Annotated in this window: 154 protein-coding genes and 2 tRNA genes (1 of these 156 only partly in view); 80 read left to right on the forward strand and 76 right to left on the reverse strand. The window is 64.0% G+C overall.

Translation table 11 applies throughout. From position 1 onward, the window contains the following. On the reverse strand, positions 1-602 hold the 5' end (the start) of the coding sequence (locus MF134_RS09440) for a glutamate--cysteine ligase (RefSeq protein WP_255339191.1). It extends 772 nt beyond the left edge of the window; the window shows 602 of its 1,374 coding nt (coding positions 1-602); it begins with the start codon at positions 600-602; its stop codon lies beyond the left edge, outside the window. A 122-nt stretch (positions 603-724) separates the two neighbouring features. Beyond that, positions 725-1,477: a 16S rRNA (uracil(1498)-N(3))-methyltransferase gene (locus MF134_RS09445; protein WP_255339192.1), complete on the reverse strand. Its 753-nt coding sequence runs from the start codon at positions 1,475-1,477 to the stop codon at positions 725-727. Between the two features lie 101 nt (positions 1,478-1,578). Between MF134_RS09445 and MF134_RS09450 the strand changes: the two genes are divergently transcribed. Beyond that, positions 1,579-2,376, forward strand: coding sequence for an SDR family NAD(P)-dependent oxidoreductase (locus MF134_RS09450; protein ID WP_255339193.1), 798 nt, complete (start codon positions 1,579-1,581; stop codon positions 2,374-2,376). A 127-nt stretch (positions 2,377-2,503) separates the two neighbouring features. Next, on the forward strand, positions 2,504-2,962 hold the full coding sequence (locus tag MF134_RS09455) for a GNAT family N-acetyltransferase (protein WP_255339194.1): 459 nt from the start codon (positions 2,504-2,506) through the stop codon (positions 2,960-2,962). A gap of 30 nt (positions 2,963-2,992) precedes the next feature. On the opposite strand, the gene MF134_RS09460 is transcribed toward MF134_RS09455, so the two are convergent. Continuing rightward, positions 2,993-3,838 (reverse strand): helix-turn-helix domain-containing protein, encoded by an 846-nt coding sequence (locus MF134_RS09460; protein WP_255339195.1) that lies wholly within the window; start codon positions 3,836-3,838, stop codon positions 2,993-2,995. Between the two features lie 214 nt (positions 3,839-4,052). On the opposite strand from MF134_RS09460, the gene MF134_RS09465 reads away from it, so the two are divergent. The 3 genes from MF134_RS09465 to MF134_RS09475 all read left to right on the forward strand — a co-directional run bounded on the left by MF134_RS09465 (position 4,053) and on the right by MF134_RS09475 (position 6,570). Continuing rightward, on the forward strand, positions 4,053-4,304 hold the full coding sequence (locus tag MF134_RS09465; RefSeq protein WP_255339196.1) for a DUF2061 domain-containing protein: 252 nt from the start codon (positions 4,053-4,055) through the stop codon (positions 4,302-4,304). Between the two features lie 160 nt (positions 4,305-4,464). Then, positions 4,465-4,896, forward strand: coding sequence for a universal stress protein (locus MF134_RS09470; protein ID WP_255339197.1), 432 nt, complete (start codon positions 4,465-4,467; stop codon positions 4,894-4,896). 72 nt (positions 4,897-4,968) lie between these two features. After that, positions 4,969-6,570: an alanine/glycine:cation symporter family protein gene (locus MF134_RS09475; RefSeq protein WP_457589965.1), complete on the forward strand. Its 1,602-nt coding sequence runs from the start codon at positions 4,969-4,971 to the stop codon at positions 6,568-6,570. Between the two features lie 69 nt (positions 6,571-6,639). Here MF134_RS09475 and MF134_RS09480 read toward each other — a convergent pair whose 3' ends face one another. Then, entirely contained in the window at positions 6,640-7,209 is a 570-nt protein-coding gene (locus tag MF134_RS09480; protein ID WP_255339198.1) for a tyrosine-protein phosphatase, read from the reverse strand. Positions 7,210-7,413: 204 nt separating this feature from the next. On the opposite strand from MF134_RS09480, the gene MF134_RS09485 reads away from it, so the two are divergent. Beyond that, a complete protein-coding gene (locus MF134_RS09485; RefSeq protein ID WP_457589966.1) occupies positions 7,414-7,926 on the forward strand; it encodes a MaoC family dehydratase in 513 nt (170 codons plus the stop codon). Between the two features lie 17 nt (positions 7,927-7,943). Here MF134_RS09485 and MF134_RS09490 read toward each other — a convergent pair whose 3' ends face one another. Further along, entirely contained in the window at positions 7,944-8,195 is a 252-nt protein-coding gene (locus tag MF134_RS09490; RefSeq protein ID WP_255339199.1) for a hypothetical protein, read from the reverse strand. Positions 8,196-8,619: 424 nt separating this feature from the next. Between MF134_RS09490 and urtA the strand changes: the two genes are divergently transcribed. From urtA to urtE, 5 genes are all read left to right on the forward strand, one after another. Next, on the forward strand, positions 8,620-9,939 hold the full coding sequence (urtA, locus tag MF134_RS09495; RefSeq protein ID WP_255339200.1) for an urea ABC transporter substrate-binding protein: 1,320 nt from the start codon (positions 8,620-8,622) through the stop codon (positions 9,937-9,939). A gap of 165 nt (positions 9,940-10,104) precedes the next feature. Continuing rightward, positions 10,105-11,733, forward strand: coding sequence for an urea ABC transporter permease subunit UrtB (gene urtB / locus MF134_RS09500; RefSeq protein ID WP_255339201.1), 1,629 nt, complete (start codon positions 10,105-10,107; stop codon positions 11,731-11,733). Between the two features lie 65 nt (positions 11,734-11,798). After that, a complete protein-coding gene (gene urtC, locus MF134_RS09505) occupies positions 11,799-12,962 on the forward strand; it encodes an urea ABC transporter permease subunit UrtC (protein ID WP_255339202.1) in 1,164 nt (387 codons plus the stop codon). 233 nt (positions 12,963-13,195) lie between these two features. Beyond that, positions 13,196-13,978: an urea ABC transporter ATP-binding protein UrtD gene (gene urtD, locus MF134_RS09510; protein ID WP_255339342.1), complete on the forward strand. Its 783-nt coding sequence runs from the start codon at positions 13,196-13,198 to the stop codon at positions 13,976-13,978. 314 nt (positions 13,979-14,292) lie between these two features. Beyond that, positions 14,293-14,988, forward strand: coding sequence for an urea ABC transporter ATP-binding subunit UrtE (gene urtE, locus MF134_RS09515; RefSeq protein ID WP_255339203.1), 696 nt, complete (start codon positions 14,293-14,295; stop codon positions 14,986-14,988). 16 nt (positions 14,989-15,004) lie between these two features. Here urtE and MF134_RS09520 read toward each other — a convergent pair whose 3' ends face one another. The 11 genes from MF134_RS09520 to MF134_RS09570 all read right to left on the reverse strand — a co-directional run bounded on the left by MF134_RS09520 (position 15,005) and on the right by MF134_RS09570 (position 28,467). Continuing rightward, positions 15,005-16,279 carry an FGGY-family carbohydrate kinase gene (locus tag MF134_RS09520; RefSeq protein WP_255339204.1) on the reverse strand — a complete coding sequence of 425 codons (1,275 nt, stop codon included), beginning with the start codon at positions 16,277-16,279 and terminating at the stop codon, positions 15,005-15,007. Then, positions 16,276-17,364, reverse strand: coding sequence for a class II aldolase/adducin family protein (locus MF134_RS09525; RefSeq protein WP_255339205.1), 1,089 nt, complete (start codon positions 17,362-17,364; stop codon positions 16,276-16,278). The genes MF134_RS09520 and MF134_RS09525 overlap by 4 nt, the downstream gene beginning before the upstream one ends. A gap of 24 nt (positions 17,365-17,388) precedes the next feature. After that, entirely contained in the window at positions 17,389-18,903 is a 1,515-nt protein-coding gene (locus tag MF134_RS09530; protein WP_255339206.1) for a glycerol-3-phosphate dehydrogenase, read from the reverse strand. A 19-nt stretch (positions 18,904-18,922) separates the two neighbouring features. Beyond that, positions 18,923-19,960, reverse strand: coding sequence for a 2-hydroxyacid dehydrogenase (locus MF134_RS09535; RefSeq protein ID WP_255339207.1), 1,038 nt, complete (start codon positions 19,958-19,960; stop codon positions 18,923-18,925). Continuing rightward, complete coding sequence (locus MF134_RS09540) at positions 19,957-21,528, reverse strand: FGGY-family carbohydrate kinase (RefSeq protein WP_255339208.1); 1,572 nt, start codon at positions 21,526-21,528, stop codon at positions 19,957-19,959. Before MF134_RS09540 ends, MF134_RS09535 begins: the two co-directional genes overlap by 4 nt. Next, positions 21,528-22,676, reverse strand: coding sequence for an ABC transporter ATP-binding protein (locus MF134_RS09545; RefSeq protein WP_255339209.1), 1,149 nt, complete (start codon positions 22,674-22,676; stop codon positions 21,528-21,530). Before MF134_RS09545 ends, MF134_RS09540 begins: the two co-directional genes overlap by 1 nt. Positions 22,677-22,950: 274 nt before the next feature. Further along, positions 22,951-24,045 carry an ABC transporter ATP-binding protein gene (locus MF134_RS09550; RefSeq protein ID WP_255339210.1) on the reverse strand — a complete coding sequence of 365 codons (1,095 nt, stop codon included), beginning with the start codon at positions 24,043-24,045 and terminating at the stop codon, positions 22,951-22,953. 5 nt (positions 24,046-24,050) lie between these two features. Beyond that, positions 24,051-24,908 (reverse strand): carbohydrate ABC transporter permease, encoded by an 858-nt coding sequence (locus tag MF134_RS09555; RefSeq protein ID WP_255339211.1) that lies wholly within the window; start codon positions 24,906-24,908, stop codon positions 24,051-24,053. Between the two features lie 14 nt (positions 24,909-24,922). Continuing rightward, the gene (locus tag MF134_RS09560; protein ID WP_255339343.1) at positions 24,923-25,816 is read right to left on the reverse strand and encodes a carbohydrate ABC transporter permease; all 894 of its coding nucleotides are present in this window, start codon (positions 25,814-25,816) and stop codon (positions 24,923-24,925) included. 252 nt (positions 25,817-26,068) lie between these two features. Further along, positions 26,069-27,514, reverse strand: coding sequence for an ABC transporter substrate-binding protein (locus MF134_RS09565; RefSeq protein WP_255339212.1), 1,446 nt, complete (start codon positions 27,512-27,514; stop codon positions 26,069-26,071). 59 nt (positions 27,515-27,573) lie between these two features. Continuing rightward, entirely contained in the window at positions 27,574-28,467 is an 894-nt protein-coding gene (locus MF134_RS09570) for a sugar-binding transcriptional regulator (RefSeq protein ID WP_255339344.1), read from the reverse strand. A 445-nt stretch (positions 28,468-28,912) separates the two neighbouring features. Here MF134_RS09570 and MF134_RS09575 point away from each other — a divergent pair, with 445 nt between their 5' ends. From MF134_RS09575 to MF134_RS09620, 10 genes are all read left to right on the forward strand, one after another. Continuing rightward, a complete protein-coding gene (locus tag MF134_RS09575) occupies positions 28,913-30,178 on the forward strand; it encodes an ABC transporter substrate-binding protein (RefSeq protein WP_255339213.1) in 1,266 nt (421 codons plus the stop codon). Between the two features lie 359 nt (positions 30,179-30,537). Further along, entirely contained in the window at positions 30,538-31,491 is a 954-nt protein-coding gene (locus MF134_RS09580) for a carbohydrate ABC transporter permease (RefSeq protein WP_255339345.1), read from the forward strand. Positions 31,492-31,495: 4 nt separating this feature from the next. Continuing rightward, positions 31,496-32,323 carry a carbohydrate ABC transporter permease gene (locus MF134_RS09585; protein WP_255339214.1) on the forward strand — a complete coding sequence of 276 codons (828 nt, stop codon included), beginning with the start codon at positions 31,496-31,498 and terminating at the stop codon, positions 32,321-32,323. A 2-nt stretch (positions 32,324-32,325) separates the two neighbouring features. After that, positions 32,326-32,841 carry a GNAT family N-acetyltransferase gene (locus tag MF134_RS09590; protein ID WP_255339215.1) on the forward strand — a complete coding sequence of 172 codons (516 nt, stop codon included), beginning with the start codon at positions 32,326-32,328 and terminating at the stop codon, positions 32,839-32,841. 9 nt (positions 32,842-32,850) lie between these two features. Then, complete coding sequence (locus MF134_RS09595) at positions 32,851-34,518, forward strand: alpha-glucosidase family protein (protein WP_255339216.1); 1,668 nt, start codon at positions 32,851-32,853, stop codon at positions 34,516-34,518. A gap of 33 nt (positions 34,519-34,551) precedes the next feature. Then, positions 34,552-35,661 (forward strand): ABC transporter ATP-binding protein, encoded by a 1,110-nt coding sequence (locus tag MF134_RS09600; RefSeq protein WP_255339217.1) that lies wholly within the window; start codon positions 34,552-34,554, stop codon positions 35,659-35,661. 281 nt (positions 35,662-35,942) lie between these two features. Continuing rightward, positions 35,943-36,722: a TVP38/TMEM64 family protein gene (locus tag MF134_RS09605; RefSeq protein ID WP_255339218.1), complete on the forward strand. Its 780-nt coding sequence runs from the start codon at positions 35,943-35,945 to the stop codon at positions 36,720-36,722. Between the two features lie 15 nt (positions 36,723-36,737). Continuing rightward, positions 36,738-38,162 (forward strand): dihydrolipoyl dehydrogenase family protein, encoded by a 1,425-nt coding sequence (locus MF134_RS09610; protein WP_255339219.1) that lies wholly within the window; start codon positions 36,738-36,740, stop codon positions 38,160-38,162. A 195-nt stretch (positions 38,163-38,357) separates the two neighbouring features. Continuing rightward, positions 38,358-39,881 carry a sensor histidine kinase gene (locus MF134_RS09615; protein WP_255339220.1) on the forward strand — a complete coding sequence of 508 codons (1,524 nt, stop codon included), beginning with the start codon at positions 38,358-38,360 and terminating at the stop codon, positions 39,879-39,881. A 102-nt stretch (positions 39,882-39,983) separates the two neighbouring features. Then, positions 39,984-40,802 (forward strand): sulfite exporter TauE/SafE family protein, encoded by an 819-nt coding sequence (locus MF134_RS09620; RefSeq protein ID WP_255339346.1) that lies wholly within the window; start codon positions 39,984-39,986, stop codon positions 40,800-40,802. 13 nt (positions 40,803-40,815) lie between these two features. Here the strand turns inward: MF134_RS09620 and MF134_RS09625 are convergent, their stop codons facing one another. From MF134_RS09625 to MF134_RS09635, 3 genes are all read right to left on the reverse strand, one after another. Then, positions 40,816-41,526, reverse strand: coding sequence for a retropepsin-like aspartic protease family protein (locus tag MF134_RS09625; RefSeq protein ID WP_255339221.1), 711 nt, complete (start codon positions 41,524-41,526; stop codon positions 40,816-40,818). A gap of 2 nt (positions 41,527-41,528) precedes the next feature. Further along, positions 41,529-41,753: a DUF1289 domain-containing protein gene (locus MF134_RS09630; RefSeq protein ID WP_255339222.1), complete on the reverse strand. Its 225-nt coding sequence runs from the start codon at positions 41,751-41,753 to the stop codon at positions 41,529-41,531. A 94-nt stretch (positions 41,754-41,847) separates the two neighbouring features. Further along, positions 41,848-43,365 carry a sensor histidine kinase gene (locus MF134_RS09635; RefSeq protein ID WP_255339223.1) on the reverse strand — a complete coding sequence of 506 codons (1,518 nt, stop codon included), beginning with the start codon at positions 43,363-43,365 and terminating at the stop codon, positions 41,848-41,850. 191 nt (positions 43,366-43,556) lie between these two features. On the opposite strand from MF134_RS09635, the gene MF134_RS09640 reads away from it, so the two are divergent. The 5 genes from MF134_RS09640 (at position 43,557) to MF134_RS09660 (ending at position 47,580) form a co-directional block, all read left to right on the forward strand. Continuing rightward, positions 43,557-44,168 (forward strand): glutathione S-transferase, encoded by a 612-nt coding sequence (locus tag MF134_RS09640; protein ID WP_255339224.1) that lies wholly within the window; start codon positions 43,557-43,559, stop codon positions 44,166-44,168. A 17-nt stretch (positions 44,169-44,185) separates the two neighbouring features. Beyond that, positions 44,186-44,833 carry a uracil-DNA glycosylase family protein gene (locus tag MF134_RS09645; protein ID WP_255339225.1) on the forward strand — a complete coding sequence of 216 codons (648 nt, stop codon included), beginning with the start codon at positions 44,186-44,188 and terminating at the stop codon, positions 44,831-44,833. A gap of 90 nt (positions 44,834-44,923) precedes the next feature. Next, a complete protein-coding gene (locus tag MF134_RS09650) occupies positions 44,924-45,409 on the forward strand; it encodes an Lrp/AsnC family transcriptional regulator (RefSeq protein ID WP_255339226.1) in 486 nt (161 codons plus the stop codon). A gap of 55 nt (positions 45,410-45,464) precedes the next feature. After that, positions 45,465-46,214, forward strand: coding sequence for a DUF4336 domain-containing protein (locus MF134_RS09655; RefSeq protein ID WP_255339227.1), 750 nt, complete (start codon positions 45,465-45,467; stop codon positions 46,212-46,214). Positions 46,215-46,329: 115 nt separating this feature from the next. Further along, the gene (locus MF134_RS09660; RefSeq protein ID WP_255339228.1) at positions 46,330-47,580 is read left to right on the forward strand and encodes a hypothetical protein; all 1,251 of its coding nucleotides are present in this window, start codon (positions 46,330-46,332) and stop codon (positions 47,578-47,580) included. A 12-nt stretch (positions 47,581-47,592) separates the two neighbouring features. On the opposite strand, the gene MF134_RS09665 is transcribed toward MF134_RS09660, so the two are convergent. Beyond that, positions 47,593-48,462, reverse strand: a complete 870-nt coding sequence (locus MF134_RS09665; protein ID WP_255339229.1) for an NAD(P)-dependent oxidoreductase — start codon at positions 48,460-48,462, stop codon at positions 47,593-47,595. 265 nt (positions 48,463-48,727) lie between these two features. Between MF134_RS09665 and bchE the strand changes: the two genes are divergently transcribed. Both bchE and bchJ read left to right on the forward strand, forming a co-directional pair. Further along, positions 48,728-50,362, forward strand: a complete 1,635-nt coding sequence (gene bchE, locus MF134_RS09670; RefSeq protein WP_255339230.1) for a magnesium-protoporphyrin IX monomethyl ester anaerobic oxidative cyclase — start codon at positions 48,728-48,730, stop codon at positions 50,360-50,362. Beyond that, positions 50,359-50,991 carry a bacteriochlorophyll 4-vinyl reductase gene (bchJ, locus tag MF134_RS09675; protein WP_255339231.1) on the forward strand — a complete coding sequence of 211 codons (633 nt, stop codon included), beginning with the start codon at positions 50,359-50,361 and terminating at the stop codon, positions 50,989-50,991. The genes bchE and bchJ overlap by 4 nt, the downstream gene beginning before the upstream one ends. On the opposite strand, the gene MF134_RS09680 is transcribed toward bchJ, so the two are convergent. From MF134_RS09680 to MF134_RS09695, 4 genes are read right to left on the reverse strand one after another with little or no spacing between them, the layout of a single operon-like run. Further along, entirely contained in the window at positions 50,951-51,271 is a 321-nt protein-coding gene (locus MF134_RS09680; protein ID WP_255339232.1) for a helix-turn-helix domain-containing protein, read from the reverse strand. The two genes, bchJ and MF134_RS09680, sit on opposite strands and share 41 nt — an antisense overlap. After that, positions 51,268-51,564 (reverse strand): type II toxin-antitoxin system RelE/ParE family toxin, encoded by a 297-nt coding sequence (locus tag MF134_RS09685; protein WP_255339233.1) that lies wholly within the window; start codon positions 51,562-51,564, stop codon positions 51,268-51,270. Before MF134_RS09685 ends, MF134_RS09680 begins: the two co-directional genes overlap by 4 nt. 56 nt (positions 51,565-51,620) lie before the next feature. Next, positions 51,621-52,436 (reverse strand): ABC transporter permease, encoded by an 816-nt coding sequence (locus MF134_RS09690; protein WP_255339234.1) that lies wholly within the window; start codon positions 52,434-52,436, stop codon positions 51,621-51,623. Further along, positions 52,433-53,140, reverse strand: a complete 708-nt coding sequence (locus MF134_RS09695; RefSeq protein WP_255339235.1) for an ABC transporter permease — start codon at positions 53,138-53,140, stop codon at positions 52,433-52,435. Before MF134_RS09695 ends, MF134_RS09690 begins: the two co-directional genes overlap by 4 nt. Before the next feature lie 122 nt (positions 53,141-53,262). Here MF134_RS09695 and MF134_RS09700 point away from each other — a divergent pair, with 122 nt between their 5' ends. Continuing rightward, positions 53,263-54,225, forward strand: coding sequence for an MBL fold metallo-hydrolase (locus MF134_RS09700; RefSeq protein ID WP_255339236.1), 963 nt, complete (start codon positions 53,263-53,265; stop codon positions 54,223-54,225). Positions 54,226-54,500: 275 nt separating this feature from the next. Here the strand turns inward: MF134_RS09700 and MF134_RS09705 are convergent, their stop codons facing one another. The 3 genes from MF134_RS09705 to MF134_RS09715 form a co-directional block, all read right to left on the reverse strand. Next, complete coding sequence (locus MF134_RS09705; protein WP_255339237.1) at positions 54,501-55,298, reverse strand: lysine/arginine/ornithine ABC transporter substrate-binding protein; 798 nt, start codon at positions 55,296-55,298, stop codon at positions 54,501-54,503. 143 nt (positions 55,299-55,441) lie between these two features. Next, the gene (mobA, locus tag MF134_RS09710) at positions 55,442-56,074 is read right to left on the reverse strand and encodes a molybdenum cofactor guanylyltransferase (protein ID WP_255339238.1); all 633 of its coding nucleotides are present in this window, start codon (positions 56,072-56,074) and stop codon (positions 55,442-55,444) included. Further along, complete coding sequence (locus tag MF134_RS09715; RefSeq protein WP_255339239.1) at positions 56,071-57,288, reverse strand: multidrug effflux MFS transporter; 1,218 nt, start codon at positions 57,286-57,288, stop codon at positions 56,071-56,073. The genes mobA and MF134_RS09715 overlap by 4 nt, the downstream gene beginning before the upstream one ends. Positions 57,289-57,613: 325 nt before the next feature. Here MF134_RS09715 and MF134_RS09720 point away from each other — a divergent pair, with 325 nt between their 5' ends. Together MF134_RS09720 and MF134_RS09725 are read left to right on the forward strand one after the other, a co-directional pair. Further along, positions 57,614-58,102, forward strand: coding sequence for a hypothetical protein (locus MF134_RS09720; protein ID WP_255339240.1), 489 nt, complete (start codon positions 57,614-57,616; stop codon positions 58,100-58,102). Positions 58,103-58,310: 208 nt separating this feature from the next. Then, positions 58,311-59,024, forward strand: coding sequence for a hypothetical protein (locus MF134_RS09725; RefSeq protein WP_255339241.1), 714 nt, complete (start codon positions 58,311-58,313; stop codon positions 59,022-59,024). A gap of 189 nt (positions 59,025-59,213) precedes the next feature. Here MF134_RS09725 and MF134_RS09730 read toward each other — a convergent pair whose 3' ends face one another. After that, positions 59,214-59,696: a hypothetical protein gene (locus MF134_RS09730; protein WP_255339242.1), complete on the reverse strand. Its 483-nt coding sequence runs from the start codon at positions 59,694-59,696 to the stop codon at positions 59,214-59,216. Positions 59,697-59,698: 2 nt separating this feature from the next. Then, positions 59,699-60,748, reverse strand: a complete 1,050-nt coding sequence (gene moaA / locus MF134_RS09735; RefSeq protein WP_255339243.1) for a GTP 3',8-cyclase MoaA — start codon at positions 60,746-60,748, stop codon at positions 59,699-59,701. A gap of 134 nt (positions 60,749-60,882) precedes the next feature. Here moaA and MF134_RS09740 point away from each other — a divergent pair, with 134 nt between their 5' ends. Further along, positions 60,883-61,248 carry a gamma-butyrobetaine hydroxylase-like domain-containing protein gene (locus MF134_RS09740; RefSeq protein ID WP_255339244.1) on the forward strand — a complete coding sequence of 122 codons (366 nt, stop codon included), beginning with the start codon at positions 60,883-60,885 and terminating at the stop codon, positions 61,246-61,248. Positions 61,249-61,275: 27 nt separating this feature from the next. Here MF134_RS09740 and MF134_RS09745 read toward each other — a convergent pair whose 3' ends face one another. Both MF134_RS09745 and rplS read right to left on the reverse strand, forming a co-directional pair. Next, positions 61,276-61,890, reverse strand: a complete 615-nt coding sequence (locus MF134_RS09745; protein WP_255339245.1) for a glutathione S-transferase family protein — start codon at positions 61,888-61,890, stop codon at positions 61,276-61,278. A gap of 176 nt (positions 61,891-62,066) precedes the next feature. Further along, positions 62,067-62,525, reverse strand: coding sequence for a 50S ribosomal protein L19 (gene rplS / locus MF134_RS09750; RefSeq protein WP_255339246.1), 459 nt, complete (start codon positions 62,523-62,525; stop codon positions 62,067-62,069). A 326-nt stretch (positions 62,526-62,851) separates the two neighbouring features. On the opposite strand from rplS, the gene uraH reads away from it, so the two are divergent. From uraH to guaD, 12 genes are all read left to right on the forward strand, one after another. Next, positions 62,852-63,217 (forward strand): hydroxyisourate hydrolase, encoded by a 366-nt coding sequence (gene uraH, locus MF134_RS09755; protein WP_255339247.1) that lies wholly within the window; start codon positions 62,852-62,854, stop codon positions 63,215-63,217. Further along, positions 63,217-64,695 carry a xanthine dehydrogenase small subunit gene (xdhA, locus tag MF134_RS09760; RefSeq protein ID WP_255339248.1) on the forward strand — a complete coding sequence of 493 codons (1,479 nt, stop codon included), beginning with the start codon at positions 63,217-63,219 and terminating at the stop codon, positions 64,693-64,695. The genes uraH and xdhA overlap by 1 nt, the downstream gene beginning before the upstream one ends. Next, on the forward strand, positions 64,695-67,115 hold the full coding sequence (xdhB, locus tag MF134_RS09765; protein ID WP_255339347.1) for a xanthine dehydrogenase molybdopterin binding subunit: 2,421 nt from the start codon (positions 64,695-64,697) through the stop codon (positions 67,113-67,115). The genes xdhA and xdhB overlap by 1 nt, the downstream gene beginning before the upstream one ends. 89 nt (positions 67,116-67,204) lie before the next feature. Beyond that, a complete protein-coding gene (locus tag MF134_RS09770; RefSeq protein ID WP_255339249.1) occupies positions 67,205-67,462 on the forward strand; it encodes a type II toxin-antitoxin system HicA family toxin in 258 nt (85 codons plus the stop codon). Then, positions 67,429-67,797, forward strand: coding sequence for a type II toxin-antitoxin system HicB family antitoxin (locus tag MF134_RS09775; RefSeq protein WP_255339250.1), 369 nt, complete (start codon positions 67,429-67,431; stop codon positions 67,795-67,797). The genes MF134_RS09770 and MF134_RS09775 overlap by 34 nt, the downstream gene beginning before the upstream one ends. Before the next feature lie 2 nt (positions 67,798-67,799). Further along, a complete protein-coding gene (xdhC, locus tag MF134_RS09780; RefSeq protein WP_255339251.1) occupies positions 67,800-68,699 on the forward strand; it encodes a xanthine dehydrogenase accessory protein XdhC in 900 nt (299 codons plus the stop codon). Next, positions 68,699-70,264 carry an ABC transporter ATP-binding protein gene (locus MF134_RS09785; protein WP_255339252.1) on the forward strand — a complete coding sequence of 522 codons (1,566 nt, stop codon included), beginning with the start codon at positions 68,699-68,701 and terminating at the stop codon, positions 70,262-70,264. Before xdhC ends, MF134_RS09785 begins: the two co-directional genes overlap by 1 nt. A gap of 41 nt (positions 70,265-70,305) precedes the next feature. Then, positions 70,306-71,406: an ABC transporter permease gene (locus tag MF134_RS09790; RefSeq protein WP_255339348.1), complete on the forward strand. Its 1,101-nt coding sequence runs from the start codon at positions 70,306-70,308 to the stop codon at positions 71,404-71,406. Further along, a complete protein-coding gene (locus MF134_RS09795; protein WP_255339253.1) occupies positions 71,403-72,326 on the forward strand; it encodes an ABC transporter permease in 924 nt (307 codons plus the stop codon). The genes MF134_RS09790 and MF134_RS09795 overlap by 4 nt, the downstream gene beginning before the upstream one ends. Before the next feature lie 32 nt (positions 72,327-72,358). Next, a complete protein-coding gene (locus MF134_RS09800; RefSeq protein ID WP_255339254.1) occupies positions 72,359-73,450 on the forward strand; it encodes a BMP family ABC transporter substrate-binding protein in 1,092 nt (363 codons plus the stop codon). A gap of 374 nt (positions 73,451-73,824) precedes the next feature. Further along, positions 73,825-75,084, forward strand: a complete 1,260-nt coding sequence (locus tag MF134_RS09805; protein ID WP_255339255.1) for a urate hydroxylase PuuD — start codon at positions 73,825-73,827, stop codon at positions 75,082-75,084. Next, the gene (gene guaD / locus MF134_RS09810) at positions 75,084-76,475 is read left to right on the forward strand and encodes a guanine deaminase (protein ID WP_255339256.1); all 1,392 of its coding nucleotides are present in this window, start codon (positions 75,084-75,086) and stop codon (positions 76,473-76,475) included. Before MF134_RS09805 ends, guaD begins: the two co-directional genes overlap by 1 nt. A 32-nt stretch (positions 76,476-76,507) precedes the next feature. Here guaD and MF134_RS09815 read toward each other — a convergent pair whose 3' ends face one another. Continuing rightward, positions 76,508-77,878, reverse strand: coding sequence for a hypothetical protein (locus MF134_RS09815; protein WP_255339257.1), 1,371 nt, complete (start codon positions 77,876-77,878; stop codon positions 76,508-76,510). A gap of 186 nt (positions 77,879-78,064) precedes the next feature. Here MF134_RS09815 and trhO point away from each other — a divergent pair, with 186 nt between their 5' ends. After that, complete coding sequence (gene trhO / locus MF134_RS09820) at positions 78,065-78,946, forward strand: oxygen-dependent tRNA uridine(34) hydroxylase TrhO (RefSeq protein WP_255339258.1); 882 nt, start codon at positions 78,065-78,067, stop codon at positions 78,944-78,946. A 206-nt stretch (positions 78,947-79,152) separates the two neighbouring features. On the opposite strand, the gene ald is transcribed toward trhO, so the two are convergent. Beyond that, a complete protein-coding gene (ald, locus tag MF134_RS09825; protein WP_255339259.1) occupies positions 79,153-80,268 on the reverse strand; it encodes an alanine dehydrogenase in 1,116 nt (371 codons plus the stop codon). Between the two features lie 151 nt (positions 80,269-80,419). Here ald and MF134_RS09830 point away from each other — a divergent pair, with 151 nt between their 5' ends. Further along, a complete protein-coding gene (locus MF134_RS09830) occupies positions 80,420-80,890 on the forward strand; it encodes an Lrp/AsnC family transcriptional regulator (RefSeq protein WP_255339349.1) in 471 nt (156 codons plus the stop codon). A 44-nt stretch (positions 80,891-80,934) separates the two neighbouring features. Here MF134_RS09830 and cysG read toward each other — a convergent pair whose 3' ends face one another. Both cysG and MF134_RS09840 read right to left on the reverse strand, forming a co-directional pair. Continuing rightward, positions 80,935-82,440 carry a siroheme synthase CysG gene (cysG, locus tag MF134_RS09835; protein ID WP_255339260.1) on the reverse strand — a complete coding sequence of 502 codons (1,506 nt, stop codon included), beginning with the start codon at positions 82,438-82,440 and terminating at the stop codon, positions 80,935-80,937. A 221-nt stretch (positions 82,441-82,661) separates the two neighbouring features. Next, positions 82,662-83,198 carry an SH3 domain-containing protein gene (locus MF134_RS09840; RefSeq protein WP_255339350.1) on the reverse strand — a complete coding sequence of 179 codons (537 nt, stop codon included), beginning with the start codon at positions 83,196-83,198 and terminating at the stop codon, positions 82,662-82,664. 241 nt (positions 83,199-83,439) lie between these two features. On the opposite strand from MF134_RS09840, the gene MF134_RS09845 reads away from it, so the two are divergent. Further along, the gene (locus MF134_RS09845) at positions 83,440-84,441 is read left to right on the forward strand and encodes a 2-hydroxyacid dehydrogenase (RefSeq protein WP_255339261.1); all 1,002 of its coding nucleotides are present in this window, start codon (positions 83,440-83,442) and stop codon (positions 84,439-84,441) included. A gap of 177 nt (positions 84,442-84,618) precedes the next feature. On the opposite strand, the gene MF134_RS09850 is transcribed toward MF134_RS09845, so the two are convergent. Both MF134_RS09850 and cpdR read right to left on the reverse strand, forming a co-directional pair. Next, positions 84,619-84,693: transfer RNA gene (locus MF134_RS09850), tRNA-Val, on the reverse strand. 208 nt (positions 84,694-84,901) lie between these two features. Continuing rightward, the gene (cpdR, locus tag MF134_RS09855) at positions 84,902-85,267 is read right to left on the reverse strand and encodes a cell cycle two-component system response regulator CpdR (RefSeq protein WP_255339262.1); all 366 of its coding nucleotides are present in this window, start codon (positions 85,265-85,267) and stop codon (positions 84,902-84,904) included. Between the two features lie 154 nt (positions 85,268-85,421). Between cpdR and MF134_RS09860 the strand changes: the two genes are divergently transcribed. Together MF134_RS09860 and hisN are read left to right on the forward strand one after the other, a co-directional pair. After that, positions 85,422-86,321, forward strand: coding sequence for an N-formylglutamate amidohydrolase (locus MF134_RS09860; RefSeq protein ID WP_255339263.1), 900 nt, complete (start codon positions 85,422-85,424; stop codon positions 86,319-86,321). A 281-nt stretch (positions 86,322-86,602) separates the two neighbouring features. Then, complete coding sequence (hisN, locus tag MF134_RS09865; protein WP_255339351.1) at positions 86,603-87,355, forward strand: histidinol-phosphatase; 753 nt, start codon at positions 86,603-86,605, stop codon at positions 87,353-87,355. Positions 87,356-87,401: 46 nt separating this feature from the next. Here hisN and MF134_RS09870 read toward each other — a convergent pair whose 3' ends face one another. After that, positions 87,402-88,388 (reverse strand): alpha/beta fold hydrolase, encoded by a 987-nt coding sequence (locus MF134_RS09870; protein ID WP_255339264.1) that lies wholly within the window; start codon positions 88,386-88,388, stop codon positions 87,402-87,404. A 146-nt stretch (positions 88,389-88,534) separates the two neighbouring features. After that, positions 88,535-89,002: an SRPBCC family protein gene (locus MF134_RS09875; RefSeq protein ID WP_255339265.1), complete on the reverse strand. Its 468-nt coding sequence runs from the start codon at positions 89,000-89,002 to the stop codon at positions 88,535-88,537. Between the two features lie 144 nt (positions 89,003-89,146). Between MF134_RS09875 and MF134_RS09880 the strand changes: the two genes are divergently transcribed. From MF134_RS09880 to olsB, 5 genes are all read left to right on the forward strand, one after another. Then, positions 89,147-90,262 (forward strand): class I SAM-dependent methyltransferase, encoded by a 1,116-nt coding sequence (locus MF134_RS09880; protein ID WP_255339266.1) that lies wholly within the window; start codon positions 89,147-89,149, stop codon positions 90,260-90,262. Continuing rightward, on the forward strand, positions 90,255-91,124 hold the full coding sequence (locus tag MF134_RS09885; RefSeq protein WP_255339267.1) for a TrmH family RNA methyltransferase: 870 nt from the start codon (positions 90,255-90,257) through the stop codon (positions 91,122-91,124). Before MF134_RS09880 ends, MF134_RS09885 begins: the two co-directional genes overlap by 8 nt. Then, a complete protein-coding gene (gene lspA, locus MF134_RS09890; RefSeq protein WP_255339268.1) occupies positions 91,121-91,618 on the forward strand; it encodes a signal peptidase II in 498 nt (165 codons plus the stop codon). The genes MF134_RS09885 and lspA overlap by 4 nt, the downstream gene beginning before the upstream one ends. A gap of 58 nt (positions 91,619-91,676) precedes the next feature. Continuing rightward, positions 91,677-92,669 (forward strand): acrylyl-CoA reductase (NADPH), encoded by a 993-nt coding sequence (gene acuI / locus MF134_RS09895; RefSeq protein WP_255339269.1) that lies wholly within the window; start codon positions 91,677-91,679, stop codon positions 92,667-92,669. Between the two features lie 361 nt (positions 92,670-93,030). Further along, positions 93,031-93,870 carry a l-ornithine N(alpha)-acyltransferase gene (gene olsB, locus MF134_RS09900; protein WP_255339352.1) on the forward strand — a complete coding sequence of 280 codons (840 nt, stop codon included), beginning with the start codon at positions 93,031-93,033 and terminating at the stop codon, positions 93,868-93,870. Between the two features lie 97 nt (positions 93,871-93,967). On the opposite strand, the gene MF134_RS09905 is transcribed toward olsB, so the two are convergent. Together MF134_RS09905 and bmt are read right to left on the reverse strand one after the other, a co-directional pair. Then, entirely contained in the window at positions 93,968-97,147 is a 3,180-nt protein-coding gene (locus MF134_RS09905; RefSeq protein ID WP_255339270.1) for an EAL domain-containing protein, read from the reverse strand. A 322-nt stretch (positions 97,148-97,469) separates the two neighbouring features. Next, positions 97,470-98,381 (reverse strand): betaine--homocysteine S-methyltransferase, encoded by a 912-nt coding sequence (bmt, locus tag MF134_RS09910; protein WP_255339271.1) that lies wholly within the window; start codon positions 98,379-98,381, stop codon positions 97,470-97,472. A gap of 180 nt (positions 98,382-98,561) precedes the next feature. On the opposite strand from bmt, the gene MF134_RS09915 reads away from it, so the two are divergent. After that, a complete protein-coding gene (locus tag MF134_RS09915; protein ID WP_255339272.1) occupies positions 98,562-98,807 on the forward strand; it encodes a hypothetical protein in 246 nt (81 codons plus the stop codon). Positions 98,808-98,873: 66 nt separating this feature from the next. Here MF134_RS09915 and MF134_RS09920 read toward each other — a convergent pair whose 3' ends face one another. The 3 genes from MF134_RS09920 to MF134_RS09930 form a co-directional block, all read right to left on the reverse strand. Next, positions 98,874-99,965: a quaternary amine ABC transporter ATP-binding protein gene (locus tag MF134_RS09920; RefSeq protein WP_255339273.1), complete on the reverse strand. Its 1,092-nt coding sequence runs from the start codon at positions 99,963-99,965 to the stop codon at positions 98,874-98,876. Next, entirely contained in the window at positions 99,958-100,848 is an 891-nt protein-coding gene (locus MF134_RS09925) for an ABC transporter permease (protein ID WP_255339353.1), read from the reverse strand. The genes MF134_RS09920 and MF134_RS09925 overlap by 8 nt, the downstream gene beginning before the upstream one ends. A 291-nt stretch (positions 100,849-101,139) precedes the next feature. Next, entirely contained in the window at positions 101,140-102,138 is a 999-nt protein-coding gene (locus tag MF134_RS09930) for an ABC transporter substrate-binding protein (RefSeq protein WP_255339274.1), read from the reverse strand. Positions 102,139-102,497: 359 nt separating this feature from the next. Here MF134_RS09930 and MF134_RS09935 point away from each other — a divergent pair, with 359 nt between their 5' ends. Then, positions 102,498-103,232, forward strand: coding sequence for a DUF4396 domain-containing protein (locus MF134_RS09935; RefSeq protein WP_255339275.1), 735 nt, complete (start codon positions 102,498-102,500; stop codon positions 103,230-103,232). Between the two features lie 93 nt (positions 103,233-103,325). Continuing rightward, positions 103,326-103,664, forward strand: coding sequence for a DUF2147 domain-containing protein (locus tag MF134_RS09940; protein ID WP_255339276.1), 339 nt, complete (start codon positions 103,326-103,328; stop codon positions 103,662-103,664). A 163-nt stretch (positions 103,665-103,827) separates the two neighbouring features. On the opposite strand, the gene MF134_RS09945 is transcribed toward MF134_RS09940, so the two are convergent. The 4 genes from MF134_RS09945 to MF134_RS09960 form a co-directional block, all read right to left on the reverse strand. Beyond that, positions 103,828-105,690 carry a transglycosylase domain-containing protein gene (locus tag MF134_RS09945; RefSeq protein WP_255339277.1) on the reverse strand — a complete coding sequence of 621 codons (1,863 nt, stop codon included), beginning with the start codon at positions 105,688-105,690 and terminating at the stop codon, positions 103,828-103,830. Positions 105,691-105,886: 196 nt separating this feature from the next. After that, the gene (locus MF134_RS09950; protein ID WP_255339278.1) at positions 105,887-107,620 is read right to left on the reverse strand and encodes a SulP family inorganic anion transporter; all 1,734 of its coding nucleotides are present in this window, start codon (positions 107,618-107,620) and stop codon (positions 105,887-105,889) included. Between the two features lie 130 nt (positions 107,621-107,750). Further along, positions 107,751-108,002 carry a helix-turn-helix domain-containing protein gene (locus tag MF134_RS09955; RefSeq protein ID WP_255339279.1) on the reverse strand — a complete coding sequence of 84 codons (252 nt, stop codon included), beginning with the start codon at positions 108,000-108,002 and terminating at the stop codon, positions 107,751-107,753. Between the two features lie 123 nt (positions 108,003-108,125). Beyond that, positions 108,126-108,434, reverse strand: coding sequence for a BolA family protein (locus MF134_RS09960; protein ID WP_255339280.1), 309 nt, complete (start codon positions 108,432-108,434; stop codon positions 108,126-108,128). A gap of 163 nt (positions 108,435-108,597) precedes the next feature. Between MF134_RS09960 and MF134_RS09965 the strand changes: the two genes are divergently transcribed. The 5 genes from MF134_RS09965 to MF134_RS09985 all read left to right on the forward strand — a co-directional run bounded on the left by MF134_RS09965 (position 108,598) and on the right by MF134_RS09985 (position 114,310). Beyond that, entirely contained in the window at positions 108,598-109,206 is a 609-nt protein-coding gene (locus MF134_RS09965) for a J domain-containing protein (RefSeq protein WP_255339281.1), read from the forward strand. A 258-nt stretch (positions 109,207-109,464) separates the two neighbouring features. Beyond that, a complete protein-coding gene (cobS, locus tag MF134_RS09970) occupies positions 109,465-110,451 on the forward strand; it encodes a cobaltochelatase subunit CobS (RefSeq protein WP_255339282.1) in 987 nt (328 codons plus the stop codon). A 292-nt stretch (positions 110,452-110,743) separates the two neighbouring features. Next, positions 110,744-111,181, forward strand: coding sequence for a calcium-binding protein (locus MF134_RS09975; protein ID WP_255339283.1), 438 nt, complete (start codon positions 110,744-110,746; stop codon positions 111,179-111,181). A 97-nt stretch (positions 111,182-111,278) separates the two neighbouring features. After that, positions 111,279-113,219: a cobaltochelatase subunit CobT gene (cobT, locus tag MF134_RS09980; RefSeq protein WP_255339284.1), complete on the forward strand. Its 1,941-nt coding sequence runs from the start codon at positions 111,279-111,281 to the stop codon at positions 113,217-113,219. Positions 113,220-113,272: 53 nt separating this feature from the next. Then, positions 113,273-114,310, forward strand: a complete 1,038-nt coding sequence (locus tag MF134_RS09985) for an esterase-like activity of phytase family protein (RefSeq protein ID WP_255339285.1) — start codon at positions 113,273-113,275, stop codon at positions 114,308-114,310. 146 nt (positions 114,311-114,456) lie between these two features. Here MF134_RS09985 and MF134_RS09990 read toward each other — a convergent pair whose 3' ends face one another. Continuing rightward, complete coding sequence (locus MF134_RS09990) at positions 114,457-115,497, reverse strand: glutamine synthetase beta-grasp domain-containing protein (protein ID WP_255339286.1); 1,041 nt, start codon at positions 115,495-115,497, stop codon at positions 114,457-114,459. Between the two features lie 520 nt (positions 115,498-116,017). On the opposite strand from MF134_RS09990, the gene MF134_RS09995 reads away from it, so the two are divergent. The 10 genes from MF134_RS09995 (at position 116,018) to MF134_RS10040 (ending at position 126,617) form a co-directional block, all read left to right on the forward strand. Beyond that, positions 116,018-116,215, forward strand: a complete 198-nt coding sequence (locus tag MF134_RS09995) for a DUF2735 domain-containing protein (RefSeq protein ID WP_255339287.1) — start codon at positions 116,018-116,020, stop codon at positions 116,213-116,215. A gap of 104 nt (positions 116,216-116,319) precedes the next feature. Further along, a complete protein-coding gene (locus MF134_RS10000) occupies positions 116,320-117,081 on the forward strand; it encodes a TlyA family RNA methyltransferase (protein WP_255339288.1) in 762 nt (253 codons plus the stop codon). A gap of 44 nt (positions 117,082-117,125) precedes the next feature. Further along, complete coding sequence (locus MF134_RS10005) at positions 117,126-118,301, forward strand: class I SAM-dependent RNA methyltransferase (protein ID WP_255339354.1); 1,176 nt, start codon at positions 117,126-117,128, stop codon at positions 118,299-118,301. Positions 118,302-118,347: 46 nt separating this feature from the next. Next, entirely contained in the window at positions 118,348-119,034 is a 687-nt protein-coding gene (locus MF134_RS10010) for a DedA family protein (RefSeq protein WP_255339289.1), read from the forward strand. A 101-nt stretch (positions 119,035-119,135) separates the two neighbouring features. Continuing rightward, a complete protein-coding gene (locus MF134_RS10015; protein WP_255339290.1) occupies positions 119,136-119,744 on the forward strand; it encodes a phosphatase in 609 nt (202 codons plus the stop codon). A gap of 139 nt (positions 119,745-119,883) precedes the next feature. Next, the gene (locus tag MF134_RS10020) at positions 119,884-123,237 is read left to right on the forward strand and encodes a helicase-related protein (protein WP_255339291.1); all 3,354 of its coding nucleotides are present in this window, start codon (positions 119,884-119,886) and stop codon (positions 123,235-123,237) included. Beyond that, entirely contained in the window at positions 123,227-123,658 is a 432-nt protein-coding gene (locus tag MF134_RS10025) for an RNA-binding S4 domain-containing protein (RefSeq protein ID WP_255339292.1), read from the forward strand. Before MF134_RS10020 ends, MF134_RS10025 begins: the two co-directional genes overlap by 11 nt. Before the next feature lie 187 nt (positions 123,659-123,845). After that, positions 123,846-124,184: a ferredoxin FdxA gene (gene fdxA, locus MF134_RS10030; protein ID WP_255339293.1), complete on the forward strand. Its 339-nt coding sequence runs from the start codon at positions 123,846-123,848 to the stop codon at positions 124,182-124,184. A gap of 619 nt (positions 124,185-124,803) precedes the next feature. Further along, the gene (locus MF134_RS10035; RefSeq protein WP_255339294.1) at positions 124,804-125,412 is read left to right on the forward strand and encodes a CarD family transcriptional regulator; all 609 of its coding nucleotides are present in this window, start codon (positions 124,804-124,806) and stop codon (positions 125,410-125,412) included. Between the two features lie 338 nt (positions 125,413-125,750). Then, complete coding sequence (locus MF134_RS10040) at positions 125,751-126,617, forward strand: RNA polymerase factor sigma-32 (protein ID WP_255339295.1); 867 nt, start codon at positions 125,751-125,753, stop codon at positions 126,615-126,617. An 86-nt stretch (positions 126,618-126,703) separates the two neighbouring features. Here MF134_RS10040 and MF134_RS10045 read toward each other — a convergent pair whose 3' ends face one another. The 18 genes from MF134_RS10045 to MF134_RS10130 all read right to left on the reverse strand — a co-directional run bounded on the left by MF134_RS10045 (position 126,704) and on the right by MF134_RS10130 (position 145,336). Continuing rightward, positions 126,704-128,767: an O-linked N-acetylglucosamine transferase, SPINDLY family protein gene (locus tag MF134_RS10045; RefSeq protein WP_255339296.1), complete on the reverse strand. Its 2,064-nt coding sequence runs from the start codon at positions 128,765-128,767 to the stop codon at positions 126,704-126,706. A gap of 110 nt (positions 128,768-128,877) precedes the next feature. Then, entirely contained in the window at positions 128,878-129,630 is a 753-nt protein-coding gene (locus tag MF134_RS10050; protein ID WP_255339297.1) for a phytanoyl-CoA dioxygenase family protein, read from the reverse strand. Next, complete coding sequence (locus tag MF134_RS10055) at positions 129,617-130,594, reverse strand: hypothetical protein (RefSeq protein ID WP_255339298.1); 978 nt, start codon at positions 130,592-130,594, stop codon at positions 129,617-129,619. Before MF134_RS10055 ends, MF134_RS10050 begins: the two co-directional genes overlap by 14 nt. Further along, positions 130,591-131,565, reverse strand: coding sequence for a thiamine pyrophosphate-dependent enzyme (locus MF134_RS10060; RefSeq protein WP_255339299.1), 975 nt, complete (start codon positions 131,563-131,565; stop codon positions 130,591-130,593). Before MF134_RS10060 ends, MF134_RS10055 begins: the two co-directional genes overlap by 4 nt. Then, positions 131,552-132,145, reverse strand: coding sequence for a dTDP-4-dehydrorhamnose 3,5-epimerase family protein (locus tag MF134_RS10065; protein ID WP_255339300.1), 594 nt, complete (start codon positions 132,143-132,145; stop codon positions 131,552-131,554). Before MF134_RS10065 ends, MF134_RS10060 begins: the two co-directional genes overlap by 14 nt. Beyond that, entirely contained in the window at positions 132,142-132,954 is an 813-nt protein-coding gene (locus tag MF134_RS10070) for a class I SAM-dependent methyltransferase (protein WP_255339301.1), read from the reverse strand. The genes MF134_RS10065 and MF134_RS10070 overlap by 4 nt, the downstream gene beginning before the upstream one ends. A gap of 44 nt (positions 132,955-132,998) precedes the next feature. Then, the gene (locus tag MF134_RS10075) at positions 132,999-133,922 is read right to left on the reverse strand and encodes an NAD-dependent epimerase/dehydratase family protein (RefSeq protein WP_255339302.1); all 924 of its coding nucleotides are present in this window, start codon (positions 133,920-133,922) and stop codon (positions 132,999-133,001) included. Beyond that, on the reverse strand, positions 133,919-134,848 hold the full coding sequence (locus MF134_RS10080; protein ID WP_255339303.1) for an NAD-dependent epimerase/dehydratase family protein: 930 nt from the start codon (positions 134,846-134,848) through the stop codon (positions 133,919-133,921). Before MF134_RS10080 ends, MF134_RS10075 begins: the two co-directional genes overlap by 4 nt. Then, positions 134,845-135,690 carry a phytanoyl-CoA dioxygenase family protein gene (locus MF134_RS10085; protein WP_255339304.1) on the reverse strand — a complete coding sequence of 282 codons (846 nt, stop codon included), beginning with the start codon at positions 135,688-135,690 and terminating at the stop codon, positions 134,845-134,847. Before MF134_RS10085 ends, MF134_RS10080 begins: the two co-directional genes overlap by 4 nt. Before the next feature lie 36 nt (positions 135,691-135,726). After that, the gene (locus tag MF134_RS10090) at positions 135,727-137,628 is read right to left on the reverse strand and encodes a B12-binding domain-containing radical SAM protein (protein WP_255339305.1); all 1,902 of its coding nucleotides are present in this window, start codon (positions 137,626-137,628) and stop codon (positions 135,727-135,729) included. A 224-nt stretch (positions 137,629-137,852) separates the two neighbouring features. Continuing rightward, positions 137,853-138,605, reverse strand: a complete 753-nt coding sequence (locus tag MF134_RS10095; protein ID WP_255339306.1) for a cephalosporin hydroxylase family protein — start codon at positions 138,603-138,605, stop codon at positions 137,853-137,855. Further along, positions 138,602-139,840, reverse strand: coding sequence for a methyltransferase domain-containing protein (locus tag MF134_RS10100; protein WP_255339307.1), 1,239 nt, complete (start codon positions 139,838-139,840; stop codon positions 138,602-138,604). The genes MF134_RS10095 and MF134_RS10100 overlap by 4 nt, the downstream gene beginning before the upstream one ends. Positions 139,841-139,881: 41 nt before the next feature. Next, positions 139,882-140,895 carry a GHMP family kinase ATP-binding protein gene (locus MF134_RS10105; RefSeq protein ID WP_255339308.1) on the reverse strand — a complete coding sequence of 338 codons (1,014 nt, stop codon included), beginning with the start codon at positions 140,893-140,895 and terminating at the stop codon, positions 139,882-139,884. Further along, complete coding sequence (locus MF134_RS10110) at positions 140,888-141,364, reverse strand: dTDP-4-dehydrorhamnose 3,5-epimerase family protein (RefSeq protein WP_255339309.1); 477 nt, start codon at positions 141,362-141,364, stop codon at positions 140,888-140,890. The genes MF134_RS10105 and MF134_RS10110 overlap by 8 nt, the downstream gene beginning before the upstream one ends. A 31-nt stretch (positions 141,365-141,395) precedes the next feature. Further along, on the reverse strand, positions 141,396-142,388 hold the full coding sequence (locus MF134_RS10115) for a GDP-mannose 4,6-dehydratase (protein ID WP_255339310.1): 993 nt from the start codon (positions 142,386-142,388) through the stop codon (positions 141,396-141,398). A 19-nt stretch (positions 142,389-142,407) separates the two neighbouring features. Then, the gene (locus tag MF134_RS10120) at positions 142,408-143,649 is read right to left on the reverse strand and encodes an HAD-IIIA family hydrolase (protein ID WP_255339311.1); all 1,242 of its coding nucleotides are present in this window, start codon (positions 143,647-143,649) and stop codon (positions 142,408-142,410) included. Further along, positions 143,646-144,278, reverse strand: coding sequence for an SIS domain-containing protein (locus tag MF134_RS10125; protein WP_457589967.1), 633 nt, complete (start codon positions 144,276-144,278; stop codon positions 143,646-143,648). Before MF134_RS10125 ends, MF134_RS10120 begins: the two co-directional genes overlap by 4 nt. A 104-nt stretch (positions 144,279-144,382) precedes the next feature. Continuing rightward, positions 144,383-145,336 carry an NAD-dependent epimerase/dehydratase family protein gene (locus tag MF134_RS10130; protein WP_255339313.1) on the reverse strand — a complete coding sequence of 318 codons (954 nt, stop codon included), beginning with the start codon at positions 145,334-145,336 and terminating at the stop codon, positions 144,383-144,385. Between the two features lie 173 nt (positions 145,337-145,509). On the opposite strand from MF134_RS10130, the gene MF134_RS10135 reads away from it, so the two are divergent. Together MF134_RS10135 and MF134_RS10140 are read left to right on the forward strand one after the other, a co-directional pair. Next, positions 145,510-146,823, forward strand: a complete 1,314-nt coding sequence (locus tag MF134_RS10135) for a glycosyltransferase family 2 protein (protein ID WP_255339314.1) — start codon at positions 145,510-145,512, stop codon at positions 146,821-146,823. Between the two features lie 224 nt (positions 146,824-147,047). Then, positions 147,048-147,275, forward strand: coding sequence for a hypothetical protein (locus MF134_RS10140; RefSeq protein ID WP_255339315.1), 228 nt, complete (start codon positions 147,048-147,050; stop codon positions 147,273-147,275). Between the two features lie 198 nt (positions 147,276-147,473). On the opposite strand, the gene MF134_RS10145 is transcribed toward MF134_RS10140, so the two are convergent. The 3 genes from MF134_RS10145 to MF134_RS10155 all read right to left on the reverse strand — a co-directional run bounded on the left by MF134_RS10145 (position 147,474) and on the right by MF134_RS10155 (position 150,640). Continuing rightward, a complete protein-coding gene (locus MF134_RS10145) occupies positions 147,474-148,199 on the reverse strand; it encodes a TetR/AcrR family transcriptional regulator (RefSeq protein ID WP_255339316.1) in 726 nt (241 codons plus the stop codon). A 125-nt stretch (positions 148,200-148,324) separates the two neighbouring features. After that, the gene (locus tag MF134_RS10150) at positions 148,325-148,921 is read right to left on the reverse strand and encodes a DUF2585 domain-containing protein (RefSeq protein ID WP_457589969.1); all 597 of its coding nucleotides are present in this window, start codon (positions 148,919-148,921) and stop codon (positions 148,325-148,327) included. Between the two features lie 114 nt (positions 148,922-149,035). Then, on the reverse strand, positions 149,036-150,640 hold the full coding sequence (locus MF134_RS10155; protein WP_255339318.1) for a bifunctional metallophosphatase/5'-nucleotidase: 1,605 nt from the start codon (positions 150,638-150,640) through the stop codon (positions 149,036-149,038). A 219-nt stretch (positions 150,641-150,859) separates the two neighbouring features. Between MF134_RS10155 and MF134_RS10160 the strand changes: the two genes are divergently transcribed. Beyond that, positions 150,860-151,411: a dTDP-4-dehydrorhamnose 3,5-epimerase family protein gene (locus MF134_RS10160; RefSeq protein ID WP_255339319.1), complete on the forward strand. Its 552-nt coding sequence runs from the start codon at positions 150,860-150,862 to the stop codon at positions 151,409-151,411. Between the two features lie 18 nt (positions 151,412-151,429). Here MF134_RS10160 and MF134_RS10165 read toward each other — a convergent pair whose 3' ends face one another. Continuing rightward, entirely contained in the window at positions 151,430-152,602 is a 1,173-nt protein-coding gene (locus MF134_RS10165; protein ID WP_255339320.1) for a glycosyltransferase family 2 protein, read from the reverse strand. 191 nt (positions 152,603-152,793) lie between these two features. On the opposite strand from MF134_RS10165, the gene betI reads away from it, so the two are divergent. From betI to MF134_RS10185, 4 genes are all read left to right on the forward strand, one after another. Continuing rightward, the gene (gene betI / locus MF134_RS10170; RefSeq protein ID WP_255339321.1) at positions 152,794-153,414 is read left to right on the forward strand and encodes a choline-binding transcriptional repressor BetI; all 621 of its coding nucleotides are present in this window, start codon (positions 152,794-152,796) and stop codon (positions 153,412-153,414) included. Next, a complete protein-coding gene (gene betA, locus MF134_RS10175; RefSeq protein ID WP_255339322.1) occupies positions 153,411-155,093 on the forward strand; it encodes a choline dehydrogenase in 1,683 nt (560 codons plus the stop codon). The genes betI and betA overlap by 4 nt, the downstream gene beginning before the upstream one ends. Beyond that, positions 155,090-155,767, forward strand: a complete 678-nt coding sequence (locus MF134_RS10180) for an endonuclease III domain-containing protein (RefSeq protein ID WP_255339323.1) — start codon at positions 155,090-155,092, stop codon at positions 155,765-155,767. The genes betA and MF134_RS10180 overlap by 4 nt, the downstream gene beginning before the upstream one ends. Before the next feature lie 178 nt (positions 155,768-155,945). Next, the gene (locus MF134_RS10185; RefSeq protein ID WP_255339324.1) at positions 155,946-156,932 is read left to right on the forward strand and encodes a YihY/virulence factor BrkB family protein; all 987 of its coding nucleotides are present in this window, start codon (positions 155,946-155,948) and stop codon (positions 156,930-156,932) included. Between the two features lie 56 nt (positions 156,933-156,988). Here the strand turns inward: MF134_RS10185 and MF134_RS10190 are convergent, their stop codons facing one another. The 5 genes from MF134_RS10190 to petA form a co-directional block, all read right to left on the reverse strand. Continuing rightward, a complete protein-coding gene (locus MF134_RS10190; protein WP_255339325.1) occupies positions 156,989-157,537 on the reverse strand; it encodes a formaldehyde-activating enzyme in 549 nt (182 codons plus the stop codon). A gap of 204 nt (positions 157,538-157,741) precedes the next feature. Then, positions 157,742-158,443: a DUF1013 domain-containing protein gene (locus tag MF134_RS10195; protein WP_255339326.1), complete on the reverse strand. Its 702-nt coding sequence runs from the start codon at positions 158,441-158,443 to the stop codon at positions 157,742-157,744. 303 nt (positions 158,444-158,746) lie between these two features. After that, the gene (locus MF134_RS10200; RefSeq protein WP_255339327.1) at positions 158,747-159,637 is read right to left on the reverse strand and encodes a cytochrome c1; all 891 of its coding nucleotides are present in this window, start codon (positions 159,635-159,637) and stop codon (positions 158,747-158,749) included. Positions 159,638-159,664: 27 nt separating this feature from the next. Further along, positions 159,665-160,960: a cytochrome b gene (locus tag MF134_RS10205; protein ID WP_255339328.1), complete on the reverse strand. Its 1,296-nt coding sequence runs from the start codon at positions 160,958-160,960 to the stop codon at positions 159,665-159,667. A gap of 19 nt (positions 160,961-160,979) precedes the next feature. After that, the gene (gene petA / locus MF134_RS10210) at positions 160,980-161,576 is read right to left on the reverse strand and encodes a ubiquinol-cytochrome c reductase iron-sulfur subunit (RefSeq protein WP_255339329.1); all 597 of its coding nucleotides are present in this window, start codon (positions 161,574-161,576) and stop codon (positions 160,980-160,982) included. 700 nt (positions 161,577-162,276) lie between these two features. Between petA and MF134_RS10215 the strand changes: the two genes are divergently transcribed. Next, positions 162,277-162,366 (forward strand) — tRNA-Ser (locus MF134_RS10215). Positions 162,367-162,434 lie beyond the last annotated feature (68 nt).

Below are 162,434 nucleotides of genomic sequence, written 5' to 3' on the forward strand. Positions count from 1 at the left end.
ATGCCGACCCGCATCTTGCGGCGCATGTCGTCTTCGGTGGCGAAGTCGAGATTGACCTGGATGGTCGCGGTACGGAACATCATGTCGAGGCCGCGCGTGCCGACCTTCGGCATGTAGCGGCGCATGATGTCGTAGCGCGACTTCGGCATGATCGGGGTCTCGGCGAGCGTCCAGGTCGGCGAGGAGCCGATGCCGAGAAAGCCGATGCCGAGTTCCTTGGCCACCGACCGGACCTGCGCGAGATGCGCGTTCGACTCGCGGCAGGTCTCGTGGATCGTTTCCAGCGGCGCGCCGGAGAGCTCGAACTGGCCGCCCGGCTCCAGCGAGATTGCGCCCTGGCCGTCGGCGCCATAAAGGCCGATGATGCGACCGTCGTCGACGATCGCCTCCCAACCCGACAGCGCCTTCATCCCTTCCAGAATCGTCCGGATTCCGCGTTCGCCCTCATAAGGAACGGGCGAGAGGTCCTCGACGTAATAGCCGAATTTTTCGTGCTCGGTGCCGATGCGGAAGCGCTCGGGCGGCTTCTCGCCGCCTTTCAGATGATCGACCAGATCGTCCATCGAGGCGATCGGCGTCAGATCGGTCGTGTCGCGCGCCATGCGTATCGTTCCATCTTGCCTGTGCGGGCCTTTTTTCGTCTACCGGGGACGAAGCTGTCGGGCGTCGTGCCCCGATTTGATGGCAAGTGCAAGCATCATTGCGGTGGACGGTGCGGCCACGGTTACGCGCTCTCGGGCCGCCAGTCGCCGTTCGCCGCCTGGAGAACGGCGAGCGCCGCGACCGCCGCGGTGTCGGCTCTGAGGATGCGCGGGCCGAGCGAGATCGCGGTGACGAAGGCTTCGCTGCGAAGTCGCTCGCGTTCCTCGGCCGAAAATCCCCCTTCGGGGCCGATCAGCAAGGCCATGGGCGAGGCGGGTAGGGCTCTCAACGTGTCGATCGGGCTCTGGGAATCCTCTCTTTCGTCGCAAAAGATCACTTGCCGGTCGCCGCGATAGGTTTCCAGCATGGTGTCGAACTTCATCGGCTCGCGGCATTCGGGGATTGTGAGGATGCCGCATTGCTCGGCCGCCTCGATGGCGTTCGAGCGCATGCGTTCCAGATTGAGCCGGCTTGCCTGGACGTGCTGGGTCATCACCGGCTGCAACACGCCGGCGCCCATCTCGACGGCCTTCTGCACCATGTAGTCGAGCCGTGCGTGCTTCAGCGGCGCGAAGAGATAGTGAAGCTGCGGCGCCGCCGTTTGCGGCCGGACCTGCGTTTGCGGCGTCAGTGCCCCCTTCTTCTTGGCCGGACGTTCGAGCCTTGTCTGCCATTCCCCGTCGCGGCCGTTGAAGGCGAGGACGCGCGCGCCCTCTGAAAGCCGCATGACGTTGAACAGATAGTTCGTCTGGGGCGGGGCAAGGGGAATCTGGCTGCCCGGCCGAAGGTCCTCGGGAACGAACAGGCGCGGGCTCGAAAAGTCGTAGTCGGGCATCGGGGCAGTGTCTTCTTGTCGCGATCGTCGAGGGGCAACCTATGCCGAGCGCCGCCGTTGTCAGCGCAGAATCGACAATCCGTTTCAGAAGGGACCAATCCATGGATTTGAAGATCAAGGATCGCGTGGCGCTGATTACCGGCGCCACCGACGGGATCGGGTTTGCCACGGCGAAGATCCTGGCAGAGGAGGGCTGCAAGCTGGTTCTCAGCGACCTTCGCATCGACGAACTCAAGGAGCAGGTGAAGGAGCTGCCCGCCGAGGTGATCTGCGTCGAGGCCGACGTCACCAAGCAGGCGGCGGTCGATGCGATGGCCAAGGCCGGACGCGACAAGTTCGGCTCGATCGACATTGTCATCCACACCGCGGGTGTCACCGGTGCCAAGGGCGATCCGCTCGAGGTCAGCGACGAGGATTACGTCGAAGCCTGGGAAATCGACTTCATGTCCGCCGTGCGCCTCGCCCGGGCGACATTCCCCGGCATGCGCGAGAAGGGCTGGGGCCGCTTCGTCTGCATCACGTCGGAGAACACCGTCCAGCCCTACTGGGAGGAGGCGACCTACAACACCGCCAAGGCGGCGCTGTCTGCCTTCGTCAAGAACCTCTCCTACAAGGAGGCCGAGTACGGCATTCTCTGCAACACCGTCGCGCCGGCATTTATCGAGACCGACATGACCGACGGCATGATGAGGCAGCGGGCCGAGAAGTTGGGCGTGTCCTTCGAAGAGGCGGTGAAGAGCTTCCTCGAGGAGGAGCGTCCCGGCATCGTGCAGAAGCGCCGCGGTCAGCCCGACGAGGTCGCGGCGGCGATCGCGCTGATCGTGTCGGAGCGAGGCTCCTTCATCAACGGCTCGAACATGCGGGTCGATGGAGGGTCGGTCCAGGCCGTGCAGAACTGATCACTGTCCGGCCGGGCATCCGCGCCCGGTCGGCTGGCCGCCGGTAGCATCAGCGTGCTTGTCTTGCGGGGCAGAGCGGGCTACCGGTCGGCGACCTTTCGATCTGCATCTGCCCGCCCACACCGCCATGCCCATTCTCGATATCCGTTCGGCCACCTGGGCCGACCTGTCGGCCATCGTCGCGATGCTGGCTGACGACATGCGCGGTCAGGCGCGTGAGGATGCGAGCCTGCCTCTCGATCTCGCCTACGAAAAGGCATTCGAGGTCGTCTCTGCCGATCCGAACCAGCTTCTGGTGGTGGCCCTGATCAAGAGCGAGATTGTCGGCACGTTGCAGATCACCTTCATTCCCGGCCTCAGCTACAAGGGCGCCTGGATCGGCCAGATCGAGGCGGTCCGCATTGCGTCGAAGCTGCGCGGCCTCGGCCATGGCAGCGAATTGATCCGCTGGGCCGTTGACGCTTGCCGGGATCGGGGTTGCCATCTCGTGCAGCTCTCGTCGAACGCGGAGCGGGTCGACAGCCACCGCTTTTATTCGAAGCTGGGCTTTGCCCAATCGCATCTCGGCTTCAAACTGGCGCTTTGAGTTTAGGTCGTCTGCAATCCGCCGATAGCGTCAGTCTCCGATCAATCCCTCGATGAAGCGCGGCGTGTGCTTGGCTTCGAAATCGGCCTCGCGCACCAGCCCGTCGAAATGCCGGGTGAGTTCGAGGACCTGCCGGCGCTCGCGGAAGATCATGTAGAAGCGCCCCACATAGACCGTCGCCTGCAAGGGGCCGAACACGGTGAGCGGCGCCGAGAACACCTTCTTGCGGTCGAAGAGATAGAGCCGGAGCGAAGGGTAGAGTTCCTCGGTGAGCCGGGCGAGGCGCTCCAGCTGTGCGCGCCGCTCGCTCGCGGGAAGACCGCGCCAGTATCCTTCGCCGGCTGCAAAGGCTTCCAGCGTGTCGAGCGGTACGGCAATCTCGTAATCGGTGTCGGGCGCGCGCAGATAAGCGAGGCGGTCGCGCATGTCGGCGATCGCCTGATCGGTGGTGCGGCCGACGAAGTCGCCATATTCGAACCGCAGCACCGATTCCAGTTTCAGCATGTCGGGCAGGGTCGCCGGGACGTGGCGGATCTTGTAGCCGCGCGCTTCCTCGTGCCAGCGGAAGATCGAGGCGTCCGAAGGCGCGCGGGCGGCCTCCTGCAGTCGGATCGCCGCCTCCAGCATGTCGGCGCTGCGCTCGTGCCGGTCGGTCAGGCCGAGGAGCCAGTCGCAGGAGACGCCGAGGGCGGCCGCGCATTCGGCCGCGAACTGGGCGTTGGGCAGCCGCCCATCATCTGTCGAAAACACCAGCGAGACCGTGGAACGATCGACCCCCGCCGCGCGGGCGAGAGCGCTTTTCGACATGTCGGCGGCCTGCATCGCCCGGGCAAGACGGTCGCGAAACAGGCGGGATCGATCGCGCTTATCCATCATATCGTGATAAAAATCATCATCTGATTTGAATGTCTGCATTTTCGGATTTTTTCAAGAGAATTTTGGGAATCGCCGCGGGTCGCTCTTCGGCGTAGAGCGGTCCTGCGATCGCCTGGCACCCGCCGGCAGCCCATCGCATTCCTTCTTTCTACGAGAGATCGGGCCGCGCCTCTTCTCGGCGCGAGCCCGGCGGCACATTCGGAGTCTCTTCCCCATGGAATCGCGCGTCAGAAGTCTGGCCAAAGCTCTGTCCTGGCAGTCGCTCGGCCTCGTCAGCACCTCGCTTCTGGGCTACGCCTTCACCGGCTCTTTCCTCTCAGGCGGCGGATTGGCCCTGGCGTCCTGTGGCCTCGGATTTCTCACCTACATGCTGCACGAGCGCATCTGGGCGGGCATTCGATGGGGCATCGATAGCCTGAGCGGCGAGCGGCTTGAGACCGGAAACGCGACACAGGCGTCCAACTGAAACTCCCCATCGGCTACGCCGAGCCTGAAGGCGGCTGCGAGCGTGCCAGCGCACCCGGTGCATATTTTGGTTGCCATCTACGAAACTGATGATAGCGTAAGCAATATTGATGGGTCGGCTAACCTTCTCGGCGTCGACCGGCGCGATCGACGGGTGAGCCATGGCAAACGAGCTTTTCATCGTCGCTTACGATGGCGTGGATCGGGACGTCGTCGATTATGCGGCCGTTCGCGCCAAGGCCAGCGGTGCCAGCCTCCACATTGTCCACGTCCTTCACTGGTCTCCCTACAGCTTTCTGACGCCGCAGGAACTGGAAGAACGCAAGATGCGGCGCCGTGAAGAGCTTGAACGTGCCAGAAGCACATTGCTCGATCCGCTGGTCGCGGAGCTGAAGGGCGGCGGTCTTTCGGTGGATTGCGAGATCCGTTTCGGTTCGCCGACGGAACTGATCCTGGAGGTCGCGAAGACCCGCCAGGCCTCGCTGATCTTCGTCGGCAGATCGGGCAAGTCCAGCATCGAGAACAAGATCTTCGGCAGCGTCACGCTGGGCCTTGCCCAGGCAGCGCCCGTTCCGACCGTGATCGTGCCCTGAGCGGGGACCGCCACCCGGAATCTGAATTTTCCGATCCTGTTTTATCAGAGTTTTCGTCCAGGGGACCCGTCCATGCGATTTAGAGCAGCCTTCCTCCTCCCGGCCCTGATGACGACAGCCCACGCCCTGCCGGCCTGGGCACAGGAGGCGGAGGAAGGCGGCGGAGCCTCGATCGATCAGTGGATCGATTCCATCGTCGCGCCGGTGACGAGCCCCTTCGTCAACTTCATCTTCGCCTCGCTGCCGGGGACGAACCTGCCATGGATCGTGCTCTGGCTGATCACCGCGGCGGTGATCTTCACCTTCTATTTCGGCTTCGTTCAGTTCCGCATGGTGCCGCACGCGATCCAGCTCGTGCGCGGCCACTACACCTCGCCTGATGCGGCGGGGGAGGTCACGCATTTTCAGGCCCTGGCGACGGCGGTTTCCGGCACGGTGGGGCTCGGAAACATTGCCGGCGTCGGCGTGGCGATCGCCGTGGGCGGACCGGGCGCGACCTTCTGGATGATCCTGTCCGGCCTCTTCGGCATGGCCTCCAAATTCACCGAATGTACGCTTGGCGTGAAATATCGCGAGGAACACCCTGACGGGCGGGTCTCCGGCGGACCGATGCATTACCTTAAAAAAGGCATGGCCGAGATCGGCAAGCCGGGCCTCGGCAAGGGGCTGGCGATCGGCTTTGCGATCTGCTGCGTCCTCGCCTCCTGGGGCGGCGGCAACATGTTCCAGGCGAACCAGGCCCACGCCCAGCTCGTCGTCATCACCGGCGGCGAGGAGAGCTTTCTCAACGGCCGCGGCTGGATCACCGGCGTGATCATGGCAGCGATCGTGTTTCTCGTCATCATCGGCGGCATCAAGTCGATCGCTCGGGTGACGGAAAAGCTCGTGCCCTTCATGGGCATCCTCTATCTTCTCGCGGCGCTGATCGTCATCATCGCCAATATCGACCATGTCGGGGCAGCCTTCGCTGAGATCTTCGAAGGCGCCTTCACCGGCCTCGGCGTCGCCGGCGGCTTGATCGGCGCACTGATCCAGGGGTTGAGACGCGCGACCTTCTCCAACGAAGCCGGCATCGGCTCGGCCGCGATCGCGCACTCCGCCGTGCAGACCAAGCACCCCGTCACGGAAGGTTTCGTCTCCATGTTGGAGCCTTTCATCGACACGGTGGTCATCTGTACGGCGACGGCGCTCGTCATCACCATCTCCGGCGTCCTGCAGCAGGATCCGACGACCGGTCTCTATGTCTGGGACGAGGCGGCCGGACGCATTGCAACGGAAGGCGGTCTGACCGGCGTCGAACTGACCTCGGCAGCCTTCGGGTCGCGGATCAGCTGGTTTCCTTATGTCCTGGCGGTCGCCGTCGTCCTCTTCGCCTTCTCGACCATGATCTCCTGGTCCTATTACGGGCTGAAGGCGTGGCTTTTCCTCTTCGGCGACAACCCGTCGTCCGAACTCTTCTTCAAGCTTCTGTTCTGCTTCTTCGTGATCGTCGGTGCTGCGATCAGCCTGGGTTCGGTGCTCGACTTCTCCGACGCCTCGCTCTTTGCCATGGCGATCTTCAACATCATCGGCTGCTATTTCCTGATGCCGATCGTGAAGCGGGAGATGACGAGCTACGTGTCGAAGCTCAGAAGCGGCGCGATCCCGAAATATGTCGGCGAACAGCCGGCGTGACCGGGTGATGTCTCGAGACGTGCGTCTGTCCAGACCCGGTGAGAGCATCGGCGTTGTGAGATGCGCGGCTCAGGAGTCGTGATAGCCGAGCGACGGTTCCAGGCGCTCGAAGGTCGCGTCCATCGGGGCGGCGGGAAAGAAGGGCAGGCCGAAATGGCCGTAGACGATCGAGAGCTGTCCTTCCGCCGTCTCTTCATCCGCGTGGTGCCGATGGGCGAGATAGAGGGCGGCCGCGAGGCCTGATCGATCCGACCCGGACATGCAATGGATCAGGATCGGTGTCCTGGCTTCGTCCAGGGTTTCGAAATAGGAGGCGATCTCTTCGTCATCGAGTTCCTTGCTCGCCGACCACGAGAAATTGACGAGTTCGATGCCGTTCGCCTCGGCAATAGCGCTTTCCGCCCGCCACCAATCACGGTCCGGATGCTCACCGCGCAGATTGATGATCGTCTTTATGCCCTCGCTCTTCACGAGGGTTTCCAGCGATCCTGCGCTCAGGGTGCCCGATCGGTAGAGTTCCCCGGCCACCACCTGGTGGATGTTTCCTGTGAGGTGTTCCACCCCCAGATAGGCACCTCCGCAAACAACCAGCGCCGTTGCAGATAGCGCGATGTTCCGCAAGCCTCGCTTGAGCGTCATCCGCGTCTCCCTTTGGCCAGGCAGAAGCGGCGGACGCGCCAATCTGTCAAGTGATGCTTTCGTCATGTATTGCGCCGGTGGTGACGCCTTTCTGCTTTCTTGGCGAGGCCCTGGAGCCTATATGGTCGGCCGTAATGCGCGATGTTGCCGCGACACGGGCGCGATCGCGATCGAAAACATGCGAAAGAGTCTTCAGGAGGCAGGATGGCCCTCACATCGGTGGCCGAAACGGAAGCGCTGCTGCGCGAGCGAATGGTGCCGCTCGCCGATTATCGGGCGCATCTGGAGGGCGAACCCTTTCTTTCGCCCTGGCTCACCGTCGATCAGACCATGATCGATCGTTTCGCGGTTGCGACACACGACCATCAATTCATCCATGTCGAGCCGGATCGCGCCAGGGCGGAAACGCCCTATGGCGGCACGATCGCTCACGGCTTCCTGACGCTCTCGCTTCTCTCAACCCTCGCCTATGAAGCGATTCCAGGTGTCGAAGGAACCCGGATGGGCATGAATTACGGGTTCGACAAGGTCCGGTTCCTCAACCCGGTGAAGGCGGGCACGAGAGTACGCGGACGGTTCACGATGGTCGGGCTGACCGAGCGTGCCGTCAGCCTGCAGACCGCCTGGGACGTCGCAGTGGAAATCGAGCGCGCCGTCAAGCCCGCCCTCACGGCCCATTGGATCACGCTGACGGTGATGACGCCGCCAGACGTTTGATCGCGCGGAGGCCTCCGTCAGTCTTCCGGATCCACCGTGCCGGCGGGATCGTCTGTGGTCTCCGAGGCGGAGTCTCCGGCATCGAACGGTGACTGGGCGGAATTTTCGGGCAGATCGTCCTGACCGGCCGTGGATGAGCCGGTGCCACCGGTCGGCCCGTCGCCGCTCCCGACCTCGTCACGCTCCACCTCGCCGTCGCAGGCCGCAAGGCCGACCGGAGCGGTAAGGAGAAGGGTGGCAAACAGAGCGGCTGTCGTTTTGCTGGGCATTTCATTTTCCTCTGATGATCGTGTCCTCTCGGGGCACATGGTCTGGAGGAATCCGCTCACGCACTCGGAGTTGCTCGCAAACTTCTCAGCCGCCTCGGCAAAATTGCCGCAGGCAAGGGGCGACCAGGTCGGGGACCATGACGGTGACGTGGCGCGATCAGTGCGGTTGAGGTCAATCGTTCGGCAAATGGCGATTTTTTAGTCGAGTGATCAAAAAACAGTCATTTCGGACGCTTTTCTCGCAGTGACTGGCTTGCAGATTTCATCCCGCTAGCATGCCGCTGCGTCGGGTTTTCGCCTTTCCCTGCCGCATTGAGAGTGGAGCGAGCCTCGCGATCGGTCTCTGGAAGGGCGTCTTGGCACAGGCTTTGCTCCCGTTGGTTCGGGCCCGGGCAATCCGGGGTAAACCGACTGGAGAGACGATATGAAATCAGCCGTTACTTGGATGCAGCGGACAGCCGCCGCGGCCGCGATGGTCGTGATGGGTGTCACGGGAGCGAGCGCGCAGGAGCCGAGTGGCGAACCGATCAAGGTCGGCATCCTTCATTCCCTGTCCGGCACCATGGCGATCTCCGAGACGACGCTCAAGGACGCCATGCTGATGCTGATCGAGGAGCAGAACAAGAAGGGCGGCGTGCTTGGCCGGCCGCTCGAGCCGGTCGTCGTCGACCCGGCCTCCGACTGGCCGCTGTTTGCCGAAAAGGCCCGCGAGCTGATCAGCCAGGAAGAGGTCGCTGTGGTCTTCGGCTGCTGGACCTCGGTGTCGCGCAAGTCCGTGCTGCCGGTGTTCAAGGAGCTGAACTCGATCCTCTTCTACCCGGTCCAGTACGAAGGCGAGGAGTCCGAGCGCAACGTCTTCTACACCGGGGCCGCCCCGAACCAGCAGGCGATCCCCGCCGTCGACTATCTGATCGACGAAGGCGTGGAGCGCTGGGTGCTCGAAGGCACCGACTACGTCTATCCGCGCACGACCAACAAGATCCTCGAGCAGTATCTCAAGGACAAGGGCGTCGCCGACGAGGACATCATCATCAACTACACGCCCTTCGGCTTCTCCGACTGGCAGACCGAAGTCTCCCGCATCAAGGAGTTCGGCTCCACCGGCAAGAAGACCGCCGTTGTCTCCACGATCAATGGTGACGCGAACGTGCCGTTCTACAAGGAGCTCGGCAATCAGGGCATCGAGGCCACGGACATCCCGGTCGTCGCCTTCTCGGTCGGTGAGGAAGAGCTGGCCGGTATCGACACCGCGCCGTTGGTCGGTCATCTCGCGGCCTGGAACTACTTCATGTCCGTCGATACGCCGGAGAACGAGGACTTCATCGCCAAGTGGCACGAGTTCATCGGCAATGAGGACCGCGTCACCAACGATCCGATGGAAGCCCATTACATCGGCTTCAACATGTGGGTGAAGGCGGTCGAGGAGGCCGGCACCACCGATCCCGACGAAGTCATCGCCGCGCTGCCGGGCACCGAGGTTCCGAACCTCACGGGCGGCACCTCCGTGATGCTTCCGAACCATCACATCACCAAGCCGGTCCTGATCGGCGAGATCAACGACGAGGGCCAGTTCGACGTGGTCTCCGAGACCGAGGATCTGGTGCCGGGCGACGCCTGGTCGGATTTCCTGCCGGAATCGGCGAAGCTCAAGGCCGACTGGGTCGAGCTGAAATGCGGCAATTACGACACAGAGGCCGAAAAGTGCCTGGGTGATACCGCCATGGCGGAAGAGGCCGCCAACTGAAGAACTGCTGCGGGAAGCAGCCGGTAACACGCCTGCCTGCTCCTGCCGAACCTGACTATCCTGCCTCCCAAGCAGAGCCGGCGGGGCGGCCTTCGGGCCGCCCCGCCGGAGACGAGATAAGGCCGGAGCTTCGGCCTTTGCCGATACGTCCGAGATGAAAGCCACATGACCCCTTCGATACGCTGGCTTCTGGCCGCCCTGACGTTTCTATTCAGCGCGATTTCGGTTGCGCCGGTTCATGCTCAGGAGAGCGATCCAGCCGCGACCATCCAGAAATTCGGCGGCAAGCAGAGCTACGACGAGACCGAAGCGGTCATTTCCGAACTTGCCGCGACAGGCGACGCGCGCGTGGCTCGGGCCCTTAGGGCGCTGCGTGAGGGCGATCTCTACTGGCGCGAAAGCGACGAGGCCGTCTTCATCGCCGAGCGCAACGGCGACAATTACGATCTTCTCGACCCTTTGACCGGAGAACCGGCCGGCAGTGAGCCCCGTGGCGACATGTCGAAGGTTCGCGTCAAGAATTCCATCCGCAACGCGGTGACTACGGCGCTCGGCAGCCTGACCCTGCGCGCGGAAAACCCGGCCCAGCGCATGCGGGCGGCCGAGACGCTGTTTTCCGAGGCCGATCCGGAAATGATCGAGCCGCTGGACGCGGCGATCGAGGCGGAATCCAATGCCGACGTCCTGATCCGCATGCAGGAGGCCCGCGCGGCCGCCGTGCTCGCCTCCGACCGTCCGGCGCCAGAAAAGGCGGAAGCGGCCCAGGTCCTCGCCAATCGCGGCGACCGCGAATCCCTGACGATGCTGAACCGTTTCGCCAATTCCACCGAGGATCAGGCGGCCAGGACCGCGGCGATCGCGGCGATCGCGGCGATCGAGAACAACATCGCTTTCTGGAACCAGGCCCAGAACATCTGGTACGGCCTGTCGCTGGGCTCCGTCCTCCTTCTGGCCGCGATCGGCCTCGCCATCACCTTCGGCGTCATGGGCGTGATCAACATGGCCCATGGCGAAATGGTCATGCTCGGCGCCTACACGACCTTCGTGGTGCAGGAGTTCATCCGCACCAGCGCGCCCGGCCTGTTCGAATGGTCGCTGCTCATCGCGCTGCCGCTCGCCTTCCTTGTGTCGGGGACGGTCGGCCTCGTCATGGAGCGCGGCCTGATCCGCTTTCTCTATGGGCGGCCCCTCGAAACACTGTTGGCGACCTTTGGCGTATCGCTGATCCTGCAGCAGGCGGTGCGCACGATCTTCGGGCCGAGCAATCGCGAGGTCGGCAATCCCGACTGGATGTCCGGCGCCTTCGATATCGGCCTGATGTCGGTCACGTGGAACCGGCTCTGGATCATCATCTTCGCGCTCGCGGTCTTCGCGGCGCTCCTCATCGTTCTCAACAAGACGCCGCTCGGCCTGCAGATGCGAGCCGTTACCCAGAACCGCTCGATGGCCTCGGCAATGGGCATCCGCACCCCCTGGGTCGACGCGATGACCTTCGCGCTCGGCTCGGGAATCGCCGGCATTGCAGGCGTGGCGCTGTCCCAGGTCGACAACGTCTCGCCCAATCTCGGGCAGGGCTACATCATCGACAGCTTCATGGTCGTCGTCTTCGGCGGAGTGGGCAATCTTTGGGGCACGCTGGTCGGCGCGATGTCGCTCGGCATCCTCAACAAGTTTCTCGAACCCTATGCCGGTGCGGTTCTCGGCAAGATCGTGGTCCTCGTCCTGATCATCCTGTTCATCCAGAAGCGCCCGCGCGGCCTCTTTGCCCAGAAGGGGAGGTTCGTCGACGCATGAGGACGGATTTCCTGACAATCACTCATCCTCGAATGCCAATGGCCTCGGCCTGGAGGAATCTCTAAGTGCTCCTCGCTCGCTTCCTGGGCCCGCGCGTCTGGATCCTCATTGCCGCTCTGCTGCTGGCCGCGGTCCTCGTGCCCATGGCCAATCTGTATTTGTCGCCGAGCCATCCGCTGCACGTGCCGTCCTACATGGTGCCGCTGCTCGGCAAATATGTCTGCTACGCGCTGCTGGCGCTCGCGCTGGACCTCGTGTGGGGCTATGTCGGCATTCTCTCGCTCGGCCATGGCGCATTCTTCGCGCTCGGCGGCTATGCGATGGGCATGTATCTGATGCGCCAGATCGGCGCGCGGGGCGTCTACGGCAATCCTGAACTGCCTGATTTCATGGTGTTCCTGAACTGGAAGGAACTGCCCTGGTACTGGTACGGCTTCGACCAGTTCTGGTTCGCCGCCATCATGGTCATGCTGGTGCCGGGCCTGCTCGGCTTCGTCTTCGGCTATTTCGCCTTCCGCTCGCGCGTCACCGGCGTCTATCTCTCGATCATTACCCAGGCGATGACCTATGCGCTGCTGCTCGCCTTCTTCCGGAACGACATGGGTTTCGGCGGCAACAACGGCCTGACCGACTTCAAGGACATTCTGGGCTTTCCGATCCAGGCGGATTCCACCCGCGCGGGGCTTTTCGCGGCAAGCTGCATCGCGCTGGCGATCGCTGTTCTCATCGTCGGCTGGATCACCCGCTCCAAGCTCGGCAAGCTGATGGTCGCCGTGCGCGACGCCGAGAGCCGCACCCGCTTCATTGGCTGGCGTCCGGAATATGTGAAGCTTTTCGCCTTCACGGTCTCGGCCGTCATGGCGGGGATCGCCGGCGCGCTCTACGTGCCGCAGGTCGGCATCATCAATCCGGGCGAGTTCGCCCCCGTCAACTCCATCGAGATCGTCGTCTGGGCGGCGGTCGGCGGGCGCGGCACCTTGCTCGGCCCGGTCATCGGCGCGCTTCTCGTCAATTACGGCAAGACCTATTTCACCGCCGTCGCACCGGAATTCTGGCTGTTCTTCCTCGGCGGGCTGTTCGTCTTCGTGACCCTCCTCCTGCCGCGCGGGATCATCGGCACCATCGACTATGGCTGGGAAACGTGGCGCTCCCGGCGCCGGGCAAGCCGCGAAGAAAAGGGCGAATCCGACGATGGCGAGGGCCAGCCGCTCGCCAGCCCGGCGGAGTGACGGCCATGGCGGAGGCAGATGTGACCAACCGAAAGCCGCAGGACGAAGTCCAGGCGCTTTTCGAACCGCAGGGTGTGAGGGAAGAGCAGACGCCCCGGACCGACGCGGAAGGGCATGGCGAGCGCCGACCGGCCGCTGCGCCTGCGAGTCCCGAAAGCGCTCCGCCGCAAGCGGAAGCAGCGCTGGCCCCAATCGAAGAACCGGTCGTCTCGCCGCATCCCTATGCGACGAAGCTGCGGGAGCAGCGGCTCGCCAAGGAGGCGAGCGGGCATGCGCGGCGCGACACGCTCCTCTATCTCGACGGCGTCAACAAGAGTTTCGACGGCTTCAAGGCGATCAACAAACTCTCGCTCGTCGTCGCCAGGGGCGAGATGCGCGCGATCATCGGGCCGAACGGCGCCGGCAAGACCACGATGATGGACATCATCACCGGCAAGACCCGGCCGGATTCCGGCGAGGTCTTCTTCAATGGCGACGTGGATCTCACCCATCACGACGAGGCGGCCATCGCCTCCATGGGCATCGGCCGGAAGTTCCAGAAACCGACGGTCTTCGAAAGCCATACGGTGGAGGACAATATCCGCCTGTCGCTCGCCGGACCGCGCTCCGTCCTGGAAGCGCTGTTCCACCGCAAGGATCAGGCCGAGCGCGACCGGATCGACGCGATCCTGGAGACGACGCGGCTGACGGAAAAGCGCAAGCTCCTGGCGGCGAGCCTCAGCCACGGCCAGAAGCAATGGCTGGAGATCGGCATGCTGCTCGCCCAGGACCCGGAGCTTCTCCTGGTCGACGAGCCCGTCGCCGGCATGACCGATGCCGAGACGGAAGAGACCGCGCGGCTTCTGCGCGAGATCGCCCGGACCCGCTCCGTCGTCGTCGTCGAACACGACATGAGCTTCGTGCGCGAACTCGGCGTGAAGGTCACCTGCCTGCACGAAGGCTCCGTCCTCGCGGAAGGGCCGCTCGATCAGGTCTCCGCCGATCCGAAGGTGATCGAGGTGTATCTGGGGCGTTAGGCTGCCCAGTCTGTCAAATTACTTGCCCAATTTTCATCGTAGAGATAGTAAGTGCCCCATGACTCAAATATCTTTGGCTTTGAACCCGGTTTGGCTGATTGAATGTTAGATAATATGTTCCGCCACACGTTTTTTGATAGGTGTTGCTGGTCGTGCCAGAGTAGAAGTTCCCATTTTGTGATTTGGGTTCGGCCCGTTGACGCGAATTCCTCGGCGCGTGCTGTCATTAAGTCGATAAAACGCTTGTCCATTTCTTTCTCCAAATCCGATTTTTGTGCAAGAAATAGGGTGAAGAAAAAATATGGAGTGTCAACGTGCTGACAGTCTCCAATGTCGATCTCTATTACGGTGCGGCGCAGGCGCTCCGGGACGTCTCGCTGGGGGCCGAGAAGGGCCAGATCACCTGCGTTCTCGGTCGCAACGGCGTGGGCAAGACCTCGCTCTTGCGGGCGATCGTCGGCCAGCAGCCGATCAAGCGCGGCGAGATCGTGCTTGACGGGCACGTGCTCGGGCGCGAGGCGCCCTACAATCGCGCCCGGCGTGGGATCGGCTTCGTGCCCCAGGGCCGCGAGATCTTTCCGCTCCTGACGGTCAAGGAAAACCTCCAGACCGGCTATGCGCCTCTGAAAGTGGCGGATCGCTCGATCCCCGATCATGTCTTCGAATTGTTTCCGGTCCTGAAGGACATGCTGTCGCGGCGCGGTGGCGACCTGTCGGGCGGCCAGCAGCAGCAATTGGCGATCGGCCGGGCACTGGTGACGCGCCCGCAACTCCTCGTCCTCGACGAGCCGACCGAAGGCATCCAGCCCTCGATCATCAAGGACATCGGCCGCGCGATCCGCTTCCTGAAGGATCAGTCCGGCCTCGCGATCCTGCTCGTCGAGCAATACCTCGATTTCTGTCGGGAACTCGCCGACAAGGTCTATGTCATGGACCGTGGCGAGATCGTCTTCGACGGCCCGGCCGAAGGGCTCGACGACCCGGCGGTGCGCAAGCACCTGACGGTCTGATACCCGATCCGCTGTCTCAGCGCTTAAGGGCTCGCAGCGCAAGCCGGGCCGTCCCGACGGCGGCTTCCGTGGAAAGCGCGGGCAGGAAGGGCACGCCCAGCGCCTTTTCCCGAATGCGGGTGAAGGCCGGGTTGTTCGCGCCGCCACCGACCGAGCGGACGCTGGCGAGCGGCGGCGCGCCGATTTCCGACAGACGGCGATAGCCAAGCGCCTCGACGGCGGCGATGCCTTCGAGCAGCGCCTGGAGGAAACGCGCATCATCTTCGGGGCGCGGATCGAGCCGGGGTGGCAGCTCGGGATCGTTGATTGGAAAGCGCTCCCCGGGTTTCACGAGCGGATAATAGTCGAGCCCGGTCGGCGTGTCGGGATCGAGCTGCGGCGTCAGTGCTTCGATGGTCTTCGCATCGAAATGCGCGGCCAGCACGGCGCCGCCGGTGTTCGAGGCGCCGCCGGCGAGCCACATGTCGCCGATCCGGTGGCTGTAGATCCCGTATTGCGGCGCGTTGATCGGTCTGTCGGAGAGAAGCTTGAGGACCAGCGTCGAGCCAAGCGCCGTTACCGCGTCTCCGGGCCGATCCGCACCGGTAGCGAGGAAGGAAGCGCAGCCGTCCGTCGTGCCGCCGCAGAGCATCGCCTCGGCGGGCAGGCCGAAGCGCTGTTTGGCTTGGCCCCCCAGCGGACCGATGGCCGAGCCGGGAAGCACGACTGCGGGAAGTTCGTCGACGTCCATGCCGGCACCGGCGATCCACTCCGGCCAGGCTTCCGCGACCGGGTCATAACCGGTCTTCAACGCGTTGTTGGCGTCGCTGACCGCTGTGCCGCCTGTGATCATCGCGGCGATCCAGTCCGCCTGATGCACGACGCGTGCGACGCCGGGCTGGCGGGCAATATGAACCGCCGGGGCGAGCGCTGAACTCGATCCCCGGGCCGGGCTGTCGGCAGGAGCGGCTTCATCGACCGCGGCGATGATCGCAACGTCGGGGCAGGGCTCGTTGTAGAGGAGCGGCCGGGCCACCGGCCGACCATCCTCATCGAGGCCGAGCATGGTGCCAGACGTCCCGTCGACCGCCAGTGTCCGAACCGACTCGAGGGAGATGGCCCCTGCGAGTTGATCGAGACAGCGGGAGACCGCCTGCCACCAGACGGTGGGCTCAGCCTTGTCGGCGGCTGCGCCGTAACGTTCGGCGAAGCTTGCGATCAGTTCACCGTCCGCGGCAAGCGCAGCAACGCGCGCGCCCGATGTGCCGACATCGATGCCGATCGCGACGGCGGGTGCAGCGGATGGAGTCATTGCGCGGCGGCCTTGCGGTCGAGCGACTGCCGGTAGCTTTCGGCCTCCCAATGGGTGAGGGCGTAGATCTCCTCGGCCGTCAGCGGTTTCAGCGGCGCATCGGCCGGTATGCGTGCGGCGACATCGGACAGGCAGCCGACCAGCGCCTCGCCGCTGGCGGTCAGCGTCTCGCGAACGAGGACGCCGAGCCCTTTGACCAGGAGCAAGGGCGGCAGGCTGTCGCATCCGGCATTGCTGCCAGCGAGGAAGCTTCGCATGGCGTCGTCCGTCGGCTCGATCGCGGCGACCTCCTCGCCGAGGAAGATCACATGGTCCGGATAAAGGGCGCCGGCCGTGGCGACGCGCAGCGAGGCCGAGTCGCGCGCGAGATGATGGACCGCCTTTGCGCCCGGCAGGCGATAACCCGTGCCTTCGGCAAGCCTTGCCAATGCCGCGATGTCAGCTTCTGCGCCGATGTCGCGGGGTTGGTGGGCGATGGCTGCGATAACTGCGTCCAATAGCGCGCTCGCATCCGAGACGCTGTTCCCGGCAACGATCAGCCCGTGATTTTCCAGAACGACGATATCCGTCTGCTGTCCCGTGACCTTCTCGATTTCGTGGGCCAGCGGCACGCCAGGCCGGCAATAGGGGATATAGGCGAAACGCTCCGCCAGCCCGGCCTTGCCCAGCATCGCTCGCAGAACCGCCTCGCCCTCCCGGCGCACTGCCGCCGCGATCGTGTTGACACAATGGATATGCAGAACCACCGCCTGCGGAAACACGGCATGGACCGTGGTCTCGATCGACGGGCGCAAGCAGGTGGACGAGAGTTCGGTCGCGATGAAATCCGTGCCCTTTTCGGCGCGCGGATCGCCGGCGTGAAGCGCGTCCAGAAGCGGATCGATCCTCACGGGGACGAAGATGTCGCGCTGCTCGGCTTCCGCCAGCCAGGTGCCGGAGGCCTTTGTCCACATTATTCCGTCATGCTTCAGGGACGTATTGCCGCCGGCGGCCTGGGTGCGGGTGGGATCGCGGCCGAGTTCGGCCGAAAGGCGCTTGAGTGCGTCAAACTTGCTGGCGAAGACTCCGGCCTTGGCATCGTCCATCATACTTCTCCGTATGGCGTCCGGTCATTCGGCTGCAAGCGCGTGCCGCTCCGCCACGTAGCTTGCGACGTCCTGCTTCTGCTGCAGCGATAGCACCAGGCCGTGCTTGGTGCGCCGCTCCAGAATATCCTCGGCGGTTTCGGCCCATTCCGTCTCGATTAGGAAGTCGATTTCCCGCCCGTAGAGCTGCCCGCCGAAAAGGCGGCCAAGCCCGGCAACGCTTGTCGCCGATCCGATCAGGTCTTCGGTGCGTGTGCCGTAGAGGCGCGCGTAATGGCGAGACAGCGGCCGCGGCAGCCAGGGATGGCGCGCGCGCAGGCCGGCCTCGAAGCTCTCGAAGTCGGCGTCCGGCATGTCGCCGCCGGGAAGCGGCACCTCGTGGGTCCAGTCGCCGGTCATCTGCGGGAAGAAGGGCTGCAATTGCGCGAGACCGCGTTCTGCGAGTTCGCGATAGGTGGTGATCTTGCCCCCGAAGACCGACATCAGGGGAAGCATGCCGTCGACGGCATCAATGTCGAAGACGTAGTCGCGGGTCACCGCCGATGGATTGTCGGCATCGTCTTCGAGCAGCGGGCGCACGCCCGAGAAGGAATGGAGCACGTCGGCGCGGGTCAGCGGCACCTTGACGTAGCGGTTCACCGCGTCGAGCAGGTAGTCGATCTCCTTCTCCTCGATCGCGACGTCGCCGGCGTCTCCCTCATAGGCGATGTCGGTGGTCCCGATCAGCGCCTTGTCGCCCTGATAGGGGTTGACGAAGATCACCCGCTTGTCGGTGTTCTGGAAGAGATAGGCCTGGCTGCCTTCCCAGAATTTCGGCGTGACGATGTGGCTGCCCTTGACCAAGCGGATACGCCGGGCGGAGTTCGCCCGCGTCACGCTGGTGATCACCTTGTCGACCCAGGGGCCGGCCGCATTGACGATACCGCGAGCCTGGACCGTGAGCGTTTGCCCATCCGACCGCTTCAGTTCGGCCTGCCAGAGCCCGTCCTCGCGGCGGGCGGAGATCGCGCTGGTGCGGGTCAGCACCGTCGCGCCCCGCTCCGCGGCGTCCAGCGCGTTGAGGATAACCAGCCGGGCATCGTCGACCCAGCAGTCGGAATATTCGAAACCCTTGGTGAAACGGTCCTTGATCGGGGCGCCTTCCGGAGCGGTTCTCAGATCGAGCCCACGGGTCGGCGGCAGCCGCTTGCGACCGCCCAGATGGTCGTAGAGGAAGAGCCCGAGCCGCACCAGCCACGCCGGGCGCTGCTCCGGCGAATGGGGCAGCACGAAGCGCATCGGCCAGATGATGTGAGGCGCGGCCTTCAAAAGCACTTCACGCTCGGACAGCGCCTCGCGCACCAGCCGGAATTCGTAATATTCGAGATAGCGCAGGCCGCCATGGACGAGCTTGCCCGAGCGCGAACTCGTGCCTTCGGCGAGATCGTCCTTCTCGCACAGGACGACGGAAAGGCCGCGGCCCACCGCATCGCGCGCGATGCCGGCGCCGTTGACGCCGCCGCCGATGACGAGGAGATCGACCGTTCCGAGATCGCGCATCGTCACAACCTCGATCGGCTCAACACGGGTTCACGGGCGGCTCGCCCGCAAGAAAGCGGCGCACTTCCTCGGCCGCCTGCTCGGCGGCGTAGGAGACGGTCTTCACCGAAGCGCCGGCGATGTGCGGGGTCAGCGTGACGTTCGGCAGCTTCAGGAGCGGCCAGTCCGGCGGCACCGGCTCGACGGCGAAGGTCTCGAGCATCGCCCCGCGGAGGCGGCCGGACTGGAGCGTTTCCGTCAGCGCGTCATAGTCGACGAGCGGTCCGCGTGCCGTGTTGACCAGGGTCGCGTCCGGCTTCATCCGGGCAAAGGTCTCGGCGTTCATGATCTTCGTCGTCTCTTCGGTCACCCTGCAGTGGAGCGTGACGACGTCGGACTCGTCCAGCAGCTTCTCCAGATTCACGTGCTCGACGCTCGCATCCGCGTCCTCGCGAGAGAGCTGGACATAGGGATCGGCGACCAGGATGCGGCACCCGAAGGCGCGCAGCAGTCGCACGACGCGGGTGCCGATCGCGCCATAGCCGACCACGCCGACGGTCATTTCAGATAGTTCCCGCCCCGTCCGGTCGGCCCGGTAGAGGTCGCCGCGCCAGGTATCGGCCCTCAGCGAGTCATGGCCGCGGGTGATGTTGCGGGTCTCGGCGATGATCGCGCCGAGCGTGAATTCCGCGACGGCCGAGGCGTTGCGTCCGGGCGTGTTCACCACCCGCACGCCAGCGTCGCGGGCGGCCGCCATGTCGATATTGACCGGTCCGCCGCGGGAGACGGCGACGAATTTCAGCTTCGGCAGTCGCTCGAACATCGCGCGCGACAGCGGGGCGAGATGGGTGACCAGCAGTTCAGCGTCGCCGATCATCTCGACCGTCGCGTCAGCCGAGCCCTGATATTCCTTCAGCCCGTCCATTCCGGCTACCGCATAGCCGTGCTCCATCGGCTCGTCCGGCCAGGGGAGGGTGTGCAGAATCATCTCCGGTGGGGCGGGGCAGGCCGCCTCGACCGCTTGCCGGAACATTTCCGGCAGCATGAAATGGTCGCCGATGATCGAAAGCGAGGTCATCCTGTCTGCATTCCGCGTTTGATGGTCGAAAGCCTCTTCCAGGCGGTAGGCAGCGCCTTGCGAAGGTCGCGATAAAGCTCGAAGGCCGCATCGTAATGGGGTGCGAGCTCGCTGTCCGGCGGCGTCGGATCGGACAGGCGGGGCGTGACCCAGGCTTCGGCCGCCGCCTCGATGTCCGGGTGATGGCCCTGCTGGACGAGGGCGATCATCACCGCGCCGGCCGCACCCGCTTCGGCGATATCCACGGTGCGCACCGGCCGGTCGAGGACGCTCGCCAGGATCGACCGCATCGCCTTTGACCGCGCGGCACCACCCGTCAGGCGGATCTCGGACGGCAAGGCCCCGGTCGCCGAATAGCAATCACGCGCGGCGAAGGCGAGGCCTTCCAGCACGCTGCGCATCATGTCGGCAAAGCCGGCGTTGGCATGGAGACCGGTGAAGTTTGCCCGTGCGTTGGGGTCCATGAAGGGCCCGCGTTCGCCGGCCTCGGAGATGTAAGGGTGATAGAGCGCCGAGAGCGGCATACCTTCCAGTACGCGATCGTCGAGGCCCGTGACGAGGTCCTGCCGCCCGCGCTCGACGCCTTCATAGCGCAGGATACCGGCGGCAAGATCGAGCATCCAATCGATGTTCAAGGTCGCGGCCATGTTCGACTGCATCTGCGCGACGGCCCGTTCGGACGGCAGGAGCATGACATAGCCGCTGCCGTCCTCGTTCAGCACGACGTCGTCGCTCGAACGGACATGCCGCATATGCATGCCGGTCGAGCCGAGTACCGAGCAGCCCGCCGCCCCCTCGCGCGAGATCAGCCCGCCGCCGACGGCGGTGCAGACCACGTCGACATATCCGAGGATCACGGGTGTCCCGGCAAGCAGGCCAGTCGCCTGGGCCGCCGCCTCGCTCAGCGGATGGCTCTCCTTGCGGCCGTCGACGATCGGCGGCATGAGATGGCGCTGGTCCGTGAGGCCGAACCCTTCGATGACGTCTTCGGCGTAGTCCCGGCTGCGGAAGTCGCCGAAGGTGAAGGTCGCTTCGGTCGGGTCGGTTGCGCGCGTGCCGGTGAGCTTGAAATAGAGCCAGTCCTTGCAGTGACACGCGGTGGCAGCGCGCTCCAGCCATTCCGGCGTGTTCTGCCGCATATGCAGGAGATGGACGCTCTGTTGGCAGGCATTCACGCCGGTCCCGGTGCGCTCATATTGCTGCCGATAGCCCTCGCGCTTCAGCATTGCGGAGGCCAATTCGCCGGCGCGGGCATCGAGCCAGAGCCAGGCGGGCGTCACGGGCTCGCCCTCCCGGTCGAACAGCCACGTGCCGTCGCCCTGGGCGGTGACCGCGACCGCCGCGACGCTCGCGGCCCCGCCCGGCAGTTTGCCGACAAGCTCCTTCAGCGTCGCCGCCGTGTCGGTGAAGGTTCGCGCCATGTCCTGGACGACGCCGCCATTGGAGAGTGCCTCGTAGCTGTTGGGGCGCGAAGCGACCGCGATCTGACGGCCTTCGAGGTCGAACGCCACCGACTTGATGACCGACGTCCCGGCGTCGATGCCGATGAGAACGGTGCCCGCCGCCATCACGTCGCTCCCTGTTCTGCGAGCCGCGAGCCATGGGCAAGCGCCGGGCCTTCGGTGGAAAAGACGTGGAGCTTCTCGGGCGGCACCTCGATCGAGAGTTTTTCGCCGGTCCTGGCCGGAAACCGGCTTTCGAGCGTCGCGACGATCACACCGTCACCGAAGGCGGATTCGAGATGGGTCTGATCGCCGATCCATTGGTTGGAGACGACCTCTGCCGTTGCGCCTGAGCCGCCGTTGAGCGGTTTCATGACCACGTCGGCGGGCCGCACGCCGACTACGACGGATTTCTGTTTCGCAAGCTGCGCCATGACCGTGTCGCTCAGCGCGCCGGGTTCGTAGCCGAAGAGTTCTTCGCCCTGCGCGCGGAACGACACACGGCCATTGGCAATCGCGGGCGCGACCTCGTAGACGTTCATCGGCGGCTCGCCGATGAAGGTGCCGACGAAGAGATTGGCCGGGGCGGCCTTCAGTTCGGCCGGCGAGGCGAATTGCTGGAGGAAGCCCCCTTCCATGACGGCGATCCGGTCGGCCAGTGCGTTGGCTTCGGTCTGGTCGTGGGTGACGAGAATGGCCGTCAGCCCGTGTTCGCGCAGATAGCGCTTCAGCCGGCCGCGCAGGATCGCGCGAAGCTGCGGTTCCAACTGGCCCATCGGCTCGTCCAGAAGATAGAGATCGGCCTTGCGAACCAGCGCACGGCCTAGGCTCGCGCGCTGCTGCTGTCCCGCGGAGACGGTGGAGGGATAGCGGTCGAGATGCTTGGTCAGTTCGAGGAGTTTGGCGATCTCCTCCACGCGCCGGTTTGTCTCGGCGGAGCCGAGCTTTTCCGATTTCAGCGCGAAGGCGATGTTTTCCCGCAGGGTCAGGGGCGGATAGAGCGAATAGCCCTCGAACGCCATGGCGACACCGCGCCTCGCCGGTGGCAGGGTGTGAATCGTCTTCTCGCCGATCCGGATCGCGCCCTTCGTCACCTCCTCGAAGCCGGCGATCATGCGAAGCGTCGAGGTCTTGCCGCAGCCGGATGAGCCCAGAAGCGCAATGATCTCGCCCGCCTTGATCTCGATCGAGAAGTCCCGGACGGCATAGATCGGGTTCTTCGCCTTGGCGGCGTAGACCTTGTTGACGTCGGTGAGTGATACGGCAGCCGTCATCGCTGGAGCCTCCCGCTTTTGACAGAAGGCGAGGTTCTTTTCGAGCGTCGAGGCCGTCCTGAGGCGTCACCCCCCTCTGCCCTGCCGGGCATCTCCCCCGCAAGGGGGGAGAGTGGCCGACATCGAGATTGGCTCCCACCACTCTCCCCCCTTGCGGGGGAGATGTCACGAAGTGAAAGAGGGGGGTGTGCGACGGAAGAACCCAACCTGATCGTCGATCCCTGTCTCATCGCTTCTGCCTCGCATGTCGCATGAAACTCAAGCATCCCCCGCCTCACCGCGCCGGCGCGATGCGGCGGCGGCTGTCGCGTTCGAACAGGATGATGTCCTGCGGCGCTGCCGAAACGGAGAGGCGGGCGCCTTCGCCGACCGCTTCTTCGCTGCCGAGATCGCGTGAGGTGTAGAATTCGTGGCCGTCGTCGGAAACGAGGAGACGCACGAGCCGGTCGTTGAGGGGCAGGAGGGCGGCGACCTTGGCCGCGATGGCTCCGGCCGTGCCATCGTCGGCCTTGGCGATGTTCTCCGGCCGGATGCCGAAGATCACTGGCTGGCCGACCTGATCTTCATAGCCCGTCGGAAGCGGCAGCTTCGCGTCGCCGATCGCGGCTGTCGTGCCGTCGCCAGCCTTTTCCACGCGACCCTCGAAGAGGTTGATCACCGGGTCGCCGAAGAGTTCGGCGACCTCGATCGTGGTGGGCGTCAGATAGATGTCCTCCGGCGTGCCGATCTGGACGAAGTGGCCGTCGATCAGGACGCCGATCCGATTTCCGAGCGCCATCGCCTCGCGATAGTCCTGGGTGACGTAGAGCACCGTCGAGCCGAAGCCTTCGAGAAGGCGCGGCAGTTCGAGGCGCATCTCGAAGCGGAGCTTCGCGTCGACGTTTCGCAGGGGATCGTCGAGAAGAAGGAGTCTCGGAGCTGCGACCAGGGCACGGGCGAGGGCCGTGCGCTGCTTCTGGCCGTTGGAGAGTTCGCGCGGGGCGTGGCCCAGCACATGGTCGATCTTCAGAAGCTTCGCGATCTTGTGGACCCCGTCGGCGACCGCATCCTTGGTCGACCTTCGGGCTTCGAGAGGGCTCGCGATGTTCTCAAAGGCCGACATGTGCGGAAACAGCGCGAAGTTCTGGAAGGCCATGCCGACGGCGCGGTTTTCCGGCGCGACGTCGATCAGGTCTTCGCCATTGACCAGGATCGCGCCTTCCTCGGGCTCCGCCATGCCGGCGATCAGCCTGAGGAGCACCGTCTTGCCGGCGCCGGATGGTCCGAAGATCGCCACCGTCTCGCCCTCGTCGACGCTGAGCGAGATGTCGTCGAGCACCGTATCCTTGCCGTAGCGCTTGGTGACGCGTTGCAGGTCGAGCATGGTCATCGCCGTCACCCCTTCACCGCGCCAAGCGACAGACCCTCGACCAGATAGCGCTGGGCGAAGAGGGCGAGCGCGAGCGTCGGCGTGATCGAGATGACGACGGCGGCGGCGATCTGGCCGTACTGGATGCCCGATGCCGTGACGAAGGCGAGCGCACCGACCGTCACCGGCTGCTTGTCGGCCGACGCCAGCACCAGCGCGAAGACGAAATTGTTCCAGGCGAAGATGAAGGAGAGAAGCCCCGCCGCCGCGATGCCGGGCCTCGCCAGCGGGATCGAGATCTTCATGAAGGTCTTCGCCCAGGAATGGCCGGCGATGCGGTAGGCGTGCTCGATGTCCGGGCTGATGTCCTCGAAATAGCCGCGCACGATCCACAGGATCAGCGGCAGGGTGATCAACTGATAGACCCAGATCAGGCCGATATAGGTGTTGGCGAGGCCGATCGCCTGGAAATAAAGGGTCAGCGGCAGGAGCACGAGGAGCGGCGGCGCGAATTTGAAGGACAGGAGCGTGAAGGCGATGTCCTCGGAAAAGCGGAACTTGTAGCGCGCGAAGGCATAGGCCGCCGGCACGCCGAGAAGGAGCGAGATCAGCACCGAGCCGGTGGACAGGATCACCGAGTTCCAGAGATTGTGCATGAATTCGAGCTTCAGAGAGCCCGCCGCCGTCTGCAACTCGCCGGTGATCAGCGAGGTGTAGTTGATCAGTGTCGGCTCGAAGAACAGGCTCGGCGGAATGCGCAGGATCTGCGCGTTGGTCTGGAAGCTCATCAGGAGGATCCAGAAGATCGGGAACAGGAAGAAGACGAGCGCCAGCGTGATCAGGACGCCGCGGAGGATCTTTTCGCCGGTTGTCGTGTGATGCATGACGTCTCGATCCTCTATTCCGCTTCCACGCCATGGGCGCGTTCGCGCAGGCGCAGCCAGTTCTTCACGAAGACGTTGGACAGGAAGAAGGTGATCGCCCAGAGCACCATCAGGAGTGCGGCCGAGCGGCCGACATTGGTGAACTGGAAGAACTGCAGATAGCTCTCGACCTGGAAGACCGTGAGCGTATTGCCCGGTCCGCCCTGGGTCATGGCGTAGATGATGTCGAACTGCTGGATCGACTCCAGCATCCGGAAGAGCGACGCCGTCAGGATGTACGGCATCAGCATGGGCAGGGTGATGCGGAAGAAGACGAAGGTCTTCGGCACCCCGTCGAGCGCCGCGGCCTCGAAGGGCTGTTTCGGCAGGGAGCGCAGGCCCGCGAGTAGAAGCACCATGATGAAGGGCGTATAGACCCAGACATCGACCAGAATGACCGTAAACAGCGCCGAGGACGGGTCGGAGGCCCACCGGAAATCCGAAAACCCGATCAGGCTGACGAAATAGTTGAGGATGCCGAAATTCGGGTTGGTCATCAGCTTCCACATCAGCGCTGCGAGTGCCGGCGCCACCATCAGCGGTAGGAGCAGGAGCATGGCAGCGAGATTGTTGAAGCGGGTCGAGCGCTGCAAGAGGATGGCGATGCCGAGCCCCAGCACGAGCTCGATGACCACGGTGAGAACGGTGTAGGTCAGCGAGACCTGGACCGTGTACCAGAAGCGCGCGTCGGTCAGGAACTGCAGGTAGTTGTCGAACCAGACGAAGCCCTTGAGGTGCGGCAGGCTCAGCCGGTAGCGCATCATCGAATAATAGACGGCCGTGAAGAACGGGATCAGGATCCAGATCGTGACGAGCAGCGCCGGCAGGCTCAACAGATAGGGGAGCCAGTTTCGGCGCTTGCGCCGCATGAGGGGACGCTCCGCGGGTTCCGCGCGCGTCGCTTGGTCGATTGCTGCCATGATTGCTCTTTCGTGCAGCGAGCCGGGCCCTGCGAGGCCGAGCCGAGATTCACTGTCCGTGTCGATGCCATCCGTCTCCCACCGGCGTCACCGTCCCGGGAGGTGCCCATCCGGGGACGGTTCAGGGCGCGGGAGGACGCCCTCGCCGGGACAGGCGCGGCGGACCGGAATCCGCAGCGCCTGCCCGAGCGTGTCGCGACCTTATTGCAGGCCGGCCTGGCTCAGCTGGTCGTTGATCGACTCGGCGAGCTGGTCGAGTCCTTCGTCGACGCCGATCTCGTTCGCCACCATGCGCTGGAGCATCGCCGCCCAGGCGGTGGTGACGTCGAAGAACAGGGGCTGCGGCGTGAAGTAGATCTTCGCGCCCGGTGCGGAGGTTTCGAACTGCTCGATGTAGCCCGGATACTTCGCGTCGATCCGGTCGAGGAACTGCTGGTCCTTCCAGACCGAGGCGCGCACCGGATTGACGAAATCCATGGTGCGGGCGCCGAACAGCGCATGCTCCTTCGACGAGGCCCACTGCATGAAGGTCCAGGCCGCGTCCTTGTTGTTGGAGAAGCTCGACATGGCGAGCGACCAGATCCAGACGTTCGGCGTCGGGGCGGAAGCCTCAGGGTTCGGCGCGATTGCGGCATAGGCGATGTTGCCGGCCTCGGCATTGTCGCCGCCATTCATGAAGTAGCCGAGAATGTCGGCGTCATAGATCATCGCCGACGCGCCGGCGCCGAGATCCGTGCCGACCTGATACCAGGTGTAGGTCGACCAGTTCTTCGGGCCGAATTCCTGGATCATCTTCACCCAGTCGCGGTGGAAGGCCTTGGATCCGTCGGTGTTCATCGCGGCCTTGAGCATGCCGCCGTCGTTGATGAGGTCTTTCTCGCCGAAATTGGCGTAGCCGGACAGGAAGCCCGGATGGATCGTCGCCCAGGACCGCGAGCCACGCACGCCGATCGGATAGACGTCTCCATTCGCGCCCTTGAGCTTTTCGCAGGCCGCCATCAGGGCCGGCATGTCGGCCGGAGCTTCCACGCCGGCCTTTTCGAACATCGGCCGGTTGTAGGAGATGTTGTTCTGCTCGAAACCCCAGGGCAGGCACCACTGCTTGGCGTCGCCCGAGCCCAGTTCCGAACCCGGCATGCCGTCCCAGGCCGTCGACGCGCGCAGTCCCGGCAGGAAGTCCTCCCAGTCCCAGGAGGCGGCAGTCTTGGAGGGATCGTTGATGTAGGAGTTGAGGTCCTCGATCCAACCGGCCGGGCCATAGGTCCAGGTCATGTAGGCGCCGGTCATCAGCGCGTCGTATTCGGACGAACCGGAGGACAGGGCGGCCGTCACCTTGTCGAAATAGACGTCCTCGGGGAAGACATCATAAGTGACGTCCATGCCGGTCAGCTCCTTGAAGGAGTCGAGATTGGCGATCATGGCGTCGGCATAGGGATGCTTGTTCAGGAGCAGCTTCAGCGTCGTGCCCTGGTGCTGCTTCCAGTCATAGTCGCCATTCTGGGCGAGTGCGCGGTTCATCGCCTGGCCCATCAGGCCTGAGAGCGCGGCAGCGCCGATGCCGAGCTGGCCCGCGCGGCGCATGAACTCGCGCCGGCCGATCTGACGGCGGGCAAGCGCGTCGATCAGATCCTTTTCCTTGTCGAACATGCCATTTCCTCCCACGTTTGGCCGTTCCCGTTTCTCGGGCTTCCGACCGGTTTCATAAGTCAGCCGTCGTCCGTCGCCTCCTCAAGCACGGACCGGGCGGTCGCCTCGTCAATGACGAGGCCGCTCAAGACGCCGCTTCGCAACAGGGCGAGCGTCGGATGCACCTTCTCCGGGCCCCCGGCGATCGCCACCACGGTGGAGCGGCGCAGATGATCGATGTCCGGCGAGAGAGCGCGGGCGCTGAAGCTCTCTGCCGTCACATTGCCGTGAGCGTCAAAATAGTGGCCGAGCAGCTCCCCCTCGGCTCCGCTCTCTCGCAACAGTCGCATCTCTTCCGCGCCGAGCATGTGGTTCGTGACCAGCGACGCCGTGTCCGAAACGCTGCCAATTCCGGCAAAGACCAGGCTCGCCGAACAGGCGAGATCGAAGACCTCCCCCACGCCGGACTGGGACAAAAGCACTGCCTTGTCCTCGACGCTGTTGGCAAACAGCGGCAGGGGGATCTGATAGGCGTCGGCCCCTGTCTTTTCCGCCAGGCGATGGATCACATCGAACGGATTGGCTGCAAACCGACGATTGAATCCGCCGAGCACCGAGACGAAGCGCGTATTGTCCGCCTCGACATTCGGCATGCGGTTCACCGCGGCCGCCAAAGTGCGCCCATGACCGATGCCGATCAGTTCGTGATCGCCGCGCTCGACCTCGTTCCGCAGGAATGTCGCGCCGGCCAGACCCAGCGCGTTGAGCGGCATGCCGAGTTCGTCGAGATCCGGTGCAACCCGGCAGAAGGAGAGGGAGAAACGCTCGGTGATCGCGTCTTCGAGGCGAACGCATTCGGCCACTTCCGCCTCGACGAAGACGCGGATGAGTCCTTCCCGGGATGCCCGCGCGATAAGGCGGTGGGCCTTGGTGTTGGCCACGCCCAGCCGTTTCGCGATCTCGCCCTGGGTCATGCCGCCGGAGAAGTACAGCCAGGCCGCCCGCGCCGACAGGCTCGCCTCGTCTGCTTCGCCTCGCGACCGATTGGCATCCGGCTTCACCCGTCGCTCCCCATGTCGTCCGCTGTTGCGGTGCGAATTATTTTTTTCTTGAGACAAAATTTTTCACTCTTCACGTCCTCTGTCAAGTCTCGCCCAGTCGCTAACGCAGCGGAATGCCAAGTGTGGTACCATGCAATCAAAAGTCGTATTATCGGCATTGCGTCGCAGCAAACAGGCCGTGTTGTTGGCTCTCAAGGAGATTGGATCAGCCGTCGCGGCGAAGGGGCGAAGCTTGCCTTTCCTGAGCATTTGGTTAGCTTCGTTTCCAAGAGGACACGGCACCATGGAGGCCTCTCGGACATGTTCGGGAGGAGGCGCCGATAATGCGTCCCGATGTGAACAACCAGGGAGGAAGTCGATGAAGCTTCGCAAGATTGCCGTCGCGCTGGCCGCGGCGAGCGGGCTGGCCGGTGGCCATGCCTTCGCAGCTGAACTGGCCGTTGTTTCCGGCGCGGTCGGCAAGGACATTTCCGAACTCCGGATGCAGCTCGACGCGTTCGAGGAGGAAAGCGGTCACACGGTCAAGATCGTAGAGATGCCGGCCTCGACGACCGACCAGTTCGGCCAGTACCGGTTGTGGCTGTCGGCGGGCAACGAGGACATCGACGTCTATCGTACCGACGTGATCTGGGCTCCGCAGCTGGCGTCGAGCTTTGTCGATCTGACGGAGGCGATGAAGGACGAGGTCGGCAAGCACAATCCCTCGATCATCGAATCCCAGACCGTGGACGGAAAGCTCGTCGCCTTTCCGATGTATACGGATGCTCCAGCGCTCTACTATCGAACCGACCTCCTGGAGAAATACGGCAAGGAGCCGCCGAAGACCTGGGCCGAGCTGACCGAGATCGCCCAGGAGATCCAGGACAAGGAGCGCGAGGCCGGCAATACGCAGATGAACGGCTTCGTCTTCCAGGGCGCGCCCTATGAGGGGCTGACCTGTGACGGTCTGGAATGGGTCAAGTCGAACGGCGGCGGACAGATCGTGTCGCCGGATGGCGAGATCACGATCAACAACGAAAAGGCTGCTGCCGCCATCGACATGGCCAAGGGCTGGGTCGGTACGATCGCGCCGGAAGGCGTTCTTTCCTACAAGGAAGAGGAATCGCGCGGCGTCTGGCAGACCGGCAATGCCGTCTTCATGCGCAATTGGCCGTACGCCTACGCGCTTTCCAACGGCGACGATTCCGCGGTGAAGGGCAAATTCGACGTGGTGCCGCTGCCGGCGGGCGAGGGCGGCTCGTCCGCTGCCTGTCTCGGCGGTTGGAATCTCGCCGTGTCGAAATATTCGCAGAACCAGGAAGCTGCGATCGAACTCGTCAAGTACCTGGGTTCGGAAGCGGCACAGAAGCAGCGCGCCATCAACCAGTCGCGCCTGCCGACGATTCCCGCGCTCTACGACGATCCCGAGATCGCCGAAGCTCAGCCGATCGTCGCAGAATGGGGCAGTGTGGTGGAAAACGCCGTTCCGCGGCCTTCGGCCCCGACGAAGCGCCAGTACAACGAGGTCTCCAAAGAGTTCTGGACCGCCGTCAACGAGACGCTGTCCGGCCGCGGCACGGCCGCCGAGAATCTCGATACCCTCGAAAAGCGCCTGCGTCGCCTGAAGCGGAGCGCCTGGGAATAGCCGATCGATGAGGAAGGCGATGCGGGGGCTTGCATGCTCCCGCATCGCTGCCCTTCGTCACCCGGGCCGCGCGGCTCATGGGAGTCGCGAGCATCGTCGCAACCGCCTGCCTGCCGCCGAAAGGTAATCCGCGTGCAAGACGCGAGAGCAGGATAGCTGCGCCATTGCTGCGATCCGGGAGTTGACGAAGGAGTTTGGCAGTCGCGTCGGTGAATGGTGGGCGCCATCCGACGACGAGTTTCGACCATCGAGGCAGACAGACCGGTCAACGGCAGGGTTCTCGATGGTCAGGCGTCCCGTGGGAGGAGACGATGGCCAACGTTTCGACGAGCATTCCGCCGACGGACAAGTCCCTTCGGATGGAGACCGAAGGCGCCAAGCTGAAATCCGACCTGTCCCGGCAGCGATTGCGATCGGCCTGGTTATTTCTCACGCCGATGATCCTCGTTCTGGCGCTGGTCGCCGGCTGGCCGCTGGTCAAGACGATCTGGTTCTCGCTGACCAATGCCAGCCTGTCGAACCTTGAAGGCGCCGAGTTCGTCGGACTTCGCAATTACTGGGAATATGTCGACTACGGCGACGGGGAGGGCGAATATTTCGGCCTTCTGTTCGACCCGCAATGGTGGAACGCCGTCTACAACACCGTCTATTACTCGGTGATCTCCGTCACCATCGAGACCATTCTCGGCCTTGCCTTCGCGCTGGTGCTCAACGCCGAGTTCAAGGGCCGAAGCTTCGTTCGCGCCGCCGTGCTCATCCCCTGGGCCATCCCCACGATCGTTTCCGCGAAGATGTGGGCCTGGATGATGAACGACCAGTTCGGCATCCTCAACGACATGCTGATGGCGATCGGAATCCTCTCCTCCCCGATCGCCTGGACCGCCGACCCCGACACGGCGATGTGGGCGGTGATCATCGTCGACGTCTGGAAGACGACGCCCTTCATGGCGCTCTTGATCCTTGCGGGCCTGCAGATGGTGCCGGGCGATGTGTACGAGGCCGCCAAGATCGACGGCATTCATCCGGTCAAGGTGTTCTGGAAGGTCACCCTGCCGCTGATCCGGCCGGCAATCCTGGTCGCGGTGATCTTCCGCGCGCTCGACGCGTTGCGGGTCTTCGACCTGATCTACGTTTTGACGCCCAACAACACCCAGACGAAGTCGATGTCGGTGTTCGCCCAGGAGAATCTCTTCCAGTTCGACAAGTTCGCCTATGGCTCGGCGGCCTCGACGCTTCTGTTCCTGGTGATCGCCTTCATCACGCTCTTCTACATCAAGGTCGCCCGGCTCGACCTCAGCGGCAGGGGGAAATAAGACGATGCCTTATGTCGTGAAACGCGCCGGCTTCTATGCCCTCGTCGTCTTTATCGTCCTGTTCTCGATCTTCCCGTTCTATTACGCGATCCTGACGAGCTTGAAATCGGGCACGGCCCTGTTCCGGGTGAACTACCTGCCTGTCGACTTCTCGCTGGCCAATTACACCGACGTTCTGACGAACGGGGTGTTTCCGCTGAATATTCTGAACTCGGTGATCGTCGCGGTGACGGTGGTCGCGATTTCCCTGTTCCTGGCGGTGACGGCCGCCTACGCCCTCTCGCGGATCAACTTTGCGGGGCGGGGGCTTCTGCTCCTGACCATTCTCGCCGTCTCGATGTTTCCGCAGATCGCGGTGCTGGCAGGGCTGTTCGAGATGGTGCGCTGGGCCGGTGTCTACAACACACTCTTCTCGCTGATCTTCGCCTATATGATCTTCACCCTGCCGTTCACTGTCTGGGTGCTGACGACCTTTATGCGCGATCTGCCGATCGAGATCGAGGAGGCGGCGATCGTCGACGGCGCCTCGCCCTTCACCATCGTGATGCGTGTCTTCCTGCCGCTGATGTGGCCGGCGCTGGTGACGACGGGGCTGCTCGCCTTCATTGCCGCGTGGAACGAGTTCCTCTTCGCGCTCACCTTTGTCTCGAACAATTCGACCCGCACGGTCCCGGTGGCGATCGCGCTTCTCTCCGGTGCCTCCGAACAGGAAATCCCCTGGGGCACGATCATGGCCGCTTCGGTCATTGTCACCGTGCCGCTCATCGTTCTGGTGCTGATCTTCCAGCGCAAGATCATCTCCGGCCTGACTGCCGGCGGCGTGAAAGGATAGGAATGGATAGACCCCTTCGCATCAGACCCGAGACCCATGCCGACGTGGAGGTCATCCGTGTGCTGATCGAAAAGGCGTTCCACGACGTGTCTCACAGCGACCACAAGGAAGCGGAGATCGTGGATGAGTTGCGGCGGACGGGTGCTCTCGGACTGTCCCTCGTCGCCATCGATGCCGATGGCGGGATCATGGGCCATATCGCCTTTTCCGCGGTCTCGATCGAAGACGCGGAATCGGGATGGTATGGCCTCGGGCCGGTCGCGGTCTGGCCGGAACTTCAGCGGCAGGGGCTCGGAACGGCGCTGGTAAACGAAGGTCTGCGCAGACTTGAAGGCCAGGGCGCCAAGGGCTGCGTGGTTCTGGGCGATCCGGCCTTTTATTCCCGCTTCGGCTTTGCCAGCGATCCGGCGCTGACCTATCGCGGCCTCCCGACACGATATGTCCAGAAGCTCGCCTTTCAGCCGCAGGAAGCGACCGGCGAAATCAGCTATCACGCGGCCTTCGACGCCGCAGCCTAGGAGCACCGTTTGGACGAGCAGAGCCAAATCGAAGGGCAGATCGCACGTAAAGGGGGCGATCCCGACTGGTGGCGCGGCTCGGTCCTTTATCAGATCTATCCGCGCTCCTTTCAGGACTCGAACGGCGACGGCATCGGCGATCTGGCCGGCATCACCCGGCGTCTCGGCCATGTCTCGGCGCTCGGTGCCGACGGGATCTGGCTGTCGCCTTTCATGCCGTCCCCGATGAAGGATTTCGGCTACGACATCAGCAATTATCGCGACGTCGATCCGATCTTCGGGACGCTCGCCGATTTCGACGCCCTGGTCGCGGAGGCCCATCGTCTCGGGCTCAAGGTCGTGATCGACCAGGTGCTCTCTCACACCTCCGATCAGCATCCCTGGTTCGTCGAAAGCCGGGGGAGCCGCGACAATCCCCGAGCCGACTGGTATGTCTGGGCTGAACCCAAACCGGACGGCACCCCGCCGAACAACTGGCTGTCGGTCTTCGGCGGCACCTCGTGGGAATGGGATTCCCGCCGCCGGCAATACTACCTTCACAACTTTCTGACCTCGCAGCCGGACCTGAATTTCCACAATCCCGACGTTCGCGCCGCGCTTCTCGGCGAGGTGCGCTTCTGGCTCGACCGCGGCGTCGACGGGTTCCGGCTCGACACGGCGAATTTCTACTTCCACGACCGCGACCTTCAGGACAATCCGCCGCTGGCGCCCGAACTGCAGTCGGAACTGATGGCCTCGCGCAACCAGCCCTACAACTGGCAGGACCACCTCCACGACAAGAACCGTCCCGAGAACCTGACTTTCCTGCGCGAACTCCGCGCGCTGCTCGACGAGTATTCGGCCATGGCCGTCGGCGAGGTTGGCGAGCGCATCCGGGGTGTCGAACTGATGGCGGAATACACCGCCGGAACCGACAAGCTGCACATGTGCTACGCCTTCGACTTCCTGTCGGGCAACATGCCTGCCCCCGAGACGGTGCGGGCGATCGTGGAGCGGTTCGAGACCTGTGCGGCCGGAGATGGCTGGGCCTGCTGGGCGTTCTCCAACCACGATGTCGAGCGTCATGCGACCCGCTGGACCATCGGGCTGCCCGAAACCGAACGCGCGCTCCGGCTGGCCGCCGGCATCCTGCTGACTCTGCGCGGGTCGGTCTGCCTCTACCAGGGCGAAGAGCTGGGCCTCACCGAGGCGGATATCGCCTATGAGGATCTGGTCGATCCCTATGGCATCAATTTCTGGCCGGAGGTGAAGGGGCGGGACGGTTGCCGCACGCCGATGGCCTGGGAGTCGGATCGTCCCCATGCGGGCTTCTCCGAAGTGCGGCCCTGGCTCCCCGTCCCGGCGGAGCATTTGGCGCGCTCGGTCGATCGCATGGAAGCCGAAGAGGGCTCGCTTCTCAATTTCTACCGCGCTCTTCTCGCCTTCCGCCGTCGGCATCCGGCCCTCGTGAAGGGAGAGATGACCTTTCTCGAGGCGCCGGACGGGGTGCTGGCCTTCATCCGCGAAGGCAGCGGCGAGCGCATCTATTGCGCTTTCAATCTGTCCGACCGCCGGGTCGCCCTCGATCTGCCGGAAGGGCTCGCGCCGTCGCCGCTGGACGGACATGGATTTGCCGGCCGCCTGACGGGCGGCAGGCTGGAACTCGACGATCATGATGGTTTCATCGGCGCGCTCTAGCTCTGCCGGGCGCGCGTTATCTGGGAGGATCGGATGGCCAATCTTAAGCTGACGAAGGTGAAGAAGGCCTATGGCTCGGTCGAGGTGCTGCACGGCATCGATCTCGACATCAAGGCTGGCGAATTCGTCGTGTTCGTCGGACCGTCCGGCTGCGGCAAGTCGACCCTTCTGCGGGTGATCGCGGGGCTCGAGGACATCACCGGCGGGACGCTGGAGATCGGCGGCAAGGTGGTGAATTCACTGACGCCGAAACAGCGCGGCATCGCCATGGTGTTCCAGTCCTATGCGCTCTATCCGCACATGACGGTCTACGAGAACATGGCCTTCGGCCTGACGCTCGAGAAGGGAACGGGCAAGGACGAGATCGACAAGCGCGTGCGCGAGGCGGCCCGCATCCTGCAGATTGAGGATTATCTCGATCGCCTGCCCAAGGCGCTTTCCGGTGGTCAGCGTCAGCGCGTGGCTATCGGGCGGGCGATCACCCGCGACCCTGCCGTCTTCCTGTTCGACGAACCCTTGTCCAATCTCGACGCGGCGCTGCGCGTCCAGACCCGCATCGAGATCGCCCGCCTTCATGAGAAGATGGCCGGAACGACGATGATCTACGTGACCCACGATCAGGTCGAGGCGATGACACTCGCCGATCGCATCGTCGTTCTCAACAAGGGCCATGTCGAGCAGGTCGGCTCGCCCATGGAGCTCTACAATCGCCCCGACAATCTCTTCGTCGCAAAATTCCTCGGCTCGCCTTCGATGAACATCCTTCCGGCCACGATCGAGGCAGCCGGCGAGACGACCCGGGTGCTGCCGGAAGGCGGCTCCAGCGTGGTGCTGCCGGTGGCGACGCCGGACTCGGCGACGGGAAGCCCGGCCCATCTCGGCATCCGCCCGGAAGATCTGTCGGTCACCGAAGCCGCCGACGCGCCGTTCCGGGGCGAAGTGACCCTGACGGAATCGCTCGGCGAGGTGACGCTGATCTATGTGGATATCGGTCGCACCGACGAGCCCTTCGTCGCCAAGCTGCCCGGCGAGGTGTCGATCAAGCGCGGTACCAAGATCGCGCTCAGTGCGGCGCCCGAGTCGATGCGGCTCTTCGACGAGCGGGGCGATGCCATCCGCGCTGCGGCGCGCAAGGCGGCTTGATTCGATCCGACCGGTACCACCCTGCCAGCCCACTCGTAGAGACGGTCGGGTCACGGACGCTGGGCAGATGCCGTGCGCGAAAGCTTCCATCTGGCTCGACAGCGCTGTCCAAAGGCGTTTGAGGCCATATCGCCGATCGTTTGTCACGAAGAACGGAACAGTGCGTGACCGTTGCTAACGAAACCGTGTTCGCCAGCCGTTCGTTCCGGCGGTAACCTGCCCGGAGTTCGCCGCGAAGGACCAAGCGTGACCGGGGCAAATTCACGCGAAGGGCTGGACACATGATGGGTTCGAAGGCGATCGATGGCGAGGGGTTGATGGACGACGGCAGCACCGCCCGCAAGAAGCGATTCGGCAGCTGGGGCCGCTACTTTCCTTTTGCCGTTCTGCTCCTTGGCCTTGCTGTCGCCTACGCGGCCGGACTGCACGAATATCTCTCGCTTCAGGCCTTTCTCGACAGCCGCGAGGCATTGCGAGAGGCGGCGATGGACAATCTCGTCCTGGCCGGTCTCGGCTACGTCGCCCTCTACATTCTGCTGGTGGCCTTTTCCTTCCCCGCCGCCTCCCTCGTCACCGTCGCCTCGGGCTTCGTGTTCGGCTGGCTGGTGGGCGGGCTTCTGACCGTTGTCGGCGCGACGCTCGGCGCCACCATCCTCTTCCTGGCAGCCCGTTCGGCCTTCGGCGATGTCCTGAAAAAGAAGAGCGGCGGTGCGATTTCCCGTTTTGCCGAAGGCTTTCAGGATGACGCCTTCTCCTATCTCCTCGTCTTGCGGCTTACGCCGGTTCTGCCCTTCTTCGTGGTCAACATCGCGCCGGCCTTCTTCAACGTGTCGCTCGCGACCTACATGGCGACGACCTTCCTCGGCATCATTCCCGGCTCGATGGTCTATGCGTTTCTCGGTAGCGGTCTCGAACAGGCGCTGGTGAATGTCGGCGAGGGACAGCCGACGATCGGCGATCTGGTCACCCCGCAGATGACGATCGCGCTGGTCGGGCTCGGCGCGCTTGCCATATTGGGCGTGATTCTGAAGAAGACCGTTCTGCGCAAGCGCGCCGCCTGAAACGAAGGAAACTCCATGGCATCGATCCTCAAGCCGGATGTCTGCGTGATCGGCGGCGGATCGGGCGGGCTGACGACGGCTGCCGCTTCGGCCGCTTTCGGGGCCGACGTGGTGCTGATCGAGCGCGGCAAGATGGGCGGCGATTGCCTGAATTATGGCTGCGTGCCCTCGAAGGCACTGATCGCCGCCGCCAAGCACGCCGCCGCCATTCGTGAAGCACCCCGCTTCGGCATCACGGCTGGCGAGCCGACGATCGACTTTTCTGCTGTGAAGGACCACGTCAATCACGTGATCGCGGCGATCGAACCGAACGATTCCGTCGAGCGGTTTGAAAGCCTCGGCGTGACCGTGCTCCAAGCGAACGCCCAGTTCATCAACGAAGACACCGTCGCGGCCGGCGGCCGGATCGTGCAGGCGCGCCGCTACGTCGTCGCGGCCGGATCCTCGCCGCTCGTCCCGCCGATCGCCGGCATCGACGAAACGCCTCATTACACCAACGAGACAATCTTCGCCCTTCGCGAACGCCCGCGCCATCTGATCATCGTCGGCGGCGGCCCGATCGGTATGGAGATGGCCCAGGCGCACCGGCGTCTGGGATGCGAGGTCACGGTCCTCGAAGGCGGGAGCTTTCTCGGCCGCGACGACCCCGAACTGGCGGAAATCGTTCTGACGCGATTGAAGGAAGATGGCGTCGTCCTGCGCTCCGGAGCGCGGGTGGTGGCCGTGGCCAATTCCACCGACGGCCCGAAGGTGACGATCGAGACCGAAGCCGGACGCGAGACGGTGACCGGCAGCCATCTTCTGGTCGCTGTCGGCCGTGCGCCGAATGTCGCCGGTCTCGGGCTCGACGCGGCGGGCATCGACTACGACAAGCGCGGCATCAAGGTCGGCTCGGATCTGCGGACCACGAACCGGCGCGTCTATGCCGTCGGCGATATTGCGGGTGGGCCGCAATTCACCCATGTCGCCAACTATCACGCCGGCCTGGTGGTCCGCGCCATCCTCTTCCGCCTGCCCATCAAGGAGCGGCGTGACCATCTGCCGCATGTCACCTTCACCGATCCGGAACTCGGTCAGGTCGGACCGACGGAGGCCGAGGCGAAGGAGTCCGGGACCCTGAAGCATGTCCTCTCCTGGCCCTATGCCGAGAACGACCGGGCGCAGGCGGAACGGCGAACCGAAGGGCGGATTAAGCTCGTTGTCGGCAGCGGGGGGCGCCTCCTGGGGGCGGGCGTCGCCGGGATGAGCGCGGGCGAGATGACCAACATGCTGGCGCTGGCCGTAGGAAAAGGCATGACTATCGGGGACTTGCGCGATTTCGTTTCGCCCTATCCGAGCCTGTCGGAAGTCGGCAAGCGGGCCGCCACTTCCTACTATCAGCCCTTTACCAGGCGCCCCGTGGTGCGCGCCGCCGTCCGCTTTCTCGGCCGTTTCGGCTGAGGCTGGCGGGGGTCCTCAGAGACGCTTCGTTCCTTGCAAGTGAAACCGATCGTGCCATTTCGACGTACTTTCTCGGTCGATGATGTCGCAGGGAAGGTGCGACGGTCTTTCGATCGAGCGGTTTTTCTCGGCCGGTAGCAGTTCCCACATGTTCTCGGACTGCTCTAGAGTGACCCTTGGGGAATTGGTGGGACGGTGTTGGACACGGCCGGACGTTCAGGGCAAAGCGTTGACGACGTGACGCGGGGCGATCCCGCGCTGCGCGTGAAGCGCCGTCTGTCCACGCGCCTGCTCCTGCTGACGGCTCTCGCGGTCATGCTCGCGGAAGTGCTGATCTTCGTTCCCTCTATCTCGAAGTTCCGCCATGACTGGTTGTCGGGCAAGATCGAGACCGTCGCCGTGGCGGGCCTCGCGTCCGAGGAGATCAGTTCCGAGACCGGCTCGGTGCTGGGCCCCGATCAGGAGACGGCGCTGCTCGCCGCGCTCGACGCCTATCTCATCGCGATCAATGACGCGGATTCCTCGCGTCTGCTGGCCCGCGCCGAAACGATCGGGATGACGGAAATCCAGGTCGATCTCGAGACCGAGACGCCGTGGTCGATGATAGCGGGGGCCTTCGACACCCTGATCTTCGGCGGGGATCGCATCATGCGCGTCTTCGGGCCGGTGGGTGACGGCTCGGTCTCGGCCGAAGTCGTGATGTCGGAGCGTCCCCTGCGCATGGCGATGCTCACCTATTCGCGCAACATCTTCCTTCTGTCGCTGTCGGTCGCTCTGTTCGCGGCGCTCCTCGTCTATACGGCAATCAGCCGCTTTCTCGTTCGGCCGATCGAGCACATGACCGGGTCGATGGTTCGCTTCGCCGCCAATCCCGCGGACCGAGACCGCATCATCCGGCCGAGCGACCGGGATGACGAAATCGGAATTGCGGAAGTTCAACTCGCTGACATGCAGACGCGTCTCGCCGACACGTTACGCGAGCAGCGCCATCTCGCCGATCTCGGTCTCGCCGTCTCCAAGATCAATCACGATCTGCGCAATGTCCTCGCCTCGACACAGATGATCTCGGACCGGTTGGCGACGATCGACGACCCGCAGGTCCAGCGCTTCGCGCCGCTGCTCCTGCGCAGTCTCGACCGGGCGCTTGCCTACACCCAGTCGGTGCTGGCCTATGGCCGGGCGGTGGAAAGCGCACCCAAACGGCGCGAGGTTCGCCTTCGCCTGCTCGTCGAGGACGTCTGCGAGACGCTGGCGATCGATCCGACCGTTCGCATCGATTTCATCAATTCGGTGCCGTCCGATCTGCTCCTCATGGTCGATCCCGATCAATTCCACCGGCTCCTGTCGAATCTGTGCCGCAACGCCCTGGAGGCGCTGAACGAGCAGGTGGACGAACACGGCGCGGCGCTTCGCGAAGTGCGGGTTGGAACGGTCTCCGAGAGCGCGCAGGGGGGGCAGGAGGGCCACATCGTCGTCTTCGTCGAGGATACTGGCCCCGGCCTGCCGGACAAGGCGCGAGAGAACCTGTTCAAGGCGTTTCGCGGTTCGGCCCGTAGTGGCGGCACAGGCCTCGGGCTCGCCATCGCGGCGGAGATCGTCGAGGCCCATGGAGGCGAGATCACGCTCGCCGAGTGCGATCAGCCCGGCACGCGCTTCGAGATCAGGCTTCCAGCGTCGGTCGCACGCCGGGCGGAAGCGACTGTCGAGCCCGCCTCCTGAGAAGACGGGGACAAATCGCCCGCAGGATTGGCCCCTCGGTAAGCAAGGCGAAATAATCCGAGACGCCGCGGGCGAAAGCTGATTAGACGTCGCGCCATGAGCATGATCGACGGCGCCAGCCTTCTCACCCTCCTGCCGACGCTTCTGATCGCTGCGGCTGCGGCCGGCTTCCTCGCCGGGCTGTTCGGTATCGGCGGCGGGGCGATCTTCGTGCCCGTGCTCTACCAGACCTTCGAAGCGCTCGGTGTCAGCCATCAGGTGTCGATGCACCTCGCGGTCGGCTCATCGATCGCGATCATCGTGCCGACCTCGCTGCGCTCGCTGAGATCCCACCTCGAACGTGATGCCGTCGACCGGCAATTGCTGAAGCAATGGCTGCTGGCGATTCCCCTGGGCGCGGTTCTCGGCGCGCTCCTTGCCGCCATGGCCTCATCGGAAGAACTGCGGCTGATCTTCGCCGCGCTCGCCTTTCTCTTGGGGCTGAAGATGGTGATCGGCCGCTTCAGCTTCCGGCTTGGCGACGATCTGCCAGGGGTCGCCGGCCGTTCGCTGGCCGGATTCGTCATCGGCCTTTTGTCGTCTTTGATGGGGATCGGCGGCGGCGTGTTGAACAACACCTTCATGACCCTCTACGGTCGTCCGATCCATCAGGCCGTCGCGACGAGCGCCGGGGTCGGCGCGCTGATTTCCGTGCCCGGCCTCGTCGCCTACGTCTTCGGTGGCTGGGGCGATCCGGCCCTCCCGTCCTTCAGCTTCGGTTACGTCAATCTGTTCGCAGTGGCGCTGATCGCCCCGGCGTCGATCCTGGCGGTGCCCTTCGGCGCTAGGCTCGCCCATCGCCTGTCGCGGCGACAGCTTGAACTCGGCTTCGGTTGTTTCCTGCTGATCGTTGCGGCCCGCTTCGTCTATAGCCTGCTCTGACGAGATCCGCCGATCAGTCTGTCAGGATGAGACGATCGCCGCGGAAATCGTAGGAGGTGAGGGTGTCGAGGAAGCTCATCCCGAGAAGCACGGTGCCCAATCCCGACCCTTCGGTGACCGCGCCGAGAACGTTGCGCCGGGTGATATCGCCGATGGTCACCGTATCGAGGCGCACCGGCGCGGCCCGAGCGACACCGTTCGCCGTCATCACCCGGTTGGTGAACCGAAGTTGCGAGACGTCGATGCCGAGCGAACGCGCCATCTCGCTGTCCATCGCGACCACCGAGGCGCCGGTGTCGACGATGAAGGCGGTCGCTGCTCCGTCGATCTCGCCGTTGAGATAGAAATGCCCGTCGGCCGCCCGTGTCGCCATGTAGCGCTGTTGGCCTGTGCTGCTTTCCACCGAGACGAGATTGCCGGGCATCAGGACGGCGTAGAAGCGGTTCTTGAGGGCGTTGAATTCCGGCTGAAAGGCGTAGGCGCCGATCACGAGGACGAAGACGCCGACCCAGATGACGATGTTGCGGAACATCTCGCCCAGCCGATGGCGCATGGACAAAAGGACGCCGGAGCCGATCGCCACGCCAAGAATGACCAGATAGGTGAGGCTGCCGAACTCTTCGTCGGAGAATCCGCCGACGCTGCCGCCATGATTGAGGAAGAGAATGACGAGGGCAACGGCGATGCCGCCAAGGACGAAATAAAGGATCAGATCACGTTGCATCGTCAGTCCTTGGAGCTTGCTCGACCACTGGCTGGTGCGCCCTGTTTGGGCTGACCGGCTTGAAGGTCGTTCAGCCGGTCCGGAAGCCGGGCCATGATCGCACGACGCTCGTCCGGCCGGTAGGCGATCCAGCCGGCGATCTCCTCGCCCGTCCGGCCGCAGCCGATGCAGAACCCCGTCCGAGGATCGAGAGTGCAGATCTGATTGCAGGGACTCTCGATGGTCATGAAAGAGGTTCGACCAAGCGTGCTTTCGTTGCGGGATCGTCTTTGATGATCATGGATATGGCGTCTCGCCCGAGCCGCTGCAAGCTGCCGGAATTCATGCCAGTTCGCTGGTTTCGTCGAAGGCGGGCATGACCTCCAGGACACGGCTCTGCGGGAAGGTGGCGATCGCTTCCGTTCCCTGACGCAGTTTGGAGATGAGGCGGAAGTCGCCATTGTGCAGCTTCACGAGCGCCTGCACGATTGGCAGGCCGAGACCGGTGCCCTGTTCGGCGCTCTTGATGGCGGTGGAGCCCTGGCCGAAGGAGGACAGGACCAGCGGGATCTCCTCCTTCGGGATTCCCGGCCCGTCGTCGCGGACCGAAACGTACTGGCCGCCGCCGGCCGTCCAGCCGACGCTCAAGACGATGCTGCCTTTGAACGGCGTGAACTTCACTGCATTGGAAAGAAGGTTGAGGATGATCTGGCGCACGGCTCGCTCGTCCGCCCACAGTGCCGGCAGGTCCTGCTCGAACCGGCCCTCGAGCTGGAGTTCCTTCTTTTCCGCGCGAATGCGGACGATGGCGAGGCAATCCCTGGCGATCGAGACGAGTTCGACGGCTTCTTCGTTCAGGGCGTAGCGACCGGCCTCGATCCGCGACAGGTCGAGGATTTCGTTGATCAAGCCGAGAAGGTGCTGACCGGAAGCATGGATGTCGTCGACATATTCCCGGTAGCTGGGGCTGCCGAGCGGGCCCAGCATCTCGTTGCTCATCACCTCGGAAAAGCCGAGGATCGCGTTGAGCGGTGTCCTGAGTTCGTGGCTCATCGTTGCCAGAAACTGTGACTTGGCGCGGTTGGCTTCCTCGGCGCGGCGCCGTGCTTCGTCGGAAATCGCCCGGGCGGTCTCGAGCTCGACGATCAGTTCATCCTTCTCGGCCTGGTGGATGAAGCTCGTCAGGGTCGTGCGGCGCAGGAGTTCACTGACCAGGATGAAGAAGGGCACGGCGCAGGCCAGAACGCCGCTCATGGCGATCCGCGTCGCATTCGGATCGCTCACCATGCCGTAGGCGAGCACCGCCACCATCGGGCCGAAGGCGACGGGCAGGGCCGCTCGAAGCGTGAAGGAGACCATCGCCGTCGAGGCCACGGCCACGATCAGCACCGCGAACTGGAAGATCTCGAACCGCAAGGGCTGGCAGCTCGAACAGGAGAGCGAGGCGAAATAGGCCCAGCACAGACCGGCCGCAGCATGGACGACCAGGAAGTGATTGGCCCAGCGCTGTACCGCCTCTTTCCTGACCGAAGTGGTCACAAAGCGGCCGGCCAGGCCGATCAGGGCCAGATAGCTCGCCAGCGCGAAAACGGTCCAGACCACGGCATGAACGACGCCTATCGAAAGCGCGAGGCCGAAACCCGTCACCATTACGGGCAAGGGGACGATGATGGCCGCAGACTTCAGGGCAACCGCGTGCTGCGACAGCAATTCGCGCGTGAAGCGCGGCGCGACCTGGCCCTTGAACGAAAGCCGCTCACGCGTCTCGCGGATCGTCTTTCTGAGATCGCTGTCGCGCACCGACGCCGTTCGGCGTGCGACGAGGCTCTGGTTGAAGATTGGCGGGTCGGCAAGTGACATGAAACTCGGCACGGTCGCTTGGCATCGCGGGATCACGCCCCACTATGTTTCCCGAACCTTAAAGAAATGCCTTAAGGAACCGGAAATTTCTGATTTTTCCGCCCCCGGACCGCCTTAGAGCGCCTTGCGCCGCGCGGACCCGGGATGCTGCGGGATGAACTTCCCCGGAGCCGGGGCAGGGAGGAGATGCCATGCGACTGTTCGATGGCGGCCGCGCGCCGAACCCGCGCCGCACACGGATCTTTCTCGCCGAAAAGGGCATCGATGTGCCGCTCGAACCGGTCGACATGGCCGGACTTGGACATCGAGAGGAACCCGTCGCCAGCCGCAATCCGCTGAAGCGCCTGCCGGTGCTCGAACTGGACGACGGGACGATCCTCACCGAATCGATCGCCATCTGCCGCTATTTCGAGGCGCTTCATCCCGAACCCCCGTTGTTCGGCCAGAGCCCGCTTGAAATCGCGCGGGTCGAGATGTGGAATCGGCGACTGGAATTGGGCCTCTTCAACGCCGTCGCCTCGGCCTTTCGCCATACCCATCCCGCCATGGCCGAATGGGAAGTGCCGCAGATCGCGGCATGGGGCGAGGCGAACCGCCCGAAGGCGCTCGCTTTCCTCGAATTCTTCGATGAGCATCTTGCCACGAGCCGTTTCGCGGCGGGCGACACGTTCTCGGTCGCCGATATCACGGGGCTCGTCGCCGTCGACTTCATGAAGCCTGCGAAGATCGCCATGCCGGACGGACTTTCGCATCTGGGCCGCTGGTACGAAGAAGTGGCCGCCCGGCCGAGCGCCAAGGCCTGACGTTTCGCGATTTCCTCATGTCCACTGCAGCAGCCCATGAAGACCACGGCGGCGAAGACGCACTGGCGCTTCACCGGACGATCCGGGCCTGCCGGATCTGCCGGGATGCGCCCGACGGTCCGCCGCTGCCGATCGAGCCGAACCCGGTCTTGGCCCTGTCCCGTACTGCACGTATCGTCGTCGCGGGGCAGGCGCCGGGCAATCTCGCGGACAAGACCACCAAACCGTTCAACGATCCCTCCGGTATCCGGCTTCGCGACTGGATGGGGATCGGGCCCGAGACCTTCTACGATCCTGGACGCGTCGCGATCGTGCCGATGGGCTTCTGCTTCCCGGGCTATGATGCCAAGGGCGGCGACCGGCCGCCGCGCAGGGAATGCCGGGCCACCTGGCACGAGCGGGTGATGCGGGCCATGCCGCAGGTCGAACTGGTGCTGGCGATTGGCCTCTACGCCCAGCGATTTCACATCGAAGGCGGCGCCAAGCGCTCCCTGACAGAGACGGTTGCCGACTGGCGAAGCGTGCTCGAGGAAGGCGGGCGCTACGCACCGGTTCTGCCATTGCCGCACCCCTCCTGGCGCAACAATGCCTGGCTCAAACGCCATCCCTGGTTTGCCGCGGAGCTGCTGCCGGAACTCAAACGCCGTATCGCCGCGCTCGTCTGAAGGGCCGACAGGATCGCTTTGGTCTACCCTCCCGGCGCGGACTGCGCTATCCGGACCAATTGGAAGACATGGATCAGGCGGGAGCGCGCAATGGATCGCCTCGACAAGAAAATCCTGCGGCTCATGCAGGAGGATGCGACGCTCGCCGTCGCCGACATCGCCAAGCGTGTCGGCCTTTCGACGACGCCATGCTGGCGGCGCATCCAGAAGCTCGAAGAAGAGGGCGTGATCCGGCGGCGGGTGGCCGTGCTCGATCCGGAGAAGATCAACGCCCGGGTCACCGTCTTCGTCGCGATCCGTACCAATTCCCATTCGACAGAGTGGCTGAAGCGGTTCTCCGAGGTGATCCAGGAATTCCCGGAGGTGATCGAGTTCTATCGCATGAGCGGCGACGTCGACTATCTCCTGCGCGTCGTCGTGCCGGACATCGCCGCCTATGACGCCTTCTACAAGCGGATGATCGCCAAGATCGAGATACGCGACGTCTCCTCCTCCTTCGCCATGGAGCAGATCAAGTACACGACGGAAATGCCGCTCGACTACATGGTCCTCGACAAGGAACCGCGGGAGGCCTGAGGCCGAGACCGATGCTGAGGGCCGCGGGATCTTATTCGGCGCGCTCGGGAAGGCGATGATGGAAACCGACGACAAGCCCTTCACCTACGAGCCGCTCAACGTCCTGAAGCCCGTCGCCGAAGACCTTTGGCTGGTCGACGGACCCGCCATCGATTTCCGCTATCTCGGCCTCGACGTGCCGTTTCCGACGCGCATGACGATCGTACGTCTTGCCGATGGCGGCCTGTGGCTGCACTCGCCGATCGCCGCCGAGCCCGCGCTCCTGGATAAGGTACAGAAACTCGGCCCCGTGGCGCATCTGATCGCACCGAACACGCTGCACTACTGGTATGTGCCGGATTGGACGGAGATCTTTCCGGAGGCCGAAGTCCACTACGCGCCCGGCCTGCCTGAGAAGGCGAAACGGCCGCTTCCCGACGGACTTAACCTGGAAAGCGCTGCGCCCGCGACCTGGAGCGGCGCGATCGATCAGGTCGTCGTCACGGGCGATATCCTCAACGAGGTGGTCTTCTTCCACCGGAAGAGCCGCACGCTTATCCTCACCGATCTGATCGAGAATTTCGAGCCCGAGCGTGTGAAGTCCTTCTTTCTGCGCAATGCCCTGAAGCTCGCCGGCGCATCCGATCCGGACGGCAAGGCGCCGATCGACATGCGCCTCACCTTCGCCCGCCACAAGGCGGCGCTGCGCGACGCCGTCCGGCAGATGATCGCCTGGGCGCCCGAGCAGGTCGTGCTCGCCCATGGGCGCTGGTACGAGACGAACGGCACAGCGGAACTGCGCCGCGCCTTTCGCTGGGTTCTCTAACCGGCTTGTCCCCGGTCAATCCAAGATGGACCGCACGGCCGACACCGAGCAACGCGTCACCATTCTGTCATGAACAAAACCGATAGTTGAGTCTGGGGCGAGTGGGAGGCCGCTCATGAAACTCATTCTCACCACATGGAATCTCGAATGGTTCGGTCAGCTTTTGAAGGGCTATGATCGGACAATCTCCACTGAGGCGCAGCGTGTGACCAGTGCTGCTGGGAAGCGTCTGCAGGCACTGCAGAAGGAACGGATTGCCGAGGAGATCCGGCTGATCGGGTCGGACATCCTCTGCATCCAGGAAGGGCCGAGCACCGGCCAGGCCAAGCTTCTCCAGACCTTCTGCGAAGAGGAACTGGCTGGAGAGTACGTGCCGATCCTGCGGCCGGAAGGCGAGCCCTATCACATTCGCGGCGCGCAAGCGATCTGGTTCCTCGTCAAACGGCGGCGGCTCGAGCTTCTGCAGCCTACCCTTCTTCCCATTGCCAAATGGTGGGAGGCGACCGAACGTCAGAGTCGGTTCGATCCCACCCAACCCGGGGAACACGGCCGCAAATGGCCGATCAACCATCCCTACTACAAGCCGCAAGCGCGCGAGCCGGAGCCCGAGGACGGCGAAGGCGAACCCCTGCCGCCCGATCTTGGCGATCGGGAGCATTTCCATTACCGACATCCGCAAACGCTTGTGTGTCAGATCGGCGGCAAGCGGATCGACTTCATCGGCCTGCATCTGAAATCGAAATTCAGCGGCGAGGACTACGCACCGGCCGGGCGCATCCGCCGCGAACTCCTGCTCGAAGGCCGCGATCCGACCAAGGCCGAAGCGAAGGTGATCGCGGCGGCAGAACAGAAGGCCGTCGAGGCGCGGATCAAGATCTCCACCGAGGCCGAGGATGTCCGCTACTACATCGACAGCCGTTTCGAGGACGAGCCGTTCCCGGCACTATTCCTGCTCGGCGATCTGAACGACGGCGTCGGCAAGGAATATTTCGAGCGCCGCTATCTCTTCCACGATCTGCTTTCCAATCTGCAGGGAGACGTGTTCTTCGCCCGGCGCTTTCTCAATCACGCCCTGTTCGACTATGGCATCGACGGGGAGACGGACTATCGCTGGACGGTACGGTTCGAGGATGCCTGGGAGCCCTATCGCGATCCGAAGATCCTGCTCGACCACATCATGTTCACTCAGGCCGTCGTCGGAGCCGATGCGTTCGATCATTCGCCGCTCCGCGTGCCGGCGAAAGCGGGACGGGTCGAACACGCCGCGCACAACGCCACAAACATGGTCTTCGAGCGCTCCGAAGACCACACCAGCGACCACCGGCCGGTCAGCGTCGACCTCGAACTTGCCGACGGGATCATATGAGGTGGTTTGGCGCTACCGGTTGAGCAGCGCCAGGAGGCTCGACGTGTCCCAGCGCTTGCCGCCCATCGCCTCGACTTCGGCATAGAACTGGTCGACCAATGCGGTGACCGGCAGGCGAGAGCCATTGCGCTTGGCTTCAGTGAGGCAGATGCCGAGGTCCTTGCGCATCCATTCGACGGCGAAGCCGTGGTCGTAATGGCCCTCATTCATGGTCTTGTGGCGGTTTTCCATCTGCCAGGATCCGGCGGCGCCCTGGGAGATCACGGAAACGACCTTCTCGATGTCGAGGCCGGCCTTCTGGCCGAAGGCGATCGACTCCGACAGCCCCTGGACGAGGCCTGCGATGCAGATCTGGTTCATCATCTTGGTGAGCTGGCCGGCGCCCGCCGGGCCCATCAGCCCGACCATCTTGGCGTAGCAGTCGATCACCGGCTTTGCGGCATCGAAGTCGGCCTGATCGCCGCCGCACATGACGGTGAGGACGCCGTTCTCGGCCCCTGCCTGACCGCCTGAAACCGGGGCGTCGATGAATTTGAAACCCTTGTCGTTCGCGACTTCGGCGAGTTCGCGGGCGAGTTCCGCCGAGGCGGTGGTGTTGTCGATCAGCGTCGCGCCGCTTGTCATGCCGGCGAAGATGCCGTCATCGCCATAGACGACCGAACGCACGTCGTCGTCATTGCCGACGCACATGAAGACGAAATCGGCTCCGCTCGCGGCCTCGCGGGGTGTCGGGGCGTGGCTCCCACCATACTGGCCGGACCATTTCTCCGCCTTGGCGGTCGTGCGGTTCCAGACGGTGACGTCGTGACCGCCCTTGTCCTTCAGGTGACCGGCCATCGGATAGCCCATCACGCCCAGTCCGATGAATGCGACTTTCGCCATTTCGCGCCCCTCCGCTCGTCTTGCTTCGCGAGGGAAGCTAACGGGCGGCCACGCGTTTTCAATCGGAGATCCCGAGGCAGGGGCGGAACGCAGGACGCCCCTCTTGTTCCGTGTGCTTGATCTTTCGCTCCTGCGGCTGCCGGTCCTGGCCGAGAGGCGGGGAACCGGCAGATCGAAGCGGCACCGCACCTCTCCATTTGATTTGTGTCAAAGAAATTGGACACGAATGGTGTCAATCTTCGATTTCACAGGTGGAGAAAACGCGATGCGCATTCTGTTCGTCCATCCGAACTACCGCTCCGGCGGCGCCGAGATCGCAGGCACCTGGCCGCCTGCCTGGGTGGCCTATCTCACGGGGCATCTGCGTCGGGCCGGCTTCGACGACATCCATTTCATCGACACCATGACCGATAATCTTTCGGAGGCCGCTCTTGCGGAGCGGATGAAGGAGATCCAGCCGGACGTGGTCGGCGTCACGGCGATCACGCCGTCGATCTACCGCGCCGAAGAGGTTCTCAGGATCGCGTCTGAGGTGGTGCCGAAGGCCGTGCGCGTGCTCGGCGGTGTCCATGCGACCTTCATGTTCAACCAGGTTCTGAGCGAGGCGCCCTGGGTCGACGTGATCGTGCGCGGCGAGGGCGAGGAGATTTGCACCGAGCTGATGAGCGCGATTCGCGACGGGCGCTGGCCGGCGGACCGGCGCAAGATCAAGGGCCTCGCCTTTCGCGACGGCGAGGAGATCGTCGCCACGGCTGCGGCGCGGACGGTTCAGGACCTGTCGGCGATCAAGCCCGACTGGTCGATCCTTGAGTGGAAGAAGTACATCTACCTGCCGCTGAATACCCGCGTCGCCATTCCCAACCTCGCCCGCGGCTGCCCCTTCACCTGCTCCTTCTGCTCGCAATGGAAGTTCTGGCGGGACTACCGCGTCCGCGACCCGAAAGACGTGGTCGACGAGATCGAGGATCTGGTGACGAACCATGGCGTCGGCTTTTTCATCCTCGCCGACGAGGAACCGACCATCAACAAGAAGAAGTTCGTCGCCTTCTGCGACGAGCTGATCGCCCGGGGCCTGCCGAAGAAAGTGAAATGGGGCATCAACACCCGCGTCACCGACATCTATCGCGACCGCGACCTGCTGAAGTTCTATCGCAAGGCCGGTCTCGTCCATGTGAGCCTCGGAACGGAGGCGGCGGCGCAGCTGAAGCTCGACCAGTTCAACAAGGAAACCAAGGTCGACGAGAACCGCACCGCGATCCGCCTGTTGCGCGAGGCCGGCATTCTGGTCGAGGCGCAGTTCATCGTCGGGCTCGACAACGAGACGCCCGAAACGCTCGAAGAGACCTACCGCATGGCGTGGGACTGGCAGCCGGATCTCGCCAACTGGTCCATGTACACGCCCTGGCCCTACACCCCGCTGTTTCAGGAACTGAAGGACCGGGTCGAGATCTTCGACTTCTCGAAATACAATTTCGTCACGCCGATCATGAAGCCCAAGGCGATGGAGCGTGGGGAACTGCTCGATGGGGTGATGAACAATTATCGGCGCTTCTACATGGGGAAGGCCTTGTTCCATTACCCTTGGCGTGGCACCGGCTTCCGCCGTCGCTATCTCCTGGGCTGCCTCTATGCCTTCCTGCGCGCCGGTTTCCGCCGGACCTTCTACGATCTCGGAAAATCCGGCTATTGGGGCCCGCAGACCAAGAAGACCGTCGATTTCCATTTCGACGAGACGCGGCAGCTCGCCGAGGCGCAGCTCGAGGATTGGGAAGCCGCAGCCGACCGCGCGGCGAAGGCAGCAGAACGTCGCGATGCCGTGCGCACCCAGATGAAGGAGCGTTCCGAGATCCGCGCCTGCGGCGGAGGGACCCGTCAGATGGAGGAAGGTGCCCCCGCATGAGCGGGCCGGCCGGACTGATCGGGCCCAACGCCATCCTGCAATTGCTGCCAGCGATCGAGAAGCGGCAGGGCGCCGAGGCTGTCCACAGGATGCTGGCGCGAGCCGGGATCGAAGCGGTGCCCGACGGCACAGCCATGATCCCCGAATCCGACGCGGCCCGTCTGTTCCGTCAGCTTCGCATCGAGATGCCAGACCGGGCCGGCGAGATCGCCACCGAGGCCGGCCGGCGCACGGCGGACTATATCCTGGCCAACCGCATTCCGGCCCCCGCGCAGAGCGTCCTCAAATGGCTTCCTCCCGGTCTGGCAGCGCGCGGGCTCTCCCGGGCGATTTCCCGCAACGCCTGGACCTTTGCCGGCTCCGGACAGTTCCGTGCGATCACTCCCTGGCTGTTCGAGATCGCCGACAATCCTCTGATCCGCGGCGAGGCGGGCACCGCGCCGCTCTGCGTGTGGCATGCGGCGGTCTTCGAACGGCTTTACCGTGTGCTCGTGGCTCCTGAGGTCGTCTGCACCGAAGTCCGGTGCGCTGCGGTGACGGGCGAGGGAATCTGTCGCTTTGCCTTGTGCCGAAGCGCTGCCGAGATCGTCACACCGCGGCGGATGGCTCCCTCGCGGGCAGGGGCCTGATTTCGATGGTGATCGGCCGGCCGACGGCGGTGGCATAGCGCTGGATCGAGCCGGTCGAGACTGACTGCCGCCCGCTTTCCATGCGCGCCACGGCCGACTGCGATGTCTTCATTCGCTCTGCGACGTCCTTCTGCGAAAGCTTGGCTTCGCTCCGCGCCGCGATCAGCGCCTTCGCGACGGCGAACTCGTTCGCCATCTCGTCATAGGCGGCCTTGACCTCGGGATCGGCGAGGAATTCGCGGGCCAGTTCGTCGAGAGAGACGGTGCGCGTGGGGTTCATGTCGCCTCTTTCATTCTTTTCAGCGCAAGCTCGATTTCCGCCCTGGGTGTCTTCTGGGTCTTCTTCTGAAAAATTCGGACCACGAGGACACGCTGCTCGGTTGCGAGGAAATAGACCGCCCTTGCGATCCCGTCCTTCCCCTTGAGCCGCATCTCCCAAAGCTTGCTTTCCAGGGGGCGGACATAGGGCATGCCGACGTTCATTGGCGAAGCTTGCTCGAGTAGGCGGCCGATGAAGACGAACTTACCCTTCAAATCCGCAGGGAGGGCTCGAAACTCGGCTTCCGCCTCCAAGGACAATTCGACTTTCCACGCCATTATTATATCAAATCTGAGATTGCCTCAAGTTGCTACCGCTTCAAATGCCGGGTCAGCCGCCCTTCGGCCCAGTTCGTCGCATGGCGCAGGGCCTCGACGAGGGCGAGGTAAAGGATCGCGGCCCAGACATAAGTCTGGAAGTCGTAGGTGCGCGAATAGGCTTGGCGGGTTTCGCCGAAGAGGTCGTAGACGGTGATGATTGCCACGATCGCCGAGGCCTTGATCATCAGGATGATCTCGTTGGCGTAAGGGCGCAGCGCCACGATCATCGCCTGGGGCATGACGACCTTGAAGAAGATCACCCCGCGCGGCAGGCCGAGGGACCGCCCGCCCTCCCACTGGCCCTTGGGCACGCTCTGGATCGCGCCGCGCAGGATTTCCGCCTGATAGGCCGCCGTGTTCATTGCCAGCGCGAACAGCCCGCAATACCAGGCCTCCCGGAAGAACCACCACAGCCCGATCGTTTCGAAGAAGCCACGGAACTGGCCGAAGCCGTAATAGACGAGGAAGATCTGGGCGATCAGCGGCGTGCCGCGATAGAAATAGACGAAGGCGAAGGTGGCGCTACGCGAAGCCGGATTGGTGGACATGCGTCCCAGCGCGATCGGCAGGGAAATGACCGCCCCGCAGACGAAGGAGACCGTGACGAGGGACACCGTGATCCAGAGGCCGGACAGATAGTCGGCGCCGAAGCGCTCGATCAGGGAAACGTCGAAGGCGCGGACGAAATAGATCAGGAAGGCGACCGCCACGGCGATCCAGACCGAGATGGCGATGATGCCCCCGAGCTTCGGCTTGGCGCGCAGGGCGGGGGGCGCCTTCTCGGGCGCGAGCGTGGCCTCGCTCATTTCGCCACCTCCCCGCGCTTGGTCCAGCGATCGATGCCGCCGATTGCAAAGGAGGAGAGGATCGTCAGGAGAAGGTAGAGGACGATCGCCGTGCCGAAGAACAGGAACGGCTCGCGCGAGACGCGGGCGGCGATCTGCGATTGCCGCAGAATGTCGGAAAGCCCGATGACCGAGACGAGCGCCGTATCCTTAAGGAGGTTCATCCAGAGATTGGCCAGCCCGGGAAGCGCAATCTTGATCAGCTGCGGCAGGATGACGAGCAGCATGACCTTGAAACGCCCCAGCCCGAGCGCCAGCCCGCCTTCGCGCTGGCCATGAGGGATGGCGCGGAAGGCCGAGAGGAAGACCTCGCTCGCGAAGGCTGCGAAGACGACTCCCAGCGCGACCATGCCGGAGACAAAGCTCGACAGCGCGATGTCGGGCAGTCCGGTCGCCGTGGTCAATGAATTCAGTGCGCTGTTGACGCCGAAATAGACCAGAAACAGCGTGAGCAGTTCCGGCAGCCCGCGAAAGATCGTGGTGAAGATGTTGGCCGAGAGATTGAGCAGCCGATCGTTTGACTGCTTGGCCAGTGCGAGCAGGAAACCGAAGACGAGGCCGATGGGCAGGGTGGCAAGCGACAGGGAGGCGGTGACGACCACACCGGCGGCGATGTCGTCGCCCCAGCCGGTCTCGCCAAAGCCGAGAAGCGTCAGCGCGTCCATGATATTACCCGACCTGCTGCAGGCCCCGGCCGCGTCGCGCCGCTGCGGACACAGTGTTCATTCGCCACGAGCCTTGCGTGCGATAAATATCGGTCCCGAAGCAACGTAATGGGAGAACGCTCATGCCGATATCTCGTCGCCAGTTCGCTGTGGGAGCTGCGCTTGCGCCGGTCGCGCTGCGCTTTGCAAGCCTGCCGGCCTCCGCGAAGGTTCCGACGCCGACCTCGCAGGTGGTTCCGGTTCAGCAGATCAAGGTCGGTGATGCCGTCGTCACGGCGGTCTCCGACGGCTATCTCGATCTCGATCCCTCGCTCCTGTCCAACATCGAAATGGACGAAGCCCGGGCGATCCTTGAGGAGACCTTTCAGGGCGAGCCGCCGGTGACGACGGGCGTCAACGCCTATGTCGTCCATCTCCCGGAGCAGACGGTGCTCGTCGATACCGGCGGGGCCGGGGCGTTTCCGGAAATGGGCAAGCTGCAGGAGCGCCTCCGGGCGGCGGAGATCCCACCGGAGGACATCGACGTCGTGCTTCTGACGCATCTGCACCCAGACCATGTCGGCGGCCTCGTGCTCGACGGAAAGCTCGCCTTTCCCAATGCCACGGTCCACGTCCACCAGGCCGAGTATGACTTCTGGACCTCTACGGAAAACCGGGATGCGGCCCCGGATTCGGCCAAGGGCTTCTTCGACGCGGCCCGTCAGGCGATGGAAGTGGCCGGCGACAAAGTCAAGACCTTCACCGGCAGCACCGAGCTTGTTCCCGGCATCACCGCACGGGAGCTTCCCGGCCACACGCCGGGCCATACGGGCTACATGGTGGGCGAGGGTGAGGATGGGCTTCTGATCTGGGGCGACATCGTCCATGCCGGTCCGATCCAGTTCCGCCATCCGGAGGTGACCATCGCATTCGACGTCGACCCGCAGCAGGCTGCGCAAACGCGCAAGGACCTGTTTCAGGATATCGCCGAGAACCGCACCCGTATCGCCGGCATGCACATCGCCTTTCCGAGCGTCGGCCATCTCGTCGGCGAGGGCGAGGGCTACCGCTTCGTGCCGTCGGACTGGCAGTATTCGCTCGATTGATGCCTCGCGCGCCACACCGCGCCCGCCGGCCAAGGCAATCGCTTGAGAGGAAGCACTGCCGGTAACGCTTCGATCTCCCCCCTTGCGGGGGAGATGCCGGCAGGCAGAGGGGGGTATCCCTGCGGACAACCTCTGAGAGTTGGCGCCGCACCCCCCTCTGGGTTGCCACCCATCTCCCCTGCAAGGGGGGAGATCAGGCCACTCGCAAAGGCCTTGCCGCGCCGGTCGCCGGAGCGATCGGTGCGGGACATTCGACGCCGCGGCGTCCGTCAGGCTCATTCGCCGTAGACGTCGAAGTCGAAATACTGGTCCTGGATTTCCTTGTAGGTGCCGTCCTCGCGGATGGCGGCAATCGCGTCGTTGAACATGCCCTTCAGCTTGTCCGAGCCCTTCCTCAGGCCGATGCCGATGCCCTTGCCGTAGATTTCCGGATCCGCCGGGAGCGTGTCGAGGAGCTTGCAGCAGGCGCCAGCATCGCTCTCCAGCCACTCGTTGAGCACCACAACGTCGTCAACGACGGCGTCGACACGACCGCTTTCGATATCGAGCTTGTACTCCTCGGCGGTCGGATACTGCCGCACTTCCGAATCAGGGAAATAAGCTTCGGCGGCCTGGGCATGCGTCGTGGAGACCTGGGCACCGATCGTCTTGCCCGACAGTGCTTCCTCGGTCGCTTCGGTCAGTTCCGAATCCTTCGGCACGGCGATCGCCGGCGGAGTCTGATAGTACTTGTTGGTGAAATCGATCTGTTCTTCGCGCTCCGGCGTGATCGACATGGAGGCGATGATGGCGTCGTAATTGCCGTTCTGAAGCGCCGGGATCATGCCGTCCCAGTCCTGGGTGACGAAGGTGCACTCGACCTCCATCTCCGCGCAAAGCGCCTTGGCGATATCAACGTCGAAGCCTTTCAGTTCGCCGGATGCATCGAGATAGTTGAAGGGCGGATAAGCGCCCTCTGTGCCGATCGCAACCTGCGACCAGTCCTTGTCGGCGTCGCTGTCCTGCGCGTTGGCGGCCCCGCTGGATAGCCCCGCGATCAGGGCGGCAAGGGCGAACGATTTGGCAAAACGCATGGGGGAAACCTCTTTCGGATGGGCGCTGAAAACGCGCGAACTCTGTGTGCCGTCGGAATAGGCATGCACCGATGAGCGGCATGCTGCCATCTTTTGAAGCGCGGACGCAACTCCTCTTTCATGGGCCAGCTTTGCAGAGGAAATCAGCTGTTTCGCGCGTCCGAACGGGACTTTCCGGCCAGATGCGATTCGGCCGTCTCCAGATCCGTCGGCGTGTTCACGTTGAAGACGGGATTCTGGTCCGGAGCGTCCGGCTCCGATGGAATGTCCACCGTCTCGTGGCCGATCGAGGCCAGAAGATCGCGGATGGCGAGTCTGCCGCCGGCATCCAGCATTTGCCGCAAGTCCGGCAATGCAGCCACGGGCCAGAGCCCGACAGCCGGCTGCAAATGCCCGCCATGGCGGGCAATCACCGGACGATTCGAATAGGCGGCGTCGAGAAGGCTGGCGATGTTGCGCGGGATGAAGGGCGTATCGCTGGGCGTGACGAGGAGCCGGTCGGTATGGGCGGAGCCCTCAAGGGCAGTCAGCCCGGCCTCGATTCCGGCGAGAGGGCCGAGAAAGCCGGGCCGCATGTCGGGCCGGATGGTCAGTTCAAACCGTTCATATCCCGAGATCGGGGGGGCCGCGATCCAGAGCGGCTCGACACTCCCATCGAGCCTTTCGATCACATGAGCGATCAGGGGCCTGCCCTGAAGCTCGACCAGCGGTTTCGGGGTCGCGCCGCCCATGCGCCGCCCCTTGCCGCCGGCCAGGATGAGGCCCGCCGGTTTCATGCCGCCTTGCGGACGCGCTTGGCCGAGAGCGCCGTCAGAAGTGCCGCAAGGCCAAATCCCACCATCAGCATGAGGAGGCCCGTGGCGCCAGCCGAGCCAGTCGCCAGGACGGCCGCGAGGAAGGAGGCGAGCGCGCCCAGGCCGATCTGCAGGGCACCCAGGACGCCGGCCGCGGCTCCGGCGGCATGGGGTACGACGCTGACCCCGCCGGCCGTCGCCGGCGGTAGCGCCAGCCCGTTGCCGAAGCCGACGATCAGCATCGGCGCAAACAGCGTCGCCGGTGAGAACAGGCCCGCCAAATGAAAAATCGAGGCCAGCACCGGAGCGAAGAGCGCAAGGCCCGTCCCGCTCACCATCAGCGTCTTGATGCCAAGGCGGGTCGAAAGCTGGGCGGAGGCGAAGTTTCCTCCCATGTAGCCGACGGCGCAAAGAGCGAACCACAGGCCATAGTCGGCCGGGGTCATGTGAAGAACGTTCACCGCAACGAACGGAGCACCACCGAGGAAGGAGAAGAACACGGCCGAAGTCAGCGCCGAAACGAGGGCGTAGGTCCAGAAGGCACCGGCGCCGAAAAGGGCGCCATAGCTCTTGAACTGGGTACGCATGGGCGTGCCGATTGCCGTGTTTGTCTCGCTGAGATCGGCGAGGATGAAGCCGATCGTCAGAACTCCGGCGCCGGCGAGCAGCCAGAACACCGCGCGCCAGCCGAAAGCCGTATCGACGAAGCCGCCGATCATCGGCCCGATCATCGGCGCCACGGCAAGCCCCATGGTCACATAGCCGATCATCGCGGCCGCGCGCTCGCGGTCGTAGACGTCGCGCACGATCGCGCGCGACAGAACGATGCCCGTCGCGCTCGCCGCCTGGATCACACGGCCGGCCAGAAACAGGCCGATCCCGTCGGCGAACAGGCAGAACAGGGTGCCGACCATGAACAGCACCATGCCGCCGACGATGACCGGCCGGCGGCCGTACCGGTCGGACAGCGGTCCGGCCAGAAGCTGGATGAAAGCGGTCGCGACCAGATAGAGGGAAAGGCCGAGGCCGACCGTCGCTTCGTTCGCGGCGAGGTCCCGCGCGATCGAGGCCATGGAGGGAATGAAAATGTTGATGGCGAGCGGCGACAGGGCGGAGGCGATCATCAGGGTCGCCAGCATCGGCCGTCGCGCAGGCCGGAAGCCGTGGAAGGCTTCACTTTCGGAATAGGAATCCATGGGATCGAAAGCTCTCGATGGGCTGCCGGGAAGGCGGCTGCCGCTTGGCGCAGCCGATAACACGTCCTGTCCGCCATGTCGCGCGCGGAGCATTAACGGACAGGCGCGGGGTCCCATCACTCCCGCGCTCTTTGTCCACGAGAGGTTGTCGGCCCGGTCGAAAAGGCGAAGATTTTGCAAATGCGGCGGTTTCTGCATGAAAAAAGCGCCAATTCGTTCAAATGCGCGCCTTCGCGTAAGGGAAAAAGCTTAGGATTCGTCGGCAGTTTTCTATCCGAGGTTTTCCGCGCAGAGATTCAACGCGATGGCATTCGATTTTTCAGCTTTGACGGCGCTTCTGGGCGGTTATCGCGACCCGGTGCGTTTCCCTCGCGAAGGAGAAGGCGAGCCAAAGCGGGCTTGGCGCGACCGTTATCGTCCCAAGCGGAAGGAGCCGGAGGACAAGGTGTTGCAAGGCCCGGCCGTCAGCAATCAGCGAGACGGCGACGCGCCCGTGACCGGCGGACTGGCCAGCAGCATTGCCGGAATGGACCGGGCGCTCGATGCCGTTCTGGCCAGTCAGGAACATCTCGATCGGGCGAAAAAGAAGCGCCGGGGCAAGCGCCTGTCGGCCCTCACCAACGTATCGGCCAAGCCCACTGGTCTCCGGCTGTTGTCCGATATGGAAAGCTCGGACGGTGCCGATACCAAGCCGAACGAGGTCGAACTGCTCGATTGGCGAGAGAGGGATCTGAGCGAAATCCGAAAGCTGATCCGTGACCTCGAAACCGCCGATCACGAAACGAACGAAGAACAAACGAACAAGCGTGGCTGAAGCCGAGCAACTACTTCACGCGAGGTGCCCTGTCGTGGCGAAGCTGCAGAGGCCTCCAAATACGGCAACTGGACCGCTCACCATATAGTCAGATGAAATATTTTCGATAATGCACGTGAGAAAACTAAAATAATATATATTGGATAGACCCAAATAAAATTTTCCATGATTATCCTTTCATGCGGCAAATCTGGAGGGATATATTGTGATGTTCGGACTCGTTTCCTTCTTCGAATCTTTCGCGCGCAGGTGGGATGCCGGGGCCCGGCTGGGGCGGATGGGGGACGCGAACCCGGACCGGTCCACTCAGAAGGGAGCGGAAGTCGAATCCGCCGCTTCTGCCAGTGGCAGAAATATGCCCGCAGAGGCAGAGGCTGTCGCACAAGCGGAGAAAGTCGTCGCGTCGCGTCCCGCAGCCTCCGAGAAAACGGACAAGGAAGTCACCGATCCGGTCGTCGTGGGAAAGGCGGTTGCGGGGACGGACCGCGTCCTTGCGGCGCTCCTCAATTCCTCAGCGGGAACCGCCGGGAAAGCCGTCGAGAAAAGCCAGGGTGTTCTTTCGCGGTTGCGGGAACCCGAGACAGCGGGTGGTACACCGCAGAGACCTGTGCCGGAGCTAATCGCGACGTCGATCGCCAGCGGCGATGCCGGTGGCGAAACATCCGACCGGCCTTCCATCGACCTGTTACGCCAAGCGGCGATCGAAAACATGCGGGAATGGCGCATGGAGCTCTTGGTGGAGGGGCTGGATGCCCCATCTGATGCCGTCACAGGTCTCGATGACGCGGACGAGCAACTCAAACGCGATGCCGGCACAGAGGCAGCGCCGGCCCGGGAGGGTCAGATTTTCGGATCCCAGGAAACGCGTCCTGCGATCCCTGTTGCCATTACTGCCGCCTATCGGGCCAGTTCCGAGGCCTGAGGCAGGTGGAACAACCACGCGGGTGGACAAAGCCGAGCGGCGCTGAGCGAGGCTCGGCCTGTCCTCCGGTTTTCGCTGCACGGGAATTCGGTCGCGACGACCGGAGACGTCCGGGCCTACACAAGGCTATCCTCTGGATCGCCGACTGGCACTCCTCGAAGCGGGGAGCGGGCGAATCCGTTGCCGTCGTCAGCTGCGTGAGGGCCCGCGCAGGGTCATGGACACCGGACCGACCAGCGGGTCATAGGTCGAGCGCAATTCTTCCGGATAGCGGATCGCGACCGAGTGGATCAGATCGCCGCGGAAGATATAGCGCTCGTAGAAGATCTTGCCGTCGCGATAGCCGGAGACGACCGCCCAGCGCTTGCCATGGGCGTCATAGGTGACGCGGTCCGTATCGGCGCGATCGTTGATGATCGAGCGTGGTGTCTCGGCGCCCTGGTTGTGTCGCGCATAGATGAAGATCTGCGCGCCGTCAGGCGATGCCCAGGCCAACCCGTCGCCGCTGGTCGGCGCCGGAAGCCGTTCGGGAAAGGCTTCGGACGGGAAGCTCGCCTGCGTCCCGAAGCGCTGGTTCTCATAGGTCACTTCATCGGCCTGCGCAGGGGCGCACGCCATTGTCGCGGCGAGGCCGATGGCCGCTGCCGCCGAAAACATCTTCGAATTTCGCATCTTTATCCTCCGGTCACGCTCATGTGCCGTCCGACAGCCGGCTTGCGGGTCGTGCGGTCGATGATGAAGTCATGTCCCTTCGGTTTGCGGCCGATCGCTTCGTCGATCGCGTTCGACAGCAGTTCATTACCCTCCGACGCTCTTAACGGCGTCCTGAGGTCGGCCGCGTCCTCCTGGCCCAGGCACATGTAGAGCGTGCCGGTGCAGGTCAGGCGGACGCGATTGCAGCTTTCGCAGAAATTGTGGGTCAGCGGCGTGATGAAGCCAAGCCGACCGCCGGTTTCCGCGATCTCGACATAGCGGGCGGGCCCGCCGGTCTTGTAGGGAATGTCGGTGAGGGTGAAGCGTTCCGAAAGATTGGCGCGAACCTGCGAAAGTGGCAGATATTGATCTGTGCGGTCGCCGTCGATCTCGCCCAGCGGCATGGTCTCGATCAGCGTCATGTCCATGCCCTGGCCATGGGCCCATTCGATCATCGCGGGGATTTCGGCGTCGTTGAATCCCTTGAGCGCAACGGCGTTGAGCTTGATCTTGATCCCGGCGGCCTGCGCCGCGCGGATGCCGTTCATCACCTTGTCGAAATCGCCCCAGCGGGTGATCGACTTGAACTTGTCCGGATCGAGCGTGTCGAGCGAGACGTTGATGCGCTTCACCCCGCAATCGGCGAGCTCGTCGGCGAAGCGATGGAGTTGCGAGCCGTTGGTGGTGAGCGTCAACTCGTCCAGCGCGCCCGAATCCAGATGGCGCGAGAGCGAGCGGATCAGATGCATGATGTTGCGGCGGACGAGCGGCTCGCCTCCCGTCAGCCGCAGCTTGCGCACACCCTTCTCGACGAAGGTGGAAGAGAGCCGGTCCAGTTCCTCGAGCGTCAGGAGATCGCGCTTCGGCAGGAACGTCATGTCTTCCGCCATGCAGTAGACACAACGGAAATCGCAACGGTCGGTCACCGAAACCCGGAGATAAGTGATCGCCCGTCCGAATGGATCGATCATGTCGCGCGCAGTCGCCGATGATCCGCCGGTCCGCTCCGCGATGTCTTTCGCGATCTGCATCGTCTCGTACTCATCCTTCCGGGAGTCGGTTCTTGAAAAGTCTGGGCGGAATGTGGAAGTGCAGCGGCAAAGGGTCAAGCGGTCGTCTCCGATCGACCCATTGGCAGGATTGGTCGAACGAGGCGGTGGCAGGAATGACAACCAAGGTGGAAGCCCCAAGCGAACTGAAGGTTTCGAAGGACCGGCGGATGCTGACGGTGGCATGGCCGGGCGGCTCACGCGACGAATTTCCGGCGGAGATGCTCAGGGTCCTCTCGCCTTCCGCCGAGGTGCGCGGCCATTCGGAAGCCGATCGCAAGACCGTCTCGGGCAAGCGGGATGTTTCGATCGCCGATCTGCAGCCGATCGGCCACTACGCCGTCCGCATCGTCTTTTCAGATGGTCATGACAGCGGCTTGTTCAGCTGGTCCTACCTCTCCGAGCTCGGCCGCGAAAAGGAGGCACGCTGGCAGGGCTATCTGGAGGAATTGCAGGCCAAGGGGCTGAAGCGCGACCGCTGAAGCCGGGCTCGGGCGATCGGTGGGGAGCTAACCGGAAGCCTGGGATCGCCGGTAGGCCGCCCGATCGGTCGCGCGCTCGATGAAGGCCTGGATCGGATTGCTGGTCTCCAGACGCGGCGCGCCGAACAGGGTCATCCAGCGAAGCGTGGCCGCGATGATCAGGTCGGCGGCCGTGAAGCGGTCTCCGGTCAGGTAAGGGCCGGGTGAAAGCTGGCTTTCCAGCGTGTCGATGACGTCGTCATAGCTGCCCCAGCCCACCGACTTCTTCGGCAGTGGCGCCGAATCCCTGCGCATCATCACCTCGCTCGCCGCCGGCTCGATGCAGGAGGGCGCAAAGAACAGCCAGCGGTAATAGGTGGCGCGTTCGCTTGTCCCCATTGCGGGGGCGAGACCAGCGTCGGGATATCTGTCGGCGAGATGGGCGGCGATCGCGGCGGACTCTGTCATCACCGTTCCGTCGGGGAGGACCAGGGTCGGCAGCTTGCCCATCGGGTTGATGGAAAGAAAGTCCGCCCGCCGGTTTTCGCCCGCTTCGAAGTCGAGATGGACGAGTTCGTAGTCGGCGCCGACCTCTTCCAGCACCCAGCGGGTGATCGCGGCGCGGCTCATCGGATTGTAATAGAGCTTCAGCCTTCCTTCCATGGCGACAGACCTTCGACCATCATGAGACAGGGCTCATGATGACGCCCGGATCGTGACGGCATTGCGACGGGCGGTCGCACGGCGAAATCCCGATTCGAAAGCCTGGCCTTAAACGCAAGAAAGCGGCCGAAGCCGCTTTCCCGAAAATCAGATGAGAAGAGGAGAGAGGGTCGACCTCACTCCGCTGCGGTCTTCGCCGCTTCCTTCTCGGCCTTGGCCTGCTCGCGCTGCTCAGCGGCGATCTGCCGGGCCTCGTCGTTCAGCTTGCGGGCGCGGACATTGGTCGCCTCAACGATACGCGCCGACTTGCCGCGGCGATCGCGCAGGTAATAGAGCTTGGCGCGGCGAACCTTGCCGCGGCGGACCACATCGACCGACTCGACCATCGGCGAGAAGACCGGGAAGACGCGCTCGACGCCCTCGCCATAGGAGATCTTGCGGACGGTGAAGTTCTCCTGCAGGCCCGAGCCGGAGCGGGCGATGCAGACGCCCTCATAGGCCTGCACGCGGGTGCGGGTGCCTTCCGTGACGCGGACGTTCACGCGCACGGTGTCACCGGCGGAAAATTGCGGAATCTTGCGGATCGCTTCGATGCGCGCGGCTTCGGCGGCCTCGAGTTCGGAGATGATGTTCATGGCATAGCCTCAATTCGTTTCATGCCGGAATGTCGTTGGGCCCGACATGGCCGCCGTGACGGTCAGGTTATTCTGAGGAAATCGCGTGAGCCCATATACTGCTTCGGGCCATTTGTCACGAGGGTTTTTTCCGGCTGACGCCCCCGGGAGGCCTCTCCTGTCCGACCAATCGGCCCCAGCATGGAAGAGCGTAACAGTCGATCTGCCGCACTCGTATTTCGAGGTTCTCCAAATTCCGCAAGCCAACGGAAACGGCTCGCTTGCGCCTCGAATGCTGCAAGTGCAAAATGCTTGATCGAATGGTCAAAATTTCGGGAAGGGCGATGATGGCAGATCCGGCAGAGGGGCGGCTGACGACCCATGTGCTCGACACGATGCATGGATGTCCGGCCGCGGGAATCCGGATCGAACTCACGCGGTATGCGGGCGAATCCATGGAAATGGTGAAGTCGGTCGAGACCAATGACGACGGTCGGGTCGACCAGCCGCTGCTCGTCGGTGCCGATCTGGTGCCCGGCCAATACGGTCTCACCTTCTTCGTCGCCGACTATTTCCGAGCCAAGGGCGTCTCGCTGCCGGAGCCGGCCTTTCTCGATATCGTGCCCATCCGCTTCGGCATTTCGACCCCGGCACATTACCATGTGCCGCTGCTCATCTCCCCTTATGCCTATTCGACCTATCGGGGGAGCTGATGGCGAACGAGACCAAAGGCCCGATCCGGTTCGTCCTCAACGGTGAGACAAGGGAAGTTGCGGGCCTCAAGCCCACGACCACGCTGCTCGACTATCTGCGCGGGCCGGAACGCCTCACCGGCACCAAGGAAGGTTGCGCGGAAGGCGATTGTGGTGCCTGCACGGTGCTCGTCGCCGAACCGGATGGCGAGGGCGGGCTCAGGCGTCGCTCGGTCAATGCCTGCATCCAGTTCCTGCCGGCGATGAACGGCCGCTCGATCGAGACGGTGGAATATCTCGGTCGAGACGGGCTGACGCCGCTGCAGACCGCCATGGTCGAGAAGCACGCCAGCCAGTGTGGCTTCTGCACACCGGGTTTCGTCGTGCAACTCCAGGCGGGCTGGCTGACCGGTGCGCTCACCGACCGCCAGTTGGTCAAGGACGTGATCTCGGGCAATCTCTGCCGCTGCACCGGTTACGGGCCGATCATCGACGCAGGCGTCGAACTGGCAGCCCTGCCGGTCCCCGATACGAGCGCGGCCGATCGCGCGCTCGCGACGAGGCTGGAGAGCTTCGAAGGCGAGGACGTGTTCTCCTATGAGGCTGCCGGTGGCCGCTGGTACGCGCCGACCAATGTCGACGATCTCGCCGACATCTATGCGGAAAATCCGGATGCGGTGCTCGTGGCGGGCGCGACCGATGTCGGTCTGTGGGTCACCAAGCAGCATCGCGAACTGCCGGCCCTGATCGATGTCAGCCATGTGCGCGACCTGATGATGGTCGAGGAGCGGGCCGACAAGATCTATTTCGGCGCGGTCGTCAGCCATCGTCAGGCGCGCGAGGTCCTGGCCGATATCCACCCGGATCTCGGCGAGATGATGCGGCGCTTCGCCGGCTATCAGATCCGCAATGCCGGCACGATTGGCGGCAATATCGCCAACGGATCGCCGATCGGCGACCTGCCGCCCTGCCTGATCGCGCTGGGCAGTCGGCTCTTCCTGCGCAAGGGTGAAGACATCAGGGCCGTCGCGCTTGAGAACTTCTTCATCGAATACGGCAAGCAGGACCGGGCGAAGGGCGAGTTTGTGGCCGCTATCGAAGTGCCGCGGCTGACGGAGAACCAGCGCTTCTTCGCCCACAAGATCTCCAAGCGCTTCGACTCCGACATTTCCGCCGTCATGGCCGCCTTTTGTCTGACCTTCGATGGCGAGCTTGTCAGCGAAGCGCGCCTTGCCTTCGGCGGCATGGCCGGCGTGCCGAAGCGCGCCTCGGCCGCCGAGGCCGCGCTTCTCGGGCGACCCTTCGACGCGGTCGCGGTCGAAGATGCGATGGCGGCGATGCTTCAGGATTTTCAGCCACTCACCGACATGCGCGCCTCGGCCGATTACCGGCTGAAGACAGCGCAGAACCTTCTGAAGCGCTTCCAGCTCGAACAGGCCAGCGGCGAGCACAGGCGGATCACGGGAGTCGACGCTTCCACCTTCGGGGAGGTCGCATGATGGACGAGACCCGCATTCAGGATCGCGGCGGGGCCGGCGAGCCGGGTGTCGTTGAGCTCGACGAACGTCCGCCCGCCCATGAGGAGAGGATCAAGGGTGGTGTGGCCAGCCCCACGGCCCATGACAGCGGCCGCAAGCATGTGACCGGGCTGGCCCGTTACGCCGACGACGAGCCGGAACTGCCGGGAACGCTGCAGGTCTACATCGCCATGAGCGAGCGGGCTCATGCGAAGATCGTTGCGATGGACCTTTCGAAGGTGCGCCAGGCGCCGGGCGTCGTGGTGGTCCTGACGGCGGACGACATTCCCGGCCAGAACGACTATTCGCCCGTCTTCGGTGACGATCCGATCTTTCCGCCGACGAGCGGTCCCGAGGCGATCGTTCAATATGTCGGTCAGCCGATCTTCGCTGTCGCCGCGGAAACGCTCGGGGCGGCCCGGCAGGCCGCGAAGCTTGCAGTCGTCGAGTATGAGGACAAGCCGGCGGCGATCACCTTCGAGGCGGCGCTGGCTGCCGCTGGTGAGGAGGGGCACGACCTCCTCGCCCCCCATGAAATGCGGATCGGCGACGTCGATGCGGCGCTTGGCGAGGCGCCGCACAGGGTCATGGGCCGGGTCGAGGTGGGCGGCCAGGATCACTTCTATCTCGAGGGGCAGATCGCCTATTCGATCCCGCTCGAAGACCGCGACGTGCTGGTGCGCTCCTCGACCCAGCATCCCTCCGAGGTCCAGCATAATGTCGCGAAGATGCTGGGCGTCCCGGACCATGCGGTGACGGTCGAGCTCCGGCGCATGGGCGGCGGCTTCGGCGGCAAGGAAAGCCAGCCGGCGCTCTTCGCCGCAGTCACCGCCCTTGCAGCGGTGAAGACCGGGCGACCGGCGAAATGCCGGCTCGACCGCGACGATGACATGGTGATGACCGGAAAGCGCCATGAAGTGCGGATCGACTACGCGGTCGGCTATCAGGAGGACGGCCGGATCGCGGCCGGCGATTTCTCCCATCTCGTGCGCTGCGGATATTCCTCCGACCTGTCCGGTGCCATCGCCGACCGGGCGATGTTTCACGCCGACAACGCCTACCGGCTTCCCGCCGCGCGCATCCTTTCGCGACGGCTGAAGACGCACACCGTGTCCAACACCGCCTTTCGCGGTTTCGGCGGCCCCCAGGGCATGGTCGGCATCGAGCGGGTCATGGACCGGATCGCCTTCGAGGCGGGGCTCGACCCGCTGGACGTGCGCAAGGCGAATTTCTATCCGTCCTTCGATTCCGGCGAAGAGCCGGGCGTGACCCCCTATCACATGGAGGTGACGGACTCGATCATCGCCGAACTCGTCGATGAGCTGGAGGCATCTTCCGACTATCGCTGCCGGCGCGAGGCGGTGCGGGCGTTCAACGCGAAGAGCCCGATCCTAAAGAAGGGCCTCGCCCTGACGCCGGTGAAGTTCGGCATCTCCTTCACCACCTCCCACCTCAATCAGGCCGGCGCGCTGGTCCATGTCTACAAGGACGGTTCTGTTCATCTGAACCATGGCGGCACGGAAATGGGGCAGGGGCTCTTCACCAAGGTCGCACAGGTGGTGGCCGAAGAATTCCAGATCGACCTCGACAAGGTGAAGATCACGGCGACCACCACCGCCAAGGTGCCCAACACCTCGGCGACGGCGGCCTCCTCGGGCTCCGATCTCAACGGCATGGCGGCGAAGGCCGCCGCCGCCACGATCAAGGACCGGCTGATCGATTACGCCGCCGAGCGCTATCACGTGCCCCGCGAGCAGGTGGTGTTCGAGGCGAACCGCGTCCGCATCGGCAATGCCGAGAAGCGCTTCTCCGATCTCGTCGGCGAGGCCTATCTCGCCCGCGTCTCGCTGTCCTCCACCGGCTTTTATGCGACCCCTGGCGTCAATTACGACCGCGAGACCGCAAGCGGCCGGCCTTTCTATTATTTCGCCTATGGTGCGGCCTGTTCGGAAGTCGTCATCGATACGCTCACCGGCGAATACAAGCTTCTGCGCGCCGATATCCTCCACGATGTCGGCAAGTCGCTGAACCCGGCGATCGACATGGGCCAGATCGAAGGCGGCTTCATCCAGGGCATGGGCTGGCTGACCATGGAAGAGCTCTGGTGGGACGACAAGGGACGCCTCAAAACCCACGCCCCCTCGACCTACAAGATCCCGACCGCCAACGACCGCCCGGACGATCTGCGCATCAGGATCTGGGAAAAGGGCGAGAATCGCTCCGAAACGGTCTACCGTTCGAAGGCGGTGGGCGAGCCGCCCTTCATGCTGGCAATCTCGGTGTTCTCGGCGCTCACCGATGCGGTGATCGCGGCAGGGGATGGAAGGGCGTTTCCAAACCTCGATGCGCCGGCGACGCCGGAGCGCGTGCTGCGGGCGGTGGAAGACGTGCGGGGGAACTAAGAGCGGCGTATGAGCTCGAGGGGATTCAGCGAATGCGGTTCCGATCTGGCATTCACGCCCGTTCGGTACTATGATTCAGTACTAAGAGGATGAAGAAGCGGCATCACCGCACGATCGAAGCAATCTTCGCGCGGCCGGTGAGTGGCACGATCCGTTGGAGCGACATCGAGGCGATGTTTGTCGAGCTTGGAGCAACGGTCGAAGAGCGTGCAGGATCTCGCGTGGGTGTTCGGCTCTTCGGCGAAGTCCGGGTCTTTCATCGTCCGCATCCACGCCCCGAGACCGACAAGGGCGCAGTCGCCAGCATTCGCCAATGGCTCGAATCGCATGGGGTAAAGCCGCTTTGAACAACATCATGGAGATCGAGGGACAGAAAGCCGTTGTCACCTTCGACCCGGAGATCGGAATGTTCCGGGGCGAGTTCATTGGGCTGAGTGGTGGCGCTGATTTCTATGCAACCAGTGTCGATGGCTTGCGGGAAGAGGGACGTCTCTCGCTTCGGACATATCTGGAAATGTGTGCCGAGGACGGTATCGAGCCTTTCCGTCAGTTCTCGGGAAGGTTCAATGTTCGGATCGACGCCGAACTCCATCAGGCAGCGGTGACGGCAGCGAAAGCACAGCACAAGAGCCTGAACGAGTGGGTCGTGGACGCGATCGACCGGGCCGCTCGAGAAGGTTGAGCGTGCAGTATTCTAGCACCTCCGCATTGGCACAAACCGCGCTTGCAGCGGCTCGACCCGCAATTCTGGTCACCGTCGATCAGGCGCGCGGCTCCACCCCGCGCGAAGCTGGGGCGAGGATGCTGGTGACGGCGCAGGAGGTTGCCGGCACGATCGGCGGCGGGCGGCTGGAATTCGATGCGATCGACATGGCACGACGGATGCTCGCCGGCGAAGAGAGCGACGCCCGGATCGACGTGCCGCTTGGGCCCGAGATCGGCCAGTGTTGTGGGGGCAGGGTTTCGCTCACCTTCTGGCGAATGGACGCGGCATCACTCATCCGGCTTCAAGCAGAGGCGGAGGCAGAAAACGCCGAATCGCCGGCCGTCTTCATCTTCGGCGCCGGCCACACCGGCCGCGCTCTTGCGCAGGCCCTAGCGCCCCTGCCGCTGGCGATCGCGTTGATCGATTCGCGGCCCGACACGCTCAAGGGACTTCCCGAAGGCATCCGCTGTATCGCTGCCGCGATGCCCGAGACGCTGATCGACGACGCGCCGGCGGGCTCGGCCTTCGTCGTCATGACCCATGACCACTCGCTCGATTTCCTGATCACGGCCGCGGCGCTCGGTCGCAAGGACGCGGCCTATGTCGGCATGATCGGCTCGGCCACCAAACGCGAGCGATTCCGCCGGCACCTCGCCGAAGACGGACGCGAGGCCGAGATCGAACGCCTGACCCTGCCGATCGGCGGCTCGGCGCTTCGCGACAAGCGTCCTGCCGTGATCGCGGCAATGACGGTGGCCGAAATTGCGACTTGCCTGTTGAATGATCACGAGGAAAAGCTGCCGAGAAGCTTGGCAGCGGCCGGTGTCGGGTGCCATAGTGATCGCTCTAGGGATGAGCGAGGCGAGGGACAGGGCTGATGGCAGGGAAGGCGATGGCGCCGCGTCTGGAATTGAAGGACATTTCCAAGCGCTTTCCCGGCGTGATCGCCAATGATCAGGTGTCGTTTCAGGTGCCAGCCGGCGCAATCCATGCGCTGCTGGGCGAAAACGGTGCCGGCAAATCCACCCTCGTCAAGATCATCTATGGCGTGCAGCAGGCCGATGAGGGCGAAATCGTCTTCGACGGCGAACCGGTCCACATCGGCTCGCCCAAGGAGGCCCGCGCGCTCGGAATCGGCATGGTGTTCCAGCATTTTTCGCTGTTCGAGGCGATGACGGTGCTTGAAAACATCGCCCTTGGCATGGACAACCCGCCGCCGCGCCGCGAACTCGAAGCCCGCGTGCGCGAGGTTCTGAAGTCGTATGGGCTCTCGCTCGATCCCCATCGCTACGTCCACACGCTTTCGGTCGGCGAGCGCCAGCGTATCGAGATCGTACGCGCGCTCTTGCAGGAGCCGAAGCTTCTGATCATGGACGAGCCGACCTCGGTTCTGACGCCGCAGGAGGTCGAGCAACTCTTCGAGACCCTGCGCCGGCTTGCCAGCGAAGGCTGCTCGATCCTCTACATCTCCCACAAGCTCCACGAGATCAAAGCCTTGTGCGAGTCGGCGACGATCCTGCGCGGCGGCAAGGTGGTCGGAAGCTGCGACCCGCGCGAGGAATCCGCCCGCTCCATGGCCGAGATGATGATCGGCGGCAGTCTGAAGGATCTCTCCGGCAAGGAGAACTGCACCTATGGGGAAGATCGCTTCGTCGTCTCGAACCTCTCGGCGCCCGGCGAGCCGCCCTTCGGTACGAGCCTGAAAGACGTCTCGTTTTCGGTGCGCTCAGGGGAGATCTTCGGCATCGCGGGCGTTGCCGGCAATGGCCAGAACGAGCTTCTCGCGGTGCTTTCGGGCGAGGAACAGAACGACGTCTCGGGTTCGATTATCCTCGACGGTCAGGAACTGGCCGGCACAAGCGCCGGCGCCCGCCGCAAGGCGGGTCTCGCCAGCGCACCGGAAGAGCGCAACGGCCATGCCGCCGTGCCCGCGATGAACCTGACGGAGAATGCCATTCTCTCGGCGCGGGGGCGCATGGGACTTGCGAGCGGTGGCATCATCAAATCGGGCGCATCGCGGGACTATGCGGCCAGGGTCATCGACGCTTTCTCGGTGAAGGCGACCGGACCGGGCGCAGCCGCCGGCAGCCTGTCAGGCGGAAACCTGCAGAAATTTATCATGGGCCGCGAGATCATGCAGAACCCCACGGTTCTGGTCGTCTCCCAGCCGACATGGGGTGTCGATGCGGGGGCGGCCTCCTTTATCCGTCAGGCGATGATCGACATCGTCGACAAGGGCGCCTCGATCGTCGTCGTCAGCCAGGATCTGGACGAGCTTCTCGAGCTTTGCGATCGGTTGGCAGTCATCAATGAAGGAACGCTCTCCGAGGCGATGGACGTGAAGGGCATCTCGATCGAGCGGGTCGGCATGCTGATGGGCGGCATACACGGAGGAGGCGAAGGGGCTGCGGCGACCGGGAAGCAAGAGGGAGTGGCCGCGTGACGCTCTTGAAACTCGAGCCAAGGCGGGAGCAAAGCCGCGGCATGATGCTGGCTGCGCCGGTGATCGCCGTGGGGCTGACCCTCGTGGTCGGAGCGATCGTCTTCACGCTTCTCGGCCATAACGGCCTTGCCGCGATCTACGAGATCTTCATTCGGCCGCTGTTCAACCCCTATCGCTGGCAGGACCTTTTGGTGAAGGCCGCCCCGCTTGCCATCATCGCCGTGGGGCTCGCGATCGGCTTTCGTGCCAATGTCTGGAACATCGGCGGGGAGGGGCAATACATTCTCGGTGGCCTCGCCGGCACGGGGATAGCCCTCCTGACGCTCGACATGTCCGGCGGCTGGATCCTGCCGGTCATGCTCGTCTGCGGCATTCTCGGAGGCATGGCCTGGGCGGCGATTCCCGCAGCACTCAAGACCACGCTCGGGGTTAACGAGATCCTCTCGAGCCTGATGCTGAACTATGTGGCGATCCAGCTGCTCTATTATCTGATGCGCGGACCGTGGAAGGACCCGATGGGGTTCAACTTTCCCCAGACGGCGATGTTCTCCGCCGACCAGACGCTGCCCTACGCCATTCCAGGCACGCTCATTCATCTCGGCATTCCGATCGCCATCGCGATCGCCTTGACCGCCTTCGGCGTGATGACGCGCACCATCACCGGTTTTCAGGTGCGCGTCGTGGGTCTGGCGCCCAAGGCCGCAGCCTATGGTGGTTTCGGCGCCGCCTCGACCGTGTGGCTGGCGCTGATGGTCGGCGGTGGACTTGCGGGGCTCGCGGGCATTCTGGAAGCCGCCGGACCCTTCGGCCAGATGGTGCCGCAGTTTCCGACAGGATACGGCTATACGGCGATCATCGTCGCCTTTCTCGGGCGGCTGAACCCGCTTGGTATTCTGGCCGCCGCGCTCGTCCTCGCGCTGACCTATGTGGGCGGCGAAAGCGCCCAGACGACCATCGGCCTGCCTTCTGCAGCCGCCGGCGTCTTCCAGGCAATGATGCTGTTCTTCCTGCTCGCGACCGACATTCTCGTTCGCTACCGGATCGTTTCCGGCAGCCCGGCCACCGCCCGCACGGCGCCGGCAAGCGAAACCGGGACTGCCGGTTCGTCCGAGGCCGCCAAGCCGAAGACGGTGACCGCATGAGCCTCGATCTCCTCGTCGCGATTCTGATGACCGTCGCCGGCGCGGCGACACCGCTCCTGATCGCCGGGCTCGGCGAGCTGGTGGTGGAGAAGTCCGGCGTCCTCAATCTCGGCGTCGAAGGCATGATGCTGATCGGTGCCGTGACCGGCTTCGCCGTCGGCACCACGACCGGCTTGCCCGTCCTGGGCGCGGTCGTAGCCATGTTTGCGGCGGCGCTCGCCGCAGCGATCTTCGCCGTCCTGACGCTGACCCTCATGGCGAATCAGGTGGCGACGGGCCTCGCGCTGACGATCTTCGGCACCGGCGTTTCCGCCCTGATCGGCGCACCCTTCGTCGGAATCACCACCAATACGCTGGGACCGATCTTCCCGGACGCTCTGACATCGTCGCCGCTTCTGAGACTCGTCTTCGGCCATTCGCCGCTGGTCTATATCGGCCTTGCCCTGACTTTCGGCGTCGCGTGGTTCCTCAACCGCAGCCGCGCCGGGCTCATCCTGCGGGCGGTCGGCGAATCCGATTCCGCCGCCCATGCGATCGGCTATCCGGTTCTCAAGGTACGCTATCTCGCCGTCCTTTTCGGCGGGGCGATGGCCGGGTTGGCCGGCTCTTATTATTCGCTGGTGCTGACCCCCATGTGGGCCGAGCGGCTGACGGCCGGGCGGGGCTGGATTGCCATCGCGCTGGTCGTCTTTGCCTCCTGGAAGCCGGGGCGGATGCTTCTGGGGGCCTATCTCTTCGGCCTCGTCATCACCATGGAACTGCAGGCCAAGGCGGCGGGCTTCAACATGTTCGCGCCCGAGTTCCTGGCCTCGCTTCCCTACATCGCCACGATTGCGGTTCTCGCGATCATCTCCGCCGCCAAGCGCGGCGGCACCAACGCGCCGGCCTGCCTCGGCAAGCCGTTCCGCGCGGCGACCTGAACCCACGAAAAGCTTCAGCAAGGAGACGCTTTATGTTCGAGACTTCAAGACGCAAGCTTCTGACCGCCAGCGCCGCGATGGCGTTCGCCGTCTCGTCGCTGCCGGCCGTCGCCCAGGAAGGCGTCGAGCCGCCGGTCAAGGCCGCGTTCGTCTATGTCGGCCCGGTCGGGGATTTCGGCTGGACCTACGCGCATGACCAGGGCCGCAAGTGCCTGGAGGAAAATCTCGGCGACAAGGTCGAGACCTCCTATGTGGAGAATGTCGCCGAGGGCCCGGATGCCGAGCGCGTCATCCGCCAGCTGGCCCAGGAAGACAACGACATCGTCTTCACCACCTCCTTCGGCTTCATGAATCCGACGATCAAGGTGGCCAAGCAGTTTCCGGACGTGAAGTTCGAACATGCGACCGGCTACACGACCGGCGGCAACGAAAACATGGGGCTCTATAACTCCAAGTTCTATCAGGGCCGCGCGGTGCTCGGCACGATCGCCGGCATGATGTCGGAAAGCGGCAAGGCCGGCTATGTCGCCTCCTTCCCGATCCCCGAGGTCGTGATGGGCATCAACGCCTTCCAGCTTGCCGCCCAGAAGGTCAATCCGGACTTCGAGACCCAGGTCGTCTGGGTCAACAGCTGGTATGATCCGGCCAAGGAAGCCGACGCCGCCAAGGCGCTGCTCTCACAGGGCGCCGATGTCATCACCCAGCACACGGATTCGCCCGCGCCGCTGCAGGCGGCTGAAGAGGCCGGCGCCATTGCCTTCGGCCAGGCCTGGGACATGACCAGCTTCGCGCCGAACGCCCACATGACGGCGATCGTCGACCAATGGTGCCCGTATTACACGAGCCGCGTCCAGGCGCTGCTCGACGGCACATGGGAAGCCGACAATGTCTGGCTCGGCATGGCCGAGGGCGAAGTCGAGATGGCCCCGTTCAACGACGCCATGCCCGAGGACGTGAAGGAAGCCGCCCAGAAGATCGTCGACGAGACCAAGGCCGGCGAGTACGAGATCTTCACCGGCCCGATCACGGACCAGTCCGGCGAGGTGCGGATTCCGGAAGGCGAGGTGATTCCGGAGAGCGACCTTCTCCAGATGGACTGGTATGTCGAAGGCGTGCAGAGCTGAGGCAGGTCTCAAATGTCTTCATCCTGAGGGGCAAACCTTCCGAGAGGGAGGTTTGCCTCGACGGGTGAGGAGCGAGTCGCGAAAGGAAAAGGCCTTCGTCCCACACGCGACGTCATCCTCGGGCTTGTCCCGAGGATCTACTGTCGGTGGTGAAGTCCGCTTCTTTGGCGCATGTCCGCATTTGGCACGCTTGACCGCGTCTATGGCGGTAGATCCTCGGGACAAGCCCGAGGATGACGGCGGCGGCGATATGACAGGGCGCGTCTCTTCGTGCGACCGCCTAACCCTGAGAATTCAGGCACGACGGGGCTTCAACGACGTTCGGGCGGGCACGCCGCCGGTCGTTGTGGCCGATCCCAAGGAACCAAACCCGCATGTGGACATACCTCTCCGAATGGCTGCAGTTCGGCGTGCGCTGGGTGCATGTGATCACGGCGATCGCCTGGGTCGGATCGTCATTCTATTTCATCGCGCTCGATCTCGGTCTGCGGCGGCCCCGCGCGCTGCCGGCCGGTGTCGGCGGCGAGGCGTGGCAGGTGCATGGCGGCGGCTTCTACCACATGCAGAAATACATGGTGGCGCCGGCGGAAATGCCGGACGAACTCACCTGGTTCAAATGGGAGAGCTATTCGACCTGGCTGTCGGGCGCGGCGCTTCTGTTTCTGCTCTACTATATCGGCGCCGATCTCTATCTGATCGATCCGGAAAAGGCCGATCTTTCTGTCTGGCAGGCGAGCTTGATCGGCATAGCCGGGCTGACGCTCGGCTGGATCGTCTATGACGTTCTGTGCAAATCGCCGCTGAAAAACAACGACACGGCGCTCTTTGCCATCCTCTTCGTCTACGTCGTCCTGTCGAGCTTCCTGTTTTCGCAGGTGTTTTCGGGCCGCGGCGCGATGCTCCACACGGGCGCACTGATCGCGACGATCATGACGGCGAACGTCTTTTTCATCATCATCCCGAACCAGAAGATCGTGGTGGCGGACCTCAAGGCCGGCAAGGAGCCGGACCCGGCGCTCGGAAAGGCCGCCAAGCAGCGTTCGCTCCACAACAACTATCTGACGCTGCCTGTCATCTTCCTGATGCTCTCCAATCACTACCCGCTCGCCTTCGCGACGGAGTGGAACTGGGTGATCGCCGGGCTCGTGCTCCTGATGGGCGCTGTGATCCGGCATTTCTTCAACACCATGCACGCGACCGGGGAGCAGCCCTGGTGGTGCTGGGCACTCGCGGGCATCCTGTTCATCATCGTCATCACCCTGTCCGGCGCGCCGGGCTGGCGGACGGGGCCTGCCGAAGCCGAGACCGCTACCCGGGAATGGTCAGGCGACCCGCAATTCGCGCTTTCCACCTCGCCGCATTTCGAGGAGGCGGAAGCGATCATCCTGTCGCGCTGCTCCATGTGCCATGCGCGCGAGCCGCTCTGGCCGGGCATGATCCATCCGCCGAAGAACATCTCTCTGGAGACCTCCAACGACGTGGTGCATTATGCGTCCCTGATCGAGCGTCAGGCCGTGCGCAGCCACGCCATGCCGCCCGGCAACATCACCGGTCTGGAGCCGGCCGAGCGCGAGCTTCTGGCGCGCTGGCTCGCCGACGGCCAATCGCCGGGGCTGACCGGACGAGGATTGTAATGCCCTATCAGAGCGGCAACATCGCCATCCGCGGCCGGCTGCTCTGGTTCGCGGCCGACCCGGCCGTGGAAAGCGAAGCCGCTGCAGTAAAATACCTCGAAGACGGCGTCGTCCTCATTAAGGACGGCGTGATCGCCGAGGTGGGAGAGGGGCCGGCGCTGTCCCGCCGCCTGCCGGCGGGCGTGCCGCTCGTCGATCACCGGCCGCATCTCGTCATGCCGGGCTTCATCGATCCGCATCTCCACATGCCGCAGACCCAGGTGATCGCCTCCTATGGCGCGGAGCTGATGGAGTGGCTGCAGAAATACACCTTCCCCGAAGAGATGCGCTACGGCGATTCCGCCGTTGCGGAGGCGGCGGCGCGCTTCCTCTTCGATACGCTGGCGGCGAACGGCACGACCACGGCCGGCGTCTATTGCACCAGCCACCAGATCAGCGCGGAAGTGTTCTTCCACGAGGCCGAGCGGCGCAATCTGCGCATGGTCGCCGGCAAGGTGATGATGGATCGCAACGCCCCGCCGGGTCTCCTTGATACGCCCGAAACCGGCTATGAGCAGTCAAAGGAACTGATTGCGGCCTGGCACGGCCGAGGCCGGCTGGAATATGCGATCACGCCGCGCTTCGCCCCGACTTCGACGGAAGCCCAGCTCGAGGCGACGGCGTCACTCGCCCGGGAGTTCCCCGACCTTCATATCCAGACGCACTTGTCGGAGAACGCCGCCGAAATCGCCTATGTGGCGGCGGCGTTTCCATGGTCGAAGGACTACACTGACGTCTATGAGCGCTACGGGCTGGTCCGGCCGAAAGCCCTGTTCGGCCACTGCATCCATCTGTCGGAGCGTGAGCGGGCGGCGCTGGCGGAAAAGGGCGCGACGGCGGTCTTCTGTCCGACCTCGAACCTGTTCCTCGGCTCGGGCCTCTATGACCTCACGGCCTCCCGCAGAGCGGGGCTCAAGACCGGGATCGCCACCGATATCGGCGGCGGCACCTCCTATTCCATGCTGACGACGGCGGCCGAAGGCTACAAGGTGCTGGCGCTGAAGGGCCAGAAGCTGCCGGCCTTCGAAGCCTTTCACATGATGACGGTAGGTAACGCGTTGGCCATGGGGCTCGCCGACAAGATCGGGTCGCTCGAGGCGGGGATGGAGGCCGATCTCGTTATCCTCGACAGCCGCGCGACGGAGCCCCTGCGCCGACGCATGGAACGCGTCGAGACGCTTGAGGAAGAGCTCTTCGCCCTGATGATCCTCGGCGACGAGCGGACGACGGTCGCAACCTATGCCGCAGGCCGGCGCATCTACGACCGGTACATGGCGCGATCGACGCTTGCCCCAAAGCTCGATCAGATGCCGTACAAGACCGTCGACAGCGGTGGGGCATCCCAGCAATAACGAATTCGAAGGCCGCGATCCCGGCGAAGCGTTCAGAGCTGCGCGAAGACGAGGATGATCGCCGACATCACGGCGGCGGTGATGAGGGTGAATGTCCGGTTCCAGACGAGTCCGACCCGCACGGCACTCGTATGGCCGAGGCGGCCGATCAGAAGCGTCGTGGCCGTGAAGGGGGAGGTGGCGCCCGCCAGAGACCAGCCTGAGGTGATCGCAACGACCAGGACGTTCGGATCGATGCCGAGCGCGGCCGCGGGCGGCAGGAGAGGCAGGAGCATCGAGACCGAAAGGATCGGGTTCATCCCCAACTGGCCGAGAAGCGGAATGATCCAGATCGGTGCGACGAGGACGAGCCACACCGGCAGCGTCGAAGGGTCGAGGGCCTGGCCGGCCATCACGGGCTGCAACAGCGCGCCGCCCACCGCCCCGATGAAGCCGGCCATGACCAGGAGCAGGATCTCCGATCGGTAGGAAGGGAACTCCACGAAAGCGAGGCGCTTCAACCGGGTCAGCGTTTCGCCGGCATATTCGGATTCGATGGCGATCCAGGCGATCGAGATCAGCGGCACGAAGAGCATGACGACGGCGATGATCCGAAGGCCGGTGAGGATTTCGAGGGTGCCGACGCCGACGAACAGGATGACCAGGAGCAGCAGGAGCGGAGCGAGATCGCGAAGGCTTCCGACCGGTGCCTGCCGGCTCGGTGCTGGGCCGGTCAGCTTCGGTTTGTAGAGCGTGTCGAGCAGCCAGCCGATGAAGGTCATGACGGCCGCGATGAAGAGCGCGAAGGGGGCGAGCCCGCTCCAGCTTGAGCCTGCCACCAGCGATGTGGTGATGGCGGTGGCGAAAGCGAGGGGTGACCAGCAGAGCGAGGCGCAGAAGCCGCGCTGGATCGCCAGCAGCATCCGGCGATTGCGGATCTCGCGAACTTCGGCATTCGGCTCGCGGCCGGCGATCGATTCCGTCAGTCCGCCGAGGAGGGTGATCGCACCATAGTTCAGGATCAGCGCGAACAGGTGTCCGCCGATCGTGAGCGCGGCGTAGCGCTTGCCGGGTCGCTGCGTGGCGAGAAACGTGCCGCAGCGGGCGATCGCGGGCGAGACCGAGGCAGGATTGCGCAGGCTGGCCAGGGCAATGAAGAAGGCGGCGATGAAGGCGCCCTGGGCGAGCCCTTTCTCGATGACTGCCGGCCAGTCTTCCAGAAAAACGATGGAAAGCACGCTGAGCGCGATGCCGATGCCGACGAAGAGCTTGCGGGACCAGCGAGCTGAAGGCGCCGCGATGAGGAGGAAGAGCAACAGCCCGCCCCCGGCCACCCAGCCGGCCGTCTCGAGTGCGAACCATTCGCGGAGAACGACGGCGATTCCGATCACCAGAAGAAGAACGCCGAGAATCTTGTCGGTCACGAAGCGGAACCAGGTCGTCGCGGAGGCGGGATACGAGGCGGAGGAGAGTCCGGAGCCGGACTTCGCCCGAGGAAATAAGGCCCTTCGCCCGACAAGAAAGGGTGTGCGGCGGGATTGCGTGGTCGCCGCTCACTCTGACGAGCCGCCGAAATTGCGTTCGAGCCCGCGCGAGGCTATCAGCGCGCCATGTCCTTCGCCGTTGCCGCCTTCTATCGATTTCTGCCGCTCGACGACCTCGATCGCCTCAAGAGCAGCCTCTCGGCCTTCTGCCGGGAGCGCGGCATGCGCGGCACGATCCTGCTCGCATCCGAGGGGGTGAACGGCACCGTGGCCGGCGCGGAGGCGCCGATGGCAGAGTTCGTGGAGGAACTCGGCAATCGTTTCGGCATCGCGCGAGGGGAGATCCGATTCTCGCAGGCCGCCGACTGGCCCTTCGCTCGCATGAAGGTCCGTATCCGACCGGAGATCATCACGCTGCGCGACGAAGAGGCCGATCCCAACCGCCGAACCGGTCACCACGTCTCGCCGCAGGAGTGGAACGCGGTGATCTCCGATCCCGAGACGCTCCTTCTCGACACGCGCAATCGCTACGAGACGCGGGTCGGCGGTTTCGAGGGCGCAGTGGATCCCGGGATCGACCAGTTCACCGACTTCAAGGATTACGTCGAGCGCGAACTTGATCCAGCCAAGCATCGCAAGGTGGCGATGTTCTGCACCGGCGGCATCCGCTGCGAGAAGGCTTCCGCCTGGATGTTGTCGAAGGGCTTCGAGGAGGTCTACCAGCTCAAGGGCGGGATTCTCAGCTATCTCGAAACCGTTCCGGCCGAAGACAGCCGCTGGCAGGGCGCCTGCTACGTCTTCGATGGCCGGGTGGCGCTCGGCCAGGGCCTGTCATCGACGGACTGGACGGCCTGCTTCGCATGTGGTGCCCCGCTCTCGCCGGAGGATCGCGCTTCACCGGAATTCGAGGATGGCGTCTCCTGTCCCCACTGCGCCGATCAGAGTGACGCGGCCCGCGCCGAAGCCCTGCGCGAGCGGCATCGGCGGATGACGAAGCGCGAGGGGTGACGCAAGTCGCAGGTGTTCAGCAACTTGCTGAGCCGGCGCACCCCCCTCTGCCTTGCCGGGCATCTTCCCCACAAGGGGGGAGAGTGGCTGTCACCGATCGCAGCATCTCCCATTCTCCCCCCTTGTGGGGGAGATGTCACGAGGTGACAGAGGGGGGTGTCGCGGCGTTTACCCTCTGGTTCGCGATCCATAATGAGCGCCGCGTTTCAACCGCGCAGCGTCGTCCCGGCATCCACCAGCTCATACCCCAGCGCTTCCGCTACGGCCCGGTTGGTGATCTTCCCGCGATGGACGTTCAGCCCCGCCATCAGGTGTGGATCGGCCCGGAGCGCGTCGAGGCCGTGATCGGCCAGCGCCAGGCCGAAGGGGAGCGTCGCATTGTTGAGGGCGATCGCCGAGGTCACCGGCACGGCGCCCGGCATGTTGGCGACGCAGTAATGCACGATGCCGTCGATCTCGAAGGTTGGCTCGGCATGGGTGGTGGGGTGCGAAGTCTCGAAGCAGCCGCCCTGGTCGATGGCGACATCCACCAGCACCGCCCCCTTCTGCATGCCGGACAGCATGTCTTTGGTCACGAGCTTCGGCGCGGCGGCGCCGGGGATCAGCACCGCGCCGATCACCGCATCGGCGGCGAATACCTCTTCCTCGACGGCAGTCGGCGTCGAGAAGCGGGTGTGCACGCGGCCGGCGAAGAGATCGTTTAGTTCGCGCATGCGGGGCAGGGATCGGTCGAGGATCGTGACGTCCGCGCCGAGGCCGACGGCCATCTTCGCGGCCTCCTTGCCGACCACGCCGCCGCCGATGATCACCACCTTGCCCGGCGCGACGCCCGGCACGCCGCCCAGCAGCACGCCGCGCCCTCCCTGCGCCTTTTCGAGCGCCCGGGCCGCGGCCTGGATCGAAAGCCGCCCGGCGACTTCCGACATGGGAGCAAGCAACGGAAGCCCGCCGCGCGGGTCGGTGACGGTCTCGTAGGCGACGGCGGTCACGCCGGACTCGACGAGGCCCTTGGTCTGCGCCGGATCCGGCGCTAGGTGAAGATAGGTGTAGAGGATCTGGCCCTCGCGGAGCTCGGCCCATTCGTTCGGCTGCGGCTCCTTGACCTTCACCACCATGTCGGCGGTGGCGAAGATTTCGTCCGTCGTGGAGACGATCCGCGCACCGGCAGCCTCATATTCGGCGTCCGCCGCGCCGATTCCTGCGCCGGCTCCGGTCTCGATCAGCACCTCGTGGCCATGGGCCGCGTATTCGCGCGCCGCGGCCGGCGTCAGTCCGACGCGGTACTCGTGATTCTTGATCTCCTTCGGGCATCCGACGCGCATGGGTTCTTTCCTGACCGGGGTTTCGCGGAAGTCTCGACCGAGGAAGGGATGGCAATCTGTCGGAAAAGTCCCGGCGAAAAGCTGTCCGGCACCGCGCGAGATGCATGTTTCTTGCGCCGAATGCCGACTCTGTGCAGTTATTCGTCGCATGGTGACGCCGGACCGTTTCGACCTTGCGATGATGCGCGCTCTGGAGCGCGAGGGCCGGCTGACGGTGAATGCGCTGGCCGAGCGCGTGGGGCTCTCGGCCTCGGCCTGTTCGAGGCGTCTGGAACGGCTGGAAGCGGAAGGGGCGATCGTCGGCTATCACGCCCGCCTGTCGAACAGACTTCTCGGCCATCCGATCACGATCATCGTCTCGATCGCACTGTCAGGCCAGAGCGAGCGGCAGCTGGCCGAGTTCGAAGAGGCGGTGCGGCAATGCCCCAACGTTCTCGTCTGCTTCCTGATGTCGGGGGAATACGACTACATCCTCCGGGTCGCCGCCCGCGATCTGGAAGACTACGAGCGCATCCACAAGCGTTATCTTTCCGCCTTTCCCCACGTCACGCGGATCAACTCGTCCTTTGCGCTGCGATCGGTGCTCGATCGCACCAGCGTTCTGATCGATCCGGCGCGGTAGGGCGGGGCGTCGGCACAACCTGCTGCTTCTCTCGGCAGCCGTTCCTATCCGACGAGTTCCTGCACGCCGGCCATATCGTCTGGAGCGCCTTCGGCCGCTCGGGCCGCTTCGCCGAAGACATGCCCGACGCCGATCAGGATCGGCCGGTCGAGGCCAATGCCCGCGACGATTTCCGCAAGCTTGTCCAGGCGCCCGGCGGCCTGCGTCTCGTCCTCGCGGGAGAGATTGGCGGCGACCGCCACCGGCGTATCGCCGGCAAGGCCATGATGCATCAGCCGTTCGGCAATCCGACCGGCCATCCGCCCTCCCATGTAGAAGATCGTGGTCGCGTTGCGGGTAGCGAGCGCCTGCCAGTCGACCTCTTCGGGAAGCCCGCCCTTTTTCGAGTGGCCGGTGACGAGGCGAAGCTCCTGGGCGTGGTCGCGATGGGTGAGCGAGACGTTGAAGGTGGCGGCCAGCGCCGAAGCGGCGGTGATGCCCGGTACGATCGCGACCGGGATGCCTTCTCGCTTCAACTCCTTTAGCTCTTCGCCGGCACGACCGAACACCGAGACGTCGCCGGATTTGAGCCGCACGACGCTCTTCCCCGCCTTGGCGAAATTGATCATCATGCGGTTGATGTCTTCCTGACGGCAGCTTTCGCGGGCCGCCCGCTTGCCGACCATCATGCGCTTGGCTTCGCGCCGGGCGAGCTCCAGGATCGCATCCGAGACGAGGTCGTCGAACAGGATGACGTCCGCCGCCTGCAGCGCGCGCACGGCCTTCAGGGTCAGGAGTTCGGCCTCGCCGGGGCCGGCGCCGACCAGCGTCACCTTGCCGAGGCGGGGCCCGTCTTCCGAAATCGGAGTGCTGGCGATCTCGCCGATCAGACGGGCTGCGTCCCGGCCATCCTCGGCGTCCGGGGCGCGGGTCAGGAACGCCTTGTCGGTGAATCGCTCCCAGAAGCTCCGCCGTTCGATGCCGGGAGACAGCCTGTCCATGACGCTCTGCCGCAGATCGGCGGCGAGCTGCGCCCAGCCGGCAAGCGCCGGCGGAAGCAGCGTCTCGATGCGACGGCGAATCGCCTGGCCAAGAATGGGCGCGGCGCCGAAGGTCGAAATGCCGACCACGACGGGTGAACGGTTGACGATCGAGCCGAAGGCGAAGTCGCAATAAGCCGGTTTGTCGACGACATTGACCGGTACGCCAGCGTCTCGCGCGGCGCAGGCGAAGGCCTGACCCTCGGCTTCGCTCTCCGTCTCGAGGATCGCGAGCGCAAAGCGCGGGCTATCAATGGAGAAGAGATCGATCGCCCAGGGCCGATCGTGGCGGCGGATTCGGCCGGCCTCGGGCTGCTCCTGCGTACCGATCTCGGCCAGCAGCTCTTCCATCTCGCCGTCGAGTTCGTCGGCAGGAGCGTAGAGTTCGACCGCGGCGCCTGCAGCCGCCAGCATTTCGGCCTTCCAGGCCGCAGCCGCAGAGCCGCCGCCCATCAGAACCGGGCGACCCCTGATCGAGAAGAATACCGGAAGGACGGCAAGCGAACCCAGGCGGCGAGGGCGCGCAGCCATGGGCTTTCGCCCTTCCCTGGCTTCACGCGGCATTGTCGCCTCGAGCGGTCCGTTCGAGTTGGACGCCATCCATGTTCCCCTTGATCGCTGCGGCAGGAGGGAGAATTGATCTCTGTCCCATATGATAGGCGAGAAGGGATGCGCGATCCAAGGGCGTCGGGTGCTCAAGGGCGCGCACGAGGGGGAATTGTCGTCTCCCTCTCGTGCGGAATACGGAAAAATCAGTCGAATATCTCTCCGGGATAGACACCCCAGATGTCTTCCTGCCGGACGAACCCGTCGCGGTTCGAGACGGTGATTTCGCACCAGCCCGATTCGCATTCCTGCACCTGGGTGACGACGCCCGGTTCCAGCCTTGCGGCCAGGGGGGCATCCACGGCCGGGCTCCGGTGGACGTCGATCATCGTCGCCTTGCCCTTCAGCCAGGGCGCTGCGATCGAGGTGCGTTCGCCCGAGAGCAGCGAGTGGTACACCCAGCCCTCCGAGCCTTCCGAATCGCGGATGCGGCGCCAGAGCTCGTATTCCTGGATGACTTCCACCGGCAGGCCCGGCTTCAGATAGAGCCAGGAAACGGCATATTGCCGGCCGGGCCCGACGCGAACGTTGACGCGGCTGGCTTTCAGGCTCACGTATCGCGGCAGAGGCAGTTTCGAGACCGGGCCGGTCTCGACCGCGGCGGCGGGCAGTGGCAGGGCCGGGCTTGTGACGAGGGCCGCGATCATGGCCGCAAGGCATGAGCGAAGAATTCGACGAAACATTACGCGCAACATGACGATCAACTCCACCGATCGGCCGCGCAGTCGAAAGCGATCGCGGCCGGCGAAATGGCGGCGGGCCGACATTGTGCCGGGATGCGAGGCGCTTTTTTTCGCGCCGCTCGCTTGCTAGGAATGGCCGCCCACCGAGTGTCCGAAAGGATCGGGCATTTGGGTTAACAAGCTCTTAGGCCGGGTCGGCGCCAGCCGGTCGTCACCGTCGAGCCGATCGGGGAGGGGACAGATGGAAGAACGCAGGAAACCGCGCGTCATCCTGACCCGCAAGCTGCCGGAGCCGGTCGAAAACCGGATGCGCGAACTCTTTGACACGCGTGTCAACGAGACCGACCGGCCGATGACTCAGCCGGAACTCGTCGCGGCCGCCCGCGAGGCCGACGTGCTGGTCCCGACGGTGACGGATCGGATCGACCGTGCCGTCATCGACCAGGCCGGCGACCGGCTGAAGCTGATCGCCAATTACGGCAATGGCGTCGACAATATCGACGTCGAGGCGGCGCTCGCGCGCAATCTCTTCGTGACCAATACGCCGAACGTCCTCAACGAGGACACGGCCGACATGACCATGGCGCTGATCCTGGCGGTGCCGCGCCGGCTGGTCGAAGGCGGCACACGGCTCGTCGGTGGCGGGCGCTGGCCCGGCTGGTCGCCCACCTGGATGCTCGGCCGGCGGATCTGGGGCAAGAAGCTCGGCATCGTCGGCATGGGCCGAATCGGCACCGCGGTGGCCCGGCGTGCCAAGGCATTCGGCCTCGAAATCCACTATCACAATCGCCGCCGCGTGAGCGCCAGGACGGAGGCGGACCTCGCCGCCACCTATTGGGAAAGCCTCGACCAGATGCTGGCGCGCATGGACATCATCTCGGTGAACTGTCCCTACACGCCGGCGACCTTCCATCTCCTGTCGGCGCGGCGGCTTGCTCTGGTCCAGCCGCATGCGTTCATCGTCAATACGGCGCGCGGCGAGATCATCGACGAAAAGGCGATGGTGGCCGCGATCGAGGCAGGCAAGATCGCCGGCGCCGGTCTCGACGTGTTCGAAGAAGAGCCGACCGCTTCGCGCAAGCTGCTGCGGCTGGCCGAAGACAACCGCGTCGTGCTTCTGCCGCACATGGGCTCGGCGACGCTGGAGGGGCGGATCGAGATGGGCGAGAAGGTCATCATCAACATCCGCACGCTGATGGACGGCCACCGTCCGCCGGACCGGATTCTGCCGGGCAGCTACTGACCGCAACGCTCACTGCGTGAGATCAAGCAGCGGTTCGTCGGCAGCCTGCCGCCTCTCGCGACATGCACATCGAGATGAGACTCCCGTTCCTTGCAAGATTGTGGCAAGACGAGCGGCTCGGCGGCGCTCATACAGCTGCGGCCTTCACGGCGCTTGAGTGTTTGTGGGAGTTGTCGATGGTGGGCGTGACAGGGATTGAACCTGTGACCCCTTCGATGTCAACGAAGTGCTCTCCCGCTGAGCTACACGCCCCTTCGACGGAGCGGCATAGACCACAGGTCGGATCGCGGCGTCAATAGGGAAATCCACTTTGTCGCGCTGCCATGGCGATCGGCTTGAATTCGTGGGTCTTTCTGCCGCCAGGCAACAAAAAACGGCCGCTTCAGGGGAAGCGACCGCTCATGTCTTTCAGATGTCGGCCGAGCGCTTCGGGCGCTCTTGGCCGGTAAAGCCGACGGCGTCAGGCCGCGTCTTCGAGAATCTTGCCGACCTCGTCCACGAGTTCGCGCAGATGGAACGGCTTCGACAGGATCTTGGCGTTCTTCGGCGTCTTCGAATCGGGGTTGAGGGCAACGGCCGCGAAGCCGGTGATGAACATCACCTTGAGATCGGGATCCAGTTCCGTCGCGCGGCGCGCCAGCTCGATTCCGTCCATCTCGGGCATGACGATATCGGTCAGGAGCAACGAAAACGGCTCCTCACGAAGACGTTCATAGGCGCTGCCGCCATTGTCATACGCGACCACTTCATAGCCGGCCCTTTCCAGCGCCTTAGCCAGAAAGCGGCGCATGTCGTTGTCGTCTTCGGCAAGCAGTATCTTCGACATTCTGAAAATCCGAATTCGCCGGGCGTCGAAGCCCTGGCTGGTCGTTCATCCTTACACCAATTTCATAGCAGATCGGACCAATATTTTCTAAAAGGAATTGGCGGTCTTCGGGCAACAGCCCTAATTTTCCGTCGGAGCGAAGGAAGGGATCAGATTGGCGAGAGTTCCGACACTGAAGACCAGCAATGGCGTGGTGCCGGCGTTTGAGATCGTCGAGCCGAAGGAACACAGCATCCCCTTCGTGTTCTGTTCCCCGCATAGTGGCCGAGACTATCCCGTCGACCTGATGAGCGAGACACGGCTTTGCCGTGATTCGATCCGTCGCTCCGAGGATCTCTTCGTCGATCAGCTCTTCGCGCTTGCCACAGAGCATGGCGCGCCAGTCCTCAGGGCGCGGTTTCCCCGGGCCTATCTCGACGTCAATCGCGAGCCGTTCGAACTCGATCCCAACATGTTCGACGCGACGCTGCCCAGCTTCGTGAACACCAGTTCGCTCCGCGTCGCAGGCGGGCTCGGTACGATCCCACGGATCGTTGCGGAGAACGAGGAGATCTACCATTCGCGGCTTTCCGTGCCTGACGGTCTGCGGCGGATCGAGGATATCTACCGTCCCTTTCATGCCGCGCTGGAGCGGCTCCTCTATCGCACTCGGGACCGCTTCGGCTTCGCCATCCTCATCGATTGCCATTCCATGCCGTCGAGCGTTCGCGCCCTGCCGGGCGGGCGGCGGCCCGACATGGTCATCGGTGATCGATACGGGACCAGCGCGTCCAGCCGCTTCGTTTCCATGGCGACCGCGCATCTGTCCGCCTTCGGTTTCGACGTCGCCCGGAACAAGCCCTACGCCGGGGGCTACATCACCGAGAATTACGGACGCCCGCCGATCGATCTTCACGCCATGCAGATCGAGATCAATCGCGGTCTTTATGCGGATGAAAGGGCGTTCCGGCCCCATGAGGGCTTCGTCCGGCTGCGGCACCAGCTGGGCCAGTTCGTCGAACGGTTCGCTGCCGACGTCGAAGCCGACTACTCCCGGCCTGCCGCTGCCGAGTGACGCGGAGCGCGGTCGGTGGCTTTCCCGGCGCGACATCTTCCCGGAAACGGCTGCCCGAAAAAAAGAACCGCACTGTTCGCACAGCGCGGTCTTAAGTCTAGGGAGGAAACGCCCATAAGGGCAGCGGCAACCGATGCCGCACTGCAAAACTATGCTGCGACGCCAAATCTGTCAATGGCGATGATCATTCGCTAAGCATTTTTTTGTCGTGTCTTTGTGAGGGCAGCAGCGCTTTCGAACCGGGGGTCGATGTGAACGCCGAACCTGATGCTGAATTTCTGATGCGGCTGGCCGATGCCGCCGATGCCGAGACCTTGCCGCGCTTTCGCGCCGGGGGTGGGATCCACAACAAAATCGAGGGGGAGGGCTTCGACCCGGTCACCGAGGCGGACCGAGCGGCCGAACGCGCAATCGTGTCGGCCATCGGCGCCCGATTTCCCGATCATGCCATCCTCGGCGAGGAGTTCGGGTCGACCGGCGGCGGGGACCGGGAATGGATCATCGATCCGATCGACGGCACCCGCGCCTTCATCACCGGTATCCCGGTCTGGGGCACGCTGATCGGCTATTACGTCGCCGGCCGCGCCCGGCTCGGCATCATGTCGCAACCCTTTACGGGCGAGCGCTTCTATGCCGACGGGACCGCGACCTTCGCGAGCCGCGCAGGTCAGCTGCCGCAGCCGTTACAGGTGCGCAAGACGACCGAACTTGGTGACGCCGTCCTGTTCAGCACCTCGCCGCGCCTTTTCGAAGGCTCGATGCTCGACCGCTTCGAGGCTTTGGAAGATGCGGCCCGACTGACGCGCTTCGGGACCGACTGCTATGCCTTCGCCATGCTGGCGTCCGGCCATGTGGATCTGGTGGTGGAATCCGGCCTCAAGCCCTACGATATCGCCGCTCTGATCCCGCTGGTCGAACAGGCGGGCGGCGTGGTAGCGACCTTCTCTGGCGATCGACCGGAGCGTGGAGGCGATGTCATCGCAGCAGCAACACCGGAACTGCTGGAAGCGGCGTCCGCTATTCTGACGGAGTGATTGCAGCAGGGAAGGCTGCGGTCCCCATTGGTTGAGACCTTCGCTTTCAGGCCGCCACCGGCAGGCTGCCGGAGACATAGGCGTCGAAGGCTTCGAGCGCCTGTTCGCGAAACCGGTCGGCCTCCTGCAGCAATTCGTGCCGGGCAAGCGGGATCGTCACGCTGGAGCCGCAGCGCATGCGCCAGGCCAGCCTTTCGATCGCCTGCGTCGAGACGACGCTGTCCCCGCCCGCGGTGACGAAGAGCGTCGGGACGGACAGCCGCGCGATCTCGCGCGAGCTTTCGAGCCGGCGCATCGCCCCGGTGACGGCGGCAAGCCAGGAGACGGTCGGGCTACCCAGGAACAGGTCCGGCGCGGCCTGGGCCAGCCGCCGATTCCGCTCGAAGCGTTCGCCGTCCGAGGTGAGGGGATTGTCGGCGGGATTGGGGATCTTGCCGGGGATGGCGCGGCGGATCGGGCTCCGCCCGAAGCCGGTCCAGGAGGCGAGACGGGCGAGCCGGTGAACCGTCTTCAGACCGGGTCGCTCGCGCACGAAGCCAAGGAGTGGCGCGCAAAGAACCATGCACTCGATGGAGTTGGCGAGGCGTGTCGCGCCGTGGAGTGCGATCAGCCCGCCCATGGAATGGCCGAGCACGACGTAGGGGCCGCGGCAATCGGGCAGTACGACGTCCTGAAGGATGCATTCGAGGTCGAGAAGATACTGGCCGAAATGGCGCACATGGCCGAGGGATCGGCGACGGATCAGTCGCTCCGATCCGCCCTGGCCGCGCCAGTCGAAGGTCGCGACCGAAAAGCCGCGGCGGTTCAAATCGCTGATCGTCTCGAAATATTTCTCGATCGATTCATTGCGGCCCTGGAGAATCAGAACAGTGCCGCGCGACCGGTTGGGCAGATTGGATACCGCATGGCGAAGCCGACGCCCGTCCGAGGTCTTCAGCGTCCCGACGACGAGGCTCTCGGGCGCAGGATTGCCGGGGATCTCGACAAGTCGCGGCCTATCTTCGGTATCGGTCATCGCAGGCAGCGAATTCATGGTGTGACTCCGAGGCGGCCGAATGTTCCGGCCGCCTCTTTGATCGAAACTGACATTCTACCCTTATCGTCCTGCCGAAGCCTATTGCCAGAGTGGCCGCTTCGCCTCGAGCGCTTCGGTCGAAATCGCGAGCGTCGGGAGCCCGCTCAGGCCTGCGCCGGCGCGCCGCTTTCCGCCGCTTCGACTTCCTTGGCGAAATTGTCGAAGAACTGGCCGGCGAGCTTCTTGGCACTGGAATCGATCAGGCGGCCGCCGAGCTGGGCAAGCTTGCCGCCCACCTGCGCCTTGACGTCGTAAGTCAGAACGGTTTCCGCGCCGTCTTCCTCCAGATGCACGTCCGCGCCGCCCTTGGCGAAGCCGGCGACGCCGCCCTTGCCCTCGCCGACGATCGAATAGCTCACCGGGGCATTGATGTTCTCAAGGCGAACCTCGCCGTTGAACTTGGCCTTCACCGGCCCGACCTTGGCGACCACCGTCGCCTTCATCTCGTTCTCGCCGGTCTTTTCCAGTTCCTCGCAGCCGGGAATGCAGCGTTTCAGCACCTCCGGGTCGTTGAGCTTCGCCCACACGGTTTCGCGGCTGGCCGGCAGCCGGTGTTCGCCCTTCAGATCCATGTCTCGTCCTCCCGGTTCGATCCGGCCGCCCCTGCGGCCGCTTCAGTTTGGCGGCTCTCTAACTTGACGGTTTTGCGGCTTTTGCCAAGGCGAAAGAGAACCGCTAGAGAGCGAATTCGATCACACAAGGGCAGGAGAGTCGCCTTGGCGCGCAGCCGCCGTCCCCAGAAAACCGACGCGCGCAGCCGTCCGGCCCGTGCCGCACGAGGCGATTCGCGCGGGGCCCGGGACGAGGCGGGCGCCGCGAAGGCGGCCAAACCTCAAGGGCGGGCAAAGGCACGGGACGAGGCGCCCGCCGAGCCACGTAGCCAGACGAACCGTCTCGAACTGGCCGCGCCGATCGGCGAGCGCCCGCGTCTCCAAGCCCCGGTGATGCTGGTGGTGCGGCCGGGCGACGACTATGCCCTGATCGACACGGGAGACAGCGAGAAGCTCGAGCGATACGGGCCTCATTTCGTGCGCCGGCCGGAAAACCAGGCGATCTGGCCACGCCGCCTCGCCGCGGCCGAGTGGGACGCCGCCCATGCCGTGTTCTCGGGCGATACCGAGGAAGAGGGACTTGGCCGCTGGCGATTTCCCGGTGAGCCGCTGGGCGAGACCTGGCCGCTTTCGCATGACGATCTGTCCTATCTCGGCCGCTTCACCTCCTTCCGCCATGTCGGCGTGTTTCCCGAACAGGCCGAGCACTGGGCTTTCATGGAACGGCGCATCGCGGCCCGACTAGCAGCCGGCCGGCAGCCCCGCGTTCTGAACCTGTTTGGCTATACCGGCCTCGCTTCGCTGCTTGCTGCCCGCGCCGGTGCCGAGGTCACCCATGTGGATGCCTCCAAAAAGGCGATCGCCTGGGCGCGGGAGAACCAGGAAGTCGCCGGCCTGCTCGACAAGCCGATCCGCTGGATCTGCGAGGATGCGGTGCGCTACGCCGAGCGGGAGGTGAAGCGCGGAAGTCGTTACGACATCATCCTTCTCGATCCGCCGAAATTCGGACGCGGTCCCAAGGGCGAGACCTGGGAGCTTTTCGAGGATCTGCCCTATCTCCTGGGGCTCACCCGGGCGCTTCTCGCCGAACCGGCGGATTCCGTCGTTCTGACGGCCTATTCGATCCGCGCCTCCTTCTATTCGCTCGGCGCCCTGATGGGCGAAGCGTTCCGGGGCCTTGGCGGGCGCATCGAAGCGGGCGAACTCTTGATTTCGGAAGCCGGAGAAGAACCCCGCCTCCTGTCCACATCGCTCTTCAGCCGCTGGATCGCCGATGACTGACACCCACCGCAAGGACCTGCCGACTCCTCGCGCCATCGGCGCGCCGGGGCGGGTGAAGGAGGTCGCGAGCGCCGCCAATCCGATCGTCAAGGATATTCGCGCGCTCTCCCAGAAGCGCCATCGCGACGAGACCGGACTGTTTCTGGTCGAGGGGCTGAAGCTCGTGCTCGACGGGCTCGAGGCCGGCTGGCAGTTGAAGACGCTGGTCGTCGCCAAGGCCGCGCTCGAAGGCGGCAGCGAGACCCTGATGCGGGCGGTCTCCCGCGCCGTGGCGCTCGGCACCGACGTTCTGGAAGCGAGCAACAAGGTTCTGGAGGCGATCACCCGGCGCGACAATCCGCAGACGGCGGTCGGCGTCTTCCAGAAGCAGTTGACGCCGCTCATGAAATTCGATCTGGCGGCGGGCCGTGTGGCCGTCGCCCTCGACCGGGTGCGCGATCCCGGCAATCTCGGGACCATCCTGCGTACGGCGGATGCCGCCGGCGCCGAGGCGGTGATCCTGATCGGCGACTGCGTCGATCCGTTTTCGCTGGAAACCGTCCGGGCGACGATGGGGTCGATCTTCGCGGTGCCGATCATCCGGACGAAGGAAGCGGACTTCCTCGCCTGGCGGGCAGGCTTCCAGGGCAAGCTGTTCGGAACCCACATGACCGGCACGACCGACTATCGCGAGCCCGATTATGGGGCCTCGGCGACGCTATTGATGATGGGCAACGAGCAGGCGGGGCTGACCGCCGGCCTTGCGGAAAGCTGCGACCTGCTGGTGCGCATTCCGCAGATCGGGCGGGCCGACAGTCTCAATCTGGCGGTCGCGACCGGCATCATGCTCTTCGAGGCACGGCGGGGGGCACTCAGCCTGTGAAACATCGTCTCCTCCTGATCAATCTCCTCGTCGTTACCGTCGCGGTCGTTCTCGATCAGGCCATCAAGGCTCTTGTCGTGGCGACGATGGCCTTGGGCTCCGCCATCGAACTGCTGCCGTTTCTCGCGCTCTATCACGCGCGCAACACCGGCATCGCCTTCTCGATGTTCTCCGATTTCGGCGATATCGGACTGGCCCTTCTGTCCGGGACAGTTCTCGTCGTCGTCCTGATCCTGTGGGTGAAGACGCCGCGCGAGCGCAAACTCACGCATTTCAGCCTGGCGATCATCGTGGGCGGGGCGATCGGCAACCTCATCGACCGGATCAGCCTCGGCTATGTCGTGGACTACGTCTATTTCCATACGCCGCTCTTCGACTTCGCCGTCTTCAATCTGGCCGATGCCTTCATCACGGTGGGCGCGATCCTGATTCTGCTCGACGAATTCGTGCTCGTCCGCTTTTCCGCGCCTGACGGGGCAGAGAGACGCGATTGACAAGCCCGCGCTGCGCCCTTTCTGCCCTTCTTCGGTCCTTTAGGCTCGGGAGGCGGATATGGCGGAGCGGTTCAAGGCGATCCTGATTTCGCGGGACGAGGCGAAGAAGCAGTCTGTCGACGTGGTCGAGATGTCGCCCGACGAGCTGATGGATGGCGATGTCGACGTCCGTGTCGAGGCGACGACCGTCAATTACAAGGACGGGCTGGCGATCACAGGCAAATCTCCCGTGGTGCGCCGCTGGCCGATGATTCCGGGCGTCGATCTGGCCGGGACCGTCGAGCGCTCCGACAATTCGCTCTGGAAGCCGGGCGACAAGGTCATCCTCAATGGCTGGGGCGTGGGCGAGACCCATTACGGTGCCTATGCCGGGCTCGCGCGGCTCAAGAGCGAATGGCTGGTGCCAAGGCCTGAGCGGTTCTCAGCCCGTGACGCCATGATCATCGGCACGGCGGGCTACACGGCGATGCTCTCGGTTCTCGCGCTGGAGAAGGCCGGTCTTTCGCCGAAGCAGGGACCGGTCGTCGTGACCGGCGCGTCGGGCGGTGTCGGCTCGTTTGCGATCGCCCTTCTCGCCAAGCGCGGATGGGAGGTTCTCGCCGTTACCGGTCGCACGGCCGAGGCGGATTATCTGAAAGGTCTGGGGGCGGCGGAAATCGTCGACCGGGCCGAGCTCTCGGAACCCGGCAACCCTCTGGCCAAGGAACGCTGGATCGCGGCCGTCGATGCGGTCGGCAGCCACACGCTGGCCAATGTCCTGGCGGCGACGCGCTACAATGGCGTGGTCACGAGCTGTGGTCTTGCCCAGGGCATGGACCTGCCGACGAGTGTCGCCCCCTTCATCCTGAGGGGCGTGACGCTTGTCGGGATCGACTCGGTCATGGCTTCGACCGAGAGGCGGGTTGAGGCGTGGCAGCGCCTTGCGGAGGATCTTGATCAGCAGGTGCTCGAATCGATCGCGAGCGATATCGGATTCGACGATCTCATCCCGACGGCGCAAGCCATCGTGGAGGGCAGGATTCGGGGCAGGGCGGTTGCGACGATCGGCTGATCGGCATCGCGGGAGGCGGTCTCGCCAACCACGCTCTTGCGGCCACAATGCGCTTTCCTGCAAGACGATTCGGTAGCTAAGCGCTCTTTATGCCCTTGTCTCCGGGGCTTTCGTACCTTCATAATGTGGCGAACCCGGTCACGAAACCGTTGCCGAAACTTCGTAGAGGCGTAACGCGAAAGCTGTCGGGTCGAGGGAGAAGACGATGGTCGCTCAGAGCATCGGGGTTGCGCAGGGCACGCGTGGTCTCCGAGATCAGGAGCTCGATGAGGATGGAAGCCGAGAACTGATCGGCCAGTCCTCTCAGGGTCTGGCCCGAAAGGAATTGGGCTCCGAAGAAGGCCCGCGCGGCCTGGGTGCGATGCAGGCGAAAATGTTGCATTTCGTTCGCCGTTTCGACTCCGCATCGCCCTTGCTCGGCCGGATCGGGAATCTCGAGGTGCGGCTGGCGCGCAATGCAGCCGAAGTGAAAGCCGCCCAGCAGCTTCGCTATCACGTCTTCTATGAGGAGATGAGCGCGCAGCCCTCCAAGCTTCAGAGGATGACGCGGCGCGACCGCGATTCCTTCGATCGCTATTGCGACCATCTCCTCGTCATCGACAACGACCGGACGGGCGCAATCGGAGACCGGATTGTCGGCACCTACCGCCTGATGCAGGGCGACAGGGCCGCGCTTGCCGGTGGTTTCTACACTGCGCAGGAATTCGACATTGCGCCGATGCTGGCCCGCCACAAGGGCCGCCGCTTTCTCGAACTCGGCCGGTCCTGTGTCCTGAAGGATTATCGCGGCAAGCGCACGGTGGAACTTCTGTGGCAGGGCATCTGGGCCTATGTGCTGCGCCACGACATCGACGTTCTGTTCGGCTGCGCCTCCCTGTCCGGTACCGATGCCAAGGCGCTGGCGGCTCCCCTTGCCTTCCTGCAGGCGAATGCGGCGGCCCCGGCGGAATGGCGCGTGCGCGCGCACGCCCATTGCGGGACCTTCTTCGATACCGCAGCGGACACGGATCCGCGTCGCGCGCTGGCCGTGCTTCCGCCGCTCTTGAAAGGCTATCTGCGGCTCGGCGGCTATGTCGGCGAGGGAGCCGTTGTCGACCATCAGTTCGGCACGACGGACGTCCTGATCGTGTTACCGCGCGAGAACATCAATCCGCGCTATGTCGGCTATTACGGAGCCGATGCGGGGCGCTTCGCCGCCTAGCTGGCGGCAGGCTGCATTCCTCTTTCGTCAGCCGGCCCGCTCCCTGCATGAGGGCAGACCGGGATCGCTCGCCCGAAGATCTGCCCAGAGCAACACGTCAGGCGAGCGCGGCGCGTCGGATGGCGTCGCCCTCCCGCTGCTTGCCCTTGATCTCGCGCAGCAGTTCACCGAGGGCCCCGTCGATGTCGCGCAGGACCTCGTCGGAGGGGAGCGGTCTGGAGAACAGATAGCCCTGCACCTCGTCGCAGCCGCGGCCGGCGAGAATCGCCAGTTGTTCGGCGGTTTCCACGCCCTCAGCGACGATCGCCAGCTTGAGGGCGCGGCCGAGATCCATCACCGCGTCGGCGATCGCCAGCGAACTCTCGTCCGCCGTCATGTTGGAGATGAAGCTGCGATCGATCTTGATCGTGTCGAAGGGGAAGGTGCGCAGATAGCTGAGCGACGAGTAGCCGGTGCCGAAATCGTCCAGTGCCAGGCGCACGCCGCGGCGCTTCAGCGCCTTCAGGATCGCGAGCGCCCTGTCTCTGTCCTCGACGAGGATGCTCTCGGTCAATTCGAGTTCGAAATCCTCCGGCGGAAAGCCCGCTTCGTCCAGCATGGCCAGCACGTTCTCGACGAAACCGCGATTGCGGAGCTGGTGACCGCTGACATTGACGCTGATCCGCGCACCGCCGAGCCTCTCGAGGCTCTGACGGCAGGCTTCGCGGATCACCCAACTGCCGATCTCCTCGATCTTTCCGGACTGTTCGGCGATCGGAATGAAGATCGCCGGGCTGATCAGGCCGCGCTTGGGATGGTCCCAGCGCGCCAGAACCTCGTAGCTTTCCACGATGCCGCTCTTCAGCCCGACACGGGGCTGGAAGCACAGGAACAATTCGTCATTGGCCACGGCTTGGGCGAGGTCCGCCTCGAGCTCGCGCCGCACCTTCAGTTCCGTATCCATGCCGGGTTCGAAGCCGGCGAAGGTGTTCCGGCCGCTGCGCTTGGCGTGATAGAGGGCAACGTCGGCGCGTGAGATGATCGTTTCCGGATCGACCGCATCGCGCGGCGCAAGCGCGAAGCCGGCGCTGGCGCCGGGACGCAGGCGGACCCCATGGCCCACATTCAGCGGGTTTCCCAAAGCCCGCACGACCCGGTAGGCGAGATCGGCCACCTGATTGCTGAAGGACACCTTCGGGATGATGATGGCGAATTCGTCGCCACCCAGCCGGGCGATGATTCCGCTGTCCCCAACCGTCTGGCGAAGTCGGTCGGCCGTTACCGTCAGGACCGTGTCGCCTGCCGGGTGGCCATAGAGATCGTTGATATCCTTGAAGCGGTCCAGATCCAGCGTGATCAGCGCGGCCAGCTGCTTTTTCTCCTTGGCCAATTCCACCGTCTTCTCCAGATGGCTGGTAAAGAGGATCCGGTTGGGCAGGCCCGTCAGGGCATCGTGATGGGCGGAGAAGCGAAGCTTTTCTTCTGCCGCCTTGCGTTCTGAGAGGTCGACGAAGGCCATGACCTTGGCCTTGATGCCACGAATCTCGATCTCGCGGGAACGCACTTCCACCGGAATGAGCGCCCCGTCGCGGCGGTACAGATCCACCTCGAAGGCCTTGGTCTGCTCGTCCTCGATGACGAGTTTGAGGACCTCGCGCTGGTTGGCCGCCACCAGATCGGCGACCGGCAGGCCCTTCAGCCGTCCATTCACTTCGCCGACAAGACGGGCAAGGGCTGCGTTGGTGTCGACAATCCGATCCTCGACCACCACGGCGAGACCCTCGAAGGCGGCGTCGGCGATCGCCGTGAGCCTTTCCGCTTCGCGACGGGCCGCCTGCAGCGTCTCCTTGTGGCGGCGGGCGGTCTCGGAATTCTCGATCCCGTCGAGAAATGCGTTGAACAGGCGCGTGACGCGCTCGGACTCGTCGCCTGCCTCGACGGGAAGTCGGTGGCTGAGATTCACCTTTCCGCTGATGATCTCCTCGAGCGCGGTCTCCATGTTGCCAATGCCGAGGGTGGTGTCGTGCTCGGCCTGGTTCAGGCCGCGTTCCTCGTCGGCGGCGCTGACGCGGATCGGCTTGACCCGGTCGATGAGCTTGAAGAAGCCGAAGGCCAGCGGGAAGACCCAGAGGAAGTTGATACCCGCCCCCGCACTCTGGAGCGCGAGCTGGGTCAGGCGGTCCTGAGCCGGCAGCAGCTCGACCGGCGCGAGCAGGGCGAGACCAAGGGTGCCCGTGATGCCGGCAAAGCCATGACAGCCGATGGCGCCCACGGCGTCGTCAATCTTGCAGCGCTCGACGAGATCATTGCCGCACAAGGCCACCAGCCCGCCGAGAAAGCCCAACGCCATCGCGCCCGATCCGCCGACCAGATGGCATCCGGCGGTGATCGCCACCAGCCCGCCGATCATGCCGCAGACCGGTTTTTCGGGGAGGGTCAGACCATCCCTGTAGAGGCCGTAGAGATAACCGATCGTGCCGCCGGCGCCGGCCGCCAGAACGGTGTTGGCGACGATGTGGGCGATATCCGGCGAAGCGGTGATGGTCGAGCCACCATTGAAGCCGATCCAGCCGACGAAGATGATCATCGCCCCGGCCGTGGCGAGAACGGCGCTGTGCCCGGGAATGCGCCGCGCCGTGCCATCCGGCTGGAATCGGCCAATGCGCGGCCCGAGCACGATGCAGGCAGCGAGCGAAATCCACGCCCCCGTCGAATGGACGACGGTCGAGCCGGCGAAGTCGACAAAGCCCATATTGGCAAGAAAGGCCGATGAGCTGGGGCCGAGGGCGGCGCCCCAGGCCCAATGGGTGAAGATCGGGTAGATAAAGGCGGCAATGAAGACCGTGGTCAGCCCGTAGACGGAGAGCCGCAATCGCTCTGCCGCCGCGCCCGAGACGATGGTGGCAGCCGTGCCGCAGAACATCACCTGGAAGGCGAAGAATGCATATTCACTGCTGCTTACGTTGTTGAGGAAAGCAAAGCGCAGCTCGTTGCCGAAGCCCCAGCCGGAATCCCGACCGAAGGCCAGCATGAAGCCGACCGCAGCAAATGCGACGATGGAGAGGAGCAGGTCGAGAACGTTCTTCTGGGCGACATTGACCGAGTTCTTCGAACGAACGAGGCCGGCTTCGAGAAGCATGAAGCCCATCTGCATCAGCAACACGAGCGCCGCCGACGTCAGGACCCAGACATAGATGTCGGGAGCCGGAAGCGCGCTGGTCGGCTCGAGGACTTCGGACGCTTCGCCTCGAACGGGAAAGGTCAAGAGAATGGTCGCGCAAGCTACAGATCGCCGCATGAACGTGTTCCCGCGAGAAGTTCAACCTGTTCGATAAAATGGCTGCCTTATTAATCAAATCTGAAAATTCGCCGCTTTCGGTCCTGTTTTCAAAAATTTCGTTTGTAACCATTGCCCATCGGACACTCTCCGAGGGGGCTGGGAGGATTAAGGCGGAGCGAACCCGTCATCGCGGGGCCGTCGAGGCGGATGAGCCGGACTGATTCGGAGCAGCGGGGCGACTTTTTCGATAACCTGGATGCGCGACCCCATTATTCGTTCGTTTCGAGCGCCACGTCTTCGATGTCACTCCGCCTGTGGCTGTCCGCGGGGACGGCGGCGCTCATTGAGCGGTCGGTTGGGGACCCGGCCCATGAGCGTCGATCGCTTTCCGCATCGCCCTGACGAGTGCCGGCGTGGTGCCACAGCAACCGCCGACGATCCGGGCGCCAAGTTCGACCGCTCGCAGGGCATAGGCTGCCATCTCTTCCGCCGCCACTTCGTAGACGGCTCGGCCATCGACCAGCCGAGGCAGGCCGCAGTTCGCCTTGAGGGCAAGAGGGCTCCGGCTGTTCCTGGCGAGTTCGATACCCGCCGTCAGGGTTTCAGCAAGGCCGGCTCCGCAATTGGCCCCGATGGCGACCGGCGCCGGGTCGAGCTGTTCAAGCGCGGTGCGAAAGGCGCTCGGAGAAACGCCGGTGGCTGTCCGGCCGGCGCGTTCGAAGCTCGCCGTGACGACAAAGGGCAAGTCGCAGGCGATAGCCGCTCTGGCCGCGGCCAGAGCCTCTTCGACGGTCGCAATGGTCTCGATCCAGACCAGATCGGCGCCACCGGCCTTCAATCCCGCAATCTGCTCCGCGAAGGCTTCGCTCGCCGCCTTGATTGAAAGCGTCCCGTGCGGAGCAACACCAAGACCGGTCGGGCCGACCGACCCTGCAACGGCTATGATCCGGTCCGAGCGGTCCGCCACGTCGCGGGCGAGCGCGGCCGCGCATCGGTTGAGCGCAAAAGCCTCTCCTTGGGCATTCCAGGGCCAGAGCCGAAAACGATTGGCCCCAAAGGAACAGGTGAGAATGATGTCCGAACCGTTGGCGACGAAGGCGCTGTGCAAGGCGGCGATCCGCTCGGGATGACGGGTCAGCCACGTTTCAGGAGCGACACCGGGCGTAAGTCCGACTTCGAAGAGGTTGGTGGCCATCGCACCGTCGGCCAGGAGTGCCGGTTGGCGCAGGAGACCGGCGAGTCGGTCAGACATCGGAGAGGTCCCGTTCTTGCAGATCCTGTGGAGGGTCGGCAGGTGAGTTCAACCTGAACTTCGCCGGCAAGCTTCGCGCCAGCTTGCAGTGCTCAGATTTCCGCAAATGAGGCGGCAAGAAGGCGGCCACGCCGCTGGGTCAGGCCGCTCGCCGGAGTGTTCTGCTAGGAGATTCTCGCCGTGTTCGACCGATCCGTGAAGCGTCTGGAGGATCCGGAAGTGGTCACCGCGCTGATTCGAAGCCTTCTCGAAGCCGGCTACGAGCGCGAGACGATCGAGACCGCGCTGATCAGACAGGCGCCGGTCGATCTCGATCTGCTGGCGGATTGTTACCTTCGCCTGACAATGGCCAGCGCCGCACTCGCGCAGGCCGCCGAGGAGCACTCCGAAAACGCGGCGCATATCCGGCAGCGTTCGGCGGCATAAGCTGGCAAAGCGCGGACTGGCGGCGACCAGCGCTCTGCCCCGGTCGCCGATACGCCGTGCGGCAGCCTACGACGGCTGCTTCTCCGCCTCGGCGACACCCGTCTCCTCTTCCAGCGCTTCCTTGAGAACCGGCGTCGCCATCCCCGCCATGACAGAGCGCATGGTCAGGGTCCCGAGCGGCTTGCCTGCATCGTCGACCACATGGGCGTTGTCGATGCCCTCTTCGGTCATGCGACGCGCGACTTCCTCCAGCACCGTGCCTTCCTCGACCGGAAAACTCTCCGAAGCCGCGACCGAAGCCGGGGCCGGGGTCTCCATGATCGTTTCCGCCTGGATCACCCGGCCGCGATTGACCTCGCGGACGAAGGACGAGATGTACTCGTCCGCCGGATCGAGCACGATCTCCTGCGCCGTACCCTGCTGGACGATTTCGCCATCCCGCAGGATGGCGATCTTGTCGCCCAGCCGGAGTGCCTCGTCGAGATCGTGGGTGATGAAGACGATGGTCTTGGCGAGTTCCTTCTGCAGATCCAGCAGGACGGTCTGCATGTCGGTGCGGATCAGTGGGTCGAGCGCCGAGAAGGCCTCGTCCATGAGAAGGATGTCCGCGTCGGTCGCGAGCGCCCGGGCAAGGCCGACGCGCTGCTGCATGCCGCCGGAAAGCTGGGCGGGGTAGTTGTCCTCGTAGCCGCCGAGACCCACGCGCTCGATCCAGCGCGCCGCCGCCTTCCTCTGCTCGGCCTTGGACTTGCCCATGACGTGCAGCCCATAGCAGACATTGTCCATGACGGTCTTGTGGGGCAGGAGCGCAAAGCGCTGGAACACCATGGAGATCTTGTGCCGGCGAAACTCCCGGAGTTGCTTGGCCGACATCTTCAGGACGTCCTCCCCATTGACCAGCACCTCGCCGGCTGAGGGTTCGATCAGCCGGTTGAGGTGACGGATCAGCGTGGACTTGCCGGAGCCGGACAGCCCCATGACGACCTGAATGCTTGCGGCCGGCATGTCGATATTGATGTCCCTGAGACCGAGCACGTGCCCGTATTCGGCCAGGAGTTCGGTCTTCGAGAGGCCCTGCTTGACCTTCTCGACCATGGCGCGGTCGTTGTTGCCGAAGATCTTGTAGAGATTGCGAACCTTGATCGCGGTCTCAGCCATGGGACGCCTCCCGGTGGCGCTGCAGGCGCTGGCCATAGGCCTGGCTGGCGCGGTCGAAGATGATGGCGATGGCGACGATCGCGAGACCGTTGAGCACGCCCTGAGTGAAGTACTGGTTGGTGATCGCCTGAAGCACCGGCTGGCCGAGGCCGCGCACGCCGATCAGTGACGCGACGACCACCATGGCAAGCGCCATCATGATGGTCTGATTGATGCCGGCCATGATCGTCGGCAGGGACAGGGGAAGCTGCACTTCGACGAGTTTCTGCCAGCTGGACGAGCCGAAGGCGTTGGCGGCTTCCAGAACCTCCTTGTCGACCAGCCGGATCCCGAGATTGGTCAGCCGGATGATCGGCGGCATGGCGTAGATCACGACGACGATGAGACCGGGGATCAGGCCGATGCCGAGCAGCATGACGATCGGGATCAGATAGACGAAGGACGGCATCGTCTGCATCACGTCGAGAATCGGATTGACCGTCGCCTGCAGCTTGTCTGACCGCGACATCAGGATGCCGATCGGCATGCCGACGACGATCGCGAGCAGGGTGCAAACGGTGATGATCGACAGCGTGCGCATCGTGTCTTCCCACATGCCGAAGACGCCGATGAGGACGAGCGCGACGAAGCTTCCGATCGTGATCTTCTTCGAGCGACTGGCGAACCAGACGATCGCCGTGATGGCCGCCAGGATGATCCACCATGGCGTTTCGATCAGAATGTTTTCGAACCAGAGAAGAAAGTCGAGAAGGGGCCGGAAGAAGGCCTCGATCGAGTCACCCCACGCGCGTGAGAAATCGCGGTATTGTTGATCGATCGTCCGCGACATCAGTCGCAGATTGCGACCCGCGATCTGGGGAAATTCCACCAGCCATTCCGGCATCCAGTTGAACAGCCAATCCAATGGTCAGGATCCCTTTGTTGTTCTTGCAGGCGTTTTCGCCTGTCCTTTTCCTGTGAAGTCGATTCTCGGAGTGTTTGGTAGGCGGCCCACTCCGATCACTCGAAAAAAAATCCCGGGCGGCGATGGTGCCACCCGGGAATTTCTCATTGCGATGCGCCGACTCCGCATTCCTTCGCGTGACGCAGAGCGCAGCGAGGCCAAGGCGCCGGGTTCGCACCCGTAAAGACAACGGCCCGTGTCGCGCCCACAGCATCGGCTCGCATGGCTAGATCAAAGCGCGTCCTTGATCTTCTCGGCCGCTTCCGGGGAAACCCAGTCGGTCCAGATGTCCTCGTTGTTTTCCAGGAAATAATAGGCCGTGTCCTCGCCGGTGGCCTGGTTGTCTTCCTTCCAGGCCAGGAGCTTGTTGACGGTGTCGTTGCCCCAGGCGCGGGTGTTCAGATACTCCTTTACGCCGTTCTTCATCTCGTCGACCTTGGGGGTGACGACAGTGTAGACCTCAGACTTGGTCCAGGCGTTCTTCTTCGGATCCTCGCAGTCGGCGACCGTGGTGCAGTTCTGCCATTCCTCGGGATCATGCTCGACGCCGAAGTCGAGCTTCACCATCGGGTATTTGCCGAGAATGGCGGTCGGGGCCCAGTAGTAGCCGAACCACGGATCCTCGTTCTCGTAGGCATTGGCGATCGAGCCGTCGAGGCCGGCTGCCGAGCCGGTATCGACCAGCACGAAGCCCTTCTCCTCCGCGTCGAACGCTTCGAAAAGGTTCGCCGAGGTGATCTGGCAACCCCAACCGGCCGGGCAGTTGTAGAAGGCGCCCTTGGAAGGATCTTCCTTGGAAGGGAAGAGCTCGGGGTGGCTGAAGGCATCCTCGACCGTCTTGATCTCGGGATGGGCCTCGGCGAAGTACTGCGGGATCCAGAAGCCTTCCTCGCCACCGTCCGACAGGACCTCGGCAGCGTATTCGACGGTTCCCTCATCGACGGCGGAGTCGATCTGTTCGCGGAACTGGTTGATCCACATTTCCGGGGCGACGTCCGGCTCCTGCTTTTCCGTCATGGAGGCGAAGGTCGGCATGGTGTCGCCCGGGACGAGACGTGCCGAGCAGTCGTAACCCTCTTCCAGAATGATCTTGTCGATCGAGGCCATGACCTCGGCTGATGCCCAGTTCATGTTGGAAATCGTCAGATCGCAACTCTCCTGCGCGGAGGCGGTCGCGGAAAATCCAAATGTTGCGGCTGCGACCACAGTCGATGCGAGAAGCTTCTTCATGCCTTCTCCCCAATTTCTTGTTTTCGACAAGTATCCCGAAGCATACTGTCAGGAACGAGAGTGCACGCTGGTTTCTTTCGCATCATGGTCATCACTGCGAATTCGACCAGCGCGGTCCGTCGGTGGATGACCACAACGAAGCTAGACTTTGTGGAAGCCAAAGCCAACGCCTTTTTTCTGCTGCAGCCGGCAAACGAACGCCACCGATCCAATCTGCGCGGAAATGTCCCGCCGATCGGCAGTCGGCAGCGCAGATGCTTAGCTGTGCGAGCAATTCGGCGGAAGCAGGCGAAACCACCCGGATCGCGCGGCGTTCGGCACGCAAACGGAAATCCTGTGTGCGTAAAAGGGGTGTTTCAATGATACCGGAATGGCTTCATGGGCTCGCGATCGTAATGCTGGCGATCGGCTTCGTCTCGGCTGCGATCATCGCTGTCGACGTCATGCGTCATCCTCAACATATGACGATCATGAACTTCGTCTGGCCGGTCACCGGCCTTTATGCCGGGCCACTCGCGATCTGGGGTTATTGGACCTATGGCCGGCTTGCGCGGCACGAGGTCGCCCATGCCGCCATGCAGAACGACGAGCCAATGCCGCACAAGAAGCTGACGCCGTTTCCGGTCAAGGTGGGCAAGGGGGCGACCCATTGCGGCGCCGGCTGCACCCTAGGCGACATCGTGGCCGAATGGCTGGTCTTCCTGGTTCCCGTCATCGCCGTCTGGTTCGGCTATGAAAGCCTGTTCGGGGAGAAGATCTTCGCGGCCTGGATCGTCGACTACATCTTCGCCTTCATCTTCGGCGTTGCCTTTCAGTATGCAACGATCGTCCCCATGCGCGGCCTGTCCCCGGGCAAAGGGCTGATCGAAGCGGTCAAGGCCGACACGCTCTCGCTGACATCTTGGCAGATCGGCATGTACGGCTTCATGGCGCTCATGCATTTCTGGGTCTTTGGCGCTATCCTCGGTGCCAAGCTCGAGGTGAACACCGTGGAGTTCTGGGCGTCCATGCAGATCGCCATGATCTGCGGCTTTCTGACTTCCTACCCGGTGAACTGGTGGCTCATCCGGAAGGGCATCAAGGAGGCGATGTAGGGGACGGCGCCGCGTCGGGGCGCCGGGGCGTCAACAAATCGCCATAGGGAGCGCTCAAGGAGACGCTCCCCCGAAGCAGAAGATGATTGTCCGATGAAAAAGACCATTCTCACCCTGGCTGCCCTGGCTGCATTCTCCGCCCCGTCCCTCGCGGCCGATCCGATCCTCGGCAAGTGGCGGGCGCCCGGTGGCGGCATCGTCCATGTGACCTCCTGCGGCGGCAGCTATTGCGCCACGGTGGTCAGCGGCCAGCACAAGGGCAAGGCCGTTGGGCGCATGAACGGCCAGAACGGTGAGTATACCGGCTCCGTGACAGATCCCCGCGACGACCGCACCTATTCCGGCAGCGCCACCGTCGGCGGCGGAACGCTGAAGCTGACCGGCTGTGCCCTCAAGATCTTCTGCAAGACGCAGGTCTGGACGCGCGTCTGATTTGAGCGCCATCGGCAGTGATCGCCGGTCGCGCTCCGGTCCTTCAGGCTATCTCTGATCTTGCACTCGACTTCCCGGCATCCTGCTGAATGCCATGCGCGGCTAAGCTTGCCGGGCGTCGTCATCAAAGTGCCAACCGCCCGATTGATTACTACCCGACCGGTTAAAGGTCCTTCGTATCCCGGCGCGCGACGACGGTCGGTGTCTCGCAACCCAGCGGACCCGGGTTCTCTTCGCCATGGATGTTGGCGTTGAGATTGCGCGTCAGCGGGACCAGCGCATGGGACGACAGGCGCTGTCTGAGCTTCCCGGTGTCGCTCGCTTCGGCCGAGACCAGCACCGTATAGGCCTTGGTGAAAGTGATCAGGGTAATCTGGCGGTTGTCGTCCGAGGTCCCGGTCTTCGCCGCCACGTCATGGATGAAGCGACTGCCATTGGCGGTGCCGTCCGGTCCCGTCGTCGCCAGAAGCATCTTGTGCAGCGTGTCGAAGCCCCCCACCAGTCGGCTGTCGCTTGGCAGAGGTTCCGCCGATGTCGCGAACACGACCTTCTGGCTTTCGCGGTCGCGGGCTTCCTTCACGATCAGAGGGCCGTTCGCCACCTCTCCGCAACTCGCCACCGTGACATAGGCATCCAGGAGCTGCATCAGCTTGACCGGCTCGGCACCGAGGGCGAGTGCGCGATCCGAACCACGGGTGAAGCGAAAATCGGTCGCCATGCGCTCCATGGCCGAATTGGCACAGGGTCGGCCGAACCGGCGCATCATCCGCACGAACGGCGGATTCCGGCTCATCGCCAAGGCCTTTTCCAATGTAATTTCGTTGAGATAGCGACGGTCGGCATTCCTGACCGGCGGAATGCCGACGGGAGAATCGTCGACCTTGGTCGCGGCAGTCCAGCCCTGCTCGACGAGGGCGCACAGCGTCAGAAGCGGCTTCACCGTCGAGCCCGGATAGAGGCTCCCATCGGGAGACGCCACCATCGCCTCGATCCCGCCGGTCTTGTTGTTGACCACCACGGCCGTCAGCCGGTCGTAGCCCGCCCGTGCGATCCGCGGATAGTATTTCTCGATCGCACTTTCGAGATAGAGCTGGGTTTCGGAGGAATAGAAGGTCACCACGTCGAGGCGTTGATCCGCCTCACCGAACTGGCCGGCCAGCCGGGCGATCGCGAGATTGCGCGCCGAGCCGAACTGGTCCGACAACCGCCGGTGCTCCTTGAAGGCATAGGCGGCAAAGCGCCGCGGCAGGGTGTCGTCGGCGACGGCTTCGGCCGTCAGGGTCGTCGGCGCGATCCCCATGGTCGTCAGCAAGAGCCGCGCCTGACGCATGTTCAGCGGCTTGGTCGGGTTGCCGGTGGTCGGGTTCTTGATGGTGACCGCGAGGCTGGCCGCCATGTCGGGTGTGAATTCCACCCGCTGGGAGCGTTCGCGCTTGAACGAATAATCGAAATAGTAGCGGGCAGCCGCTTCGATGCCCTTGGTGTTGTGCCCCATGAAGGGCGTGTTCAGGTAGAACTCCAGCAGTTCTTCCTTGCTGAAGCGCCATTCCAGCCAGAGTGCGATCGCCAGTTCGTCGAACTTGCGTTTGAAGTCGCGGCGGCTGCCCACATAGATCTGCTTGGCCAGTTGCTGGGTGATGGTGGAGCCGCCGCGCGGGTCGTCGCCGAATTGGCTGATCAAGGCCTTGCCGATGGCGATCGGGTTGAAGCCGGGGTGATAGAAGAACCAGGAGTCTTCCGACGTGAGGATGGCCTCACGCATGACCTCCGGAACGTCCTGATAGTCCACATACATCATCTCTTCGGTCGGGGCGTTCCAGGGCTTCGCCCGGTGCTTGTCGAGGTCGACGACGAGACGGTTGGAGTGAACACGCTGGAGCGTCGTGGCGACGCTGGCGCCGTAACGGGCGGCAGTCGCGTTGACCCAGCTCTGGACGAGAGCGAGCCCGCAGCCGAAGAACAGGATGAGGACGGAGATGACGAGCCAGATCGTCGAGTATCGGCGCCCCTCGGCTTCGTCGGTCATGAAACGTTCCCCGTCACCTTATCGGAGCGTTAACCATGTCAACATGGGGACGATCCGATTCAGCCGCAACGAAATCGTTGGACTACTCCCGATCGCGACGCCCTCATGGCGCATGGGGCCGACCTCCCGCCGGCACCGGTCCAAGTGGAAGACGCAGAAGAGTTTGGTAACCAATTATGCCAGCGAGGCGGCGGGTTCAGGCCGGTCGGGTCCGCAGTTCGGCCCCGCCTTCGTCCACGATCTGATGGGCGAGCTTCAGGGCCGCGTCGAGATCCGGCCGGAACAGGGTCGCGCCGTCCTCCAGGCCCTGCGTGAGCAGAATTCGGCGACTCGCTTCGCCAGCCCCGGCGATGACGACACTTGCGTCCCGGCTCTTGGCCTTGTCGACGAAGCCCAGGACCGTCGCGGCCGCCGAACTGTCGATGAACGGCACTTCGGAGAAATCCAGGACATAGACCTTCGGCCGCTCGGCGATCCGGTCGAGCACCGCGCCGACGCTGGCTGCTGCGCCGAAGAAGAAGGCGCCGGAGATACGGCAGACGAAAATCTCCGGATCGCCCAGCACACGGTCGGAATAGGGCTCCGAACCCTTCTCATAGGTGGAATCGGCTTGATCGGGTGTCGCGATCGCGATGCCGTGGCCCTTGACCGTGACCTCGTTCGCCATGCGGTGCAGGAAAAGAAGGGCACCGAGTCCGAAGCCCACCAGGATGCCCTCCGTGAGATCCCGGAAGACGACGAGCAGGAAGGTCGCGAGCACCACCACGGCGTCGCCGCGCGAGGCTTTGATCAGGGCCCAGAATTCGTGCTTTTCCGCCATGTTCCAGGCGACGAAGAGGAGGACGGCGGCCAGCGCCGCGAGCGGAATGTAGGCGGCGAGGGGCGCTGCCACGAGTACGAAGACCAGCAGGAAGCCGGAATGCAATATGCCTGAGATCGGGCTCTTGGCTCCGGAGCGCACATTGGTCGCGGTGCGGGCGATCGTCCCGGTGACGCAGATCCCGCCGAAGAGCGAGGAGGCGACATTGGCGACCCCTTGCGCGACGAGTTCGCAATTGGAGCGATGGCGCCGGCCGCTCATGGAATCGGCGACGACGGCCGACAACAGGCTTTCGATCGAACCCAGAAGCGCGAAGGAGACGGCGGGCGGCAGGGCCGCCATGACCTTTTCCGCGGACAGATCGGGCAGTGTTGGTGCGGGAAGCGACGAGGGCACGCCGCCGAAGCGGCTGCCGATGGTGGCGATGTCGAACCCGCCGATTGTGGTGAGGAGCGAGGCGGCGACGACCGCGATCAGGAGCACCGGCCAGTGCGGGCGAAACCGTCGCACGATGAGGATCAAGGCGAGCGAGAACAGTGCGATGCCAAGGCTTGCGGGATCCAGCGTGCCGGCAGCCGATGCCAGAGCCGTGAGCTTGTCGACGATCGGGCCCGGCTCGGTGCCGTCGAGCGTCAGGCCAAAGAACTCGCGCAGTTGGGTCGCTGCGATGATGACCGCGATCCCGGAGGTAAAGCCGACGGTGACCGGGTAGGGGATGTATTTGACGAAGGTGCCGAGGCGAAAGATGCCGATCGCGGCGAGGATCAGGCCGGAGAGGAAGGTTGCGAGCACCAGCCCTTCGACACCCTGCGCGGCGACGGTCGCCGAGACGAGCAGGATGAAGGCGCCCGCCGGACCGCCGATCTGGAACCGGCTGCCGCCGAGGAGCGAGACGAAGAAGCCGCCGACGATGGCGGTGATCAGGCCGCGATCCGGCGACACGCCCGACGCGATGGCAATCGCCATCGAAAGGGGCAGCGCCACGATCGCGACGGTGAGCCCCGAGACGAGATCGGCTTTGAAAGCTTCGAGGCGGTAGCCCTCCTTCAGGACCGTCACGAGCTTGGGGGTAAACATTTCGCCGAAACTGGCCGAGCCGACTCCACTCATGGCTCTGACGTCCCTTCAAATTCCCATGCCATTGGCGGCAGGGGGCGACGGATCGGCCGTCGCGGCCTGCCGGGCTTTCGTGGGATCAACCGCGGCAGTTCCGGCCCTTCGCCTCGAAGGACGCGGGACGTCAGCGGGGCTGTTTCAGCCGCACGCCCCGTCCGGTGCCCTCGCTCGGGCGATGCTCGCCGATCAGCTCGATGCCGGCCTCGTCGAGCGCGCTGACGACCTTTTCCAGCGTGTCGACCACGCCGCGCACCGTGCCTTCGCTGCCCTCCATCCGCTGGATGGTGGGCAGCGAGACGCCGGCGAGCGCGGCGAGCTGTCGCTGATCGATCCCGAGCAGGGCGCGGGCGGCCCGCATCTGCGCCGAAGTGATCACAGGGGTTCCATTCTATATGGCATGATAGAAATTTGAAATAGCGATGTTGATGTATGAAACATCATAATGAAGGTTTCATGTCACGACAAGCGGAAGCCTCCACCTCGTGGCATTTTCGGCCTCTCACGTTTTCATCCGGGTCGGTTCGCCCGGTGCGGCCGCTTCGATCGCCAGGGCGTGCACGCCCGCCGCAAGTTCCTCGGCGAGCAACGCGTTGATCGCCCGGTGGCGGGCGATTCGGCTCATCCCGGAGAAGGCCTCGCTGACCAGGCGGACGCGAAAGTGTGTCTCGCCCGACCCGTCGAAGGTGGCGTGATGGTCGCTGTCGGCGTGGTGGTGGCCGGCATGCAGATGGCTTTCGTCGATCACCTGCAGGCCGAGGGGATGAAACGTCTCGGTGAGTTTCCGTTCGATCGCCGCCTTCGTGCTCATTGGCCCCGTCTCCTGTCCTCGTGTTGCCGCCCGTTTTGGTCCGCCCCGCCTCGGCAGAGTTGGTGCGAGGCTTGCGCCGGGTTTCCGGCGGCCAGCCATTTCCGGCATTTTCCGGCCTGTCAATTCTTGTTCGTGGCCGGTGGGAGCCCCATAATCGCCGGCGATGAAGCTCGATTCAAAATATTTCGACGGCATTCGCGTCAAAGGGAAGAGTTCGGCCCGTGCCAAGCCGAAGGCACCGGTCTGTGCCTGGGATGGCTGCGAGGAGGCGGGCGTCTACAAGGCCCCGATGGGACGCGACTATGAGGGGCAGTACCTCAATTTCTGCGTCGACCACGTCCGCCAGTACAACAAGTCCTACAACTACTTCTCGGGCCTCAGCGACGACGTCATTCAGACCTATCTGAAGGACGCGATGACCGGTCATCGTCCGACCTGGTCCATGGGTCGCAATGGGTCGGCCCAGAGTAGCGAGAGGAGTGGCCGCCGACCCACCGGTGCGGGACGCCCGCGCGATCCCTTCGGCCTCTTCGGAGAGGAAGGCGAGCCGCGGCGTGAGGCCCGACGCCCGAAAGTCCGCCCCCTTGAGAAAAAGGCGTTCGAAACCTTGGGGCTCGAACCCAATGCGTCTGGCGAAGCGATCCGCAGGCGCTATAAGGATCTGGTGAAGCAGTTGCACCCGGATGCCAATGGCGGTGACCGGGGGACCGAGGACCGTCTCCGCGAGGTCATTCAGGCCTACAAGCTTTTGAAGCAGTCAGGGCTCTGCTAAGACCCGAGTTCGGGCTGCGGGTGCCGGTCGATTGTCCTTCCCTCGCTCCTCTGTTCCCAAGGGCATGTCCGAGGGCTGGGCGAGGGGCCAAGACGGCGTGAGGCGCTGCAACCCCTTCACGACAGATGCGGTCGCCCTCTGTGCTGCCGCTGACGATTTCCAAGGCCCGGGCGGTGGCGGCATTTCTGCCGACGTGATGGGCGAAGCAGACATTCGGCGCGGGGCAAACCATCCCAGCCGCGCGCCTCTGGAGGTATGATGAGTGCAGCGGAACAGGAAGTGGCCCCCCTCCCGGATGCCACGGTCTCCGTCCGTGAAACCTTCGGTTTCGACAGCGATCTCAAGGTTCCCGCCTTTTCGAAGCGCGATCCGCATGTGCCGGAGATCGACCCGGACTACATCTTCGATAAGCCGACGACGCTGGCGATCCTGGCAGGCTTCGCCAAGAACCGGCGCGTCATGGTCTCCGGCTATCACGGCACCGGCAAGTCGACCCATATCGAGCAGGTCGCGGCAAGGCTGAACTGGCCCTGCGTGCGCGTCAATCTCGACAGCCATGTCAGCCGGATCGATCTCGTCGGCAAGGACGCGATCACCGTGCGCGACGGCATGCAGGTGACCGAATTCCGCGATGGCATCCTGCCTTGGGCCTATCAGAACAATGTCGCTCTGGTCTTCGACGAGTACGACGCCGGCCGCCCTGACGTGATGTTCGTGATCCAGCGCGTCTTGGAATCGTCCGGCCGGCTGACCCTCCTCGATCAGAGCCGGGTGATCCGGCCGCATCCCGCCTTCCGCCTGTTCGCGACCGCCAACACGGTCGGTCTCGGCGACACGACGGGCCTCTATCACGGCACCCAGCAGATCAACCAGGCGCAGATGGACCGCTGGTCGATCGTCACGACGCTGAACTATCTGCCGCACGACACCGAGGTCGGCATCGTTCTGGCGAAGGCCAAGAGCTTCGACACCGAGGAAGGCCGCAAGATCGTCTCGAAGATGGTGCGGGTCGCCGATCTCACTCGCTCGGCCTTCGTCAATGGCGATCTCTCGACCGTCATGAGCCCCAGAACCGTGATCACCTGGGCCGAGAATGCCGAGATCTTCGGCGATGTCGGCTTCGCCTTCCGGCTGACCTTCCTGAACAAGTGCGACGATCTGGAGCGGTCTCTGGTCGCTGAGTTCTATCAGCGGGCGTTTGGGGAGGAATTGCCGGAGAGCGCGGCGAACATCGTGCTGGATTGATGCGGTGTCACTACCCGGCAATAGAGTTCAGTTGGCGGTAATCATGAAGCCCTGATATGGCAAAGCTGCGTGTATCGTGTCAGGGTTTATGAAAATGGTAATACAAGCCAGCATCGACGGATCAAGTCGCACAGTTTTCGTGTCTGGCTCGGCGGCTCGTTCTGATGGCTACTCTCGGGTCGAGATTTTCCGATCGTCTGGCAGCCTTTCGGTTACGGACAATGGTGCGGTCGGCGTCTCCGTTCCTGTCACGGGGCAGGTCTCGCTCGCTCAGCACGTGAATGCGCACGGCGTGGAAGGTGCGGGCGTTTTTGTCAACTGGTACGATCCCCGCAGCAACTGGGTGATCGGCAGCAACCAGGACGATTCCATCTACAGCCAAGGTGGTGGCTATGATGCGGTTCGAAGCGGTGGTGGCGATGACACAGTGGTGACGGGTGACGGCAACGACCGCGTCTATGGTGGTTGGGGCAATGATCGGCTGAACACCGGTGGAGGCGACGATCTCGTCGCGGGTGAGCGCGGCAACGACGAGATCGATGGTGGTGACGGTTCCGACACGCTTCTCTTGAGTGGAAGCCGGGCCGAATACGATCTCAGCATTGTCGACGGGAACTATCGGCTCTCCCACCTGAACGGGGCGGGCCTGGACGGCATCGATACATTCGCCAATATCGAGGCCCTGCAGTTCGCTGATCAGACGGTCGCGCTGGAGGATTGGATCGTCTAGTCTGGCATTTCGGCCCAGGCAAATTACGTTCTCTTAAGGCGATGCGTCGAGTCGCGGATCCTCTGCGGCTCGTTTTTATGACAGGCATGACGTTGAAATGACCGCTGCTTCCACGCCCCGCTCCGGCGACAATAAACGTCCACCCCAGGGCAAGAGCATCGACCGCGAGCCGTTTCGGCGTGCGGTGGCGGGCGCTTTGCGCGCGATTTCCGGCGATCCGGAGATGGAAGTCACCTACGCCGCGGACCGGCCGGGGCTCGCCGGTCACAAGGCGCGGCTGCCGGAACTGCCGAAGCGCGCGACCAAGAACGACGTGTCCGTCACGCGCGGCCTCGCCGATGCCATGGCGCTGAGGAAGGCGCGGCACGACACGCGCCTGCACGCCAGCCTTTCGCCTGACGGCAAGGGCGCTCGCGCCGTCTACGACGCGGTGGAGCAGGCGCGCTGCGAGGCGATCGGCGCCAACGCCATGAGCGGTGTCGGCGACAATCTCGCGGCGATGCTGGAGGACAAGTATTTCCGCTCGAATCTCGCCGACGTGACCGACAAGTCCGAGGCGCCGATCGAAGACGCGGTCGCCATGATGGTGCGTGAGAAGCTGACCGGGCGGCCGATCCCTGAGAGTGCCCGCGCCCTCGTCGATGTCTGGCGGGATTTCGTCGAGGACAAGGCGGGCAAGAATTTCGAGCGCTTGCCCGAGGTTCTGGAGGACCAGCAGGCCTTCGCTCGCGCCATGCGCGACATGCTCGTCTCCCTCGAGATGGCCGAGGAACTCGCCGAGGAAAACCCCAGCGAGGAAGACGAGAACGAAGACGAGGAGCAGGGCGACAACCAGAGCCGCGATTCCGAAGAAAGCGGCTCAGAGAAAGACGCCGGCTCCGAGGAGGCGGAGGCCGAGGAGACCGAGACCGAAGGCGAGAACCAGGAGACGGCGGAAGCCGAATCCTCAGAGGTCACGGCCGAAGACCCCGTCGACGATGACAGCCAGGACACGGAGACGCCGGGCGAATCCCGCCGGCCCAACCAGCCGCTCGATCGCGACGCGCCGCAGTTCGACTACAAGGTCTTCACCAGCCAGTTCGATGAGATGATCGGCGCCGAGGAACTCTGCGACGAGGCGGAGCTCGACCGGCTGCGAGCGTTTCTCGACAAGCAGCTCTCCTCGCTGCAGGGCGTGGTGGGGCGGCTCGCCAACCGTCTGCAACGCCGCCTGATGGCGCAGCAGAACCGCTCCTGGGACTTCGATCTGGAAGAGGGCTATCTCGACACGGCGCGCCTGACGCGTCTTGTCATCGATCCGACCCAGCCGCTCTCCTACAAGATGGAGCGCGACGCCGAGTTCCGCGACACGATCGTCACGCTCCTGATCGACAATTCCGGCTCCATGCGGGGCCGCCCGATCACGGTCGCCGCGACCTGTGCAGACATTCTCGCTCGCACGCTGGAGCGCTGCGGCGTCAAGGTCGAGGTGCTCGGCTTCACGACCCGTGCCTGGAAGGGCGGTCAGTCGCGCGAGGCCTGGCTCAAGGCCGGCAAGCCGGCGAAGCCCGGCCGTCTCAACGATCTGCGCCACATCGTCTACAAATCGGCCGACGCCCCCTGGCGGCGGGCTCGGCGCAATCTCGGCCTGATGATGCGCGAGGGCCTGCTCAAGGAGAATATCGACGGCGAAGCGCTGATCTGGGCGCACAATCGGCTTCTCGCCCGCCCGGAACAGCGGCGGATCCTGATGATGATCTCCGACGGTGCGCCGGTCGACGATTCGACGCTCTCGGTCAATCCGGGCAATTATCTCGAGCGGCATCTGAGGGCGATCATCGAGGAGATCGAGACGCGTTCGCCGGTCGAACTGCTTGCCATCGGTATCGGCCACGACGTGACCCGCTACTATCGCCGGGCCGTCACCATCGTCGATGCCGAGGAGTTGGCCGGTGCGATGACCGAACAGCTGGCCGATCTCTTCGAGGACGAGGATCGGCGCGGCGGTCGCGCGGCCTGGAGCAATTCTCCGCGGCGCCTGGCCAGCGTGGCGCGATGAGGCCATTCCCCGGTTCCGGGAAGGGTAGGGGTTCTGCCAGCCCGGGGCGCCCCATGGGTCGTCATGCCGTCCTGGGTGCGCTCACCGCATTGGTTCTGACAATGATGGCCGACCGGGCCGTTGCCGCCGATCCGGTCTCCGTCGATGCGGAGTTCATCGCGCAATTCGACAAGGGCTCAAAGGAGACCCGTTTCGGCTCGCTCGTATTTCTTGGTGGTCTGGAGTTGTCAGCCAGCGACAGCCGCTTCGCCGGCTTCTCGGCGATCCGGCTCGAAGAGGACGGAGAGCGGTTCCTGGCCGTCTCCGACATGGGCAATTGGCTCGCCGGCCGGATCGAGCGGGACGAGGAGGGGCGGCCGCGCGGCATCGCCGACGCCGAGATGGCACGGTTCATCGGGCTGAACGGTCAGCCGGTGCCGGGCAAGGCGGCGGGCGACGCGGAGTCGCTGGCGATCGCCGACGGCAAGGCCTTTGTTGGCTTCGAACATTTGCACCGCATTTTCGCCTTTCCGCTGAACGGCCTTTACGACGGACGGCCGACAAACGTGCCTCTGCCGATCCCGCGACGCGAGTTGCGGGCGAACGAGGCTTTGGAAACGCTGGCCGCAGCGCCGCCGGCCTCACCGCTCGCGGGCAGCCTCGTCGCGATTGCCGAAAACTCCATCGATCCCGCAGGCAATCTCTTTGCCGGCATCTTCTCGCCGGAGGGAGGGGAGGCGCGCATCTTCAAGGTGCGTCGCGACGAAGGCTGGGCGGTTTCGGACGGCGACTTTATGCTTGATGGTGATCTGCTCCTGCTGGAGCGCCGGTTTCAGGCGTGGTTCGGCGGGCTCGGCATCCGCATCCGCCGCATCGCCGGCGACACGATCCGGCCGGGCGCTCTTGTCGACGGGCCTGTGGTATTCGAGGCGGATCTCGGGCAGGAGATCGACAATCTGGAAGGGCTCGATGTCTGGCAGGACGGGGCGGGGCGCACGCGGCTCACGCTGATTTCCGACGACAACAATTCGATCTTTCAGCGCAATTTGTTGCTCGAGTTCGTCTGGGACGAAGACACGGACGATCATCACGCCGCTGCGGGCGACCGCTGATACGAGCCCGTCCCGCAAATGACCCACACCGTCGGTGAGGGACCCCTTCTTCATGACAATGAAAAACGGCGTGACCTCCGTCGAAGTCACGCCGTCATATCGCTGACTGGAGGTGCCGGCCCGAGAGCCGGCTCCTGAACTCTGTGTCAGGCCGCGGCCTGGGCCTTGTCGCCGGTCGGGACTTCCGAGACCGTCTTCAGGACCTGAGAAGCGATCTGGTAGGGGTCGCCCTGGGAGTTCGGGCGGCGATCCTCGAGATAGCCCTTGTAGTCGTTCTTGACGAAGGAGTGCGGCACGCGGACGGAGGCTCCGCGGTCTGCCACGCCATAGGAGAACTTGTTCCACGGCGCCGTCTCGTGCTTGCCGGTGAGGCGCATGTGGTTGTCCGGCCCGTAGACGGAGATGTGCTCGTCGAGGTTCTTCTCGAACTGCGCCATCAGCTTTTCGAAATACTCCTTGCCGCCGACTTCACGCATATAGGCGGTCGAGAAGTTGCAGTGCATGCCGGAGCCGTTCCAGTCGGTGTCGCCCAGCGGCTTGCAGTGCCACTCGATGTCGACGCCGTACTTCTCGGTCAGGCGGAGCAGCAGGTAACGGGCGATCCACATCTCGTCGGCGGCCTTCTTGGAGCCCTTGCCGAAGATCTGGAATTCCCACTGGCCCTTCGCCACTTCCGCGTTGATGCCCTCGTGGTTGATGCCGGCGGCCAGGCACTGGTCGAGATGTTCCTCGACCATCGTGCGAGCGATGTCGCCGACATTCTTGTAGCCGACGCCGGTGTAGTACTCGCCCTGCGGAGCCGGATAGCCCTGGGCCGGGAAGCCGAGTGGCCGGCCGTCCTTGTAGAAGAAGTACTCCTGCTCGAAGCCGAACCAGGCGCCGTCGTCGTCGAGGATCGTCGCGCGCGAGTTCGAGGGATGCGGCGTCGTGCCATCGGGCATCATGACTTCGCACATGACGAGGACGCCGTTGGTGCGGGCAGGATCGGGATAGACGGCCACGGGCTTCAGAACGCAGTCCGAGCTGGAGCCTTCCGCCTGCATGGTCGACGATCCGTCGAAACCCCAGAGCGGAAGCTCTTCGAGGGTCGGGAAGGATCCGAACTCCTTGATCTGCGTCTTGCCGCGGAGGTTCGGGACGGGCGTGTAGCCATCCAGCCAGATGTACTCGAGCTTATATTTCGTCATGACTGATCTTTCATGAATGGTCGCGGTTGCGCATCGAAACACATGGGCCGACCGCCGCGCGAGGGAGCACGCAGCATGACAGCCACGCCAGAGCGAAGCAGGTTCCGTGCCAAAATCCATGAAGTGCCCGCACCGCGAAGGTTTCGTTCCAAGTTCCGGTGCGATGGTGATCGCCTCGTGGCTCTTTCCGCTTGGGTCCGGCGGAGCTTTGCGCCGCTTCGCAAGTCTACGGAAATGTCAGTCGGCAAAGGTGTTTTGAGGAACCTGATGTGCGGTTCGCACGGTTATCGGGCCGAGAGGATCTCGCGTTTTCCAGTCGCCCGCGAGAGAGCGCGCCGCATCGGCGATGGCTCTGGATTCTTGAAGACGAATGAAGGGCGATCCGCAGGCACCCATTGGTCGTGTCCATATAATAGGCAAAAATCAGATTATTTTTTCAGCATATTGCGTAACGCGTATGCATACATAAACTAAGGACAACAAGGGCTGTGAAAGCACGAAAAGACAAGTGGTGAGAGAAATGGATACCAGAACGACAGAGCACACTGCAGAAATCCTGCAGTTCCCCACAGCGGCCAGACGGACTGCGGTGGCCCAGTCCCGGACACAGTCCGCGGCGCAGGTGCCGGACTTCGTCGAATTCGCGGCCGGCGGCGCGTCCTATCACGAGGCGGCAATCCAGGCTGACGCTCGCGAGCGTAGCGGTAAGGCTCACTGATTTCACAGCTGGCGTTCCTGCCCATGGTGGGAACCGACCGGCTGCCGGTCTGACGCTGTCCGATCTCGCTTGCGCTGGGCGCGATCTCGGCGCATGACCACCGGATGGCGAAAACGAACGATCAGACGATGCGGCTCGATGCCGAGCTCGTGGCGCGTGGGCTTGCGCCGACCCGATCACGAGCGCGGGACGCGGTTCTCCGGGGCCATGTCACGGTCGACGGCCGCGTGGCGACGAAGTCCGGCCTTTCTGTTCGGCCAGGTGCTGAAATCGCCTGCAAAGACCCGGCCAGCGACTACGTGTCGCGCGCGGCTCTCAAGCTGATTGCCGGGCTCGACGGTTTCGAGATCAATGTCAGCGGCCGCACCGCACTGGATATTGGTGCCTCGACCGGTGGCTTCACCCAGGTTCTCCTCGAGCGCGGGGCGGATCATGTGGTAGCGCTCGATGTGGGGCACGACCAGATCGACGGGATGATCGCAGCCGACCCTCGCGTCTCGGTCATCGAGGGTCTGAATGCGCGCGACCTGACCGCGGAACATCTCGGTGGCCGCAGCATCGATCTCCTGGTCTCTGACGTCAGTTTCATTTCCCTGAAGCTTGCCCTGCCACCGGCTATCGGGCTGGCGAAACCAGGTGCCGAGGGCATCTTTCTGGTCAAGCCGCAATTCGAAGCGGGCCGGGACGCGATCGGCAGGGGCGGTCTGCTGCGTGATCCAGCGGATGCGGACAGGATCGCGGCCCAAATGGCGGAATGGCTCGACCAGCAGCCCGGCTGGGAGGCGAGGGGTGTCATTCCGTCGCCGATCGCGGGCGGCGACGGCAATCGCGAATTCCTGCTTTATGGACGAAAGGCGCGCCCGTGAGACTCGTGATCGACAGCCTCGGCGCGAAGGGCGACGGCGTCGCCATGGGGCCGGAGGGGCCGGCCTATGTTCCCTTTTCGCTGCCAGGCGAGACAGTGGAGGTGTGGAGCGCTCCGTCCCGCGACGCCTCGCAGATGACGGTTCTCGCGCCATCGGCCGAGCGGTGCCCGCCTGCCTGCCCGCATTTCGGGGAGTGCGGCGGCTGCGAACTCCAGCATGCGAGTGACGATCTTTATCGGACCTTCAAGCGCGGCCTCGTCGTTTCGGCGCTCCAGCGGGCAGGGATCGAGGCCGACGTCGATGCGCTCGTACCGTGTGCTCCATCGTCCCGCCGCCGGGTGACCCTGACGGCAGTGCGTGCCGGAAGCCGCATTCTTCTCGGCTATCATGCCGCCCGGTCGAATCGCGTCGTGGCGATCGAGGCCTGCCCCATCGCGGTCCCGGCGATCGTCGAGGCGCTTCCCTTTCTCAGGGACCTCGCAGCCGTCTTCATCGACCGCAAGCGACCGCTGAAGCTGCTGGTCACCGCGACGACGGCCGGGCTCGATGTGGCCCTGTCGGATGCGGCCCGTCTCACCGAAGCGAACCGCCAGAAGGGCGTCAGCCTTGCTTTGAAGGAGGGGATCGCGCGGCTGTCGCTTGCCGGCGAAACCCTCCTCAAGACGCGGCCGCCGCTGGTCGACTTCGGCGGCCTCGCGGTCGAACCGCCACCGGGTGCCTTCCTTCAGGCGGTGGCGACAGCCGAAGCTGCCATGGCCGAACGGGTGGCGGCGCATATTGATGGCGCGAAACGGGTGGCGGATCTGTTTTCCGGCTGCGGCACGTTTTCGCTGCGGCTCGCTCGAAGTGCGGCAGTTCATGCCGTCGAGGCCGAGCCCTTGGCTTTGGCGGCCCAGGATCAGGCCCATCGTGGAGCCTCCGGTCTGAAGCCTTTGACCACCGAGCGGCGCGATCTCTTTCGCAGGCCCTTGCCGGCCAAGGAGCTCAAACGTTTCGACGCCGTCGTCTTCGATCCGCCGCGCGCGGGCGCGGAAGGCGTGGCGCGCGAACTGGCAGCATCCTCGGTCGGCCGGGTTGCCGCTGTGTCCTGCAATCCCGTCACGCTGGGGCGCGACCTGAAGATTCTCATGGATAGCGGCTATCGGCTGACCGCGGTCACTCCGATCGATCAGTTCCTGTGGTCGCACCATGTCGAGGCCGTGGCGCTCCTTAAACGCTAGCCGGCGAGAAAGCTCACCGCGACGACTTGTCGTCGGGACGAAAGCCATGCAAGCCAACGGGCGAGCCGCTGCCGATTTACAGATCCGGACCTTCGTGACCGATTATCTCGCCCATTACGGCTATGCCTTCCTGTTTCTGGTGGTGCTGCTGGAATCGACCGGTCTGCCGCTTCCTGGCGAGAGCCTCGTCGTCGCAGGCGGCCTCCTGGCCGGTGAGGGGACGTTCAACATCTTTCTCGTGCTTCTGACGGCCTGGGCTGGCTCGGTCGTCGGCGACAATCTCGGCTATGCCGTCGGGCGTCGCTACGGGCGGAAGATCGTCGTGCGGTGGGGCGAGCGTTTCGGTCTGGGCGAAAAGCGCTTCAAGATGGTCGAGGAGCGGTTCCAGGAATATGGCTTCGCCGTTGTCCTCGTCGCCCGCTTCGTCATCATTCTGCGCCAGTTGAACGGCTTCGTCGCCGGCACGATGCACATGAACTGGGGCGTCTTTCTCCTCTACAATTCCATCAGTGCCGCGCTCTGGTCCCTTGCCTATGGCGGCCTCGCCTATGCCTTCGGCACCGCGTTTCAGAAGCTCTTCGAGGGATATTCGACTTGGCCGCTCTACGTCGCCGCCGTTGTTGTCTGCCTGATCGGATGTGTCGGCACTTACAAATTCCTGTTTCGCCGCACCGACGAAGACGAGGACGGGGAAGAGAGCTCACACGCGCCGGTCGAAAATGGCCGGTCGTAACGACCGGGTTTCGTGGATAGCCAGGAACGCGTATTCCCAAATCCGGTCAGAGCAGCCATTATCCTGTCTCGAAATGGAACCCGCGCCGCCGGGAGGGGCCTTTGGCGATCGCTTTTCACGTCCTCAATGCGCCGGGGCAGCACCAGAACGGCTGGCCGGGTCGCATGCTGGTCTGCGGGCAGTCGGAAGCGCGAAGATTTCACGGCGAACTGGCGCCGACCCATGTCCTGTCCATCAAGACGCCCGGCCGAAACTATCTCGGGCCGAAGGATGTGGCTCCGGAAAACCACTGGATGTTCGAATTCGACGATGTCGACGAGCCGGGGCTTGCCGGCGCGCCGACCGCGGAAGAGGTCGACGAGATCATCGCCCGGGTCGCTACGTTGCCGGCTGATGCGAAGCTCCTGATCCATGGCCTGCAAAGCGTGAGGCGCGCCCCTGCGGTGGCTCTCGGTATTCTCGCCACCCTCGTCGCGCCGACGGATGCAGCGGCGGCGCTCGTGCCGTTCTGCCGGCATGCGCCTGATCCCAACCGGCTCGTGGTCGATTTGTTCGATAGCGCCCTTGGCCGCGACGGAGCACTGCGGGCGGCTTGCGACGCGCGTTTCGTCGCCAGCAGCTCGACATTGCAGCGCCGGAGCGAGGCTGATTCGTCGTCCTTCGACTTCGACATGCTCGCCGCGGCCGATCGGCAGACGGCGAAAGGTTGATCTTCTTTTTCTAGCGCTTTCGCGCGGGCTTTTGCGGCCCTCCGCGGCGATGGCGGTTTCGCTTTTGAGATCCGGACATTAGGTAAGCGGATAGACGACGGTCCCTTGCCGGACCGCACGCGAGCAAGACGACGGGTGCATGACCCAACAGTTTCAGGCCTCACGCCAGCTTTCGCCGACGCGCGATCATTTCGATTCTTCGAACGTTACCGCCGTTCTCGGCCCGACCAATACGGGCAAGACCTATCTGGCGATCGAGCGAATGATCGCCCATGCTTCCGGGACGATCGGCCTGCCGCTGCGTCTGCTCGCCCGGGAGGTCTATCAGAAGGTCTGCGACCGGGTGGGCGTCGGCGCCGTCGCACTGATCACCGGCGAAGAGAAGATCAAGCCGCCGAACGCCCGCTATTTCGTCTGCACGGTCGAAGCCATGCCGCGGGTGCCAGGCACGCATTTCGTGGCGATCGACGAGGTGCAGCTCGCCAATGATCTCGAACGCGGCCATGTCTTTTCCGATCGCATTCTGACGGCACGGGGCTTTCAGGAGACACTGCTTCTCGGCTCGTCGACCATGCAAGGGGTGCTGCAGCAACTTCTGCCGGGCGTGACCATGACCACCCGGCCGCGCCTGTCGAACCTCACCTATGCCGGCTCGAAGAAGATCACCCGCCTGCCGCGACGCAGCGCCATCGTCGCGTTCTCCGCTGACGAGGTCTACGCTATCGCCGAGCTGATCCGCCGCCAACGGGGCGGAGCGGCTGTCGTCCTGGGCGCGCTCAGCCCGCGCACCCGCAACGCCCAGGTGGAGCTCTATCAGACCGGCGAGGTGGACTATCTGATCGCGACCGACGCCATTGGCATGGGCCTCAATCTCGATGTCGATCACGTCGCCTTCGCACAGGACTGGAAGTTCGACGGCTACCAATATCGACAGCTGACGCCGGCCGAGCTTGGCCAGATCGCCGGGCGCGCCGGGCGGCATGTCCGCGACGGCACCTTCGGCGTGACGGGACGGGTCGATCCACTGTCCGACGAACTGGTGGAAGCTGTCGAGGGGCACGCGTTTGCGCCGGTCCGCGTTCTGCAATGGCGCAGCGGCGATCTCGACTTCGCTTCGATCGACGATCTGAAGGCGAGCTTGGAACGTCCGCCGCCGAGCGATGCGCTCACCAAAGCGCTGCCGGCTGTCGATCAGCGTGCGCTGGAATTCCTTTCCAGGGACTCCGAAATCACCGGCAAGGCGCGCGGCGCCCGGCGTGTCGAAATGCTGTGGGAAACCTGCAAGCTGCCGGATTATCGCCGCATCGCGCCGGCCCAGCATGCCGAGATCATTGCCACCATCTACAACGACCTTGCCGACAACGGCCATGTCTCGGAAGATTACATGGCCGCCCAGGTGCGCCGGGCCGATCGGACCGAGGGCGATCTCGATACCTTGTCCCAGAGGATCGCCGAAATCAGGACCTGGACCTATATATCGCATCGGCCGGATTGGTTGGCCGATCCGACACACTGGCAGGAAAAGACGCGTGACATCGAAGACCGTCTTTCCGACGCACTTCACGACAGGTTGACGAAACGCTTCGTAGACCGCAGGACAAGCGTCTTGACGAAGCGGCTGAGAGAGAACGCATTCATGGAAGCCGAGATCGCCAGCGACGGCACGGTCATGGTCGAAGGCCATGCCGTGGGTGAACTGCAGGGATTCAGGTTCTCGCCCGACACCAAGGCGGAGGGAGCCGACGGACGTGCCGTGCGTGCGGCCGCCCAGAAGGCGCTATCGGGCGAGTTCGAGAAGCGGGCCGAGCGGTTTGCCAACGCGCCGAACGGCGATCTGGCGCTGGGCTCGGACGGTCTTGTGCGCTGGCTGGGCGCGCCGGTCGCGACGCTCACCGCCGGCGAAGAGCCGCTGAAGCCGCGGCTCGTGCTCCTGGCCGACGACCAGCTGACGGGCCCGATGCGCGACAAGGTCGCTCACCGTGCCGAACGTTTCGTCACCTATCAGATCTCGACGCTTCTGAAGCCCCTTGTCGACCTCCAGACCGCTGAAGGTCTCGACGGCATTGCGCGAGGCCTTGCGTACCGGCTGGTGGAGAATTTCGGCGTGCTCCAACGCCGGGATGTGGCCGAAGAGGTCCGCGGCCTCGACCAGCAGGCCCGGGCGGCGCTGCGACGCTGCGGCGTGCGCTTCGGTGCCTACCACATCTTCGTCCCGACCCTGATCAAACCCGCGCCGGCGAGCCTGCTGACGCTGCTCTGGGCGATCCAGAACGACGGCCGGGAGCGGCCGGGCTTCGGCGACGTCACCCATCTTCTGTCGACCGGCCGCACGTCGGCCGTGGCCGATACGAGTTTCGATCCGGTCTTCTACCGCCTGGCCGGCTATCGCCTGCTCGGGCGTCGCGCCGTGCGCGTCGACATTCTCGAGCGGCTGGCCGATCTCATCCGTCCGGCGCTCTCCTGGAAGCCGGGAACCGGCAAGCGGCCCGACGGCGGCTTCAACGGGGCTCAGTTCCTGGTGACGCCGCCTATGATGTCCATTCTGGGCGCCACCGCCGACGACATGGACGAGATCCTCAAGGGTCTCGGCTATCGACCCCAGACGATGGATGCCACTGCGGTCGAGGGCGAACTCCAGCGGCTGGACGCCGAAGCCGCCGCTCGCGAGGAAGCGGAAAAGGCGGAAGCCGCCCGAAAGGCTGCCGAAGCCGCTCAGGCGAGCGCGGACGCGGCGGCCGCCGCTTCGGCCGAGAGCCCCGGCGATCGTGCTGCGGCCGAGGCCGCTGCGGATGCCATCGTCGGCTCCACCGCGGATCCAACTTCCGACGCGCCGCAGACCTCTGCGGCGGACACCGCTGAGGAGGTCGCCGTCGAATCGCCGGTGCTTTCCGATGCCCAGAGCGTCGATGCGACCGATCTTCAGGCCCCGGCGGAGGCACCCCAGGTCCAGGTCGAGGCAGCCGAGGACCAGCTGGCGGTCGAGACCGCGGTCGAGGCCGGGGTGACCGACGCGCCCGACGAGGCGCAGGAAGCTGCCGCTGCTGGTGACGCGACGGGCCAGCCGGTATCCGAGCCGTCCGCCGAAATTGCTTCCGCTGAAGGCGAGAGCGCGGCCGAGACCCCAGCGCCCGCCGAGTCCCCGGCTGCCGCGGAGACGCCGGCCGAGCCGGCCGAACCGCGTGTCGTTCAGGTCTGGCGGCCGCATCGCGGCGGCGATCGCAACGCGGCTCAGAACCGGCAGGGACGCCGCCCGCGGCGTCAGGGGCAGGGCGAGCAGGCCGGCGGCGCGCAGGAGCGCGGCGATCGCTTCGAGGGGAAGAAGCGGCCGCAGAAGGATTTCAAGAAGAATCGCCCCGATCGCGGCAAGGAGGGCGGCGGCAACCGTCGTTCCGACAATGCGCCTGGCAAGGGTCCGGGAAAAGGGCCCCAGCGCGTCGACCCGGATTCGCCCTTCGCCAAACTCGCGGCCCTGAAGGAAAAGCTTGGTCGCTGAGGCGGATAAGCCCGTTGGGGAAGTCGGCGCGGGCGGGGCGAGCCAGCGGGTCGACAAATGGCTCTTCTTCGCGCGGATCGTCAAATCCCGCACGCTGGCCCAGAAGCTCGTCCAGTCGGGCGGTGTGCGGGTGAACCGGGACAAGATCGACAATCCGGCCCGTCAGGTGCGGGTGGGCGATACGCTGACCATCTCCTATGCTCGGGCCGTCCGAGTCCTGACGATTCGCCAGCCGGGGCTTCGGCGCGGCCCGGCGCCCGAAGCGGCGACGCTCTACGAAGAGATTGTTCCCGCAACGCCGGACAAAGACGACAATCCGTCGTCCCGCGGTCCGGCCGCGGCACCCGAGGCCGGGGCAGGGCGCCCGTCCAAGAAGGATCGCCGGGCGTTGCAGCGCCTGAAGCAGGGCGAGGCGGGCTGAGACGCCGGCCCGGCCCGCTCAGCATTTGAAACAGCTTTGCCGAAATGCACCATTTGACGACAAGCTTTGCGCTTGCATGGGCAAGGGGGAGTGGCTACGTCCACCCACGAATGATGCGACTGCCGTCGTCCAGGCAGGCGCGCGCATGACACGGCTGCCCGTCAGCGGCTGTTCGAGAGGATGTTGAATGACCTACGTCGTGACCGACAATTGCATTCGGTGCAAATACATGGACTGCGTCGAGGTGTGTCCGGTGGATTGCTTCTACGAGGGAGACAACATGCTCGTCATCCATCCTGACGAGTGCATCGACTGCGGAGTCTGCGAGCCCGAATGCCCCGCCGAGGCGATCAAGCCCGACACCGAGCCCGACCTCGAGAAATGGCTGACGGTCAATGCGGAATATGCCGACAAGTGGCCGAACATCACCGTCAAGCGCGAAGCGCCCGAGGATGCCGAGAAATACGACGGTGAAGCGGGCAAGTTCGAGAAGTACTTCTCGGCAGAGCCCGGCCAGGGGGACTGAGCGCGGCTTCCGCGTGATCTAGTCGGGATCGGCTTGGTCGGTGCAGCCTCGCGAAGGTCGCCGTGAGCCTGGTTCAGGGCTGCGGCTGCCCATCGCACAGGACTTGCGATGCCATCTCATGAGCGGCCGCAGTTGCATCGTGAGAACGACCGGACTTGGCGTCCAAGGGTGGTCCGGCTGTGCCGGCTATGATCGATCACGCTTCTCGGATAGCCACTCTGCTGCAAATGTGAGCGGCGACGGGACATCAGCTAACCGGATTCGTCCCAAAATCAGACGAATCCGGTTGTTGCGCTGCACATTGCTGGCAGACACCCGAAATCCTTGAATTTTTCCGCAGAATATCGTAAGCTACGGGCACAGTCGGGCGTAAGGCGCAAAACGTCACCCCAATCGGCGCTCGCAGGTTTCCGGAAGGATGCTCTCCCACTCGCAACCATGTCGGCGGTTCTCGAAGATGAACCGTTCCGTTCATGCGTCTTGCCAGCAGGGGCGTCTTTCGACGGCCGACTGCGGTCTGTCGACCCCGACGGGGTCGGCGCAAATCGGTGGCCGGTTCGCCACCGCCCGTGTCTAGCGGCTGTCATGGCCGGACACAACAGGGAGTTAGAAAAAGCGTATGAGCAGTCAGAAAAAGGCAACGGCCAGCCAGGGTTTCAAGACGGGCGAGAGCATCGTTTACCCGGCTCACGGCGTTGGGCAGATTGTCGCGATCGAAGAGCAGGTCGTTGCGGGGATGACCCTCGAACTGTTCGTCATCGATTTCGAGAAGGACAAGATGCGCCTGAAGGTTCCGGTTGCCAAAGCGAAGTCGGTCGGCATGCGCAAGCTGTCCGAGACCGATTTCGTCGATCGTGCGCTGAAGGTTGTCCAGGGCCGTGCCCGCGTGAAGAAGACCATGTGGAGCCGCCGCGCTCAGGAATACGACGCCAAGATCAATTCCGGCGACCTGATCCAGATCGCGGAAGTCGTGCGCGACCTCTACCGCGCCGAGAGCCAGCCCGAGCAGTCCTATTCCGAGCGGCAGCTTTATGAAGCCGCGCTCGGCCGCATGGCTCGCGAACTGGCGGCGGTCAACGAGGTCTCCGAGACCGAGGCTGTGCGCCTGATCGAAGTGAACCTCAACAAGGGTCCGAAGCGCGGCGCCAAGGCCGAGGCGGATGAATCCGAGGCCGAGGGCGACAGCGAAAGCGAAGAGGTCGACGAGACCCAGGAGCGCGCCGCCTGAGCGCGATGCGTCGCGGCGTTTCCTGAGGCTCGAAGCCGACCTCTCCCGCGCTGGAGTGGGATCGGCAATTCCCTCGAACGGCGGAGACCACCAGAAAAAGACCGGCCAGCCTTTTCGGCGGCCGGTCTTTTTTTTATCGGTCGGCGATGTTACAAGTATGAAACGTGAGCGTTATCTGAATGAAACGCTTGCCTTTTTCGCTTCCCCTTCTACATCGCCGCAAAAAGTTTGCCCTTTTGGGAACGTTTGGATCATGTCCGCGTTAACCGAGGACCCGGGGCGTGTGTCCACGCGCGCCAGACGCATCACAAGCCGTTCTGATCGACCGGAGGGTTCTCATGAAATCTCAGTCTGCTCGTCGCACCATGATCCGTGCCGCGATGGCCGCTCCCTATCTCCAGCGAGAGGAAGAATACGAGCTGGCGGTCCGCTGGAAGGAACAGGGCGACCAGGAGGCCCTGCATAAGATCACCTCGGCGCATATGCGCCTGGTGATTTCCATGGCATCCAAGTTCCGCCATTTCGGTTTGCCGATGAGCGATCTCATCCAGGAAGGCCATGTCGGTCTTCTCGAAGCGGCGGCGCGTTTCGAGCCTGAACGGGAAGTGCGGTTCTCCACATACGCGACCTGGTGGATCCGCGCCTCTATCCAGGATTACATCCTGCGCAACTGGTCGATCGTGCGCGGCGGCACCTCTTCCGCCCAGAAGGCACTCTTCTTCAATCTGCGCCGGCTGCGGGCCCGCCTCAGCCAGGGCTCCGAAAGCATCTCCGGTTCGGCGATGTATCGCGAGATCGCGACGGCCCTGAAGGTTTCCGAGGGCGATGTCGCGTTGATGGATTCGCGCCTGTCGGGGCCGGACTCGTCGCTCAACGCGCCGCTGATCGAGGATGAATCCGGAAGTGCCGATCGCCAGGACTTCCTGGTTTCCGATGCGCCCCTGCCGGACGAGATGGTCTCGAGCTCGATCGACGACGAGCGCCGCGTCACATGGCTGAACACGGCGCTGGATGTGTTGTCGGAGCGCGAGCTCAAGATCATCCGCGAGCGCCGGCTTCAGGACGACGGTGCCACGCTGGAAGCGCTTGGCACGAAGCTGGGCATCTCCAAGGAGCGGGTTCGTCAGATCGAGACGCGGGCGCTGGAGAAGCTGCGGGTCGCTCTTCTGGAGACGAATGGCGACCGGACGGCCTATGTGAGCTGACGCGGCTGCCAACCAGCTGATTCATGAGGAATGTGCAGCGCCGGTGGGCCGAAGGGCCAGCCGGCGCTGTTTTGTTCGGAGAAACCTCAGCCTGCCGCCAGTCGGAGGGGATTCTCGTCTGTGGAATCTTCCCCAACAGAAAGGGCCTGCGGTGGCAGGCCGGCGGCATGGCGTTCATGGACCAGACGGTAGGCGCGTTCGAGATTGCGCGTGTAGCGCTCGCTCTGAAACAGTGGCGTGGTCAGGCGGTTTTGGGCAAGCTTTTCGCGCAAGGTGGCGTGCTTCTCACGGTCACGGGCGATCTCGAGCGCCAACTGCTCATAGGCTTCGTCGCTTTTCGTGATCAGTTCAGGCAGCCCGATCGCCGTCAGGACGCTGGCGGCGACCCGTGCCGCGAACTGGTCGCCGATCCGGGTCAGGACAGGCAGGCCTGCCCAGAGCGCGTCACTGGCCGTCGTGTGAGCGTTGACGACAAAGGTGTCGAGGAACAGGTCGGCAAGTCCTTGTCGTGCAAGATGGCTGGCGTGATCGGTCTTTTCGGCAAAGACAATGCGATCCGGATCGATGCCGTAGCGCGCCGCGGCCTGCTTCAGATTGCTCTCGGCCTCGGAATGAGACCGGAGAAGCCAAAGGCAGCTGCCCTCGACCCTTCGTAGGAGACGCATCCAGATCGCGAATTCTCGCGGCGTGATCTTGTAGGTCCCATTGAAGCAGCAGAAGACGAAGCCGGATGGAGGCAGGCCGAAATCCTCGCGGGTCAGGGAGGTGTCGGGGATCGCGCGCGTGTCGTCCGTCGCCTGATAGGTATGGGGCAGGCGGATGATCGCTTCGCTGTAGTGCTTCTCCAGATCGGGTGGGATGATCACGGGATCGGCGACGAGATAGTCGATGGCAGGCGCCCCCATCGTCGCCGGGTAGCCGAGATAGCTGATCTGGATCGGCGCTGCGCGGTGGAAGAAGATGCCCGGCCGCGAGTTCTTGGTGAACCCCTTGAGATCGACCGCGATGTCGAGACCGTCGGCTCGGGCGCGCTCGGCAATCTCACGGTCCGTGAGCGCACGGACATCGTCGAACCGGCTCACTGATTTCTTCAGGTCCGCCGTGATCCTTTCGTCCGTTTCAGTGCCGAAGGAATACAGGAGGATATCAAAGGCATCGCGGTCGTGATGGGCGAAGACCTGTGACATCAGGCACATGGTGGCATGGGAGTGGAAGTCGGCCGAGAAGTAACCGACCCTGATCCGATTTGATTGCCCGGAGACCAGCGGCGAAGGGAGCGGTTCTGAAGCAGTGAACCGTTCCACCCATCGCTCCGACCGCCGGCGCTGACGCGCCGGCGCATCTTCCAGCGCCAAGGTCGTGAACGGGTCGACCGCCTCAGTCGTCAGGCCGAGGTTTTCGAGGTCCTGACTGTACATCTCGAAGCGTTGCCAGTCGCACAGATGGGCGAGTTGATGCAGGAGATAGGCACGCGCCTTGCCGTGACCGGGCGAAAGCTCCAGCGTCCGGATGAAGTTTGCGACGGCTTCGTCGGCGTTTCCCATCATCTGATGGGTGCCGGCGATATTGTAGAACAGGTCGGGATCGTCCCTGGCGACGCGCGCCGCCTCGCCATAATGCGTCAGCGCCTCGTCATACCGATGCTGATCGCGCAGAAGGCCGCCGAGGTTCGTCCGCGCGCCGGCATGGGTCGGCGAGAGCGCGATCGCTTTCTCGAACGCGGCGCGCGCATCATTCTTGCGGTTCTGCGCCTTGAGAACGACACCCAGATTGTTGTGCGCGTCGGCATCCTGAGGGTTGGCCGCGACGGCGTTCCGGAAATTCTCCATCGCCGCGTCGAGGCGACCAAGACTCTTGTTGGCGCTGCCCAGGATGTTCCACAGGGTTGCCGAGCGGGGATAGGTCTTGGCCAGCACCGCGCCGCGCAGCGTCACGGCGCCGAAGTCGCCGCGATGATAAAGTGCTGCCAGTTCGTTCAAGCTTTCGATCGGCGGATCGAAGGCCCGTCCGCGCAAGGCTTCCAGCCCCTTTTGAGCGCGCTGGTTCTGCGGAAACCTGGCAAGGATGCTGGTATAGAGGCCGATCGCTTCGGCGAACTCGCCATTCTTTTCGTGGCGCCTGGCCTGAGCAATCAGCTTGTCGAGTTTCATCGTCTCACGCAGTGGGGATAGGGCATGGGTGCCCCAAGGCTAGCGTGAGCCTCTTGCATCTGGCTGACTTCGAGCCCCTCGGCCCCTGACCGGTTGGGGCAAAAGGCCGCTCAGCTGATCTTGAGCCGCATCACCTCGCGCTGCGCGTCGCTGACGCGGTCCATCAGCGCGTCGCTGAAGGTGAGATGGAACTTCGTCCAGTCCGGCATGTAGCCGACGCTGTAGCAGTAGTAGAGCGTGCGGCGCCCGCGACCCGAGACATTGGGAAAGCTGCCATGGGTCATGGCTTCGGTGAAGATGATCGCGTCGCCTGGCTCCGTATCGAGAGGGATCAGGCCGATCTCGTCGCCGCTCGCATCGCCGGGCCGGGGAAAATTCGCCTTGTGGGAACCGGGGATCGCCGCGAAGCAGCCATCCTCGATGCCGTGATTGGCGATGGGGAACACGACCTTGGTCAGGACGGAGAAGATCTGGCCGTTGCGGGCCTCGTAGTGCGCCTTCGGGTGAATCGGCGTTCCGGCCATGTGAAGCGGCGTTTCGCCGCCCTTCCAGTGGTAGATCGCATAAGTGTGGTTGAGGCGGAACAGCCCGAGGGTCGTTTCGCGGATGACGTCGAGGACTTGCGGGATGTCGATCAGCGCCTCGAATTCCGGCCCCGCCTCGGCGATGTTCGACAGATAGAGCTCTTCGGCGGTACGCGGCTTGCTGCACACGACATGGGGCGGCAGGGCCTCTTCGGCGGCATTCTCCATCTCGTCCATCCGCGCATTGATGCGCGCGATCTGTTCCGGCGAAAGCACGTTCTTCAGGACCACATAGCCGTTCAGGTCGAAGAGATAGCGGGTGAGCTCATCCATGGGCATGGCCGATTGTCCGGTCTGTCACTGAGAATTCGGATCTCGCGATCCATTCGAGAACGGCCGCCTCGTCCAGGACGAAGCGATCGGGATTGGGAGAGAGGTCGCGCCTGTCGATCCTGCGGTAAAGGGGCAGGGCACGGTGCGCAATGCCGCGATCGGCGAGGGCGCTCCGCAGGCGTTCGCCCGGGCGGTTCATCGAGCGGGAATCGTCGATCAGGATCAGCCGGCCGGTGCGCGCGACCGATTCGGCGATGGCCGTCCAGTCGATGCGATTGACGGCGGCGACCCCGAAGAGATCGGCCGGGTGCCCGGCCGCTGCCAGGACCGCGCGCAGGCTGCGTGCCTGAGGCCAGGCGAAGTTGAAGGCGACGACCGTGGCGGCATCGCCGGACGCGAGCTTGAAAATGCCGGCCTCTCCGTCGATCCCTTCCGGCGCTTCCTGGTCCGCGGCGCTGCGGAACAACCGCTGGCTTGGCGCCAGAAGGCGAAAGCCCGGTGCCACGAGATGACGTGCGATAATCGTCTCGGCCGCATTCGCATCAGAGAGTGCATAGGCCTCGAAGTCGCCGAGCGAACAGAAATCGGCGAGATTGTTCAATCGCGACTGGGGCCCTTCGAAGCCGCTGTCGACCACGATCGGCACGATGGTGAAGGAGCCGGTCGCGCCCGCCTGACGCGCCATGTTCCAGGTGTTGACCATCTGGTCGGCCGCAAGCAGCAGGAAATCGAGCTGCTTGACGAAGAAGATGGAGTCCACGCCTTCGAGCATCAGGCCGAAGCCGAAGCCGGCCATGGCGTTTTCGCAGTTCGGCGTGTTGATCGCCTCGATGCCTGCATGCACCGCAAGGTCTCGCGTCAGACCCGAGAGGCAGCTGGCGACGGTGATGTTCTGGCCGAAGCAGACGACGCGGTCCGCCCTGGCGAGCCGCTCCCTGATCGCGGCATTGATGATTTCGACAAAGGTCATGCCAGGAACCCGTCCAAAGGCGCGCGGGCTTCCGCGACAAGCCGGCGCCAGGTTTCGGCAGGAAGTCGGCCCGAAAGCCGATAGAGCGGATCGCGCTCGCTTTCTTCGATGATCGGCCCCGCTTCGTAGCTGATATGGGCCGCGCCGCCATGGTGGTAGTTGATGGTGCGTGGCGGCTTGCCTTCTTCGGTGACCTCCCGGTCGCCGAGGGTCGCCAGGGTCACTTCCACGATGGCCGGCCTCTGCGCTTCGGCGACGTCGGCCCGGAGCGCCGTCATCCCCTTGAGACAGGCCTCGGCGTCATCCCCGGAAAGTCTGCGAAAGGGAATCGCGAAAGCCTCGGCCAATCGCTGTAGATCCAAGGCGCAGCGGCGTTCGGCGACGCGGGTATACATCGACCAGTCATTGTTCTCGACGAGGAAGATCAGTGGCAGGCGCAGGCTCGTCGCCATCATGAGGGCTTCGTAAAAGGCGCCTTCTTCGAGCGCCCCGTCACCGGTCACCGCGAAAGTCACGGCGTCGGCCTGCTTGACCGCGCGGCCCTTCGCGACACCCACCGCAACGGGCAGGCAATTGCCGAGAATGCTCGACGTGTAGACGATACCGTTCTCCGGAGCGATCAGGTTCATCGCTCCGAAGCGGCCGCCGCCTGGCGCGTCCCTCTCCAGCCGGTACTCGGCGATTTCGGCCGCGAGATCGGCATTCCGGGCGATGTTGTAGTGAATGTTGCGGTGGGTCAGCAGCAGGCGATCATGCGCGCCCATCGCCATGGAGACCGCGACCGCGACGGCCTCGTGGCCGAGCGCCAGATGGATCGGCACCTGAAAGGCTCGCCGTTTGACGAGTTCGTTGACCACGAGCATCGACAGGCGCAGGCGCAGCATTTCCCACGCGAGTGTCTCCATCACTTCGCCGGCCTGCTCGATCGAATCTCGGGCAAGGGGAGACTTGCTGGTTTCAAAGGCTTCCATGGTTGGCTCTGAACTCGGCGAAGGAGGAATAACTGGCGTGCTCGTCCGATAGTTGCGGCTGGTGGTTGTCGAGCGGCCAGTCGATGGCCAGTTCCGGATCGTTCCAGGCGATACCCGCTCCGGCTGCGGCCGCATAGTCGCGATCGGCGAAGATGACCAGATCGGCGTGGGCCGAAAGGGAGAGGCAGCCATGGGCAAAGCCCGGCGGCACCTTCAGACCCGCTGCCCCGCCCTCCGCTTCCGGCGAGAGCCTGAAGCCCTGCCAGCGTCCGAAGCTGCGGCTTTGTCTGCGCAGATCCACCACTACCCAGAACATCTGGCCCGAGACGGCGGCGATGACCTTGCCTTCGCTGTGGGGGGCAAGTTGGCAGTGCAGGCCACGCAGGACGTACGGTTCGCGCGTTGCGGAGAAGAGTACCTGCTTGGCATCGACCGCCAGTCCCTCGGCCGTCATCCTTCCACCGGCCACGAGCTTCACCAGTGAACCGCGCCAGTCCACATGGCGTTGAAACGGTGCGGTGACGACCGGCGGCAAGACGGGATCGAAACAGGTCATGGCGTTGGATGGCGAGGTTGTCATGGGCGACCCGCCAGGACCGAAAGGGCGTAGTGCCCACGCGGGCTCTTCGTACGCCGCATCCGCAAGGAGGACAATCCGACCTCCGAGAGAAGGGTGATCAGTGCGGGTGGATCGAACATCCAGAGATGACAGGCGTTGAAGATGTCGTCTTCGGGTGGTCTGCGCTGAAAGGCGAGGGCGTCCGGCACCTCGATATAAAGCGCGCCTCCTGTGGCCAGATTGGCAGCGGCAGTCTGCAGGACGGCGCGCGGATCGGCGACATGCTCGAGCAGATAGTTCATCGTGATCAGGTGAAACAGCCCTGCCGCGAAGGCGTCATCGAAGCGGCGCTGAAAATAGCCGATGCCAAACCGTTCCACGAATTGGCCCTGCGCACCGGGATCGACGATCGCAGCCGACCAGTCGGAGGCGTTTCTGCCCGCCTGCTGCCGAAAGACATAGACGAAGATGCCGTTGCCGCCTCCGACATCGAGCATTCTCAGCGGTCGATCCCTGGCGTCCGCCAGCACGCCATCGGCCGTCAGTTCGCCAAGGTCCATGAGGATCGTCTCCGCGCGCCGCGCGGACTCCGATTCGGCGGGAGGCAGCGCTACGATCCGTTCGAACGTCGCTTCCGCGCTCTCGCGCCGAAAGCCGCCGGCCTGATCGCGATAGGCGTGATCATAGATGGTGTGGATGATCTGGGGATCGCGACCATAGCGCGAATAGTGAAAGCCGCACCGGGTGCAGCGCACCCACGCGCGGCGATAGCCTTCTTCGGAAACGCCGACGGCCCGTTCGTAGATGTCCGGCGTCTCATAGGAAAACACCGTGGACGCGTCCGGGCATCTGCAGATCAGACAGGCGTTCGGGATCATGCGTCAGGGCTTTCGACAGGCTTTGCCGGCAGCAGGCCCAGAAACTGCGCCACGTCCCGTAACCCGGCTTCGAGGTCGGTTTCGGCCCGCCAGCCAAGGGACTGAGACGCAAGGACGCCCGAGACGTTCCGGATGCTCGGATGGTCCGGGTCGCTTTCGACCAGTCGGCATTCGTGTCCGAGAAGTCCTGCAGCCGTCTCGACTACTTCGCGCAAGGTGATCGGCCGGTCCGGCTGGATGTTGAAGACCTCGAAGCCAGTGCGGTCTCGTGCTGCCAGAATCGCGCGCGCGATGTCGCCCACATGCAGAAAGCCGCGCGCCGTACGGGCGGAGCCCACCACGACGTTGCCGCCCTCGGCCACCTTGGCAAGAAGCGCCTCGACCGCCGACCAGTTGTCATGGCGCGGCCCGTAGATGATGCCGAAGCGCAGGACCGTGACCGCGATCTCGGGATGACGTGCCTGCTGTTGTTTCAGAAGAGCTTCGCCCGCCAGCTTCGAGAGCGCGTATTCGGAGGTGAGCGCCAGTGCGTCGATCGGCGTGTCTTCGGTTTTCGCAATGCCGGGATCGAACCGGTCATAGACCCACTCGCTGGATGCGAAGATCAGGCGGGAAATGTTCCGTTCGACCATGGCGCGAAACAGATTGGCCGTGCCGGTGACGTTGACGTCGAAGCACGCGACCGGATCGCGGCGGCAGTCGCTGTCGCGGGCGATGGCCGCCAGATGAACGACCGCGTCGATCCCTCCCGGGAGCCGCTTGGCGAGATCCGGGTCGCGAATGTCGGCTTCGATGAATTCGTCGCACGCTTCTGCCGGGGGCGCCCTGTCGAGCCCGACGACCCGAATGCCGGCTGCGCGGCATTGGCGAATGAGCTCGGCGCCGACGAAGCTCGACGCGCCGGTCACGAGAAGTGTCATGCCCACGCCCCCGCAGTCTGGCGTTCTCGGGCCCGCATCAGGCCATGGGCGAGCGAAAGCACGTTGTCGAGCGAGGTCGACTGCGGACGGAAACCCAATGCCTCGGCTGACCTGTCGAGCGAGAGGCGAGGGGGGAGGGCGGCCAGTTCGATCGCTTCGGCCGGCTCCTCCGTCTCCCAGGCGAGGCCAAACTCACGTTTCAGTGCATCGAGGATACGCATCTTGCTGGTCGGTGCAGCGCTGAGCAGATCGTAGCCGCCATTGCGCCGGCCCGCGCCGATCCAGGCGTCGATCAGCCCGACAAGGTCGCGGAGTCCCACATAGTCCCGGACGATATCGGCCGGCTGCGTCACGAAAACTGCCCTTTCCACCAGAGCGTCGAGCATTTGCGCGACCAGAAAATCGCTCCCGAGATCGATTTCAGGGCTGACATAACCGAAAAGCCGGACGTCCGCGATCGAATGGCGGGACAGGCGCCGGTGCCGATCTTCGGCTTCCAGCTTGGCGCGGGCATAGAAATTGTCGGGCGCGAGCGATGCTTGCGGTGCCTGCTCCGGCCTCAAGGCCCCCGCATAGTCGGGCCCGTAGATCGCGCCGGTGGAGAGGAAAACATAGCCGCAGGTCGGGTGGCGCTCGAGATAGGACAGGCAGAACGCGTCGAAATGGGCCGTCACATCGAGAATGTCGGCGCCTGCCGCGCGAATGCGCCCGGGGACGCCATCGCCGACGGCGTTGATGATGAGATCGAATTCTCCGTCAGCGAGGCGGTCGAACGGCAAGGCTTCGGCCTTGATCCCGTCTGCCTCGGCCAGGCTCGCCGCCCGGTCCGGTCGGCGCGCGAAAAGCGTCAGCCGGGCGCGATCGTGATAGGCGCGGGAAAGCCCGCGGCCGATCTGACCGGTCGCACCCAGAATGGCGATCCTCATGCCGCTTGCCGATCCAGCGGAAAGGCTCGGGTTTCGCCGGGCATGGCGGGCGTCAGGTCTTCGCTCCGGCAAAAGCGCATCTCGAAATTGTAGCGCATCCGCGACATGGATGGCTTGAAGCCCGTGCGATGAATCGACCAGCCGTCGAGACAGATCACGTCCCCGCGGTTCAGCACTGGCGACCAGGGCTCTACATCGCCAACGGCCTCACGAATGGCCGCCTCGTCGATCTCGAAATTCGAGTACATGCGCTGGCGCAGTTCGCCTGTCGCGCCGCGGCGCGAACAGTTCACGATCGCGTCGAGGGATTTCGGATAGAACTCCAGCCCCGGCGCCGAATGGCCGGCGCCATCGGTCAGCGGCACCCAGAAATTCAGGAGCCGGCCCGCCTGCATCCGCATCACGCTCGCATCCTGATGCGGCGGCACGGGACGGCCGATCTGGTCCGGCCCCTGCCGGCGGACATGACAGGCTTCCATCAACTGCGTGACCCGCTCCCCGAGATACCGGCGAATGATGTCAGTGAGCAGAGGCTGGCGGATCAGGGCTTCCATGGCCATGCGCATCGGCTGGCCGTCGCCGAGCGGCAGGTCGTCCTCGAAGGGCCTCAGAATGCCATAGGAATGGCAGCGTCGCTCGGTCTCGGGGCTCAGCGTTCCGGCCTGGTGGCCGGCATCGAGCGCAGCATAGCCGTCGAGGACCCGCCCCTCGATCGCCTCGATCGTCTCCAGCGGCATGGCATTGCGGATGACGAAGCAGCCGCAGCTTTCGAGCGCCGCCGACACGCGGGCGGGACCGAGACCCTCGGCCGGAGCGTCCAGTTCCTCGTCGGCGTGGCTCATCTGGATTGTTTCCCCGTTTCTGTCATCGGTGAGCGCTTAGGGCGCCAGCACCGTATCCTCGAATTGGCGGTGGTCCTGCGGCAGGGCGCCCGGCAGCAGCCGCGGGATCTCCTTGTTGCGGAAATCCGCCTCTTTCAGGTCGTCCACCGAAAGTCCAAAGGCCTGGAACCGATCGGCCCAATAGGGTGAACCGGCGAGCCGCCGTTCCAGACGCTCGATGATCGCCGGGTCGATCGTCCCGCCCAGACGGTGCTGCAGAAAGCCGGTGAAGTAGAGCGCAAAGCCGTGCTCGGGCGAGATCACGTCGCTCAGCGCGCCGAGATTCATGAGCTGCTGGCGGATCTTCGCGGGCCGCGTCTCGCCGAAGAGGCGATGGAAATTCAAATGATAGTTCATGAAGAACCAGATGTCGTCGAGCTCGGTGGCGCTCGGTACGGCATCCATGGCGATGGCGCGGAACGCCTCCTCGAAGTTCTGGGAGGCGAGGCGCAGGCCCATATCCACCTGATCCTGCTTGCCGTAGCCGCCAGAGTTGAAGCGGGTGTTCTTGCTGCCGACCGGCTCGATCAGCCCTTGCGCCACCATGGAGTCATAGATCGGCGTGTTGGGCAGCGGCTGCAGAATGGTGATGCCGCACCAGTCGAGATCCATCGCTCGCGCGACATTTATCGTGTCGTTGATCTGGCCGAGCGTCTCGCCGGGAAATCCGAGCATCAGGAAGACGCGGGCATGGATCTCCTCGAAGCGGCGCAGGACCTCCGCCGCCTTGAGGAAGTTGTTCACGGTGCCCGGCTTCTTCACCTGCTTCAGGATCTCCGGATTGCCGGATTCCATGCCGATATTCAGGGCGATGCAGCCGCTCGCCGCCATCGCCGCCACGACCTCCTCGGTGCAGGATGCCGCGATCACGCCATTCGTGGCATCCCAAGTGAGATCGAGGCCTCTTGCGACCATCCCGTCGAACAGGGCGATCGCCCGGGCATGGTCCTTGAGGAGATCGTCGTCGAGCCAGGTAATATGGCCGACACCGTGCACTTCCTTCAGATGCTGCAGCTCGTCGAGAACGTTCTCGACCGAGCGCTGGCGAACCGACTTGCCGTTGAAGCTGCGCACGCTGCAGAAGGTGCATTGGGCTCGGCAGCCGCGATTGGAGAGGCTCGTCGCGAAGCGCGTTCCACGCGGCTTGAAGCCGTGGAAATTGCCGATGACGCCAACCTCGGACAATTCCTCGATCGCGATCAGGTCGTGGGCGGGGAGGATGTCGAGATCGCCCGCGGCCGGCTGCGCCTCGCCGAAGAGCCGCACCCGTTCTCCGCAATTGGCATCATTCACCACGAGTTGGCCGAGCCGGTCCGTGTCGATCTCGCCGGCGACCGCGTCGACGAACAGGCCGAAAGCCCGGTCGGCCTCGCGCAGGAAGGCGAAATGCGCGGCGGGAATATCGTCCAGAACCCGATCGACGTCGTTCGTCACATGGACACCGCCGATCGCGACCGGAACGTCGTGGCCGGCAGCATGCTCGCAGACCCGCTTCAACGAAGGATGGGTCATCGTGAACATGCAGGTGACGCCGACGAGGTCGGGCGCGAAATCGGCGATCGCCGCCTCCAGTTCACGCTGCCAGACCGCGTCGAAATCGAACGCCGCCTCATCGGTGCAGCGATTGGCGGCCTTGAGGACGAGGTGGTTCAAATTGACGATCCGAACCGCGACGCCCTTCCGGCGCAGATTGGCGGCAAGCACGGCGAGGCCGTAGGGCGGATAGTTTGGGTAGCGGCGGCGCCGGGCGGTCTCGATGCGAAACAGATCCGCCTCTCCATCGGGCGGATTGACCAAGAGGACACGCTCGATGCGGCCTTTCGGAAACTGGCGCGCCAGGAAATCCGAGAGGGTCCATGCCCGGGGCGCGGATCGCGTCGCACTGTATTCCTCAAGCATCACTGCCGCAGACCGTCCCTGGCGTGTCGGACCCCGGCGAGATGGTCGCCTCCGGGCCCTGTCCGTCGAATCGGCTTTCAGGTCTACGCGTCGATTCGATGGGTCTCAAGCGTGGATCGCTCAAATCCGCCTTTCATGCTCGTGCGGGCCAAGGCCCGGACAAGCCACAGGAAATGCCCCGCGCCTTTGGTGATGGGCACAGGTGGCGCCCAGTGGTTCAAAGCTCAAGACGCCCGTCTGCGCAGGAAACCATCGGGCACGCAGGTTGCGCCGAAGCGCTCGAAATGCCGATCCGGCTCGAACTCCGACGTCGAGGCCAGAAACTCACGCAGCGCGGTAAGCGGATTGTCCTCCGCCCACTCCGGCTTGCCGCGCGGGATGTCCGCGACAAGCGCCTGTGCGCCATCCATCACCACCAGATAACTTCCGGGCGTGACCAGTCGTTCATAGAGGCGGATTTCTTCGGCCACATGCGCGTAACTGTGATTGCTGTCCAGGACCACCATCACCGTGCCGGCCCCTTCGCATCGCCGCTCGACCTGTTCGACCGTCGCGGGGTCGATCGAACTTGCCTCGACGAGATCGATGCGGTGGGCGAGGGGATGCGCTTCGATGGCGGTGCGGTTGTGCGGACGGATATCGACGTCGACGCCGATGACCCGGCCCTTGCCGATCAACTCCATGATCGCGGCATAGAGTGCCAGCGAACCGCCATGGGCGACGCCGCATTCCACGACCATGTCGGGCTGAAGGTGCCAAATCAGCTCCTGCATCGCGACGATGTCTTCGGGAAGCTGAATGATCGGGACACCGAGCCAGCGCGGCTCGTACATGCGCTTGAACTCTGCGGCCTGCTTCAGGCGCAAGGCATCGACGAGGGCCATGCCTTCTTCGGAGTAAAGATCGACGGTGGTTTCGCGGCCGCCGCTCGAGAGCGTCAGCTTCGCATCGCTCCCGGCCTCGACGTCTCGTCTCACGACACCGCCTCCAGATCCTGCAAGGCCGGGATCGGCACCACCATGCGCCCGCCGGAGCCGAGATAATCGGAAAACTGCCGGGCGATCTCTTCGGCGAAGTTCCAGGCGAAGACGATAACGAGATCCGGCCGGTCCTCCAGGATGCGCTCGGGCGCGACGATCGGAATGTGGCTGCCGGGCGTGACCCGGCCCTGTTTGAGGGTGTTGCGATCGGCGATGTAGTCGAGATCGTCCGGGCCGAGACCGAAAAAGGCGATCATGGTGTTGCCCTTGGCCGGCGCGCCGTAGCCGACGACACGGCCGCCCTTGCGCTTCATTTCGGCGATCAGATCGAGGAGGTTGCTGCGAATATCCTCGATCCGGGCCACGAGCGTCTCAAAGGGCGCCTTGGTCGTGAGGCCCCGCTCTTCCTCGAGCGCGGCGAGGGCGGCCACCGCCGGTGCGACCGGGCGCCGACCCTTGCGGCCCGCCCAAACCCGCAACTGGCCGTGATGGATCGGCAGCCGCTCGACATCGAACACTTCGAAACCGTGAGCGGCGAACAGCGCCTGCATGGGCGTGAGCGCCCAGTAGGAGACATGCTCGTGATAGATTGTGTCGAAGGCGCAGAGATCGAGTAAGTCCATCAGATAATGGGCTTCGAGAACGAAGACGCCGTCTTCGTCGAGCATGACGTCGATCGCCTGCATCAGACCGGAAAGATCCGGAATGTGAGGAAAGGTGTTGGTCATGGTGAGGACCGAAGCCGGGCCGTGCGTGTCCCTGAGCTGGCGCGCGAGGGCAAGATCGAAATAGCCCGTGGTCACCTCCGCGCCCTTGGCGCGCGCGGTCTCCGCCAGATTCGCGGCCGGGTCGACGCCCTGCCGTCTCTCGATTCTGGCTTTGCCAAAGCCTTCCAGCAGCGTGCCGTCATTGCAGCCGACGTCGACGACCAGCGCGGATGCGCCGAGATCGAGGCTGCGAACGATCTTCGCCGCCAGCCCATGAAGATGGTCGGTCAGCGTCGAGGAGGCCGATGACATATAGAGATAGTGATCGAACATCGCCGATGGCGGCACCAGATCGAGCAGTTGGGCGTGGCCACAGGCACGGCACAGGCTGAGCCGCAGCGGATAGAGCGTTTCACCCCCGGCGGCGGCCTCTTCCGGCTTCAGGAAGTTGTTGGCCGGCGCCGTCTTTCCGAGGTCGAGCACTTCGTCGACCTTCCCGCCGCCACACAGAAGACATCCAGCCAATTCTCTGGTCCTTTTCTTTGCCTTGTCGGTCCCGGCTGCGCCTAGCCCATGCCATAGCTGTGGATGCGCACGCCATTCGGCTCGTAGCCGACCTTCAACTCCCGCAGATCGCCCATCGCGCCGCGGATCGCGTCGTGTCGCTCAGGCGGCGCGAGAAACATGAGGAAACCGCCGCCGCCTGCACCGCAGAGCTTGCCGCCATAGGCGCCTGCGGCAATGCCGGCGCGATACCAGCCGTCGATGGCGCTGGAACTGATCGAGTCGGCCAATTGCCGCTTCATCTCCCAGCCCTCGTTCAAGAGACAACCGAGAGCAGCGACATCGATGCCGTCGAAGGTCATCTTGCGCATGTCGTCCGCCTGCGCCTTCATCGTGCGCAGCCGTTCGAGATTGAGGTCCGTGCGGGCGTTCTGGCTTTCCAGGACCTCGCCGGCGTCGCGGCTGATGCCGGTCCAGAACATCAGGATCGAGCGGAACAGCCCGTCGATCTCCCGCGGTGGCAGGGATTGGGGCTCGACGGTGACGCGATCGTTTTCCAGGAAGCGGAAATAGTTCAGGCCGCCAAAGGCCGCGGCGTATTGATCCTGCTTTCCGATCGGGCGCTGCAGCATCTCGATCTCGACCGTCGCGGCTTCCTCGGCAAGTTGCGCCGGCGAGACCCGCTCGCCCCTCAGAACATGGAGGGCCGAGAGCAGGCTGACCGCAAAGCTGGAGGAGGCACCGAGGCCGGACGAGGTCGGAATATCCGCAATGACGCCGATATAAAGCGGCGGATCGCAGGGGACCAGCTTCAGGCACTCCCGGACGATCTGGTTGCGGATCGCCTCGACATCGTCGACGATCTCGGCTTCCGAGTAGTTCAGCCGGTAGGTGCGCCCGAAGAACGGGCTGAGGCGCTTCACCGTGACATAGACGTGCTGGTCGATCGCCGAGGACAGAACGGCACCACCCTCGCGCCGGTAGAACGCCGGCAGATCCGTTCCGCCGCCCGCGAAACTGATCCGAAAGGGCGCGCTGGCGAGAATGTAGCCGGGCCCGCTCGCCAGACTACCCATGACGAACGCCCCAGTCGTAGGGAACATGATCGCCGAACGGATCGATGTAGATCAACTCGCCTGGATCGTGGGGCATGGTGGCGCAATTGGCGAGGATCGCCATCTTGTCGCCGAAAGCCTTATAGCCGTTGGTGATGCCTGGCGGAATCTTGACCAGCAGCCGGTTCTGTTCCCCCATGAAGACCTCGGTCAGATTGCCCCGTGTGGGCGATCCCTCGCGGTCGTCGTAGAGCACCAGTTTCAGCATGCCGACGACGCAGAAATTGTTAAGCGTCATACGGGTGTGTATGTGCCATGCCTTGACCACGTCCGGGTAGCCGCACGAAAAATAGATCTCGCCAAACTGCTCGAATTCCGGGTCGGAGGATTTGAGCATGTGGAAGATCGCGCCGCGCTCGTCGGGAATCGTGCGCTTGCGCACGATTTCGACGCCCTCGATCATCGAACCCTTCACGCCGTCGATGCTCATCTTTCGGCCTCCCGGCGCGTCGCCGTTGAAATCAGTGTGAGCCATTGGCAACGCGCTCGCGCCAATAGGCGAGCGTATCGCTCAAGATCTGTTCGTAGGAAAGACGCGGCTCCCAGCCCGTCAGCGCGCGGAACGGCCCGGTATCGGCGATCAACCGGGGCACCTGCGTCGGGCGAACGAACTCCGGATCGATGCGATAGGTGATGCCTTTCACCGTGGACATGGCGATCAGCGCTTCCAGCGCTTCCCGGAAGGTGTGGACCGAGGCTTCGTCCTCCGAGCCGATCAGGAACATCTCGCCCGCCGGCAGTTTCTCGCTTGCAAGCCCGTAGGCCGCGACCATGTCCTTCACATGGGTGAAGTTCCGCCGATCGTCGATATGGCCGACGCGAAGTTCCTTGCCCGCGAGGCCGGCTTCGGCAAGTGCGATCTGATAGGCGTACCAGGGAATACCGAAGACCTTCTCGCGGCGCGGTCCCTCATGGTTGAAGGCGCGGGTGCGCACCACGTCGAGCCCGTAGGAGGCGTGATAGACGTAGCCGATCAGATCCTGGGCCACCTTCGTCACGGCATAGGGGTTCACCGGGCGCAGCACCGTGGTGTCGCGGATGGGCAGTTCATGTTCCTCGATCTGGCCGTACTCCTCGCCCGAACCCGGGATCAGCAGTCGGGCCTTCGAGCCGGTCTGGCGCATCGCTTCGAGGATGTTGAGCGTGCCGTTGTAGTTCACCGCCATGTAGCGATGCGGGTTTTCCCAGGACGGGCTGACGAAGCTCTCGGCGGCGAAGTGGAAGATCCGGTCCGGGGTCGCCTTCTCGATCGCCGTTCGCGTCGAGACCGGATCGGTGAGATCGCAATCGATGAAGGTGAGGCGATCGGCAATGTGGCGGACATTGTCCATCCGCGAGAGATGCCACCGCTTGGTCGCGAAGAGCTTCGCCCCGGGGCGGCTCTCGAACAGGTATTCGGCCATGTGGGAGCCGACGAATCCGGTCACGCCGGTGATGAGGATGTGTTCGCTCATGCCGCTATGGTCTGCTGTCTCAGTTTGCCGCGGGCCGGGTTTGGGCCCTTTGGTCCAGAAAGTCGAGGAGGTCGGGAAGGGACTGGGCGAGACCCTTTTCGGGATCGACCGGGAAGAAGGGCTGGTCGGCCTTGGCCGCAGCCTCGCCGTCGCGCGGATCGTCGCCAACGAAGGGCGTGACGCTCAGATCCAGGGCATGGGCGCGCTGTGCCTCATACAACATTCCGGGGGCCGGTTTGCGGCAGTCGCAACCGTCGTCCCAGTGATGGGGGCAGTGGAAAACGTCGAGAATCTCGCCGCCCGCCGCGCGAGCCTCGTCGATCATCCGGACGTGAATGGAATCGAGATCGGCTTGCGTCATCATGCCGCGCGCGATCCCCGCCTGGTTCGTCACCACGATCACGTCGGCGCCATGGCCCTTGAGTGTCGCCAGAGCGTCCAGGGCGCCGGGCAGCCACTGCCATTCCTCGGGATTCGCGACATAGGTCCCGCGCGGGGCCTTGACGTTCAGGACGCCGTCCCGGTCGAGGATGACGCATGGCCGGCGCGTGAAGAAGCGGATGGCCTCGGACAGCTTCTCCGGGCTCCCGCAGCTATAGTAGCGATGCGAGGTCTCGAAGGCCGTGAGTTGGCCGCGCGAGGCGAGAAGGGGATAGATCGCCGCTTCGAACGAACAGTTGTCTTCGGGCAGGAGATCGACGACGTCGCGTTTCATCACGATGAAGCCAATATCGACGCCGGCAAGATCGGGGTCCGTCCGCGACTTGTCGTAGGAAGTCACGAATCCGTTCGCGTCGACGCGGATGTTGTCACGCGTGTGGCGGTCACGATTGCGGTAGACCGTCACCTGGGCGAGAGCTTCAGGCCGGGCTGAAAACGCCTGCCACATCCGGGCAAACGGCATCGGCCAGTAATTGTCGCAGTAAAGCAGGAGAAAGGCCGGATCGAGCTTGGAGAATGCACGCTTGACCCGGCGTCCCGTGTCGTCTTCTGCCGGGCCGAACGAATAGTCGATTTCAAGGCCGAAGCGACTGCCGTCGCCGCAATGATCGACGATCATTTCCGCCTTGTGACCGAGCAGCAGGAGAACGCGGGTGAACCCTTGCGACTTCAACAGTCGGAGAAGATGATCGAGAAACGGCCGGTCGCCCGCCATGACGAGCGGCTTCGGTCGATCCTGGGTGAGTGCGCCCAGCCTCGTGCCGAGCCCGCCCGCGAGGATGACCGCCTGGTCGGGCCTGCGCGCCGACCCCATGCTCATGGAGTTTTCCGTGTCTTGTCGCCACCGCAGGCCTGATCGAGCACCGCGTGAATGAGCGAGAGATGTGTAATCTCGACGAAGCCGTAGCTCGTCGAATCCACGAAGAAGTTGAGGTCGCCGAGACCGCGGAGGGCATTGTCGGGAGAAAAGCCCGACAAGGTGACGACCTCCATGTCGCGGCCGCGCGCCGTCGCTACCGCGTTGAGGATGTTCGGCGAGCGCCCCGAACTGCTGATCGCCATCAGAAGGTCGCCCGGCTGTCCGTGAATGCCGATCTGGGTCGAGAAGACGTTCTCATAGCCGAGATCGTTGCTCAGGCAGGTGAGGGCGGCCGCATCGTTGAAAGCCATCGCGCGAAGCGATCCGTTCTTGGCGTAGTCGATCGCCATATGGCTCGCGATAGCGGCGCTTCCGCCATTGCCGATGAAGACGAGCTTGCCCGGCCCGGCCGCGATATCGAGCGCGCGGTCCACGACCCGGTCGATGGCGACGCCGAGCGGAACGCCCTGGCCGCTGCGATCGATCACGCTGGTCGACTGTCCCAGACGAGACAATTCCTCGAAATAGGCGTCGATCGCGACATTCGGCGAATCGAAGGTCTCAGGCAGGGAAGCGGAGCGTGCGGTCATTCTCGTCATTCGAAACTGGCGGCGGCGCCGATACGATCAGCGAAACGCATGAAAACTGAATTCCGGAGCCGGCGGCCTGCAATACCGGCCGCCTCTCGGCGCGTTCAGGTCGCGCTCGTCCTCCACCGTTCCACAGCCTGACGCAGGCCATCATCGAGAACGATGCGAGGGACGAAGCCCAACTCGCCGGTCAATCTACGCGTATCGGCGACGATGCATGGCGCGTCGCCGGCTCGTTTCGCACGACTGCCGATTCGCAGCAAGTCGGCGCGTCCGGTGATGTCGGCAATTCTTCGTGCAATTTCAGCAATCGAGACCGCCACGCCTCGGGCAATGTTGATCGGTCCTTCCACGTCACTGAACAGGAGGGCGACCAGCGCCTCTCCCGCATCCTCCACCGCCATGTAGTCCCGCAGGAGATCGCCGGGACCGGTCTCGGCAACTTCGCCTCGGCAAAGCTTGCCGATCAGGTCGGGGACCAGCCGGGTCGGTTTTTCGCCGGGGCCATAGAGAAAAAACAGACGGGCGTGGGCCGCCGATATCCAAGCGCTTCGGCGCGCTTCTTCGACGTGGCGAAACAGGCCGATCTTCGCGTCCGCATAGGCGGTGACGGGCAGGAGCGGCGTTTCGGTTTCGTGGCAGGGGGCGGATGAGGCGGCGTATTCGGCACAACTGCCCGCTGTCACGAAACGCTTGCCCTCCGCACGGAGGAAGGCGTCGAGCAGGCGTTTGCTGGCGGCGAGCCACGCGGCGTTCTCGTCGCCCGTCAAATAGCTGCCGGCCTGTGTGTGCCAGGCGAGGTGCAGGAGCATATCGGGTCGCGCCTGCGCCATCAGCGCCTCGGGATCGTCGGTGAGGAGATCATGGCGCAGCCATTCGATCCGGCTTCCGCGAGGCGAGGGGCGCGGCGGCTGGGTGGTTGTACAGAGGATGGTGAGATCTGCGCGGCTCTCAAGCGCTGCAAGGACACTCCGCCCGACGAAACCGCCCGCTCCGGTGAGAAGAACACGCCCCCGACCGCCTTCATCCGGTCGCCATGCTTCCCGCCTCCTCGTCATGCCCGCCTTGGCCTCCATCCCTGGCTCAGTCTCGCACAAGGGGCGTCAAATTATACCGTTACGCGAATCGTCAAAGGCCGCGGCCTCGCCACGCGGGCCCGGTCTCGCAGCATTGCCGGTCGCGAACAATGAGATCGTGCAGCGACGTGTCGCGAAGCGGAGGATGACTTCCCGTGAATATTTCCGTGAACCCAGCCGATCTGGCAGGAGACTCCGCCAAGCCCGACGCCGAAGTGCCGACCGACGTCACGATCAGTCTGTGCGTCCCGACCTGCAACAGGGCCCGCTTTCTGGAGTATCTGTTCACGCATCTCGCCGAGGTGAGCCCGTCCTTCGGATTCAGTTACGAGATCGTCATCTCGGACAACGCCTCGACCGACGATACCGGCGAGGTCGTCGCGCGGTTCAAGTCCGCGGGGATGCCGATCCGTTACTATCGGCAGGCTGAGCAGGTCCACGTCCTCAACAACGTGCTCAGCGCCTATCGGCGCGGCCGGGGACGCTATGTCCTCTACATCGCCGACGACGATCTTCTGCATCCGGAAGGGTTCGTCGACGCGATGAACTACATGCTCGCCAATCCGGACATTCTGGCCTGCTACTCGCCCTGGCAAAGCTGGGACGAGGTCCGGAAGGAGCCGCAGGGCCTCTTCTACAGGCTGAAGGATGACGTCACGGTGTTCAGGCCGGGGCAGGACGTCGATCTGTTGAAGATGATCGTCGAGGGCCACGTCTTTCCGGAGATTGCGATCTATCGCGCGGACGCCCTGCGCAGCCTGCTGACGACGCCGAGCTTCTGCTACTGGGCCTTCCCCTATCTGACCACGATTGCCGCCCAGGGACCCGTCGCTTTCCGCCGCGCACCCTTCTATCGGTCCGTCACGGCGACACCCGTCGCGCCGCAGCGCCTCCAGGACGGAACCGAGCAGGCCCTGATCGGATGGGACCTTTATCGCGGCGGTCTCGAATACATGATCTACACGCTCTTGCGTCGGCATGGGGTGACGCCCGACGAGACCGTTCGCCAGAGCTTCCGCAACATGGTCGACATGTTTGTCGAAGCGCGGATGCAGGTCGCCCTGCGGCTCTGGCTTGCACGCAAGGACTATCTCAAGGCGCATGATCTCATCGCGCGTCTTCACTACCTCTCCCCGCAGGCCGCCGCGAAGATCGACCCGAACAACACGCTCCGTCCTCTCCTCGTGGCCCAGACCCTGGCGCGTCACGCGAATGGCGTTGCCGATATCTCGCATCTGATGGTCGCCGGCGTGCCGGAGGCGGAAGCGGTCGGCAAGCTCATCCGCGATCTCGGGCTCTGCGAACGCATTTCGATCCTCGCCGACGAGGACGCCAGGCAGGGCGTGGACCGGGAACGGACCCTCGTCTTCCTCGGCCAGGAACGGCTCCGACCAGACTATCTCGCCGCCGGATTCGAGCCGGGTCTGATCGTCAGCGAGCGCGATATCGGACTGAACTATCTCGTCTGAGCGGGGGGCTGCGCCCATCTTCTCCTAACCGATGAAGGGGGAGGTCGATCGCCTCACCGCTGCTGTTGCCGCGTGCGACCCGCAGCGGACCGATGATGCCAGACAATCAGACGTGCATAATTCTTTCATTCGGCTTGAATTCATCGAAAAATAGCATTTCTTTTCAGTCATTCTTTCTTAATTGGATTGACGTTGGGGAAATTTCTCTCCGGCATCCTCACGTCATGTCTACTGTGCTTTCTCATGTCGTGGCACCGGTGCTGGGATTGGCGAGCCTTTACGGGTTGGCGGGCGCATTCCTGACTGGTGAAATCTATGCCGTCTCGCGGCTGACAAATCCGGAGTGGGTGACTGTCTACAGCGATCCCCTCCAATTCGGTGCTTCCGTCTTCTGCATGGGGGTGACGCTCTTGGTCTCGCTCTACCTCTTCCTGAAGCCTGCAGCAGGGTGACCGTCACAGGCCCCGCCGCGGGGCGCGAATGGCGAAGACCTTCGTTGAAAAGGGCTGTTCGCCAGGCGGCATGGAGGAGCCGATGGTCCCTTGAGGCGTCTGCCTTCCCTGGCTCTCCCGGCGCGGCGGTTTCCGGGATGATACCGCCTACGGTGAGCAACGGACTTCGAACGCCGTTTCAGGCTGTGTCCATGACACTCATCGTGAAAATTCCTCCGCGAGAGTGGTGTCGGAGGCACCGGTGCCGCGCAGGGCGAAATAGGCCAATTGCCGGGCGATCAGGTCGCGCTTTTGAACCAGAGCGTCGAGGGTTTCCTGCGGCCAGCGCAGCGGTCCGTCGAGAACGGCGACGAAGATCCTGCCGAGCATCTCCGTGTCACGCCCCGACGGCAAATCGCGCTCTCGCCCGGCCTCGGCGATCAACTCGGCAAACCGGGCGTCATAAGCCCGGCGTCTTTCGACGAGGGTCGCGATCGCGTCGCGTTCGGCGGCGGGCAGTTGCATCATCGCCGGACCGGCGATGGCATCCGCCATGGTCCGGTGCAGTGCGTTGGCGGTGAGAACGTCCGAGGCATGGATCACGGCTAAAGCCGTCAGCCGCGTCACGGCGCGCTCCGACGTCTGCGTTGTGCGTGTGGCCTTTTCTTCGAGTGTCGAAAACCCGGCCCGGCAGACATCTCCAAGCAACTCGCCCTTCGAGCGATAGCGATGATAGACGAGGCCCTTGGTCGCCCCAAGGCGCTGTGCGACCTCGTCGATCGAGGCGGCGGCGAAACCACGTTCGGCGAAGATCTCCGCCGCTGCGCCGAGAATGCGTCGATTGAGATCGCCGCTGTCTTCACCGCCCGCCCGGATGGCCGCGAAATCCCGCTCGCTTCGCGGCGGTCGGCCGCGCGACCCGGACGGCTTGGTCTGCTTCGCCATCGACCCCTCCTGCGCATGGTCCATGCGATGGAGGTATACCTTATCGTATGGTTTGCGATCCGGCGAGGTCCGCCCGCAATCTCGGCACCCATGTCCCGTCTGGCACTCAAGTCAATGCGAAGTTGTCATCCGCCGGCCTGCCATGTCCGGATGGCTTCGATCGGCCAGATCAACATGATGACGTTGAGAAGAAGATTGTCGCGGATGATGAAGCCGACGATCAGTTCCAGCGCGACCGCGATCACGATCGTCAGCCAGACGGGCAGGCGGCTCGCCAGCCAGAAGCCCAGCGCCATGAAACCGATATCGGCCAGGGAATTGATGATGGAATCGCCGTAATAGTCGAGGGCTATCGTGGCTTCCCGGTAGCGGTTGATGACCGCGTCGGTGTTTTCGACGATCTCCCAGGCGCATTCGATGACGAGAGCTGCCACGAGCCGCCAGCCGAAGGAGAAACGGCGCAGAAGCAGCCATGCGGCGAAATAGAACAGGAAGCCGTGGATCAGGTGGGACGGCGAATACCAGTCCGAAAGATGCTGGGAGTTCTCGGAACTCTGCACGGCGCCATGCCAGAGCTTGACCGTGCCGCATTCGCAGATCGGAACGCGGCCCATGGCAAACAGAATCATGGCGGTGCCGGCGACGATGGCGAGGCCCACCAGGAACGGCCAAAGAGAGGAGAGGCCCGCTCGGGATCGGGAGGAATGCGCAGACAAGTCGATTGTGCTCCAACAGCGGGACTGGCCGCCGAAGCGGCGCCCGGAGCTTAGGAGCCTGGCAGTGAAGGAACCGGAAACCTCTCGGATATCCGGTCCGTTCGCCGTTCCGGGTGTAGACTATTCGGCCCTGGTGATGCGTCCGTCCGTATAGGGCTGGTAGGGTGTGTTGTCCTTCGCGATATACTCGGCAACGACCGCGTCGAGCGATGGGCCGTAATCATAGGCGTCCATGCCCTTTTCGGCGAAGACCGAATAACCGTCGCCGCCGCCGCGCATGTAGTTGTTGGATACGACGAGATAGGTCTTGTCGTCTTCGAGCGGCACGAACTCGCCGTCCTCCGCGACCATCACGTCGCTGATGCGGTTGCCCGGCTCGGCCGATTGCGACCAGGTGAATTTGAGGCCGGCGACCTGCGGAAAGCGGCCGGCGCCTTCCTCGACCTGGGAGACCCCGTTTTCGAGGGCTGCCTTGATGTCGGAACCCTTGAGCTTGAAGGTGGAAAGCGTGTTCTGGAACGGCAGCACCGTCAGAACCTCGCCCATGGTGATCTCACCCTCGTCGATCGACGCGCGCAAGCCACCGCCATTGGCGATCGCGATCTGCACGCCCTGATCCTTGACCCGGTCGAGCATCGCATCGGCCACGAGAGCACCCATCTCGCACTCGCCGCTCCGGCACGCATCTCGCGAGCCGTCGATGGGGGCGGCCGTGGAGCCGATGACCTTCTGACGGATTTCTTCGAGCGGCCCTGCGAGTTCGGAAATCCGCTCCTTCAGCTTGCTGTCTTCGGCAATCTCGCCGTCCATGATGATCGGCTCGCCGGTCGCGGCGGTCACCACGCCATCATCGTCGAAGGTGACTTCGAGCTGGCCGAGATATTTCCCATAGGCATAGGCCTGGACGATCGGCACCTCATGGCCATCAGGGCCCATGACCATGGTGGGGTAGGGGCCTTCGGCCGAATCGTCGGTGTTGGAGAGGAAGGTGTTGGTGTGGCCGCCGACGATGACGTCGATGCCCGGTACTTCCTTGGCGATGCGCTGGTCGGTCTTGTAGCCGGAATGGCTGAGCAGGATGATCTTCTCGACTCCCTGCTCGGTCAGCGCCTGAACTTCGGATTTTAAGGCCTCGACGGGGTCGGAGAAGGTGATGTTTGGCCCCGGGCTGGCCAGCTCGCCCGTGTCGGCCGGCGTAACGCCGATCAGACCGATCTTCTCACCCTCTCGTTCGATGATGGCCGAGGGTTTCAGGGCATCGGCGAGTTCCGGTTCTTGGGTAATATCGGCATTGGCGAGCAGGATCGGGAATTCGATCGCGTCCATGAAGGCGCGCAGCACCTTCGGCCCGTCGTCGAACTCGTGATTGCCAACGGTCATGGCGTCATAGCCGAGGGCGTTCATCAGTTCAGCGGCGGCCTTGCCCTTGTACTGGGTGTAGAACAGCGTGCCCTGGAACTGGTCTCCGCCATCGACGAGGATCGGGTTCTCCGCCGCCTCGCGTGCTGCGCGAATTGCGGTGAGAAGCCGGGCCGATCCGCCGAAGCATTTGTTCTCGGCAAGATCTTCCTCGCCGCAGGTGGAATCGTATTTGTTGATCGGCTCGATGCGCGAGTGAAAGTCGTTGGTATGAAGGATGGTCAGCCTGTACTCGGCTGCGGCGGGTAGGGAGGTAAAGGCTGTCAGCGCGAGCGCCATGCCAGTCAGGCGGGAGGAGATCATCATTTCGTTCCTCGTCAGGCCGGTCGGATTCCGGGGCAGGTCCGCATTTGTAGCCCTGGCTCACGTCAAACGGAATATCGACGCGTCGATATTCCGATGGCTCGTGCCTGAGCGGAAAAATCTGGTGGCGCGGCTGGTGTCGCTTTCCGGCATCCCATATCGTCCAGACGGCTTGGGAGCCTTGAGGCGACATAGAATAACGAAAGCGGGATTAAAGCAGTTATGGAAGTATTGAAAACCTCAATCGAGGGATGTCTGCTGCTGAAAACAGCAAAATTCCAGGACGATCGAGGGTTTTTCCTGGAATCATACCGGCAGAGCGCGATAGAAAACGTGCTCGGGCGTCCGCACCGTTTCATGCAGGGCAATTACTCGCGATCCAAGGCAAACGTCCTGCGAGGCTTTCATACGGAGCGCTGGGACAAGTTCGTCTTCGTGGTCCATGGACGTGCTCTTTGCGTCGTGGCCGATACGCGTCCCGACAGCGAAACATTCGGCAAGACCGAAAGCTTTCTTCTGGGAGACGAGCCTCACGCGCACAATCGCGTGTTCCTTCGGCAGGGGCTGAGCAACGCCTTTTATTGCTTTACCGAAGTCGACTACCTGAACGACGTCTCGGAGGAGTTCAATCCCGACCATCGGGGCGGCGTGTCGTGGGCCGATCCGCTGCTGAATGTCGAGTGGCCGACGCGGGAGCCGATCCTCTCCAAGACCGACGCCAATCTGCCCACCTTGCAGGAGCTCTATCCCGACCATCCGGTCTTTTCGGGCTGAGAGCCGGGCCTGCGATGGCTATGTCCGCCTGAGCCGCGACCAGATTCGCCCGACTCTGCCGCTTGCTGACGAGAGCCGGGAAGGTGGGCGGGAAGGCGGAAATTCGTCCGGCCGCATCTCCAGTCGAGTGAGCAGATCGTCGACGCGCTCGCCGACATCTCCTGCTCTGCGTTCGAGAACCGCTGCGACTGCCCGGGCCCGCGGAACCGCGTTCCGAGCAGCCTCGACAAAGCGGATCTTCTCCGGCTGCGTCGCATCCGGGGAACCGGCTTTGAGAGCGAGGAACACCAGTCTCGCCACCCACACCTGGTCGGAGGTGAGGGGGACCTCCATCACTTCCCCGTCCACCGCAATGTTCCCCGGTGCGTCTTCGTGGACGGCGCGCAAGCGGCATCGCTCCATCGCGGCTTCGAACGTCGCGACCTGTTGAACCTCATGAGCGATGAAGGTGCGAGCGATCATTTCCCCGAGGCCCGCGCGTTTCAACAATTGCGAGATCGTCTCGGGTTGATTCACCTTTGCGAGCCAGGGCCCGAGATCCACAAGCCGGCGCTCGGGATTGGCATGGATGCGACGACTGTCCTGGCTTGGCAGTTTCAAGAAGGTCTGTCTGGCCCGGCAGGCCACCCGCATGTCCTCATGACGGAAGAACTTTCGCCACATGTAGACATCTGACGGGGCCTTTGGTGGGGCCGGTGTCCAACCCTCCTCGAGGCGCAGATACATGTCGCGGCGATAAGCGATGTTGTTGAGCCCGGAGGGAAGCATCTTTCGGCCCGGCTTTGTCCCGTGGTTGCAGATGTGCCAGGCGGGTATCTGTGTCTCGAACACGAGAAGACTTGCCTCGAAGGCGAAATCGGCCCGGTCGAGCATGGCGGTCATCGTCTCCAGGTGATCGCAAGCCCAGATGTCGTCATCGCTCAGATGGCAGACATATGGCTCGGAGGCATTCCGGATGACCGGATCGCGGTAAGCCTCCCCGAAGCGCTCGCCCTTCGGATGTCGTTCATAGGTGACGCGCGGGTCCTCCTGCGAAATCTGCTCCAGGATATCGATCGTGCGCTGTGGCGAGCCGTCACAGATCACCACCATGCGCCAGTCGGTGTCACGCTGCGCCCTGACGCTGGCGATCGACATGTAGAGAGCGTCGGCGTGGTCGTGGGTCGGGCAGAGGATGAGGGTGCGGGCCAAGGAATTCTTCCTGAACGAAGTCGTGTGGGAGCGCGGGAGGCAGAAGGGTCGTCAAAGCCTTCACGGCGCGGCCGCACGTTAGCTCATGTCGTCGGCGGGATAACCCCCGGCAGCCTCCATCCCCAATCCGTTGCGGAGGTCATGCCAGGAGTGTTGATTGACGGATCAATTAAGACATTTATGTTGGTCGAATGATCGAGGGTGTCCATTCAGGCAGAACACGGTGGGATCGGTCGAGATCCACCATCGAGGCTCGGCGCCGGCAAAGCGTCATCGCCGCCACTGTCGCCGCCATCGACCAGGCGGGCTCTCTCGACGTGACGATGGCGGAAATCGCGCGACTCGCCGGTGTCTCGCCCGCTCTCGTGCATCATTACTTCGGCACCAAAGACGATTTGATGATCGCCGCCATGCGCACGCTGCTCGGCCAGTATCGTCAGGAGATCGCGCGGCGGCTGCGGGAGGCTCCCGGCCCTCGCGAGAGGGTCAGCGCGGTCATCTCCGGCAGTTTCGCGCCCAGCCAGTTCACGCAGGAATCCATATCGGCCTGGCTGGTTTTCTATCTCTACGCAAGGCGATCGGCGGAGGCGGCCCGGCTGTTGCGCATCTATTTTCGGCGGCTCGAGACCAATCTGGTCTCCGCGCTCGATCCTCTCGTGGGCGCGAAGAAGTCCCGGCGGATCGCGGCCGGCGCGGGAGCGATGATCGACGGTGTGTGGCTGCGCCAAGCGCTGACACCATTGACCCAACCGAACCCTGAGACGGCCGCCCGCATGGTCGAGCGGTTCATCGACGCGGAGATCCAAGCATGAAGACCATCGACGAAGCCGACTACGTGATCGTCGGGTCCGGTTCGGCCGGTTCGGCCATGGCCTATCGGCTGTCGGAAAGCGGCAAATACGACGTCGTCGTGGTGGAAGCCGGCGGGACGGATGCCGGACCGTTCATTCAGATGCCCGGTGCGCTGTCCTTTCCCATGAACATGCAGCGCTATGACTGGGGCTACAAGGCCGAAGCGGAAAAGACGCTGGCGGGACGCCAACTCGTGACGCCGCGCGGACGGGTGATCGGTGGGTCCTCGTCGATCAACGGCATGGTCTACGTCCGGGGCCACGCTCTCGACTACGAGCACTGGGCGGCGAGCGGCGCGTCCGGCTGGGCCTTTGCCGACGTGCTCCCCTATTTCAAGCGCATGGAGAATTTCCATGGCGGCGCCGGTCGCGGCGTCGATCCCAAATGGCGCGGAACAGCGGGGCCGCTCAACGTCAAGAATGGCGAGATGCAGAACCCGCTTTACGAGGCCTTTGTCGAGGCGGGGCGGCAGGCCGGCTATCCGGTGACCGAGGACTACAATGGCGAGCAGCAGGAGGGCTTCGGCCCGATGCAGCAGACCATCTGGCAGGGCCGGCGCTGGTCGGCCGCGAACGCCTATCTGCGCCCCGCCATGAAACGCGGCAATTGCCGGCTCCTCAACGCACAAGGGATCAGTGTCGCCTTCGAGGGCGATCGCGCGATCGGCATGGTGGTGCGCGCCGGCCGCCGCGGGAAGGGCTTGGTCAAGGCGCGGCGCGAGGTGGTTCTGGCAGCCGGCTCGATCAATTCGCCGCTGATCCTCATGCATTCGGGCATTGGCGATGCCGACGATCTGAAGCATTTCGGGATCGACGTGAAGGTGCCGCGGCCAGGCGTCGGCCAGAACCTTCAGGACCATCTGGAACTCTATATCCAGCAGACCTGCATCCAGCCGATCACCCTCAACGGCTATCTCAGCCTGTTCGCCAAGGGCCGGGTGGGCCTCGAATGGATGATGCTCCACACCGGCTATGGCGCCACCAATCATTTCGAGGCAGCGGCCTTCATTCGCTCCGCGGCCGGCATCGAATATCCCGATATCCAGTACCACTTCCTGCCGGGCGCTATCCGCTACGACGGCAAGGCGGCCGCGCCTGGCCACGGCTTCCAGGCGCATGTCGGGCCGATGCGTTCGAAGTCGCGCGGCGCGGTCCGGCTGAAGAGCGCTGATCCGAAGGATGCACCGTCGATCCGCTTCAACTACATGTCCCATCCGGACGACTGGACCGAGTTTCGAACCGCCATCCGGCTGACCCGCGAGATATACGCGCAGGAGGCCTTCGATCCCTATCGCGGCCCGGAGATCCAGCCGGGCGCCGAGGCCACCAGCGACGAGGATCTCGACCGCTTCATCGCCGAACACGCCGAAAGCGCCTATCATCCCTGCGGCACGGCAAGGCTCGGCGCGCCGGATGACGAGATGGCGGTGGTCGACCCCGAGTGCCGGGTGATCGGAGTGGAGAATCTGCGTCTCGCGGATTCCTCGATCTTCCCGCGGATCACCAATGGCAATCTCAATGGTCCTTCGATCATGGTGGGCGAGAAGGCCGCCGACCATATCCTCGGCCAGGGCGTGCTCGCGCCGGAGCCGGAACTGAAGCCTTGGATTGCCTCCGACTGGCAGACGAAGCAGCGGTGAGCCGGGAGCGGCAAGGAGGTTCGGTCCTTGCGCCCGAGGATGTCGAGCGCGTGTTTCGCCGTCTGGCCGAGGAGATGCCAGGCCAGACGCCCGGCGCCAAGGGGCCGAAGGACCAGCCGGATCCGTTTCGCTCTGTCGTCTCCTGCCTGCTTTCCGCGCAAAGCCGCGACGTGAACACCGCCGCGGCCGTGAAGGCCCTGTTCGCCCGCGCCACGACGCCGGAAGACATGCTCGCGCTCTGTGAGGCGGAGATCGCTGCGGCGATCAAACCCTGCGGCCTCTACAACATGAAGGCCAGGAACATTCTGAAGCTCTGCGGTGCGCTGATCGACGAGCACAAGGGCGTCGTGCCGTCCTCGCGGGCCGCGCTGATGCGGCTGCCTGGCATCGGCCGCAAATGCGCGGACATCGTGCTCAGCTTCACCTTCGGCGCCGAGGTGATCGCGGTCGACACCCATGTGCACCGCGTTTCGAACCGGATCGGCCTGACCGAGGCGCGTACGGCCGACGAGACCGCGCGGCAACTGGAGGAGAGGGCGCCGGAGTGGGCCCTGAAGGAAGGCCATTTCTGGCTCATCCAGTTCGGGAAGGCTGTCTGCGTGGCGCGCGCGCCGAAATGCCACCGCTGCTTTCTCACTGATCTCTGCCGTTTTTACGCAGCGGCTCGCCTATAGCCGCCTCAGCGTCTGGCGGCGTCGGGCCAGAGCCCGGTGGTTTCTCGATCACCCGCAGATGCGACGCGGCGGAACCACCCCGCAGCGAATGGATTGCCATTCGTAGTGGCCGCGCAGCCGCGAACTCGGCGCGCCGCGATTCGAAACTCGCCACCTTCGCACCAGAGGAACCGCCCCGATGTCCCAAGAGGCCACCTATCGACCGGACCATGGCCACCGGGCCGAAACGCCGATGGAGATGCCGAAGAAGGGCTGGAAGGACGTTCTCTTCCGGGTCAAGGACCAGTTCGAGACGCATTCGGTCACGCTGGTCGCGGGCGGACTGACGTTTTACCTGCTGCTCTCGCTGTTTCCGGCGATCGCTTCTCTAGTCGCGATCTACGGCCTCCTCGCCGATCCCCAGACCATTCAGCAACAGGTTTCCACTTTGCAGGGCATCGTTCCGGAAGGGGCGTTGTCGGTCATCCAGTCGCAGCTCGAGCGTCTGTCCGGCAAGGCGGACTCGTCGCTGTCCATTGCTTTCGCCATCTCGCTGCTTCTATCGCTCTGGAGTGCCAACAAGGGCGTGACGGCGCTCTTCAAGGCGATGAACATCGCCTATGAGGAAGAGGATGAGCGAGGCATGGTGAAGCGTACCGCCATGACGCTGGGCTTCACGCTCGCCACCATTCTTCTCGTGGTCGCAGCGCTCGCGGTCGTGGTCGTCCTGCCCGCCGCGCTCTCGGTGCTGCCGCTTGGCGGTATAGCTGGTTGGCTGGTCGCCGCAGCCAGCGCGGTCGTGCTGGCTGGCGTGGCGCTCTTGTGGATCGGGGGTCTGTTCCGATTCGGGCCGGACCGCCGCCATGCCCGCTTCAAATGGCTGACGCCGGGTGCGATCGTGACGATCGTCGGCTGGATCGTGGCTTCGCTGCTGTTCGGCTTCTACACCGGCAACGTCAAGAATTTCGACGCGAGCTATGGCTCCTTCGCGTCGATCATCGTCTTCCTGATGTGGACTTGGATCATGATGATCGTGCTGCTCGTGGGAGCGGAAATCAACGCGCAGCTTGAACATCAGACCCGGCGCGACACGACGGTCGGGCCGGAGCGCGAGCCCGGCGACCGGCAGGCCAAGCTCGCCGACCAGATCGTCGCACTGCGCGAGGGCGAGCGAGGCAGAGCCTGACGCCGCTCGCCGGATTGCTTCTGCTTCCTGGAAAAGGAAGGCCGAGGAAGCGAGCCTCAGATCTTACCGTCGAGGCCCATCTGGTAGTATTTGTGGACGATCTTGTCCTGGTTCTCGAGCAGCCAGTCGATCGACGGCTCGTTGGCCATGGCCTTGCGGATCGCCGTGGTCATGCCCTTGCGATGGATGTCGAAGAGCACCTTGTGGTCGAGATTTTCGACATCGACGATGGTCGGCGCCAGCCAGACCGAGCAGATGATGCCGAGATCGTTGACCTGATCCTTCGGCAGAAGCCCCTCGCGCACCGCGTCGAGCACACCATTCGCGATCGCGAACTGCACCGTCCCCATGAGGATGTTGGTGTATTTGGGATTGTCGACCGTCACCTTGGAGACGCAGAGCGTCACCGGGCGGACCATGACATCGGTGTTGAGAAGCGCATAGACGCGGCTGTGGCCGGCGACCTGATCGCCGGTGAGCGTCGCAAGCGCCGTGCCGACCGGCCCGTCCAGCGCTCCGATGACCACTTCGGGCTCGGCCGCCGTGCCCGGAGGGCCTCCGGCGACAAGGGCTTCTCCGGTGCGCATGACGATACGATCGGACATTCAAAGTTCTCGCTTGTTCGAGTGATGGTGCGCTCCCGCTACCACCCCTTCGCGATTGCGTTCAACCCGGTGCCGCCAATGGCGCAATCGGTTTTGCCGTTTGCAAGCCGCCGATCCCGGCAAGGCATACCCGCAAAACACAAGGGCGCCAGCCTCGGCGGCGGCGCCCCTTGATAAAATCTGCGATGCAGATCTTCGCTCGGATCAGTTCTGGCTGTCTTCATCCTCGTCCGGCTCGCTGCGCCGCATGGAGGAGAGCTTGGCGAAGACCGCCGCCTCGTCGATCTCGTTTTCGTCGCTGGTCGAGGAATGCGACCAGTTCTGGGTCTGCGCGGCGGAGAGCAGGCGCTCCTCTTCGGCGAGATCCTCGCTGCGCGGCGGCAGGCCGCGCGTTGCCTTCTCCACTTCGAGATCAAGATCGATCTGAGAGCAAAGGCCGAGTGTCACCGGATCCATGGGCTGCAGATTGGCGGAGTTCCAGTGAGTGCGTTCGCGGATCTGCTCGATCGTGTTCTTGGTCGTGCCGACGAGCCGGGAAATCTGGGCGTCCTTCATCTCCGGGTGGTTGCGCACCAGCCAGAGGATCGCGTTTGGGCGGTCCTGACGCTTGGAAACCGGCGTATAGCGCGGACCCTTGCGCTTGGATTCCGGCACGCGGACCTTGGGCGCCGAGAGCTTCAGACGGTGCTTCTCGTTCTTCTCGCCGCGCTCGATCTCGTCACGCGACAGCTGGCCGGTCATGACCGGATCGAGACCCTTGATGCCCTGAGCCGATTCGCCATCGGCGATCGCCTTCACCTCCAGCGGGTGGAGCGTGCAGAAATCGGCGATCTGCTCGAAAGACAGGGACGTGTTGTCGACGAGCCAGACGGCGGTGGCCTTCGGCATCAACAATTGCTGGGCCATGGATAAAATCCTCCTTATCGCCCGCCCCGGTAGGGGTCGGGCCGTGGATCATCGGGCGATGTCCGGGAATTCGCTGATCGATATAAAGCTTTGGCGGGATGGGTGCAAGGCGAGGCTCGCGATGTCTTTGCGACCGGCGAGGGCGTCTGTTGCGCCGTCCTTTTTGCTGCGCCCACGCGACGGCACGATTTCGCCGCAGCATCGCCAGGAGATGTCCTGCTGAAAGAAAACGGCCTCCGGATCGCTCCGAAGGCCGCTCCTACGAATTTTATGTGACCAAGTCTCGGCTTGCGAAGCCGAAGCTCAGTGCGGCGTGTTGGCCCAGACCCGTCCCTTCACGACGAACAGCATGCCGGCGAAGACCACCAGGAAGATCATCACGACGAAGCCGGTCGCCTTGCGCTCGGTCAGGTGAGGCTCGGCCGCCCACATCATGAAGGCCGCGACGTCGCGCGAATATTGTTCGACAGTCTGGGGCGAGCCGTCGGTGTACTCCACCTGGTCGTCGCTGATCGGCGGCGGCATGGCGAGGGCGGGACCCGAGATGAAATAGGGGTTGTAGTAGGTTCCCGGCTGGATCGACTCGGCGATGTGCTCCGGCGGTTCTTCGCCGTAACCGGTGAGCAGGGCATGGATATAGTCTGGCCCCGCCTCCTGATACTGGCTGAACAGATCGAAGACGAAGGTCGGGAACCCGCGCTCCACGGCTCGCGCCTTGGCGAGCAGAGAGAAGTCCGGCGGCGCGGCGCCGTTATTGGCCGCGGCCGCTGCTTCCGGATTCGGGAAGGGCGAGGGGAAATAGTCCGACGGGATACCCGGACGTTCGAACATCTCGCCGTCGCCGTTCGGGCCATCCTGGATCGTGTATTCGGCGGCGAAGGCCTTTACCTGCTCTTCGCTGTAGCCGAGATCCTCCAGATTGCGGAAGGCGACGAGCCGCATGCCGTGGCAAATCGAGCAGGCCTCGCGATAGACCTTCAGGCCGCGCTGGAGCTGTCCCAGATCCCAATGGCCGAACGGCCCGGCGAAGGACCAGTCGAGCTGCTGGGGGCGCTTGAGCGGGTAGTGGGGCGTCTCCCCGTGACCCTCTTCGGCGGCGGCCTCATGACCGGCCTCGTCCTGCGCCTGGGCCGTGCCCAGCGGCAGGATGAGCAGAGCACCGGCGAACAGAGCCTTGAGCAAAAGTTGCTTCATCGTCATCGTCCTCAGCTCTGTCACGCTTCAGCCTTTTGTTTCCGGGGCTGCTGTGGCGCCCGCTGGTGTCTGGCCCCCGCCATTCTTAGCAAGCACCGCCTCGGTGATCGATCCGGGTAGCTTTTTCGGTGTCTCGACGAGACCGAGCACCGGCAGAACGATCAGGAAGTGGCCGAAATAGTAGATCGTGCCGGCGAGCGAGAGGGCCGGGTAGATGCCCTCCGCGGGCTTCGAGCCGAGCCAGCCCAGGAAGACGCAGTCGGCCACCAGGATCCAGAAGAAGATCTTGTAGATCGGCCGGAAGGCGGTGGAGCGGATGCGCGACGTGTCGAGCCAGGGCAGGAAGAACAGGACCAGGATCGAGCCGAACATGACGAGCACGCCACCGAGCTTGGAATCGATCGGACCGATGTTGAAGGTGATCGCGCGCAGCATCGCGTAGAAGGGCAGGAAGTACCATTCCGGAACGATATGCGCCGGCGTCTTCAGTGGGTTCGCCTCGATATAGTTGTCCGGATGGCCGAGATAGTTCGGCAGGTAGAACACCATGTAGGCGAAGGCGATCAGGAACACCATCATGGCGAAGCCGTCCTTGATCGTCGCATGCGGCGTGAACGGGACGGTGTCCTTCGACGATTTCACCTCGACGCCGGTCGGATTGGTCTGACCGGTCACGTGCAGCGCCCAGACGTGCAGGATGACGACGCCGGCGATCATGAAGGGCAGGAGGTAGTGCAGCGAAAAGAACCGGTTCAGCGTCGCATTGTCGACGGCGAAGCCGCCGAGGAGGAGCTGCTGGATCGGATCGCCGATCAGCGGAAATGCGGTGAAGAAGCCGGTGATCACCGTCGCGCCCCAGAAGGACATCTGGCCCCAAGGAAGCACGTAACCCATGAACGCCGTCGCCATCATCAGAAGGAAGATGATCACGCCGAGGATCCACAGCACTTCGCGGGGCGCCTTGTAGGAGCCGTAATAGAGACCGCGGAAGATGTGGAGATAGACGGCGACGAAGAAGAAGGAGGCGCCGTTGGCGTGCATGTAGCGCAGCAGCCAGCCCCAGTTCACGTCGCGCATGATCCTCTCGACAGAGGTGAAGGCGAGGCCCGAGGCCGCGGCATAGTGCATGGCAAGCACGACGCCGGTGAGAATCTGCACTACCAGGAAGAGCGAGAGAATCCCGCCGAAGGTGTAGGCGTAGTTCAGATTGCGCGGAACCGGGTAGGCGACGAAGGAATCATACAGAAGCCGGGGCAGGGGAAGCCTGGCGTCCAGCCACTGCATGAAGCCCTTGGAGGGCACGTAGGAAGAATGACCGCTCATGAGTTTTTCCGTGCTCCCCTCAACCGATTCGGACGGTGGTGTCGGAGGTGAATTCGAAAGGCGGGATCGCCATGTTCTCCGGCGCCGGCCCCGACCGAATGCGGCCGGCCGTATCGTAATGCGAGCCGTGGCAGGGGCAGAACCAGCCGTCATAGTCGCCCGACTGGCCGAGCGGAATGCAGCCGAGATGGGTGCACACGCCGATCATGACGAGCCACTGTTCGCGGGCCATTGCCATGTCGTCGCCGGTGGGCGGGCTTCCCGCCCCCATCGTCCGGTTGATGTCAGTCGCGGGCGCGTCGGCGGCGATATTGGCGTTGCGCGCCAGCGGGTCCTTGAGATCGTCGAGCGCGACCGTCTTGGCTTCCTCGACCTCCTGTGCCGTCCGCTGGCGGATGAACACCGGCTTGCCGCGCCATTTGGCGGTGATCGACTGGCCTTCTGCGACCTGGCTGACGTCGACCTCGATCTCGGCCAGTGCCAGCGTGGCGGCGTCGGGGTTCATCTGGTCGATGAACGGCCAGGCCACGGCGGCGGCGCCCACCGCGCCGACCGCACCCGTGGCAATATAGAGAAAGTCTCGACGATTCGGTTCGGCGGTATCGTGGACGCTCACGGTCGCTGCAACTCCTTGCAAGGCTCGTCAGCAGAATGGCTGCTTCTGGCGAGTTTCGAGATCGCGACAAGCAAATGGCCAGCAAAAAGGTTTGCCCCCGGCCCCCCGGCGCGACGATTGGAGCGGTTCTATGCGCGAAACTCCTCCGTTGTCCAGAGCAAAGGAAGGGGGAAGGGCATCGTGTCGCGAGGATGAGACAAGGTCGGCCTTTCCAGACGGGGTATCCACACGGCCCGGATCGCGACGACGCGCTGTCCATTCTCCGCCATCTGTCCCACCCAGGGGCGAGGGCGCAGGTAGATCATGGCGCCGGCCCGGCGCGTTTCAGGCGTTAACTGCACAGCCAGACGTTCGTGTCGGCGGCCGGAAGCCCTTGTGAAAACGCAGAAATGATCTCGGGACGAGACTCAAACTCCTCTGCACTGGAGACAGCCGCGGCGTCGGAGAGCATTCGAGCGCCCACCTCGCCGGAGGCGACTTGCGCGAAGCTTGACCGGATCGACGGGCCATGGGGGTTTGATCGCGATTTTGTTGACTTGATCTCTTGTCACCGGGTTCGGGGCTTTGATAAGAGACCGGCGCGCTTGAGAAGCGCCGACCCATGCGGCGGCAACGGCCTTGGTGCCGATGCCGCCTTTCGTGCCGACACGAACAAGACGATGACCGGCAAAGCCGCATCGCCAGTGCCAGGCCCGCTTCCGGAGAGGTGGCAGAGTGGTCGAATGCACCGCACTCGAAATGCGGCATACGGGCAACCGTATCGGGGGTTCGAATCCCCCCCTCTCCGCCAAGAGCCTCCTAAGTCACTGATTTCATTTTAGGCCCTACAGCGTAAGGGTCTCGCGATCGCCGCGTGGT

Origin of the sequence: Jiella marina (genome assembly GCF_024359545.1) — a bacterium.
In the GTDB taxonomy this organism is placed as follows: Bacteria; Pseudomonadota; Alphaproteobacteria; order Rhizobiales; family Rhizobiaceae; genus Jiella.

Bases quoted from the DNA above. Each gene is read 5' to 3' on its own strand.
- MF134_RS09445 (WP_255339192.1), bottom strand. From the start codon at position 1,477: ATGCCCGACTACGACTTTTCGAGCCCGCGCCTGTTCGTTCCCGAGGAC.
- MF134_RS09450 (WP_255339193.1), top strand. From the start codon at position 1,579: ATGGATTTGAAGATCAAGGATCGCGTGGCGCTGATTACCGGCGCCACC.
- MF134_RS09455 (WP_255339194.1), top strand. From the start codon at position 2,504: ATGCCCATTCTCGATATCCGTTCGGCCACCTGGGCCGACCTGTCGGCC.
- MF134_RS09460 (WP_255339195.1), bottom strand. From the start codon at position 3,838: ATGATGGATAAGCGCGATCGATCCCGCCTGTTTCGCGACCGTCTTGCC.
- MF134_RS09465 (WP_255339196.1), top strand. From the start codon at position 4,053: ATGGAATCGCGCGTCAGAAGTCTGGCCAAAGCTCTGTCCTGGCAGTCG.
- MF134_RS09470 (WP_255339197.1), top strand. From the start codon at position 4,465: ATGGCAAACGAGCTTTTCATCGTCGCTTACGATGGCGTGGATCGGGAC.
- MF134_RS09475 (WP_457589965.1), top strand. From the start codon at position 4,969: ATGCGATTTAGAGCAGCCTTCCTCCTCCCGGCCCTGATGACGACAGCC.
- MF134_RS09480 (WP_255339198.1), bottom strand. From the start codon at position 7,209: ATGACGCTCAAGCGAGGCTTGCGGAACATCGCGCTATCTGCAACGGCG.
- MF134_RS09485 (WP_457589966.1), top strand. From the start codon at position 7,414: ATGGCCCTCACATCGGTGGCCGAAACGGAAGCGCTGCTGCGCGAGCGA.
- MF134_RS09490 (WP_255339199.1), bottom strand. From the start codon at position 8,195: ATGCCCAGCAAAACGACAGCCGCTCTGTTTGCCACCCTTCTCCTTACC.
- urtA (WP_255339200.1), top strand. From the start codon at position 8,620: ATGAAATCAGCCGTTACTTGGATGCAGCGGACAGCCGCCGCGGCCGCG.
- urtB (WP_255339201.1), top strand. From the start codon at position 10,105: ATGACCCCTTCGATACGCTGGCTTCTGGCCGCCCTGACGTTTCTATTC.
- MF134_RS09520 (WP_255339204.1), bottom strand. From the start codon at position 16,279: ATGACTCCATCCGCTGCACCCGCCGTCGCGATCGGCATCGATGTCGGC.
- MF134_RS09525 (WP_255339205.1), bottom strand. From the start codon at position 17,364: ATGGACGATGCCAAGGCCGGAGTCTTCGCCAGCAAGTTTGACGCACTC.
- MF134_RS09530 (WP_255339206.1), bottom strand. From the start codon at position 18,903: ATGCGCGATCTCGGAACGGTCGATCTCCTCGTCATCGGCGGCGGCGTC.
- MF134_RS09535 (WP_255339207.1), bottom strand. From the start codon at position 19,960: ATGACCTCGCTTTCGATCATCGGCGACCATTTCATGCTGCCGGAAATG.
- MF134_RS09540 (WP_255339208.1), bottom strand. From the start codon at position 21,528: ATGGCGGCGGGCACCGTTCTCATCGGCATCGACGCCGGGACGTCGGTC.
- MF134_RS09545 (WP_255339209.1), bottom strand. From the start codon at position 22,676: ATGACGGCTGCCGTATCACTCACCGACGTCAACAAGGTCTACGCCGCC.
- MF134_RS09550 (WP_255339210.1), bottom strand. From the start codon at position 24,045: ATGACCATGCTCGACCTGCAACGCGTCACCAAGCGCTACGGCAAGGAT.
- MF134_RS09555 (WP_255339211.1), bottom strand. From the start codon at position 24,908: ATGCATCACACGACAACCGGCGAAAAGATCCTCCGCGGCGTCCTGATC.
- MF134_RS09560 (WP_255339343.1), bottom strand. From the start codon at position 25,816: ATGCGGCGCAAGCGCCGAAACTGGCTCCCCTATCTGTTGAGCCTGCCG.
- MF134_RS09565 (WP_255339212.1), bottom strand. From the start codon at position 27,514: ATGTTCGACAAGGAAAAGGATCTGATCGACGCGCTTGCCCGCCGTCAG.
- MF134_RS09570 (WP_255339344.1), bottom strand. From the start codon at position 28,467: ATGACCCAGGGCGAGATCGCGAAACGGCTGGGCGTGGCCAACACCAAG.
- MF134_RS09575 (WP_255339213.1), top strand. From the start codon at position 28,913: ATGAAGCTTCGCAAGATTGCCGTCGCGCTGGCCGCGGCGAGCGGGCTG.
- MF134_RS09580 (WP_255339345.1), top strand. From the start codon at position 30,538: ATGGAGACCGAAGGCGCCAAGCTGAAATCCGACCTGTCCCGGCAGCGA.
- MF134_RS09585 (WP_255339214.1), top strand. From the start codon at position 31,496: ATGCCTTATGTCGTGAAACGCGCCGGCTTCTATGCCCTCGTCGTCTTT.
- MF134_RS09590 (WP_255339215.1), top strand. From the start codon at position 32,326: ATGGATAGACCCCTTCGCATCAGACCCGAGACCCATGCCGACGTGGAG.
- MF134_RS09600 (WP_255339217.1), top strand. From the start codon at position 34,552: ATGGCCAATCTTAAGCTGACGAAGGTGAAGAAGGCCTATGGCTCGGTC.
- MF134_RS09605 (WP_255339218.1), top strand. From the start codon at position 35,943: ATGATGGGTTCGAAGGCGATCGATGGCGAGGGGTTGATGGACGACGGC.
- MF134_RS09610 (WP_255339219.1), top strand. From the start codon at position 36,738: ATGGCATCGATCCTCAAGCCGGATGTCTGCGTGATCGGCGGCGGATCG.
- MF134_RS09620 (WP_255339346.1), top strand. From the start codon at position 39,984: ATGATCGACGGCGCCAGCCTTCTCACCCTCCTGCCGACGCTTCTGATC.
- MF134_RS09625 (WP_255339221.1), bottom strand. From the start codon at position 41,526: ATGCAACGTGATCTGATCCTTTATTTCGTCCTTGGCGGCATCGCCGTT.
- MF134_RS09630 (WP_255339222.1), bottom strand. From the start codon at position 41,753: ATGACCATCGAGAGTCCCTGCAATCAGATCTGCACTCTCGATCCTCGG.
- MF134_RS09635 (WP_255339223.1), bottom strand. From the start codon at position 43,365: ATGTCACTTGCCGACCCGCCAATCTTCAACCAGAGCCTCGTCGCACGC.
- MF134_RS09640 (WP_255339224.1), top strand. From the start codon at position 43,557: ATGCGACTGTTCGATGGCGGCCGCGCGCCGAACCCGCGCCGCACACGG.
- MF134_RS09645 (WP_255339225.1), top strand. From the start codon at position 44,186: ATGTCCACTGCAGCAGCCCATGAAGACCACGGCGGCGAAGACGCACTG.
- MF134_RS09650 (WP_255339226.1), top strand. From the start codon at position 44,924: ATGGATCGCCTCGACAAGAAAATCCTGCGGCTCATGCAGGAGGATGCG.
- MF134_RS09655 (WP_255339227.1), top strand. From the start codon at position 45,465: ATGATGGAAACCGACGACAAGCCCTTCACCTACGAGCCGCTCAACGTC.
- MF134_RS09660 (WP_255339228.1), top strand. From the start codon at position 46,330: ATGAAACTCATTCTCACCACATGGAATCTCGAATGGTTCGGTCAGCTT.
- MF134_RS09665 (WP_255339229.1), bottom strand. From the start codon at position 48,462: ATGGCGAAAGTCGCATTCATCGGACTGGGCGTGATGGGCTATCCGATG.
- bchE (WP_255339230.1), top strand. From the start codon at position 48,728: ATGCGCATTCTGTTCGTCCATCCGAACTACCGCTCCGGCGGCGCCGAG.
- bchJ (WP_255339231.1), top strand. From the start codon at position 50,359: ATGAGCGGGCCGGCCGGACTGATCGGGCCCAACGCCATCCTGCAATTG.
- MF134_RS09680 (WP_255339232.1), bottom strand. From the start codon at position 51,271: ATGAACCCCACGCGCACCGTCTCTCTCGACGAACTGGCCCGCGAATTC.
- MF134_RS09690 (WP_255339234.1), bottom strand. From the start codon at position 52,436: ATGAGCGAGGCCACGCTCGCGCCCGAGAAGGCGCCCCCCGCCCTGCGC.
- MF134_RS09695 (WP_255339235.1), bottom strand. From the start codon at position 53,140: ATGGACGCGCTGACGCTTCTCGGCTTTGGCGAGACCGGCTGGGGCGAC.
- MF134_RS09700 (WP_255339236.1), top strand. From the start codon at position 53,263: ATGCCGATATCTCGTCGCCAGTTCGCTGTGGGAGCTGCGCTTGCGCCG.
- MF134_RS09705 (WP_255339237.1), bottom strand. From the start codon at position 55,298: ATGCGTTTTGCCAAATCGTTCGCCCTTGCCGCCCTGATCGCGGGGCTA.
- mobA (WP_255339238.1), bottom strand. From the start codon at position 56,074: ATGAAACCGGCGGGCCTCATCCTGGCCGGCGGCAAGGGGCGGCGCATG.
- MF134_RS09715 (WP_255339239.1), bottom strand. From the start codon at position 57,288: ATGGATTCCTATTCCGAAAGTGAAGCCTTCCACGGCTTCCGGCCTGCG.
- MF134_RS09725 (WP_255339241.1), top strand. From the start codon at position 58,311: ATGTTCGGACTCGTTTCCTTCTTCGAATCTTTCGCGCGCAGGTGGGAT.
- MF134_RS09730 (WP_255339242.1), bottom strand. From the start codon at position 59,696: ATGCGAAATTCGAAGATGTTTTCGGCGGCAGCGGCCATCGGCCTCGCC.
- moaA (WP_255339243.1), bottom strand. From the start codon at position 60,748: ATGCAGATCGCGAAAGACATCGCGGAGCGGACCGGCGGATCATCGGCG.
- MF134_RS09740 (WP_255339244.1), top strand. From the start codon at position 60,883: ATGACAACCAAGGTGGAAGCCCCAAGCGAACTGAAGGTTTCGAAGGAC.
- MF134_RS09745 (WP_255339245.1), bottom strand. From the start codon at position 61,890: ATGGAAGGAAGGCTGAAGCTCTATTACAATCCGATGAGCCGCGCCGCG.
- rplS (WP_255339246.1), bottom strand. From the start codon at position 62,525: ATGAACATCATCTCCGAACTCGAGGCCGCCGAAGCCGCGCGCATCGAA.
- uraH (WP_255339247.1), top strand. From the start codon at position 62,852: ATGGCAGATCCGGCAGAGGGGCGGCTGACGACCCATGTGCTCGACACG.
- xdhA (WP_255339248.1), top strand. From the start codon at position 63,217: ATGGCGAACGAGACCAAAGGCCCGATCCGGTTCGTCCTCAACGGTGAG.
- xdhB (WP_255339347.1), top strand. From the start codon at position 64,695: ATGGACGAGACCCGCATTCAGGATCGCGGCGGGGCCGGCGAGCCGGGT.
- MF134_RS09770 (WP_255339249.1), top strand. From the start codon at position 67,205: ATGAAGAAGCGGCATCACCGCACGATCGAAGCAATCTTCGCGCGGCCG.
- MF134_RS09775 (WP_255339250.1), top strand. From the start codon at position 67,429: ATGGCTCGAATCGCATGGGGTAAAGCCGCTTTGAACAACATCATGGAG.
- MF134_RS09785 (WP_255339252.1), top strand. From the start codon at position 68,699: ATGGCAGGGAAGGCGATGGCGCCGCGTCTGGAATTGAAGGACATTTCC.
- MF134_RS09790 (WP_255339348.1), top strand. From the start codon at position 70,306: ATGATGCTGGCTGCGCCGGTGATCGCCGTGGGGCTGACCCTCGTGGTC.
- MF134_RS09795 (WP_255339253.1), top strand. From the start codon at position 71,403: ATGAGCCTCGATCTCCTCGTCGCGATTCTGATGACCGTCGCCGGCGCG.
- MF134_RS09800 (WP_255339254.1), top strand. From the start codon at position 72,359: ATGTTCGAGACTTCAAGACGCAAGCTTCTGACCGCCAGCGCCGCGATG.
- MF134_RS09805 (WP_255339255.1), top strand. From the start codon at position 73,825: ATGTGGACATACCTCTCCGAATGGCTGCAGTTCGGCGTGCGCTGGGTG.
- guaD (WP_255339256.1), top strand. From the start codon at position 75,084: ATGCCCTATCAGAGCGGCAACATCGCCATCCGCGGCCGGCTGCTCTGG.
- trhO (WP_255339258.1), top strand. From the start codon at position 78,065: ATGTCCTTCGCCGTTGCCGCCTTCTATCGATTTCTGCCGCTCGACGAC.
- ald (WP_255339259.1), bottom strand. From the start codon at position 80,268: ATGCGCGTCGGATGCCCGAAGGAGATCAAGAATCACGAGTACCGCGTC.
- cysG (WP_255339260.1), bottom strand. From the start codon at position 82,440: ATGGCTGCGCGCCCTCGCCGCCTGGGTTCGCTTGCCGTCCTTCCGGTA.
- MF134_RS09840 (WP_255339350.1), bottom strand. From the start codon at position 83,198: ATGTTTCGTCGAATTCTTCGCTCATGCCTTGCGGCCATGATCGCGGCC.
- MF134_RS09845 (WP_255339261.1), top strand. From the start codon at position 83,440: ATGGAAGAACGCAGGAAACCGCGCGTCATCCTGACCCGCAAGCTGCCG.
- cpdR (WP_255339262.1), bottom strand. From the start codon at position 85,267: ATGTCGAAGATACTGCTTGCCGAAGACGACAACGACATGCGCCGCTTT.
- hisN (WP_255339351.1), top strand. From the start codon at position 86,603: ATGCGGCTGGCCGATGCCGCCGATGCCGAGACCTTGCCGCGCTTTCGC.
- MF134_RS09870 (WP_255339264.1), bottom strand. From the start codon at position 88,388: ATGAATTCGCTGCCTGCGATGACCGATACCGAAGATAGGCCGCGACTT.
- MF134_RS09875 (WP_255339265.1), bottom strand. From the start codon at position 89,002: ATGGATCTGAAGGGCGAACACCGGCTGCCGGCCAGCCGCGAAACCGTG.
- MF134_RS09885 (WP_255339267.1), top strand. From the start codon at position 90,255: ATGACTGACACCCACCGCAAGGACCTGCCGACTCCTCGCGCCATCGGC.
- acuI (WP_255339269.1), top strand. From the start codon at position 91,677: ATGGCGGAGCGGTTCAAGGCGATCCTGATTTCGCGGGACGAGGCGAAG.
- olsB (WP_255339352.1), top strand. From the start codon at position 93,031: ATGCAGGCGAAAATGTTGCATTTCGTTCGCCGTTTCGACTCCGCATCG.
- MF134_RS09905 (WP_255339270.1), bottom strand. From the start codon at position 97,147: ATGCGGCGATCTGTAGCTTGCGCGACCATTCTCTTGACCTTTCCCGTT.
- bmt (WP_255339271.1), bottom strand. From the start codon at position 98,381: ATGTCTGACCGACTCGCCGGTCTCCTGCGCCAACCGGCACTCCTGGCC.
- MF134_RS09920 (WP_255339273.1), bottom strand. From the start codon at position 99,965: ATGGCTGAGACCGCGATCAAGGTTCGCAATCTCTACAAGATCTTCGGC.
- MF134_RS09925 (WP_255339353.1), bottom strand. From the start codon at position 100,848: ATGCCGGAATGGCTGGTGGAATTTCCCCAGATCGCGGGTCGCAATCTG.
- MF134_RS09930 (WP_255339274.1), bottom strand. From the start codon at position 102,138: ATGAAGAAGCTTCTCGCATCGACTGTGGTCGCAGCCGCAACATTTGGA.
- MF134_RS09935 (WP_255339275.1), top strand. From the start codon at position 102,498: ATGATACCGGAATGGCTTCATGGGCTCGCGATCGTAATGCTGGCGATC.
- MF134_RS09940 (WP_255339276.1), top strand. From the start codon at position 103,326: ATGAAAAAGACCATTCTCACCCTGGCTGCCCTGGCTGCATTCTCCGCC.
- MF134_RS09945 (WP_255339277.1), bottom strand. From the start codon at position 105,690: ATGACCGACGAAGCCGAGGGGCGCCGATACTCGACGATCTGGCTCGTC.
- MF134_RS09950 (WP_255339278.1), bottom strand. From the start codon at position 107,620: ATGAGTGGAGTCGGCTCGGCCAGTTTCGGCGAAATGTTTACCCCCAAG.
- MF134_RS09960 (WP_255339280.1), bottom strand. From the start codon at position 108,434: ATGAGCACGAAGGCGGCGATCGAACGGAAACTCACCGAGACGTTTCAT.
- MF134_RS09965 (WP_255339281.1), top strand. From the start codon at position 108,598: ATGAAGCTCGATTCAAAATATTTCGACGGCATTCGCGTCAAAGGGAAG.
- cobS (WP_255339282.1), top strand. From the start codon at position 109,465: ATGAGTGCAGCGGAACAGGAAGTGGCCCCCCTCCCGGATGCCACGGTC.
- cobT (WP_255339284.1), top strand. From the start codon at position 111,279: ATGACCGCTGCTTCCACGCCCCGCTCCGGCGACAATAAACGTCCACCC.
- MF134_RS09985 (WP_255339285.1), top strand. From the start codon at position 113,273: ATGGGTCGTCATGCCGTCCTGGGTGCGCTCACCGCATTGGTTCTGACA.
- MF134_RS09990 (WP_255339286.1), bottom strand. From the start codon at position 115,497: ATGACGAAATATAAGCTCGAGTACATCTGGCTGGATGGCTACACGCCC.
- MF134_RS09995 (WP_255339287.1), top strand. From the start codon at position 116,018: ATGGATACCAGAACGACAGAGCACACTGCAGAAATCCTGCAGTTCCCC.
- MF134_RS10000 (WP_255339288.1), top strand. From the start codon at position 116,320: ATGGCGAAAACGAACGATCAGACGATGCGGCTCGATGCCGAGCTCGTG.
- MF134_RS10005 (WP_255339354.1), top strand. From the start codon at position 117,126: ATGGGGCCGGAGGGGCCGGCCTATGTTCCCTTTTCGCTGCCAGGCGAG.
- MF134_RS10010 (WP_255339289.1), top strand. From the start codon at position 118,348: ATGCAAGCCAACGGGCGAGCCGCTGCCGATTTACAGATCCGGACCTTC.
- MF134_RS10020 (WP_255339291.1), top strand. From the start codon at position 119,884: ATGACCCAACAGTTTCAGGCCTCACGCCAGCTTTCGCCGACGCGCGAT.
- fdxA (WP_255339293.1), top strand. From the start codon at position 123,846: ATGACCTACGTCGTGACCGACAATTGCATTCGGTGCAAATACATGGAC.
- MF134_RS10035 (WP_255339294.1), top strand. From the start codon at position 124,804: ATGAGCAGTCAGAAAAAGGCAACGGCCAGCCAGGGTTTCAAGACGGGC.
- MF134_RS10040 (WP_255339295.1), top strand. From the start codon at position 125,751: ATGAAATCTCAGTCTGCTCGTCGCACCATGATCCGTGCCGCGATGGCC.
- MF134_RS10045 (WP_255339296.1), bottom strand. From the start codon at position 128,767: ATGAAACTCGACAAGCTGATTGCTCAGGCCAGGCGCCACGAAAAGAAT.
- MF134_RS10050 (WP_255339297.1), bottom strand. From the start codon at position 129,630: ATGCCCATGGATGAGCTCACCCGCTATCTCTTCGACCTGAACGGCTAT.
- MF134_RS10055 (WP_255339298.1), bottom strand. From the start codon at position 130,594: ATGACCTTTGTCGAAATCATCAATGCCGCGATCAGGGAGCGGCTCGCC.
- MF134_RS10060 (WP_255339299.1), bottom strand. From the start codon at position 131,565: ATGGAAGCCTTTGAAACCAGCAAGTCTCCCCTTGCCCGAGATTCGATC.
- MF134_RS10065 (WP_255339300.1), bottom strand. From the start codon at position 132,145: ATGACAACCTCGCCATCCAACGCCATGACCTGTTTCGATCCCGTCTTG.
- MF134_RS10075 (WP_255339302.1), bottom strand. From the start codon at position 133,922: ATGACACTTCTCGTGACCGGCGCGTCGAGCTTCGTCGGCGCCGAGCTC.
- MF134_RS10080 (WP_255339303.1), bottom strand. From the start codon at position 134,848: ATGAGGATCGCCATTCTGGGTGCGACCGGTCAGATCGGCCGCGGGCTT.
- MF134_RS10085 (WP_255339304.1), bottom strand. From the start codon at position 135,690: ATGAGCCACGCCGACGAGGAACTGGACGCTCCGGCCGAGGGTCTCGGT.
- MF134_RS10090 (WP_255339305.1), bottom strand. From the start codon at position 137,628: ATGCTTGAGGAATACAGTGCGACGCGATCCGCGCCCCGGGCATGGACC.
- MF134_RS10105 (WP_255339308.1), bottom strand. From the start codon at position 140,895: ATGGGTAGTCTGGCGAGCGGGCCCGGCTACATTCTCGCCAGCGCGCCC.
- MF134_RS10110 (WP_255339309.1), bottom strand. From the start codon at position 141,364: ATGAGCATCGACGGCGTGAAGGGTTCGATGATCGAGGGCGTCGAAATC.
- MF134_RS10115 (WP_255339310.1), bottom strand. From the start codon at position 142,388: ATGAGCGAACACATCCTCATCACCGGCGTGACCGGATTCGTCGGCTCC.
- MF134_RS10120 (WP_255339311.1), bottom strand. From the start codon at position 143,649: ATGAGCATGGGGTCGGCGCGCAGGCCCGACCAGGCGGTCATCCTCGCG.
- MF134_RS10125 (WP_457589967.1), bottom strand. From the start codon at position 144,278: ATGACCGCACGCTCCGCTTCCCTGCCTGAGACCTTCGATTCGCCGAAT.
- MF134_RS10130 (WP_255339313.1), bottom strand. From the start codon at position 145,336: ATGACGAGGAGGCGGGAAGCATGGCGACCGGATGAAGGCGGTCGGGGG.
- MF134_RS10140 (WP_255339315.1), top strand. From the start codon at position 147,048: ATGTCTACTGTGCTTTCTCATGTCGTGGCACCGGTGCTGGGATTGGCG.
- MF134_RS10145 (WP_255339316.1), bottom strand. From the start codon at position 148,199: ATGGCGAAGCAGACCAAGCCGTCCGGGTCGCGCGGCCGACCGCCGCGA.
- MF134_RS10155 (WP_255339318.1), bottom strand. From the start codon at position 150,640: ATGATGATCTCCTCCCGCCTGACTGGCATGGCGCTCGCGCTGACAGCC.
- MF134_RS10160 (WP_255339319.1), top strand. From the start codon at position 150,860: ATGGAAGTATTGAAAACCTCAATCGAGGGATGTCTGCTGCTGAAAACA.
- betI (WP_255339321.1), top strand. From the start codon at position 152,794: ATGATCGAGGGTGTCCATTCAGGCAGAACACGGTGGGATCGGTCGAGA.
- betA (WP_255339322.1), top strand. From the start codon at position 153,411: ATGAAGACCATCGACGAAGCCGACTACGTGATCGTCGGGTCCGGTTCG.
- MF134_RS10185 (WP_255339324.1), top strand. From the start codon at position 155,946: ATGTCCCAAGAGGCCACCTATCGACCGGACCATGGCCACCGGGCCGAA.
- MF134_RS10190 (WP_255339325.1), bottom strand. From the start codon at position 157,537: ATGTCCGATCGTATCGTCATGCGCACCGGAGAAGCCCTTGTCGCCGGA.
- MF134_RS10195 (WP_255339326.1), bottom strand. From the start codon at position 158,443: ATGGCCCAGCAATTGTTGATGCCGAAGGCCACCGCCGTCTGGCTCGTC.
- MF134_RS10200 (WP_255339327.1), bottom strand. From the start codon at position 159,637: ATGAAGCAACTTTTGCTCAAGGCTCTGTTCGCCGGTGCTCTGCTCATC.
- MF134_RS10205 (WP_255339328.1), bottom strand. From the start codon at position 160,960: ATGAGCGGTCATTCTTCCTACGTGCCCTCCAAGGGCTTCATGCAGTGG.